The 229,324-nt window shown below is 65.3% G+C and carries 196 protein-coding genes, 1 pseudogene and 1 riboswitch (2 of these 198 cut by a window edge); of the genes and pseudogenes, 106 read left to right on the forward strand and 91 right to left on the reverse strand.

Annotated features, from left to right (window positions below; translation table 11 throughout):
- From R2676_RS05005 to glgA, 12 genes are all read right to left on the reverse strand, one after another.
- Positions 1 to 1,371, reverse strand: the 5' portion of a protein-coding gene (locus R2676_RS05005; protein ID WP_206273150.1) for a sensor histidine kinase. The gene continues 15 nt to the left of window position 1, outside the view; the window shows 1,371 of its 1,386 coding nt (coding positions 1–1,371); the start codon lies at positions 1,369 to 1,371; its stop codon lies off the left edge, out of view.
- A gap of 224 nt (positions 1,372 to 1,595) precedes the next feature.
- On the reverse strand, positions 1,596 to 2,348 hold the full coding sequence (locus R2676_RS05010; protein WP_206272972.1) for a class I SAM-dependent methyltransferase: 753 nt from the start codon (positions 2,346 to 2,348) through the stop codon (positions 1,596 to 1,598).
- A 119-nt stretch (positions 2,349 to 2,467) separates the two neighbouring features.
- On the reverse strand, positions 2,468 to 3,388 hold the full coding sequence (locus tag R2676_RS05015) for an amidohydrolase family protein (protein WP_206272975.1): 921 nt from the start codon (positions 3,386 to 3,388) through the stop codon (positions 2,468 to 2,470).
- A 55-nt stretch (positions 3,389 to 3,443) separates the two neighbouring features.
- A complete protein-coding gene (locus R2676_RS05020) occupies positions 3,444 to 4,691 on the reverse strand; it encodes an MFS transporter (RefSeq protein ID WP_206273151.1) in 1,248 nt (415 codons plus the stop codon).
- 135 nt (positions 4,692 to 4,826) lie between these two features.
- Positions 4,827 to 7,667 carry a malto-oligosyltrehalose synthase gene (gene treY, locus R2676_RS05025; protein ID WP_206272977.1) on the reverse strand — a complete coding sequence of 947 codons (2,841 nt, stop codon included), beginning with the start codon at positions 7,665 to 7,667 and terminating at the stop codon, positions 4,827 to 4,829.
- Entirely contained in the window at positions 7,664 to 9,946 is a 2,283-nt protein-coding gene (gene malQ / locus R2676_RS05030) for a 4-alpha-glucanotransferase (RefSeq protein WP_206273152.1), read from the reverse strand. The genes treY and malQ overlap by 4 nt, the downstream gene beginning before the upstream one ends.
- Positions 9,947 to 9,996: 50 nt before the next feature.
- The gene (gene treZ, locus R2676_RS05035) at positions 9,997 to 11,838 is read right to left on the reverse strand and encodes a malto-oligosyltrehalose trehalohydrolase (RefSeq protein WP_206272979.1); all 1,842 of its coding nucleotides are present in this window, start codon (positions 11,836 to 11,838) and stop codon (positions 9,997 to 9,999) included.
- Entirely contained in the window at positions 11,835 to 14,135 is a 2,301-nt protein-coding gene (gene glgX, locus R2676_RS05040; RefSeq protein WP_206272980.1) for a glycogen debranching protein GlgX, read from the reverse strand. Before glgX ends, treZ begins: the two co-directional genes overlap by 4 nt.
- Before the next feature lie 1,012 nt (positions 14,136 to 15,147).
- Positions 15,148 to 17,454, reverse strand: a complete 2,307-nt coding sequence (gene glgB, locus R2676_RS05045) for a 1,4-alpha-glucan branching protein GlgB (RefSeq protein ID WP_206272982.1) — start codon at positions 17,452 to 17,454, stop codon at positions 15,148 to 15,150.
- Positions 17,451 to 20,945, reverse strand: a complete 3,495-nt coding sequence (gene treS, locus R2676_RS05050; protein WP_206272984.1) for a maltose alpha-D-glucosyltransferase — start codon at positions 20,943 to 20,945, stop codon at positions 17,451 to 17,453. The genes glgB and treS overlap by 4 nt, the downstream gene beginning before the upstream one ends.
- Entirely contained in the window at positions 20,942 to 24,532 is a 3,591-nt protein-coding gene (locus tag R2676_RS05055; protein ID WP_206272986.1) for a maltotransferase domain-containing protein, read from the reverse strand. Before R2676_RS05055 ends, treS begins: the two co-directional genes overlap by 4 nt.
- Before the next feature lie 31 nt (positions 24,533 to 24,563).
- Complete coding sequence (gene glgA / locus R2676_RS05060) at positions 24,564 to 26,195, reverse strand: glycogen synthase GlgA (RefSeq protein WP_206272988.1); 1,632 nt, start codon at positions 26,193 to 26,195, stop codon at positions 24,564 to 24,566.
- Positions 26,196 to 26,597: 402 nt separating this feature from the next.
- Here glgA and ahpC point away from each other — a divergent pair, with 402 nt between their 5' ends.
- Both ahpC and ahpF read left to right on the forward strand, forming a co-directional pair.
- Positions 26,598 to 27,161, forward strand: a complete 564-nt coding sequence (ahpC, locus tag R2676_RS05065) for an alkyl hydroperoxide reductase subunit C (RefSeq protein WP_004627987.1) — start codon at positions 26,598 to 26,600, stop codon at positions 27,159 to 27,161.
- A gap of 234 nt (positions 27,162 to 27,395) precedes the next feature.
- Positions 27,396 to 28,970, forward strand: a complete 1,575-nt coding sequence (gene ahpF, locus R2676_RS05070) for an alkyl hydroperoxide reductase subunit F (protein WP_206272989.1) — start codon at positions 27,396 to 27,398, stop codon at positions 28,968 to 28,970.
- Positions 28,971 to 29,047: 77 nt separating this feature from the next.
- Here ahpF and R2676_RS05075 read toward each other — a convergent pair whose 3' ends face one another.
- A complete protein-coding gene (locus R2676_RS05075) occupies positions 29,048 to 29,935 on the reverse strand; it encodes a LysR family transcriptional regulator (protein ID WP_012430077.1) in 888 nt (295 codons plus the stop codon).
- A 95-nt stretch (positions 29,936 to 30,030) separates the two neighbouring features.
- Here R2676_RS05075 and R2676_RS05080 point away from each other — a divergent pair, with 95 nt between their 5' ends.
- From R2676_RS05080 to R2676_RS05095, 4 genes are all read left to right on the forward strand, one after another.
- Positions 30,031 to 30,486 (forward strand): nucleoside deaminase, encoded by a 456-nt coding sequence (locus R2676_RS05080; protein ID WP_206272991.1) that lies wholly within the window; start codon positions 30,031 to 30,033, stop codon positions 30,484 to 30,486.
- Positions 30,465 to 31,718, forward strand: coding sequence for a CynX/NimT family MFS transporter (locus R2676_RS05085; protein ID WP_206272993.1), 1,254 nt, complete (start codon positions 30,465 to 30,467; stop codon positions 31,716 to 31,718). The genes R2676_RS05080 and R2676_RS05085 overlap by 22 nt, the downstream gene beginning before the upstream one ends.
- A 448-nt stretch (positions 31,719 to 32,166) precedes the next feature.
- The gene (gene fur / locus R2676_RS05090; RefSeq protein ID WP_206272995.1) at positions 32,167 to 32,622 is read left to right on the forward strand and encodes a ferric iron uptake transcriptional regulator; all 456 of its coding nucleotides are present in this window, start codon (positions 32,167 to 32,169) and stop codon (positions 32,620 to 32,622) included.
- Between the two features lie 96 nt (positions 32,623 to 32,718).
- On the forward strand, positions 32,719 to 32,970 hold the full coding sequence (locus R2676_RS05095) for a hypothetical protein (protein ID WP_102065863.1): 252 nt from the start codon (positions 32,719 to 32,721) through the stop codon (positions 32,968 to 32,970).
- An 11-nt stretch (positions 32,971 to 32,981) separates the two neighbouring features.
- Here the strand turns inward: R2676_RS05095 and R2676_RS05100 are convergent, their stop codons facing one another.
- The 4 genes from R2676_RS05100 to R2676_RS05115 form a co-directional block, all read right to left on the reverse strand.
- Entirely contained in the window at positions 32,982 to 33,287 is a 306-nt protein-coding gene (locus R2676_RS05100) for a hypothetical protein (RefSeq protein ID WP_206272997.1), read from the reverse strand.
- A 106-nt stretch (positions 33,288 to 33,393) separates the two neighbouring features.
- A complete protein-coding gene (locus tag R2676_RS05105; RefSeq protein ID WP_027679439.1) occupies positions 33,394 to 33,714 on the reverse strand; it encodes a DUF6587 family protein in 321 nt (106 codons plus the stop codon).
- On the reverse strand, positions 33,711 to 35,576 hold the full coding sequence (feoB, locus tag R2676_RS05110; RefSeq protein WP_206272999.1) for a ferrous iron transport protein B: 1,866 nt from the start codon (positions 35,574 to 35,576) through the stop codon (positions 33,711 to 33,713). Before feoB ends, R2676_RS05105 begins: the two co-directional genes overlap by 4 nt.
- A 45-nt stretch (positions 35,577 to 35,621) precedes the next feature.
- Entirely contained in the window at positions 35,622 to 35,930 is a 309-nt protein-coding gene (locus tag R2676_RS05115) for a FeoA family protein (RefSeq protein WP_206273001.1), read from the reverse strand.
- A 683-nt stretch (positions 35,931 to 36,613) separates the two neighbouring features.
- Here R2676_RS05115 and R2676_RS05120 point away from each other — a divergent pair.
- Complete coding sequence (locus R2676_RS05120; RefSeq protein ID WP_316856861.1) at positions 36,614 to 40,165, forward strand: EAL domain-containing protein; 3,552 nt, start codon at positions 36,614 to 36,616, stop codon at positions 40,163 to 40,165.
- Between the two features lie 27 nt (positions 40,166 to 40,192).
- Here the strand turns inward: R2676_RS05120 and R2676_RS05125 are convergent, their stop codons facing one another.
- Positions 40,193 to 41,782: a methyl-accepting chemotaxis protein gene (locus tag R2676_RS05125; protein ID WP_206273005.1), complete on the reverse strand. Its 1,590-nt coding sequence runs from the start codon at positions 41,780 to 41,782 to the stop codon at positions 40,193 to 40,195.
- A 215-nt stretch (positions 41,783 to 41,997) separates the two neighbouring features.
- On the opposite strand from R2676_RS05125, the gene R2676_RS05130 reads away from it, so the two are divergent.
- Positions 41,998 to 42,258, forward strand: coding sequence for a hypothetical protein (locus R2676_RS05130; protein WP_206273153.1), 261 nt, complete (start codon positions 41,998 to 42,000; stop codon positions 42,256 to 42,258).
- Positions 42,259 to 42,271: 13 nt separating this feature from the next.
- Here R2676_RS05130 and R2676_RS05135 read toward each other — a convergent pair whose 3' ends face one another.
- The 3 genes from R2676_RS05135 to R2676_RS05145 all read right to left on the reverse strand — a co-directional run bounded on the left by R2676_RS05135 (position 42,272) and on the right by R2676_RS05145 (position 44,496).
- A complete protein-coding gene (locus R2676_RS05135) occupies positions 42,272 to 43,093 on the reverse strand; it encodes a siderophore-interacting protein (RefSeq protein WP_206273007.1) in 822 nt (273 codons plus the stop codon).
- A 99-nt stretch (positions 43,094 to 43,192) separates the two neighbouring features.
- Positions 43,193 to 43,861, reverse strand: coding sequence for a PadR family transcriptional regulator (locus tag R2676_RS05140; protein WP_027679432.1), 669 nt, complete (start codon positions 43,859 to 43,861; stop codon positions 43,193 to 43,195).
- Between the two features lie 116 nt (positions 43,862 to 43,977).
- Entirely contained in the window at positions 43,978 to 44,496 is a 519-nt protein-coding gene (locus R2676_RS05145) for a MarR family winged helix-turn-helix transcriptional regulator (protein WP_206273009.1), read from the reverse strand.
- Between the two features lie 76 nt (positions 44,497 to 44,572).
- Between R2676_RS05145 and R2676_RS05150 the strand changes: the two genes are divergently transcribed.
- Genes R2676_RS05150 through R2676_RS05160 form a run of 3 tightly spaced genes read left to right on the forward strand, consistent with a single transcriptional unit; the run spans position 44,573 to position 46,139 of the window.
- The gene (locus R2676_RS05150) at positions 44,573 to 45,070 is read left to right on the forward strand and encodes a carboxymuconolactone decarboxylase family protein (RefSeq protein ID WP_206273011.1); all 498 of its coding nucleotides are present in this window, start codon (positions 44,573 to 44,575) and stop codon (positions 45,068 to 45,070) included.
- Entirely contained in the window at positions 45,067 to 45,516 is a 450-nt protein-coding gene (locus R2676_RS05155) for a GNAT family N-acetyltransferase (protein ID WP_206273012.1), read from the forward strand. Before R2676_RS05150 ends, R2676_RS05155 begins: the two co-directional genes overlap by 4 nt.
- The gene (locus tag R2676_RS05160; protein WP_206273014.1) at positions 45,513 to 46,139 is read left to right on the forward strand and encodes an FMN-dependent NADH-azoreductase; all 627 of its coding nucleotides are present in this window, start codon (positions 45,513 to 45,515) and stop codon (positions 46,137 to 46,139) included. The genes R2676_RS05155 and R2676_RS05160 overlap by 4 nt, the downstream gene beginning before the upstream one ends.
- A 31-nt stretch (positions 46,140 to 46,170) precedes the next feature.
- On the opposite strand, the gene pcp is transcribed toward R2676_RS05160, so the two are convergent.
- From pcp to R2676_RS05175, 3 genes are all read right to left on the reverse strand, one after another.
- A complete protein-coding gene (pcp, locus tag R2676_RS05165; RefSeq protein WP_206273015.1) occupies positions 46,171 to 46,818 on the reverse strand; it encodes a pyroglutamyl-peptidase I in 648 nt (215 codons plus the stop codon).
- A gap of 79 nt (positions 46,819 to 46,897) precedes the next feature.
- Complete coding sequence (locus tag R2676_RS05170; protein WP_027679426.1) at positions 46,898 to 47,317, reverse strand: MarR family winged helix-turn-helix transcriptional regulator; 420 nt, start codon at positions 47,315 to 47,317, stop codon at positions 46,898 to 46,900.
- A gap of 85 nt (positions 47,318 to 47,402) precedes the next feature.
- Positions 47,403 to 49,013 (reverse strand): hypothetical protein, encoded by a 1,611-nt coding sequence (locus R2676_RS05175; RefSeq protein WP_206273016.1) that lies wholly within the window; start codon positions 49,011 to 49,013, stop codon positions 47,403 to 47,405.
- A gap of 189 nt (positions 49,014 to 49,202) precedes the next feature.
- Between R2676_RS05175 and blaOXA the strand changes: the two genes are divergently transcribed.
- Positions 49,203 to 50,018: an OXA-60 family carbapenem-hydrolyzing class D beta-lactamase gene (gene blaOXA, locus R2676_RS05180; protein WP_206273017.1), complete on the forward strand. Its 816-nt coding sequence runs from the start codon at positions 49,203 to 49,205 to the stop codon at positions 50,016 to 50,018.
- A 167-nt stretch (positions 50,019 to 50,185) separates the two neighbouring features.
- Positions 50,186 to 50,629 carry a hypothetical protein gene (locus tag R2676_RS05185; protein WP_206273018.1) on the forward strand — a complete coding sequence of 148 codons (444 nt, stop codon included), beginning with the start codon at positions 50,186 to 50,188 and terminating at the stop codon, positions 50,627 to 50,629.
- A 76-nt stretch (positions 50,630 to 50,705) separates the two neighbouring features.
- On the opposite strand, the gene R2676_RS05190 is transcribed toward R2676_RS05185, so the two are convergent.
- Positions 50,706 to 50,876, reverse strand: a complete 171-nt coding sequence (locus R2676_RS05190) for a hypothetical protein (RefSeq protein ID WP_316856854.1) — start codon at positions 50,874 to 50,876, stop codon at positions 50,706 to 50,708.
- Here R2676_RS05190 and R2676_RS05195 point away from each other — a divergent pair.
- Positions 50,875 to 51,294: a lysis system i-spanin subunit Rz gene (locus R2676_RS05195; RefSeq protein ID WP_316887235.1), complete on the forward strand. Its 420-nt coding sequence runs from the start codon at positions 50,875 to 50,877 to the stop codon at positions 51,292 to 51,294. The two genes, R2676_RS05190 and R2676_RS05195, sit on opposite strands and share 2 nt — an antisense overlap.
- A gap of 100 nt (positions 51,295 to 51,394) precedes the next feature.
- Positions 51,395 to 51,883, forward strand: a complete 489-nt coding sequence (locus R2676_RS05200) for a hypothetical protein (protein WP_206273020.1) — start codon at positions 51,395 to 51,397, stop codon at positions 51,881 to 51,883.
- A 160-nt stretch (positions 51,884 to 52,043) separates the two neighbouring features.
- On the opposite strand, the gene R2676_RS05205 is transcribed toward R2676_RS05200, so the two are convergent.
- From R2676_RS05205 to R2676_RS05215, 3 genes are all read right to left on the reverse strand, one after another.
- Positions 52,044 to 52,256 carry a hypothetical protein gene (locus R2676_RS05205; RefSeq protein ID WP_206273021.1) on the reverse strand — a complete coding sequence of 71 codons (213 nt, stop codon included), beginning with the start codon at positions 52,254 to 52,256 and terminating at the stop codon, positions 52,044 to 52,046.
- 287 nt (positions 52,257 to 52,543) lie between these two features.
- Complete coding sequence (locus R2676_RS05210) at positions 52,544 to 52,912, reverse strand: phosphotransferase (protein WP_316856852.1); 369 nt, start codon at positions 52,910 to 52,912, stop codon at positions 52,544 to 52,546.
- An 805-nt stretch (positions 52,913 to 53,717) separates the two neighbouring features.
- Positions 53,718 to 54,023: a hypothetical protein gene (locus tag R2676_RS05215; RefSeq protein ID WP_206273023.1), complete on the reverse strand. Its 306-nt coding sequence runs from the start codon at positions 54,021 to 54,023 to the stop codon at positions 53,718 to 53,720.
- Positions 54,024 to 54,194: 171 nt separating this feature from the next.
- On the opposite strand from R2676_RS05215, the gene R2676_RS05220 reads away from it, so the two are divergent.
- Entirely contained in the window at positions 54,195 to 54,452 is a 258-nt protein-coding gene (locus R2676_RS05220; protein ID WP_206273025.1) for a hypothetical protein, read from the forward strand.
- 107 nt (positions 54,453 to 54,559) lie between these two features.
- Positions 54,560 to 55,045: a DUF695 domain-containing protein gene (locus R2676_RS05225; RefSeq protein WP_206273026.1), complete on the forward strand. Its 486-nt coding sequence runs from the start codon at positions 54,560 to 54,562 to the stop codon at positions 55,043 to 55,045.
- Between the two features lie 989 nt (positions 55,046 to 56,034).
- On the opposite strand, the gene R2676_RS05230 is transcribed toward R2676_RS05225, so the two are convergent.
- Complete coding sequence (locus R2676_RS05230) at positions 56,035 to 56,514, reverse strand: BRO-N domain-containing protein (RefSeq protein WP_410482516.1); 480 nt, start codon at positions 56,512 to 56,514, stop codon at positions 56,035 to 56,037.
- A gap of 37 nt (positions 56,515 to 56,551) precedes the next feature.
- The gene (locus R2676_RS05235; protein WP_206273028.1) at positions 56,552 to 57,502 is read right to left on the reverse strand and encodes a LysR family transcriptional regulator; all 951 of its coding nucleotides are present in this window, start codon (positions 57,500 to 57,502) and stop codon (positions 56,552 to 56,554) included.
- Between the two features lie 103 nt (positions 57,503 to 57,605).
- On the opposite strand from R2676_RS05235, the gene lysA reads away from it, so the two are divergent.
- Both lysA and R2676_RS05245 read left to right on the forward strand, forming a co-directional pair.
- Positions 57,606 to 58,850: a diaminopimelate decarboxylase gene (gene lysA, locus R2676_RS05240; RefSeq protein WP_206273154.1), complete on the forward strand. Its 1,245-nt coding sequence runs from the start codon at positions 57,606 to 57,608 to the stop codon at positions 58,848 to 58,850.
- 374 nt (positions 58,851 to 59,224) lie between these two features.
- Complete coding sequence (locus tag R2676_RS05245) at positions 59,225 to 59,629, forward strand: hypothetical protein (protein ID WP_206273030.1); 405 nt, start codon at positions 59,225 to 59,227, stop codon at positions 59,627 to 59,629.
- A 55-nt stretch (positions 59,630 to 59,684) separates the two neighbouring features.
- On the opposite strand, the gene R2676_RS05250 is transcribed toward R2676_RS05245, so the two are convergent.
- Both R2676_RS05250 and R2676_RS05255 read right to left on the reverse strand, forming a co-directional pair.
- Complete coding sequence (locus tag R2676_RS05250) at positions 59,685 to 60,086, reverse strand: type II toxin-antitoxin system HicB family antitoxin (protein ID WP_206273032.1); 402 nt, start codon at positions 60,084 to 60,086, stop codon at positions 59,685 to 59,687.
- Positions 60,087 to 60,455: 369 nt separating this feature from the next.
- Positions 60,456 to 62,066 carry a glucan biosynthesis protein gene (locus R2676_RS05255; protein WP_206273034.1) on the reverse strand — a complete coding sequence of 537 codons (1,611 nt, stop codon included), beginning with the start codon at positions 62,064 to 62,066 and terminating at the stop codon, positions 60,456 to 60,458.
- A 206-nt stretch (positions 62,067 to 62,272) separates the two neighbouring features.
- Here R2676_RS05255 and R2676_RS05260 point away from each other — a divergent pair, with 206 nt between their 5' ends.
- On the forward strand, positions 62,273 to 63,415 hold the full coding sequence (locus R2676_RS05260; RefSeq protein WP_206273036.1) for a serine hydrolase domain-containing protein: 1,143 nt from the start codon (positions 62,273 to 62,275) through the stop codon (positions 63,413 to 63,415).
- Between the two features lie 38 nt (positions 63,416 to 63,453).
- On the opposite strand, the gene R2676_RS05265 is transcribed toward R2676_RS05260, so the two are convergent.
- Together R2676_RS05265 and R2676_RS05270 are read right to left on the reverse strand one after the other, a co-directional pair.
- Positions 63,454 to 63,924, reverse strand: a complete 471-nt coding sequence (locus tag R2676_RS05265) for a cyanophycin metabolism-associated DUF1854 family protein (protein WP_206273156.1) — start codon at positions 63,922 to 63,924, stop codon at positions 63,454 to 63,456.
- A gap of 23 nt (positions 63,925 to 63,947) precedes the next feature.
- Entirely contained in the window at positions 63,948 to 66,254 is a 2,307-nt protein-coding gene (locus R2676_RS05270; protein ID WP_316856846.1) for a cyanophycin metabolism-associated ABC transporter, read from the reverse strand.
- A 289-nt stretch (positions 66,255 to 66,543) separates the two neighbouring features.
- Here R2676_RS05270 and cphA (R2676_RS05275) point away from each other — a divergent pair, with 289 nt between their 5' ends.
- From cphA (R2676_RS05275) to R2676_RS05295, 5 genes are all read left to right on the forward strand, one after another.
- Positions 66,544 to 69,204: a cyanophycin synthetase gene (cphA, locus tag R2676_RS05275; RefSeq protein WP_316856845.1), complete on the forward strand. Its 2,661-nt coding sequence runs from the start codon at positions 66,544 to 66,546 to the stop codon at positions 69,202 to 69,204.
- 53 nt (positions 69,205 to 69,257) lie between these two features.
- Positions 69,258 to 71,825, forward strand: a complete 2,568-nt coding sequence (gene cphA / locus R2676_RS05280) for a cyanophycin synthetase (protein WP_206273039.1) — start codon at positions 69,258 to 69,260, stop codon at positions 71,823 to 71,825.
- 460 nt (positions 71,826 to 72,285) lie between these two features.
- Positions 72,286 to 72,819, forward strand: coding sequence for an IS1595 family transposase (locus R2676_RS05285; protein ID WP_316856843.1), 534 nt, complete (start codon positions 72,286 to 72,288; stop codon positions 72,817 to 72,819).
- A 290-nt stretch (positions 72,820 to 73,109) separates the two neighbouring features.
- Positions 73,110 to 73,724: a flavin reductase family protein gene (locus R2676_RS05290; protein ID WP_206273043.1), complete on the forward strand. Its 615-nt coding sequence runs from the start codon at positions 73,110 to 73,112 to the stop codon at positions 73,722 to 73,724.
- Positions 73,721 to 74,233: a GNAT family N-acetyltransferase gene (locus R2676_RS05295; RefSeq protein ID WP_206273045.1), complete on the forward strand. Its 513-nt coding sequence runs from the start codon at positions 73,721 to 73,723 to the stop codon at positions 74,231 to 74,233. The genes R2676_RS05290 and R2676_RS05295 overlap by 4 nt, the downstream gene beginning before the upstream one ends.
- A 4-nt stretch (positions 74,234 to 74,237) precedes the next feature.
- Here the strand turns inward: R2676_RS05295 and R2676_RS05300 are convergent, their stop codons facing one another.
- The 8 genes from R2676_RS05300 to R2676_RS05335 all read right to left on the reverse strand — a co-directional run bounded on the left by R2676_RS05300 (position 74,238) and on the right by R2676_RS05335 (position 83,281).
- Positions 74,238 to 75,626, reverse strand: a complete 1,389-nt coding sequence (locus R2676_RS05300) for an amidohydrolase family protein (RefSeq protein WP_206273047.1) — start codon at positions 75,624 to 75,626, stop codon at positions 74,238 to 74,240.
- Positions 75,627 to 75,645: 19 nt separating this feature from the next.
- Entirely contained in the window at positions 75,646 to 76,989 is a 1,344-nt protein-coding gene (locus tag R2676_RS05305) for a nucleobase:cation symporter-2 family protein (RefSeq protein ID WP_045219489.1), read from the reverse strand.
- Positions 76,990 to 77,068: 79 nt separating this feature from the next.
- Positions 77,069 to 78,193, reverse strand: coding sequence for a CobW family GTP-binding protein (locus R2676_RS05310; RefSeq protein WP_206273049.1), 1,125 nt, complete (start codon positions 78,191 to 78,193; stop codon positions 77,069 to 77,071).
- A complete protein-coding gene (locus tag R2676_RS05315; RefSeq protein WP_316856842.1) occupies positions 78,190 to 78,831 on the reverse strand; it encodes a UbiX family flavin prenyltransferase in 642 nt (213 codons plus the stop codon). The genes R2676_RS05310 and R2676_RS05315 overlap by 4 nt, the downstream gene beginning before the upstream one ends.
- Entirely contained in the window at positions 78,828 to 80,219 is a 1,392-nt protein-coding gene (locus R2676_RS05320; RefSeq protein WP_102079091.1) for a UbiD family decarboxylase, read from the reverse strand. Before R2676_RS05320 ends, R2676_RS05315 begins: the two co-directional genes overlap by 4 nt.
- Positions 80,220 to 80,282: 63 nt before the next feature.
- Entirely contained in the window at positions 80,283 to 81,206 is a 924-nt protein-coding gene (locus tag R2676_RS05325) for an amidohydrolase family protein (protein ID WP_027679411.1), read from the reverse strand.
- Positions 81,207 to 81,235: 29 nt separating this feature from the next.
- Entirely contained in the window at positions 81,236 to 82,147 is a 912-nt protein-coding gene (locus tag R2676_RS05330; protein WP_045202142.1) for an amidohydrolase family protein, read from the reverse strand.
- Positions 82,148 to 82,387: 240 nt separating this feature from the next.
- Entirely contained in the window at positions 82,388 to 83,281 is an 894-nt protein-coding gene (locus tag R2676_RS05335; protein WP_316856840.1) for a LysR family transcriptional regulator, read from the reverse strand.
- Positions 83,282 to 83,415: 134 nt separating this feature from the next.
- Here R2676_RS05335 and R2676_RS05340 point away from each other — a divergent pair, with 134 nt between their 5' ends.
- Genes R2676_RS05340 through R2676_RS05350 form a run of 3 tightly spaced genes read left to right on the forward strand, consistent with a single transcriptional unit; the run spans position 83,416 to position 87,022 of the window.
- Positions 83,416 to 83,880, forward strand: a complete 465-nt coding sequence (locus R2676_RS05340) for a (2Fe-2S)-binding protein (RefSeq protein ID WP_316887237.1) — start codon at positions 83,416 to 83,418, stop codon at positions 83,878 to 83,880.
- Entirely contained in the window at positions 83,877 to 86,084 is a 2,208-nt protein-coding gene (locus tag R2676_RS05345) for a xanthine dehydrogenase family protein molybdopterin-binding subunit (protein WP_206273054.1), read from the forward strand. The genes R2676_RS05340 and R2676_RS05345 overlap by 4 nt, the downstream gene beginning before the upstream one ends.
- An 8-nt stretch (positions 86,085 to 86,092) precedes the next feature.
- Entirely contained in the window at positions 86,093 to 87,022 is a 930-nt protein-coding gene (locus tag R2676_RS05350; RefSeq protein ID WP_206273056.1) for a LysR family transcriptional regulator, read from the forward strand.
- Here the strand turns inward: R2676_RS05350 and R2676_RS05355 are convergent.
- The gene (locus R2676_RS05355) at positions 86,998 to 88,014 is read right to left on the reverse strand and encodes an AraC family transcriptional regulator (protein WP_206273058.1); all 1,017 of its coding nucleotides are present in this window, start codon (positions 88,012 to 88,014) and stop codon (positions 86,998 to 87,000) included. The genes R2676_RS05350 and R2676_RS05355 overlap by 25 nt on opposite strands.
- 171 nt (positions 88,015 to 88,185) lie before the next feature.
- Here R2676_RS05355 and R2676_RS05360 point away from each other — a divergent pair, with 171 nt between their 5' ends.
- The 7 genes from R2676_RS05360 to R2676_RS05390 all read left to right on the forward strand — a co-directional run bounded on the left by R2676_RS05360 (position 88,186) and on the right by R2676_RS05390 (position 97,682).
- Complete coding sequence (locus R2676_RS05360; RefSeq protein ID WP_027679405.1) at positions 88,186 to 89,319, forward strand: acyl-CoA dehydrogenase; 1,134 nt, start codon at positions 88,186 to 88,188, stop codon at positions 89,317 to 89,319.
- A 61-nt stretch (positions 89,320 to 89,380) separates the two neighbouring features.
- The gene (locus tag R2676_RS05365) at positions 89,381 to 91,075 is read left to right on the forward strand and encodes an AMP-binding protein (RefSeq protein ID WP_206273060.1); all 1,695 of its coding nucleotides are present in this window, start codon (positions 89,381 to 89,383) and stop codon (positions 91,073 to 91,075) included.
- Between the two features lie 72 nt (positions 91,076 to 91,147).
- Positions 91,148 to 92,695 carry a CoA-acylating methylmalonate-semialdehyde dehydrogenase gene (locus R2676_RS05370; protein ID WP_027679403.1) on the forward strand — a complete coding sequence of 516 codons (1,548 nt, stop codon included), beginning with the start codon at positions 91,148 to 91,150 and terminating at the stop codon, positions 92,693 to 92,695.
- 19 nt (positions 92,696 to 92,714) lie between these two features.
- The gene (mmsB, locus tag R2676_RS05375) at positions 92,715 to 93,608 is read left to right on the forward strand and encodes a 3-hydroxyisobutyrate dehydrogenase (protein ID WP_206273063.1); all 894 of its coding nucleotides are present in this window, start codon (positions 92,715 to 92,717) and stop codon (positions 93,606 to 93,608) included.
- Entirely contained in the window at positions 93,608 to 94,405 is a 798-nt protein-coding gene (locus R2676_RS05380; protein WP_206273064.1) for an enoyl-CoA hydratase, read from the forward strand. The genes mmsB and R2676_RS05380 overlap by 1 nt, the downstream gene beginning before the upstream one ends.
- Entirely contained in the window at positions 94,402 to 95,553 is a 1,152-nt protein-coding gene (locus R2676_RS05385; RefSeq protein ID WP_316856837.1) for an enoyl-CoA hydratase/isomerase family protein, read from the forward strand. Before R2676_RS05380 ends, R2676_RS05385 begins: the two co-directional genes overlap by 4 nt.
- A 359-nt stretch (positions 95,554 to 95,912) precedes the next feature.
- Complete coding sequence (locus tag R2676_RS05390) at positions 95,913 to 97,682, forward strand: phospholipase D-like domain-containing protein (RefSeq protein WP_206273068.1); 1,770 nt, start codon at positions 95,913 to 95,915, stop codon at positions 97,680 to 97,682.
- Between the two features lie 27 nt (positions 97,683 to 97,709).
- On the opposite strand, the gene R2676_RS05395 is transcribed toward R2676_RS05390, so the two are convergent.
- On the reverse strand, positions 97,710 to 99,203 hold the full coding sequence (locus tag R2676_RS05395; protein WP_206273070.1) for an acyl-CoA synthetase: 1,494 nt from the start codon (positions 99,201 to 99,203) through the stop codon (positions 97,710 to 97,712).
- Positions 99,204 to 99,535: 332 nt separating this feature from the next.
- Between R2676_RS05395 and R2676_RS05400 the strand changes: the two genes are divergently transcribed.
- The 4 genes from R2676_RS05400 (at position 99,536) to R2676_RS05415 (ending at position 105,793) form a co-directional block, all read left to right on the forward strand.
- Positions 99,536 to 102,370, forward strand: a complete 2,835-nt coding sequence (locus R2676_RS05400; RefSeq protein WP_206273072.1) for a xanthine dehydrogenase family protein molybdopterin-binding subunit — start codon at positions 99,536 to 99,538, stop codon at positions 102,368 to 102,370.
- The gene (locus R2676_RS05405; protein ID WP_206273074.1) at positions 102,367 to 102,936 is read left to right on the forward strand and encodes a (2Fe-2S)-binding protein; all 570 of its coding nucleotides are present in this window, start codon (positions 102,367 to 102,369) and stop codon (positions 102,934 to 102,936) included. The genes R2676_RS05400 and R2676_RS05405 overlap by 4 nt, the downstream gene beginning before the upstream one ends.
- A 5-nt stretch (positions 102,937 to 102,941) precedes the next feature.
- Positions 102,942 to 104,240, forward strand: coding sequence for a c-type cytochrome (locus tag R2676_RS05410; protein ID WP_206273158.1), 1,299 nt, complete (start codon positions 102,942 to 102,944; stop codon positions 104,238 to 104,240).
- Between the two features lie 117 nt (positions 104,241 to 104,357).
- A riboswitch (Fluoride riboswitch) is annotated at positions 104,358 to 104,435 on the forward strand.
- A gap of 77 nt (positions 104,436 to 104,512) precedes the next feature.
- On the forward strand, positions 104,513 to 105,793 hold the full coding sequence (locus R2676_RS05415; RefSeq protein ID WP_206273075.1) for a voltage-gated chloride channel family protein: 1,281 nt from the start codon (positions 104,513 to 104,515) through the stop codon (positions 105,791 to 105,793).
- A gap of 25 nt (positions 105,794 to 105,818) precedes the next feature.
- On the opposite strand, the gene R2676_RS05420 is transcribed toward R2676_RS05415, so the two are convergent.
- Entirely contained in the window at positions 105,819 to 106,529 is a 711-nt protein-coding gene (locus R2676_RS05420; protein WP_206273078.1) for an IclR family transcriptional regulator, read from the reverse strand.
- A gap of 170 nt (positions 106,530 to 106,699) precedes the next feature.
- Between R2676_RS05420 and R2676_RS05425 the strand changes: the two genes are divergently transcribed.
- The 8 genes from R2676_RS05425 (at position 106,700) to R2676_RS05460 (ending at position 115,443) form a co-directional block, all read left to right on the forward strand.
- Positions 106,700 to 107,398, forward strand: a complete 699-nt coding sequence (locus R2676_RS05425) for an RraA family protein (RefSeq protein ID WP_206273079.1) — start codon at positions 106,700 to 106,702, stop codon at positions 107,396 to 107,398.
- The gene (locus R2676_RS05430; protein ID WP_206273082.1) at positions 107,398 to 108,348 is read left to right on the forward strand and encodes an NAD(P)-dependent oxidoreductase; all 951 of its coding nucleotides are present in this window, start codon (positions 107,398 to 107,400) and stop codon (positions 108,346 to 108,348) included. Before R2676_RS05425 ends, R2676_RS05430 begins: the two co-directional genes overlap by 1 nt.
- Positions 108,349 to 108,353: 5 nt before the next feature.
- The gene (locus R2676_RS05435) at positions 108,354 to 109,304 is read left to right on the forward strand and encodes an SMP-30/gluconolactonase/LRE family protein (RefSeq protein ID WP_206273159.1); all 951 of its coding nucleotides are present in this window, start codon (positions 108,354 to 108,356) and stop codon (positions 109,302 to 109,304) included.
- Between the two features lie 61 nt (positions 109,305 to 109,365).
- Complete coding sequence (locus R2676_RS05440) at positions 109,366 to 110,733, forward strand: MFS transporter (protein ID WP_206273083.1); 1,368 nt, start codon at positions 109,366 to 109,368, stop codon at positions 110,731 to 110,733.
- A gap of 46 nt (positions 110,734 to 110,779) precedes the next feature.
- Positions 110,780 to 111,826 carry an amidohydrolase family protein gene (locus R2676_RS05445; protein ID WP_206273084.1) on the forward strand — a complete coding sequence of 349 codons (1,047 nt, stop codon included), beginning with the start codon at positions 110,780 to 110,782 and terminating at the stop codon, positions 111,824 to 111,826.
- A gap of 32 nt (positions 111,827 to 111,858) precedes the next feature.
- On the forward strand, positions 111,859 to 113,112 hold the full coding sequence (locus R2676_RS05450; protein ID WP_316856934.1) for an MFS transporter: 1,254 nt from the start codon (positions 111,859 to 111,861) through the stop codon (positions 113,110 to 113,112).
- Between the two features lie 73 nt (positions 113,113 to 113,185).
- Positions 113,186 to 114,511: an MFS transporter gene (locus R2676_RS05455; RefSeq protein WP_206273086.1), complete on the forward strand. Its 1,326-nt coding sequence runs from the start codon at positions 113,186 to 113,188 to the stop codon at positions 114,509 to 114,511.
- A 2-nt stretch (positions 114,512 to 114,513) separates the two neighbouring features.
- Entirely contained in the window at positions 114,514 to 115,443 is a 930-nt protein-coding gene (locus tag R2676_RS05460) for an amidohydrolase family protein (protein ID WP_206273087.1), read from the forward strand.
- Between the two features lie 2 nt (positions 115,444 to 115,445).
- On the opposite strand, the gene R2676_RS05465 is transcribed toward R2676_RS05460, so the two are convergent.
- Positions 115,446 to 116,249, reverse strand: a complete 804-nt coding sequence (locus tag R2676_RS05465; protein WP_206273088.1) for an AraC family transcriptional regulator — start codon at positions 116,247 to 116,249, stop codon at positions 115,446 to 115,448.
- A gap of 95 nt (positions 116,250 to 116,344) precedes the next feature.
- Between R2676_RS05465 and R2676_RS05470 the strand changes: the two genes are divergently transcribed.
- On the forward strand, positions 116,345 to 116,641 hold the full coding sequence (locus tag R2676_RS05470; protein ID WP_206273089.1) for a hypothetical protein: 297 nt from the start codon (positions 116,345 to 116,347) through the stop codon (positions 116,639 to 116,641).
- A gap of 79 nt (positions 116,642 to 116,720) precedes the next feature.
- Positions 116,721 to 118,025, forward strand: coding sequence for an O-acetylhomoserine aminocarboxypropyltransferase/cysteine synthase family protein (locus tag R2676_RS05475; protein WP_206273090.1), 1,305 nt, complete (start codon positions 116,721 to 116,723; stop codon positions 118,023 to 118,025).
- Between the two features lie 49 nt (positions 118,026 to 118,074).
- Here the strand turns inward: R2676_RS05475 and R2676_RS05480 are convergent, their stop codons facing one another.
- The 6 genes from R2676_RS05480 to R2676_RS05505 form a co-directional block, all read right to left on the reverse strand.
- Complete coding sequence (locus R2676_RS05480; protein ID WP_206273091.1) at positions 118,075 to 118,809, reverse strand: hypothetical protein; 735 nt, start codon at positions 118,807 to 118,809, stop codon at positions 118,075 to 118,077.
- A gap of 105 nt (positions 118,810 to 118,914) precedes the next feature.
- The gene (locus R2676_RS05485; protein ID WP_206273092.1) at positions 118,915 to 120,288 is read right to left on the reverse strand and encodes an amino acid permease; all 1,374 of its coding nucleotides are present in this window, start codon (positions 120,286 to 120,288) and stop codon (positions 118,915 to 118,917) included.
- 98 nt (positions 120,289 to 120,386) lie between these two features.
- Entirely contained in the window at positions 120,387 to 120,872 is a 486-nt protein-coding gene (locus R2676_RS05490; protein ID WP_206273093.1) for a hypothetical protein, read from the reverse strand.
- Positions 120,873 to 120,894: 22 nt separating this feature from the next.
- Complete coding sequence (locus R2676_RS05495; RefSeq protein ID WP_316856834.1) at positions 120,895 to 122,808, reverse strand: S8 family serine peptidase; 1,914 nt, start codon at positions 122,806 to 122,808, stop codon at positions 120,895 to 120,897.
- 320 nt (positions 122,809 to 123,128) lie between these two features.
- Complete coding sequence (locus tag R2676_RS05500; protein ID WP_206273095.1) at positions 123,129 to 124,145, reverse strand: helix-turn-helix domain-containing protein; 1,017 nt, start codon at positions 124,143 to 124,145, stop codon at positions 123,129 to 123,131.
- A gap of 88 nt (positions 124,146 to 124,233) precedes the next feature.
- Positions 124,234 to 125,751, reverse strand: coding sequence for a sensor domain-containing diguanylate cyclase (locus R2676_RS05505; RefSeq protein WP_206273096.1), 1,518 nt, complete (start codon positions 125,749 to 125,751; stop codon positions 124,234 to 124,236).
- A gap of 294 nt (positions 125,752 to 126,045) precedes the next feature.
- On the opposite strand from R2676_RS05505, the gene R2676_RS05510 reads away from it, so the two are divergent.
- From R2676_RS05510 to R2676_RS05520, 3 genes are all read left to right on the forward strand, one after another.
- Positions 126,046 to 126,252: a hypothetical protein gene (locus R2676_RS05510; protein WP_206273097.1), complete on the forward strand. Its 207-nt coding sequence runs from the start codon at positions 126,046 to 126,048 to the stop codon at positions 126,250 to 126,252.
- Between the two features lie 284 nt (positions 126,253 to 126,536).
- Positions 126,537 to 129,170, forward strand: a complete 2,634-nt coding sequence (mprF, locus tag R2676_RS05515; protein WP_206273098.1) for a bifunctional lysylphosphatidylglycerol flippase/synthetase MprF — start codon at positions 126,537 to 126,539, stop codon at positions 129,168 to 129,170.
- On the forward strand, positions 129,167 to 130,930 hold the full coding sequence (locus R2676_RS05520) for a virulence factor (protein WP_206273099.1): 1,764 nt from the start codon (positions 129,167 to 129,169) through the stop codon (positions 130,928 to 130,930). Before mprF ends, R2676_RS05520 begins: the two co-directional genes overlap by 4 nt.
- Here R2676_RS05520 and R2676_RS05525 read toward each other — a convergent pair.
- Positions 130,927 to 132,696 (reverse strand): SulP family inorganic anion transporter, encoded by a 1,770-nt coding sequence (locus R2676_RS05525; RefSeq protein ID WP_206273100.1) that lies wholly within the window; start codon positions 132,694 to 132,696, stop codon positions 130,927 to 130,929. The genes R2676_RS05520 and R2676_RS05525 overlap by 4 nt on opposite strands.
- A gap of 79 nt (positions 132,697 to 132,775) precedes the next feature.
- Positions 132,776 to 133,321, reverse strand: a complete 546-nt coding sequence (locus R2676_RS05530) for a sunset domain-containing protein (RefSeq protein WP_206273101.1) — start codon at positions 133,319 to 133,321, stop codon at positions 132,776 to 132,778.
- A gap of 681 nt (positions 133,322 to 134,002) precedes the next feature.
- Between R2676_RS05530 and R2676_RS05535 the strand changes: the two genes are divergently transcribed.
- Positions 134,003 to 134,866 (forward strand): fimbrial protein, encoded by an 864-nt coding sequence (locus R2676_RS05535; RefSeq protein ID WP_316856832.1) that lies wholly within the window; start codon positions 134,003 to 134,005, stop codon positions 134,864 to 134,866.
- Positions 134,867 to 134,973: 107 nt separating this feature from the next.
- Here the strand turns inward: R2676_RS05535 and R2676_RS05540 are convergent, their stop codons facing one another.
- Positions 134,974 to 135,912, reverse strand: a complete 939-nt coding sequence (locus R2676_RS05540; protein ID WP_206273103.1) for a LysR family transcriptional regulator — start codon at positions 135,910 to 135,912, stop codon at positions 134,974 to 134,976.
- Positions 135,913 to 136,024: 112 nt separating this feature from the next.
- Between R2676_RS05540 and R2676_RS05545 the strand changes: the two genes are divergently transcribed.
- Together R2676_RS05545 and R2676_RS05550 are read left to right on the forward strand one after the other, a co-directional pair.
- The gene (locus R2676_RS05545) at positions 136,025 to 136,786 is read left to right on the forward strand and encodes an SDR family oxidoreductase (RefSeq protein WP_206273104.1); all 762 of its coding nucleotides are present in this window, start codon (positions 136,025 to 136,027) and stop codon (positions 136,784 to 136,786) included.
- 55 nt (positions 136,787 to 136,841) lie between these two features.
- The gene (locus R2676_RS05550) at positions 136,842 to 137,798 is read left to right on the forward strand and encodes an alpha/beta fold hydrolase (protein ID WP_206273105.1); all 957 of its coding nucleotides are present in this window, start codon (positions 136,842 to 136,844) and stop codon (positions 137,796 to 137,798) included.
- Between the two features lie 94 nt (positions 137,799 to 137,892).
- On the opposite strand, the gene R2676_RS05555 is transcribed toward R2676_RS05550, so the two are convergent.
- From R2676_RS05555 to R2676_RS05565, 3 genes are all read right to left on the reverse strand, one after another.
- Positions 137,893 to 139,338, reverse strand: coding sequence for an MFS transporter (locus R2676_RS05555; protein ID WP_206273106.1), 1,446 nt, complete (start codon positions 139,336 to 139,338; stop codon positions 137,893 to 137,895).
- 72 nt (positions 139,339 to 139,410) lie between these two features.
- Positions 139,411 to 140,217, reverse strand: a complete 807-nt coding sequence (locus R2676_RS05560) for an oxidoreductase (protein WP_206273107.1) — start codon at positions 140,215 to 140,217, stop codon at positions 139,411 to 139,413.
- Between the two features lie 63 nt (positions 140,218 to 140,280).
- Positions 140,281 to 141,741 carry an efflux transporter outer membrane subunit gene (locus R2676_RS05565; protein WP_206273108.1) on the reverse strand — a complete coding sequence of 487 codons (1,461 nt, stop codon included), beginning with the start codon at positions 141,739 to 141,741 and terminating at the stop codon, positions 140,281 to 140,283.
- An 87-nt stretch (positions 141,742 to 141,828) separates the two neighbouring features.
- On the opposite strand from R2676_RS05565, the gene R2676_RS05570 reads away from it, so the two are divergent.
- From R2676_RS05570 to R2676_RS05600, 7 genes are all read left to right on the forward strand, one after another.
- Complete coding sequence (locus R2676_RS05570; protein WP_027679368.1) at positions 141,829 to 142,443, forward strand: TetR/AcrR family transcriptional regulator; 615 nt, start codon at positions 141,829 to 141,831, stop codon at positions 142,441 to 142,443.
- Between the two features lie 87 nt (positions 142,444 to 142,530).
- A complete protein-coding gene (locus R2676_RS05575) occupies positions 142,531 to 143,646 on the forward strand; it encodes an efflux RND transporter periplasmic adaptor subunit (RefSeq protein ID WP_206273109.1) in 1,116 nt (371 codons plus the stop codon).
- Entirely contained in the window at positions 143,643 to 146,765 is a 3,123-nt protein-coding gene (locus R2676_RS05580; RefSeq protein WP_206273110.1) for an efflux RND transporter permease subunit, read from the forward strand. The genes R2676_RS05575 and R2676_RS05580 overlap by 4 nt, the downstream gene beginning before the upstream one ends.
- Positions 146,766 to 146,909: 144 nt before the next feature.
- Positions 146,910 to 147,551, forward strand: coding sequence for a helix-turn-helix transcriptional regulator (locus tag R2676_RS05585; RefSeq protein WP_206273111.1), 642 nt, complete (start codon positions 146,910 to 146,912; stop codon positions 147,549 to 147,551).
- A complete protein-coding gene (locus tag R2676_RS05590; RefSeq protein ID WP_206273112.1) occupies positions 147,548 to 148,525 on the forward strand; it encodes a threo-3-hydroxy-L-aspartate ammonia-lyase in 978 nt (325 codons plus the stop codon). Before R2676_RS05585 ends, R2676_RS05590 begins: the two co-directional genes overlap by 4 nt.
- A complete protein-coding gene (locus R2676_RS05595) occupies positions 148,522 to 148,911 on the forward strand; it encodes a RidA family protein (protein WP_206273113.1) in 390 nt (129 codons plus the stop codon). The genes R2676_RS05590 and R2676_RS05595 overlap by 4 nt, the downstream gene beginning before the upstream one ends.
- Positions 148,912 to 149,078: 167 nt before the next feature.
- On the forward strand, positions 149,079 to 149,960 hold the full coding sequence (locus R2676_RS05600; protein WP_206273114.1) for a flagellar brake protein: 882 nt from the start codon (positions 149,079 to 149,081) through the stop codon (positions 149,958 to 149,960).
- A gap of 4 nt (positions 149,961 to 149,964) precedes the next feature.
- Here the strand turns inward: R2676_RS05600 and R2676_RS05605 are convergent, their stop codons facing one another.
- Entirely contained in the window at positions 149,965 to 150,849 is an 885-nt protein-coding gene (locus R2676_RS05605; RefSeq protein WP_206273115.1) for a LysR family transcriptional regulator, read from the reverse strand.
- A gap of 113 nt (positions 150,850 to 150,962) precedes the next feature.
- On the opposite strand from R2676_RS05605, the gene R2676_RS05610 reads away from it, so the two are divergent.
- Positions 150,963 to 151,400 carry a multidrug/biocide efflux PACE transporter gene (locus tag R2676_RS05610; protein WP_316856829.1) on the forward strand — a complete coding sequence of 146 codons (438 nt, stop codon included), beginning with the start codon at positions 150,963 to 150,965 and terminating at the stop codon, positions 151,398 to 151,400.
- 114 nt (positions 151,401 to 151,514) lie between these two features.
- Positions 151,515 to 152,153 (forward strand): helix-turn-helix transcriptional regulator, encoded by a 639-nt coding sequence (locus R2676_RS05615; protein WP_206273117.1) that lies wholly within the window; start codon positions 151,515 to 151,517, stop codon positions 152,151 to 152,153.
- A 17-nt stretch (positions 152,154 to 152,170) separates the two neighbouring features.
- Here the strand turns inward: R2676_RS05615 and R2676_RS05620 are convergent, their stop codons facing one another.
- The 9 genes from R2676_RS05620 to R2676_RS05660 all read right to left on the reverse strand — a co-directional run bounded on the left by R2676_RS05620 (position 152,171) and on the right by R2676_RS05660 (position 160,037).
- Positions 152,171 to 152,389: a DUF1059 domain-containing protein gene (locus R2676_RS05620; RefSeq protein WP_206273118.1), complete on the reverse strand. Its 219-nt coding sequence runs from the start codon at positions 152,387 to 152,389 to the stop codon at positions 152,171 to 152,173.
- Between the two features lie 134 nt (positions 152,390 to 152,523).
- Complete coding sequence (locus tag R2676_RS05625) at positions 152,524 to 152,946, reverse strand: DUF3455 domain-containing protein (RefSeq protein WP_316856933.1); 423 nt, start codon at positions 152,944 to 152,946, stop codon at positions 152,524 to 152,526.
- A gap of 137 nt (positions 152,947 to 153,083) precedes the next feature.
- Entirely contained in the window at positions 153,084 to 153,482 is a 399-nt protein-coding gene (locus R2676_RS05630; protein WP_206273119.1) for a DUF488 domain-containing protein, read from the reverse strand.
- 35 nt (positions 153,483 to 153,517) lie between these two features.
- Positions 153,518 to 154,546, reverse strand: a complete 1,029-nt coding sequence (locus R2676_RS05635; RefSeq protein ID WP_206273120.1) for an ABC transporter substrate-binding protein — start codon at positions 154,544 to 154,546, stop codon at positions 153,518 to 153,520.
- Positions 154,547 to 154,835: 289 nt separating this feature from the next.
- Positions 154,836 to 155,732, reverse strand: a complete 897-nt coding sequence (locus R2676_RS05640) for an ABC transporter permease (RefSeq protein WP_206273121.1) — start codon at positions 155,730 to 155,732, stop codon at positions 154,836 to 154,838.
- Complete coding sequence (locus R2676_RS05645) at positions 155,722 to 156,516, reverse strand: ABC transporter ATP-binding protein (RefSeq protein WP_206273122.1); 795 nt, start codon at positions 156,514 to 156,516, stop codon at positions 155,722 to 155,724. The genes R2676_RS05640 and R2676_RS05645 overlap by 11 nt, the downstream gene beginning before the upstream one ends.
- A 53-nt stretch (positions 156,517 to 156,569) precedes the next feature.
- Positions 156,570 to 157,292, reverse strand: coding sequence for a GntR family transcriptional regulator (locus R2676_RS05650; RefSeq protein WP_027679354.1), 723 nt, complete (start codon positions 157,290 to 157,292; stop codon positions 156,570 to 156,572).
- Positions 157,293 to 157,437: 145 nt separating this feature from the next.
- The gene (locus R2676_RS05655; RefSeq protein ID WP_206273123.1) at positions 157,438 to 159,714 is read right to left on the reverse strand and encodes a nitric-oxide reductase large subunit; all 2,277 of its coding nucleotides are present in this window, start codon (positions 159,712 to 159,714) and stop codon (positions 157,438 to 157,440) included.
- Positions 159,715 to 159,746: 32 nt separating this feature from the next.
- Positions 159,747 to 160,037, reverse strand: coding sequence for a DUF2249 domain-containing protein (locus R2676_RS05660; protein ID WP_206273124.1), 291 nt, complete (start codon positions 160,035 to 160,037; stop codon positions 159,747 to 159,749).
- A 271-nt stretch (positions 160,038 to 160,308) separates the two neighbouring features.
- Here R2676_RS05660 and nirK point away from each other — a divergent pair, with 271 nt between their 5' ends.
- The 5 genes from nirK to R2676_RS05685 all read left to right on the forward strand — a co-directional run bounded on the left by nirK (position 160,309) and on the right by R2676_RS05685 (position 165,276).
- Positions 160,309 to 161,808 carry a copper-containing nitrite reductase gene (gene nirK / locus R2676_RS05665; RefSeq protein ID WP_206273125.1) on the forward strand — a complete coding sequence of 500 codons (1,500 nt, stop codon included), beginning with the start codon at positions 160,309 to 160,311 and terminating at the stop codon, positions 161,806 to 161,808.
- Positions 161,809 to 161,824: 16 nt separating this feature from the next.
- Complete coding sequence (locus R2676_RS05670; protein ID WP_206273126.1) at positions 161,825 to 162,616, forward strand: formylglycine-generating enzyme family protein; 792 nt, start codon at positions 161,825 to 161,827, stop codon at positions 162,614 to 162,616.
- Positions 162,613 to 163,197 carry an SCO family protein gene (locus tag R2676_RS05675; RefSeq protein ID WP_206273127.1) on the forward strand — a complete coding sequence of 195 codons (585 nt, stop codon included), beginning with the start codon at positions 162,613 to 162,615 and terminating at the stop codon, positions 163,195 to 163,197. Before R2676_RS05670 ends, R2676_RS05675 begins: the two co-directional genes overlap by 4 nt.
- A gap of 94 nt (positions 163,198 to 163,291) precedes the next feature.
- A complete protein-coding gene (locus R2676_RS05680; protein WP_027679346.1) occupies positions 163,292 to 164,176 on the forward strand; it encodes a LysR family transcriptional regulator in 885 nt (294 codons plus the stop codon).
- A 146-nt stretch (positions 164,177 to 164,322) separates the two neighbouring features.
- Complete coding sequence (locus R2676_RS05685; RefSeq protein WP_206273128.1) at positions 164,323 to 165,276, forward strand: AEC family transporter; 954 nt, start codon at positions 164,323 to 164,325, stop codon at positions 165,274 to 165,276.
- 27 nt (positions 165,277 to 165,303) lie between these two features.
- On the opposite strand, the gene R2676_RS05690 is transcribed toward R2676_RS05685, so the two are convergent.
- Together R2676_RS05690 and R2676_RS05695 are read right to left on the reverse strand one after the other, a co-directional pair.
- Entirely contained in the window at positions 165,304 to 166,350 is a 1,047-nt protein-coding gene (locus R2676_RS05690; protein ID WP_206273129.1) for an alpha/beta fold hydrolase, read from the reverse strand.
- Between the two features lie 34 nt (positions 166,351 to 166,384).
- Positions 166,385 to 166,783: a cupin domain-containing protein gene (locus R2676_RS05695; protein ID WP_206273130.1), complete on the reverse strand. Its 399-nt coding sequence runs from the start codon at positions 166,781 to 166,783 to the stop codon at positions 166,385 to 166,387.
- Positions 166,784 to 167,111: 328 nt separating this feature from the next.
- Here R2676_RS05695 and R2676_RS05700 point away from each other — a divergent pair, with 328 nt between their 5' ends.
- On the forward strand, positions 167,112 to 167,363 hold the full coding sequence (locus tag R2676_RS05700; protein WP_027679343.1) for a hypothetical protein: 252 nt from the start codon (positions 167,112 to 167,114) through the stop codon (positions 167,361 to 167,363).
- A 59-nt stretch (positions 167,364 to 167,422) separates the two neighbouring features.
- Complete coding sequence (locus R2676_RS05705) at positions 167,423 to 168,205, forward strand: alpha/beta fold hydrolase (protein ID WP_206273131.1); 783 nt, start codon at positions 167,423 to 167,425, stop codon at positions 168,203 to 168,205.
- Between the two features lie 22 nt (positions 168,206 to 168,227).
- Here R2676_RS05705 and R2676_RS05710 read toward each other — a convergent pair whose 3' ends face one another.
- The 11 genes and pseudogenes from R2676_RS05710 to R2676_RS05765 form a co-directional block, all read right to left on the reverse strand.
- On the reverse strand, positions 168,228 to 169,319 hold the full coding sequence (locus tag R2676_RS05710) for an acyl-CoA desaturase (RefSeq protein WP_206273132.1): 1,092 nt from the start codon (positions 169,317 to 169,319) through the stop codon (positions 168,228 to 168,230).
- Positions 169,303 to 170,433 carry a sterol desaturase family protein gene (locus R2676_RS05715; protein ID WP_206273133.1) on the reverse strand — a complete coding sequence of 377 codons (1,131 nt, stop codon included), beginning with the start codon at positions 170,431 to 170,433 and terminating at the stop codon, positions 169,303 to 169,305. The genes R2676_RS05710 and R2676_RS05715 overlap by 17 nt, the downstream gene beginning before the upstream one ends.
- Positions 170,430 to 171,053: a phosphatase PAP2 family protein gene (locus R2676_RS05720; RefSeq protein ID WP_316856825.1), complete on the reverse strand. Its 624-nt coding sequence runs from the start codon at positions 171,051 to 171,053 to the stop codon at positions 170,430 to 170,432. The genes R2676_RS05715 and R2676_RS05720 overlap by 4 nt, the downstream gene beginning before the upstream one ends.
- Positions 171,050 to 172,360: a F390 synthetase-related protein gene (locus R2676_RS05725; protein ID WP_206273134.1), complete on the reverse strand. Its 1,311-nt coding sequence runs from the start codon at positions 172,358 to 172,360 to the stop codon at positions 171,050 to 171,052. The genes R2676_RS05720 and R2676_RS05725 overlap by 4 nt, the downstream gene beginning before the upstream one ends.
- Positions 172,357 to 173,163 carry an MBL fold metallo-hydrolase gene (locus R2676_RS05730; RefSeq protein ID WP_206273135.1) on the reverse strand — a complete coding sequence of 269 codons (807 nt, stop codon included), beginning with the start codon at positions 173,161 to 173,163 and terminating at the stop codon, positions 172,357 to 172,359. The genes R2676_RS05725 and R2676_RS05730 overlap by 4 nt, the downstream gene beginning before the upstream one ends.
- Positions 173,141 to 174,154 (reverse strand): NAD-dependent epimerase/dehydratase family protein, encoded by a 1,014-nt coding sequence (locus R2676_RS05735; protein WP_206273136.1) that lies wholly within the window; start codon positions 174,152 to 174,154, stop codon positions 173,141 to 173,143. The genes R2676_RS05730 and R2676_RS05735 overlap by 23 nt, the downstream gene beginning before the upstream one ends.
- Complete coding sequence (locus R2676_RS05740; protein WP_316856824.1) at positions 174,151 to 175,149, reverse strand: 3-oxoacyl-[acyl-carrier-protein] synthase III C-terminal domain-containing protein; 999 nt, start codon at positions 175,147 to 175,149, stop codon at positions 174,151 to 174,153. Before R2676_RS05740 ends, R2676_RS05735 begins: the two co-directional genes overlap by 4 nt.
- Positions 175,150 to 175,297: 148 nt before the next feature.
- Positions 175,298 to 176,001 (reverse strand): annotated as a pseudogene (locus R2676_RS26155) (Crp/Fnr family transcriptional regulator).
- Positions 175,994 to 176,629: a 2-hydroxychromene-2-carboxylate isomerase gene (locus R2676_RS05755; protein ID WP_316856821.1), complete on the reverse strand. Its 636-nt coding sequence runs from the start codon at positions 176,627 to 176,629 to the stop codon at positions 175,994 to 175,996. Before R2676_RS05755 ends, R2676_RS26155 begins: the two are co-directional and overlap by 8 nt.
- Before the next feature lie 9 nt (positions 176,630 to 176,638).
- Positions 176,639 to 177,313 (reverse strand): 3-oxoacid CoA-transferase subunit B, encoded by a 675-nt coding sequence (locus tag R2676_RS05760; RefSeq protein ID WP_316856820.1) that lies wholly within the window; start codon positions 177,311 to 177,313, stop codon positions 176,639 to 176,641.
- 28 nt (positions 177,314 to 177,341) lie between these two features.
- The gene (locus R2676_RS05765) at positions 177,342 to 178,103 is read right to left on the reverse strand and encodes a CoA transferase subunit A (protein ID WP_206273137.1); all 762 of its coding nucleotides are present in this window, start codon (positions 178,101 to 178,103) and stop codon (positions 177,342 to 177,344) included.
- Positions 178,104 to 178,363: 260 nt separating this feature from the next.
- Between R2676_RS05765 and R2676_RS05770 the strand changes: the two genes are divergently transcribed.
- Both R2676_RS05770 and R2676_RS05775 read left to right on the forward strand, forming a co-directional pair.
- The gene (locus R2676_RS05770) at positions 178,364 to 179,581 is read left to right on the forward strand and encodes a cation:proton antiporter domain-containing protein (RefSeq protein WP_081785357.1); all 1,218 of its coding nucleotides are present in this window, start codon (positions 178,364 to 178,366) and stop codon (positions 179,579 to 179,581) included.
- A gap of 43 nt (positions 179,582 to 179,624) precedes the next feature.
- Positions 179,625 to 180,179 carry an NADPH-dependent FMN reductase gene (locus R2676_RS05775; RefSeq protein WP_027679330.1) on the forward strand — a complete coding sequence of 185 codons (555 nt, stop codon included), beginning with the start codon at positions 179,625 to 179,627 and terminating at the stop codon, positions 180,177 to 180,179.
- Between the two features lie 412 nt (positions 180,180 to 180,591).
- Here R2676_RS05775 and R2676_RS05780 read toward each other — a convergent pair whose 3' ends face one another.
- Positions 180,592 to 181,275 carry a hypothetical protein gene (locus R2676_RS05780; protein WP_206273138.1) on the reverse strand — a complete coding sequence of 228 codons (684 nt, stop codon included), beginning with the start codon at positions 181,273 to 181,275 and terminating at the stop codon, positions 180,592 to 180,594.
- A 294-nt stretch (positions 181,276 to 181,569) separates the two neighbouring features.
- On the opposite strand from R2676_RS05780, the gene R2676_RS05785 reads away from it, so the two are divergent.
- Entirely contained in the window at positions 181,570 to 182,277 is a 708-nt protein-coding gene (locus tag R2676_RS05785) for a GNAT family N-acetyltransferase (protein ID WP_206273162.1), read from the forward strand.
- A 9-nt stretch (positions 182,278 to 182,286) separates the two neighbouring features.
- Here the strand turns inward: R2676_RS05785 and R2676_RS05790 are convergent, their stop codons facing one another.
- Together R2676_RS05790 and R2676_RS05795 are read right to left on the reverse strand one after the other, a co-directional pair.
- Positions 182,287 to 183,903: a COG3904 family protein gene (locus R2676_RS05790; RefSeq protein ID WP_206273139.1), complete on the reverse strand. Its 1,617-nt coding sequence runs from the start codon at positions 183,901 to 183,903 to the stop codon at positions 182,287 to 182,289.
- Positions 183,904 to 184,058: 155 nt separating this feature from the next.
- Complete coding sequence (locus R2676_RS05795) at positions 184,059 to 184,541, reverse strand: FlxA-like family protein (protein ID WP_316856931.1); 483 nt, start codon at positions 184,539 to 184,541, stop codon at positions 184,059 to 184,061.
- 289 nt (positions 184,542 to 184,830) lie between these two features.
- On the opposite strand from R2676_RS05795, the gene R2676_RS05800 reads away from it, so the two are divergent.
- The 9 genes from R2676_RS05800 (at position 184,831) to flhC (ending at position 193,139) form a co-directional block, all read left to right on the forward strand.
- The gene (locus R2676_RS05800) at positions 184,831 to 185,652 is read left to right on the forward strand and encodes an ABC transporter ATP-binding protein (protein WP_206273140.1); all 822 of its coding nucleotides are present in this window, start codon (positions 184,831 to 184,833) and stop codon (positions 185,650 to 185,652) included.
- The gene (locus tag R2676_RS05805; protein ID WP_316856818.1) at positions 185,636 to 186,466 is read left to right on the forward strand and encodes an ABC transporter permease; all 831 of its coding nucleotides are present in this window, start codon (positions 185,636 to 185,638) and stop codon (positions 186,464 to 186,466) included. Before R2676_RS05800 ends, R2676_RS05805 begins: the two co-directional genes overlap by 17 nt.
- A 27-nt stretch (positions 186,467 to 186,493) precedes the next feature.
- The gene (locus R2676_RS05810) at positions 186,494 to 187,498 is read left to right on the forward strand and encodes an ABC transporter substrate-binding protein (protein ID WP_206273141.1); all 1,005 of its coding nucleotides are present in this window, start codon (positions 186,494 to 186,496) and stop codon (positions 187,496 to 187,498) included.
- Positions 187,499 to 187,518: 20 nt separating this feature from the next.
- A complete protein-coding gene (locus R2676_RS05815; protein ID WP_009240454.1) occupies positions 187,519 to 188,313 on the forward strand; it encodes an IclR family transcriptional regulator in 795 nt (264 codons plus the stop codon).
- A 71-nt stretch (positions 188,314 to 188,384) separates the two neighbouring features.
- Entirely contained in the window at positions 188,385 to 189,572 is a 1,188-nt protein-coding gene (locus R2676_RS05820) for a CaiB/BaiF CoA transferase family protein (RefSeq protein WP_206273142.1), read from the forward strand.
- A gap of 2 nt (positions 189,573 to 189,574) precedes the next feature.
- Positions 189,575 to 190,429 (forward strand): citryl-CoA lyase, encoded by an 855-nt coding sequence (locus R2676_RS05825; RefSeq protein WP_206273143.1) that lies wholly within the window; start codon positions 189,575 to 189,577, stop codon positions 190,427 to 190,429.
- Complete coding sequence (locus R2676_RS05830; protein ID WP_206273144.1) at positions 190,426 to 191,322, forward strand: SMP-30/gluconolactonase/LRE family protein; 897 nt, start codon at positions 190,426 to 190,428, stop codon at positions 191,320 to 191,322. Before R2676_RS05825 ends, R2676_RS05830 begins: the two co-directional genes overlap by 4 nt.
- 861 nt (positions 191,323 to 192,183) lie before the next feature.
- Positions 192,184 to 192,501 (forward strand): flagellar transcriptional regulator FlhD, encoded by a 318-nt coding sequence (gene flhD / locus R2676_RS05835; protein ID WP_004627783.1) that lies wholly within the window; start codon positions 192,184 to 192,186, stop codon positions 192,499 to 192,501.
- Positions 192,502 to 192,578: 77 nt separating this feature from the next.
- The gene (gene flhC, locus R2676_RS05840) at positions 192,579 to 193,139 is read left to right on the forward strand and encodes a flagellar transcriptional regulator FlhC (protein WP_103519201.1); all 561 of its coding nucleotides are present in this window, start codon (positions 192,579 to 192,581) and stop codon (positions 193,137 to 193,139) included.
- Between the two features lie 205 nt (positions 193,140 to 193,344).
- On the opposite strand, the gene R2676_RS05845 is transcribed toward flhC, so the two are convergent.
- The gene (locus tag R2676_RS05845) at positions 193,345 to 193,611 is read right to left on the reverse strand and encodes a hypothetical protein (RefSeq protein WP_206273654.1); all 267 of its coding nucleotides are present in this window, start codon (positions 193,609 to 193,611) and stop codon (positions 193,345 to 193,347) included.
- Positions 193,612 to 193,718: 107 nt separating this feature from the next.
- Here R2676_RS05845 and motA point away from each other — a divergent pair, with 107 nt between their 5' ends.
- The 12 genes from motA to cheZ all read left to right on the forward strand — a co-directional run bounded on the left by motA (position 193,719) and on the right by cheZ (position 207,117).
- Complete coding sequence (motA, locus tag R2676_RS05850) at positions 193,719 to 194,579, forward strand: flagellar motor stator protein MotA (protein WP_027679318.1); 861 nt, start codon at positions 193,719 to 193,721, stop codon at positions 194,577 to 194,579.
- A 79-nt stretch (positions 194,580 to 194,658) separates the two neighbouring features.
- Positions 194,659 to 195,606, forward strand: coding sequence for a flagellar motor protein MotB (gene motB / locus R2676_RS05855; protein ID WP_027679317.1), 948 nt, complete (start codon positions 194,659 to 194,661; stop codon positions 195,604 to 195,606).
- A gap of 25 nt (positions 195,607 to 195,631) precedes the next feature.
- The gene (locus tag R2676_RS05860) at positions 195,632 to 196,045 is read left to right on the forward strand and encodes a response regulator (protein WP_092972205.1); all 414 of its coding nucleotides are present in this window, start codon (positions 195,632 to 195,634) and stop codon (positions 196,043 to 196,045) included.
- A gap of 18 nt (positions 196,046 to 196,063) precedes the next feature.
- Complete coding sequence (cheA, locus tag R2676_RS05865) at positions 196,064 to 198,238, forward strand: chemotaxis protein CheA (protein ID WP_206273653.1); 2,175 nt, start codon at positions 196,064 to 196,066, stop codon at positions 198,236 to 198,238.
- 78 nt (positions 198,239 to 198,316) lie between these two features.
- The gene (locus R2676_RS05870; RefSeq protein ID WP_009240463.1) at positions 198,317 to 198,808 is read left to right on the forward strand and encodes a chemotaxis protein CheW; all 492 of its coding nucleotides are present in this window, start codon (positions 198,317 to 198,319) and stop codon (positions 198,806 to 198,808) included.
- Between the two features lie 124 nt (positions 198,809 to 198,932).
- Positions 198,933 to 200,804 carry a methyl-accepting chemotaxis protein gene (locus R2676_RS05875; protein ID WP_206273652.1) on the forward strand — a complete coding sequence of 624 codons (1,872 nt, stop codon included), beginning with the start codon at positions 198,933 to 198,935 and terminating at the stop codon, positions 200,802 to 200,804.
- Between the two features lie 224 nt (positions 200,805 to 201,028).
- Entirely contained in the window at positions 201,029 to 202,942 is a 1,914-nt protein-coding gene (locus tag R2676_RS05880) for a methyl-accepting chemotaxis protein (RefSeq protein ID WP_206273651.1), read from the forward strand.
- Between the two features lie 103 nt (positions 202,943 to 203,045).
- Positions 203,046 to 203,924, forward strand: a complete 879-nt coding sequence (locus tag R2676_RS05885; protein WP_154205673.1) for a CheR family methyltransferase — start codon at positions 203,046 to 203,048, stop codon at positions 203,922 to 203,924.
- Between the two features lie 89 nt (positions 203,925 to 204,013).
- Positions 204,014 to 204,631: a chemoreceptor glutamine deamidase CheD gene (gene cheD, locus R2676_RS05890; RefSeq protein WP_175537135.1), complete on the forward strand. Its 618-nt coding sequence runs from the start codon at positions 204,014 to 204,016 to the stop codon at positions 204,629 to 204,631.
- Positions 204,632 to 204,770: 139 nt separating this feature from the next.
- Positions 204,771 to 205,898, forward strand: coding sequence for a protein-glutamate methylesterase/protein-glutamine glutaminase (locus tag R2676_RS05895; RefSeq protein WP_206273650.1), 1,128 nt, complete (start codon positions 204,771 to 204,773; stop codon positions 205,896 to 205,898).
- A gap of 149 nt (positions 205,899 to 206,047) precedes the next feature.
- Positions 206,048 to 206,449, forward strand: coding sequence for a chemotaxis response regulator CheY (gene cheY / locus R2676_RS05900; protein ID WP_024978418.1), 402 nt, complete (start codon positions 206,048 to 206,050; stop codon positions 206,447 to 206,449).
- Positions 206,449 to 207,117 carry a protein phosphatase CheZ gene (gene cheZ, locus R2676_RS05905; RefSeq protein WP_206273649.1) on the forward strand — a complete coding sequence of 223 codons (669 nt, stop codon included), beginning with the start codon at positions 206,449 to 206,451 and terminating at the stop codon, positions 207,115 to 207,117. The genes cheY and cheZ overlap by 1 nt, the downstream gene beginning before the upstream one ends.
- A 75-nt stretch (positions 207,118 to 207,192) precedes the next feature.
- Here cheZ and R2676_RS05910 read toward each other — a convergent pair whose 3' ends face one another.
- A complete protein-coding gene (locus R2676_RS05910; protein WP_410482477.1) occupies positions 207,193 to 208,296 on the reverse strand; it encodes a formylglycine-generating enzyme family protein in 1,104 nt (367 codons plus the stop codon).
- Positions 208,296 to 210,269 (reverse strand): arylsulfatase, encoded by a 1,974-nt coding sequence (locus tag R2676_RS05915; protein WP_206273648.1) that lies wholly within the window; start codon positions 210,267 to 210,269, stop codon positions 208,296 to 208,298. The genes R2676_RS05910 and R2676_RS05915 overlap by 1 nt, the downstream gene beginning before the upstream one ends.
- A gap of 321 nt (positions 210,270 to 210,590) precedes the next feature.
- Here R2676_RS05915 and flhB point away from each other — a divergent pair, with 321 nt between their 5' ends.
- Positions 210,591 to 211,766, forward strand: a complete 1,176-nt coding sequence (gene flhB, locus R2676_RS05920; RefSeq protein ID WP_206273647.1) for a flagellar biosynthesis protein FlhB — start codon at positions 210,591 to 210,593, stop codon at positions 211,764 to 211,766.
- 58 nt (positions 211,767 to 211,824) lie between these two features.
- On the opposite strand, the gene R2676_RS05925 is transcribed toward flhB, so the two are convergent.
- Positions 211,825 to 212,478 carry a YitT family protein gene (locus tag R2676_RS05925; protein WP_316856810.1) on the reverse strand — a complete coding sequence of 218 codons (654 nt, stop codon included), beginning with the start codon at positions 212,476 to 212,478 and terminating at the stop codon, positions 211,825 to 211,827.
- Between the two features lie 499 nt (positions 212,479 to 212,977).
- Here R2676_RS05925 and flhA point away from each other — a divergent pair, with 499 nt between their 5' ends.
- The 4 genes from flhA to R2676_RS05945 are packed head-to-tail and all read left to right on the forward strand — an operon-like array spanning position 212,978 to position 218,574.
- Positions 212,978 to 215,104: a flagellar biosynthesis protein FlhA gene (gene flhA, locus R2676_RS05930; RefSeq protein ID WP_206273670.1), complete on the forward strand. Its 2,127-nt coding sequence runs from the start codon at positions 212,978 to 212,980 to the stop codon at positions 215,102 to 215,104.
- Positions 215,101 to 217,008 (forward strand): flagellar biosynthesis protein FlhF, encoded by a 1,908-nt coding sequence (gene flhF / locus R2676_RS05935; protein ID WP_206273646.1) that lies wholly within the window; start codon positions 215,101 to 215,103, stop codon positions 217,006 to 217,008. Before flhA ends, flhF begins: the two co-directional genes overlap by 4 nt.
- Before the next feature lie 13 nt (positions 217,009 to 217,021).
- Positions 217,022 to 217,804 carry a MinD/ParA family ATP-binding protein gene (locus R2676_RS05940; RefSeq protein WP_206273645.1) on the forward strand — a complete coding sequence of 261 codons (783 nt, stop codon included), beginning with the start codon at positions 217,022 to 217,024 and terminating at the stop codon, positions 217,802 to 217,804.
- Positions 217,805 to 217,812: 8 nt separating this feature from the next.
- On the forward strand, positions 217,813 to 218,574 hold the full coding sequence (locus tag R2676_RS05945) for an RNA polymerase sigma factor FliA (RefSeq protein ID WP_027679301.1): 762 nt from the start codon (positions 217,813 to 217,815) through the stop codon (positions 218,572 to 218,574).
- Between the two features lie 68 nt (positions 218,575 to 218,642).
- On the opposite strand, the gene R2676_RS05950 is transcribed toward R2676_RS05945, so the two are convergent.
- Positions 218,643 to 219,734, reverse strand: a complete 1,092-nt coding sequence (locus R2676_RS05950) for an MBL fold metallo-hydrolase (protein ID WP_206273644.1) — start codon at positions 219,732 to 219,734, stop codon at positions 218,643 to 218,645.
- A 305-nt stretch (positions 219,735 to 220,039) separates the two neighbouring features.
- On the opposite strand from R2676_RS05950, the gene R2676_RS05955 reads away from it, so the two are divergent.
- On the forward strand, positions 220,040 to 221,467 hold the full coding sequence (locus tag R2676_RS05955) for a nucleobase:cation symporter-2 family protein (protein WP_206273643.1): 1,428 nt from the start codon (positions 220,040 to 220,042) through the stop codon (positions 221,465 to 221,467).
- Between the two features lie 27 nt (positions 221,468 to 221,494).
- On the opposite strand, the gene R2676_RS05960 is transcribed toward R2676_RS05955, so the two are convergent.
- Both R2676_RS05960 and R2676_RS05965 read right to left on the reverse strand, forming a co-directional pair.
- On the reverse strand, positions 221,495 to 222,577 hold the full coding sequence (locus tag R2676_RS05960) for an aldose epimerase family protein (RefSeq protein WP_206273642.1): 1,083 nt from the start codon (positions 222,575 to 222,577) through the stop codon (positions 221,495 to 221,497).
- Positions 222,574 to 223,797, reverse strand: coding sequence for a XylR family transcriptional regulator (locus R2676_RS05965; protein ID WP_104610882.1), 1,224 nt, complete (start codon positions 223,795 to 223,797; stop codon positions 222,574 to 222,576). Before R2676_RS05965 ends, R2676_RS05960 begins: the two co-directional genes overlap by 4 nt.
- 270 nt (positions 223,798 to 224,067) lie before the next feature.
- On the opposite strand from R2676_RS05965, the gene xylF reads away from it, so the two are divergent.
- The 5 genes from xylF to R2676_RS05990 all read left to right on the forward strand — a co-directional run.
- On the forward strand, positions 224,068 to 225,096 hold the full coding sequence (xylF, locus tag R2676_RS05970) for a D-xylose ABC transporter substrate-binding protein (RefSeq protein WP_027679277.1): 1,029 nt from the start codon (positions 224,068 to 224,070) through the stop codon (positions 225,094 to 225,096).
- Between the two features lie 81 nt (positions 225,097 to 225,177).
- Positions 225,178 to 226,761, forward strand: coding sequence for a D-xylose ABC transporter ATP-binding protein (gene xylG, locus R2676_RS05975; RefSeq protein ID WP_206273641.1), 1,584 nt, complete (start codon positions 225,178 to 225,180; stop codon positions 226,759 to 226,761).
- On the forward strand, positions 226,758 to 227,960 hold the full coding sequence (locus R2676_RS05980; protein WP_206273640.1) for a sugar ABC transporter permease: 1,203 nt from the start codon (positions 226,758 to 226,760) through the stop codon (positions 227,958 to 227,960). The genes xylG and R2676_RS05980 overlap by 4 nt, the downstream gene beginning before the upstream one ends.
- Before the next feature lie 46 nt (positions 227,961 to 228,006).
- Positions 228,007 to 228,774 carry an SDR family NAD(P)-dependent oxidoreductase gene (locus R2676_RS05985; RefSeq protein WP_206273639.1) on the forward strand — a complete coding sequence of 256 codons (768 nt, stop codon included), beginning with the start codon at positions 228,007 to 228,009 and terminating at the stop codon, positions 228,772 to 228,774.
- Positions 228,771 to 229,324, forward strand: partial view of an SMP-30/gluconolactonase/LRE family protein gene (locus tag R2676_RS05990; protein ID WP_206273638.1) — the 5' portion only. The gene runs 352 nt beyond the window's last position; 554 of the gene's 906 nt are visible here — the first part of the coding sequence; the start codon lies at positions 228,771 to 228,773; its stop codon lies off the right edge, out of view. The genes R2676_RS05985 and R2676_RS05990 overlap by 4 nt, the downstream gene beginning before the upstream one ends.

The following is a 229,324-nucleotide window of genomic DNA, read 5'->3' on the forward strand; positions in this document are numbered from 1 at the left end:
TTGGGGAAACCGCATGGAGAACAGCGTGTATTCCCCAACCACGGATTCGCACTGGATGCGCCCGCCGAATGCCTGCATCACGCGGCGGCAGAATGTCAGCCCCACGCCCGAGCCCTTGCCGACATGCTTGGTCGAGAAGAACGGGTCGAACATGCGGCGCTGCACGCTGGGCGGAATGCCAGTGGCGCTGTCGCGCACGACGAGGACGTAGCTGTCGCCATCCTGCCGCGCGGAGATTTCGATGTGCCCCTTGCGCGCGATCTGGATGGCATGCAGCGCGTTCTTCAACAGGTTGAACAGCACATAGACGAGCAGCGTGTCGGAGCCCACGAAGCGCCAGTCGGCGTTGAAGGCCTCCACGTGCACGCGTTCGCGCTCGCCGGCCTGAAACGGATACTGCGCCACGGCCGTCTCCACGCATTCGCGCAGCGAGTGGGCCGCAAAGGTGCGCCGGTCGAGGCGCTCCAGCGTGACGGACGCCAACGCCATTTCGATCACGCTGTGCGCGGATGCGACTTCCGACGTGATGGCCCCCGCCAGTTTGGACAGGCGATCCAGCATGGCCGGATGTTGCGGCGGCTGGCACAGGCCGTTGTCGATGGCGAGCTGATAGCCGCGGTAGACGTCGGGCCACGCGCGGGCGATTTCGGCGGCCTGCAGGCGGATGGTCGTCAGCGGCGTACGCACTTCATGGGCAACGGTGGCGGCCAGTGCATACGGGCGCATCAGGTCGAACTTGACCACGCCCACGGCGATGATGCCCAGCGCAATGGCCAGCGGCAGCACGCCCGGCGGGTAGAACGCAACGCCGTAGTTGACCGCGTAGTCGGCCGCGGCCAGCGAAATCAGCCCGACGCCGAACAAGCACGTCAGCAACCGTTTGCGCTTTTCGGCGGTGGCATGCCGCTGCGCGCGGTACAGCACCCACATGCCGCGCGTGACCAGCGCCGAAGTCTGCGCGATATGCACGGCTTCCAGCACGCCCGCCTTCGGATAGAAACCGAAGTGGAACGCGTGCACGCCATCGATGACGAGGTTGGTGGTCAGCAGGAGCGCGATCAGGGCGGCATCCAGCGCATAGGAGGCCAGGAGCCAGTGCCGCTCGCTCGGCGCTTCGGCCACCTCCACGGCAAAGTGATACAGCATGGTCGGCATGACGAGGATGGCGATCCAGCCGAGCTTGGCGAGCACCTGGGCCGTGCCGATGTCATGCGTCTGGAAGAGAAACGCCCAGATGCCTTGCCACAGGCACGTGAGCGTGGTCATGCCGAGAAACGCCAGGCTCGCGCGCGTGCGGCCGCGCGTGGTCACGACGTAGACGCCGTAGAACAGGAAGAGCGACGAGACGAAGGCTGGAAACAGGGCGTACATGGAAATCGGAATCGGCGCGATGGCCGCGCGCGAATGGCGACCGGAGTCGACGGTAATCCGGAAGGCTACCGGCAACCCCGCGTTCGTACACGTGTTCCGATATCACATTTTTTTCATTCAGGATTAAGCGAAACCCTGAAAATGGCGCCGCATCAGGCCACCCCTCCAATGGGTGTGACAAAAAGGATGAGGGAGGATGAAGGCGCCCGGTCCGCTCAAACGATTCAGGTCGCCTCGATGAGCATCGCGTCGATCGCAAACGAATGGTCGGGCGCCACGGCAAAGTAGGCGCGCGCTTCGTCGGCGGCGCGGTCGAACAGGTCGCGGATGGCATCGGCCCGGACCTGCGGGGTGCGAATGCGGGCGATCCAGCTGTCGAAGGCCATCGTCAGCTTCCAGGTGCGTGGCGTGCCGGGCTGGAAACCGGCCTCGGCCAGCATGGCCTGCCATTCGGACACACGGTAGTCGCGTACGTGCGACGCATCGCGCAGCACCTCGGCGGTTTGCAGCAGCGTGTCGAGCAGCGGGACATCCGGCGCGACGATATCCACGACGACGAGCTTGCCGCCGGGTTTGAGCACGCGGCGCGCTTCGGCCAGGCCTTTGCGGACGTCATACCAGTGGTGAGCGGAAAAACGCGTGGCAACGATGTCGAACGCGGCATCGTCAAATGGCAGGCGCTCGGCGCGGCCGGCTTGCGTGTGCAATTGCGCGAGGCCGCGGCGCGCGGCTTCGGCGGCCACCACGCTCAGCATGTCTTCCGACAGGTCGTACGCCACCATGGCGGCCACGTGCGGCGCCATGGCAAAGCTCACGTGCCCGCCGCCGCAGCCCAGATCGAGCACCTTGGCGTGCGGCACCGATTGCGCCAGCGCGGCCAGCGCGTCCAGATCGGCGCCCTGCGCGTGCACGGCGCTGGTCAGGTAGGCCTGGGCGACCTGGCCGAATTGCTGGTCGACGAGTCGATGCTGCTGCATGGCTGCTCCTTACGGCGTGTGGGGACGAGGAGCGGCCAGTGTAGGAGCGCGGCCCGCGCGGCGAAATTCGTGATTCGCGAAACGGGGTATCGCGCAGACGCGTTGCGGCGCTGGCGTCTTCAGACGAAGCGGAACAGCTGCGCAGGCGTGTCGACCAGCACCTGCTTGCGGTCCGCTGCGCTGGGCAGGAGCACGCCAGCGAAGGTCCACATCTTGTCGTAGTTGATCTGCGATTCGAACTGCGTGTGCGGCCAGTCGCTGCCCCAGACCAGGCGGTCCAGGCCGAGCGCATCTTTCAAGCGAGGCATGGCGGCCTGGGCGATGGCTTCGCCGCGTCCGTTGGCGCCGTTTCGGTATGCGCCGGAAATCTTCACCCACACGCGGCGCGAGCGGCCGGCGGCGAGCAAGGCGGCAAAGCCGGGGTCGTCCACGCCGAGCGCCGGGTCGGGGCGGCCGAAATGATCGACCACCACGTTCACCTGCGCTTCCAGCAGCGGCTGCAGCAGCGCGGGCAGGCGGCGTGCCTCGACGTGTAGTTCCACGTGCCAGCCGAGCGCATGCAGGCGTGCCAGCGCGGCTTGCCACACGGGCGATTTCAATTGCGGGTCCGCCGCACCGATCAGGTTCAGGCGGATACCGACGATGCCCTCGGCGTTCATCTGCGCGAGCAGGGTTTCGGGCGCGGCCGGGTCGATGACGGCCACGCCGCGCAAGCGCTGCGGCGCCTGTTTGAGCGCAGCCAGCAGGTAGCTGTTGTCGACGCCCAGGAAGCTCGGCTGGACCAGCACACCGTGCGACACGCCATGCGCGTCCAGCTGCGCCAGGTAGGCCGGCAGCGGCGCGTCATACGTGGGCGCATAGCGGCGCGCATCCGCCAGCGGCAAGCCGCGCTCGAATACATGCGCATGCGTGTCGATCGCAGTGATGCGGCCAGAGGTGCCGCGCGTGGCGTCGCTGCTGCCGGTGGCGGCGCAGCCGGCAAGGGCGGTGGAACCTAGCATGGCAAGCAATCCGGTGTTGAAGGCGCGGCGAGTGGGCATGGGGTCTCCTGGCGGCGACGGATCGAGTGCGTCGTCATGATGTTGTGATGGACGTTCAGACCGTAACGGCAGCGAGATCGCGGCCCTTCGTCTCGGGCAGCATCAGCACCGCCACTGCGACGATCGAATACGCGATGGCCGCGTCGATGCCGATGGCCGTGCCCAGCGACATCGAGGCGCTCATCTTGCCCACCAGCACCGGGAACGCGGCAGACACCACGCGGCCGAAGTTGTAGCAAAAGCCCACGCCCGTGCCGCGCACGCCCTGCGGATACAGCTCGTTGAACAGCGCGCCCATGCTGGCCGGAATGCCCGCCGCAAAGAAGCCCAGCGGAAAGCCCAGCACCAGCATCGCGCCGTCCGACAGCGGCACCAGCAGATACACCAGCACCGTCACCACGCAGCAGCACGAGAACAGCAGGATGTTGCCGCGGCGGCCGAGCACGTCCAGCAGCCACGCACTGGCCACGCAGCCGCACCAGAAGGCGAAGATGATCACCGCCAGGTAGCCGCCCGTGCCGAGCACCGACAGGTGGCGCTCAGTCTTGAGATACGTCGGCAGCCAGGTCATCAGTGCGTAGTAACCGCCGTGCGCGCCCACGCCGAGCAGGCCGCCGATCAGCGTCATGCGCAGCACCTGCGGGCGGAAGATGTCGAGCAGCGGAAAGCGCGAGATCGGCATCGCATTGGCGTTCGCATCCGGCTTGGCGGCCGGCACCGGTTCCTTCACGCCACGGCGGATATAGATGATGAGCAGCGCCGGCAGCAACCCCGCAGCAAACATCACGCGCCAGGCGAGGTCGGGCTCGATGAAGGAATACGTGAGCGCATACAGCAGCACCGCGGCGCCCCAGCCCACGGCCCATGCACTCTGCACGGTGCCCATGGCCTTGCCGCGGTGGCTGGCGCGAATGCTCTCGGCCATCAGCACGGCGCCCGCCGCCCATTCGCCGCCAAAGCCGAAGCCTTGAATGGCCTTCAGCACCAGGAACTGCTCGAAGTTCTGCGCGAAGGCCGAGGCGAATGTGGCCAGCGAGAACCACAGCACCGTGATCTGCAGCGTACGCACACGGCCGAAGCGGTCGGTCAGCGCGCCGGCAATCCAGCCACCCAGCGCCGACGCCACCAGCGTGACGCCCGACACCAGCCCAGCCTCGGCCTTGCCGATGTGCCACGCCGCGATGATGGTCGGGATGACGAGGCTGAACATCTGCACGTCCAGCGCGTCGAGCGCCCAGCCTCCAAAACAGGCCCAGAACGTGCGCTTTTCCCCTTTCGAAATCTCTTTGAACCAGCCGAACATGCCGTCTCCTCCGGGTGACGTGAGCGACATGTGCGGTACACATTGCTCTAGTCATCTATATGAATAGAGGAATTTTAGGGCGAGACCCAAGGCGATGCAGTCGGTGTTAACCCGTGCGGAGGGGTGAAGCGCGGATCAGGTATGCAGCAGGGCGACCGGCAGATGCGCCAGCACCTGGCCCAGCGCAAGGCGCGGACTCTGGAGTGCCTGGCCGTCGAACGCGCTATGCAGGGGAATCTGCGAGAGCGCGGACGGCAGGCAAACCGTGGTGTCTCGCCATACGCCCGTCGCAAACGCTGGTGTGGCGGTATGGCCGAGCAGGGCGGAGGCGTGCAGGGGCACGATCACGACGATCGCATCGGCGCCATGCGTACGCGCAAACGCAAACACGTGCTGCGCGCCGCTGCCGGTTACGGCCAGCGGCTGGTAATCGCCCGATTCGAATACCGCTGGCAGTGCCGCCCGGAGGGCCAGCGCACGTGCCAGCACGGCTTGCTTGATGCGGCCGTCGGTCCAATGCGCAAGCAGCGGCGCCAGGGTGTTGTCTGCATGCGTCTGCAATGCACGCAGTGCTCGGTGCCGTGCGGCATAGTCGACGGGCCGACGGTTGTCGGGGTCGACGAGGCTGGGGTCCCAGAAATCGGCGCCCTGGTAGAGGTCGGGCACACCGGGCAGCGTGGTGCGCAGCAAGGTCTGGGCGAGGCCGTTGATGGCCGCGGCCGGGGCCACGCTTTGCACGAAAGCCGAGAGAGACGGCAGGAATGTCTGAGCGGCCTCGCCCGTCAGCAGCGTCAAGACAAAATCGCGGCTGGCGGCTTCGTACTCTGCATCGGGTGCGAACCAGTCGGTGCGCAGCTTGGCTTCGCGCTGCGCCTTTTCCTGCCACTGCGCGACACGCTCGGCCAGCTCGCGCACGGCATCGGTGTCATGCCAGTCGAGGCCCGCCGGCCAGATGCCGACCAGCGTTTGATACAGCATCCACTGCGCGGCGGGCGAGGGCGCGGGGCCGGTCGGCAGATGACGGACCCACCCAGCGTGCTCCGTACGCCATTGGTGTGCGGCGGCCAGCCATTGCGCGGGCCGTTCCGACAGCACGGCCAACCGCGCGCGCACGTCTTCGCCGCGCTTGTGGTCGTGCGTGGCGGTCGTCAGCATGGCGTGCGGCCATGTGAGGGCGCGCTTCTGCATGGCGTGATGGAACGCGTTGGCGCTCATCGAGAACTCGCCCGGATCCGCGCCGACCTCGTTGCGCGACAGCAGCCGCCCGTAGCGGTAGCACGCCGTGTCTTCCACCGCCTTGGCCGCCACCGGCGACGACAACTGCTGGCACCGCCGCAATGCGAGCTGGCGCAGCTTGTCCTGCCCGGCGGGTTGCCCGCCCAGCCAGGTGTCGAGCCAGCCGAGCACAGGTTGGTCGATGCGTCGCAGGCAGGCAGCCGCGCCCGACATCGCGGATTGCAGGATGGCCGTGTCCTGGGCATCACGTTGCTGCGTGCTCGCATAGGTGCGATACACCGGAAAGTGGACGATCACCTCGGCCAGCGCGCGCCGGATGGCGTGCCACGTCACGTCGTGGCTGCTGCGCTCCTGCTGTGCCACCGCATGCAACGCCGACGCGGCTGCATCGAGTTCTGCCGCAAAGTGCGCATGCAGGATCTGACGGCGTGCCGCTACGGCGGTGGCCGAAAACGGCGCTTCGGCCGCCGGCGCGCCGATCCATTCCAGCCACCCCTGCGTGAGCGCCGTCTCGCCATGCGCGTCGTGCAGCAGTGCGCCCACCTGGTTCATGAAGTCGTAGCCGCTGGTGCCGTCGACGCCCCAGTCGCTGCGCATCGCTTCATCGTGGGCGAGGATCTTCTCGACGACGATCCACGGATGACTCGTGAGCCGGTCAGCAGGACGCGCAGCGTGCTCCGCTTGCAGACGGCGGCGTAGCTGGCGGCAGTAGGCGGCCGGGTCGGCCAGGCCATCAACGTGGTCGATGCGCACACCGTCGATCCAGCCCAGGCGGTAGAGCCGGAACAGCAGGGCGTGCGTCGCTTCAAAGACTTCGGCGCGCTCCATGCGCAGGCCGGCCAGCGAGCCGATGTCGAAGAAGCGGCGCCAGTTGATCTCGTCGTTGGCCGTGCACCAGTGAGCCAGACGCCAATGCTGGCGCGCCATCAGCGCATCGAGTTGATCGGGCTGTGCGTTGAGCGTGCGCACGGCTTCAGCGATATGTGCGGCGCCGGCTTCGGTGGTGGCAAGGTCGCGCAGCGCGTTGCGTGCTTCGTCTGCACGCTCGCGGCGGGTGCGCAGTGAGCGGATCGTGCCGAGCGCGGCAAAGCGATCAGCCACCGCATGCGTGGCGGTGTCGTTGTTGCCAGCGCGAAGCAGCGCGGAGTAGTCGGCCAGCGCAATCGGAAAGCGGTGGTCGTAGTACGCAATGGCCAGTCGCGCGGCCGCATCGTCGTAGGCCAGTTGCAGTCGGCCGCCGGCCAGCGCGTCGGCGTAGCTTTCACCCAGGAACGGCGCGAGCACCTTGTTGCGCAGCGCCGGGTTGGAGGGCTGCCATTCGATATCGAAGAAGTTGGCGTAGGCGCTGTCAGGGCCAGATTCGAGCACGTCCAGCCACCACGCGTTGTGTGCGCCGCCCACGCCCATGTGGTTCGGCACGATATCGACGATGAGGCCCATGCCGCGCGCGTGCAGCGCATCCACCAGCCGTTCGAGCGCAGGTTCGCCGCCCAGTTCGGGGTTCACGCGTGTCGGGTCGACAACGTCGTAGCCGTGCGTGGAGCCCGGCTGTGCCGTGGTGATGGGCGACGTGTAGAGATGCGAGATGCCGAGCGCGGCGAAGTCGTCCAGCAATGCGCGCGCATGGTCGAACGTGAATTCGCGGTGCAGTTGCAGCCGCACCGTGGCACTCGGCACGCGCTGGAGGGTGACGGGCGCGGGGGATGTGAGGGGCGTGAGGGGGGTGGTCGGTTCGCTCATGACAGGCTGATGCGCGCGTTGGTCAGCGCTGACAGGCGCGCCTGAACCGTGGGCGCGTCGAGCAGCGTCGGGGCGGGCGCCGGCAGGCGGCGGCGCCAGTTCGGGTGCGTGTCGATCGTGCTCGGCAGGTTCGGCTGCTCGACAAGCCCCAGCAGGTCTTCCAGCGGCACCAGCGCAAGCGGCGTGTTGGCGGCGCCCGTAAACACCGTGGCCGCCGTGGCAAAGTCCTGCGCGCTGGCTTGCAGGATGACGTCGGCTTGCGCGGCATTGGCGGCACGCGCCTGTTCCAGCGCAGCCTGCAGCGGCGCCACGCCGATCATCGGCACACCGCCATCGGCCAGCACCAGCCGGTTGTGCTCGGCAAAGGCGGCGACGAGCGCGGCGCGATCGTCCATGCGGCGCGCGTGCGCCTCACTCTCGCTCATGCCGGCGGGCAGCAGGCCGAGTTGCGCTTGCCAGCGCAGATCGTTGCCGATCCACCAGCCGACAAGCGTGGGCAGATCGTGGGTGCTGGTCATCGCGACTGACGCCGGCGCCCACGTGCGCGGGGCCTTGAAGGGCGCCTCGTCGCGCGTGTATTCGCGCTCGAACCAGAGGATGCGCATGCCAAGCAGGCCGTCCTCGGCGAGCTTGTCTCGCAGCCCTGGCGGCACGGTGCCAAGATCTTCGCCGATGACGATGCAGCGGTTGCGCCACGATTCCAGCGCCACCAGCCGCAGCAGATCCTGCATCGGGTAGCGCAGGTACACGCCGTCGAGCGGCCGCGCACCATCCGGAATGACCCACAGCCGCATGAGCCCGAGCACGTGGTCGATGCGCACGCCGCCGGGCACCGCCATCACCGCGCGCAGCATCTCGATGAAGGCCGAGAAGCCCTGCGTGCGCATGGCGCGCGGGCTGAAGGTGGTCAGCCCCCAGCCCTGCCCCTGTGCGTTGAACAGGTCGGGCGGCGCGCCTACCGTGACGCCGATCAGCAAGTCCCGCTGCCGGGCCCACGCGTGGCTGCCTGCGCTGTCGGTGCCCACCGCCAAGTCGGCAATGAGGCCGATGGCCATGCCGGCGCTTTCCGCGGTGCGCTGCACGAGGGCCCACTGGCGCGCTGCCGCCCACTGCAGGAACAGGTGGAAATTGACCGCGTCTTCATGCTCGCGTGCGAACGCCTGCACCGCCAGGTAGCTCGGGTCCTGATACTGCTCGGGCCATTGCTTCCAGTGCGCGGGTCCAAGGTGCGCGGTCAGCGCTTCAAAGTGTGCGTGGTCGCGCAGGCTGACGCCGCCATCGATGCAGTACGCACGAAAATCATCCAGCAGTCTCTGCGCGGTGGTGTCCCCAAGCGGCGACTGCAGCAGGCGGTGATGCAACGCGCGCAGCACCGTCATGCGCGCGTTCCCGCTGGCCGGCCAGTCGATGAGCGGTGCAGCCTCCAGCCGGGCATAGTCTGCGACGAGGTTGCAGTCGACCACGGCTTGCCGCACGGCTTCCTCCCCGAAGAGCGCGGTGGGGTCGATCATCCATGCGTTCAGGAACAGGCGGCTCGATGGCGAGTACGGCGAGTAGCGACGCGCGTCGGCCGTGAACATGGCATGCACGGGGCTGAGCGCCAGTGCGTCCGCACCGTGCTGCGCGAGGTGCCGCGCCAGCGTGCCGGCCGCGGTGTAGTCGCCCAGGCCGGCGCTGCTGGCGGCGCGTTCAGCCCCGCATCGCAAGCCATAGAGCTGCGCGGAAGCGCCCCACACGCGGGTGTCGGCGGGGCGATCGTGCTGGCGCAGGGCGTCGGCCACGCCATAGCAACGCGCGGGCGCAATCGCGAGCGTGGCCTGGATCACCGTGCCCGGCCCCCCGTCGATGGTCAGACGGTGGTAACCCACGGCGTGCACGCGCCCCAGGCGCAGCGTTGCATGGTGCTCGCTTGCGCTGACGCTGATGTTGCCGTCGGTGCTGCCGCCTGGCTCCAGATCGACGCGATAGGTTTGTCCGTCCAGCAAGGCTGCCTGCGGCGCCGCGGTCTGCAGCACGATGGGCTGTCCGACCACGCCGGTCACGAGCGGCGGTATGGCGACCTCTTCGGCTTCGGCGCGCAGGCGCGCCTGGCTTTCCGACACCTGGGCCGGCGTGCCGGCGGGCAGCCCCAGCGTGTGCAGCACGGCCCGCAGCACGTCGTCGGCCACCTGCTTGGGCTGGCTCGCCGCGTCTTCCCAGTCGACCAGCAGGCCGGCATCGGTGGCCAGTTGCTGGAGCGGGGTGCGTTGCATGCCGGATAAGTTGGTCGTGCGATCCATGGATGGTGTGCGGGTGCGTTGATACGTTGGCGCGTTGCGGTTGTCAGCGGTCAGGTGGGCGATGGTGTGTGCAGCAATGCCACGCACGCGCGCTCCGGCAGGCGATGTGCGATGAGCGCAGCGGCGGCGCCCTCGCGCGATTCGTGCAGCAGATCGGCGGGGCTGCCCGCCAGCACCGTCGGCACCGCCACGGCCTGATCGGACAGATTCACCATCAGCGTGAGCACGCTGCCATCGCCCATGCGCCAGCGGGCCAGGGCTCCCGCGTTGCCGAGTGCTACCGCATCGAGCGCGCGTGCCTGGGGCAGGCGCGGGATGATCTCTGCGTGACGCAGCGCCAGCAGGCGGTGCATGCGGTTCAGTGTGTTGAGCTGTCCCGGTTCGGCCAGGTTGGCCTCGCCGGGGCAGGAGGCGAGGTAGGTCAGTTCGTCGTTCGGGTCGGGAATGCGCTCGCGCTGGTGCGGGTCGGCAAACGCCGCGAACTTGGCAAACTCCCTGCGCCGGCCTTCCCGCACGGCTTCGGCCAGCATGCCGTGGTGGCTGGTGAAGTATTGGAACGGGCATGTGCTGCCCCATTCCTCGCCCATGAACAGCATCGGAATCTGCGGGCTCAGCAGCAACAGCACCTGCGCGGCATGCAACGCATCGGGGTGCGCGAGCTGCGTCAGCCGTTCGCCAAAGGCGCGGTTGCCGATCTGGTCGTGGTTCTGCAGGAACAGCACGAACGCGGTGGGCGGCAAGTGCGCACTCTGTTCGCCGCGCGGCGCATTTTCGTGGATGGGCGACGGCTCGCCCTGGTAGCAGAAGCCGTCTTGCAGCACGCGCGCCAGGCGCTGCGCGGGCGCGTCCGCATAGGCGGCGTAATACGCTTCACGTTCGCCGGTCAGCAGCACGTGCAGCACGTTGTGGCCGTCGTCGTTCCACTGCGCATCGAAGTCGCCATGGGTGGCGCCATCGCGCAGCAGCGATGCGGCGTTCTGCTCGTTCTCCAGCACCAGATGCACATGCCGGCCGGGCTCGGCCGACAGCCGTACGCGGGCGGCGAGTTCGCCCAGCCAGTCGCGCTCGGTGATGGCGTGCACGGCGTCGAGCCGCAGGCCGTCAAAGCGATATTCCATCAGCCACATCAGCGCGTTCTGGATGAAGAACTCGCGCACCTGCGGCATGCGGAAATCGATGGCGGCGCCCCAGGGCGTATGCACATCGTCGCGGAAGAAGCTGCGCGCGTAGTGGTGCAGGTAGTTGCCGTCGGGCCCGAAGTGGTTGTAGACCACATCGAGAAACACCATCATGCCAAGCCCGTGCGCGGTGTCGATCAACGCCTTGAGGTCGTCTGGCGTGCCGTAGCTGGCGTCGGGCGCAAAGGGCAGTACGCCGTCATAGCCCCAGTTGCGCGCGCCCGGAAACTCCGCCACCGGCATCAGCTCGATGGCCGTGATGCCCAGCCGCGCCAGTTCGGGCAGCCGCCCGCGCACACCCTTGAAGCCGCCCAGCGCGCCGACGTGCACTTCGTACAGCACCGTCTCGTGCCAGGGCCGGCCCTGCCACTCGGCATGCTGCCAACGGTAGCGCTGCGGATCGACGACGAGGCTCGGGCCCGGTATGTCCTGCCACTGCGCGCGGGCTGCAGGGTCGGGCACCGACAGCGTTACGCCGTCCTGATTGGTGAGGCGATACCGGTAGCAGGTGCCGGCGCCCACGGGCGCCACGGCTGCATACCAGCCGTCGGGTTCGGCATCCATGCGGATGGCCTCGTTGCCCCGCACGTCATCGATGTCGATCCAGGCGGCGGTCGCGTCCGGTGCCCACAGCCGGAAGCGAGTGTTGCCGTCAGCCAGGACAGTGGCGCCGAACGGCATGTCGTGTGCAAACCGGGGGGCGGGTGCGGTCATCGCGTGGCGTCTCCATTGTCATCGCTGGCGGCTTCGCCGGCGGTCGGTGCGGCGCGCTCGTCGTCGGTCGCGGGTTGTTCGGGCCTGTCGTTCTGTGGTGCGTTCTGCGGTGCGTTGTGTGTGTCAGGAACCTGCCCGAGCGTTTCGCCGCTGGCGTCTGCATCCGGCTGCCCCGCAATCTGCGCGATCGTGGCGAGCTGCGTGGCAAGCAGCAGCACAACGCTGCGCCCCGCCACTTTCAGCGTGCCGTCGCTGTGCGGCCGAGCGTCTTCCTCGGGCGCTGCGCTGTCGATGGCGAGCAGCCAGTCCATGGCCGGCTCGGGCAGCGTGAACGTCAAGTCCGTCGCCGCACCGTTGATGAGCAGCAGCGCCACATGCGGGCGCGCCTCCGCGTCGATGGTCTCGACACAGGCGCGGCGCAGGGCCAACGCCCGCGCCTCGCTGTCGTTCCACGCGTCGGGCGAGAGCACCTGGCCGCGCTCGTCGAACCAGGCGATGTCGGGCACGCCCGGCAGGATCTCGGTGTTGCCGTGCACGTAATGCGGCCAGCGCAGCGCGGGGCTTGCCTTGCGCAGCGCGATCAGCCGCGCGGTGTAGCGGGCGAGCGCCTGCCCGGGGTCTTTCTGCAGCAACGACCAATCGAGCCACGATAGGGCGTTGTCCTGGCAATAGGCGTTGTTGTTGCCGTCTTGCGTGCGGCCGAATTCATCGCCCGCCAACAGCATCGGCGTGCCGTTGGAGAAGAACACCGTGGCCAGCAGCGCTCGCGTCACGCGTTCGCGCAGGGCTTGGATGGCGGGGTCATCGGTCGGGCCTTCCGCGCCCCAGTTGGCGCTGCAGTTGTCGTTGTGGCCGTCGCGGTTGTCTTCGCCGTTGGCATCGTTGTGCTTGTCGGCGTAACTGACCAGATCGTGCAGCGTGAAACCGTCGTGCGAGGCCACGTAATTGACCGACGCCCACGGCCGGCGGTGGCGGCGGTCGAACAAATCGCCACTGCCCGTCAGGCGCGCGGCCAGGTCCGGGCGCTGGCCCGAGTCACCGCGCCAGAAGCGGCGGATGCCATCGCGAAAGCGGTCGTTCCACTCTGCAAAACCGGGCGGGTGGTTGCCGACCTGGTAGCCGTCAGGGCCCACGTCCCAAGGTTCGGAGATCAGCTTGACGGTGGAAAGCACAGGGTCCTGGCGGATGGCGTCGAAGAAGCCCGAGCCCTGATCGAAGCCGTTGCCCTCGCGCCCGAGCGTGACGCCCAGGTCAAAGCGGAAGCCATCCACGTGGAATGCGTTGACCCAGTAGCGCAGCGAATCCATCACCATCTGCAGCACGCGCGGGTGCGACAGGTTCAGCGTGTTGCCACAGCCCGTGTCGTTGATGTAGTAGCGCTCCTGGCCCGGCACGAGGCGGTAGTAGCTCGCGTTGTCCAGCCCGCGGAACGACAGCGTCGGCCCCAGCTCGCTGCCTTCGCACGTGTGGTTGTAGACCACGTCTAGCAGCACCTCGATGCCCGCCGCATGCAGCCGCCGGATCGCCACCTTCAGCTCATGCAGCGATGGCGCAGACAGGTACGACGGCTCGGGCGCAAAGAAGCACAGCGTGTTGTAGCCCCAGTAGTTGCGCAAGCCGCGCTCGACCAGAAACTGATCCTGCAGGAAGGCGTGAATGGGCAGCAGTTCGATGGCGGTGATGCCCAGCCGCTGCAGGTGGTCGATGAAGACGCTGTCGCCGAGCGCGCTGAACGTGCCGCGCTCCGGGGGCAGCAGGTCTTCGCGCAGCATCGACATCCCCCGCACGTGCCCTTCGTAGATCACCGTGCGTGACCACGGCGTGTTCGGGCGGACGTCGTTGCCCCAGTTGAACGACTCGTCGGTGACGACGGCCTTGGGCATGGCCGGGGCGCTGTCGCGGCGGTCGAATGAAAGATCACCACGGTTGGAATTGAGCCGATAGCCGAACAGCGCATCCGACCACCGCAGCGAGCCCACCAGCCGGCGGGCGTAGGGGTCGAGCAAGAGCTTGTGCGGGTTGAAGCGGTGGCCGTGCTGCGGCTCCCACGGGCCGTAGGCACGGTAGCCGTAGACGAGGCCGGCTTCCACGCCGGGCAGGTAGCCGTGCCAGACCTCGTCGGTGCATTCGGGCAGGGCGAAGCGGGTCAGTTCCTTGCGGCCGGTGGGGTCGAAGATGCAGAGTTCGATCTTGGTGGCGTTGGCTGAGAAGACGGCGAAGTTGATGCCTAGGCCGTCCCACTGGGCGCCTAGGGGGAAGGGTTTGCCGGGGGAGAGGGTTTTGGGGAAGCGGAGCATTAGAGGCTGTTTCGTTGTGCGTCTTTTTGGCTTGGTGGTGCATCCCTGTTTCGTACCCTGCCGGGCACGACTTACTTTTCTTTGTCTTGCCAAAGAAAAGTAAGCAAAAGAAAGGCGCGCCCGAGATGGCGACCCCCTCCTTGAATTTTCGTAACCGGGCGGAGAACGGGAAAACTCGCTGCGCTCAGACAGTTCCCGTTCTTTTTTCCGCCCGCTTACGAAAATTCAAGGCGCCATCTAGGGCAGGGACGGCCAAACCGGCTGGGCACCGCCCGTGGCGCTGGGTGCTTCTTTCTGTCGAGGCTCGAAGCCCCGGGATTGGGGTTTCTGAACGTCAACGTTGGCGTTCAGAACCTCAACGCTGAAGTTCAGAACCTCAACGTTGGCGTTCGAGTACTTCAACGTCGGCGTTCAGAACCTGAAAGCTGGCGTTCAGAACCTTGATGTCGAAGTCTCCGAACCGCAAAGCTGAGGTTCAGAACCTCAAAATTCAGGTTCAGAACCTCAGAGTCGGAGTCCAGAACCCCAACGTCCGAGTTCAGAACCCCAAAGCTCAAGTTCGGAACCCCGAAGTCGGAGTTCAGAACCTGAAAGTCCCGGTTCCGAACCTCAAAGTCGAAGTCTCTGAACTCCAAAGCACCCGTTCACAACCTCGATGTACGCGTTCTGAACTTCGAAGTTGAAGCGCGGACCCCCAAGTCGCAGCAAGAGCACGGCGCACGAGGCGGTGTGCTCCCACGCCAACGCCAGTGCCACGACGGTGTGGCCGTACCCTGCCCTAGATGGCGCCTTGAATTTCTGTTGCAGAGAGGAAAAAGGAAGGGAAACTGTCTGAGCGAAGCGAGTTTTTCCCTTCCCCTCTCTGCGACATAAATTCAAGGAGGGGGTCGCCATCTCGGGCGCGCCTTTCTTTGCTTACTTTCTTTGGCAAGACAAAGAAAGTGAGTCAGCCCCGGCAGGGGATGAAAGAAAGGCAAACCACCAACACCAAAACAAAAACCCAAAACAAAAATCAAACCTTCAAAACCACAACCCCCAACGGCGGCAGCCGCAACACCAACGACTGCCCCTGCCCATGCGCCGCCACGTGGTCCACATCCACCGCCCCACCGTTCCCGAAATCGCTGCCGCCATACACGGCAGCATCCGTGTTCAGCACCTCGCGCCACTGCGTGGCCCCGTCCGCCGGCGGCACGCCAATGCGATACCCCTCCCGCGGCACCGGCGTCATATTCGCCACCACGAGCATCGGCCGCCCTTCGCCATCCAGCCGCAGGAACGCAAACACGCTGTTGGTGCGGTCATCGCCAATCACCCAGTTGAACCCTTCCGGCGCGGTGTCCCGCGCATGCAATGACGGTTCACTCCGGTACAGCGCATTGAGGTCATGCACCAGCCGCTGCACGCCACGGTGCCGCGGGTCGTCCAGCAGATGCCATTCGGGCGAGGCATCGTGGTTCCATTCGCCCACTTGCCCGAACTCGCTGCCCATGAACAGCAGCTTCTTGCCCGGATGCGTCCACATGAACGCGAGGTACGCGCGCAGGTTCGCCAGCCGTTGCCATTCATCGCCGGGCATCTTGCCCAGCAGCGAGCCCTTGCCGTGGACCACTTCGTCGTGCGAGATCGGCAGGATGAAGTGCTCGGAGAACGCGTACACCAGCCCGAACGTCATGCCGTCGTGATGGTGCTGGCGGTACACCGGGTCGCGCTGCATGTAGTGCAGCGTGTCGTGCATCCAGCCCATATTCCACTTGTAGTCGAAGCCCAGGCCGTTGAATTCCACGGGCGCGGTCACGCCGGGCCACGCGGTCGATTCTTCGGCGATGGTGATGGCGCCAGGGCAGCGTTCGTGCACGACCGTGTTCATCTGCTGGATGAACGCTACGGCCTCCAGGTTTTCGCGGCCGCCGTAGCGGTTGGGCACCCATTCGCCGGCGCGGCGCGAGTAGTCGCGATACAGCATCGACGCCACGGCATCCACGCGCAGGCCGTCGATATGGAAGCGCTCCAGCCATTCCAGCCCGCTGGCGATCAAAAAGCCGCGCACTTCGTTGCGGCCGAAGTTGTAGATGAGCGTGTTCCAGTCCTGATGGAAGCCTTCGCGCGGGTCCTGGTGTTCGTACAGCGCGGTGCCGTCAAACTGCGCCAGCCCGTGCGCGTCGGTCGGGAAGTGCGCGGGCACCCAGTCGACGATGACGCCCAGGCCCGCCTGATGGCAGCGGTCGACAAAGCGTGCAAACGCCTCGGGCGCCCCAAAGCGCGCAGACGGTGCGAACAGCCCCAGCGGCTGGTAGCCCCAACTGCCACCAAACGGGTGCTCCGCCACCGGCAGCAGTTCAATGTGCGTAAAGCCGAGCGCCGTGACGTACGGAATCAGCCGGTCGGCCAGCTCGTCCCATTGCAAGTTGCGGCCGCCGTCTTCCAGATCGCGGAGCCACGAACCGGCATGCACTTCATAGATGCTGATGGGCGCGTCGGGCTTCTGGCGTTCGGCGCGCGTTTGCATCCACGCGTCGTCGTTCCAGCGCAGCGGCGCCGGGTCGGCCACGACGGAGGCGGTGGCGGGCGGCGGTTCGGTCTGGCGGGCGGCGGGGTCGGCCTTGACCATCAGCCGGCCGTCGGCGCCGATCAGCTCGAACTTGTAGCGCGCACCGGGGCCGACGCCCAGGCCGCTCGGCAAAAACAGTTCCCACACGCCGGCCTGATGGCGCAGGCGCATCGGGTGGCGACGGCCGTCCCACTGGTTGAACTCGCCCACCACCGACACGCGCTGCGCATTCGGCGCCCACACCGCAAAGCGCACGCCGCTGATGCCGTCGATGCGCATCGCCTGCGCGCCCAAGCAGCTTGCCAGCGCCCAGTGCGTGCCCTCGTTGAGCAGATGCAGGTCCAGGTCGCCCAGCAGTAGTCCGAAGGCGTATGGGTCTTCGGTTTCCTGCACGGCTTCATGGCCGGTGCCCGCAGGCCAGATGATGCGCAGGCGATAAAGCTCCGGGTGGCCATACACGTCTTGCGCATCGGCACGCAGCGGGCCGTGGAATAGTCCCGTGCGGCCCACCGGCGTCATCTCCGTAATGATCTGGCCGCGCGAGTCGATGGCCTGCACGCGGCGCGCGCCGGGGTAGAAAGCGCGCACGACCCAGCGCGTGCCGTCCTCCGTGTCCAGGCGATGGGGGCCCAGCACGGCAAACGGATCGCCCAGACGGCCATGCGTCAGCGCATCCACGTGCATCTGGTCGACGCCCGGCGGCAGGACGATTGGCGCCTCGGGTTCGGTGGCGGTTTGGGTTGGGGTGGCAAAGTCGAGCGCGGTCACGGTGGGCCTCCGGTCGAGTCTTCCGCAGCGGGCGGTGGTGGCTCTGCATGCAGCAGGCGACGTGCCACCCGCGTGAAACCTTCCAGCGGAATCGGCAGCCAGGTCGGGCGGTTGGACGCTTCGTAGTTGACCTCGTACGCGGCCTTTTCCAGCAGGAACAGATCCAGCAGGCGCAGGTCGACCACGGGCTGATCCAGCGCGCTCAGATCGGGGCCGCGAATGGCGGCTGCGTACGCCTCCAGGAAGCGTTCAGTGGACGCAGCGCGGAAGCGTTCCAGCAGGATGTTGCGGCGTTCCTGCGCGGGCCCCGCCACGTGTTCGGGGCTTTGCCGCATGGCACCCACCACGTAGTCGAGCGAGCGCATCAGCCCGGCCACGTCGCGCAGGGGGCTGGTCTTGCGCCGGCGTTCTTCCACGGGGCGCGAGGGCTCGCCTTCAAAGTCGATCAGGAAGGCATCGCCCTGCGCCACCAGCACCTGGCCGAGGTGGAAATCGCCATGGATGCGCGACAGCGTGGCGCCCAGGCCGTCTTCGGCATGCGTGCGGGCGGCGTCGAGCAGCGCCTGATGTTGCGACAGCAGCCATTGCACGTCGGCTTGCAACGGGCTGTCGGGGTTTTGCCGCTGCCATGCCGTCAGGTTGTCGTGCGCGCGAGTGAGCTGTTCGCTCACGCGGGCGATCCAGTAGGCGGCATCGTCGGTGTCGGCAATGCGCGCGCCGAAGTTCGGGTCTTCGGTGGGCGCCGCCAGTGCGGCATGCAGTTCGCCCAGCCGCGTGCCGATCACGCCGATGAAGTTGACGTAGCCGGCCAACGCCTCGTCCGTATCCACGCGCGCTTCCGAGACGGCCACCGGAGACGATTCGCCATCGCCCGTGGTCACGCCTTCCATCTGCACGGCCAGTTCGTCGATGGTGCGCCGCAGGTAGTCGAGCGCCCACGTCCACGCATCGCCCTGGTTGGGAACGAAGCTCTGCATGACGGCCAGCGTGGCGCGTTCGCCGTCGGCAGCGTGGTGAGACACCTCGCCGATCAGCGCCGCCGTGTTCGCATAGCCCACGCGCGTGAGGTGGCGCGTCATCTCCACTTCAGGGTGGATGCCCGGCGCGATACGGCGGATCAGCTTGACGATGACGGACTCGCCAATCACCAGCGAACTGTTCGATTGCTCGGCCGCCAGCCACTGGATGGGCGTGTCGGGCGCCAGCGGCAGCGGCGCAGGCCGCGTGCTGCCGGCTTCGGGCGCCTCGGCAGGTTGGGCCAGCTCCGCGAGGTTCGGCTCGGGCTCGAAATGCACGGTGCCGTCATTGGCTTCCAGCGTGGTGCCGCGCACGAGGTTGGTGAGCAGCGCGCGGGCGAAGGTTTCGGTGGTGAAGGCGTCGGTGAGGTAGCCGACATGGCGGCCGCGCCGCACGCGCGCCAGCGCCAGCTGAATGGGCAGGGCCGGCAGCGTGGACGATTCCCAGGCGATGGACAGCGGCAGCAGGTAGCGCTCGACGCGTTCGGTGCCGTCGGGGCTGCCCAGCGTGACGGCCACTTCGTTGAGGAACACTTCAGGCCGCGTCGCCCCGGCGAGCGGGCGGTTGGTGGATGCGGCATCTACCGGCACGGTCGCACCCCATGCAAATTTCGCGCTACGCAGCACGCTGTCCTTGGCGGCAAACCAGCGGCGTTTGGGTAGATACGTCGGCAGGATTTCGCGTTCGATCAACTGACGGTGTGCCTCGCGCTGCCGCGTGTCGGCCACCGCATCGAGGCCGGCGCGCAGCACCAGCGTCGTGAACTCGGGCAACTGCTCTGCAGCCGGTTGCGCCCAGGTCGGCCCCGGCTCGTTCTCGCGCAGCTCCAGCCAGTAGAAGGCGTACGGCGGCAGCGTGAGCAGATACGACAACTGCCCGATGGGCGGAAACGCCGTCCCACCAACCAGCTCCACCGGCACCCGCTGCGCAAAGGCGGACAGGTCCAGCTCCACAGCCTGCGAGGCGCGGGAGAGATTGGCCACGCATAGGATGGGCGCTTCGCCTTCCAGCGCGCGGATATACGCCAGCACCTTGCGGTTCGAGGGCTGCAGGAACTGGATGGAACCCCGGCCGAACACGCGATGCCGCTTGCGCGTGGCCAGCAGCCGGCGCGTCCAGTTCAGCAGCGAATGTGCGTCGCGGCTCTGCGCCTCCACATTCACCGATTCATAGCCGTACAGCGAGCCCATGATGGCCGGCAGCACGAGCTGTTCAGGGTCGGCGCGCGAGAAGCCGCCGTTGCGGTCGGGGGACCACTGCATCGGCGTGCGCACGCCGTCGCGGTCGCCCAGGTGGATGTTGTCGCCCATGCCGATTTCGTCGCCGTAGTACATGACGGGCGTGCCGGGCATGGAGAAGAGCAGGCTGTTCATCAGCTCGACGCGGCGGCGGTCGCGTTCGAGCAGTGGTGCGAGCCGGCGGCGGATGCCCAGGTTCAGGCGCGCACGGCGGTCGCTGGCGTAGACCTCCCAGAGGTAGTCGCGCTCGGCGTCGGTCACCATTTCGAGCGTCAATTCGTCGTGATTGCGCAGGAAGATGGCCCATTGGCAGCCGGGCGGCACCTCCGGCGTCTGGCGCATGATGTCGGTGATCGGGAAACGGTCTTCACGCGCGATCGCCATGTACATGCGCGGCATCAGCGGGAAGTGGAACGCCATGTGGCATTCGTCGCCGGCACCGAAGTATTCCTGCGTGTCTTCCGGCCACTGGTTGGCCTCGGCCAGCAGCAGGCGGTTCTTGAATTCGCCGTCCATGGCCGCGCGAATCTTGCGCAGCACTTCGTGCGTCTCGGGCAGGTTCTCGTTCGACGTGCCTTCGCGTTCCACGAGATACGGCACGGCATCCAACCGCAGACCATCCACGCCGAGGTTGAGCCAGAACTTCATCACGCCGATCACGGCCTTGAGCACGCGCGGGTTGTCGAAGTTGAGATCGGGCTGGTGCGAGTAGAAGCGGTGCCAGTAGTACGCGTTGGCGACCGGGTCCCACGTCCAGTTGGACGGCTCGGTATCGATGAAGATGATGCGCGTGCCGGCGTATTTCTTGTCGTTGTCGGACCACACGTAGAAGTCGCGCAGCGCAGAACCCGGCTTGGCACGCCGCGCACGCTGGAACCACGGGTGCTGATCCGACGTGTGGTTGATGACCAACTCCGTGATCACGCGCAGGCCCCGCGCATGCGCTTCGGCGATGAAGCGGCGCACGTCGGCCATGGTGCCGTAATCGGGGTGGACGCCGCGGTATTCGGCGATGTCGTAGCCGTCGTCACGGCGCGGCGACGGGTAAAACGGCAGCAGCCAGATGACGTCCACGCCCAGCTCGGCGATGTAGTCGAGCTTGGAGATCAAACCGGGAAAGTCTCCGACGCCGTCGTTGTCGGAATCGCAGAACGATTTGACATGCAGCTGATAGATGACGGCGTCCTTGTACCAGAGCGCGTCGTCCACCAGCAGCGCGGTCGGATTGCGCGTCATGACGGGTTTTCCTCCGAAGGCAGGGCCGGGCGCACGCGCCAGATGGCAAACGGCTGCTCGGGTTCAAGGCGGATGTGCTGCCACTTGCCGCGCCAGACCGTGCGCTGGCCGTTGACCAGGTTTTCGGCCATCAGTGCGCCGTGGTCGGGCAGGCCCCATTGCCACAGTGGCAGTTCGATGTCGGATTCGTGCGCGTGGTGCGGGTCGAGGTTGATGGCGACGAACACCGTGTTGTCACCAAAGCGGTCCGGTGACAGGGCATTGGCCAGTTCGGCCTGCGAGGTTTCCAACCGCGCGGGCAGCACGGGCGGCGTCGATTTGCTGAAGAACAGGATCTGGTCGCCCGAGGCCGGCTGGAAGGTCACGCCCAGATGCGAGTGCAGCGCTGGGTTGGCCCGGCGGATGCGGTTGAGCAGGGCGATTTCCTTGACGATGTTGCCGGGGCGGTTGTGGTCCCACGCACGCAACTGGTATTTCTCGGAGTCGAGGTACTCCTCCTTGCCCGGCACCGCGGCGCCTTCGCACAGCTCGAAGCCGTTATAGACGCCCCACAGGCCCGACAGCGTGGCCGCCAGCGCCGCACGAATCAGGAAGCCCGGCCGGCCCGAGGTCTGCAGGAACACCGGGTTGATGTCCGGCGTGTTGACGAAGAAGTGCGGGCGGAAATATTCACGCACCGGCGTGCGCGTCAGCTCGGTCAGGTAATCGATGAATTCCTGCTTGGTGTGCCGCCACGTGAAGTACGTGTACGACTGCGAGAAGCCGACCTTCGCCAGCCGGTACATCACCTTGGGCCGCGTAAAGGCTTCCGACAGGAACACCGTATCCGGATAGCGCGCACGCACCTCGCCGATCATCCATTCCCAGAACGGCAGCGGCTTGGTGTGCGGGTTATCGACGCGGAACAGGCGCACGCCTTCGTCGGCCCAGAACATCACCACGTCGCGCAGCGCCGTCCACAGGCTGGGCTTGGCATCGTCGGCATAGAAGTCGACGTTGACGATGTCTTCGTACTTCTTGGGCGGGTTCTCGGCGTATTTGATGCTGCCGTCGGGGCGCCATGCAAACCAGCCGGGGTGCTCGCGCAGCCAGGGGTGATCGGGCGAGCATTGAATGGCGAAGTCCAGCGCCAGCTCCAGGCCCTTCTCACGCGCCGCGCGCATCAGGCGGCGGAAATCCTCCAACGTACCGAGCTGCGGATGGATGGCGTCGTGTCCGCCTTCGGCAGCGCCGATCGCGTACGGGCTGCCGGGGTCGTCGGGCTCCGCACGCAGGCTGTTGTTGCGGCCCTTGCGGTTGGTGCGGCCAATGGGGTGGATGGGCGGGAAGTACAGCACGTCGAAGCCCATGCCGCGGATGGCACCCAGGCGGCGAATCACGTCGTCGAAGGTGCCGTGCCGCTGTTCGTCATCCGATGCCGAGCGTGGGAACAGTTCGTACCAGCTTGCGAACGCTGCGCCGGCGCGCTCTACGTCGAGCGGGTACGCCACGCTTTCGACATAGAACGGCCGGTAGTGCGAGGCCTGCGCCATCACCTGTGCAGTCACCGGGTCCAGCAGCAACTTGAGACGGTGCGCATGGTCGGCATCCGCCAGCAGCCGAGCCAGCTTGTGCAGCGCGTCGGCGGCTGCGTCCTGCGGGGCGTGCTCGGCTGCCTGTGCGACCAGCCGCGCGCCTTCTTCCAGCTCCAGCGTCACGTCAACGCCGGCCGTGTGCTTCTTCTCCAGCTCAGAGCGGTAGGTGCCGAAGGCATCGCGCCACGCAGCAACGGCGTACACGTGCCGTCCCAGCCGTTCCGGCCGGAATGCGCCGCGCCAGCGGTCGTTGCCCAGGGCCACCATCGGCACGTGCTGCCAGGCCTCTTCATCCTGTGCACGCCACAGCAGGTGGACGGCCAATTTGTCGTGCCCGTCCATCAGCACGTCGGCCTCGACGACGATGTCGTCCCCCACCAGGCGCTTGACGGCAAAGCGTCCGTCTTCAACGGAGGGCTGCACCTGTTCGATACCGATGCGCGGCGAGGCGATGGCTGCGTTGACAGGGTCCTTCGCTTCGCCGGCCTTGGCGCGCGGGCTCTTGGCGGGCTTGGCGGCCGCAGGAGCGCGCACCGGGGCATTGCGGAAGACGCGCCAGACCTGCACATCGCCGGGCAGCAGATCGATTTCGGCCAAGGGCCGGGCATTGGCACGCAGCGTGTCGTCGCAACTGCCGACCGGCTCCGTCAGCAGATCGAGCGCCACGCCGCGCGTAAAGCCGCCGGCCACGCCGGGCAGGAAGTGGTCGGCATGCACCGACACGCCCATGTGCAGATCGGGATTGATGACCGTCAGTGTGGCGGCATCGCCTGCGCGCAGGTCCGGGCCATCGGCGCGCAAGAGCGCGGTGGCGGGCGCGTCGGGGCCAGTCAGCATGCGCAGTTCGGCGTGCGGCGCGACGGTATTCGTCTGGCGTGCGGCCCGGATGGTTGCGTTCACATCACGCACCGCGTCGCTCAGGTCGAATGCGGCATGCGCGTCGATCCATTGCTGGTCGGAGGGGTCACCGCGCTCGGCCAGCATCGGCAGCAGTGCGCCGCGTTCGAAGCCCAGCGGCATCAGCCAGCCGGCATCGAGCGTGTCCGCCACGTGCAGGAGACGGCGGTAGGCGCGTTCGCGGATCATCGCGTCGCCGAATGCCTGGCCGTAGCGCGTGCCGAACGGTGCTTCCACTGCGGCGATGGGTGGTGCCACGGCGGCCAGGCGGGCGTGCTCTTCCACCATCCAGCCGGCGCGGAAATCCCACCAGCGCAGCGACGAAAACGTCGCGTCAAAGCCGGCGCCCGCCAGTGCGTCGATGGCCGCGCCGTCCATGCCGGGCGTCCACGCTAGGAAGCGGACGGCAGCGGCCTCCTTGCGCACGTCGGCGATCAGCGTGCGCCAACGTTCGGCAGGCAGGCGGCCCGGCGCTTCGCAGCGGAATCCGCCGATGCCCGATGCGGCCCAGTTGCGCAACTGCTGCGTCCACCACGTGAGGATGGCGTCGGCGGTGCGCGGGTCGTCGTGCCGGAAGGAGGCGACCTCCAAATGCGACGGCGGCAGGCGCGGGTCGAGTGCGTCGCCGTCTTCGGCGTGGCTGGCGAACCAGTCTGGGTGGTCGGCACGCAGGGGCGCGTCGACAGCAACGCGGTCGATCACGAGGTCGAGCAACAACGTCAGCCCGCGTGCGCGGCAGCTTTCGGCCAGCGTGGCGAGCGCGGCGTCGGCCGGCCCGCCGCCCAATGCTGCATGCAGTTGCGCGTGGTCGCGCGTGACGAATACGTTGCCGGCCGCACCCACGGCAAACGGCGGCGCCATCAACACATGGTCAAAACCCAGTGCGGCGATGCGATCGAGCACGCCGTCCCACCGGTCGAGCCTGCCCAGTTGCAGTGGATGGACGTAGCAGATGGCGGGCGCATACGGAGCTTCCACGGCAGCCGGCGGCCCTTCGGCGGGCAGCGCGGCCGGCTTCGTGACGGATTTGGCGTTGCTGCCGGGCGGCTTGGCCGCCTTCAGTGCGGCAGTGGTTTTACGGGGCGTAGCGGGCTTGGGCGACTTGGTCTCTGGCATGCGTGAAAGCGGGGCAGGGCGTCAGGCGCGGTCAGGCACGGATTTTTTCGGCACTGGCGGCGCGCGCCACCGCGTGCGCTCGGATCTCGTCGGACAGCGCCGTCGAGCGTCGCCGCGCCGGCGTACGCACAGGTTGGTCGGGGCGGGGCGTGTGCACGACGTCCGGTGCGACGGGCGTCTGCACCAGTGCCACAGCGGGCATGGGCGTGGCGGCCGGCACCAGCGTGCGGTACAGCGCGACGTATTCGCGGGCAGGTTGCGACCAGCCGAAGTCGGTCGTCATGCCGTTGTATTGGAGGATGCGCCACGCCTGCGGCTGGGCGAAGACGTGCAACGCGCGCTCCACTGCGGCGACCATGGCGTCGGCGGTGTCGCCGTCGAACAGGAAACCTGTGGCGCCGTGCATGGCGGCTTCGGGCGAGCCGTGGTCGGTGATGGTGTCCATCAGGCCGCCCACGCGCGAGGCGATCGGCACGGTGCCGTAGCGCATCGAGTAGAGCGGCGTCAGGCCGCACGGTTCGAAGCGGCTGCCATGCAGCAGGATATCGGCGCCGGCGTGCAGCAGGTGGGCATAGGCCTCGGTGTAGCCGATCTTGGCGGCCACCTGACGCGGATAGCGCGCAGCCAGTTCCGCCATGCCGGTCTCGTATGCGTGTTCACCGCAGCCGAGCACGGCCACCTGCAATTGCGGGTTCGATTCGAGCAGTTGCGGCAGCGCCTGCAACGTCACGTCGGCCATCTTTTGATGCGTCAGGCGGCTGCCCAGGGCCAGCAACGGTGCCTTGGCGTCTTCCGGCAGGCCGAAGCGCTGCTGCAGCACGCGCTTGGCGGTGTGCTTGCCGCTCAGGTTGGACGCCATAAACGGCTGCGGCAACAGCGGATCCTTCGACGGGTTCCACACATCGTTGTCGATGCCGTTGAGGATGGCGACCAGGTCTTGCTGTCGCGCGCGCAGCAGGTCCTGCATGCCGCAACCCGCCGTGTCGGTCAGGATTTCGCGCGCATAGGCGTGGCTCACCGTGGTGATGCGATCGGCCCACAGGAGGCCCGCCTTCAGGAAGCTGAACTGGCCCCAGAATTCGGCTTCGTGCGCCGCATCGGGCGGCACGCCAATGTCCAGCACCACGTGCATCGGGAAATTGCCCTGGAACGCGAGGTTATGGACGGTAAAGACCGTCTTCACCGGCACCTGCGCCCGCTTGACGAACAGCGGCACCAGCCCCGCGTGCCAGTCGTGCGCCTGCACGATGTCGGAGCGATGCACACCCGGCAGCCCGGCGGCGACGCGCGCAGCGGCCTGGCTGAACGCCGCAAAGCGCAGCGCGTTGTCTGCATACGGCTCGCCATGTGCATCCAGATACGGATTGCCCGGCCGCGCAAACAGGGCCGGCGCGTCGAACAGCAGGACCGGAATGCCTTGGGCGCCCATGTGCCCGCTCAACAGACGCGCGGGGCCGCCGGGCAGGTCGGTCCATTCGCACACCGTGCGCGTGTGCTGCAACTGCGTGATGGCGTCGGGATAGCCCGGCAGCATCACGGTGACTTTCATGCCGGCGCGTCGAAGCGCGCTCGCGCATGCTCCGACCATATCTCCGAGTCCGCCGGTCTTGGCCAGCGGCACTGCTTCAGAAGCGACGAAGAGAACGTTCAGCGACAAGGTCATGCTCCCGGGGGAATTCGCCTGCCGGGCCGTCATCCAGCTGATGAACAGTGGAGGGCGCCGATGCGCGGCGGAGGTTTGCGATGGACCTCCTCGCGCAAGACCTATGCCAGTCAGACAGACGCTGACAAGACGGTGGCTCGTCGCTCACGCCGCCTAGGCCGGACGTGATGTGTGCGCTGCGATAACACGTGCAGCGTGTGCAACCTGCGGGTGCGCTGTGTAATTTCGTCTATGCGCGCAGGCGCACGTTGCTCGCGTGCGGCGCTTCGGGCTGGCGGCGCTCGATTGCCCGGGCAATAGAAAAAAACAATCGGTAAAATCATATCAATCAACTTGTGCAATGCACCGATCGACGATACGATCCACTCCGTTGTCAACCAAGCAACCCAACCGAAAACCACTATGTCGCTGATCAATACTCAAGTCCAACCGTTCAAGGCCCAAGCGTTCCACAACGGCAAGTTCATCGAAGTCACGGATGAGTCGCTCAAGGGCAAGTGGTCCGTGCTGATCTTCATGCCGGCCGCGTTCACCTTCAACTGCCCGACCGAAGTGGAAGACGCAGCGGACAACTACGCTGAATTCCAGAAGGCTGGCGCCGAGGTCTACATCGTCACGACCGACACGCATTTCTCGCACAAGGTGTGGCACGAAACGTCGCCGGCCGTGGGCAAGGCACAGTTCCCGCTGGTGGGTGACCCGACGCACGCGCTGACCAACGCATTCGGCGTGCACATTCCGGAAGAAGGCCTGGCACTGCGCGGCACGTTCGTGATCGACCCGCAAGGCGTGATCAAGACGATGGAAGTGCATGACAACGCCATCGCCCGTGACGTGAAGGAAACCCTGCGCAAGCTCAAGGCTGCCCAGTTCGTCGCCAACAACCCGGGCAACGTGTGCCCGGCCAAGTGGAACGAAGGCGCCAAGACGATCAAGCCGTCGCTGGACCTGGTCGGCAAGATCTAAGCGAACCTGCTCACGGTCCTACTGCGCGGCCTGATCTTGGCTCTGCGATGCTCGCCGTACCCATGTACGGCTGCGCTTCTCGCGCCAACCTCAGGTCGCTCGCTACGGACCGTGAACAGGTTCCAAGCGGCTTTGCCGCTTGACCGCAACGGCCGGCACTGCCGGCCGTTTGCTTAAGGGTAGGCGGCATATGTCGCCGCCTTTTTACAGACTCAACGATTAAAGGAAGTCGTCATGCTGGATGCTGATGTCAAGGCCCAACTGAAGGGCTACCTCGAACGCCTCGTGCAGCCCATTGAGCTGGTCGCCAACGTCGATGACAGCGAGGGCTCCCGCGACATGATGGACCTGCTGCGCGACGTGGCCGAGCAGTCCAGCATGATCGTGCTGACCGAACAACGCGATGCCGCCGAGCGCGCACCGTCGTTCCTGATCCGCCGCACCGGCGCGGATGTGAGCGTGCGTTTTGCCGCCATCCCGACCGGCCACGAGTTCACCTCGCTCGTGCTGGCGCTGCTGCAAGTGGGCGGCTATGCGCCCAAGCTCGAAGCCGACGTCATCGAGCAGATTCGCAATATCGAAGGGGATTTCCGCTTCGAGACCTACATGTCGCTCACGTGCCAGAACTGCCCGGACGTGGTTCAGGCGCTGAACGTGATGTCCGTGATCAACCCGCGCATCCAGCACGTCGCCATCGACGGCGCGCTGTATCAGGGCGAAATCGAGGCACGCCAGATCATGGCCGTGCCGACCGTGTTCCTGAACGGCGAGACGTTCGGCACGGGCCGCATGGGCGTGGAAGAAATTCTCGCCAAGATCGACACCGGCGCTGCCGCGCGTGACGCTGAAAAGCTCGCCGCCAAGGAAGCGTTCGATGTGCTGATCGTCGGCGGTGGCCCGGCCGGCGCGGCGGCTGCCGTGTACGCGGCCCGCAAGGGCGTGCGCACCGGCGTGGTGGCCGAACGTTTTGGCGGGCAGGTGCTCGACACGCTGGGCATCGAGAACTTCATCTCCGTGCAGGAGACCGAAGGGCCGAAGTTTGCCGCCGCGCTGGAGCAGCACGTGCGCCAGTACGACGTCGACATCATGAACACGCAGCGCGCGGTGAAGCTCACGCCGGCAGACAAGCCGGGCGGCTTTGCCGAGGTGACGCTGGCCAACGGCGCGGTGCTCAAGGGTCGCTCGGTCATCCTGTCGACCGGCGCGCGCTGGCGCAACGTCAACGTGCCGGGTGAGCAGGAATACAAGAACAAGGGCGTGGCGTACTGCCCGCACTGCGATGGCCCGCTGTTCAAGGGCAAGCGCGTGGCCGTCATCGGCGGCGGCAACTCGGGCGTGGAAGCGGCCATCGACCTGGCCGGCCTGGTGAGCCACGTCACGCTGCTGGAATTCGCCAGCGAGCTGAAGGCCGATGCCGTGCTGGTGCGCAAGCTGCAAAGCCTGCCGAATGCGACCATCGTCACCAACGCGCAGACCACCGAGATCACCGGTGACGGCCAGAAGGTCAATGGCCTGCGCTACAAGAGCCGCGTCGATGGCGTCGAGCACACGGTCGCGCTGGAAGGCGTGTTCGTGCAGATCGGCCTGGTGCCCAACACCGAATGGCTGGACGGCGCGCTCGAACGCAACCGCTTTGGCGAGATCGTCGTCGACGCACGCGGCCAGACCAGCGCGGAAGGCGTGTTCGCTGCAGGCGATGCGACCACGACGCCGTACAAGCAGATCATCATCGCCACCGGCGATGGCGCGAAGGCCGCACTGTCGGCGTTCGACCATCTGATCCGCGTGCCGCTGGCCGAAGCTGCCTGAAGCTGAACGCAGCCGTACCTGTACCGAGCCGGACTTCGCGACAAGCGGGTCCGGCTTTTTCTTTGGTGCTTCGGCGCTCAGCCGGCGGCAGATTGCAGCGCCTGCGCACGCGCCGCGCACATCTCGACAAGACGATCGCGCAGCGCACGCCCCGCGCTGTCGAGATCCGGTCGCGCAAACAGCGCCAACTCCAGCCCCCCGATCTCCGGAAAACCATCCGCAGCGCCGAGCACGCGATGCCCGGCCTGCACGGTGCTGGCCGGCAGCAGGCTCACGCCCAGCCCCGCGCTGACTGCCGCACACAGGCTCGCCAGGCTCGGGCTCGAATACGTGATGCGCCACGGCTGGCCGATTGATTCCAGCGCATGCAGCATCTCTTGTCGATACAGCGCGCCCACCGGAAACACCACCAGCGGCAAGGACGGTTGCGATGGCCCGAGCGGCAGCGTGTGCGGCCGCTCGGCGCTGTCGATCCAGCAAACCGGCTCCGCCCAGCGCGCATGGCAGTCGCTGTCCGTCCCCCATTGCTTGACCAGCAGCATGTCGAGATCGCCATTGCGATACAGACGCAGGAGGTGGTGAGAGAGGCCGCTTTCCACTTCCAGCCGCAGCCGGGGGCGCTCGCGCGCAAAGCTGGCGATGAGCGGCATCAGCGCGCCGCTGCCGAGGTCTTCCGGCACGCCCAGCCGCAGCACGCCCCCGGTGTGTTCGGGGCTGAGCGCCTCGCTTGCTTCGTTGGCCAGGCGCAGCAGGCGGCGGGCGTAGCCGAGCAGGCGGTCGCCTTCTTCCGTGGGCAGCACCTGGCGCTGGCTGCGGTCGAGCAGGCGGCAGTCCAACTGCTGCTCCAGCCGCAGGATCTGCTGGCTGACCGTCGACTGCGTCAGATGCAGATGCTCCGCCGCCCGGGTGAAGTTGCCGGTATCCACCACCGTGACAAAGCTGCGTAGCAAGACGAGATCAATCATTTGAAAATCCACTGAACATCATTTCACTATTTAATTTGAACATGTTTAGGGGCGCAACAATAATCGACCCGCAATTTCGTCTGTGGAGAAGCCCGATGTCCGATGAGCAGTACATGCGTGAGGCGGTGGAGCTGGCGCGCGGCAACGTCGACGCCGGCGGGCTGCCGTTTGGCGCGGTGCTCGTGCGCGACGGCAAGATCGTTGCGCGTGCCGTGAACGAGGTGCGCGCCACCCACGACCCGACCGCCCATGCCGAAATGCAGGCGATCCGCCAGGCAAGCCGTGCGCTGGCCACGCCGGACTTGCGCGGCGCGGTGATGTACGCGAGCGGCCATCCGTGCCCGATGTGCTTTGCGGCGATGCACCGCTGCGGCATTCGCACGGCGTACTTCGCGTATTCGAACGAAGATGGCGCGCCCTTCGGCATGTCGACCGCCGCCCTGTATGCCGAGATGCGCGGAGCACCGGAGCGCGGCGAGCTGCAACTGCATGCGTGCCGGCCGACGGGCGAGCAGGGCCTCTACGAAGCATGGCAGGCACGTCAATCGTGAACGACGTGGCCGCACAGGGCACCGCCGCCGACGTGTCACCTCAAGCCGCGGCTCCGTCGATGCACGCTGATGCCGGTTGGCTCGGCGTGGTGGTCGTGGTTGCGCTTGGGATGAACCTGCGGCCGATTCTCACGACCATCAGGCCGCTGCTGGCAGAAATTCGCGCGGGCACGGGGCTCGGCTTGCAGGGCGCTTCGCTGCTGACCGTGATTCCCGTGCTGTGCATGGGCAGCGTGGCGCTGTTCCTGCCCTGGCTTGCGCGCTGGCTGCCCGAGCATCGCGGTGTGGCATGCAGCCTGCTGGCCATTGCGGGCGCGTGCCTGTGGCGACTGTGGGCCGGGCACGGCGCCGCGTTGATCGCAAGCGCCGCGCTGGCCGGCACCGGCGTGGCGATTGTCCAGGCGCTGGTACCGGGCCTCGTCAAGCGGTGGTTTCCGCAGCGTGTGCCGATGGCGCTGGGTTTGTATTCCGCCTCGCTGATGGCCGGCGGTGGTATCGCGGCGACGCTCAGCCCGCGCATTACACACATCGCAGATTGGCATGTCGGTCTCGGCGTGTGGGCGCTGCCGGCGCTGGCAGCCCTCGTGTTGTGGACGACGGCCCGCCCGCGTGAAGCCGCCGCACCCGCGCAGCGCGGGCCAGTGCTCAATTTCTTCGGCAACCGGCGCGCATGGCTGCTGGCCATCTACTTTGGGGCGGCCAACGGCGGCTACACCAGCATGATCGCGTGGCTCCCGATGTTCTACCGTCAGCTCGGCTGGAGCGCGCAGGACGAAGGCAGCCTGATCGGCCTGATGACGATCTTCCAGGTGATCGGCGCATTGGCTGCACCGCTGCTCGCGCGCCGCTGGCCCGATCGGCGCCCGTGGTTGGTGGTCGTGCTGGTCTTGCAGCTCATCGGCATGGTCGGCTTGCTGCTCGCGCCGCAAACCGGCACCACGCTGTGGGTGGCACTTATTGGCGGTGGGCTGGGGTCGATGTTCTCGCTGTGCCTGACCCTCACGCTGGATCACCTGCCCGATGCGCGCGCTGCCGGTTACTTGGCGGCGTTTGTGCAAGGCATCGGCTTCATCATCACGGGGATCATTCCCTACGCAGTCGGCTGGCTGCGCGAGCTGACGGGCGGTTTTCAACTGCCCTGGGCGCTGCTGATTGCCATCGTGATCGCGTCGATGGTGACGACGTTGCGCTTTGCCCCCAGCGGCTACGCCCGCGCGATCGGGCCGGTGTAACGCGCGCGCTGCGGGTGACCACGCCCGAGATAGGGCCTTCCACAGTTCGTAAAGAAAACGCTTGTAATGAGAATCATTCGCATTTATAGTGTGTCCATCGACAGCGCTGCAGCCGATGGATCCGCTCCCAGGGCACATCTTCCAATGCACGGCGCATCGAACCGAATTTCGCTGCGTGCCCGCTGCTTCATGGGCTGGCGCCCGGCAACCGATCTTTTGTGGGGACCGCTCTGACACACAGAGCGTTTGGCAGTAGCAAGCCGCCCGACAGTCGGGAAAGCACTCAGACCCCGCTTTCCCGACTGCGACTTTCCGGGCTGCCAGCCATGCCGTTTTTTTTCTTCAAGAACTCAGCGACCGGTGTGCATGCGTGCAACGTTGCCGTTTTGGGTTCTCGCCCGCTGTAACGCCCCGCCTGCTGTACCCAAATCTCGCCCCAACGAACGCCATGCCAAACTCGACCGACCTGCGCCGGGCGGGGCTCAAAGCCACGTCGCCGCGCGTCAAGATTCTGGAAATCCTCACCGCCGGTACGGAACACGGCCGTCACCTGAGCGCGGAAGATGTGTACCGCCAGTTGCTCACGTCGGAACTCGACATCGGCATCTCGACGGTCTATCGCGTGCTCAATCAGCTGGTGGATGCCGGCGTGCTGCTGCGCCATACGTTCGAGGCCGGCCATGCGGTGTATGAGCTGAACGAGGGTGCGCATCACGATCACCTGATCTGCCTGACGTGCGGTCGCGTGGAAGAGTTTCACGACGACGCCATCGAGTCGCGGCAGGAGCGCGTGGCCAACGAGCGCGGCTTCGTGCTGCGCGATCACGCGCTGGCGCTCTACGGCGTTTGCCCTGCGTGTCAGGCGACTGCGGGCGTGGCCGGCGCGATTGGGTTGAATGCGTGATGTGACCCGGTAACTTGCTGAAACAGTATCGACGGGATCATGGCGAAACTCACCGCGCGCTCGGGGTTCCAACTCCCTGTTATTCAGGAGATGCCGATGCAACGCCGTCTGAAGTCCGAAGATGAACTCAAGACCTTGCTGGCCCGCTGCGTCCAGCAACATCCCGAATGCGCACAGTGCCAACTGCGCGCGATGTGCATTCACCGCCCCGATCACACCGGCTGCAATTGGAGCGCCGAGTTTGATTTTCCCGTGGACGACGATGCCGCCGCCATTCGCGGCCTGTCCGTCGCCAAGCGCCTGCTGACCCGCGCCCGCACGCAGTACAACGTGGTGCCGGCCCGGTAACCCCGCGCTTCTTATCCCTTCGCCTGGCGGGAGATCCGCTCCAGCAGCGCGCGTGCGCTTTCGCCGTGCCCCCGCTGTGCCAGCAGGCGCGCATTCAGCACGAGATTCTCGAGGACCAGCTTGGCGATGCTCGCGGTGAGCGAGACGATCACCTCGTCCTGGCTGAAGTGGGCATCTTCCATTTGCGTCAGCTGGCGCGACACCAGCTTGCAGACCAGGTCTCGCAACATCTGCTCGTCGAAGGGCAGGTTGGCGAAATCCACCGGGTCTTCCTTCTCGACTTCCGCAATCAACTGGACCAGCAACTCTTCGGTCATGACGCGTCCCCCGTTCAGGTTTGGACCAGTCTACGCCTGCGTTGCGCAAAAACAAAACGGGCCCGCGTGATGCGAGCCCGTGAGCGTTGTGGCGTTGCGTCGGCTGTTATTTGCGCCGCACGAAGTGGATCGGCTGTTCGGCCGGCGCGGCGGATGCCGATTCACCCGAGGCGCAGCCGCTGCAACCACTGCCGCATGCGCTGCCCGACAGCGGATCGGAGTGGCAGGAAGGCGACTCGCCCGGCGTGAGCAAGCGCTGCCCGAAGGCGCGCATCCAGCCCGGCCGCGACGGCCGATCACACCAGCCTGCCACGCGCGCCGCCGTGCGGGCGCGCATCGCCGGCGCATAGCGGCCGGTCAGCGACAACGCGCTCAGCGCCACGACGGTGGCGACAACGCCGGTTTCGACAACGTGGTACACGCTCATGTCAGCACCCGTGCGATCTGGTAGGTGGCGAAAGCGGCCAGGTAGGCCAGCGCGAAAAGGTAGCCGGCGGTGCCCGCCATGACCTTCCACGAGTTGGTCTCGCGGCGGATGGTGGCCAGCGTCGAGATGCATTGCGGCGCGTAGACGTACCAAGCCAGAAAGGCCAATGCCGTGGCCAGCGACCATTGCTGCGAGATGATCGGCGCCAGCTGCGCCGCCGCATCTTCATGCGTTGCCGACAGCGAGTACACCGTCGCCAGCGCGCCCACGGCTACCTCACGTGCCGCCATGCCCGGGATCAGCGCAATACACATCTGCCACGTGAAGCCGATCGGCGCGAACACGACTTCAAGCGCACGGCCGATCATCCCGGCAAAGCTGTAATCGATGGCCGGCAGCGTGGCGTTGGCCGGCGGCGCCGGGAACGTCGAGAGGAACCACAGCACCACCATCATCTTGAGGATGACCGTGCCGATGCGGCGCAGGAAAATGCGCGCCCGTTCGACGAGGCCGACAACCAGGTTCCGCACGCTGGGCAGACGGTACGACGGCAATTCGAGAATGAGCGGGTGCTCGTTGCGATCGCGCTTCAGGTACTTGAGCACATAGGCCACGACCAGCGCCGACACGATGCCCGCCATGTACAGCCCGAACAGCACAAGCCCCTGCAGATTGAACAGGCCCCACACTTGGCGCACCGGGATGAACGCGCCGATCAGCAAGGCATACACGGGCAGCCGCGCCGAGCACGTCATCAGCGGTGCCACGAGAATCGTCACCAGCCGGTCGCGCGGGTCCTGAATCGTGCGCGTGGCCATCACGCCGGGAATCGCGCACGCGAAACTCGACAACAACGGAATGAACGAGCGCCCCGACAACCCCGCGCCCGCCATCAACCGGTCGAGCAGGAAGGCCGCGCGCGGCAAATAGCCCGATTCTTCCAGCGACAGGATGAAGAGGAACAGGATCAGGATCTGCGGCAGGAACACCAGCACGCTGCCCGTGCCGGCGATGATGCCGTTGACCAGCAGGCTCTTGAGCATGCCGTCGGGCATGACGTTGCCGACCCACACGCCCACGGCTTCCACGGCACCCTGGATGCCGTCCATGAGCGGCTGCGCCCACGAGAACACCGCCTGGAACATGAAGAACATCAGCACGGCCAGCAGCATCAGGCCCAGCACCGGGTGCAGGACGATACGGTCGAGCCGGTCGTCCAGCTCGGCCGTGCTGCGTGGCATGGTCACGGCGGTATCGAGCAGCCGCTTCACTTCAACGTGCGGATCTGCATCGGCCGGCAGCCCGACCGGCACGGCCGGCAGCTGTTCGTGATCGATATGCGCGACAAGGTCGGCCGCGCCATTGCGTTTGATGGCCACGGTCTGCACCACGGGCACGCCCAGGGCGGCTTCCAGCTTGGCGCGGTCGATGCGGATGCCGCGCCGCTCGGCCGCGTCAACCATATTCAGCGCCAGCACCATCGGCAAGCCGAGGCGCTGCAGTTCCAGCACGAAGCGCAGGTGCAGCCGAAGGTTGGTGGCGTCGACCACGCAGATCAGCATGTCGGGGCGCGACTCGCCGCGGAACATGCCAAGGCAGATATCGCGCGTGATGGCCTCGTCCGGGCTGGTGGCGACCAGGCTGTAGGCGCCGGGCAGATCGAGAATCTGCACATGGCGGCCCGACGGGGCGGTAAAGCGGCCTTCCTTGCGCTCGACCGTCACGCCCGCATAGTTGGCGACCTTCTGGCGGCTGCCCGTCAGCAGGTTGAACAGCGCGGTCTTGCCGCAGTTGGGGTTGCCCACCAGGGCAACGCGCAATGCGGGGGTGGAAGCGGAAGAGGAAGAAGCGTGCATCTGCATGAAGCCGAATAAGCGGAGCCGAAAGCTGCGGCAATGGGAGGCAGGCTATGCCGCCTCGCGCACCTTTGCGGGCGGGGCCGTTTCGGGCGCGGTGATGGCGGCGGCGGGTTGCGTGGCCGGTTCGGCGCGCACGCGCACGCGAGCAGCCTCCTGGCGGCGCAGTGCAAAGCGGGTAAAGCCCACCTGCACGACGAGCGGGTCGCCGCCGAAAGGACCGACGGCCACCACGCGCACCTCTTCGCCCGTCACGAACCCGAGTTCGCGCAGGCGTTGGCTGATGGGATCGGCGGGTTCACGGTCTTCAACGTGATCCACCACCGCCGTCGCCCGGCGGGAAAGCTCGGAAAGCCGCATCGTGCGTGATCGTTAACTTAACGTGGTACAGCAAGGAAGCTAAATGCGAATCGTTTTCATTATAACGCAACATCCCGTGTGACGGGCTGCGGCACGCGGTCGCCAGGATGGATATTTCGGAGGACGGGTTGTTACGGATCCGGGCGTTGTGCGGAAGGCACATGCGGAAGGAGCGGGCGACTAAATCCGCTGCCCATGCAGGGTTTTTCCCAAATTACCCTATCCTGGGTATTGGCCTGACCGAGGGGCTTGCCTATCCTTCAAGTGCGCTGAACTTCCCCGTTCAAAGCGTATTCTTGAAGCCACCGGATACCGCTATCCGGTGGCTTTTTCTATGGGCGCGTGCCCCGCGCAGCCACCTGCTCCAAGCGGTGCCGATGCTGCAGCCCTGGACGTGTATCGCGCTCCGCCAAGGCAGCGGCAACGACAGTTCGCGCGCCACCTGCATACCCTGCCATCACCCCTCGCGCGGCCTGCCACGCCGATTTGCGGCCGGGTCGACTACAGACTATCCACAAGTTGCGTGCGATAGGAATTGCAAGCAAAATGCTTGCGCACTGCGTCAGCCGTCAGCCGGCACGATGCCGCAACTGCATCGTGCGCCGAGGGACGGTCCTTGAGCCGCGCATCGTGCAACCGCAGAGTGCATCCGCTCTCCACATAAGGCTCTACCGGTCATTCAAGTGCCGAAGCACGCTCTCTTTCCCACCACGTTGCGCGGCCGCTTGCTCGCCTTGGCCGCGGTGGCCGCCTTGCCGGCCATCGTCGTGGCGATTGCCGGTGTGGCGCTTTACCGTGACCGGCTCAATGACCACCTTGCCCAGCACCTGACCCACGAAACCGAGGCCGCCGCGGCGCGCGTCGGCATGGTGCTGTCCAACGCGAATACGCTTCTCTCGGTGGTGCTTGCCGACGATTCGGCGCTGCGCATGGACCCGCAAGAGTGCAGCAGCTTCGTCAACCGCGTCTTCCATAATCAGAGCGAACTCGCGAACCTCGGCATCATCGACGCGCACCGCAAGCTGGTATGCACGCCGGACACGGCGAAGCTTGGCGTCGATCTGTCGGACCGGCCGTACCTGAACGAGATCCTGGCGACGGGCCGGCCTTCCTTGTCGACGTTCGTGACCGGGCGCGCCTCCAGCCAGGCGGTCCTGATTTTGGCGCGGCCGATGGCAGGCGGCGACGGCGCCATTCGCGGCGTGGCGTATGCGGCCGTACGGCAAAGCGCGCTGATTGCGGCCGCCATTGAAGGCGTGCCGGAAGCGCCGGTCTATCTGGTGGATGCGGACGGCAACGTGCTCTCGAATCACGGCACCTTGGCTGCGGCGCAAGTGCCGGCCGTCGTGCGCGGGCCGCTCCTGGCTTCGGCGGGGCAGCAGCCCGGCGAGCCGCTGCTGCTGGACGACACCGACGGCGTGCGCCGCGCCTACGCCGCCATGGTGGTGCCGCATGCTGCCGGCGGGCATCTGCGCATCGTGCGCGGCGTAGATGCCACCGACATCGTTCGCCAGCAGCGCAACGTGACGCTGGCCGGCGGGGGCGCCATTCTGCTGATGGTCGTGATGCTGCTCGCGCTGATCCAGATGGCGTTGCGGCGGATGGTCATGCCGCGCATCGACGCGCTCGTCGACGCCGCGCGCCACTACGCAACGGGCGATTTTTCGGCGCGCGTGCCCGAGCACGGCGCCTCGCGCGATGAACTCTCGCTGCTGGAGCGCACCTTCAACGAAATGCGCGCCGCCATCCAGCGGCACGACGCCACGGTCCACCGCCTGACCGAACGCTTCCAGCGCGTGGCCCGCGCGACCAACGACTGGATCTTCGACTGGGATATCGCGACCGGCGAGTCCTGGGCCAACGCCAGCCTGCATCGGCTGCTGGGCAGCGATGCCCTGCTGGGCCAGGGCGACGACGATGGCACCGGGGGCGGCACCTCGCGCACGCTGACCTTCCACCAGTTCGTACATCCGGACGATGTCGATGCCTTCGCCCAGGACCTGCGCGCCGTGCTGAATTCGGATCGTGACAACTGGCAGCACGTCTGCCGCGTGATCGACGCCAATCGCGCCACGCGCACCGTGGAAATTCGCGCGAGCCTGTATCGCGATCAGGACGGCCGGGCCGTGCGCATGGTCGGCGGGGTGACCGACATCTCGCAGCGCTCCGCGATCGAGCAGGAGCTGCGCAGCAGCGAAGCGAACCTGAGCGTGGCGGAGCAGATTGCGCTCCTCGGCAGTTGGCGCTGGGATGTGCTGCGTGACTCGACCACGTGGTCGTCGGGGATGTACGTGTTGACGGGCATGCCGCCGGGTGCGCCGCCGGCCTTCGCCCAGCAGGCGCAGTTCTTTACCGCCGACAGCTACAACCGTCTGCGTGATGCCGCGAGCCGCGCCGTAACCGAAGGGGAGCCGTACTCGCTGGAGCTGGAGATGATCCGCCGCGACGGTGAGCACCGCTGGGTGCTTTCGCGCGGCAACATCGAGCGCAACGAGCGCGACGAGGTCATCGCGCTGTTCGGCACCATGCAGGACATCACCGAGCGGCGTGAATCCGACGAGCAACTGCGCCTGCTGCGCCGCGTGGTCGAATCGGTGCCGTCGGGCATTACCGTGGCCGACGCGCAGCAGCCTGACCTGCCGATCGTGTATGTGAACCCCGGCTTCGAGCGCATGACGGGGTATCGCGCAGAAGAAGTGCTGGGCCGCAACGCGCGCTTCCTGCATTCGTCCGAGCCTGGGCAGCCGGCGCTGAACGAGGTGCGGACCGCGCTGCGCGACGAGAGCGAGATCCGCGTGCTGCTGCGCAATTTCCGCAAGGACGGCCACGCGTTCCTGAACAACTTCCTGCTCTCGCCGGTGCGCGACGCCAAGGGCGCGGTGACGCACTACGTCGGCATCCAGGACGACGTGACCGAGCAAGAGATGACGCGCATGCGCCTGGCCCAGCACGCCACCATCGACCCCCTCACGGGGTTGCCCAACCGCACGCTGCTGGCCGACCGGGTGCAGCAGTCGGTGGAAATGGCCGCACGCCAGCGCAGCCGCTTCTATGTCGCGCTCGTCAACATCGATCGTTTCAAGGTCGTCAACGACAGCCTCGGCCACCTGCTGGGCGACGAGGTGCTGCGCCGGGTGGCCGAGCGCCTGCGCGATGCCGCCGATACGGTGGACACCGTGGCACGCTTTGGCGGCGACGTGTTTGCATTGGTGATCTCGCACGCCGGTTCGCGCGGCGTCGACTTCGGCTTTGATCTGTTTGCCGAGCCGGTGCGCGTGGAAGGGCACGAGGTGTTCGTGACGGCAAGCATCGGCGTGGCCGAATACCCGGCGCACGGCACCGACGCCGATAGCCTCATCCGCCATGCCGAGATGGCGATGTACTACGCCAAGCAGAACGGCCGCAACCGCCTGGAATTCTTCGCGCCGGAAATGGATATCGGCGTGTCGTACCGGCTGAACCTGGAGCACCAGATTCGTGCTGCGCTGGAGCAGGGCCAGTTCCGCTTGCTGTACCAGCCGCAGATCGACACCAAAACCGGCCGCGTGTGCGGGCTGGAAGCGCTGATCCGCTGGATTCACCCCACGCGCGGATTGCTGCCGCCGGCTGCGTTCATTCCGGTGGCCGAAGAGAGCGGGCTGATCGTCGAGATCGGCAACTGGGTCTTGACCGAAGCCGCGCAGCAACGCGCCGAGTGGCACAAGCGCGGCCTGGCTGATGACCTGACGCTGGCAGTGAACGTGTCGCCGCTGCAGTTCAAGCGCGGCACCGTGCTGCCGACGCTGCTCAAGCTGCAGCGCCAGTACGGCCTCGGCTCGGGCTTCCTTGAGTTGGAAGTGACCGAGTCGATGCTGATGGAAGGCACCGAACGCACCATCGAAGACCTTACGGCCATTCGCCAGCTTGGCGTGCGCATTGCCATCGACGATTTCGGCACGGGGTATTCGAGCCTGGCGTATCTGAAGCGCTTGCCGATCGACCTCATCAAGATCGACCGCGCCTTCGTCAAGGACATCGATCGCGATTCCAACGATGCCGCCATCTGCACGACCGTCGTGGTGCTCGCCCACAACCTTGGCGTGAAGGTGTGTGCCGAAGGCGTGGAAGATGCTGCGCAATCGGCCTTCCTGGCCTCCCACCAGTGCGACGTGCTGCAGGGCTATTACTTCAGCGAGCCGCTGTTGCCTGAGGCGGTGACGGCCTTGCTGGAACGCGACACGCGCTTCACCGTGTAAGGCAGCGCTGCCGCTGCCGCCGCGGCGCTACGCGCGGAACACGGCGATGGCGTGCTTCAGGTCTTCCGACTGGCGGGCCAGCACCGACGTGGCGGCTGCCGCTTCTTCCACCAGCGTGGCGTTCTGCTGCGTGACCCCATCGAGCTGCGAAACCGACGCGTTGATCTGCGCAATGCCGCTGCTCTGCTCGCGCGAGCTGGCGGAGATTTCCGACATGAGCTGCGTGACGGTCTGCACCGATTGCACGATCTGCGTCATGGTGGCGCCCGCCTTGTGGACGAGATCAACGCCGTCGCGCACGGACTGGTCGGATGCGCGGATGATCTCCTTGCTCTGTGCGGCGGCCTGCGCGCTGCGTTGGGCCAGGCTGCGCACCTCGCCGGCAACGACTGCAAAGCCCCGGCCTTCTTCGCCCGCGCGAGCGGCTTCCACCGCGGCGTTGAGCGCAAGGATGTTGGTCTGGAACGCGATGCTCTCGATGGTGGCGATGATCTCGGTCACGCGCTGGCTGTCGGCGCGGATGGCGTCCATGGTTTGCACCACGCGCTGCACGACCTGGCCGCCGTCGGCCGCGATCGTCGAGGCCTCTTCGGCAAGGGCGCTGGCGGCACGGGCGTGGTCGGCATTCTGCGCGACCATCGATGTCAGCTCCTCCATGCTGGATGCGGTTTCTTCCAGCGCGGCGGCCTGCTGCTCGGTACGGGCGGAGAGGTCATGGTTGCCCGCGGAAATCTGCAGCGTGCTGTGCGCGACGTTGGCGGCGCCGTCTTGGATGTCGCGCACGATCGACGACAGGCTTGCGCGCATGGTGCCCATGGCGCGCATGACTTCGCCCAGCTCGTCGCTGGAGCGGACTTCGACCACGGTGGTCAGGTCGCCGGCGGCCAGTCGCGTGGCAAGCGTGGCGGCTTCTTCCAGCGGTCGGATCAGCGTGCGTGCAAGCAGCACGCCTGACATCGTCGCCAGCCCGGCGCAACCCACGCCGGTGAGCCACAGCCAGTCGCGGCTGAAGACGAGCCACGCTGCGCCATGCAGATCGGCCGCTTCCAGGGCGATGTGCGCCCACACCGTGCCGATCAGGATGGCCGATGCAATCAGCGTTTGCAGCCCGATCACCTTGAAGCGCAGGCTGTCGATCTGGAACAGATTGACGGCGCGCCGCCATCCCGTGCGCAGAATGCGGCCCGCGCGCACGGTGTACGACGCGTCGCCTTCATTGATGGCGGTATAAGCGCGTTGCGCGCGCGCGATCTGCGCAGGCGTCGCCATGGAGCGCACCGACGTATAGCCGACCACCACGTTGTTCTGAAACACCGGCGTCACGTTGGCCAGCACCCAGTAGAAGCCGCCGTCCTTGCGGCGGTTCTTGACGAAGCCGCGCCACGCCTTGCCGGCTTGCAGCGTGGCCCACAAATCCGCGAAGGCGGCTTCGGGCATGTCGGGGTGGCGCACGAGATTGTGGGGCGCACCGACCAGCTCTTCCTGCGAGTAGCCGCTGATGCGCACGAACGCCGGATTGGCGAAGACGATGCGGCCTTTGAGATCGGTGCGGGAGATGAGGTAGTCCGTCGGGTTGAGGGCGGTTTCGGCTTGGGTGACCGGCAGGTTCTTGCGCATGGTGGTGCCGCGCTTCGTGGGCGCGGAGTATCGGAAGGAGGCGTGAGCCTGAAAGGCTCGCTGTCCTTCTTTGCATCGGCATGCTGCGGGCGGCCTAAAGGTGATGCCGGCGCCGCGAGTTGATCTGGATCAAATTCCGGGCGCGGCGCAGATTGGCATGGCCGTTGCTACGTTGCTGGCAATGCGCCGTTCAGGCGCTGCAGATGGAGGAACGAGTGCACAAGATCTGTGGAGACGTTGAAATCGTCCCGCGCGTGGTGCCCGCCGGCGGGCGGGGCTGGGAGGCACGCGTGGAGGTCGTGTTTCGCGGGGCCGAAGGGCAATCGTTGTCGGGCTCGCAGCCGGTGCGGCCCGGATGCACCTTCGGCTCGCCGCGCGAAGCGATGGACGCGGCGCTGCTGCACGGGCAGCGCCTGTTGCGCGAGTGGGTGAGGGGCACCACAGGCACCACACCCCAGGCAGAAGTCGCGACCTGACGCGACGCGAAGATCAGCGCGCCTCGCTCGCCTTGCGTTCTTCGCGCGAGAGGCCGGCTGTCCAGTAGCCCTTGGCGTCGATGGCGTCATGCGGGACGGCCCAGGCGCCTTCGAGCAGCGTGCGCACCTGCTTGAGCAACGACGCCTCGCCGGCCAGGAACACCTGCGGCGTGCCGGCCGGCATGGCTTGCGCGCTGAGCGCTCCAACCATCATGGCGCCGGCGTGCGCCGTATCGCTTTCCACCCAATGGATGTTGCGGCTGCGCGGGTGCGCGGCCAAGGCGCCTTCCAGCGGCAGCCGGGCGCGGGCGTCGCCGATGGCGATGTAGGTGAGCACCTGCGCGTGCTCAGGCAGCGTCTCCAGGATCGCGAAGATCGCAGGCAACGCGGTTTCGTCGCCGATGAGCAGCGTCCAAGGTGCGGCTGGATCGGCACGGAAACCGCGCTTCGGGCCAGCAAATTCGACTTCATCGCCGGGCGCGGCATGCTCGAGCCAGCGTGCGGCAGGGCCGTGCTGGGCTGCCGGCGTTTCGTCGTGCACGACGAAATCGATTTCGAGTTCGCCGCGCGCCGCGTGATAGCGGCGGATGGTGTAGGCCCGACCGAGCGTTCGGCCGCTGCCCGCGCGATCGTGCGGAAACATCAACTTGATGGCGGCGGCGGGGGGCGCCTCGGCGAGATCCTCGAGATCCGTGGCGGCCACGCCGGTAAAGACCACGCGGCGCATGCGGGGCGACAACGTATGGATGGCGCGCACACGCACGCGGCGTGTGGCGGGTTTGACAGAACTGAGCAGCTGCGACATGAGACCTTGTGTGCGATTGAAGGCAAACATAGATGGCTGCGGAATGAACCGACTGGACCGACTGGACTGACGCGGTGGCCCGGGCGACCGAACATCGCCCGGGGCGGCTGAACAGATGCTGCTGGCCGCTTACCGCTCGCCGGTGATTTCCTTGAGGGCACGTAGCAGGATGTCTGCCACGCGTTGCTGTTCTTCGCGCGAAGCGAAGCGTTTTTCCATGAGGGCAAACTTGAGGCGCCAGCGCGCGGTGCGCAGCGGGTCGTGGCCTGTGTCCGTCCATTCGGCGGCGTTGTCGGTTTCGCGGTCGAAGGCCATGGCTTCGTTCATGCGCTTGACGCGCTCACCCATGGCGCGCAGCTGCGCGAGGATGGCGTCGGCGCTGTTCTGGCGCTCCGCCAGCCAAGCTTCGCCTTCGGGCGTGATGCCGTAGCGCTTCTTGTTGCCTTCGACGGTGACGGAAGCAAAACCGTGATCTTCGAGGTACGACAGGGCCGGGTAGACCATGCCCGGGCTTGGCGTGTAGAAACCAAGCGAGTGCTCTTCCACCGCCTTGATCAACTCATAGCCGTGGCGCGGGGTGCCCTTCAGCAGCGCCAGCAGCACCAGTTGCAGATCGGCTGAACTGAGCCGTCGGCCACGCCAGGGGCTGCCGCCCTCGTCATCGCCTTCTCCGTAGCCGCCGGGGCCGCCAAAGCCGCCCATGCCGCGCCCGAAACCATGGCCGCCATGACCGTGCCGGCCCATCATGAAGTGTTTCTCAATCCACATTCTGGGGTGATGTCCAAACCATCCGCGCATTGCCGTTCTCCTGAAGAGCATCATCAGATATATCGTAAGATACATCGCATGATAGTGGCGGCCATCCAGAAGTCAAGGACATCCGTGGCGGCGGCAGGAAAAAAACCGGCCTCGGATCAGGCGGCAGGTTTGTCGTTGCCGAGCTTGGCGACGTGTACCAGCCAGCGCCGCACCACCTCTTCTTCTTCCGGCGTGAACCCGTTGACCAGATCCTGCTCGATGCCGCCTGAGCGGTCTCGGCATGCGGCGAGCAGGTCGGAACCTTCCGGTGTGACGTCGATGTGCTGGATCCGGCCGTGCACGGCGTGGGGCCGGCGGGTGATGGCGCCGCTGCGCTCCAGGTTGGTGACGATCACGCTCACCGTCTGGGGCGTCAGCATGGCCAGCCGGGCGAGGTCGGCATTCGAGATGCCCGGGTAGGCGCGGAGCATCGTGAGCACCAGGAATTGCGGCAGCGTGACGCCTATGTCGGCCATGGCGCGCTCCATGCGCAACCGCTGCGCGGCGCTGGCTTGGCGCAGCAGGTAGCCGAGATAGCCCTCTTCGCCGCGTTTGCCTTGGCCGGGCTCCGGAATGGCGGGCGCGTTGGCGGATGGGTCGTGTTCCTGGGTCGCAACAGGGGTGCGCTTGCTCATGATGTAAGAGTTCGAATATGATGTTCGAACACTGATATTACCACTCCTCCCACCCGAAACCCTTCAGGAGCCAGCCATGGAAGATCTTTCCCCGCGCATGGATTACTCGGAATTTGTCGATACTGCCGTCGGCGTGACGCCGGCGTTGCAGGCGCTCAGCAAGGCGGTGGACGCCTCTGGGCTGGAAAAACCGCTGACCGAACTCGTCAAGCTGCGCGCCTCGCAAATCAACGGCTGCGCGTTTTGCGTGCAGTTTCACCTGAACCTCGCGCGCAAGCTGCGTGTGGCGCCGGCCAAGCTGGATCTGGTGGCGGTCTGGCGCGACACGCCGGCCGTTTTCACCCCGCGAGAGCGCGCCGCGCTGGCCTGGACGGAAGCGCTGACCACGTTGGCCCGCGCCGCCGGTCACGGCGTGGAAGACCACGAATACGATGCCGTGCTCGAGCATTTTTCCCGGACGGAAGTTGCCTTTCTCACCGCCGCCGTCGCCAACATCCAGGCGTGGAACCGCATTGCCGTTGCGATGCGTTTTGCGCCGCAGGTGCCGGCCCCGGCAGCAGCGGAGGGTGCATGACCATGGACGCCATCCGCCCCATCGAAGACGAAGCCGCGCTGCGTGCGTGCTTTCCCCTCATGCATCAATTGCGGCCGCACCTTGCCGACGCAGATGAACTGGCCGCGCGCTGGCGCCGGCAGGTGGAAGACGGCTATCGCCTCATCGCCGTCTGGCGTGACGGCGCGCCGGTTGCCCTGGCGGGCTATCGCCAGCAGGAAAACCTCGTCTACGGGCCGTTCCTGTATGTCGACGATCTCGTGACCGATGCCAAGCTGCGCAGCAGTGGCCTCGGCAACGTCCTGATGGACCATCTCAAGGCCGAAGCGGAGCGTCTGGGCTGTGCAAGGCTGGTGCTCGACACGCCGCTGTCCAACGTGCTTGGCCATCGCTTTTATTACCGCAACGGGCTGCTCGCGGGCGCCTTGCGGTTTGGCATGAAGACGCAACCTGGAGCAACGCGATGACAACCCTGCTGCATGTGGCCGTGAGCGCCCGTGACGATCGCTCGCACAGTCGGCGCGGTGCGCAGTTCGTGATTGCGCAACTGGCGCAAGCCGCCGGCGGCCTGCGCATCATCGAGCGCGACCTGGCGGCGACGCCGCTGCCGCATCCCGATGCCGGTTTTATCGAGGCCAGCCTCATGCCCGACGCCGAGCGCACCGCAGCGCATCGCGCGCAACTTGCGCTGTCGGAAACGCTGATCGGCGAGCTGGAGGCGGCGGACGCGGTGCTGATCTCCACACCGGTGCACAACTACACGGTGCCTTCGGCGCTGAAGGCGTGGATCGATCTGGTGGTGCGGCCCGAGCGCACGTTCCGCCGCACGCCAAAAGGCAAGGTCGGCACGCTGACCGATCGCACGGTGCTGGTGGTGTCCGCCTCCGGCGGCAACTTCGATGGTGCCCACGCGCAGACCGATTTCCTGATGCCGTATCTGCGGTACGTGTTTGCCACGGTGGGCATCCATCAAGTTGCCGGCATCCGCTTGCAGAACACCGCGCGCGGCGCCGATTCGGCCATGCAGGCCTTTGAAGGGTTTCGGCAGGAGCTGGCCGCGCGGATGTTGCTCATGCCGCTGGTTGCCTGATTGCGTCGGGCCTGGCCCGGCGGTTCACGTGTCAGTGGACGGCCCCGCCGCTGACCTTCACATCTGCGCGCGTGGCCAGCGCTGTACGCACCGCCAGACGAATCCCTTCAATTTGCGTATCGATCGACAGACTGGGCCGGCCCGCATGCCGGGCCGCCAGTTGGGGCGTGGTCGGCACGTGAATGAAGCCGCCGCGCACGTGCGGCGCGCGGGTTGCGATGTGGTGCATCAAACCGTAGAACAGGTGGTTGCAGTTGTAGGTGCCGGCACTTTGCGACACGCTTGCCGGCACGCCGGCCTCGCGCAGCGTTTGCACGATCGCTTTGATCGGCAGCGTGGAAAAGTACGCCGCCGGCCCACCGGGCAACACAGGCGTATCGACGGGCTGATTGCCGGCGTTGTCCGGAATGCGTGCGTCGATCACGTTGATGGCCACGCGCTCCACCGAGATCTCCGTTCGGCCGCTGGCCAACCCGAGCGCGAACACCAGGGTCGGCGATGTTGCCTCGATAGCGTCCACCAATTGTTCGTTGGCGAGACCAAACACGCACGGCAGCTGCCGCGCCACGATAACCGCGCCGTCCACCTGCGTGCCGTCGAGTGCCTGCGCGATGTCCCACGAAGGGTTGGTGGGGTCGGATTCAAACGGCTCGATGCCCGTGACGAGAACGGTAGTCATGCGCGCGCTCCTGGTTGATATGCGTAGCGATGCAACTATTTGCCGATCAAAAAGGCGGCCATGGCCGCCCCCGTTTGTCTTACGTGTTTAGTGCACTCCGAACGTCGCGGATGGCCTGCACCGTATCGTCGAACGCGCTTGCGCCGACGTGCTCGCGCAAGCGCCGCGCCACCTTGGCGCTGGCCGCCTGCAGCGCGGCTTCCACTGCTCGGGCCGCTTCCGTGGGGAACAGGTTCCACTCGCGGCCATCCTCTGCGGACGGCTGCCGCTCCACCAGCCCCTTGGCGACCAAGCCATCGACAAGACGCGTGGCCGTGGGCCGCGCAATGCCCAGCACCTCGGCCAGTTCGCGGTTGAGCACGCCGGGCCGTTTGAGCACCACGCGCAGCACAAAGCCTTGCGGCGGCGTCAGGCCGAACGGCGCGTACGCTGCCGCCCATTCGCGTTCGACGGAGCGCGCCAGCGCGGTGGTGTTGAAGTACAGGCAGTGATCAAACATGTGCGGCAGTCTAGCGATAGATCGTTAGGGATGCAACGAATTTATCCATCCATCGATCTGCTGGGAGTGCAGCTCGGTGTACGGCTCAGGGAGGCGTTTCCGCCATCTGCGTCAGCTGCTTCAGTGCCTGGACGAAGTACGCGCGATCGTGCGGCGCCAGGTCTTGCATGGTTTGCGAGAGGCGCTCCATTGTCGTGCGCGCGGTGGCGTGATCGCGGTCTGCGTGGGCAAACCACGCCAGCTCCAGCAGCAAGCCACTCACTTGGACGTGGCCATAGCGATGACGGCCACTGTCGTGCTCGCGCAGACGCAGCGTCGCCACGTCGGTCCAGCGCTGGGGCCAGTAGCGCGCGTCAAAGGCTTCGGCAAACGGCCCGGCCTGCGTGCGCAGGTCGTTCAACGTCAGCGCAGTGCGGCTTGTGTCGGCGCGTGCAATGCGCATGAGCGCGATGGCGTTCCACGCCGATTGCAGCGGCCCGCCGTTGCGAAGCGCCTGCCATTCGCTCATGGCCAGCCAACGGACGGCATCGACCGTGCCGTCGGCATGCACCGCGTTGCCAAGCACATCGCGCAGCAGCCAGCACGTCATGCCGAGGTTGGCGGCAACCTGCTGCACGGCGTCGGAGGCTTGGCTTTCCAGCGCGGCAGCCAGCGCGGTTTCGAACTGCGCGACGATGCGCTGCGCGGTCTGGGCGCGTACGTCCGATGCAATGCCGTCAGCGTCGGCGTAGAGCAGGCGGGCGCGCTCGATGAGTGCGCTGAGGTTGTTCCACTCGAAACGGATCTGCGGGTGATAGCGCAGCAGGCTGCGGCCGGGCTCGGCGTCGGCCAGGCGCGCCAGCAGGCCCGCGGCAAGGTCGAGGTCGCGCCGGTCATACGCGCACCATGCGGTGACGATGCGCTCCATGGCCGCGAGGTAATCGTTGCCCAGCACATGACGCTGCCGACGGTGCGCGCGCAGTTGCGAGAGCAAGGCGCTGGCGCGTGTCGAGTCGCCCAGCCGGCGCGCGGCCATTGCCTCGCCCAGGGTGACGAGGGCGCGCTGAAAGTCGTTGTCTGCGGCGTCGCCGGCGTGGCGCAAGGCGAGCAGGGCGCCGCCGCGCTCGGTGTCGGAGGCGCTTGTGCCGGTGCTCGTGCCGGTGCTCAGCGCATGCAGCAGGCGGCCTTCGCGCATGGCGTGGCGCGCCGTCAGAAAAGCGTGCCAGAAAGCCGGATTTGGCGTGCCGGGTGCGGGCCCGGACAGCGCGCTGGCGTTGGATTCAGCGCCGATATCCGGGCTGCCCTCCGGCGCGGCGATACCGAGGAAGGCGCGCACATCGGTGTCATCGGCAATCCGTCCTTCCACCAGGCAGGTCACGCGCGCCGCGTCTTCGGGCGTAAGCCAGAACGGGCCCTGGCTACGCTTGTCTGCGTTGAGAAAGCGTGGCTCGCGGTCGCGTTGTTCGCCCCAGCCGGCTTGCACGCCCCAGTTCTGCCAGTCGCGAAAGGCGCGGCTGATCATCATGCGTTGCGTGCTGGCGTCCGATACGGCACCGCGCAGGTCGGCCAGCCGCACCAGCGGTTGTTCCGGCGACAGACGATGGGCGTAGGCCAGCCGCACCAGTAGCCACAGGCTCTGGAACGGCGCACGCCGGCCGTCGACGGTTTGCGGCGTGGTCAGTTCCACATGAAGTGGCGGCAGCGTGGGCGGTGTCATACGGGCAGCGTGGGCAAGGCGAAAGCGTGGCCGTCATTGTGCGCCAAGCCGCCTGTTACAGGCGTTACGCGCGTGACGTGCGGCAAGGCGGGGGCGCTGGCTGCGGCGCATGTCGACCCCTACGATGCGCAGCGCTGGCGGCTGCCGAGGCCTGCCGGCATTCGCCCACAACCTCAAAGGAGTTGTCTCATGCTGTCTCGCTGCTCGAAGACCCTCGCGTTTGCCGTGGTGGCCTGCGCGCTGGCAATAAGCACCGCCACCGCTCATGCCGAGCTGGTCGTGCGCAATGACCTCAAGCGCGTGTTCGACGACGCCGGCGTCTCCGGCACCTTCGTGCTGATGGACATCAGCGCCGACCGCACGTATGTCGTCGATCCGGCGCGCGCCGCGCGGCGTATCCATCCGGCATCGACGTTCAAGATTCCGAACAGCCTGATCGCCTTCGACACCGAGGCCGTGCGCGACGATCAGGAAGTGCTGCCCTACGGCGGCAAGCCGCAGCCTTACAAGCAGTGGGAACACGACATGGCGTTGCCCGAGGCGATTCGCCTGTCGGCCGTGCCGATCTATCAAGAGGTCGCGCGCCGCGTTGGGTTTGAGCGCATGCAGGCCTACGTCGATGCGTTCGACTACGGCAATCGCCAGCTCGGCAGCGTGATCGACCAGTTCTGGCTGCGCGGCCCGCTGGAGATTTCCGCGTTTGAAGAAGCGCGCTTCACCAGCCGCATGGCGCTCAAGCAGTTGCCGGTAAAGCCGCGCACGTGGGACATGGTCCACCGCATGCTGTTGGTCGAGCAGCAGGGCGATGCCGCGCTGTATGCCAAGACTGGCGTCGCCACCGAATACCAGCCCGAGATCGGTTGGTGGGTCGGCTGGGTCGAGCGTGCCGGGCGCGTCTATGCGTTTGCGCTGAACATCGACATGCCGCGCAAGGGCGATATGGCCAAACGCATTCCGCTTGGCAAGCAGTTGATGCAGGCGCTCGAGGTGTGGCCGGCGCCGTGAGATGCGCACCTGCAGGTTCCTCTATCTGACCCGCAATTAGGGATGCCCGCAATCCACAGTGAGATGGATCCGGAGGACGATGAAAATCGTAAAAAACTATTGCGGCGGTCCGTCGGAAGGCGACCAGACGCGAAACATCGCCCGAGGGGCGGGCATCCGGGGGTCTTATGTTCAGGGTCTACAAGGCAATGGCCGTCGCCATCACGGCGGCCGTCGGAGCGAGTGGGGCGCTTGCGGGCGGCAGCCAGGACGGCGTGATTTATTTCACGGGCGCCATCGTCGAGGCGGGGTTCCGTGTGCAGCCAGCGCTGCAGGCGGCGGGCGCGGGCGAGGGTTTGCAGGCGCGTTCATCCGCGTCCGGCGATCAGGTGGTGCTCGACTTTCGCTCGACGGCGGTGCGGGCCGTGCCGATCGATGTGTCGGTGGAGGCGCGTGGGGCATCGTCGCTCAGGCCTCTGCGGGTGGGCGATGCACGCAGCAAGGCGGACGTCCTGGCCAAATACGGCGGTTTCAAGGCCAGCCTGCTCATGGCAAACAACGGCACGCTGACCTTGTCGCGCGCGCCGGGGACGGAGCCAGCGCTGGCGGTGGTGACGCTGTCCTACCAGTAATGAAAAAGGCGGGGAAATCCCCGCTCAGTGCGCGACCATGACATTCACAAGGCGACCGGTATGTGCGTCTTGAGTGCTACGAGGCGCGCTTACGCGATGTGCTGGTACTCGCGGCATCCGCCGCAAAGGTCGACAGCGCTATCCCTACGCCGGTCAGCACCCTGGCCTTGACGATCTGTTGGTTGCTCGGAATGGCTGCTGCAGCGCGGTAGGCATCTATCAATTCGCGTTGCGCTTGTGCCTTCATTCCCTGGCGCCAGAGCGAGCGCCAGGCCGCCGTCGATACCGTCGTGACCGCCCTGCAGGCTGCCATCGACAAACACCGGCAGCTTACCGACCAGCTCGACGCGCTCGACCGTACCCATTTCTCGGAGATGCAACGTGCCACCGCTGAAAACACGCGTCTGCAGCGCGCTCTTGCTGCAGGTGATGTACGGATGTCAGTGCGCGCCCGTTGCCAGCCCGACGCCGGTGCCGGCGCAGGTGAAGATGAGCCCGGCGCCCGCGTGGGCGATGGAGCCACCGGCCGATGTGAGCTATCTGGAGAGGATGCGGCGGATCTTGTCGATCTCTTCGCCGGGGCAGAGCGGGATGGGGAGAAATTGAGGTATCTTCAGGCGCGCGAGCGTGCGCTTGCGGGGGCGGGTGTTTGTGTTCAGCCCTAAGGGGTCAACAGATCGGGCCAGCGCGGACGTCCGCGTCTTGCCAGTGGTGGCGATAAGGAAACGTTGCCGGGGCGCGGTGCCTAAACAATTTGAGAGGACTATGAATCCACAACTCATAACCGTGACGTTCGACGACGTCTCGCAGATCTTGTACCGCCCCGCTTCGCGATACGTCCCCGAAACGACTTCGTTCAACTTCACTGCCAAAGGTAAGCATGAATATGCCGTGACCATTTGGGGCAAGGTCAACATCCACAAGGGCATGACCGTCACGGCTCTGCTCAGGGAGCCAGGCAACTGGCAAACGCTAATGGGCTGGGTAGATCACGACAAAGGCGCGATAGCGGGTATTCGCTCTCCATTGTTGAGCGTTTGGTATGCGGCTCTTTGTATCTCGCTGATCGCGCTTAACCCGATATATGTAATGCCTCTATTTGGCGTTGGGGAGTGGGACTTTGATGTCGGGGCGTCGATACTATTCTTCGGAGCATTGCTTTTAGCGATATTCAACCTTTCACGTGCGTGGAAAGCATGGAAAGCGCTGAGTATGCTGCGCGGGTTCAAGTGTGCGGACGCAGGTGTAAGCTGACCAAATTACTGGTCGATGTACCCATAAGCGTCTGCTTCCGGCCAGAAGCGGACGGCTTAGTACCCGCACCACTCTTCACATTTGAATTCAGAGAATGATGTGAAGTGGAAGCGGAGCCTCGATTGCTTTCACTTTGCTATCAATTTCGCGCGTCAGCTCGTCAAAAGGCTTCGACCGTATCCGGCTTCTGCAGCGCCACCGCGCGGTCCCGAACAGTCGAAATGCAAAACGCGGTCGTAATTGGAGAGCGGTCTGCACCGCGCTCACGACGTTCCTCGCAAGCGGCGATGGCGTCGAATGCCGTTTTCATCTCCGGGTGCCGTGCCTCAGCATCGGAAATACTGCTGTGCTCCACGAACGCGCGTTGACGCATATATGACGACCTCCGAACGCATAGCACCGCGAGCAGGGCGACAGCCGCGAGTAGTAAGGCTACGACAAATTTGGATACCCGAGGGGTCATATGTCGCTGATATTTCGATGGCGCGATTCACTCGCTAGGCTGGTGAGGGACACTTCGCAGTGGGCTTGCTGCCGAGGCTTCGCTACGGGAGTGGGGGAAGGGGTTGGCAACTTGCGACAAGATGCTACCGTGAACGATGGCCAACTCGCGTCAGGCAAGCTTGGCGTGACTTTCCATGCGGCAGCAATTCAGCCGGTTCATTTCGGCGTTTGCATCGATTCCCACGCTGTAAGCAAATCGACTTGTTTTTGTAGCCAGGTCGTAGGCATTGCTTGCGTCCCCCACACATCAATGCGTCCGGCATATTCACCCATCAGCCAGAAATGGCGCACGATGACGAAGAGTGCGATGGCGGCGAAATCCGCGTCGCCAATCTTCCGGACGCTGCGATAACCAGCGATATAGCGAAGCCAGCGTTCACGCGTTGCAGTGTCTGGCTCCGCACTGGCGGTACGTTGCAACATGGCCCAAAGGTAAACAGCAAGTTCGTGGGCCAGCCAGCCGGGACCTGCGTCGTCAAAATCGAAGAACGACGCGATGCGCGTCCCGCCAGAGCCGTCGGTCATGAAATTGTTGCTCCCGTGGCAATCGCCATGGCAGTTCACGCAAGTAAGGTCTGGAATCGCAGCCACACGCTCAGTCTGCCCGCGATAGTGATAAACGTGGATCGCAGCTCCTCACTCACCGTCGGTGCAGAACACAATCGATGGAGCGACTGGTCGAGCAATAGCGGCAGTTCCAACTGGTAGCGGCTGACCGGGCCGTTGTATTCCTGACCAGCGTTGTACAGTAGGGCAAGCCCCGGCCGGTCGATTCGATGTCTACTACGTTTTCGCCTGGCGGGTTCCCATCCAGGTGCTCAAACAGCATCATGGGGCGCGCACCCTCTGGCAAGGCCATCGAAATTGCAGCGGCACCATCTCGAGTCAGCAATGAATCGGCTACCGCCGCCCCGGCGGCTTTGAGATGATTAAGGAGTGCCGCCTCGTACTCCGTGTTGGGTGCGCCGCGAGGACGGCGAGCGCACAGCCGAGCGACAGCTCGGCGACCATCTGCGAATCGGAGCCCATAAACATGATTAGAACCACGCCGCATCAAGACGCAGTCCAGAACTTCGCCAAACGCATAGCCCTCAGATATTGCAATCGCAACAGAGCCGCCCGTCGGAGTGGTCTGAGCAATATCTGCTGGGCACGATAGGGGCATGGTTTCCAGATGCAACGAGAGAAACAGCGATTGGGCTCGCTGAAGGGGGCAGCTTCATTGGCTGCTGTACGACATCTCACGCGCCGCTTCTGGGTGGCTATCATACAAGCGCGCCGCTGAACTGAATGTTCGGGTCAGCGACCGCTTCCGGCCAATTGCAGTCGCTCACGTGGGCCAAAGCATCGAGAGCGAGATGACAGCGCACCAAACGGCAGTTCCAAGCAGCGAAAGGCGCTTGTTTTTGCTCCAGATGTATTCAGTCATACTTTCCGGCGGCTCGGGTCGATAGGTCGACCACATCCAAACAAAGCCCACAGAGCCTATCTGAAGCAGACCTGCGCCGATGCCGCTTGCCAAACGGAACGATTCAGCGCCCCCAGTCACTGCATGGAGGGCCAGCGAGATATCCGCCATGGCAAGAGCGCCTGCACACAACAGCACCAAGCGAGGTGCTTTTTTGATATTGGACATGGCCGTCATCCGACGAAAATCAACTGAGCCTCGAAATCAGCTGGTTAGACAGTATCTAGGATATGTGAATGTGACGGTTCCGAATATGCGGCAACGAGCGCGCAAAGAAATCCCTTTACTCTGATAGATTCCGTGCGTTGTCCTTCACGGACCGCTCAGAGGAGCTGGTGAATGGTCGAACCAGACGAGTTGATTGTAGGTCGGGTGTATTTTGATATTTATTACGAAGACGAAGACCTTCGTTACCCGTTCATCCACCCTTACGAATACTGCGGGCGCGGCGAGCGCGGTGACTACGAGTTCCGGCAGATCGGAACCGGCGATCATTGCCGGTTTGATGAAGAGGGCGTGAGGTCCATGGAGCGTGTTGCCGATTTGTGGGCGTCGCTCAGTAAATGGGGGCGAGAGAATCCCGATCTTTTGCCATAGGTTCCGCGATGCGCTCACGATCAAGGCGTGCGCGGGCGGCAGCAGTCGTTGGCAAACGGAGTCCCGGGCAACTGCTTCCGTCATCTAACAAACCAAGCGTCAATTCAATGGGCATTTTGAAATGGCTGACGGTCACTCTTGCTTTCGCAGCTTGTACGGCCGCCTCTGCTGCTCCGGAGGAGAAAGCGTGGGAAGTGCTGGCTGCAAAAGACTCCGCTGGAAATGTGCGGCGGATCGTCCGCTATCGCAGTGATCTGCCTACTTGGGTCCAGAAGGCCTCGTTTGCCTCTCTTGTCGTCATTTCGTGGCCTAGCGGCAGCCCCGGCGGTATGCCGACCAAGAGCGAGTCAGAGCAGCACTACGCATTTGAAGATTCCTTGCAGGCTGCGGAAGAGTGGGAGCGAACCGCTGTGCTTGCAGCGGCAGTGACGGGGGAGGGAAAGGTTCAGTGGCACTTCCTCGCCCGCTCACATGACGAATTCATGCGGGTACTTAACAAGACGCTCCAGGGCAAGCCGCGTTTGCCCATCACTATTTCGCTGGAAAAGGACCCGCAGTGGTCTAATTATCGAAGCTTTGCTGGAGCGCGATAGAGCAAACCGATGAACCCACGGCAATTCTGGTTTCGCTCAACCCGGTTCGAGATAGAGCCGGGCGAAGATGAGCAAACGAATCCTTCATGCTACGGTCGGCAAGTTGCTCGATGGCTACGTGACCGTCTGTTCGCGGAAGGCCGCCTTGTGGAAGAGGCTATTCCTGAAGATTGGGGATGGTGTCTGGTCGTTCAGCGAAAGCCATACTTGCTCTGGGTCGGCTGTGGTAGCGTGCAAGACCACGCTGCGGCAGCGGCTTCGGACAACGTTGCTCACGACAGCAATGTTGTTTGGTCATGCTTCGTGGTTGCCGAACAATCACTGTTTGGTCGACTGCGAGGAGTCGACCCTGCTCCGGACGTTGATGCGCTTTTCCGGCAGGTGAAGGCTATCGTTGAGCTGGACTCGTCTAATACCCTTGTGTCGGAGCCATGAGCGGAGTGTTATAGGCTAGCGTAGGTTGTGAGTTGTTCCCTAGCCACCGCTGAGGGCGATCACCGCAGGCATCACTCCCGTCCGCTTCCGGCCAGAAGCGGACGTTGCGAGATACTGGACAACTCCAATAGGGTATCTGCCATCATGATTAAACGCGTTCTACTTCCCGTTGCCATTCTCTCCTTGCTAATTGGTATGTATTGGGGCGCTGATGTGCTAGGTGACCGAACATATCGGGCAGAAGTAGATACACCCGCCTCGCTATACTCATTGCCTCCTTATGAGTATCCGGCGGTCAATCCGGTTGTTGCGACGCTAGTGCCCTCTCAATCGATTCAAGTACTTCGGGTCCGGCATGGCAAGGACTTTGAAACGCTCAAGGTTGAAACGCCTAGTGGTCAGGTTGGGTGGGTCATAGTTGGAGAGGGAATCAAAGTCATATCGCGAGTCAATTGACCACCTTCATCGATGACCGCTCCCGGCCAATAGCCGTCATTGCAAATAGCCCGCACCGCCGCCAACCCAGCCAGCGATGCGAGCCTCATCCACTCGTTCTACACCCCCGCCTCAATCAAATCCGAAATCTGCACCGACGCGCGCGCGAAGTCAGTCTGCGCGCGGGCGCGCTTGTGCCGATAGCTGCCGGCGGAGATGGCGACGGGTTCTTTGGCGTCGTCGTGCTGCAGGACGATGAGCATGCCGGTGTAGCGATCTGCCTGGTAGATGTGTTTGTTGAGCAGTTGCAGCGCGCGCTCGACGTCGGCGGGGTAGAGGCTGGCGAGGTCGGCGGGTGTGCGGGCGGTGGCGGGCGCGGCGTCGATGCACGGTTGTCCGGTGAACTGGCCGGTCTTGCGGATGGCGGGCAGGACGATGGACGTGACCCACTTGCGGAAGCGCTGCGGGACGGTGCCGGGCTTTACGGCGTCTCGGCAGCGGAGGACGAGGGTGTACATGCCGGATTCGCTGATGACGGCCATGGATTGCGTCCGCCAAGGGTCTGCATTGATTGCAGACCCTTTTCGTCTTCCTCCAATTTGCGAATTGCCGTTGCGTCCACCCGAGACAACCCAGCTACACCTTGCGCGCTTGAGGTTGCGTTGACGGCGCTGATATGACTTTCTTCAGCGCAGATTTAGCCAAGGCGACCTCTTCGCGCAGCGCACGAATGAAGGGTTCAGCGAGGTGGTTCGCCGGTCGGTGTTCTGCGCACAGCAAGTTGACGCGGAAAGGGAACGACGTCGCCAATGGCCGAACATGAAGCCCCTGTGGGACGAACTCCATGGCGGTGAGAGGATTCACAATCGCGATTCCCAATCGCTTCTGAACCAAGCTGCAAACTGCGGCTGCAGTTGGTGCTTCGATTAGTAGGTTGCGAACGACGCCTTGTCGAGAGAATGCTTCGTCCCACAGCAAGCGATAGGGATCGGTTGGTGAAAGACTGATGAAATTGGTCTCAGAGAAGTCGGAAAGGGCGATCTTTCGTTTGGCTAACAAGGGGTGTCCATCATGCAAGACACAAACCTCGTCAATCTCAAGAAGTGGCTCCAGTCGAGTGCCTGGCGGGGCCTTGCTCTGTTCGGTTAAACCAAGATCGAACCGCTGTGCGCAGAGCCATTCTTCGAGAAACGGGGATTCCTGCGCTTCAATTGTCAGTGTGGCATCCGATCGCCCGGCAAAGAGCCGTTGGCATGCACCTGGCAGCAAGGTCTGCAAGAACATCGGCAGCGTCAGTACAGAAAGTCCGCCACCCTTGAAAGCTCGTAAATGTGCCGCCGTGGAAGCTACGCGCTCAAGGCCAACGTAGAACTGCTTAACCTCATCAAATAGTGTCAGCGCCGCAGCGGTGGGCCTGAGCCTTCCGTTGCTCCGGTCAAAAAGTTTGAACCCGACGACCTGCTCGAGGCGAGCGAGCTCCCGACTCACCGTGGGCTGCGAGGTGACAAGAAGCTCTGCAGCCTTTGTCACGCTTCCGGCCGTCATCAGCGCCCGAAAGACGTCCACGTGCCTGTGTGTGAGTGACATAGCCGGCTATATCAGAAATGAATGGAGTGGCGACATTTCGATATTTTACCTACGCGGCCAATCGCGTCATGATCAAACCTACAGTGACCATCATGGCTGGTATATGGCAGCGCTAGACTTGAACCTCCCCGTACGTGACTTGGTGAACGAATATGGTTCGCCTCTTTGGATATACAGCAGCGAGACGATTCGCGAGCGAGTCGAGTTGCTGCGGCAGTTTGATGTCATCCGCTATGCACAGAAAGCCAACTCGAACGTTCACATACTCAAGCTCATGCGTGAGCTTGGGGCGGTCGTAGACGCCGTTTCCGCAGGGGAGATCGAACGTAGTCTGGCGGCCGGCTTCGATGCTCGAAGTGATCCGCCTGGCGTGGTATTTACCGCTGATGTGATGGACAAGGAAACGCTAGCGTTAGTCTTGCGACATGGCATTAGCGTCAATGTTGGTTCCCTGCATATGCTCGAGTATCTGGGCGCCAACGCGCCGGGCCATTCGGTATGGATACGCATAAATCCTGGTTTTGGACACGGTCACAGCAACAAGACGAACACCGGCGGCCCCCACAGTAAGCACGGTATCTGGCATGCCGATGTGGCTAGCGCAATTGCACTGATCCGAAAATATGGATTGCGTCTCGAAGGCTTGCACATGCATATCGGTTCCGGGGTGGACTATGCCCATCTCGCCCAAGTCTGCGGAGCTCTGGTCGAAGTAGCAAAGCGGGTTGACTGTGATTTTCATGCAATTTCCGCTGGGGGCGGACTCTCGGTTCCGTGTCGCCGAGGGGATGCTGGCGTAGATGCAGCGCACTATTTCCAGCTATGGAACGATGCACGTTACGAGGTTGAGCGGCATCTTGGCCATGCAGTTCGGCTGGAAATTGAGCCGGGACGGTTTCTCGTGGCTGAGGCTGGTCTTCTAGTTGCTTCGGTTCATGCGATCAAACAGACACCGGAACACCGCTTTGTACTGGTGGATGCGGGGTTCAACGATTTGGTTCGCCCGTCAATGTACGGCAGCTATCACGAAATCTCCGTGTTGCCCGCTGATGGCTCAGATGCGGCCGTGTCTCGGTCGGTTGGTACATTTGCGGTGGCAGGGCCGCTGTGTGAGGCTGGCGACGTATTTACGCAGGACAGCCGCGGCATGATTGAAGACCGAGATTTTCCTGAGCCACTGGTTGGTGACCTCTTGGTATTCCACGATGTCGGAGCCTATGGCGCATCGATGTCATCGAACTACAACAGTAGACCGCTTGCTGCTGAAGTTCTGTGCGAGGGCACGAAATGCAGACTAATTCGTCGCAGGCAAACCATCGATGATTTGTTATCTTTGGAGAACTGCTAACTGATCTGCAAGAATGGGATAAGAGCCGCGTTGGAGCGGGGCCAGAACAGCGACAGCGGGTGGAGCATGGTAACGACCGTATTCGATTTCAGTGGGGCTGGCCCCTGCGGCTGCAGGCGCCCCAGCGCGTCCTGACTGCGCCCAAGACCCGCACCGCCGCCAACCCGGCCAGCGATGCGAGCCCCATTCCACCCGTTCTGCATCCCCGCCTTAATCAAATCCGAAATCTGCACCGACGCGCGCGCGAAGTCAGTCAGCGCGCGGGCGCTTGGGCGCCATGGCGAATGCCTATTGACGCTCCCTCTATCACGGGCCATAAAAGCTCACCAAAAAAAATCTTGGTGCGCTAATTGCAGGAACTCGCAGGGGACAGTATGGACGCGCAAGCTCAAGCTAAAAAGCCACAAGCCGTACGAGCGGCAGTGAATCTCCTGTGGTCATCACTTGCTGTCGGCGCTGTGAAAGCGGCTCTGGATTTTTCGTATCTTTCCGTCTTGGCTCCGGCCTCATTCACTATCTTCGTTGTAGCTTCCACGGTCGCCGTAATGGCACTGCTTATCTTCAAAATTTCCTCGGGAAGCAACTGGGCTCGCATAGCACTGCTTGTCTTGTGCGGGATCGGCGCAATGTCGCTACCAAACACTTTGCTAGGTGAATTCTCAAGGCTGCCTCTGCTTGGCGTGCTTTCAGTAGTTCAAGCTGGACTCCAAGTCTATGCGTTGTATCTGCTCTTCTCGAAGCCGGGCAAAGGTTGGTTCAGCAGGCTTCAATCAGCTTAAGCGCGCTTCTGTTCCGCAGCGATAGAAAAAAAAGGCGACCAACCGGCCGCCCGTCCTACCCATGCGCCATCAGCTCCATGGCCGCGCGAGCCAGAAGCCCGCTGCGTGTTTCATGCCGTTTCTCGGCAAACCGATCCAGCTTTCTGAGCACGAAGCGAGGGAGTGACACGTTGATGCGCTCCGGGGTGCGGTCAAGCTCCTCGTCGTCGATTTCAACGAATGCCCAGATGGCGCCCGCGTACTCGTCTTGCTTGGTCAGGTCTTCAATTGTCGAGCAGGTTACGTCTACGTCTTCGCCGAGCGCTGCCAGTGTCTGCAGATGACCCGCGATGGCCTCCCGCGTGTTGCGGATGGCTTCATCGACGGTATCGCCCCACGAGTGCACGCCGGGAATATCCGGCACCGTGACGCCATAGACGCTCCCCTCGTCCTTGTGAATCGCGATGGGGAATTGCATGGCTTTTCTTCCTAGGTTGTTACGCGACAGGTTTGGCACCTCTGCGAAAAACCGCCGGCCTCACTTCAGGCCGGCGGTTTTCTGGATGCTTCGAACTGTTCCGATTGGCAGGTCTCTCTTCGGGTGGGTTGCCACCGCTGCTGCCAGAAGTTCTGCCTTACCGGTTTAGAGCCAGTGCTGGATATGTTTGCTGGCGCTGTCCATGATCGAATCTGTGCCTCTCCAGCCTGGGGGACGGCGCTGTGCAACACGCTCAAGTTGGGCGATGGATGGTGTTCAAAACATCATCGCAAGTCATTGATTTTATTGCGACGCATCAGCGCGTTTTCTCTCCCCCACTCTCACGCAAGAATAGGGCTATTTTTCTTTCTATTCATACACTTGCGACGTTTTGAGGGTGGGGTGGTACTGGTACAGCCACGTCTCCGACAGCGGCTTGCCATCCACACGCAAAAACAGCCGCATGTCGACCGGTTCCTTCCCGTCGACCGTCAGGTCGAACTGCGCGCGCCAGTGCCCCGGCACGCCGTTCGGCACGGCTTCGGTAAACACATACGAGAACGTGCCGCGCGAGGTGCTGAGCACGGCCTCCGGCTTGGTGCCGAACGGTAGCTTCTCCAGCGGGCCGCCCTTGAACTCGACCATGAATTTGCGCACGCCGCGCGGCCGCGGCTGGCCAGGCTGCCCGCCGTTGCCCATGCGCGTGGCCACGCAGCGCGCCAGTTGCGTCGGATACGGCTCATCGGCCAGCCAGTGCAGGCGATAGCGCAGACGATACTGGCTGCCCGCACGCGCCGGTGCCTTCGGCACCCACATCGCGACGATGTTGTCGTGGATCTCGTCGTCGGTCGGGATTTCAATCAACTGCACGGCGCCTTCGCCCCAGCCTTCCAGCGGCTCCACCCACAGGCTCGGGCGGCGCTCGTAGTGCACGCCGTCCTGGTAGTTGTTGAAATCGCGGTCGCGCTGCAGCAGGCCGAAGCCGCGCGGGTTGTTGTCGCCAAAGGCAGACGCCATCGTGCGCGGCGGATCGTTCAGCGGGCGCCAGATGCGTTCGCCGTTGCCGGTCCAGAGAGCCAGGCCGTCGGAGTCGTGCACCTCGGGGCGCCAGTCGGTGGCGGTGCCCTTGGCGGTTTCCGAGAACCAGTACATCGACGTGGCCGGCGCGATGCCGAAGCGGTCGACATCCTTGCGCAGGAAGATGGCCGTGTCGATGTCCATCACCACGCCCTTCGTGCGGTGCATCACGAAGCGGTATGCGCCAGTGATGCTCGGGCCGTCGAGCAGCGTGTAGATCGTTACGGAATCGGCGCGGTTGTCTGCCGGCGTGTCGAACCACACGTGCGTGAAATTGGGAAACTCCTCGGGCTTGCCGGCCTGCGCCACGTCGAGCGCGATGCCGCGTGCGGAAAGTCCGTACTGATACAGCTCGCCGATGGCGCGGAAGTACGACGCGCCCAGGAAGGCGACCCAATCGTTCTTCTTCCAGTCGAGCTTTTTCTGGTCGCCCAGGCGGCTCTCCTGGAAGCGGAAACCAGCAAAGCCGCTGCCGCGCGGCAGTTTGCGCGCAGGGCTGTCGGCCGGCATGTCGAAGTACGACTCGTCGTAGACGATTTCGCGTGCGGCGCCTTTTTCCACCACGTGCATGCGCACCGGCGCGCGGAAGAACGTGCCCAGGTGGAAGAACGTCACCGGAAACTGGCCGGGGCCGTCGGCAAAGAGCGCGTGGGCGGTGTCGAACTTGATCTTGCCGTGCGCTTCGTAGTCGATCTTGGACAGGATGTCGGCCGGCGCCGTGGCAGGCGGCGCGTACGGCTTGCCGGCCATCGCGCGGGCGCGCTCGATCAGCGCATCGAAAGAGAACGGTGCCGCATCGCCGAGCTTGACGCGATCGGCGGCCAGCGCTTCGGGCGTGATACCGAGCGCCGCCAGCGTGGCGGTAACCGAGGCGGAGGCAAGAAGGGTTCGACGTGTGACCATAGGTGCCTGTGATGTAGCTGGTGAATAAGAATGGTCCGACATGGTAACGCGCGCCGGGGTTCCGACGCGGGCTGAAGGGTCGTCCGGATGGCCGATCCGTTACGGCCGAGGCGGCCCAGGCGGCCAAATCGACCGTTCGTCGCAGCGGGTTTGCGCCTTGAAGTGCCGGTTGCGATACTTCGCGGCACATCGACCTGGGGGCTGGGATGACGCAACGCTTTCGCAGCATCGGCATCGTTTTGGCGTTGGCCTGCGCGTTATGCAGCGCGCAGGCGGCACCTTGCGACGCGCCCACCCCGTTAAACGACGGCTGGCAAATCGAAGCAGAACCGGCCGCGGCGGGTTTCGACGCCCGCAAGCTCTGTGCCGTCCTGAACAAGGTTGCCGACGCCGATATCAATGTCCACAGCCTGCTCGTGGTGCGGCATGGACGCCTGGTCGCGGAGGTCTATCGTGCAGGCAAGGACGAGCGCGTGAAGGACCTGTTCCGCACCACGCGCACGTTCGACGCCAGCACGCTTCACGACGTTCGCTCGATCAGCAAATCGGTGACGAGCCTGCTGTGGGGCATTGCGCAGGGGCAGGGCAAGACGCCGCCGCTCGACACGCCGGTGCTGTCGCTGTTTCCGGGGCTGGCGGAGCTGAATCGCGATGGCCGTGAGGCGATCACGCTGTCCCAGATGCTGTCGATGTCGAGCGGCCTGGCCTGGAACGAATGGCGTGCGACGAGCCTGTTCAACAACGACGAGTTCGGGTTGTTCTGGCACACGTCTCAGGCGCACTACGTGTTTGACCGGCCGATGGCTGCGCCGGCGGGGTCGCAGTTCAATTACAACGGCGGCAACACGGCGGTCCTGGCGCAGGTGCTGGCCGAGCGCGTCGGCATGCCGTTGCCGGAATACGCGCGCAGGCAGTTGTTCGAACCGCTGGGCATCACCGACTGGGAGTGGGTCGATGACTACCGCGGCCGCCCGCTGGCGTTTGCTGGCGTCCGCCTGCGGCCCCGAGACCTGGCACGCATCGGCCAGCTCGTGCTGCAGCACGGCCAATGGAATGGGCGGCAACTCGTGCCCGCCGACTGGATTGCCGAATCAACGGCGCCCCACATCGACACGGGCATGGGCTTGCAGTACGGCTATCAGTGGTGGCTCGGCAAGGTGGTGGCGGGCGGCGCGGAATACGCCTGGATCGGTGGCATCGGCAACGGCGGCCAGCGCCTGTGGATCGTGCCCGGCCTCGACATGGTGGTCGTCATCACGGCGGGCGATTACAACCAGCCCGCAATCTGGAAGCAGGCCGAAAACCTGCTCAACGAGGTGATGACCGCCGTACAGCCGGCGCCGCATTAATGGCTGCACGGCTGCACGGTTGAGCGGTTGAACCGGGCCTACAGGAACCGGTCGAGGATCTTGCGGCTGTGCTTGTCCAGCGACAGCAGATCGCGGATCAGGTAGTGGATGCCGTGGCTGTCGGAAATCAGCAGCGTGGTGCCGGTCAGGCGGCGGATGTCTTCTTCGCCGCGCAGCACCAGGTCGGTCTGGCCACGGTCGGTCTGCACCGTCCACGTGCTCGGCGTGGCGTAGGTCGATACGCCGACGATCTTGCGGATCTCGGGCATGAATTCACGCGCGCCGAGTTCGGCGTCGATCAGCGCACGCATTGGCGCGGGCAGCGCTGCCGGCTGCGGGATCCATGCCAGCTCGCGGCCGTCGGTGCTCATCAGGCTCAAGCCCTCGTCGGCGGCGGAGATGGGAAAGGCGCGCACGGGCACCACGCCTTCATGCACGGTGCCGTCGGCCAGGGTCATGACAAGCTTGCCGAAGCCGTTGCGGCTCAGGCTGAAATCGGGCGTTTGCATCGCAGTCATTTCAGAAAAGGGGATCACTGCGCGTAAGCCGGCGCGGCGGCGTCCACGCGCTCGCCGTCGCTGGTCAGATCGGTGTCGGCGTCGACATTGCGGGCCTGCGCCTGATACAGCTTGTAGTACGCCCCTTCGCGCGCGAGCAGCTCATCGTGGTTGCCCACTTCGACGATCTGGCCGCGATCCATGACGACCAGGCGATCCGCCTTGCGCAGCGTCGACAAACGGTGCGCGATGGCAATGGTGGTGCGGCCCTGCACGAGGTTGTCGAGCGCCTTCTGGATTTCCTTCTCGGTGGTCGTGTCCACGGAAGACGTGGCCTCGTCCATGATCAGGATGCGCGGGTTGATGAGCAGCGCGCGCGCAATCGAAATGCGCTGCCGCTCGCCGCCCGACAGCGCCTGGCCGCGTTCGCCCACCAGCGAGTCATAGCCGTGCGGCAGGCGCAGGATGAACTCGTGCGCATGGGCGGCACGTGCGGCGGCGATGATCTCTTCGCGCGTGGCGTCGGGCTTGCCGTAGGCAATGTTGTCGGCAATCGTGCCGAAGAACAGGAACGGCTCCTGCAGCACCAGGCCGATGTTGCGGCGGAATTCCGAGACGGGCAGCGAACGGATGTCGGTGCCGTCCAGGCGGATCGCGCCTTCCGACACATCGTAGAAGCGGCAGATCAGGTTGACGAGCGTGCTCTTGCCCGAGCCGCTGTGCCCGACCAGCCCGATCATCTCGCCCGGCTGGATCGACAGGTTCAGGCCGCGGATCACCGCGCGGTTGCCGTAGCGGAAGCCCAGGTCGCGCAGCTCGATCGCGCCGTTCACCTTTTCGATGTGCACGGGCTTTGCCGGCTCCGGCACGCTCGATACGTGGTCGAGGATGTCGAAGATGCGCTTGGCGCCCGCCGCCGCCTTCTGCGTGACGGACACAATGCGGCTCATGGAATCCAGGCGCGTGTAGAAGCGGCTGATATAGGTCAGGAACGCCACCAGCACACCGACGGTGATGGCGTCGTGGCTCACCTGCCAGATGCCAAAGATCCACACCACCAGCAGCCCGACTTCGGTCAGCAGCGTGACGGTCGGGGTAAACAACGACCACACCGCGTTGACACGATCGTTGATCGCCAGGTTGTGCTTGTTGGCCTCGGCAAAGCGCGTCACTTCACGCTTTTCCTGGGCAAAGGCCTTGACCACGCGGATGCCCGGGATCGTGTCGGCCAGCACGTTCGTGATTTCCGACCAGATCCGGTCGATCTTCTCGAAGCCGTGGCGCAGGCGGTCGCGCACCAGGTGGATCATCCACGCGATGAAGGGCAGCGGCACGAGCGTCACGAGCGCCAGCCACGGATCGATCGAGACAAGGATGACGGCCGTCATCGCGATCATCAGCACATCGGTGGCGAAATCGAGCAGGTGCAACGACAGGAACACGCTGATGCGGTCGCTTTCCGAACCGATGCGCGCCATGAGGTCGCCGGTGCGCTTGCCGCCAAAGTATTCGAGCGACAGCTTGAGCAGGTGCTCGTAGGTGGTCGTGCGCAGGTCGGCGCTGATGCGCTCGGACACGCGCGCCAGCAGATAGGTGCGCGCCCAGCCCAGCACCCACGCCACCAGCGCGGCGCCAAACAGGCCCGACAGATAGAGCGTCACCAGCCGGTAATCGACGGGTTGCCCGTTCTGGTAGGGAATCAGCACCTTGTCCATCAAGGGCATCGTCAGATACGGCGGCACCAGCGTGGCGCCCGTGCCGATCAGCAGCAGGGCGAAGCCGGCCAGCAATTCCCACCGATAAGGCCGGGCAAAGCGCCACAGGCGCAGCAGCGCCCAGGTCGAGGGCGGCTGCTCCAGTTCACGGCTGCATTGCGGGCAGTTGTCTTCGCCGGGCGGCAGGGGCGCCTTGCAGGTCGGGCAGACCTCTGCGTCGGGCTGCGCGGCCTGGGCGCCGGTGAGCAGGGCGTTGCGCTGGACGTCAAACGCGTCGGCGAGCCGCAGCGCGTCGGTGTTGCGGCCCAGGGTGTAGCGCCAGCTGGCCAGCCGGCGCTGTCCGTCGGACAGCTCCAGCGTGCCGACGCCGGCGTGGTCGCTATGGGCAAGCGTCATGCCAGGAGCGATGTCCCAGCTTTGCAAATCCTTTTCACCGGGCGCTTGGCCGACCAGGCGGCGGTTCGTAACAACCAGCCACCCGTGGGTAAAATGCAGCCTTGCGTCCAAATCCAGCTGCAGCCCGGCCAGGACGGTTTCTTCTGGAGCGAGGCTCGGGGCCAGCACGACACTCCAGGGTTCCTGAGCGCTGGCGACGATGGGGGCGGACGATGGGGAGGACTGGGTCATCAGTGGCGCAAAGAATTCAAAAAGCGCGTCCAAATGGCCAAAAAACAGCCCAAAACGGGAAAAGGACGAACATAAATCGAGGCAGGAGTGCGGCGTCGCAATTGTTGCGGCCTGCAAATTTTGCTCGCAAGTATACATAGCCACGCCAGCACGGCATTTGGTGCGCTGCACAACGCACTCCGGGCTCAAGACGTCAACGCCGACGCCGTTGTAACGTTATTGAAAGGTAACGGTTCGATTTCACGGACCAATTCACGGGTACATCGCCCCCTGCTTCCAAGCAAATTCAATGAAGAAGAAGGACATTGAGATTCTCGATGTCATGTCGCTGCGCGGCCCGAATATGTGGACATATCGGCCAGTGCTGGAGGCATGGGTCGATATTGGTGAACTGGAGGATTTCCCTTCCAACACGATTCCGGGGTTCTACGAGCGTCTGTCGACATGGCTGCCCACGCTGATCGAGCACCGCTGCAGCCCCGGCGTGCGTGGCGGTTTCCTGATGCGCCTGAAGGAGGGCACCTGGCCCGGCCACATCCTGGAACACGTCACGCTTGAGTTGCAGAACCTGGCCGGCATGCCCGGCGGTTTCGGCAAGGCGCGCGAGACGCCCGTGCGCGGCGTCTACAAGGTGATCGTCCGTGCGTGGCACGAAGACGTGACCCGCGCTGCCCTGTTCGCCGCCCGTGATCTGGTCATGGCGGCCATCGAAGACCGCCCGTACGACGTGGACGCCGCCGTCGAAACGCTGCGCGACCTGGTGGACGAACATTGCCTCGGCCCCAGCACCGCCTGCATCGTCGACGCCGCCGATGACCGCAACATCCCGTCGATCCGCCTGTCGGACGGCAACCTTGTGCAGCTCGGCTACGGCGCACGCCAGCGCCGCATCTGGACGGCCGAAACCGACCGCACCAGCGCCATTGCCGAATCGATCTCGCGCGACAAGGACCTGACCAAGAGCCTGCTGCAGTCGTGCGGCGTGCCGGTGCCGGAAGGCCGCATGGTCGACAGCGCCGAAGACGCCTGGGATGCGGCCGAAGACATCGGCGTGCCGGTGGTCGTCAAGCCGTACGACGGCAACCACGGACGCGGCGTGTTCACGAACCTGATGACGCGCGAAGAGGTGGAGACGGCCTACGCCGTGGCCATCGAGGAAGGCAACGGCGTCATCGTCGAGCGCTTCGTCTCCGGCAACGAACACCGCCTGCTGGTGGTGGGCGGCCGCGTGGCGGCGGCGGCGATGGGCGAAACCGCGTCGGTGGTCGGCGACGGCACTTCGACCATCGAAGAGCTGATCGAATCGCAGATCAACTCCGACCCGCGCCGCGGCAGCACCGAAGAGCACCCCCTGAACTGCGTGCGCCTGGATTCCGCCGCGCGGCTCGAACTCAAGCGCCAGGGCTATGCCGACGGCAGCGCCGTGCCGCCCGCGGGCCGCAGCGTGCTGATCCAGCGCAACGGCAACGTCGCCTTTGACGTGACCGACCGCGTGCACCCGAGCGTGGCCGCCCATGCATCGCTGGCCGCACGCGTGGTCGGGCTCGACATTGCCGGCGTGGACCTGGTGGCCGACGACATCTCGCGCCCGCTGGACGAACAGCGCGGCGCCATTGTCGAAGTCAACGCCGGGCCCGGTTTGCTGATGCACATCCGGCCGGCACAGGGCGAACCACGCCCGGTGGGCCGCGCGATTGTCGATCACCTGTTTTCCGGCAAGGACGGCGCGCAGGACGATGGCCGCATTCCCATCGTCGGCATCACGGGCACGAACGGCAAGACCGTCGTGGCCAAGCTCGTCGCGCAGATGCTGCAACTGTCGGGCAGGCACACGGGGCTGGGCTGCAGCGACGGCCTGTACCTCGATCGCCGCCAGGTGGAATCTGGCGCGCGCACCGACCGCGCCGCGTGGGACGCCTGCCATCGCATCCTGATGAACCGCGCCGTGGAAGCGGCCGTGTTCGAGAGCGACAGCGGCATGATCCTCTCGCAGGGGCTGCCGTATGACCGCTGCCAGGTGGGCGTGGTCACCAACTTCGGCAAGCCCGATCACCTGGGCGATTTCTACGTCGAAGACGAAGACCGCATGTATAGCGTCCTGCGCACGCAGATCGACGTTGTGCTGAAGACCGGCGTCGGCGTGCTCAATGCCGCCGATGCGCGTCTCGTTGAAATGGCCGATCTGTGTGACGGCGATGTGATCTTCTTCGCGTTGTCGGGCGATCTGCCGGCCATTACTGAGCATCGCGCCGCGGGCAAGCGGGCTGTGTTCGTGCGTGACGGCAAGGTGGTGCTCGCCACCGGCCCGGCCGAACTGGCGCTGGCCGACGTGTCCGCCATTCCCCTGACCTACGCCGGCCGCGTGCCGTTCCAGCTGGAAAACGTGCTGGCGGCAGTGGCGACGGGTTGGGCGCTGGGCATTTCGAACGACCTGATGCGCGCCGGCATCCTGACCTTCGATGTGGGTCAGGTGGACGTGCCGGGCCGCTTCACGCTGTTCCAGCACAACGGCGCCACGATCGTGGTGGACGACGCGCACAACGCGTCGGCACTGGAAGCCCTGGCCGCTGCGCTGGACAACTTCCCCGCGCAACGCCGCACGCTGGTGTTCGGTGCCGGCCTGCAGCGCCGCGATGAAGATCTCGTGGCGCAAGGCACCGTCATCGGACAGACGTTCGACCGCGTGCTGCTGTGCGAGGACGGCAGCGTCAAACGCGCCGATGCCGAGTTCGACCGCCAGGCGCACGCGCTGCTCAAGCAGGGGCTACAGGCCGGCGGTCGCGTGGCCGAAGTCGTTGTCGAAGGCGGCAAGCGCCGGGATGCCGTGGAAGCGGCGCTCTCGCAGCTCAACGCAGGCGACTTGCTGGTTCTGCAATGCGACGAATGCGCCATTGAAGGCACCGTCGAGCAGGTTCACCAGTGGATGGGCCGCGCCGAATCCAAGGTCTGACGATCGGGCCTGAGTCAGAAAGAACGCCCAAAGCACAACTGAAAGCTGATTGCATGGAAGTCTCTCGTATCCGGGCCTTGCGCGGCCCAAATCTCTGGTGCCGCCATACGGCCATCGAGGCCATCGTGGCCTGCTCGGACCAATCCCAACTGCTGGCCGAGCTGCCGGGTTTTGAAGACCGCCTGCGTGCGCGCTTTCCGGCGATTGGCCCGATGCGTCCCGATGACGAAGCCGACGCGCCATCGATTGCGCACGCGCTGGAAGCCGCCGCGCTCGGCCTGCAAGCTGCGGCCGGTTGCCCGGTGACGTTCAGCCACACCGAGCCCACGCTCGAACCCGGCACCTACCAGGTCGTCGTCGAATACACCGAAGAAGAGGTGGGCCGACTCGCATTCGAGCTGGCCGGCCAACTTTGCCTGGCCGCCCGCGACGACCAGCCGTTCGATCTGGACGATGCGCTGCACCGTCTGCGCGAGCTGGACGAAGACGTGCGCCTGGGGCCGAGCACGGGTTCCATCGTCTCGGCCGCCGTGGCGCGTGGCATTCCGTATCGCCGCCTGACGCAGGGCTCGATGGTGCAGTTCGGCTGGGGCAGCAAGCAGCGCCGCATCCAGGCCGCCGAAACCGACATGACCAGCGCCGTGGCCGAATCCATCGCGCAGGACAAGGACCTGACGAAGACGCTGCTGCATGCGGCGGGCGTGCCGGTGCCGTTGGGCCGTTCGGTGCGCAGCGCCGAAGAAGCGTGGGAAGCCGCGCAGGAAATCCACGGCCCCGTGGTGGTCAAGCCGCGCGACGGCAACCAGGGCAAGGGCGTGGCGGTGCGCATCCGCACGCGCGAAGAAGTGATGACGGCCTATGAAGTGGCCGCCGACATTTCTTCGGACGTCATCGTCGAGCGCTACATCCCCGGCCATGACTTCCGTCTGCTCGTGGTCGGCAAGCACCTGGTGGCCGCTGCGCGCCGCGACCCGCCGCAAGTCATCGGCGACGGCAAGCACACCGTGCGCGAGCTGGTCGACGAAGTGAACCGCGACCCGCGCCGCGGCGAAGGCCATGCCACGTCGCTCACGAAAATCCGCTTTGACGACATTGCGCTGGCCACGCTCGCCAAGCAGGGCCTGAGTGCCGACGCTGTGCCGCCGAAGGGCACGCGCGTGGTCCTGCGCAACAACGCGAACCTCTCCACCGGCGGCACCGCCACCGACGTGACCGACGACGTGCACCCCGCCATCGCGGCGCGTGCCGTGGCGGCCGCGCAGATGGTCGGCCTCGACATCTGCGGCGTGGATGCCGTGTGCGAGACGATGCTCAAGCCGTTCGAAGACCAGGCCGGCGGCATCGTGGAAGTGAACGCCGCGCCGGGTTTGCGCATGCATTTGCAGCCGTCATACGGCAAGGGCCGCGCCGTGGGCGAGGCCATCGTCTCGACGATGTTTGCCGACGGCGACGACGGCCGCATCCCCCTGGTCGCCGTCTCCGGCACCAACGGCAAGACCACGACCGTGCGCCTGATTACGCATCTGCTGGCGTCCAGCGGTCTGCGCATGGGCATGACCGGCACCGACGGCGTGTACATCCAGGGCCAGCGCATCGACACCGGGGATTGCAGCGGCCCGCGCAGCGCACGCAACGTGCTGCTGCATCCGGATGTCGATGCCGCCGTCTTCGAAACCGCGCGCGGCGGGCTGCTGCGCGAAGGTCTGGCGTTCGACCGCTGCGATGTGGCCGTGGTGACCAACGTGGGCGAAGGCGACCACCTTGGCCTGAACTACATCAGCACGGTGGAAGACCTTGCCGTGCTCAAGAGCGTGATCGTGCAGAACGTGGCACCGCGCGGCATGGCGGTGCTCAACGCCGCCGACCCGATGGTCGCGCGCATGGCCGAAGGCTGCCCCGGTTCGGTCACGTTCTTCGCGCACGATCCGGGCCTTCCGACCATGGCGCTGCACCGCGCACAAGGCAAGCGCGTGGTGTTTGTCGACGGCGCCGAGATCGTCGCTGCCGAAGGTGCCGACGAAACGCGCATCGCACTGGCCGACATTCCGCTCACGCGCAACGGCACGATCGGCTTCCAGGTGGAAAACGCGATGTCGTCGATTGCCGCTGCATGGGCACTTGGCATCGACTGGGCGGTGATCCGCCGCGGCCTCGCCACCTTCGTGAATGACGCCGCCACCGCGCCGGGCCGCTTCAACCTGTTCGACTACAAGGGCGCCACGCTCATTGCCGACTACGGCCACAACCCGGATGCCATCCAGGCACTGTGCAACGCCGTGGCCACCATGCCGGCGCAGCGCCGCATGGTGGTGATCAGCGGTGCCGGCGATCGCCGTGACGAAGATATCCGCAAGCAGACGCAGATTCTTGGCGGCGTGTTTGACGATGTCGTGCTGTACGAAGACCAATGCCAGCGTGGGCGTGCTGACGGTGAAGTGCTTGCGTTGCTGCGTGAAGGGCTGCAGGGCGCCTCGCGCACGAGCCGTGTTGAGGAAATCCGTGGTGAATTTCTGGCGATCGACACCGCGCTGGGGCGGTTGCAGCCGGGTGATCTCTGCCTGATTTTGATTGATCAGGTGGAGGAGGCGTTGGAGCATATTGCGCGGCGGGTTGCTGAGTAAATTAGAACCCCAGTGAAGTTCGCTGGGGTTTTGTTTTTGGTTTTGTGGTGCATCCCTTGTTTCATCCCCTGCCGGGGCTGACTCACTTTCTTTGGTCTTGCCCAAAGAAAGTAAGCAAAGAAATGCGCGCCCGAGATGGCGACCCATTCCTTGAATTTATGTCGCAGGGAGGGAAGGGAGGCAAACTCGCTGCGCTCAGACAAGCCTCCCTTCTTTTTCCTCCCTGCAACAGAAATTCAAGGCGCCATCTAGGGCAGGAAGGTCAAAGGACAAAAGCCACACCGTCTGGGCGCCCGCCCAAACGAAAAGGCCAACCGCGCGATGGGTTGGCCTTTTTCTTTGGTAATCCCCACCCAAACCGGACCAGAGTTACTCTGGTCCGACGATGAAACGCTGTCCTGAATGCTCTGCCAGCAGGCCCTACAAACTGTCCGATGGACGGCTCAAATGCCGCGCCTGCATGGCGCAGCAGGAGCAGTTGCGCGAGCCGTTCACTGGCACCCTGGAATGCGACGAAACCACGTTTGGCGGGGCTCGGCACGGCAAACGGGGCTGGGGAGCAGCAGGCAAAGTGGTGGTCTTCGGCATCGTCAAACGCAACGGCGAAGTGAAGGCCGCACCGATTGCCCAGCACGACCAAGCAGCCATCATGGAGCAGATTCAGGCCCATACCCGCGAGGGCTCGCTCTACTACACCGATGCCTGGCAGGCCTATGCCACATTGCGGCTACGAGGTGGTCATGTCGTAGTGCGCAAGGAGAAGGGCAAACCGGTGGGCCGGGACCATATCAACGGTATCGAGGGCTTCTGGAGTTACGCCAAGAATTGGCTCTATCCGTATCGTGGCGTGCCTGGCAAATTCTTCCATCTTTATTTGGCTGAAACCTGCTACCGCTTCAACCACCGCGACGAGGACCTGAAACCCTTGCTGCGTAAGCTCCTTCAGGTAACACCCACCCTCCAAATTCAACCCATTTTGGTCCGGTTTGGGTAGGAATTACCTTTTCTTTTGACGTTGAGCCCTTGATGGCGCCTTGAATTTTCGTAAGCGGGCGGAAAAAAGGTGGGGAACTGTCTGAGCGAAGCGAGTTTTCCCCACCTCCGCCCGGTTACGGAAATTCAAGGAGGGGGTCGCCATCTCGGGCGCGCCTTTCTTTTGCTTACTTTTCTTTGGCAAGACAAAGAAAAGTGAGTCGTGCCCGGCAGGGTACGAAAGGGGGATGCACCAACAACAAAAAGAACAAGGCAGAAACCCCCGCCCACCCCCTCCAACACCATTACCCTATGATGACGCCTCCCCCTGAGTCCCGCGCCATCATGCCCAACCCCATCACACTCGCCCCAGTCGAACTCGCAAAGTCCTACCGCCTCCTGAACCACGGCCCGACCACGCTGGTCACCACCGCCCACAACGGCCTGCGCAACGTCATGGCAGCAGCCTGGGCGATGCCGCTCGACTTTGACCCGCCCAAGGTGCTGGTCGTGGTCGACAGCCGCACGCTCACACGCGAGCTGATCGAAGCCTCGGGCGTGTTTGCGCTGAACATTCCGACCCGCGCAATTGCCGAGACCACGCTCACGGTGGGCACGCTGTCTGGCCGGGACGGCGACAAGTTCGATGCGCTCGGCCTGGCCACGGTGCCGGCCCGCACGATCGACGTGCCGCTCGTCGCGGGCTGCGCAGGGTGGCTGGAATGCCGGGTCATTCCCGAACCGCACAACGAGAAGCGCTACGACCTCTTCATCGCTGAAGTGACCGCCGCCTGGGCGGATCCGGCGCTGTTCAGCAACGGCCGCTGGCACTTTACCGATGCGGGCAGCAAGACCGTGCATTACCTCGCGGGCGGCGCGTTCTTCGAAACCGGCGATGCATTTACCGTGGAGGCCAAACAACCATGAGCGACATCGCCATCCGCCCGTTGATCGATGAGGACGCGGCAGCGTTCAAGGCCCTGCGCCTGAAAGCCATTCAAGATTCGCCGACCGCTATCTGGCCGACGCACGATGAAGAGTCGGGCCGCACGCTGGAGGAAACCCGTACCCGCATCCGGGCGACCGAGCATCAGATCGTGTTCGGTGCATTTGCGGGGTCGGAGCTGATTGGCATTGCCGGACTGCGTCGCGAGCCGCTGGCGCAGGTCGCGCACAAGGCCGTGCTGTGGGGCGTGTTTGTTGACCCGGCGCATCGGCGAGGCGGTATTGCGGGACGTCTGCTCGACGCCGCCATTGCGCATGCGCGTGCGGCGCGCGTGTTGCAGATCCACCTGTGTGTCAATGCCGAGAACCCGCGTGCGCAAACGCTGTATCGCAACGCGGGTTTCGAAACCTTCGGCATCGAGCGCCGCGCCATGCGTGTCGGTGACCGCTTCTACGACGAAGAACACATGGCGCTGCGGCTGGACGTCTGAACCGTCAAGCACACGCCATCAGGTCGGCCACGCCCCGGCTGGCTTCGGCGCGGATGCTCGCCACATCGAGCCCGCACACCACACCTTCGTCCACCACAACGCGCCCCCCAATGATGCTGTTGCGCACTGTGATGGGCTCGCCGGCGACCACGGGCGCGAGCGCGGGGTCGTGGAAGCCGTAGAAGCGCGGGTGGTTGATGTCGTAGAGCACCAGATCGGCGGCTTGCCCGACCTGCAGCGTGCCGACCTCACTCAAGCCGAGCACGCGCGCACCGCCTGCGGTCGCCCAGTGAATGACGTCTTCGGCGGTGGTGGCGCCGGCACCTTGCGTGGCACGGTGGATGAGCCACGCGGTGTTGACCTCGCCGGTCATGCTGCCCGATTCGTTGGACGCCACGCCGTCCACGCCCAATGACACCGGCACGCCGGCCGCCGCCAGTTGCGGCACCGGCGCGATGCCGCTGCCCAGCCGGCTGTTGCTGACCGGGCAGTGCGCGATGCCGCTGCCCGTCTGGGCCAGCATGCGAATCTCCGACGGCTGCAGGTGCACGAGGTGCGCAAACCAGACGTCCGGGCCCAGCCACTCGTGCTCGGCCACGAACTCCACGGGCAGACAGTTGTATTTCTCGCGGCAGAAACGCACGTAGTTGTCGGTCTCCGACAAATGCGTATGCATGCGCAGGTGCATCCCGCGCGCGGCACGCGCCAGCTCGACCAGCAATGCCGGCGGCAACGAGAACGTCGGTGTGGTCGGCGCCACCACGACGCGGCGCATCGCGTCGGGGGCGTCGTCGTGATAGCGGTGCTTGAGCCGCTCGATGTCGGCCAACATCTGGTCGAGCGTTTCGGGCTGCAGCGCCGTCTTCGAGAAGCCCGGGTGGCTGCTGGCCGATTCGATGGCGCCGCCACGGCAGAGCACGAAGCGCATGCCGAATTCATCGGCCACATCGAACAGCATGTCGCCTGATTCGGTGCCGCCGCCTGCGTGATAGAGGTAGTGGTGATCGGCGCAGGTGGTGGCGCCCGACAGCAGCAGCTCCGCCATGCCCAGGCGCGCAGCCGTGCGCATCAGCTCCGGCGTGAACAGCGGCAGGCGCGGATACGGCACGCTGGCCAGCCACCCTTGCAGATCCTGGTTCATGCCTTCCGGCACGGCCTTGAGCAGGTTCTGGAACAGGTGGTGATGCGTGTTGATCCAGCCCGGGTAGACGATGCAGTCGCTGGCGTCGATGACGCGCTCGCCGGGGCGGGGCATGAGGTCGGGGCCCATCTCGGCGATGCGCCCGCCGGCGATGCGGATGTCCACCGCACCGGCGCGTGCTGCGTCACCACGCAGGCCGGTCATGACGGCCAAGGGGCGGCGGATGAGGATGTCTTGAGGCGTGTTGTGCATGGAGAGGTCCATTGGAAAATCAGGCGCGGCCCGCCGTGCGCACGACCGACGCGGGCACGTGCGCTTCTTCGGTACCGTTGAGCAGCAGGTTCAGCGCCACCGACACCAAGCAGGCGATGACCACGCCGCTGTGGAGGAACGGCTGCGACCAGTCGGGCAGCTGCTTGAACAGCGTCGGCGCCAGCACCGGTACCAGCGCGGCGGCAATCGTGAAGCCGACGATGAGCACGTTGTAGCGGTTGTGCTCGTAGTCGACGCGCGCCAGGGTCTGGATGCCAGCCGCGGCCACCACCCCGAACATGGCGATGCCCGCGCCGCCCAATGCGGCTGTCGGCGTGGCCGCAATCACGGCACCGGCCTTGGGCACCAGCGCCACGAGGCACATCAGCACGCCGCTCACGGCCACCACCCAGCGGCTGCGCACGCCGGTGAGCACCACCAGCCCGACGTTTTCCATGAAGGCGATGAAGGGGAATGCGGCGAACATGCCGGCGATGGCGCTGGCCAGCCCGTTGGCGCGCAGGCCGTTGATGGCTTCCTCTTCTTCGATCGGCTTTTCGACGATGTCGCCGATGGCCAGGAACAAGCCCATCGATTCCACCATCTGCACGATCATCACCACGATCATGGTCAGCGCGGGGACCACGGCGAACACGGGCACCCCAAAGTGGAACGGCACCGGCAGCGTGACCCATGGCGCGTCTGCCACGCCGTGGAAGTTGCCCATGCCCATGGCGCAGCCCAGCAACGTGCCGACGATCATGCCCACCAGCACGGCGAGGTTGCGCAGCAGCGGGCTGCCGAAGCGGTTGATGAGGAGGATGGTGGCGACCACTACCGCGGCCACCAGCAGAAACGATGGTGCGCCGAAGTTGGCAGCGTTGCGTCCGCCGCCCACCCAGTCATAGGCGACGGGAAAGAGCTGCAGGCCGATGACGGTCACGATGCAGCCCGTGACCACCGGTGGAAAAAATCGCCGCAGCCGCCCCACCAGCGGTGCGGCGAGCAGCGTAAACAGCCCGGCCGCAATGACCGCACCGCACACGCCCGCGAAACCTACGGCAGGGTTGGTGCCGATGGCGATCACCGGCCCCACGCTGCTGAACGCCACCCCCTGCAGGATCGGCAGCCGTACCCCGAACTTCCAGAACCCGATGGTCTGTAACAGCGTGGCGATGCCCGAGCAGAACAACGTGGTGCTGATGAGCACAATGGTGTCCGCCTGCGACATCTTGAGCGCCGACGCGATGATCATCGGTACCGCGATGGCGCCGATGTACGACACCGCCATATGCTGCAAGCCCAACGTCAACATCTGTCGGGTCGACAGAATCTGGTCGACCGGGTGTACGGCTGTTGTCATGGTTGTCTCCTATCGTTGTCATGCCCGGGGCGTGCCAGGAGCCGCCCTCGGGTCAGGGGGATGTCATGTCATGGCATGCTCACGCCGCCAGACACGCGTTGAAACCGTCCTGCAGGGCCGCACGATCGAGGTCGCGGCCGATGAAGACGATCTTGCTGCTGCGCGCTTCGCTGCCCCACGGCTGCGTTGCGCGAAAGTCGATGAGGCTGTGCACGCCCTGCAGTACATAGCGCTGCGGCTGACCTTTCACCGCCAGGATGCCCTTCATGCGGAACAGCGTTTCCGCCTGCTCGGTGCGCAGGCTGTCGATCCACGTATGAAAGCGCACGAGATCCACGTCGGCCGGCACGTCAAAACCCACTGACGAGACGCTCGGATCGTGCTGGTGATCGTGCTCATGTTCGTGCTCATGGTCATGCTCGTGCTCGTGAGCGCCGGCGTGAGCATGCTCATGTTCGTGGTCATGTTCATGGTCGTGCGCGTCATGCTCGCCGTGGCCGGCGTCTGCGCCGATCTCCAGCAGCTTCTGCGTCGCCTCGAACGCGCCGACACCGATGATCTTGTTCAGATCGACCTCGGCATAACTGGAGGTGACGATGTCGGCCGTGGCGTTCAAGCCGCGGATGCGCCCGCGCAGCGCGTCGATATCGTTGCGGCCCACAAGGTCCACCTTGTTGATGACGATGCGGTCGGCGCAGACGATCTGGTCGACGGCCTGGTTGTCGACACCGTCCAGCTGCAGGTCGTCCAGATGCGCGGCGATGTGCTTGGCGTCGACCATGGTCACGATGGCGTCAAGCTCGACATGTTCGGCAATCGGGTCGTCGATGAAGAACGACTGCGCCACCGGATACGGATCGGCCAGGCCGCTGGTTTCCACCAGGATGTGGTCGAGCCGTTCGGGCCGCGCGACGAGCTGGCGCACGATGCGCACGAGGTCTTCGCGCACCTCGGCCGTGCAACACACGCAGCCGTTGACCATCTCGTAGATCTCTTCGTTTTCCGAGGCCATGACCAGGCCGCCGTCGATGCCGACTTCACCAAACTCGTTTTCGATCACGGCGATCTTGCGGCCGTGGTTTTCGCGCAGGATGAAGTTCAGCAGCGTGGTTTTGCCGGCGCCGAGAAAGCCGGTGAGGATGGTGACCGGAATCTTGGTGTTCGGGCCGGGAAGCGTGGCGTGGGCCGTGGCTTGGGGTTTCATGTTGTCTCCTTGTCGAGCGTGGGTGGGGTACGGACTAAGGCAGGTAACGCTTCTTCGCCCCAGCGCAGGGCGGTGCCGGCATCGAGCCCGAACAGGTCGAGCACGCGGCCGAGGGTGTGGTCGATCATGTCGTCCAACGTATTGGGGCGCGCATAGAAGGCCGGCACGGGCGGCGCGACGATGGCGCCCATCTCCGTGACGGCCTGCATGTTGCGCAGGTGTGCGAGCGTGAATGGCGTCTCGCGCGCCATCAGTACGAGCGGACGGCGCTCCTTGAGCGTGACGTCTGCCGCGCGTGTCAGCAGCGTCGACGAGACGCCCGTGGCAATTTCCGCCAAAGACTTCATCGAGCACGGCGCCACGATCATGCCCAGCGCGCGAAACGAGCCGCTGGCAATGCCGGCGGCCATGTCGTCCGTGCGGTGGTAATGCGTAGCGCGGTCGATCACGTCGGTCAGCTTGTGCGGCGTTTCGTGCGCCATCGTCAGCAGCGCAGAACGTGTGACGACGAGGTGCGTCTCCACATCGAGCGCGCGCAGCAGTTCGAGCAGCCGCACGCCGTAGACGAAGCCCGATGCACCGCTGATGCCGACCACCATGCGCGGCCGGGCGGGAGCGCGAGGGTGGCGCGCGCTCATGGACGCACTCCGGCCTGACGGAGGATGTCGCCCGCGCGGGCAATCGCCTGCGGATCGATGCGTGCGCGGATGCCTTCGAAGCCGGCGCCGCGCGTGGCGTCGATACCCATGCGCGAAGTCGTGCCGTGCACGGACGATGACGGATCGAGCGGGCTGCCGGGCAGGCCATCGACCATGAACACATCCTGGTGCGGCTGGAAGTGTGTGGCCATGGCCCACAGCACCTGCTCGTCCTGCTGCAGGTCGATATCGGAATCCACGGCAATCACAGTCTTGAGGTACGGGTCCCAGCCGAGCAGCGCCAGCATGACCTGCCGCGCCTCGCCGTCGCGCGTCGGGTTGAGCGCCACGTAGCAATGGAAGTGCGTGCCCGAGTTCGGATAGTGCAGCGCCGTCACCGATGGGAAGCGCGCCTTGAGCTTTTCGCTCATCTCGGCTTCGCGCGGCAGGCGGGCCAGCGTCAGATGCTCGGCGTACGGGCCGCCCACCACGTCGACCAGCCACGCATCGCGCCGCCGCATCAGGGCATCGATGCGCAGCACATTGTTGGTGGAGCGGTCGGACGAATAGCCGGTGAATTCACCGAACGGGCCTTCTTCTGCATAGGCGGCGGGGTCGATGGTGCCTTCGAGCACGAATTCCGCTGCCGCCGGGACGCCGATGCCGTAGCGCGGCGTGCGGACGATATCGAGCGGCGCGCCGAGCAGGCCACCCGCAACGGCGCGTTCGTCGGCACCAAAGGGCAGGCGGGCGGCGGCGGCCAGCATGAACAGCGGATGCGCGCCTACCACCATCGCCACGCGCAGCACGTCGCCGCGTTCGCGCGCAGTCTGCAGCATGCGCCACAGATGGCCGCGCGAGTGCAGGCTCGTCGCCAGTGCGTTGCGTGCGTGGCGCATCGAGCGGTGATAGCTCATGTTGGCCACGCCCGTCACCGGGTCCTCGGCCACGATGATGGCGTTGGTGATGTAGGGCGCGCGGTCGCTCTCGAAGTGCTTGATCATCGGGAGCAGCGCAACGTCGACCGCGTCACCTTCGATCACCTCGTCGGTGATGGGGCCGTGCGAGACCACACGCGGTGCGATGGGCGCATTGGCGCGTGCCTGGAAGGCATCGTGCAGTTGATGCGGCAACACGTCGAACAACCGTGCCAGCCGTGACCGCGAGGCAAAGACGTTGGTGACCAGCGGCACCTGCAGGCCGCTGACCTGCTCGCAGACCAGCATGGGGGTCTGGTTGCGCGCAGCAAGCTGATCGATGACGGCGGTGACGTCCTGGTCGGCGGAGATGCCGTGGCGCACCGTCAGCACATCTTCGGGATACAGCTCGCGATAGAGATTGGCGAAGACGTGGAAATCCTGGCCTTCGCCAAGCCGGGTCATGCTCATGGCACACCTCGCTAGAGGCGGGCGCCGAACACCACAGAGGCACGGCGCCCGCGGGATCGGCGCTCAGGCCGCTTCTGCTGTCTGGACGTAGGTCGACTTCAGGCGAAGCTCCGCCTCGGCCAGGTCCTTGGGCGGCTTGGTGGGCTCGATGCCGACCAGTCGCGCAATGTTGTTGCCCAGATAGTCTTCGAGGTGGTCCTCATCGATGCCCAGCCCCTGCGGCGGCGCCGAGCACAACACCTCCAGCTCGCGCAGCCACATGCCGGGCTCGTTGGGCGGCGAGTCGGTCCCGAAGACGATCTTGTCGCGCGGCAACTGCTTCGCAAACTCGACGATGCGCGACTGGAAGCACCAGCCGGATTCGCAGTACACGTTGGGCGTGTCCATCGCCATCCAGAACGCTTCGAACGAGTAGTTGCCGCCGGTCTGGATGCCGAAGTGGCCGATGATGAAGTTCACCATCGGGAACTCGCGGATGATCGGATAGAACATCGTCGGGATGGTGTACGGGCCGTCGCCGGTGTGGATCAGCACCACGATGTTGTACTTGGCGCAGACCTTCATCGCCGGGCGCAGCCAGTCGAGCGCGCGGTCGGGCCGATAGCCGTGCATGTTGGCGTGCAGCTTGACCATCTTGAAGCCGTATTCCTTGATGTGGAATTCCAGCTCCGCCGCGCCGTTCTCCGGGCCCCAGCGCGGGTTATAGGTGAAGTTGCCGATGAAGCGGTCCGGGTACTTCTGCGTGAGTTCGGCGATGTACGCCATGTAGTCGCGAATGCCTTCACGGCCGCGGCGGTTGCCGTCGCGGTAGCCGGTGTTGCCCGGCGGCGGCTGGATGAAGCCCATGTCAATGCGGCGCGGCTTGCCGTTGATCATGTACGGGCCGTCCATCAGCTGGATCATGCGCTCGCCGTTGAACGGCGTGCCGGTGTGGCGCCAGGCCTCGTCGACCAGGTTGGTCGGGTGCAGATGGGTATCGATAATCATGTGTTGCGCTCCGTGCGGTCTGCGGTGGCTCAGGCGGCAGCCAGCGCGAGCTGCGCTTCGGCTTCGGCCACGGTCTTGGGCGGACGGGTCGGCTCCAGGCCGATCATGCGGGCGATGTTGTTGCCCAGGTAATCCTCGAGCGTGTCTTCATCGAGGTTCAGGCCCTGCGGCGGGTCCATGCACAAGACTTCCAGCAGGCGCAGCCACATGCCGGGCTCGTTGGGCGGCGTGTCGGTGCCGAACAGGATCTTGTGCTTGGGCAGCACCTTGGCAAATTCGACGATGCGCGACTGCAGGCACCAGCCCGATTCGCAATACACGTTGGGCAGCTCCATCGCCCACTGCATCGGCTCGAACACGTAGACGCCGCCGGTCTGCACGCCGAAGTGCGCCATGATGAAATCGACGTTCGGGAAGCGCTTGATCATCGGAATCCATTCCGACGGAATGCTGTAGGGGCCGTCGCCCGTATGCAGCTTGACGGGCACGCCCAGCTCGGCACATTTCTCGAACGCGGGCATCACCCAGTCCAGCGCGCGGTCCGGCCGGTAGGCGTGCATGTTGGCCTGCATCTGGACCATCTTGAAACCGTGCTCCTTCACATAGCGCTCGATGGCCTCCACGCCGTTCTGCACGCCGCAGCGCGGGTTGTAGACGAAGCACCCGATGAATCGGTCGGGGTAGGTCTGCACCATCTTGAGCGTGTACGCCATGTAGGCGTCGATGGACTCGCGGCCCGAAAGCTCGCCGTCCGTCCACGTGTAGATGGTGTTGCCCTGCGGCGGCTGGATGAAGGCCTTGTCGATACGGCGCGGCTTGCCGTTGATCATGTAAGGGCCGTCCATCATTTCGAGCAGGCGCTCGCCGGTAAAGGGGTCGCCGTCGTGCCACCACGCGAGGTCCACCAGGTCGGTGGGGTAGCAGCTGATGTCGATGATCATCGTTGGATCTCCTGATGACTGGGAGGAAGCGCGTGATGGCTTCCCGGTGAGGGCAGGCACGTCCTGCAGCGCGGCGCTCTTTGCTAGGCGTGTGCCTTCCCCTCGCCGGATCGCGTGATGCCGGATGCGTGCTGCTTGGGGCGCAGTATCGGAGTCAGGGCCGGGGGCCGGCCAATACTATTTGGCGGCGGTCTTGATACGTTGCCGATATCGGCAAGTCGGTCGGAAGGCGCCGGGCGCTCAGGCGCCGAGCGTGTCGCGCGCGAGTTGCTGCACTGCGTTCACCACCGCCTGTGCGCGCTCACCCTGGCCGCGCTGCCAGACGGCATACAGGTTGTAGTGCGCCGGGATGGCGACATCGGTCAGCCGCACGAGGCGCCCGTGTTGCAGTGCATCGGCCGCCAGCAGCCCACGCACCAGCGCCACGCCGACGCCGGCTTCGGCGGCCGCGACCATGTTGGCGGCGTTGTCAAACGCGGCCACCACGGCGGGCTCGAGCGGCTCCAGCGCGGCGGCGTCCAGCCATGGAATCCACGAGCGCCGCGTGTAGCCCAGCAGCGGCAGGGTCATCGCGGCCGACGGCGCCAGCGGCGCCTGCACGCCATGCCGCGCCAGCAGCGCGGGCGCCGCCACAGCGGTGACGTGGTCGCCACAGACGAGCGCCATCTCGCAGTCATCCCATTCGCCATAGCCGTAGCGCAGCGAGACATCCACGCGCTCGAACGAGGGCCGCTCGCCGCGCGGGGTCGACAGGAACATCACCTGGTAGCCGGGCAGGGCGGCGAGCAATTGCGGCAGCCTCGCATTGAGCCAGCCCTGCGCCAGTTCGCTGTCGACATCGACGATGAGCGTTTGCGGCACGTGCCGGTTGCGCACCGAAGACAGCGCCCGGTCCACCTGCCCGAAGCCGTCGGTGAGCATGCTGGCAAAGAGCTGGCCCGCATCGGTCAGCACGATGCCGCCCGCCTCGCGCACAAACAGCGGCTGGCCGATGAACTCCTCCAGCGAGCGGATCTGCTGGCTGATCGCGCTGTGCGTCAGGTCCAGCTGCTGCGCGGCCTTGGTAAAGCTGCCGGTGCGCGCCGCCTGCAGGAAGGCATGCATCGACTGGATCGACGGATAACGCTTGTACATGGCGGCGGTGGGTGAGCTGTTAGTTCGACTTACACGGGCTGGCAGAAATCGTCGCTGGCGGGGTGCCCGTGCGCGGCTTCATATTGCAGCCAGGCGCGGCCGCACAAGACGGCCCGATTCTGGAGGAGACAATGATGACCGAGATTATGGTCAATGGCGCGCCCCATGCGCTGGATGACGCCGATGCCGACATGCCCCTGCTCTGGGTGCTGCGCGATCGGCTGAAGCTGACGGGCACCAAGTTCGGCTGCGGCGGCGGCTTTTGCGGGGCCTGCACCGCTCATCTGGATGGCGCACCGATCCGCGCGTGCATCACGCCGGCCTCGGCCGCGGCCGGGCACAGCGTGACCACGATCGAAGGCCTGTCGAAAGACGGCACGCACCCGCTGCAACGCGCCTGGGTGGCCGAAGACGTGCCGCAATGCGGCTACTGCCAATCGGGGCAGATCATGTCGGCCGCTGCGTTGTTGGCGGCAGGCACGCCCGTCAACGACGAGACCATCACGAATGCCATGGCCGGCAACATCTGCCGCTGCGGTACCTACGGGCGCATCCGCCAGGCCATCAAGCGCGCCGCCGACGAGCGAGGCAAGGCATGAACGCGCCGCGTGACTTGCATGCACCGTCGCGCCGCCGCTTCCTGCAGCAGAGCGCGCTGCTGACGGCGGGGCTGGCGGTCGGCTTTCGCTTGCCCGATGCACTGGCCGCCAGCACGGATGGCGCCGCGGGGGAATTCGAACCCAATGCGTGGGTGCGCGTGCTGGCCGACAACACCGTCAAGATCGTCGTCCACAAGCACGATTCGGGCACCGGCACGCAAACCGCGCTGGCCGCCTGCGTGGCCGAAGAGCTGGATGTGGACCCGATGCGCATTGCCGTCGTCACGCCGGAAGATCCGTTCTTCCAGGACTACATCCATCCGATCTGGAAGGTGTATTCCACCGGCGGCAGCACCAGCGTGTCGCTTGAATATGCGCGCCTGCGGCAAGCCGGCGCCACGGCGCGCGCGATGCTCATCAGCGCGGCGGCGCAACGCTGGGGCGTGCCCGTGGCCGCTTGCAGCACCGCAGACGGCACCGTCATCTGCAATGCCGACGGCCACAAGGCCACCTACGGCGAACTGGCCGATGCGGCGGGCCGTCTGCCTGCACCTGCCGATGTGGCGTTGAAGAATCCGGCGGACTTCAAGTACATCGGCAAGCTCAGGCATAAGCGCGATGCGCTGGCCAAGGCGACGGGCCGGTTCCAGTACGGCATCGATGTGTCGTTGCCCGGCATGCTGGTGGCGGTCGTGCAGCGTGCGCCCATGCCCGGTGCACGCGTGCGCCGCATCGACAGCGCCGAGGCGTTGAAGGTGCGCGGCGTGCGCCAGGTCATGACCATCCCGATGCGCGCCGATGTGCTGGGCGGTAACCAGGAAGGCGTGGCCGTGCTGGCCGACGACTACTGGGCCGCCAACAAGGGCCGCGCGGCCCTCAAGGTCGAGTGGGACGACAGCGCCTTCGCCGATTTCGACAGCGGCCATGTCGCGCAGCACCAGGCCGCATGGCTTGCCAGCGGCAAGGCGCGCGTGGTGCACACCGTGCAGACCGGCAACACGGACGTGGCGATGGCCCACGGCGCCAAGCGCATCGATGCGGCGTATCGCATGCCGTACAAGCAGCAGAATCCGCTGGAACCCGTCAACATCACCGCGTGGTTCAAAGGCGGCGCCATTCAATACTGGGGCGGCATCCAGGTGCCATCCACCGCGATGGAAGCTGCCGAGGTGATCTGCGGCGTGCCGCGCGACAAGGTGGTGCTGCACGAGATGGTGTCGGGTGGCAGCTTTGGCGCGCGCGAGAGCAAATACTGGTTGTTCGAAGTCACCTACCTTGCCAAAAAGACGGGCGTGCCCGTCAAGCTGATGAACAGCCGCGAAGACGAGATGCGCGCGCTGTACGGCCACCCCGCCACGTATCACCGCCTCGAAGGCGCGCTTGATGCGCAGGGCCGGGTCGATGCGCTGCGCATCCGCGCGGTGTCGCCCGCATCGCCGGAACAGTGGGAGCCGGGCTACTTCGACCGCCCCGATCGCATGGACTACAGCACCACCGAGGCCCTCTCGAAGTGGGATTTTCCATACCGCGCCAACCACATGGACATCGGCTGGGTGCGGCACGAAACGGGCATCCCGACGGGCTGGTACCGCGCCGTCAGCTTCATCCCCAACGTCTTCGCCACCGAGAGCTTCATCGATGAACTCGCTGTGGCGGCCAGGCGCGATCCGGTTGATTTCCGTATCGCTCACATGGCCGACCGGCCCCGGCATGTCGACGTGCTGCGCGCCGCCGCACAGCGTGCGGGGTGGGGAAACATGGCGCACGGCCACGCACTGGGCGTCGCCACGCATCAGGCGTATGACAGCTACATCGCCGTGGTGGCGCAGGTGGCGCGCAAGGACGGCCGCGTCGTTGTCGAAAAGCTCACCTGCGTGGCCGACGTTGGCCTGGCGGTCTCGCGCACGGGCGTGGAGGAGCAGCTGTACGGTGGCCTGATGTGGGGCCTTGGCCATGCGCTGTTCGATCGCATCGACATCCAGGGCGGCGCGGTGCAGCAGAGCAATTTCCATGACTACCCCGTGATGCGCATGTCGGACATGCCCGCCATCGACATCGTCATCATCGATGGCAACCGCGACAAGCCCGGTGGTGTGGGCGAGCTGGCCAACCCGCCGGTGGCGCCCGCCATCGCCAATGCCATCTTCCGGTTGACCGGCAAGCGCCAGCGCGAAACGCCGTTCAACTTCGACCTGAAGGCGTAGGGCATACCGTGGACATCCGCCTGCTGCGTTACTTCTCGGTGCTGGCCGACGAGCTGCACTTCGGCCGGGCGGCGGCGCGCCTGTTCATGTCGCAGCCGCCGCTGAGCCAGCAGATCCGGCTGCTGGAAGACGAGATCGGCACGCCGCTGTTTGTGCGCAGTCACCATCGCGTGGAACTGACGGCCGCCGGACGCACGCTCAAGGAGCAGGCGCCGCTGGTGTTCGCCCAGCTCAACCGTGCGCTGGACCTCACCCGGCAGGCGGGCCGCGGCCAGGTGGGCGAGCTGGAAATCGGCATGATCAGCTCGGTGATGGTGGGATTGCTGCCCGAAGCGCTACGCCAGTTTCGCGAGCGCTACCCCGGCGTCGAATGGCGCCTGCAAGAGATGACGCCCGCCGCGCAGGTGGCCGCGCTCAAGGAGCGCCGCATCGATGCATGCATCTTCCGGCTGGGGCAGGAAGACCCCGCCGTGCGCAGCGAACTGCTGCAGCACGAGCCGATCGTGATGGCACTGCCCGCCACGCACCGCCTGGCCGACCACACCAGCCTGGCCCTCGGCGACTTTGCCGGCGAGCCGTTTGTTGCGTTCGAATCCAAGCGATCGCGCTTTGCCGATCATCTGCTGCATCTGTGCATCCAGGCCGGCTTTGCGCCGCTCGTGCGCCAACAGGTGACCGAAGTGCAGACGCTGTTGGCGCTGGTGAGCGCGGGCTTTGGTGTGGCGCTGCTGCCGGGCTCCACAGCGAACCTGGCGCCGCCCGGCGTGGTCTTCCGCCCGCTGGAGCCGGCGCTGCCTGCTGTGCCGCTGTACGTCCACTATCGGGTGGACGATCACTCGCCGGTGCTCAAGGCCTTTCTGGAGACGCTGCGGGAAGTCAGCGGCACGGCCGGGGACGCCGTCGCCGCGCAGCCTCAGCCTGCGCTGGCCAGCCGATAGTCCGTTGGTCGCATGCCCGTCCATTTGCGGAAGGCGCGGTGAAAGGCGCTCGGTTCGGCAAAGCCGACCGCGACGGCTATGTCGGCGATGGTGCGGCGCGTGTCCTGCAGCTGGCCGATGGCAATGTCGCGCCGCAGGTCGTCCTTGATCGACTGATACGTGTGGCCTTCCAGCTTCAGGCGCCGCCGCATGGTGGCCTCGGCCACGTTCAGTTTGAGCGCCATTGCGTCCGACGCGGGCCAGCTGGCCACGGGCAGATTGCGCAGCGTCTTGCGCACGCGCGCGGCGAAGGAATCCGGGTTGCGGTACTTGACGATGAAGTTGCCCGGCGCGTCGCGCAGGAACGTCTTGCTGGACGCGGCCGTCTGAATGACCGGCAGGTCAAGAAAATCGGGCGATAGGTCGACGTACGACGCATCGTGCTTGAACGCCATGTCGTCGCAGAACATCAGGCGATATTCCTGCGCATCCTGCGGCGCCGCACAACGGAAGCGCGCGGCAATGAACGGAATGCGCCGCCCCACGAGCCAGCACACCAGTCCGTAGACCATGATGAGCCACGTGGCGTAGGTGAACATGGGCGGCACCCGCGTGCCCTTGCGGTGCACAAAGACAAGACGCACACGCTGATCGTCTTCTTCAACGCGCACATGCAGATCGTCCAGCACCAGGCGCAGAAAACCCGTGGCCCGGGCCAGCGCCTGCCGGCCCGTGCGCGCGGTCAGCGCGGCCTGCGTCATCGCCACGAAGCTGCCCCAGCGCATGGGGTGCGCATCCTGCCCGAAGAACTCGTCGTCCATGGCCTGCGCAATGCCGGCCCACAGCGCGCCGTACTGCGCCGATGACACACGGCTGCGCGGCTGCGCCAGCATCTGCGGCGTGATGCCTGCGGCGGCCATGATGGGCTGCATGTCCACGCCATGCGCACGGGCGCGCGTCACGGCCTCGTTGACGAGGCTGACAGAGACGGTTCCTTTTTCGTTGTTTTTCATCGGTATGGCAAATCCGCTCACGCAAGTTGATCGTGACGGGCATCGAAGCCGCCCAGCCGCGTGCCTACACTTTTTCCCCATCGAACCCGAGCGCCGCGGGCTGCACAGTGTAAGGCGCCTGCACAGGCAGCGTCACGCGGCACCGGTCAGCAAACAAGCAAGAGCCAAGCGATGGACGACTTCTATACCGAAGAGCAGCGGATGATCCACGACGCTGCGCGCGACTTTGCCACCGAGCGCCTGGCGCCCAACGCCGCGCAGTGGGACCGTGACGGCGCCTTGCCCGACGAGGTGGTGCGCGAGATGGGTGAGCTGGGCCTGCTCGGCATGATCGTGCCGGCGGAGTGGGGCGGTTCGTACACCGACTACGTGGCCTATGCGCTCGCATTGGAAGAGGTGGCCGCCGGTTGCGCTGCCAGCGCGACGATGATGAGCGTGCACAACTCGGTCGGCTGCGGCCCGATCCTCAAGTTCGGCACCGAGGCGCAGAAGGCGCGTTACCTGCCGGATCTGGCCACTGGCCGCGCGATTGGCGCGTTCTGCCTGACCGAGCCGCATGCCGGCTCCGAGGCCAACAACCTGCGCACGCGTGCGGTGCTGCGCGACGGCAAGTGGGTGCTCAACGGCAACAAGCAGTTCGTCACCAACGGTGCACGCGCGAACATCGCCATCGTCTTTGCCGTGACGGACCCTGAGGCGGGCAAGCGCGGCATCTCGGCCTTCATCGTGCCGACGGACACGCCGGGCTTTCACGTTGGGCGGCCCGAACACAAGCTTGGCATTCGCGCGTCGGACACCTGCCCGATCACGCTGGAAGACTGCGCCGTGCCCGAAGAGAACCTGCTGGGCGAACGTGGCGAGGGCTTGAAGATCGCGTTGTCGAACCTGGAAGGTGGGCGCATCGGCATTGCCGCGCAGGCTGTGGGCATTGCGCGCGCTGCGTTCGATGCGGCACGCAACTACGCGAATGAGCGCATCCAGTTCGGCAAGGCGTTGCGCGAGCACCAGACCATCGCCAACATGCTGGCCGACATGGCCACGCGCCTGAATGCGGCGCGCCTGCTCGTTCACCACGCGGCGCGCCTGCGCAGTGCAGACAAACCGTGCCTGTCGGAGGCCTCGCAGGCCAAGCTCTACGCGTCGGAACTGGCGGAAGAAATCTGCTCCAACGCCATCCAGATCCACGGCGGCTATGGCTACCTGGCCGACTACGCCGTCGAGCGCCACTACCGCGATGCACGCATCACCCAGATCTACGAAGGCACCAGCGAAGTCCAGCGGATGGTGATCGCGCGGCACGTGTAGCACGCCCCGCGCACATCGACCGCATACGAAAGAGCGCAAACGCGCCGACCAGGAGACGACGATGAACGAAGCGGTATCTGCAGCACAGGGTTTTGTGGAAGCGCGCGATTTTCTGCTGCGCCATCGCACCGACTACGACCGGGCGTATCGCGAGTTTGCGTGGCCGACGCTGAACACGTTCAACTGGGCGCTCGACTACTTCGATGTGATGGCGCGCGGCAACGACAACCCGGCGCTGTGGATCGTCGATGACGCGCATGGCGAAGGGTTGAAGCTGTCGTTTGCGCAGATGTCGGAGCGCTCGTCGCGCATGGCGAACTTCCTGCGTGGGCTTGGCATCGTGCGGGGTGACCGTCTGCTGCTGATGCTGCCGAATCGCGTCGAACTGTGGGACGTGATGCTCGCGGCGATGAAGCTCGGTGCGGTGGTGCTGCCGGCCACGACGCAGCTTTCGCCGGATGACGTGCGCGACCGCGTTGAACTGGGCGGCGCGAACTGCGTGGTTGTCGACGCGGCGGAGCTGCACAAGTTCGACAGTGTGGATGCAAGCGTCAAGCGCATCGCCGTGGGCGCGCAGCGCGAAGGATGGATCGATTTGGCGGCTGCCTACGACGCGCCTGCGCAGTTCGTGCCCGACGGGCCGACCAAGGCGACCGACCCGTTGCTGCTGTACTTCACCTCGGGTACCACGTCCAAGCCGAAGCTGGTCGAGCACACGCACCAGAGCTATCCGGTCGGCCACCTGTCGACGATGTACTGGATCGGCCTGCAACCCGGCGACATCCACTGGAACATCAGCTCACCCGGCTGGGCGAAACACGCGTGGAGCTGTTTCTTTGCCCCGTGGAATGCGCAGGCCTGCGTGTTCGTTTACAACTACGCCCGCTTCGTGCCGAAGGACACGCTGGACGTGCTGGTGCGCTTCAACGTGACCACGCTGTGCGCGCCGCCCACCGTGTGGCGCATGCTGGTGCAGGAGCCGCTGGCGACCTACGCCGTCAAGCTGCGCGAGATCGTCGGTGCGGGCGAGCCGCTGAACCCCGAGATCATCGAGCGCGTGCGCAGCGCCTGGGGTGTGACCATTCGCGACGGCTTTGGCCAGACCGAGACCACCTGCCAGATCGGCAACACGCCGGGCCAGCCGGTCGTGCCGGGCTCGGTCGGGCGCCCGCTGCCCGGCTACCGCGTGGAGCTGGTCGACCATGACGATCAGCCCGCCAGCGAAGGCGAAATCGTGCTGCCGCTCTCGCACCGCCCGCTCGGCCTGATGCAGGGCTACGCTAACAACGCCAAAGCCACGGCCGAGGCCATGCGCAACGGCTATTACCACACGTCCGACGTTGCGATGCGGCGCGACGACGGCTACTTCGTCTACGTGGGTCGCACCGACGACGTGTTCAAGTCGTCCGACTATCGGCTGAGCCCGTTCGAGCTGGAAAGCGTGCTGATCGAGCACGAGGCCATTGCCGAGGCCGCCGTGGTGCCGAGTTCCGATCCGCTGCGGCTGTCCGTGCCCAAGGCGTTCGTGACCGTGCGCCAGGGCTATGAGGCTGGCCCCGAACTGGCGCGCGCGGTGTTCCTGTTCTCGCGCGAAAAGCTGGCGCCCTACAAGCGGATCCGCCGGCTGCAGTTCAGCGAGCTGCCCAAGACCATCTCCGGAAAGATCCGCCGCGTGGAACTGCGTCGGCTGGAGCTTGAACGCACGCCGCAACCGGCTCGCCTGCCCGGCGAGTACTGGGAAGAAGACTTCGCCTGATTTGCCCGTCCCGCATTGAACCCATTACCGCTACCGCCACCGCAACCGATACCGAATCGCCAGGAGACTCCCATGAGCGCCGTTGCTTCCCTCGCTTCCGCCAAGCCTGCTGCCCAGCAGGACACCCCGCCCACCGTCAAGCTGCTGATCGGCGGCGAGTTTGTCGAATCGCAGTCGAAGGAATGGCGCGACATCGTGAACCCCGCCACGCAGGAAGTGCTGGCGCGCGTTCCCTTTGCCACGGCCGGCGAAGTGGACGCGGCCATCCGCTCCGCACATGCGGCATTTGCCACGTGGAAGAACACGCCGGTCGGCGCGCGCATGCGCATCATGCTGAAGTTCCAGGCGCTGATTCGCGAGCACTCGCCGCGCATCGCCCGCACGCTGACGGCCGAGCAGGGCAAGACGCTGCCCGATGCAGAAGGCGACATCTTCCGCGGGCTGGAGGTGGTGGAGCATGCATGCTCGGTGGGCTCGCTGCAGCAGGGCGAATTCCTGGAGAACGTGGCGGGCGCGGTCGACACCTACACGCTGCGCCAGCCGATTGGCGTGTGCGCGGGCATCACGCCGTTCAACTTCCCGGCCATGATTCCGCTGTGGATGTTTCCGATGGCCATCGTGTGCGGCAACACGTTCGTGCTCAAGCCGTCGGAGCAGGATCCGCTGTCGACCATGCAGCTCGTTGAGCTGGCGCTGGAAGCCGGGGTGCCGCCGGGCGTGCTGAACGTCGTGCACGGCGGCAAGGACGTGGTGGATGCGCTGTGCACGCACGAACATGTGAAGGCGATTTCGTTTGTCGGGTCCACCGCGGTCGGCACGCATGTGTATCGCCTCGGCAGCGAGCACGGCAAGCGCGTGCAATCGATGATGGGCGCCAAGAACCACGCCGTGGTGCTGCCCGACGCGAATCGCGAGCAGGCCATCAATGCGCTGGTGGGTGCGGCCTTCGGCGCAGCGGGGCAACGCTGCATGGCGACCTCCGTCGTCGTGCTGGTGGGCGCTGCGCAGCAGTGGGTGCCGGATCTGATCGCCAAGGCAAAAACGCTCAAGGTGAATGCCGGTGTCGAGCCGGGTACCGATGTCGGCCCCGTCGTGTCACGCGCCGCCAAGCAACGCATTCTCGGCCTGATCGAATCGGGCGTGCAGCAGGGCGCCACGCTGGCGCTCGACGGCCGCAATGTGCGCGTCGCCGGTTACGAAGACGGCAACTTCATCGGCCCCACGGTCTTTACCGACGTGAAGACCGACATGGACATCTACACCAACGAAATCTTCGGGCCCGTGCTGCTGGTGCTGACCGCGCCTACGCTGGACGATGCGATTGCGCTGGTCAATGCCAACCCGTTCGGCAACGGCGTGGGCCTGTTCACGCAGAGCGGTGCGGCGGCGCGCAAGTTCCAGAGCGAGATCGACGTTGGGCAGGTCGGCATCAACATTCCAATTCCGGTGCCCGTGCCGTACTTCAGCTTTACCGGCTCGCGCGGCTCCAAGCTGGGCGACCTGGGCCCGTACGGCAAGCAGGTCGTGCAGTTCTACACGCAAACGAAGACGGTCACGGCGCGCTGGTTTGACGACGCGGTCGATGCCGGCGGCGTGAATACCACCATCAGCCTGCGCTGATCGCACCGGGAGCGTTGACATGAAAATCGCATTCATCGGCCTGGGCAACATGGGTGCCCCGATGGCGCACAACCTGCTCAAGGCGGGCCACGCGCTGACCGTCTTTGATCTGAATACGCAGGCCGTGGGCGCGCTGGTGGAAGCCGGTGCCATGGCCGCCGCGTCTCCCAAGGACGCCGCGACGGGCGCGGAAACCGTGATCACCATGCTGCCCGCCGCCGCGCATGTACGCCACGTGCTGACGGCGGAAGACGGCGTGCTGGCGGGTATCGCCAAGGGCGTGCCCATCATCGATTCGAGCACCATCGACCCGGCCAGCGTGAAGGCGTTTGCCGCGCTGGCGGCCGAGCACGGCAACACCTTTGTCGATGCGCCGGTCTCGGGCGGCACGGGCGGCGCGGCAGCCGGCACGCTGACGTTCATGGTCGGTGGCACCGCACAGGCGTTCGAGCAGGTGCGTCCGGTGCTGTCCGCCATGGGCAAGAATCTCGTGCATTGCGGCGACACCGGTGCGGGCCAGGGCGCGAAGATCTGCAACAACCTCGTGCTCGGCATCACCATGGCCGGCGTGGCCGAAGCCATGTCGCTGGGCGAAGCGCTGGGCATCGACCCGAAGGTGCTGGGCGGCATCATCAACACGTCGACGGGCCGGTGCTGGAGTTCAGACACCTACAACCCGTTCCCGGGCGTGATCGAGACCGCGCCGTCGTCGCGCGGCTACACGGGCGGATTCGGTACCGACCTGATGCTCAAGGATCTGGGCCTGGCCGGTGACGCAGCAAAGTCCGTCCGTCAGCCGGTCTACCTGGGCGCGTTGGCGCAGCAGCTCTATCAAACCGTGAGCAGCAAGGGCGATGGCAAGCTGGATTTCTCCGCCGTCATCAAGCTGTATCGGAAAGACGGAGCGGTGTGATGATCGAACTGGAAACGCTGCATGAGGGCACCGTCGCAGTGCTGACGCTCAAGCGTCCGCCGGCCAACGCGTTCACCCCGGAAGGTCTGCTGCAGTTGCAAGGCACCGTCGAGCGATTGAACGCCGATGCACGCGTGCGCGCCATCGTCGTCACCGGCGATGGGCCGAAGTTCTTCAGCGCGGGCGCCGACCTCAACACCTTTGCCGATGGCGATCGCGATGTCGCGCGCGAGGCCGCTGCACGTTTTGGTGCCGCGTTCGAAGCGCTGCAGAATGCGCGCCCGGTGGTGATCGCGGCCATCAACGGCTTTGCGATGGGCGGTGGCCTGGAGTGCGCGCTGGCATGCGACATCCGCATCGCCGAGGCCCATGCCAAGCTGGCCGTGCCGGAGACGGCCGTTGGCCTGCTGTGCTGCGGTTGCGGCACGCAGACGCTGCCATGGCTGGTGGGTGAAGGCTGGGCCAAGCGCATGATCCTGACCGGCGAGCGCGTCGATGCGCAGACCGCCCTGCGCATCGGCCTGGTGGAAGAGGTGGTGGAAACGGGCGCTGCTCGCGAAGCCGCCATCGCCATGGCGCTGCGTGTAACGACGTTGAGCCCGCAGGCCGTCACCTTCAGCAAGCAGCTCATCCATCAGGCGCGCAATGGCGTGCCGCGCAGCGCGGCGCTGGCCGTGGAGCGCGAGCGCTTTGTCGACCTGTTCGACCACCCGGACCAGCGCGAGGGCGTGAATGCCTTTCTGGAGAAGCGCGCGCCGCGCTGGCATTCCACACACGAATCGGAGACGCTGCAATGAGTGCCGTCCAACTGCAGGCGGCGCCGCCCCAGCCCGCCGCTGCCGAGCCCGAGGTGTTGATGCGCGTGGTGAACCGCGTGGCCGTCATCACCTTGAACCGGCCGTCTGCGCTGAATGCGCTGTCGCACGGCATGGTGCGCCAGTTGGCCACGCTGCTGGAGCAATGCCGCCATGACGACGGCATCGCCGCGCTGGTGCTGCGCGGCGCGGGGCAGAAAGGCTTCTGCGCCGGTGGCGATGTGCGTGCGCTCTATCAGCTGGCGCAACAGGGCTGCATGGACGGCGACGACGGCTGGCTGCAGTTCTTCGTCGACGAATACCGGCTCGACTACGCGCTGCACCAGTTTCCGAAGCCGATCGTTGCGCTGATGGATGGCATCACCATGGGCGGCGGCATGGGTCTTGGGCAGGCCGCACGGCTGCGCGTCGTGACCGAGCGCACGAAGATGGCGATGCCGGAAACGCGCATCGGTTTTCTGCCCGACGTGGGCGCCACGCGCTTTTTGAGCGTGATGTCGCCCGAGCTTGAGCTGTATGTCGGCCTGACCGGCGTGACGCTGACCGGCGCCGATGCGCTGCATTGCCACCTGGCCGATATGTGCGTGCCTGCCGAATGGCTCGCCTCGTTCGAAGACCGCCTGCAGCGCATGCCGCACGAGGGCGACCTCATGCAGGCGCTGCGCCGCGTATTCGAGCCGCCGTGCAACATCGTTCCGCACGCGCCGCTTGCACAGGCGATGCCGTGGGTGTTGCGCTATTTCGACCGGCGGTCTTCGGTCGATCGCATTGTCGCCACGCTGCGAGAGAGCCTCGAACGCGAATCGGCACGCGAGCCGCGCCAGTGGCTGCAGGCGACGCTTGACGCCATGATCACGCATTCGCCGACGATGCTGCATGTCACGCGCGAAGCGCTGCTGCGGGGGCGGCAGTTGTCACTGGCGGAATGCTTCCAAATGGAACTGGGCATCGTTGCGCGCGGAATCCAGGAAGGCGATTTCTGCGAAGGCGTGCGCGCGCATCTGGTGGATAAGGATCACCGGCCCGGCTGGGCGCCGGCCACGCTGCCGCAGGTGCGGCCGGAGCGGGTGCGGCATTTTCTGACGTCGCCCTGGCGGGCGGAGGTGCATCCGTTGGCGGGGCTTGGTTGAACCGCCATGTGACCGCAATGCCTCAAAAGCAGCGGATGCGTCATTTCCAGTGGGCTATCCGGGGCAATAAGTCGGTTTCGTGACAAATTTCTGTCATAACTTACGTGTAACTTACACGGGCGAGGAGAGGTCACCCCTCACGTTCTCATCGTACGCAGCGGCTTCCGCTGCGTTTTTTTTGCGCGTTTTTTGCCCCGCCGTCTCGCACCTGCTGGGCGACTCCGCAGATCGGATTGAAACCGCGTTGAAGTCACGGCCTGCCAACCCGCATGGCAGTTGGGTTTCGGTGCCCGGCGTCAGATGGTTGTCACAATCGCGGTGCTAACTGGACGGATGCTCTGCCACCCCAGGAGGCTCCCATGGCGACATCCGTCGATTCATTTCAGGTGAAGGTGTATCAGGGCGATAGCGCCGTGCTGTTCGCCTTTGATGTGGCCGATGCCGATCGCGCCGATCTGGCCGGTTTTGCCATCCAGTGCACGCCGCAGGGCGGGGCACCTTACTGGGTGCCCAACCGGCTCACCTTCGACACGCCCATCCATGCAGATGCGCCGCTGAAGGCCGGCCACTATGCCGATTCCATCGACGCGCCGTTTCAGTCGTTCCACTGGGTCCACTTTCCGCCGCATGCCGCTGCGCAGCTGACTTACACCGTGCACGCGCGCTACTTCGCGTCGACGAACCCGGTGCAATTGGAGACGCGCGCCACGCGCACCGTCACCGTCACGCTGCAGCAGCCGATGAGCGATTGGGCCACCGTCGGCATGGTGCGTGGGTATGTGTCGTCGCAGGCGTTCATCGATCACTACGGCGGCAACACGGCTTTGGCTCCGGACAAGCGCGCGCAGACAAAATCGCCGCTGCTGTACGACACGCAGCCGTATCAGAACAAGTACGCCTACCTGGGCGCCACCGGCCGCCGTCTCATCATCGATCTGCTGAACCAGTGCCATGCGTTCGAGGGTTACGGCATCGACGTGCTGGCCTATGACCTGGATGAGCCTGACATCATCCGTGCGATTGCGTGGCTTGCGCAGAACGGTCGCAAGGTCCGCGTGATTCAGGACAACTACGTCGGCAACGGCGCCAGCCCGACGGGCCACGGCACCGACAACGCGTTTGAGACGCAAGCGACTGACTACTTCCGGCAAGCCGGCGCGGCTGTCCGCCGCACGCACTTGGCACGGTTCCAGCACCACAAGGCCATCTTGCTGCGTGATGCGGCCGGCAAACCGGTGCGCGTGCTGGCCGGTTCTGCCAACTTCTCGCTGCGCGGGTTGTATGTGCAGGCCAACAGCGTGCTCGTGTTCGAGCAAGACGTTGCGCAGCTGTATGCGCAGGTGTTCGAGCGTCTGTGGGGATGGATCGGTCAATACGGTGAAGACGCCGCCGGCAGCCGCAAGGTGGCCGCAGCCTTCCGCGCCGACGCGCTGGCCGCCAACTGGCAGGCGGTGCCGCAAGGCAGCACGCCGCGTGCGCGCTTCGGCTTCTCACCGCATCAGACCGATGCGTTGCTGACGGAAGCGGCCGACCGCGTGAAGGGCGCGCTGTCGTCAGTACTGTTTGCGGTGATGGCCACCGATGGCGGCGGCAAAATGCTGACCACGCTCGAACAGGTGGTGCCGCACAAGGCTGGGCTGCTCTCGCTAGGCGTGATCGACAAGCAGGGTGGTGTCGACGCCTTTGCGCCCGGCCGCGATGTGCCGTCGCAAACCGTGTCGTTCGCGTATTTGAAGGACGAAGCGCCTGCGCCGTTCAAGCAGGAAGTCGATGCCGGCACCGGCCAGCACATCCACCACAAGTTTGTCGTGTGCGATTTCAATGGCGATGAGCCGGTCGTGTTCTGCGGCTCGTCCAACCTGTCAAAGGGCGGCGAAGAGCAGAACGGCGACAGCCTGATCGCCATCTACGACCCGGCCATCGTCACGGCCTATGCGATCGAGGCCATCCGCCTGTTCGACCACTACCGCTTCCGCGCGGGGGAATCGAAGGCCACGGCCGACAAGCCGCTGGTGCTGAAGCCGACCGGCGCATGGGCCGACCCGTACTACGATCCGCAGAACATCAAGTTCACGGAGCGCACGCTGTTCGCCAAGTCGGGCACAGCGCAGGAGGCGGTGGTCGTGTGACCGATGCCGGCGGCGGTGCGTGCAGCCTTATACGCGTCGCTGCCGGTCGCCCCACCACGCATCGCGCAGCCGGCGCTTGGCGATCTTGCCGTTGTCGTCGCGCGGCAGTGCTGTGGTGAATTCAATCTGGCGCGGGATCTTGAAGCCTGCAATCTGCCCGCGCAGCCATTCGATCACGGGCTCGGCCTGCGGGTCTTTGCGTTCGGTCTGCACCACGGCGACGAGGCGCTCGCCGTATTCATCGCACGGCACGCCAAAGACGGCGCAGTCGACCACATCGGGGTGGCGCAGCAGCGCATGTTCGATCTCGGCCGGGTAGATGTTCACGCCGCCCGAGATGACCATGTCCGATGCGCGGTCGCACACATACAGGTAGCCGTCGGCATCGAGATAGCCCATGTCGCCGAGCGTGACGAGGCCGTCGCGCTCGATCTTGCCGCGCGCCTCGTCATTGCCGCGGTAGGTGAAATCGGGGTAGGCGGGTTGGTGGCTGTAGATCAGGCCGACCTCGCCGGTGGCGCAGGGCGTGCCGTCTTCATGCAGGATGCGCACGCGTGCGTCGCACACCGGGCGGCCCGCGCTGCCGGGGCGGGCGGCTGCGTCGCGCGGGTCCATCACCGTGATCATGCCGGTTTCACTCGACGCATAGGTTTCATAGATGACAGGGCCGAGCCAGTCGATCATCTTGCGTTTGATCTCCGGCGCGCACGGTGCGCCGGTGGACGCGACGAAGCGCAGCGAGGACAGGTCGTAGCGGCTGCGTTCTTCGTCCGTCAACTTGAGCAGGCGCACATACATGATCGGCACGAGGTAGACGGTGTCGATGCGGTAGCGCTCGATCTGCTCGAGCACGCGCAGCGCATCAAAACGCGCGTTCACCACCAGCAGCTCCGCCATCTGCGCGGCTTGCTGTGCGAAGAGGCTGGGCGCGCTGTGATAGAGCGGCGCCGGCACCAGCGCACGGCAGCCCGGCACGATACCGAACGTGGCCGCCACCACGGCACGTGCCTTCTGCAGATGGGCGTCGAGCTGGTCGAGCGGTACGGCCTGACGCACCACGCCCTTGGGTCGCCCGGTAGTGCCCGAGGTATAGGCCATGTGCCCGCGCGGCGATACCAGCGGCCCGTCGTACGGCGTCTGCAGCGCAAGCCAGTTGGCATAGCCGTCGGCACGGTCGGTGCCTTCGGCGTCCACGCGCAGCAGCTGCACATGGGCCGGCAGCAGCGGTTCGGCCGCGTCGACGAGATCGCGATGGCCGATCAATACCTTGGCGCCCGAATCGCGCACGAGGAACTCCACCTCGGCCGGCGTGAAGTGCCAGTTGATCGGGCAGAAGTAGCACCCCGCCATGCGGCAGGCGTGCATCACGTCAATGTAGGCCGGTGCATTGCGCAGCAGCACGCCGATCACGTCGCCCTCCTGCACGCCCATGCGGCGCAGACCGCCGGCAAGGGCGGCACCGCGCGCGAGCAGCGTATCGGCATCGGTGGGGCGATCGTCGAAGATCAGGTGGGCGGTCATGCTTGTCTCCTGCGCGGGGTCTCTGGTGGACGGCTGCTGAATCCATGCAGCATGCCGGATCGAGCAGCCTTGAACAATCCACGGCCAATTGCGCACACTGGTGAACGCAATTGGACAACGCGTGCGTGGCGGCACGAGCGGCGATGCTGGAATGCTGCGTATGCACAAGACTATGCCAAGGCAGATAACGTACGCCAAATAGAGGGTATTCATACCCCTGCCTTGTTTTGCGGCAACGCGCGCACCAAAATCGAAAGAGGCGCAGCCGCTTGCAACCCCCGCACCTGGCCGCCTTTCTTTCCCCACATCATCCTCCCGTCGAGGAAGAATTCATGCCGCTTACCCATCCGTCACGCCGCGCTTTTCTCAAAGCGACCGTCGTGGCCGGCGTCTCGGTCGTCATCGCACCGCTGGGCAGCCGCGCTTTTGCGGCCCTGTTTGAAGACAAGATCCTCACGCCTGTCCAGTGGGACCCGAAAACCGGCACGCCAAAGTTCCGCATCGACGGCATTGCCAAGGTGACGGGCGACAAGGTCTTCGCACGTGACATCCGCTCGCGCGACATGCCGCACTGGCCGCAGCAGCAGTCGCACGCGTTCATCCTGCGCACCACGCTGGCCGATCGCACGTACGAAGGTTTCGATCTGAGCCTGCTGGGCGAGGCGCTCAAGCCCGATCGCGTGGTGACCGCAGACGACCTGGCGCGCGATGGCGTCGCCTTCCCTGCGTTCTACGGCGACGACATGCTGCTGCCCACCGGCAAGACGCCCGCCTACCTGGGCCACGCCGTCGCCATCCTGATCTATCACGACTTCGCGCGCTTCCGTTTTGCGAAAGACAAGCTCAAGTTCCAGGACAAGATCATCCGCTACGGCGCGCAGACGGGGCCGCTCGAGCGCGACCCCTGGGGCACCTTCCGCTTTGTGCGCGTGGGCGGCGCAGGCCCGTATGACGACGATGTGTTTTCCAGCCTGAAGAACGCGCCGATCTTTCCGAGCATGATGCGCAAGCACGAGCCCGTGTGGCCCGACGGTGTTGACCACGGCAAGCTCGGTGAGCAGGGCATCTTCTACGCCAACCAGATCGCCGCAGAACTCGACAAACCGCCAGCGGACTGGCTGGTGCTCGAACGCGAGTACAACACGCAATCGATTGATACCGCCGCGCTGGAAAACGACAACGCCAACTGCTGGTACGACAGCACCACGCAGACGTTGCACATGATCGTGCCCACGCAAAGTCCGGTGGAGGTGGGCGAGAGCGCGGCCGAGATGATCGCCAAGGCCCGCGGCGCGTTCCCGGTGAAGCAGGTGATCGTGCATCCGTGCTACACGGTGGGCTACGGCTCGAAAGACCATTACAACTTCCCGTTCTACGGCCTGGTGACGGCGCTGTATGCCGACGGCAAGCCGGTGCGTCTGGCGAATGACCGCTACGAGCAGTTCCAGACTTCCATCAAGCGGCACGCATTCAAGATGCGGTACCGCATCGCCGTGGACAAGAAGACCGGCCTGTTCCAGTCGTTCCAGGGCCACTTCGAGGCCAATGGCGGCGGGCGTGCCAATTTCTCGCCGTCGGTCGCGATGGTGGGCGCGACGGCCGCGCAGTCGATCTACTACTTCCCGAAGAACGATCTGACCGCCGTGGCGATTGCGTCCCGCGCCATCGACGCGGGCTCCGCGCGCGGCTACGGCACGCTGCAGAGCATGGCCGCGACCGAAGTGATGGTCGACGAGTTTGCCGAGCAGTTGAAGCTCGACCCGATCGAGTTCCGCCTGAAGAACGCGCTGCGTTCGGGCATGAAGAACACGCAGGGCGCGATTCCCGCGGGCGCCATCCGCGTGGATGAAGTGCTGCAGGCGGCCAAGGTGCATCCGCTGTGGGTGAATCGCGCGAAGAGGAAAACCGAGTTTGAAGCCGCCCACCCGGGCAAGCGCTACGGCGTGGGGTTCGCGTGCGTGCAGAAGGATTTCGGCACGGGCGCCGAGGCGTCGTTTGCCAAGGTGGAGATCCGCGCTGATGGGCAGATCACGCTGCACCACGTGGCGGCGGAAATCGGCACCGGCATGTCGACCTCGCAAGCCGTGGCCGTGGCGCGCTGGCTGGGCCGCCCCGCAGCGGAAGTGCGCGTGGCGGTGACGGACTGGGCGGACCTGCCCGTTGTCACCAGCGGCGACCCGTACCTCATGAGCCAGGCCGATCAGGACAAGGCATCGGCCAACCCGCGCTGGTCTCCGGCGTATGCGTCGCCGTCGAGCGCGACCAACTCGGCGTATTACTTCACGCACAGCACGCGTGAGGCGGCGCGCATCGTCTTCATGCATGGCCTGTGGCCGGCAGCCATGGCGATCTGGAGCCAGGGCATCGGCGGCGGCCAGGCGGCGTCGCTGGTGGTGCGCGTGGAAGACGCGCGCTGGGTCGACGGCAAGCTCACGGCCGGCGGCCTGGAGGCGCTGCCCTATGAACAGATCGTCAAGAAGGCGCACGAGCTGGGCCTGGTGACGGGCGCGGTGGTGCACGTGTTCAACCGCTGGCAATGGTCGGAGGCCGATTTCGAAGTCAACGGCGCAACCACGCGCGTGCCGATCGACGGCTTGTCCGTGCGCTACGGCGACGGTGCCGACGCGGCGCGCAAGGCCAGGATGACCACCCCGGGCGGGTATCACGTGCTGGACCGCAAGAAGGTCTACATCGCGCCGACGCAGCGTAACAACGCATCGGTCACGTACTACAGCGCGGTCGGCACGCTGGTCGAACTGTCGGTGCACGAAGCCAGCGGCAAGGTCGATCTGCTGTCGCACCACACGATCATGGAGTGCGGCACGCAGATATCGCCGCAGCTGGTGTCGGGGCAATTGCAGGGCGGACTCGCCATGGGCATCGGCCACGCGCTGCATGAAGCGCTGCCGCTGTACGAAGACGGGCCGGGCAACGGCACGTGGAACTTCAACCGCTACCACCTGCCGCGCGCGAAAGACGTGGCCGTGTGGACGCAGACCGGCACCGTGCTGCCGCCGGTGTCGGAAACCGATCCGCCCAAGGGCATTGCCGAGGTGGTGATGATCCCGGTGGTGGGCGCCATTGTGAACGGCATCGCGCATGCCATCGGACACCGCTTCACCAGCCTGCCAGTGACCGCGGAAAAGATTCAGGAGGTACTGGCATGAGCAACTCGACCATCACGACCATCACGACACAACCGCTCACCGTTCATATCAACGGCAAGGATGTCGGCCCCACGCAAGTGCCCGAGGGGCTGATGATGATCGACTTCCTGCACGAATACGCCGGCCTGACCGGCTCGAGGCTCGGCTGCGGGCAGGGCGTGTGCCGCGCCTGCACAGTCATCCTCGACAAGCCGGACGGCACCAGCGAAGAAGTGCGTACGTGCATTACCGGCGCGCATTTCTTCCAGAACAAGAAGGTGCGCACGGTGGAAGGGCACGCCAAGCGCGATGAGAAGGGCGAGGTGGTGTCGCTTACGCTCGTGCAGCAGAAGTTCCTGGAGCACTTCAGCTTTCAGTGCGGCTATTGCACGCCGGGCTTCGTCAACGGGGCGACGGTGCTGGTGGAGCGCCTTAAGCGTGAGCCGGTAGCGCGCGACAAGCTTGACGAGACGATCACCGAAGCGCTGAACGACCACATCTGCCGCTGCACCGGCTACGTGCGCTACTTCGAGGCTGTGAAGGACGTCGTCCTCAGCACGCCCGGACTCGTCAAGGACGGCAAGTGATGGCCATGGCTGAACTGACGCAATTGACGCAATTGACCCAATGGACGCGAAAGGCGCTGCTGGCGCTGCTGCCGCTGCTGGCCGCTGCGGCGTTGTCCGCCTGCGGTGACCGCTCCACCGATATCCCGCCCGCCGCCGACCAGCCGCCCCCGGCCAAGCTGACCGGCGCCGACCTGATCAACCGCGGCCGCGCCCTCGTGCGTGCAGCCGACTGCGCAGCCTGCCACACCGCCAAGGACGGCGCGCCGTTTGCCGGCGGCGTGGCGCTGGCCTCGCCGTTCGGCACCTTCTACGGCACCAACATCACGCCCGACAAGGAACAGGGCATCGGCCAGTGGAGCGCGGACGATTTCTACAAGGCGCTGCACGACGGCGTCACGCCCGACAAGCACCTGTATCCGGCGATGCCGTACACGTCGTATCGCGGTCTGTCGCGCGGCGATACCGATGCGATGTACGCCTACCTGATGCAGCAGGTGAAGCCCGCGGCTGTTGCCAACCGCGAGCATGAGCTGCGCTTTCCGTACAACATCCGCATCGCCATGGCGGGCTGGAACGTGTTCTTCCTGAAGAACGCGCTGCCCGATGCATCGGTGGGCAATACAGCAGCCTGGCAGCGTGGCCGGTATCTGGCCAACGCGCTGGGCCACTGTGCGGAATGCCATAGCCCGCGCGGGTTTGCCGGTCAGCTCGATGCCGGCAAACCGCTTGCCGGCGCGGCGCTGGGCCGGGTGGTCGCGCCGGACATCACGCCTGCCGGCCTGGCGTCACGGGGCTGGACGCAGAACGACCTGCAGACGTTCTTCAGTGTGGGCATCGCGCCGCAGGGGTCCGCGTTTGGCGAGATGTACCCGGTCGTCCACCTGAGCACGCAGTACCTCAGTCAGGCTGATGTGGCGGCACTGACGACCTATCTGCTGGGCGACAAGGCGCCTGCGCCGCAGGCGCTGAAGCCGGTGGCCGCCACGCCTGAGAATGTCGATCAGCTCAAGGCCGGACGCGCGCATTACCTCGCCGTCTGCGCCGGTTGCCATGGCCGCGATGGTGAAGGCAAGCCTCATGTGGCCGTGCCGATGCTGGGCAACGCCACCGTGCGCAATGCCGACGCGCATAACCTGATCGTCTCGATGCTCGACGGCATTGAAGCGCAGCGCTTCCCGGGCACGGAAGCCATGCAGGAGATGCCGGGCTTTGCGCAGATGAGCGATACGGAACTGGCCGATTTGGCCAACTACCTGCGGACGAGCTTTGGCGGGCAACCGGCCGATATCACCGCAGACCGCGTGAAGGGTTTGCGGCAGTAGGCGCAACCCCTGAAGCCGAAAAAGCCCGCCCAGGCGCGATGCCCGGGCGGGCTTTTTTATGGGCGGCGCGGGTGAGCGTTCCCCGTTGTGGCAGCAACTGGCTTCCGGCACAATCTTGAGCCTTGCGGAGATGGCATGCCTCCCTTAACCGCCGGTCTGCGGATGACGCGTCCGGCTGATGATGCCTACAAGTTCCTGGACGAAGGAAGTTGTAGGCACACGCCCAAACGACGTTCTGTCGCTCAGGTTTGAGTTCTTCGAATCTGGTCATCATGAAGAAAATGGTTACACGCTCCGAGCCGCTGCTCATGTTCGGGTATCTCCTGCGCTGGCTCTCATTGGGGGCGCTTGTCGGCATGCTTGCGGGCTTGGGCTCCGCGGTATTGCTGCTGGCACTGGACTGGGCGACCGACACGCGCATCGCCCATCCTTGGTTGCTGTGGTTCCTGCCCGTGGCGGGCCTGGCCGTCGGTTTGCTCTATCACTACACGGGGCGCGCGGTGGAGGGCGGCAACAACCTGCTGATCGACGAGATCCACGACCCGAAGCGGGTCGTGCCCAAGCGCATGGCGCCGCTCATCCTGCTGGGCACCGTTGTCACGCACCTCTTTGGCGGATCGGCCGGGCGTGAAGGTACGGCCGTCCAGATGGGCGGTAGCTTTGCGGACTACCTCACGCGGCTGTTCTCGCTGGCCCCGGCGGACCGGCGCATCTTGCTGATGGCGGGCATCAGCGCGGGTTTCGCGTCGGTGTTCGGCACGCCGCTGGCCGGCGCCGTGTTCGGGCTGGAGGTGCTCGCGATCGGCCGTCTGCGCTATGACGCGATCCTGCCGTGCTTCATCGCGGCCATCGTGGGCGACCTGGTGCCGCCGTTGGTGGGCGTGCACCACACGCCGTATGCGATTCCGTTTGTGCCGCATCTCACGCCCATCGCAATCGGCCTGGTCGTGGTGGCGGGCATCGTCTTCGGGCTGGCGGGCATGACGTTCGCGGCGCTCACGCATCGGCTCAGCCGCTTATTGAAGCATCGCATCGCCTTCGGGCCGCTGCGCCCCGTGCTGGGCGGCAGCGTGGTCGTGGCGGCGGCCTTGGCGCTGGGGACGGACAAATATCTCGGCCTCGGCATTCCGGTCATCGTGGATGCGTTCCACACTCCGCTGCCGGCGTACGACTTTGCCGGCAAGGCGGCGTTCACGATCGTGACGCTGGCGTCCGGCTTCAAGGGCGGCGAGGTCACGCCGCTGTTCTACATTGGCGCCACGCTGGGCAATGCGTTGGGTTACGTGCTGCCGCTGCCGTTCCCGCTGCTGGCGGGCCTGGGGTTCGTTGCCGTGTTTGCGGGGGCCGCCAATACGCCCATCGCGTCGACCTTGATGGCGATGGAACTCTTCGGCCCCGAAGTCGGCACGTTTGCCGGCATTGCCTGCGTGGTGAGTTATCTCTTCTCGGGCCACACCGGCATCTATCACGCGCAGCGCATTGGCCATGCGAAGCGTCCGTCCGAAACAGAACCGGCGGCGCAGGCTCCGGCTGAACCCGCCGGGCGCTTTTAGCGCGGAGGCGCGAGCTTAGCGTGCATCAGCCACCGTAGAAGCGCTCGCACAACGCCGCACTTGCGCCGAGCTTGCGCGACAGGTCGGACGCCGCTTGCAACTGCTGCGTGACAACATCCCCAGACGTGCGTGCCGCTTCCAGCCGGGAGGCTGCGCCCGACAGCGTCAGCGCAGCCATGAACTTGTCGCCGGAACCGAAGATGGGCGTGGCAAACGCCGCCGTGTGCTGGTCGCGCGCGCCGGAGGTGAAGAGCGGTAATTCAGGGATGCCGTCATACAGCGCTTCACCCAGCCCCCAATAACGCAGCACGTGGCTGATGGCCGTGTCGTCCAGCGGCAGCGACGTGCCGGGCAGGCGGGTCTCGCGCAGGCCTTCGGACGGCTCGGCGCGGAACAGGCACAGCCGCCGGCCGTGATCGACGACGTAGTACGATGCGCTTTCTCGCGTGGCCGCCGCCAGCGCATGCAGCACCGGCTCCACCACGGAAGACAAGTGGAACGACTGCTCGTAGAGCTTGCCGAGATACAGCAGGCGCGGCCCGAGCGAGTACGCGCCGGACTCGGAGCGGGTGACATAACTCATGCGCTCCAGCGAGTTCATCAGCCGATACACCGTGGTCTTGTGCATGCCCGATGCTTGCGCCAAGGCCGCGAGTGACAGGGCTTCCGCCCCCGGCTTGAAGCAATCCAGCAAGGCCAGCGCCTTTTCTACTGCGGCAACGCCGTCATTTCCCATTTTCCGACTCCCCGAACTCCGAACGGCGTGATTGTACTATGTACAACGCCGTTGTATCTGTCGGAAGGGTAAACGCTAGTGGATCGACCTGCCTGTCGTGGTTATAGTGATTTCACCAAGTACACCAATGTTTTACACAGTACAACATCACAGTCTGAGGCAGGTTTTTCATGAGTACCCTTTCGCACAGCATTTCCTCCATCGTTCGCGATATCGAGCGCGTTTCGCCCGCGTTGGTCGAGGCGGCTGCCCGCTTCCAGGCGGCCATCCTGGCTGACGTTGCCGGCCGCCGCGGCACCCTGAACTGTCGCGTCAAACCGCTCGCACCGACCATGAAAGTGGCCGGGCCGGCGGTCACGGTGGAGGTGCGCCCCGGCGACAACCTCGCCATCCATGCCGCCTTGGCAGTCGCCAAGCCGGGCGATGTGATCGTGGTCGACGGCAAGGGCGACCAGAGTTGCGCGCTGATCGGCGAAATCATGGCCACGCAGGCGCAGGCCACTGGCATCGCCGGGTTTGTCATCGATGGCGCGGTGCGCGATTCGCACGAGCTGGCGCACGGCACGTTCCCGGTTTTCTCTGCCGGCTTGAACCCGTGCGGGCCGACCAAGAGCGTGGCCGGCCGCGTGAACCTGCCCGTGTCCGCTGCCGGCGCAACGGTGCACCCGGGTGACCTGGTGGTGGGCGATGCAGATGGCGTGGTCGTGATCCCGCGTGCCGACGTTGAACGCATCCTCGTGCTCGCACAGAAAAAGGTGGACGCCGAAGCGGCCCGCATTGCGGCGATCCGCAAGGGCGATACGCGCCCCGGCTGGCTCGAGAAAGAACTGCGCGCGGCGGGCATGCTGGCCGAAGGCGAGGCACTGTAATGAGCACGACTGCAACCAAGCCCGTCCTGCTCGTCACGGCAGCTGACCTGGCCCCGCAAGCAATGGAGATGCTCGGTGATTTCGAGGTCGTGTTTGCCGGCAAGCAACCCACCGAAGAGGACATCCTTGCGCTCTGCGCACGGCACAAGCCGGTAGCGATCATCGTGCGCTACGGCAAGGTCAACGCCCGCATCATGGATGCAGCCGGCGGCAACCTGCAGGTGATCTCAAAGCACGGCAGCGGTATCGACGTCATCGATCAGGATGCTGCCGCGGCGCGTGGCATCGCGGTGCGCGCTGCAGTCGGGGCCAATGCCGCAGCCGTGGCCGAACATGCGTGGGCGCTGATCCTGGCGTGTGCCAAGTCTGTCCCGCACCTCGACGCGCGGATGCGTGCCGGGCATTGGGACAAGGCAACGCACAAGTCGGTCGAGCTGGATGGCCGCACGCTGGGCCTGGTCGGCCTGGGTGCGATCGGCCGGCGGGCCGCCACGATCGGGTTGGCGTTCGGTATGAATGTCATCGCCTTCGACCCGTACGCCACGGAGGCGCCGGCAGGCGTCAAGCTGGTGAGCCTTGGCGAGCTGTACGCGCAGTCCGATGTGGTGTCGCTGCACTGCCCGCTGACCGCCGAGAACCGCAAGATGCTGAACCGCGACGCGTTCAACTGTTTCAAGCCCGGCGCGATCCTGGTCAACACGGCGCGCGGCGGCCTCATTGACGAAGCCGCGCTGGTGGAAGCGCTGGCCAGCGGCCGACTCCGTGCAGCAGGGCTCGACAGCTTCGATGTGGAGCCGATGACGGTGCCGCATCCGTTCCAGGGTATTGCCAACATCATCCTGTCGCCGCACGTCGGCGGCGTGAGCGATGCGGCCTACGTGAACATGGGCAAGGGCGCGGTGGCCAATGTGCTCGCAGTGATCGAGGAACGTGCCCGCACGGCAGCGTGATGTCCATGTTCCTGCTCTCGCCACCGGCGGTGCGTGAAGCCGAAGTCTTCACGCGCATGCCTGCCAGGTTTCGCAAGCCCTATGTCCAGACGGAATGGGCGCGCGCCAATCGCGGCGGGCAAGCCACCGACTCGTTTCTCGAAGGACCGGTGTGGTGTCCGGACGGCCGCGGCCACGGTCATCTGTACGTGACCGATATCCCGCACGGCCGCGTCTTCCGCATCTCGATGGCGGGCGATTGGGAACTGGTGACCGAATACGACGGAGAGCCCAACGGCATGAAATTCGTCGACGATGCGCACCTGCTCATCACCGACTACCGCAACGGGCTGATGCTGCTCGACATCAGGCGTGGCGAAGTCACGCCGTATCTTGAGCGCCGCAACTCCGAGCGCTTCAAGGGCGTGAACGACCTGACGTTCGACTCGCGCGGCAACCTGTACTTCACCGACCAGGGCCAGACGGGGCTGCAAGACCCGACGGGGCGCGTCTATCGCCTCTCGCCGGAGGGCAGGCTCGACATGCTGCTCGGCAATTGCCCCAGCCCCAACGGGCTCGTGCTATCGCCCGACGAGAAGGTGCTCTACGTCGCCATGACGCGCGGCAACTGCGTGTGGCGTGTGCCGTTACAGGCCGATGGCTCCGTCAGCAAGGTCGGCCAGTTCTTTACGTCGTACGGCCCGAGCGGCCCCGATGGTTTGACGATCGACACGGCGGGGCGGCTGTTCGTGGCCAACCCCGGACTCGGCCGCGCATGGGTACTGAACCACCGTGCGGAGCCGGACATGGTCTTGACTAGCCCCGAAGGTGCATCGCTCACGAACCTGTGCTTCGGTGGCCCCGAAATGAAGACGCTCTTCATGACCGAATCGGTGTCCGGCACGGTGCTCAAGACCGAGATGGACATCGCCGGCCCGCTGCCGCATCGGGCAAGGCAGACCCAAGCAACGCCCTAGCCCAGCTCATCGATACCCGACCCTGAGCGCTCACAGAAGCGCGATGGAGGAGACCATGCAAATGTCCCAGACTTTGAGTGCCACCACGCCAGCGCATGGCGCGGATGCGCGCCCCGCCGCCACGCTGCCCGATGCGGACTACCAGGCGAGCGAACGCACGCTGGCCAAGGCGTTCCGCCGCATCCTGCCGTTCATCTTCGCCTGCTATGTGATCAGCTATCTCGATCGCACCAACGTGGGCTTTGCCGCGCTCACCATGAACAAGGACATTGGCCTCACGGCCGAGCAGTTCGGGTTCGGCGCAGGGTTGTTCTTCATCGGGTATTTCCTGTTCGAGATCCCGAGCAACCTCATCATGCAGAAGGTGGGGGCGCGCATCTGGATCGCGCGGATCATGATCACGTGGGGCATCTTCTCGATGGCCACGGCGTTCGTGGTCGGGCCCAAGAGTTTTGCGGCGGCGCGCTTTCTGCTGGGTCTTGCCGAAGCGGGCTTCACGCCGGGCATCTACCTGTACTTCACGCACTGGTTTCCGGGCAAGTGGCGCGCCAAGGTGACGGCTGCCTTCCTGGTGGGCATTCCGGTGGCGAACATGATCGGCTCGCCCATTTCCGGCGCGCTGCTCGAACTGGGCGGCCTGCATGGGCTGCGCAGCTGGCAATGGCTGTTGCTCATCGAAGGGTTGCCGGCCGTGCTGCTTGGCATCGCGTGCCTGTTTGTGTTGTCGGATCGGCCGGAAAAGGCGACATGGCTCACCGACGATGAGAAGGCCGTACTCGCGCGCCGCCTCGCCATGGAGCAACGCGACATCGCCAGCAAGCACGGCGCGACCCTGCGCGATGCCATGGCCAACTGGCGCGTCTTCGTGCTGGCGTTCATCAACTTCTGCGGCATCGTGGGCTCCATCGGCGTGGGCCTCTGGATGCCGCAGATCATCAAACAGTTTGGCGTCGAGCACACCATGGTCGGCTGGCTGACGGCGATCCCGTATGCGCTGGGTGCGGTGGTCATGCTGTGGTGGGCCCGCACGGCGAACCGCGCGCAGAACCGCGTCCCGTATGTGGCTGCCGCGCTGGTGGTTGCAGCGGTGGCGCTGGCGGCCAGCACAGCCTTGGATGCACCGGCGCTCAAGCTCGCGGCGCTGTGCGTGACGGTGAGCGGCATCCTGGCGTTCCAGGCCACGTTCTGGGCGATTCCGTCCACCTTCCTTACGGGCCGTGCGGCAGCGGGCGGCCTGGCGCTGATCGTGTCGGTGGGCAACCTCGGCGGCTTTGTCGGTCCGTCGATGGTCGGTGCCATCAAGCAGTACTCGCAGGGCTTTACGGCGCCGCTGCTGGCGGTGTCGGCTGTGCTCATCATCGGCGCACTGGCCATCGCCTGGCTGGGCGACCCGGGCGCTGATGCCGGTGAAGCCGACGCGATCCGCTGACGCAACGCCTCCAGCCAGGTTGACTTCATCCTCATCGAGAAAGCCCGTGCAAATCGTCCATGCGCCGCATCTGCCTATCAGGCAAGCGTGGCTCGCCACCCGTCAGGAAGCGGTTCTGCTGCCTGAGCTGCCGATCATCGATGCGCACCACCATCTGTGGGATCGGCAGACCGGCCGTTATCTGACCGAAGAACTGCAGCAAGACGTGAGCAGCGGCCATCGGGTCATTTCGACGGTTTATGTGCAGTGCAGGTCGATGCTGCGGAGCAACGGTCCTGTCGCCATGCGGCCGGTGGGTGAGGTCGAGTTTGCCAACGGGGTTGCTGCCATGTTTGCCAGCGATGCTTATGGGCCAGCACGCGGTTGTGAGGCAATCGTTGGAGGAGCGGATCTCTCATTGGGGCGGGACGTTATCCCTGTGCTGGAAGCCATGCTTGAAGTCTCCGGTAGACGATTGCGCGGCATTCGCAATCCGCTTGCATGGCACGAAAGCGATGCGGTGCGCTCCAGCCCGGTGACTCCGCCGCCGGACCTGATGTTCAGCAAGCCGTTCCGGGAAGGTGTCAGAGCGCTGGAACGCTACCACCTGTCGCTCGATGCCTGGGTCTATCACACACAGCTCGACGCGTTGTTCGAGCTGGCGAGTGAGATGCCAGGGGTCACGATCGTCATCGACCACTTTGGTGGGCCGATTGGCGTCGGCCCGTACGCTGGGCGATCCGCCGTTGTATTTCAAGACTGGCGCAGGGCACTGACCCGGCTGGCAAGTCTGCCCAACACGCGGATGAAACTCGGTGGTGCGGGCATGACCGTGTTCGGCTTCGATTTTGCGTCTCATGAACAAGCCCCCGCATCGGAGATGCTCGCAGCCGCGTGGAGGCCGTATTTCGAGACTTGTGTCGAACTCTTTGGCGCAGACCGGTGCATGTTCGAAAGCAACTTTCCGGTCGACAAGGGGATGTTCAGCTACGTGGTGCTTTGGAATGCCTTCAAGCGATTGGCCGGAGCAGCGTCGCCTGACGAGCGGGCCGCGCTGTTCAGTCGTACGGCTGCATTGACGTACGGATTACACGTACCAGGAGACAAAACATGAAGGTTGTCAGTGCCGATGCACAGCCGGAGAACATGGCAAGCCGCCAGTCAGAGGACGCGCGGCGGATTACCGGCGCGGAGTGGCGTTCGCTGTCATTGGCTGGGCTGGGCTGGACGTTCGAGAGCTATGACTCTTTTCTTCTCTCGTTGCTGTTGCCGACGCTGGCGCTGCAGTTTGGCCTGAGCAAGACGCAACTGGGCCTCTTTACCAGCATCACGGCGGCTGGGCAGATCATCGGTGGCATCTTCTTCGGTTACGTGTCTGACCGTATCGGAAGGGTTCGGACAGCGATGCTCTGCATCGGCATCTATTCGCTGTTCTCTGGCTTGCTCGCCGCCGCGCCGAACGAGCACTGGTTTGCGGCTTTGCGTCTATGTGGAGCCTTGGGAATGGGCGGGATGTGGACCGCCGGCGCTGCCCTGATCGCCGAGACGTGGCATGCGAGCCGCCGTGGCAAGGGTGGGGCATTGATGCAGATGGGCCTGCCCATCGGCGCAATCATTGCAATCAGCGCGGCGGGGCTGGTCAGTAACCTGAATGATGGTTTGGCCGGCAATGGATGGCGCGTACTTTTTCTCATTGGAGCGCTGCCATTCTTTATCCTGTACTGGGTGGCCCGCCGCACGCCCGAATCGCCGATCTGGCTTGAACGTCAAGGCAAGACGGCGCTTACCGTAACCCGGGCGAGTCGGGCGCACACAACTCCGGCAAGCCTGAACGTTCGCGGGTTGTTGACGGCGTTTTTCTTCATCTTCTTTCTGCAGTACCTGTACTGGGGTGTCTTTACCTGGACACCGACCTTCCTGATCACCGTCAAGCATCTGGATTTCGTGCACAGCCTGAAGTTCGTGCTCGCGCTGCAGTTCGGTGCCATCGCAGGTTTCTTGCTGTTTTCCGCACTGGTGGATCGGGTGGGCCGCCGACCGATGTTCATTGCCTACCTGCTCGTGGGGGCCGCAGCCGTGGGTGTCTATATTCTGTCGTCGAATCCGTTGCTGTTGATTGTGGCGATATTCCTGACCGGATTTGGTGTGAACGGCATTTTTGCCGGATCGGGCCCGTTTCTGGCAGAGATTATCGGGAACACGACCTCGCGAGGGTTCCTCATGGGACTGGCCTACAACGGCGGACGACTCGGTGGTTTCATTGCGCCGCTGTTGATTGGTGCGCTTGCTTCGACATCGGGTGGCTTTGTCCTCGGGTTGTCTACCACGATCGTGGCGTTTACGGCCGCTGCGATTGTCGTTCTTCTTGCCCCCGAAACCCGCGGCAAGACGCTTGGGTGATTCCCTGTCGTTCCACCACTGATTTCGCCTCAGAGGGCCCGTAGAGAGCGCCCATTGGCATCCGGAGACCTGTATGCAACAAGCTGGCACCACTGATGTAACTGATCTTGAAAAGCGGACCCTTCGCAAGGTGGTCTGGCGGCTCGTGCCGTTTCTCATGGTCTGCTATCTGCTGGCCTTCATCGACCGCGGCAACGTAGGCATGGCCTCGCTGCAGATGAACCATGACCTCGGGCTGACGGCCCGTGTGTTCGGTTTCGGCAGCAGCCTCTTTTTCGTGTCGTACTTCTTCTTCGAGGTGCCGAGCAACCTGGCGCTGCAACGCTACGGCGCACGCATCTGGATCGCGCGGATCATGATCACGTGGGGGCTGGTCTCGGCCGCCACGGCGCTGGTGAGCGGCCCGGCCTCGTTCTATGCCTTGCGCTTCCTGCTGGGGGCTGCAGAAGCGGGGTTCTTCCCCGGCGTGCTGCTGTACCTCTCGTACTGGATTCCGGCAACGCACCGTGCGCGGATTGTGGCGACGTTCATGGTTGCAATTCCGGCGGCAAGCTTCATCGGGTCGCCCCTCTCCGCTGCGCTGCTGCAGATGGACGGGTTTGCCGGCCTGCGCGGCTGGCATTGGCTGTTCATCCTCGAGGGCATCCCCACGGTGTTGCTGGGCTTCGCCTGCTTGCGCGTGCTGACCAACCGGCCGGAGGAAGCGAAGTGGCTGTCGAACGAAGAGCGCCAGTGGCTCACGAATACGTTGGCCGGTGAAGCGCGCGCGCCGAAGAAGGTTGCGCAGATGCCGCTGCTCAAGCTGTTCTGCAATCGCTACGTGCTGTGCCTCGCGCTGGTGGACGTGTGCGCATCGGCCGCCGGCACCACGCTGTCGGTATGGCAGCCGCAGCTTCTCAAATCGTTTGGGTTGACCGTCATGCAGACGGGGCTGCTGAACTCGGTGCCGTATGCCGTGGCATCGGTGCTGATGGTGCTGTGGGGCCGCCGCTCCGACCGCCTGAAAGAGCGTCGCTGGCATACCGCCATCCCCATGCTGCTGATCGGCCTGGGCCTCTTCGGTACGTCGCTCAGCGGGTCGCTCGTGCCGACCATGGTGATGCTGTGCGCGGTGCTGGTCGGGGCGTATTCGTTCAAGGGGCCGTTCTGGGCGCTGGCCTCCGGCATGCTCTCGAACAGCGCAGCCGCTGCGGGGCTTGCCACCATCAACGCGATTGCCAACCTCATCGGCGGCGGCCTGATGGTGAATGTGTACGGCTGGGTCCAGCAAGCCACCGGCAGCTATGCATTGGCGCTGATGCCGTTGGCCGTGCTGACGCTGGTGAGCGTGACCACGCTGCTGCTGTTGAGCCGCTCGACGCCGGAAGCGCAGGTGCTGAGCAAGACGGAGACCGCCTGACCATGCGCGCATTCAGCAGAAGGCGGTTCCTGCAGATGGCCGGGGCCGGTGCCGTGGCGGCCGCTGTTCCGGGGCTCACCGAAGCAGAAGAGTTGTGGTCCACCGGCAGCGCCCCGCCGACGTTCAGGCTGCCGGCCGGCGCCGTGGATTGCCACATGCACATCTACGATGACCGATTCCCGAGCGCCTCAGGCACCACGCTGCGGCCGCCCAACGCGAGCATCGAGCAGTACCGCAAGGTGCAGGCGCGTCTGGGCGTGCAGCGCAACGTGGTCGTCACGCCGTCGACGTACGGAACGGACAACCGCTGCACGCTGGATGCGCTCAGGCGTTTCGGGCCCAATGCGCGCGGCGTTGCGGTGGTCGATACGTCCGTGACGGACGCCCAGCTTGCCGAGATGCACGCCGCAGGTGTGCGGGCCATCCGCTTCAACCTGAGCTATCCGGGCGCCACCACCGTCGAGATGCTCGCACCGCTGGCGTCACGCATCGGCGCGCTCGGATGGCACATCGAACTGGTCGTGCAAGGCGCCAAGTTGCCCGCGCTGGAGCCGCATCTCCTTGCGCTGCCGTGTCCGCTTGTCATCGATCACATTGCGCACGTGCCGCAGCCGGGCGGCATGCAGTCCGACGCCACGCGCACGGCGCAGCGCCTGGTCGACAAGGGCAACACGTGGGTCACGCTGTCTGGTCCTTACGTCGATTCCAAGACGGGTGCGCCCGCTTATGCCGATGTCGAACCCGTGGCCAAGGCCTTCATCAACATGGCGCCCGAGCGGATGCTCTGGGGCACCGACTGGCCGCATCCGACCCAGAACGCCAACAAGCCCGACGATGCCGCGCTGCTCGATACGATGGCCGCCTGGATTGACCGTGCGGATTGGCAGCAGATGATCTTCGTGGCGAATCCGGCCAAGCTCTACGGTTTTTGAGGCTAAGAAGTCAATGTGAGCCCGGCGCATCCGCCGGCGGCGTATCGGCCCGGCGTGATGCCGAACGTTGCGCGAAACCGGGCGATGAACGCGCTGACGTTGTCGTAGCCGAGATCGAGCGCCACCGTTGTCACCGGTGCGCCGGCCGCCAGCCGTTCCAGTGCGCACATCATGCGCAGCCGGTGGCGCCACGTCTCGAACGCGTAGCCGGTCTCGACGGCAAAGCGCCGGGTGAGGGTGCGCGGGGCCACGGCGGCCCAGTCGGCCCATTCCCGCAGGCGCCGGGTATCCGCAGGATCGGCAATAAGCGCGTCGGCGATGTTGCGCAGGCGCGTGTCGACGGGCATCGGCAACGCGGTGGGCGCCGGGGCGAGCGCGCGGATTTCATCGGCAATCACCGCCGCGATGCGCTGCTGCTTCGGGTCGAGCGGCGCCTCCGTCCACGTCGCCGCACGCGCGATGGCGGCGCGCAGCAGCACAGACATCGACAGCGTGCACGGGGCGCCTGGCAGGTCTTCGCATGCCTCGGGCGCGAGGTAGACGGCCCAGCCGACGAACGGCCCATGCGTTTGCGCACCGTGCGTGACGCCGGGCGGAATCCATACCGCTTGCGCTGCAGGCACCACACAACGGCTTGCGCCCGTCTGCACGGTCAAGACGCCAACATCCGTTCCGAACAACTGCCCGCGCGCATGACTGTGGGGTGCGGTCGCACGCGGCGCGGCGCTGGCCTGGTCCACCGCGTAGATCCATCGACCACCGGCCGAGTGCACGCGCGCGGCTGGAAGAAGGGGTTTGGAAGACATGGCTCAAAAAGCGTATTGATTGGCGGTGATCACGGAGTGACGCCAAGCTACCCGCTCTACAGTGGCGTGGTCAATGACCCAGGAGCACACAGACCATGCGTCCCGAAGATGTTCTTCCCGACACCGCCAGCCATGCCGACTTCGATGGACTGACCATCCGCAAAGGCACGGTGGCCGCCTTCCTGGCCAACGCGCAGGCTTGGCTGAATCCCGACATCGATTGCGCCCAGCGTGCCGAGGCGGCGCAGTTGATGCGCGAGGCGGTTCCCGCGCTCGATGCCCTGGGCGTCTTTGCCATCCTGGAGGTGCGAGACGCAGCGCTGCGCGCGTTGATCACGCGCTGGCAGACGGAGTGCGCTGCAGGGGGCGCGCAAGAGGGGCGGAACGCATAACCAAAGACAAAAACGGTCGTTCGCACGCTGAAGGGCACACCCTATGCTCGCCGGAGATCAATCCTCCGGAGACGCAACGATGACGCAGCAATCGCTGACTACAGCCCCTGCCTGGAAACTCGACACCGTGGCCGTCCACGGCGGCTACAGCGCGGACCCGACGACCCGCGCCGTCGCCGTGCCGATCTACCAGACCGTTGCGTTCGCGTTTGACGACACGCAGCACGGCGCCGATCTGTTTGACCTGAAGGTGCCGGGCAACATCTACTCGCGCATCATGAACCCGACCAACGATGTGCTCGAAAAGCGCATCGCCGCGCTCGAGGGCGGCATCGGGGCGCTTGCGCTGGCGTCGGGGCAGGCGGCCGTCACGTATGCGATCCAGACGATTGCGGAAGCGGGCGACAACATCGTTTCGGCCAGCACGTTGTACGGCGGCACCTACAACCTGTTTGCGCACACGCTGCCGCTGTCGGGCATCACTACGCGGTTTGCCGATCCGCGCGACCCTGCTTCATTCGAAGCGCTGATCGACGACCGCACCAAGGCCATCTTCGCCGAGACCGTCGGCAACCCGCTCGGCAACATCACCGACATTGCCGCGCTGGCCGAGATCGCGCACCGCCACGGCGTGCCGCTCATCGTCGACAACACCGTGCCGACCCCGTACCTGGCGCGCCCCTTCGAACATGGCGCCGACATCGTCGTGCATTCGCTGACGAAGTACCTGGGCGGCCACGGCACGAGCCTGGGCGGCGCGATCGTCGATTCGGGCAAGTTTCCGTGGGCCAAGCACAAGGCGCGCTTCAAGCGGCTGAACGAGCCGGACGTCAGCTACCACGGTGTCGTCTATACGGAAGCGCTCGGCGATGCGGCGTATATCGGCCGCGCCCGCGTGGTGCCGCTGCGCAACACCGGCGCGGCGCTGTCGCCGTTCAACGCGTTCCTGATCCTGCAGGGCGTCGAAACGCTGGGTCTGCGCATCGACCGCATCACGCAGAACGCGGCGCAGATCGCCCGGCATCTGCGCGGGCATGCCAAGGTGGAGTGGGTCAACCACGCCAGCCTGGACGATCACCCCGACCACGGGCTCGTGCACAAATACCTGTCAGGCAAGGCGCCGGGGCTGCTCACGTTTGGCGTGAAGGGTGGTTTTGCTGCCGGGGCGCGTTTTCAGGATGCGCTGCAGTTGTTCACGCGGCTGGTGAACATTGGCGACGCCAAGTCGCTGGCAACGCATCCGGCATCGACCACGCACCGGCAGCTGTCCGAGGCGGAGCTTGCCAAGGCCGGTGTGCGGCAGGAGACGATCCGGCTGTCGATCGGCATCGAGCATATCGATGATCTGCTGGCCGATCTGGATCAGGCGCTGGCGCGCGCTTGAGGTGGAAACGCCGAGCGCCTCCTCGCGGCGCTCGGCGAATCAGGCGCTTTTACCGCCCCGCGAGCTGGAGCGTTTCCAGTTCCGCCGTCGTGCGCTGGCTGCGCACGCCTCCGCTGTTGTAGACCTCATCAACAGCCTTCACCCAGCGGCCGACCTCGGGCACATACCACACGGCCCTATACATCCGCCCAGTGGCCTTGCTTGGCTGAGTGCGTTGCGTCTGCGTGACCATGGTGCTGCCACCCGCGGCGGTGTTGGCCGACTGCACAACGGAGGTGGATGGCGCCAGTTCGGCTATCCACTGGCCTTCCGCCTCAATTTTGATGGCGTTGAATTTGCCGGCGGGCACTTCTACCGACTCGTAACCCATGACCTTGTAGTGCGTGTCCCACTGTTCAAGGGTATGGGCCTTGTTTGGATTGTGCTCGGTAAAGGACACATCCCAGCTCTTGCCTGGCTGCAGCGGGAAAGCCAGCGGACGATTGACGGTCGTCTCTTTGCCATCCACGTTGCGAATGCGGCTCCAGTCAGCGCCGGCGATGACCTCGATCGGGCCGGTCGGCGCGCCTTTGGCCTGCACCGTGAAGTAGATGTTCGACGCCGTCGTCCGCACAACGGTGAACGTGTCGTGCGTTTGCTTCCAGCCCGAGGGCCCTGTCTCAATGGTGGTCTGGTATGTCCACTGATCGCCGCTTTTGATGACAGGGGCATCTGCTGACTGCGCTGCAGCAAGTACCGGCACGGAAAGTACCAGCGCGGTCAGGAACGGTTTTGCGGAAGTCATGAGCAGCGGAGATCAGCAGTTTGTAAGAAAACGATCGTATCCCACATTCCTGCGTGAAAGTGCGCTCGCCAGCCCGTCAAGAAGTAGGGTGTGGCGCCAGAGCGACTAGCGCCCCCGAACTCCCAGGTAGACGCATGCCATGACGGCCAGAAACGGCACCCCCACCACCAGCGTCATCCGGAAATCGGGCATCCATGCCGTGCTCACAATGATGACCGCCATGGCGATCGCGCCAAGCATGGTCAGCACCGGAAAGCCCCACATGCGAAAGCGCAATGCGCGACCCTCGCGCTCGGCCGCCCGCCGGAAGCGCAAGTGCGTCACGAAGATTACGAGCCACGTAAACAGCGCACCGAACATCGCCAGCGACATCATCAGCAGGAACGAGTGGCCCGGCAGCACCACGCTCAGCACCGCCGCCAATGCCGCACCTGAGCTGGACACCGCCAGCGCGCGCAACGGCACGCCGCGTTGGCTCACCGCGCCCAATGCCTGAGGCGCCTGCCCGCCCCGCGCGAGGCTGAACAGCATGCGCGTCGATACATACAGCTGCGCGTTCATCGACGACAGCGCTGCGGTCAGCACCACGAAGTTCATCACGCCCGCACCCCCGGCAATACCGAGGATTTCCATCACGCGCACGAAGGGGCTCTTGCCCGTGCCGGCCTGCTGCCACGGCACCACGGCTAGCATCAGCGCGAGCGTGCAGAGGTAGAAGAACACCAGCCGGAACAGCGTTGAGCGGAAGGCGCTGGTGGCGGCGGCTTCGGGCTCGCGTGCCTCGCCGGCGGCCACGGCAATCAGCTCGATACCGAAGAAGCTGAAGATGCTGACCACCGCGCCGAACCACACGCCATTCCAGCCGTGCGGCAGGAAGCCGCCCGCGCTCACGTAGTTGTGAAAGCCGATCGGGCCGCCATCGGGTGCGCGATAGATGGCGTAGCTCGCCACCGCCAGAAACGCGACGATGGCCACCACCTTGATCATCGAGCACCAGTATTCGGCCACGCCAAACACGTCGACGCTGCTGGCATTGATCCACACCAGCACGGCCGAGAACCCGACGATCCACACCCACGCCGGCACGCCCGGAAACCAGTACGCCATGTACACCGCCACCGCGGTCACTTCTGCGCCGATGACGAAGACGACGGCCGCCCAATACGCATAGCGCACGAGGAAGCCGGCAAGCGGGCTCACGTAGTGCTCGGCATAGGCGCCGAAGGAGCCGGTGGTCGGATGCGCCACCACCATTTCGGCAAGGCAGCCCATGAGGAGCAGCGCGATCAACGCCCCGATGGCGTAACTGGCGATCACGCCCGGGCCGGCCAGTTGAATGGCTGCACCGCTGCCGAGGAACAAGCCGGTGCCAATCGCGCTGCCGATGGCGATCATGGTGAGTTGCGCGGAAGAGAGGCGGTGCTGCAGGCCGCCTTCGCGTGCGGCCAGCGCTTCGAAGCTGCCGGTGGCCTTGGTCATGGTGTTGTCCTGACTGGGGAAAGGCCCGGATGATACGCCGCCCCATGCAAAACGCCCCGCGCGGAGGCGGGGCGTCTTGTACAACGGGGTGGCGGCGCTCAGCGCGCCACGGGCTTGGCGTACTGGATCGGAATGTCGACCCGCGCCTGCGGCAGCGTCTTCTTGAGCTGCGCACGCGCGTTCACGGCCTCCTGGAACGACGCAAAGCGCAGCGTGCTGATGTTCAGGTGTCCGTAATACTCCGCCGACACGGGTGTTGCGGGCAGGGCGCCGACTGCCTGGCGCACGCTGTCGACTGACACCTGCGAGACCACCACTTCGTTGCGGCTCTCGCCAACCACGCCGCGCTCATTGGCGACTTGCGTGACGGCTGCCGACGCAGCGCCCGCAGCCTTGGTACGCGTGCCGCTGGAAAGCACCTTGAACGACTGCGTTTCGATCTGCACCGTTGGTGCGCTCGCGTACTGGGCCAGCTCTTGCGTGCTGAGGTGTTTGCCCACCGTCAGGTCGGCCGCCTGGCACGCCGACGCCATCGAGAGCAGCGCCGCCAGCGCCACGGTCTTCATAAGAGTTGCATTGATCATGTTGAATGGTCTCCGAACGGGCTCACTTGGCAGCAATCACGCGATATTCCACGGCCAGCGGCGTGGCCAGGGTCACGGTGTGGGTGCCGCCCTGGGGCTGGTACGTCGAGCAGGCGTTGGTCGGTACGCCGCTGACGGCATAGACCTCCCACGTGCCGGCTGCGTTCTCGCCGTAGAAGGCGTAGCTGCCCAGGCCGTACTTGTTCACCGTATCGACGCCGTTGTTGTAATAGCCGTTGTACGGCAGGGACAACGCCGACACCGTGCCCGACGGCGACTTCACGAAGAAGCCGACACTGCCGACGCACACTGAGCCCGACACACGCAACTGCAGGGCGTCGACCTTGTCGGTGCCCGACACGTTGAACTGGCCGAGCTTCTGCACCGCGCCGTAATTCAGCTGGTTGACGTTGGCAAACGCGGGCGCGAAATCCGGCACCGACAGCGCTGCCGGCTTGTAGGCGACGGTCGCCTTGGCCATCTTCACGGCGGCCGATGCGTCGACCAGCCCGAAGCCGTACCACGTTGAATACGCATAGCCGGCGGCGTTGGTCTGCCAGCCGTAGTCCAGGCGTGCGGTGGTCGCGCCGTCGGTGAGCGCGGCGCTGGTATCGCCGGTGGCCGCTCCGGTGAGCAAGTCGATCCGCGCGTTGCGGCCGTTACGGCTGCCGTAGTCGGTGTCGATCTTGCGGGCTGTCGCACGCAGGATCTCGCGCACGTCGCGCCACGTCAGGTTCGGGTTGGCACCCAGCATCAGCGCGACCACGCCCGACAGCGTAGGCGTAGCCGCCGACGTGCCGTTCATGCTCGAGTAGTCGCACTTCGCGTTGTCTTTCAGGTTGGTGGCCGTGCCAGCAATCGCAAAGTCGTTGGTGTCGTCCGGATTGGCACGGCTATAGCCGCGTGCGCAGCCGCTGAGGTCGGTGGAGAAAATCTTGGGGCCGCTGCCGGTTTCGCCGTATTTGCCGCCGTCGCCGTATTCGCCGCCCAGGCCGGTGATCCAGTTGACCGATCCGGCGTTGGAGTAGCTCGACTTGATGCCCTGCGCGTTTGCCGCGCCGACCACGATCACCCCGGGCTCCAGCGCTTCGGGGTCATTGGCCGGCGTTTCGCAGCCGATCATGCCGGCGCTGGCACCCACGGTCGGGCACGTGCGCGGCGGAACATTGACGCCGTCGTTGATGGACTCATATTCGTTGCCCGATGCCTTGAGCATGACGAGCCCGCGGCCCCCACGCAGGTTCGGGAACGCGCGCACCGCTGCCTGTGTCGAGGTGGACGTGTCGTACTCCAGCGGCGCCTGCGGGTTCGCGCCGTACGACGCGTTGATGATGTGGCCCTTCTTCGACCAGTCCGCGCCGCCGTAGGCTGCCGTCGTGTCCGGATTCGCGGCGCCGATAAAGCGCGCCCCGCCCAGCGTCGCGCGCGGCGCGATCCCCATCACACCCTTGCCGTTCTGCGCCGCGGCGATGATGCCGGCCACGTTGGTGCCGTGCGCGTCCTTGATGTTCGCGGGAATGTCTGCCGGTGTCGGATCGTTCGAGCCATCGTCGAAGTTGTGCGTCATGTCCGAGTTGGCATTGGCGAACAGGTCTTCGTTGTGCACATCGATGCCGTCGTCCAGGACGAGCACGTTCACGCCCTGGCCCTTGACGCCGGCCCGGTGCGCGTCTTCCACATCAATGTCGGTCGTGCCGTTGGCGACGAGACCGAACGCCGCAAAGAAGCTGTTTGCCTGCTTGAGCGCCCACTGGTAGGCGTACAGCGGCTCGGTGCTGCCGGTCTGGCAGGCGTATTTGGCATCGACGCCAGTTTCTGCGCAGGTGGACGCGGGCGGCGTGTTGCCGCCGTTGTTGCCGCCGCCATTGCTGGCCGTATTGCTGCCGGAATCTCCGCCGCCGCACGCGGCCAGGGCCACGGTGGCGAGCAGCGTCAAGGCAAGCGTTTTTCCCGTTATGTCTTTCACGAGACCCCCGTTTTGTCGTTGTGAGTTGTGCGAAGCGCGGGATGCCCGCACCGCTTTGACCTGTTCGACGAAGAGAGGGCACATCGTCCGTGCCCGCCGCAAGCGCATCGGCGCTCGTCAGGTCGGGCCGGATGCTCGCATGCACGACGGGCGCGCTTCAACGAAGAAGGCGCATGCCGCCGCTAACCGGTTCCGCTGTCGCGCGAACCTGTCAGCGCGTCTCAGCCTGGGGCGGCAAGCGCGGGAGGAGGAAGGAAAAACGCGTGCGGGAAGGGGGGGCGCTGCGCGCATCAGCGCATCTGCATGACCCAGGTGCGCCAGTCCTTGTGCTGCACGAACGGCATGGCGGCGGCGCGCCCTTCGACGGCCAGCATGCGCGTCTCACGCGGTGACATGCTGGTCGCGCGGCGGTATGCACGTGCAAAGTTCGAAGCGTCGGAAAAGCCGTAGGTCTGCGCGATTTCGGCCACCGAACGGTGTGTCTGCGACCGGTCGGCGAGGATCGCGTGGCACTGTCGCAGGCGCTGCATGCGCAGGTAGTTGAAGAAGCCGCCTTCGCGCTCGAATAGCCGGTAAAGCGTGGCACGCGAGATGCCAAACTGTACGGCCACGCCTTCGGGCGAAAGCGTCAGGTCCGACAAGTTGTGCTGCATGTGTCGGCAGATCGACGCAAAGAGGCTTTCCCTCACGGCCGGCGCACTGGCTTCGGTCACCTGGCAGTTGATGGCCGCCGCCGCCAGTTGCAGGGTGCCCGGGATGACGGCCTGTGCTTCGGCGTCGGTCAACTTCCCCATCGATTGATAGAGCGAACACAGGTGATCGCGCAGCAGCCCGACCATCGGGGCATCGCCGCGCAGCACGCGCATGCTCAGTTCGTCGGGGGCGCGCAGCAGCGGTGCCAGCAGGCGCCGTGGAACGGCCAGGCTCAGGAAGCGGCTCTCGGTCGTGCTGGTGGCAAGCGGCTGGGCAGCGTCGACGATGAACAGATCGCCGGGGCGTGTGGCGCTGCCGCTGTCGCCATCGCGCTGTCCGCAACTGCCTTCCAGGTAATACTGCAAGACGTAGACGTCCACGCCGTCGCGCCCGAGCTTGGAGCGGGAGCGGTCGTAGTGTTGTGCCTGTGCGCTGAGCATGCCCACGCCGGTCTCGCCGCACAGATAGGCGTCGACGCTGGCCCGAAAGCCCTCCGCGCGTGGCACGGCAGAGCGCGTGTCGAACAGCACGTTGATCGCGTCCCGCCACGCGGCGAATTGATGCTCGCGCGCAAGCGCAGATGTATCGAAGTGGGAATGCGGTGGTTTGCTCACGGCGGTTTCCTCAAAGCCCCCGGCATTGTGCAGAAGTCGTGGCCGATGACGGCATGCTCCAAAAGGAGGGTTTACGTCGCACGCTCGCCTACACCACCGCCAGCTTTGGCCGCTCCTGTCTGGGCATGACCACGTTGCGGCCGGCGGCCTTGGCTTCATACAGCCGTCCGTCGGCCAGCCGAACAAGGTCTTCCAGCGTGTCGTCTTCGGCGGCAACGCCCGAATGCACGGCCACGCCGATGCTCACCGTCAGCTTGCCGTACGCGCTTCCCGCGTTGGGCTCGTCGGCGGCCAAGACAGCGGCCCGAATGGCTTCAGCCACGCGCACGGCGCCGCTGAGGTCCGTATTGGGCAGCACGGCGCAGAACTCTTCGCCGCCGTAGCGGCCGGCAAAGTCGCCGGGGCGCTTGATGCTGTCGTTCACGCACCGCGCCACGGTGCGCAGCGCGGTGTCGCCGGCGGCGTGGCCGTAGCGGTCGTTGTAGCGCTTGAAGTCGTCCACGTCGATCATCAACACCGCCATCGGCGTGTGATGCCGATTGGCGCGGCGCCATTCCACATCAAGCGCGGCGTCCAGCGCGCGGCGTGTGCCCAGGCCCGTCAGGCTGTCCGTATTGGCCAGCAGATGCAATTGCTGCTCCATCTCGAACCGCCTGCGCAACTGCCGCGCGAACAGAACCGACAGCACCATGAATACCGCGTCGAGCATCAGCACGATGCCGCCGATCACCCATGCACGCTGCCACCACTCGGCGTAGATGTCTTCGGTGGCGAGCCCGACGGTGACGATCAGCGGGTGGTCGCCGATATGGCGGAAGCTGAACAGCCGCTCGATACCGTCAATGCCCGCGACGTCCACATAGGAGCCTTCCGGCGCGAGCAGCCGCTTCTGGAACGCGGAGGCGTCGGACAGGCTGCGGCCGATGAGCTTTTCGCTGTACGGGCGCCGCATGAGCAGCGTGCCGTCGGTGCGGATCAGCGTGACGGTGGCGTGGGGCCCCAGGTTGATGCCGTCGAACAGCCGCCGGAAGTAGTTCAGCCGCAGCGTGCCGACCACGATGCCGTTGAATTCGCCGTGCGGGCCGTTCAGGCGCCGGCTCAATCCAAGCGATCGGTCGAGGCCGGTCGCGCGCGGCATGAACGGCTCGCTGATATACAGCCCGACGTTGTCGGAGCCTTGATGCACCTGGAAATAGTCGCGGTCGCCCAGGTAAATGCGCCGCGGCGGCACCGAGCGCGAATCGAGAACCACGTCGCCGGCTTTGTCGGTCACCAGCAGCGAGCCCAGGTCCTGCGCGTTGGTCGAGCGGTCGAACAGCACCAACTGGCGGACGTTGGCCGGCAGCGCCAAGATGGCGGGATCACGCACGCCGTCGATCACGGCCTGCAGTGAGAGGTCGTACACCTCGATGTTGCGGGCGATGTCGCGCTGCAGGATCAGCGAGAGGTTGTCGGCCGCATCGCGTGCGCGGGCCAGCGCGTCCGTGCGCATTTCCCACAGCGACAGCGCGGTGAGCGCAGCAAGCATCAGCGAAAGCACTGAAGCGCCGATGATCAGTAGAGAGGGCCGCCGCAGGAATGCACCGGTGGCGCGCTGTAAAGGCATGCGAAGAATTGTGAAAGTTTTGAAAAAGGTCGCCTCAATTGTGTACCGGACTCCACCTTCCTACGCAATACTGACTAAGACGTTTTCGGGTACGACAACGTTTGCGGGTGCGCGATCGATCCCCTTTGCGCAACGTTTTCGAAGGCGGCTGGCGCGTGGCTTGCTGAGCATCCGCTGAGTGCCGCGCCGGTGGTGCAGGGCAGGCCACCGGCCCGACATATGTCCATGCCGCCCTCCATGTCATCCTGTTAAGCCGGCTTTGCCTATTCTGGGTAAGCATCCTTGGAGAACGCCATGCCAGCGTCAGACGATCGCGTTTTGTCCACCCCCGGCCCCACCCCGGCGCCCGCCAATCCACATCCGCCCGTGGCCGACACGCACGAAGAGACGTTGCTCGACGAAGGCATCGAGGAAACTTTTCCGGCCAGCGACCCGGTTTCCGTCGATGCCGGCAAGCCCGCCGTGCCGCCCAAGCCGCCGGGAAGTGCGCCCAAACCGTAAAATGCGCAAACGCGTGTCAACGGATCGGCCACTTCAGCCGTATTACGTGGACCGCCACCAACGTGCGAATCCAGCACACGCGCCGTTTGCGGCGCGAGGCGAGAGAACGCCGGCGCGCGCCGCGAGCCCGTGCCGATAGGCCGAGGTCCAATCAAGAAGTCGATAGCGTCCGAAGTGTGAGCTTCGGGGTTTGGCCTGCCGCGCTCTTCCGCCTCCGGGTGTCCGGATTCGCATGTCGCTTCGACCCGGCACTCCGCCCACCCAGCAGGATTTCGTTTTTCACCATGCCTGACGCCGCGTCCAACGACGCCAGTCCAAGACCCCGCCGACCATCGGCCCACGCTGCACCTGCCGCGCCCCCCACGCCTGCCCGACCCGATTCAGGTCTGGGCCTGGCCGGCTGGATCGTGGTCGGCGTGGTGCTCGTGCTCGGCGCGCTCGTGTTCGACAGTCTGTATGCGCTGCTCGACCACGTGCACTACGCCGACATGGTCGCCGCGCTGCAGGCCACGCCACGCTCGCACCTGCTGCTGGCCGTGCTGGCCACAGCGCTCAGTTACGTCGCCCTGACCGGCTACGACGCGTCCGGCCTGCGCTATGCCGGCGCCCATGTGGCCCCCGCCACCGTGGCCACCACCTCGTTCATCGCTTATGCGCTGGGCAATACCGTCGGCCTCGGTTCGTTGACGGCCGGTGCGGTGCGCTCGCGCCTGTACACGGCGGCCGGGGTCGATGCCGCCCGCGTGACAGAGGCGGTCACGTTTGATGCTGGGGCGCTGGGCGTGTCCACCACGGCCTTCGGCGCGGTCGGGCTGTTGTGGGGCGCGCCGCACATCGCTGCAATTACGCATTTGCCGGCAGCGCTGCTCGAGGTCGTGGCACTGCTGGTGCTGGCCGGCGTCGTGGCGTTGCTCGTGCTGTGCATGCGTCAGCGCCATGTGACGCTGTTCGGCCGATGGGAAATCCGCCTGCCGCCGCCGGGCCTGGCCGCGCGTCAATTTGCGATCTCGGCGGCGGACATGATCGCGGCGGCGGCCGCGCTGTGGGTACTGATGCCAAGCGGTGCGGTCGACCTGCCGACGTTCGTGGCGTTCTACGCGCTGGCCGTCACGCTGGGTGTGCTGAGCCAGAGCCCCGGCGGCCTGGGCGTGTTCGAGGCGGTCATCCTGCTGGGCTGCAGCGGCCAGGCGCCGCCGGCCGAGGTGCTGGCCGCGCTGCTGTTCTACCGCGTCATCTATTTCCTGCTGCCGCTCGTCGTGGCTGCCGCCATGCTCGGTGTGTTCGAGCTGCGTGCCGGCGCCGGGGCTCCGTTCGGCCGCGCTGCGGTCAAGCTGTCGCCGGGGCTGTTGGCCGCGCTGACGATGGTGGCAGGCGTGATGCTGCTGGTCTCGGGCGTCACCCCGGCCAGCGACGAGGCAGAAGACCTCCTGCGCATGCACGTGCCGCTGTTCGTGGTGGAAGCCTCGCACATGATCGGCAGCGTGGCGGGGCTGATCATGCTGTTTGTCGCGCGCGGGCTGCTGCACCGGCTGGACGCCGCGTGGTGGGCGGCGCTGGTGCTGTCGCTGCTGACCGGCGTGCTGGCGCTGCCCAAGGGCATTGCCGTGTCGGAGATGGCGGTATTGGTGACGCTGGCGGTGCTGCTCGTCATCTCGCGCCGGCAGTTCGACCGGCCGTCGTCGCTGTTCTCGCAGCGGCTGGAGGCGGGGTGGCTGCTTGCCATGGTCTGCGTGTTTGCGGCGTGCGTGTGGATCCTCTTCTTCGCCTACCGCGAGGTGGCCTACGCCAACCAGCTCTGGTGGCAATTCACGTTCGACGGCGATGCGCCGCGTTCCATCCGCGCGCTGATGGCCGTGGCCGTGACGGGGCTTGGCTTCGGCATGTGGCAGCTCTTTCGCAAGGAGCCCGGCGTTACGACCTTCCCCAGCGACGAAGAACTCGCCCGCGCGGCCGAGATCGTCCGCAAGCAGCCCGCCGCCGATGCCACGCTCGCGCTGATGGGCGACAAGAGCCTGCTGTTCTCGCCGTCGGGCAACGCGTTCATCATGTACGCCAAGCAGGGGCGCTCGTGGGTGGCGTTGTCCGACCCCGTGGGCGCGCAGCAGGAATGGCCTGAGCTGATCTGGCGCTTTATCGAAATGGCCGACGCGCATGGCGGGCGCGCCGCGTTCTATAAGACGCGGCCGCAGACGCTGTCGCTGTATCTCGATGCGGGCCTGCGTGCCTACAAGTTGGGCGAAGAGGCGTATGTGTCGCTGCCGGAGTTCAGCCTGAAGGGCTCGCGGCGCGCCAACCTGCGCCACGGCGTGACGCGCGGCGAGCGCGAAGGGCTGTCGTTCGAGATCATCCCGACGGCGGAGGTGCCGACCGTGCTCGACGAATTGCGCGCCATCTCCGATGAATGGCTGCGCAATCAGAACGCGCGCGAGAAGGGTTTCTCGCTCGGCGCATTTGAAGACCGCTACATCTGCAGCCAGCCCGTGGCCGTGGTGCGCCGCGAGGGCGTCATTCTCGCGTTTGCCACGCTGATGTGCCCCGACGTGCTGCGCATCGAGGCGAGCGTCGACCTGATGCGCTATCGCAGCGACGTGCCGCCCGGCACGATGGATTTCCTGTTCGGCAAGGTCATCCTCCACTTCCAGGCGCAGGGGTATCAGCGTTTCGGGCTGGGCATGGCGCCGATGTCGGGCATGGTTGAGCATCAGCTTGCGCCGCGCTGGCACCGCTTCGGACGGATGATGTTCCGGCACGGCGCGCGCTTCTACAATTTCAGAGGGTTGCGCAATTTCAAGGACAAGTTCGAGCCGGTGTGGGAAGCCCGCTACCTGCTCGCACGTGGCGGTATTGCGCCGCTGTTCACATTGACGGACGTCGCTGCGCTGATCGGCGGTGGCTTGAAGGGAGTGATCTCCAAATGAGTTGGCAAGCACCGCGCACGCAAGAGGCGCGGCATCGGGGAGTGCTACGCAAAGGCTTGCGTTGGGTCGGGCATGTGAGTGCCGTCGGCATGGCGCTGGCCATGTCCTCGGCCATCGCCGCCGATGCTCCGGCTGCAGCCAAGCCTGCGCTTGCGCAGGGCCCGGTTCTGGTGCCGCCCGTCGGCATGACAGGGGCGAGTGGTGTCGTGGCAGTGCCGCCGCGCGGTGACATGCCGCCTCGGCTGCAAATGAGCGGGGCCGCCGTGACGGCCAACAAGGCCGCCAATGGCGGCGTGCTGTCGCTGCCGGTGGTGGCGCCTGCTACGCCCGCCGCCGCACCGGGCGCGGTCGAGTTCGTCACGCATGGGCGTTTTCGTGATGTGCCGGTCTACAAACCGAAGGGCGAAATCCGCTCCGTCGTGCTGATGCTGTCGGGCGATCTGGGCTGGACCCCCGCCGCATCGCGCATGGCAGAAAGCCTCGCCCAGCAGGGCGCATTGGTGGCAGGCCTGTCGACGCCCGCGCTGTTCGCGAGCCTGGAAGCCGACCCCGGCGATTGCGCCTTCCCCGATGGCGATCTTGAAAACTTCAGCCGCTTTTTGCAGGCCTACGAGAAGGTGCCGGGCTACTACCCGCCCATCCTGGTTGGCGACAACGAAGGCGGCGCGCTGGCCTACGCCATGATTGCCCAGGCGCGCCCGAACATCTTTGCCGCCGCCATGTCGATGGAGTTCTGCCCCGTGCTGGAGCTGCGCAAGCCGCTGTGCAAGGGCGAGGGTGTGCACTTCAGCCGCCGCATGAGCGAGAGCCGCACCACGGCCAAGCGCGTCAAGCCGCCTGAAAACGCCGGTGTGGTCCTGCTGCCCGCCACGAAGTTGTCTGCGCCGTGGGTGGCGCTGCAATCGGCCACGCCGACGTCGTTTGCGCGGCGCTCCGGCCCGCTGTGCGAAGCGCGTGCCACGCAAGCCTTCATCGATACGATTTCGGGTGCGCAATCGCTGGCGTTGCCGGCCACGGCATCGGCGCCCAATGCGCCGCCTGTGACCGCTGTCGAGCCGTTCAAGTCGGCCTTCGCCAAGCTCGTCGCACAACGCAAAGCGCCGCCCCCGCCGCCACCCGCGGCGGTGTCCGATTTGCCGATCATCGAAGTGCCGGCGCAGGCCGGTACGTCGTCCGAGCTGTTCGCGGTGCTGCTGTCGGGCGACGGCGGCTGGGCAGGGCTGGACAAGGAGGTTGCTGCTGCGCTGTCCAAGTCGGGCGTGCCGGTGGTCGGCATCGACTCGTTGCGCTACTTCTGGACGCCGCGCACACCTGCTTCGGCTGCGGCCGACATGGACCGCCTCGTGCGCTTTTACGCCGCGCGCTGGAAGAAGCAGAAGGCGCTGCTGATCGGCTATTCGCAGGGCGCAGACGTGCTGCCCTTCATCGTCAACCGGTTGCCGGCGGCGTCGCGCGAGCATGTTGCGCTGGCCGTGATGATGGGCCTGGGCAAGCGCGCCGATTTCGAGTTCCACATGACCAACTGGGTGTCGAGCAGCGCGTCCGGCCTGCTGATCCTGCCCGAGGTGCAGAAGCTGCCGGCAGGCATTGGCATGTGCATCTACGGCAAGGAAGAGAAAGACACCAATTGCCCGGGCCTGGACCCGAAGCAGGTCCAGCTCGTGAAGCTGCCGGGCGGCCATCACTTTGATGGTGATTACGCCAAGCTGGCGCGCATCATTCTCGAAGGTGCGCGCGTAGCGGCCAACGCCCCGCGTTAGTCTGCCGGCGCGGGGGCTGATGGTGATGCCGTGGCGTTGTCGACCTGGGCGCCAGCGGGTGTGCCCGGCGCTGCTGCCAGCGACTGCACACACTCGTCCACGCTCAACTCGTGCAGCATCTCGGGGCGCAGCGTGTTGTCGGTCGCGCGCTGCAAGACGGTCAGCGCGCGCGGCTTGAGCCGCACCAGCATCAGTTGCAGGCCGCGCGCCGCGCATTCGGCGGCAAAGATGCGCAGCCCTTCGATGGCCGAGCCGTCCACGTCCGGCGTTTCTTCCAGGCTCAGCATGATGGTGCGCAGCGCGGGCTCGTGCGGCTGTTGCAGCATCGCGCGGACCTTGCCGAGCACGCGTTCGGTATTGGCGAAGAACAGCGGCACCTCGGGCCGGACGATCAGCACGCCAGGCAGCGGCTTGGCTTCCGGATGCAGAGACACATCGACGAAATCGTGGCTCTCGCGCAGGCGGCCGAGCACGCTCACGTTGGGCTCGGAGAGCTTGCGCAGGGTGAGCAGCAGGCTCACGCCGATCGCGGCCAGCAGCCCGTGCAGCACGCCCAGGACCAGCACGGCGAGCAATGCGGCAATCACCACCAGCCGATCGCGGCGCCAGGCCCAGTACGGTTTGAAGACGGCCGGATGCAGCGAGTGGCTGACCGCAAAGATCACGATGGCCGCCAGCACCGGCTCGGGAATGCGCGCGAGCTGCGGCAGGAACAGCCACACGATCAGCGCCACCACGGCCGCCGCGCACAGCCCGGCCAGACGCGATTGCGCGCCCGCGGCTTCGTTGGCGGACGTGGCTGAGTATCCGGCGCCGACGGGCATGCCGTGCAGCAGGCCGGAGAGCAGATTCGCGCAGCCGAGTGCGACGAGGTCCCGGTTGGCCGAGATGCTGTCGCCGTGCTTGAGCGCGAAGTTGCGGATCGAACCGTAGGACTCGGCGTATAGGATCAGCATGAGCGCGAAGCCGAGTTCGGCGCTTTGCATCCATTGCGCGCGACCCAGGTCGGGCACGCCGAAGCTGATGTTTTGCAGGTCGATATGGCCGACGACGGCAATGCCGTGCGCGTGCCAGTCGACCCAGTAGCCGGCCGCGATGGCCAGCACGATGACGACCAGCGTGGCCGGAATGCGCCCCCAGCGCCCGAGGCCGAAAAGCAGGGCAAGTGCGACGGCGCCCAATGCTGTGCTGTACGGGTTGGCGCCCGCTGCGCCCGCGATGAGGTCGAGCGCCACGCGGGGCGTGTCGCTGTGATGAACGGCCACGTCGAGGATCTTGGGCAGCTGCTTGATGGCAATCGTCAGCGCCAGCCCGAACGTAAAGCCGCGCAGCACCGGCCGCGCGATGAAATCCGACATGCCGCCCAGCCGCGCCGCTCCGGCCAGGATGAACAGCACACCCGTGGCGATGATGAGCGCCGCCGCCATCGTGAGTGCCGTCGCACCGCTGGCCCCGGGTTCCGACAGCACCGTGGCAAACAGCACGGCCGCTGACGACGACGTGGCCGAAACAATGGCAAAGCGGCTCGTGCCGAGCAGCGAATAGACCACCAGGCCGCACATCAGCGCGATCAGCCCGGCCTGCGGCGGCAGGCTTGCGATGCCCGCGTAGGCAACGGCTTCGGGCAGCAGCAGCCCCGCAATCGAGAACCCGGCGATGACGTCGCGCACCACCCGCTGCTGTGGCGGCTGGGGCGGCGCAGCCAATGGCGCGAAGCTCTCGGGGTGTTGCAGGGCGGCGGCGGGATGTTCGTTGCTGGGCGGCATGCGACGCGGTGATCAGGCTGAAATGGAAGACGCCGCGACCCGGTGGGGCCGCGGCGTGCGGGCGGGCGTCGGGCGTGCCTTACTTGGTGCAGGCCTTGCCGCGGCTTGGGCGGATGCCGGCGGCCTTGGCATCGGCTTCGGTCATGTATTCGCCCTGTTTGGTCTTGCCGTAGTAGCGATCGCCCGGGCAGTGGTAGACCTTGGTGCTGGCATTGGCCCACACCTTGTCGGGGCCGCCGCCGGGCGCAACGGTAGCCGCCGGAGCCGGCTTGGCAGGCGCTGCGGCAGCAGGTTTGGCTGCGGGGGTTGGCGCCGGTGCCGGTGCGGGCCCTGCGGCCGGCGCTGCAGCCGCAGGTTTGGCGGCAGCCGGAGCGGCCGGTGCTGCTGCGGGCGCGGCCGGCGCGGCTGCCGGGGCACCGCCTGCGCTGGCTTTCTTGTCGACTCCACCATGGCCGCGGCAAGCGCCCTTGAGCGTCGCGCCGCTGTAGGGCGTGCCGTCCTTGCAAACCGCATGAACGGCCGCCGGGGCGGCTGCCGGTGCAGTGGCAGGTGCAGCCGTGCCCTGCGCAAACGCCGACCCCATCACCAGCGCACCCATCGAAAACATCAACGCAGACAGTTTCATAACGAGACCCTCAACGAGGCACGGAGATACGTGCGTGACCGATTAACGCTGGCCGACAGAGCGCGTTGACCAAACCGAGGGTTTGTCTGAGGCGGAGGGGGCCGGCGTTGACGATGCTGAAACTATTGGCGCCTAGATGTGGCGCTAAAAGCACTCGGAATAGGCCAAACAACGAACCCCCCGTTTTGTTGCATCCCGTTTATGTGGCGGCATTTCAAACGCACGATCGCGTGGATGTCGGATCAGGTGTGGCCAATAGCGTGGCGCCTCCGGCGGATAGCTGCAGGTACTGAAGCGTGGATACCGGCATGCATTGGGGCTCGCGCGACGGGCGCATTTGAGACAAATCCGATGGAAAGGTTACAAGGTGTTGGATTAAGTTTGTAGCTTGCTGAATGGTTATCCGATGGATTTCGTATGCGCAAATCGTGCTGGGATCATCGCGATTCTTTATTTCGGGAAAGCAGCATGATTTTTTTGTTGGGTGCGCTTACTGAGATTGGTAATTCAAGCCATTCAATCAGAGATTATATTATGAGGTCAAAATAAATGAGTCTAATAAGGGTCCGCAACGTTGAGGGAGGCACAGTGTTGCGTGTGCCGTTTTTGCATTTCGACCGAATGGTGATTGCGAAAGCAACGGGCAACGTCTTGCGCAGCACCCGGTCTCGCATCAATGCCATGATTTTGATCGCCGCACCATCCCTCTGGCCATTGGCAGCAGGGGCGTCTGGAACGGCGACACTCAATGCGGCACTCCCCTCGAACTTGAAGGTGGGCACCATCGTCAAGCGCGTCAGCCTTACGCCTCAGCAAATCTGCGGAGCCGACGTTTGTCGTGCAACCCGCTTCGTGATCTGGCCGGCAGGCGACGGATCCCAAGTCATCGAAGGACCGGATAACCCAACGAACGTGAGTGGAATAACGGCCCGAGTATTGATCGATGGAAAGGAGCAAGGTCGATACAATGACTACTTGGCATATAAGCTCACGATTGATAAACCCGTTGAGGTTCAGTTTCTGGTGGACGGCCGCGCACCGAAAGACGGAGTACTGAAGGGGGAGCATTTCGGGGTGATCACCACGGCGAACAACTATATTTCCCTTGGAGGGACCGTGAAAAGAATCAACGGCAGTTGCTCCGTGCCCGCCCAGAATGTGCCTTTACCCGACACGCCGCTGGGCAAATTTGGCGGGGTTGGCTCTACAGCGGGCACGAAAACGTTCCAGGTCCGCATCGACAATTGTCCTAAGGGCTTCAAACAGGTCAGCTACAAGCTCGAGCCCGTTGGCGGTGTGATCGCAGGCTCCCCGGGCGTGCTGCCGCTCGACACCGGTTCGACCGTGAAGGGCGTAAACATCCGGATCGCCGATAACCAAGGTACGCCCGCAGTCTTTGACAAAGCGATGAAGGTCGACGACTACGACACAGCGACAGGCGGTTCCTATTCGATTCCGATGCAGGCGTCGTACATCAAGACCGACGCGACCATCACGCCCGGCACGGTCAAGGGTTCGTTGAACGTGGTGTTGGAGTATCAGTGACACGGTGGGCGGGGCTGTCTTTAGCGACGGCCGCCGCAAATCATTACTGTCACGCTTCGACGCCAAACCTCCTCGCACAGCAAAGCAGTTGGCATCCCGTCCTTATGTCAGGCGAACACGTCGACACCCTGCACCAGCCGCTTGGCCAGACGCGGCTGCCGTAGCTGCTCAAGCCACCATTGCAGTGCGCGGCCTTCGCCGTCGCCGTCCCCTTGACCTTTGCTGCTGCGCCAGCCGACGTAGAGCAGGTTCGGCTCGCGCGGATCCGTCGTGCGCTTTTCCACCAGCTCGCCGCGCGCAAGCAGGGAGGCCACGCGGTGCCTCGGCAACCAACCGACGCCCAGGCCGTCGCGCTGGGCCAGCGTCTTGGCACGCATGCTGGGCACGGCAAGCGTCGGCTGCCCGCTGAGCATGCCGTAAGCGCGGCCGGCGGTGGTGCGCGCGGAATCGGCCACCACCACGGCGCGATGCCGGGCGATTTCCTCGCGCGTGAGCGGCGCGTCGATGGCTGCAAGCGGATGCCGAGGCGACACGGCAAACACCCATTCCACCACCCCCAGCTCGAACCACCCGAGGTTCGGGATAGAAGGCGGCTCGTTGGTCGCTCCGATGACGAGATCGGCACGGCCATCGCGCAGCGCCTCCCATGTGCCGGCCAGCACTTCGTGTGTCACGCGCAGCGCCACGCCCGATTGCAGCGCATCGAACGCGTGCATTACCGGCATGAGCGATTCGAACTCCAGCAGCTCGTCGGTCACGATCCACAAGCGGTCCTCCCAGCCGTTGGCGACCTGCCGCACGCGCTGGGTCACGCGCGAGACGTCCTGCGCCAGCCGCGCGGCTTCTTCCACGAGCAGTTGCCCGGCTGGCGTGAGCTGCAGCCGGTAGCGGCGCCGGTCAAACAGCAGGGCGTCGAAGCGCTGCTCCAGTTGCCGTGCGGCGTACGACACGGTCGACGGTGCCTTGCCCAAGTGCGCTGCCGCACGCGACAGGCTGCCGGTCTGCCGGATGGCCTCAAGCAGCGCCAATTCTTCGTCCGTCAACATGTGCAATTCCTTCGAACGTGTTCATCGTCCGGATCGTATGGCAAACCGCTTGCCCGCGTCCACACTGCAGTCACGCGATTGTTCAAGTTCAACTTTCCTACTGGAGGACATCATGAATCGCTTCGAAGGCAAGACCGTTCTGGTCACTGGCGGCAACAGCGGTATTGGCCTGGCAGCCGCCCAGGCATTTGCGCGGGAAGGCGCCCGCGTGGTCATTACCGGCCGCGATGCGGCAGCGCTGGAAACGGCGCGCGCCACGCTCGGCACGGTTGGCGGCAATGCGGCCATCGCCATCCGCAATGAAACCGGCACCGTGGCCGCCGCACGCGAGCTGACCCGTCAGCTGCAGGAGGCGGGTGTGCGTCTGGACGCCGTGTTCATCAATGCCGGCATGGCCAAGTTTGCCGCCGTCCCGGACGTGGACGAAGCCCTGTGGGACGCCACCTTCAACGCCAACGTGAAGGGCGCGTTCTTCCAGATCCAGGCGCTGCTGCCCATTCTCAACAAGGGCACGTCGATCGTGCTGAACGGCTCCATCAACGCGCACATCGGGATGCCGAATTCGTCGGTGTATGCGGCGAGCAAGGCTGCGCTGATCTCGCTGGCGAAGACGCTCTCGGGCGAACTGATCGGCGCGGGCATCCGCGTGAATGTGGTCAGCCCCGGCCCGGTCACGACGCCGCTGTACGGCAAGCTCGGCCTGGATGCCGACACGCTATCGGCCACCGCCGCACAGATCCAGAGCCAGATCCCCTTGGGCCGCTTTGGTCAGCCGGAAGAGATTGCATCGACGGTGCTGCATCTGTCGGCGCCGGAATCGGCCTTCATTGTCGGCACGGAAATCATTGCCGACGGCGGCATGAGCCAGCTCTAACCCAATCCTTGTTACGGCGTGCCGCACACCGCGTGCGGCACGGCTGGAGATCATCATGAAGATTCTTCCCAACCTGGTACGCCACCTGGGCGCTGCCCTCATCGGCCTGGCTGCGCTGCAGGCGCATGCCGCACCCGCCGTGCATGACCGCATGGTCGACGCCGCGGGCCTGCAGATTCAAACGCTGCAGGCCGGCAACGGCCCCGAAACCCCCGTTGTGCTGCTGCATGGCTATGCCGAGACCAGTCACATGTGGCTGCCGCTGATTCCGCGCCTGGCCGACCGCCGCGTGGTGTTGGCGCCAGACCTGCCGGGGGCGGGCACCTCGTCGATTCCTGCGTCGGGTTTCGACAAGACGACGCTCGCGCAGGATATCCACGCCATGGTGCAGGCCATGGGTTATCGCAAGGTCAAGCTGGTCGGCCACGACATCGGTCTGATGGTGGCGTACGCCTATGCCGCGCAATACCCTGACGAAGTGGAAAGCATCACGCTCATGGACGCCTTCCTGCCCGGCGTGGGTGACTGGCAGAAGGTCTGGCTGCTGCGCGACCTGTGGCACTTCCACTTCTATGGCGACACGCCGCTCAAGCTGGTGCAGGGCCGCGAGCGCATCTACTTCGAGCACTTCTGGAACGACTTTGCGGCCGATCCCAAGCACTCGGTGCCCGAGGCCGACCGCCAGTTCTACGCGCGCGCCTTTGGCCAACCCGGGCGCATGGCGGCAGGGTTCGAATATTTCCACGCCTTCCCGCAGGATGCGGTGGACTTTGCGGGCTTTGCGAAGACGCCGCTCAAGATGCCGATGCTTGTACTGGCGGGCGAAAAGGCTTCCGGCGCGTTCCTGATCGAGCAGGCCAGGATGGTGGCGACCAACGTGAACGGCGTCACGATCAACGGCGCCGGCCACTGGCTGATGGAAGAGGCGCCCGAGGCCACGATGACTGAACTGGTGCGCTTCATTAACGCTCCGCAAGCCGAGACCAACATGCGTTCGCGCGCGGCCGACTGAGTGGTGTACGGTGAGTTCGCTCACGGAATTCACCCCACGCTTTGCCACGTGCTCTACGAATTGCGCGGGTTTCGCCGGCAGACGGGCGGGCGAATCACCTGGACCGAGCAATGGCCCGGGGCAGCGTGTTGACGGGCAGGCACAGGACTGCGGTCAGCAGTGCCAGGCTCATATGGCATAGGTAGAGCGCATTGAAGTCGGCGCGCTGCAGACCGGTGCCGCCGAGCAGCAGCACCGTCAGGGCGACGCCCATGACGGAACCGATTTGCCGTATCGCCTGGTTGATTGCGCCGCCGACCGCGTAGTGCTCGGCAGGCAAATGACTGACGGCGGCCCCCGACAGCGACGGCAGCACCATGCCAACGCCCACGCCGCTGAGCAGCATGCCGGGCAGCCAGTGGGTCAGGTAGGCGGGAGTCAGGCCGGGCACCAGCAAAAACCAGACGGCACTGCTCGCATAGAGCACGCTACCCGCGACCAACAACGGGCGATGGCCATGCCGGCTCGCGATCCGGCCTGAGAGCATGGCCACCGGAATCACCAGCAGCGGCCCTGGCGTGATGGCCAGCCCCGCCACCGGCAGCGAGTAATGCCAGATCGACTTCATGTAGAAAAAGAAGCCGAAGAACATCATCGAGAACGCCGTGCCGAAGCTCAACGTGGCGAGATTGACGTATCGGTAAGTCGGGTTGCGAAACAGCGTCAAATCGACGAGCGGGGCCTGTGCAACGCGAGCCCACGCGACAAATCCGACGATGCACGCGAGCCCGATGGCGGCAATCCCGAGGAGTTCATCGCGCGACCATCCCGGCGACTCCGATTGCACGATGGACAGCGCCAAAGCCGCTGTGCCGATCATCAGCAGGCCCATCCCGAACAGATCCAGCGGGCGTTTGGTGCCGTGCTGTCTTGTCTCGACGAGAAGGGTGGCGCCACGCCACATCGCCGTCAGGCCCAGGGGCACGTTCAGATAGAACGCCCACTGCCAGCCGATCGATGCGATCACGAACGCCCCGAGGCTTGGGCCCACCGCAGCGGCCAGCGCCCCAACCGCGCCCCACAGGCTGATCGCCACCGCGCGCTTGCTGACGGGGAACGCCGCCAGCACGAGCGAGAGCGACGCGGGCGTCAGCAACGCTGCGCCAACAGCCTGCAGCACGCGGGCTGCAACGAGCCACCCGACGCTCGGCGACAGGCCACACGCAACGGACGCCGCAAGGAACAATGCGACACCAATCAGAAACACCTTCTTGCGCCCATGCTTGTCCGCCAATCCGCCCGATGGAATGAGCGTTGCCGCGTACGCTACGGTGTAGGCATTCAGCACCCACGAAAGGTCCGCCGCCGTGGCGTGAGGAAAGCCTGCGCGTAATGCGCTGAAGGCGGCGAACAGCATCGTGCCGTCCATCGAGACCAGAAACACCGCCACGCTGGCGATCCAGAACACTGGCCACGGCGATGCGGTGCCGGTCTGTGTGGTGGGCAACGCCGCGGTAATCGTGGCAGATGCTCCGGGTGCTGCGCTGTCGGGAGGCGTCATGGGATTCTTCCGATGTCGACGATGGGCCGCCGGGTCTGTTTCAGGTAACACGCTCGAGCTGCAGCTTCAGTCTCAGGACAGGCCGAACGTCTTCCTCAAGCCCGAGTCCACCGGGCCTGACGGCATGAAGCGGCGCAGCCTGCTCAGCAGCGTCGCCTCGCCCTTGGGCGTGCGGCGCATCTTCCATGCACCGAGCGCGGCCTCGACGACCGTGCTCGCGACCCTATCGGCGTCCGGAGCCTTTTGAACACTCGTTCGAATCGTCTGCGAAACTGCGCCGCGCTCCGCGTCGTAGGCCGAGACCTTGGCCGCCACATCGGGCGCGTTGGCGTCCAGGCTCGTCTTGGTGAACGAGGGCTCGACCAGCGCGACACGAATGCCGAACTTGCGCACTTCGTGATCCAGCGTTTCCGACAGGCCTTCCACGGCATGTTTGGATGCCGAATACAGGCCCATGTAGGGCGCAGGCAGAAAACCGAGCACCGAGCTGATATTGACGATCCGCCCCGAGCGCTGTGTGCGCATGTGGGGCAACACTGCTCGCGTGGTCCGCAAGATGCCGAACACGTTGGTGTCGAACAGCGCCTGCGCTTCGGCGATCGACGTTTCTTCGGTCGCACCCAGCAGCGTTACGCCGGCACTGTTGACCAGCACATCGATGCGCTTGGCCAGCGCGATGATGGTCTGGAAGGCGCGCTGAACCGATGCTTCATCGCGGACGTCCATCTCGACCAGCTCAACGCCCGGCAGCGGGTGCGCTCGGGCGAGGTTGCGCACGGTGCCGAAGACCCGGCAGCCTCGCAGGGCGAACTTTGCAGCGGTGGCACGGCCAATGCCTGAAGACACGCCGGTGATAACGACAACGTTGGAATTCGACATGGCGATTTTTTTCTCAGTGAGTGAAAACGTGCGGTGGGAGGCGGTCGTTGTGGGGTTATGCGGCTATTTGCTGGCAACGGCGGTCGATTCGTTCGGATTCCAGCCGCCACCCAGCGCCTTGAATGCCGCCACTGCAGCGCGTGCCGATTCCGTTTGCGCCTGGGCGCGCGCATCGGATGCACGCAACAGGCTTTCGTCGGCCTGCAGAACTTCAATGAGGCTGACGACGCCTTTCTGGTACGCAGCGAACGAGGCGTTTCGCGCGCGGCCCAGCGAATCCACGCCTTGCGTGAGCATGGCTGCCTGCTCTTCCCGCTTGACGAGGGCAGAAAAGGCGTCTTCCACGTCTTCCGTGGCCCGCAGCGCGGCAAGCCGGTATGCGGCCAGCATCTCAGCCTCTTGCCCTTTGGCCTGATCGATCTGCGCATTGATGCGCCCGAAGTCGAACAGGCGCCAGCGCAGGCCGAGCACGCCGGCAAACTGGCTGGCCCCGCCACCAAACAGGCTGCCCGCGCCCACGGATGTGGCGCTGCCCAGCAGGCCGCCCAGCGAGAACTTCGGGTAGTACTCCGCAATGGCGACGCCGATGCGTGCGTTGGAAGCCGCGAGGCGTCGCTCGGCGACGATGAGGTCGGGGCGCCGCCGCAACAGTTCGCCCGGCGATCCGCTGATCGAAATCCGTGGCGCGGCAGGGATGTCGCCGTCTTGCGCAAGCTCGGCCCGGTGTGTGCCCGGCAGTGAGCCCAGCATGACGTCGAGCGCGTTCATCGCCGCGTCGAGGCCCGTCTCAAGCTGCGGAATGGAAGCGCGCACCTGGGCCAGCGCCCCCTCGGCCTGCCTCACCTGGAGTTCTGCCGCCAGCCCCTTGCCGTACAGCAGGTTCACCGTGGAGAGCAGTTCCTCCTGCGTCTTTACCTGCTGACGCGCCACGCGCAGGCGTGTCTGCAAGCCGCGGACCGTGATGTAGATGTCGGCAGTCTGCGCGGCCACGGCCAACCGCGTGGCAACCGCGCCCGCCTGAGAGGCTTCGTAATCCGCCAGCGCGGCTTCCCGGCCACGGCGCAGGCCGCCGAACAGGTCCAACTCCCAGCTTGCATTGGCGTCCGCTTCAAAGGCATTGCCATAGCGGTCGAAGCCGGGCCGGGAATTCAGGACGCGGCCCAGCGGAGTTTCGACGGACTGATAGGCGCGCGCCGCTTGGCCTGTGACGTTGCCCGAAGGCAGCAACGCGGCGTTGGCGGCACCAAGACCTGCTCGAGCTTGCGTGACGCGGGCGAAGGCCTGGGCAAGGTCCAGGTTCTGTTCCAGCGCCAGCTGCACGAAGCGCCTCAGTTGCGGATCGCCAAAGCCTGCCCACCACGCCGACAGATCGGCTGCGGTGGTGGCGCTGCGCTGCTCCACGGCCGTCTGGCCAAGGAATGTGGCTGGAGCCGGCATCTCGGGCTTCACATAGTCCGGGCCGACGGCACAGCCCGCTGCCAGGCCGGCAACGATGAGTGCGGTAAGGGAGTGTTTTGGCAACATGGGCGGCTTCCATCGAAACTTTTAGTGACTATAGTACAAATTGGTCACAAGTTGTTCAATGATTGCGACTCGCGTAAGCTGACGCCCATGAAGACCACTCCTTACCCCGTTTCCGCCCGCGGTCCGGCGGATCACGACGTGCGGGACCAGATCGTTGCCGCTGCCACCGAACATTTCAGCCGCTACGGCTACGAGAAGACCGCCGTGTCCGATCTGGCCAAGGCCATCGGTTTTTCCAAGGCTTACATCTACAAGTTCTTTGAATCCAAACAGGCCATTGGCGAGATGATCTGCGCCAACTGCCTGCGCGAAATCGAGACCGACGTCAACGCGGCGCTGGCCGAGGCAGGCTCGCCGCCCGAGAAGCTGCGGCGGATGTTCAAAGCCTTGACGGAGGCCAGCCTGCGGCTGTTTTCCCATGACCGCAAGCTGTATGAAATTGCCGCCTCGGCAGCGACCGAGCGCTGGCAGTCTGTGATTGCCTATGAAGGCCGTATCCAGACGTTGCTGCGCGATGTGCTGCAGGAGGGCCGCGAGACCGGAGACTTCGAGCGCAAGACGCCATTGGATGAAGCCACGGCAGCCATCTACCTGGTCATGCGCCCGTACATGAATCCGCTGCTGTTGCAGTACAGCTTTGACTACACCGAGACGGCACCCGGCCTGCTCTCCAGTCTGGTGCTTCGGAGTCTTTCCCCGTGACGCACAGATTTTTTCTTTGTGACCATTGACTATTTTGGTCACTAGAACCAGAATGAAAGCCCAGATCATCTCGTCGATGGGGCTTTCATGTTTTCGCGTCGCTTTGTTACCTCTACCGTTGCTTTTGCGTTGCCCCTCGCGCTGAGTGCGTGCGGCGAAAAGGCCCCCGTCGACCCGCGCACCGAGGCGCCCTTGGTGCGTGCGGTGGTCGTTCCACCTGCGGTTTCCGCATCGCGTTCCTTCACGGGCGTCGTGGCTGCCAGGGTGCAGAGCGACCTCGGCTTTCGCGTGCCCGGAAAAGTGTTGGAGCGGCTGGTTGACGCAGGGCAGACCGTCAAGCGCGGGCAGCCGCTGATGCGGATCGATCCCGTCGACCTGAAGCTCGCAGCGCATGCGCAGCAGGAAACCGTGGCCGCCGCACGGGCACGCGCGCAGCAGACGGCCGAAGACGAGGCGCGCTACCGCGATCTGCGCGGCACCGGAGCCATTTCTGCCTCGGCCTACGACCAGGCCAAGGCTGCGGCTGACGCGGCCAAAGCGCAACTCAGCGCCGCAGAAGCGCAGGCGGATGTGGCGCGCAACGCGAGCCGCTACGCCGAGCTTGTCGCTGACGGCGACGGTGTGGTCATGGAAACGCTGGCTGAGCCCGGCCAGGTCGTCAGCGCTGGGCAGGCTGTGGTGCGCCTCGCGCACGCGGGCCGACGCGAAGCCGTAGTCCAGCTGCCGGAAACCTTGCGGCCGGCGATTGGCTCGGTTGCACAGGCAACGCTTTTTGGCACCGAAAGCGCCGGCGTACCGGCCAAGCTGCGACAGCTTTCGGACGCGGCCGACCGGCTGACTCGCACCTTCGAAGCGCGTTATGTGCTGGACGGCGATCTGGCCAACGCGCCGCTCGGCTCCACCGTAACGATTCAGATTGCCGATCGGCCGGCCACTGCGCAAGGCGATGTGCAGGTGCCGCTCGGTGCGGTGTTCGACGCCGGCAAGGGTCCGGGCGTATGGGTCATCCAAGGTGAACCTGCCAAGGTGTCGTGGCGCTCCGTCACCATCGCGCAGGTTGGGGATGAGGGCGCGCACGTCGGCGGGCAGGTCAAGCAGGGCGACCGCATCGTCGCGCTCGGCGCACAACTGCTGCGTGAAGGACAGCGGGTGCGCGTCGCCGGCCAGGATGCCGGCACTGCCATCGCGGGGGTGCGACTGTGAGCCAAGGCCGCTTCAACCTGTCTGCGCTCGCCGTACGCGAGCGTGCCGTCACGCTGTTCCTCATCTGCCTGATATCGGTGGCAGGTCTCATTTCGTTCTTCAAGCTGGGCCGTGCAGAAGACCCCGCTTTTACGGTCAAGGTGATGAACATCGTCACCGTGTGGCCGGGTGCCACCGCGCAGGAAATGCAGGACCAGGTGGCTGAGAAAATTGAAAAGCGCATGCAAGAGTTGCGCTGGTATGACCGCACGGAAACATACACGCGGCCAGGTCTGGCGTTCACCACGTTGACGTTGCTAGACAGCACGCCGCCGTCGGAAGTGCAGGAGGAGTTCTACCAGGCGCGCAAGAAAGTCGGCGACGAGGTGGCCAACCTGCCGTCGGGCGTGATCGGGCCGATCGTCAATGACGAATATTCGGACGTGACGTTTGCGCTGTTCGCGCTCAAGGCGCAGGGCGAGCCGCAACGTGCTCTTGTGCGCGATGCCGAGACGCTGCGCCAGCGGCTGCTGCACGTGCCGGGTGTGAAGAAGGTCAACATCATCGGCGAACAGGCGGAACGCATCTACGTCGAGTTTTCTCATGACCGGCTGGCGACGCTGGGGGTGAATCCACAAGACGTTTTTGCCGCGCTCAACACCCAGAATGCGCTGGCCGCTGCGGGCTCCGTGGAAACGAAGGGGCCGCAAGTGTTCATTCGCCTGGATGGCGCGTTTGACGAGCTGCAGAAGATTCGCGATACGCCGGTGGTCTCGCAGGGGCGGACGCTGAAGCTGTCCGACATTGCCACCGTCAGGCGCGGTTATGAGGATCCGGCCACCTTCATGGTGCGCAATGGCGGGCAGCCTGCCTTGCTGCTTGGCATCGTCATGCGCGAGGGCTGGAACGGCCTGGACCTGGGCAAGGCGCTCGACAAGGAAGTCGGCGCCATCAATGCGGACATGCCGCTCGGCATGAGCCTGACCAAGGTGACGGACCAGGCGGTCAACATCGCCGCCTCCGTCGACGAGTTCATGCTGAAGTTCTTTGCAGCGCTGCTCGTGGTCATGCTGGTGAGTTTTGTCAGCATGGGGTGGCGCGCCGGCCTGGTGGTGGCTGCGGCCGTGCCGCTGACGCTTGCCGTGGTGTTTGTTGTGATGGCCGCGACAGGCAAGAACTTCGACCGCATCACGCTGGGCTCGTTGATCCTCGCGCTCGGTCTGCTGGTGGACGACGCGATCATCGCCATCGAAATGATGGTGGTGAAGATGGAAGAGGGCTACAGCCGTGTGGCTGCATCGGCCTATGCGTGGAGCCACACTGCGGCGCCCATGTTGTCGGGCACGCTCGTGACGGCGGTCGGATTCATGCCCAACGGTTTCGCGCGATCGACGGCCGGGGAATACACCAGCAACATGTTCTGGATTGTCGGTATCGCGCTGATTGCGTCGTGGGTGGTGGCGGTGGTGTTCACGCCTTACCTGGGCGTGAAGATGCTGCCCAACTTCCAGACGGTCGAAGGCGGACACGACGCGATTTACGACACGCCGCGTTACAACCGTTTCCGGCGATTGCTCGGGCGTGTGATCGCGCGCAAATGGCTGGTCGCGGGCGCGGTGGTGGGCCTTTTCGCGCTGTCCATCGGGGGCATGGCGATCGTCAAGAAGCAGTTCTTTCCGATTTCGGATCGCCCGGAAGTGCTGGTCGAGGTGCAAATGCCTTATGGCACATCGATCAACCAGACTGACGCGGCCACCGCCAAGCTGGAAGCGTGGCTGGCCAAGCAGAAGGAAGCCAAGATCGTGACGGCCTACATCGGCCAGGGCGCGCCGCGCTTCTATCTGGCGATGGGGCCTGAGTTGCCGGACCCGTCGTTCGCCAAGATCGTGATCCGCACCGATAGTCAGGAAGAGCGCGACGCGTTGAAGCAGCGGCTGCGTCAGGCCGTTGCAGATGGCCTTGCCCCAGGGGCGCGTGTACGTGTCACGCAGCTTGTGTTCGGTCCGTATTCGCCGTTCCCCGTGGCCTATCGCGTCACTGGCCCGGATGCGGAAACGCTGCGCCGTATCGCTGCTGATGTGCAGCATGTCATGGACGCCAGCCCGATGATGCGCACGGTCAATACGGACTGGGGCACGCGCGTCCCCACGCTCCATTTCACCTTGCAGCAAGACCGCCTGCAAGCCGTGGGGCTGACATCCAGCGCTGTCGCCCAGCAGCTCCAATTCCTGCTCAGCGGCATTCCGGTGACGGCCGTGCGCGAAGACATCCGTACGGTGCAGGTGACCGCGCGCTCAGCCGGCAACGTGCGGCTCGACCCGGCCAGAATCGGCGACTTTACGCTGGCTGGCGCCAATGGGCAGCGCATTCCGCTCTCGCAAGTTGGCAAGATCGACGTGCGCATGGAAGAGCCCATCATGCGCCGGCGCGACCGCATGCCGACCATCACGGTGCGCGGCGATATTGCTGACGGCTTGCAACCGCCCGACGTGTCGACGGCCATCAGCAAGCAGCTTGCCCCGATCATCGAGAAACTGCCGAGCGGATACCGCATTGAGCAAGCCGGTTCCATCGAAGAGTCGGGCAAGGCGACGAAGGCCATGCTGCCGCTGTTCCCGATCATGTTGGCGGTCACACTGCTGATCCTCATCTTCCAGGTCCGGTCCATCCCGGCCATGGTCATGGTGTTCCTGACCAGCCCCTTGGGCCTTATTGGCGTGGTGCCCACGCTGATCCTGTTCGGGCAGCCGTTTGGCATCAACGCGCTGGTCGGTTTGATTGCGTTGTCGGGCATCCTGATGCGCAACACGCTCATCCTCATCGGGCAGATTCAGCACAACAAGGATGAAGGGCTTGATCCGTTCCGGGCTGTGGTGGAAGCCACGGTGCAGCGTGCACGGCCGGTGATTCTGACGGCGCTGGCGGCCATCCTGGCCTTCATTCCCCTGACGCATTCGGTGTTCTGGGGCGCGCTCGCCTATACGCTGATCGGCGGGACGTTTGCCGGGACGATCCTGACCCTGGTGTTTCTGCCGGCGATGTACTCCATCTGGTTCAAGATCCGGCCCGCCCACGCTGCCCATGTGCAGCCTCCGCTGCAAGAGACCGCGCAAGGCGCATCACAGCTGCTCCCTGAATAGCGTTTTAGTCGCCTGCCCGCGTTACCTCCGTTCTCTCTCGACCCTCGGGCAGGCGTTTTTTCTTTTCTCATGGGGCGTCACGCTCCCGCAGGGCCGCCAACATGGCATTGACGAAATGTCAGTAATTGACGTATCGTCAACGCCATGAAGCCCATCGAAGAAAATCGCCTTCTGCTGCGCGAAGGCCGCAAGATCGTGGAGGCGCTGGGCAAGACGCTGGCGCCGCTGGTGGAAGTCGTCCTGCACGACCTGACCGATCCCGATCATGCCGTCGTTGCCATCGCCAACAACCTGTCCGGCCGCCAGGTTGGCGACGCCGTGACGGAGCTGGGCCTTGCGCGCCTGGCCGACCCCGACTTCCCGGAAGTCATCGAAAACTACGCCAACCGGTTTCCCGACGGGCGCCCCGCTAAGAGCACATCGATCGGGCTGAAGAACAGCCGCGGCGATTACGTGGCGGCCATCTGCCTGAACATGGATGTATCGATGCTCGGCGCCATGACGTCGAGCCTCGCGCAGTTGATGCGCATCGACGTTGCCGCGCCGCCGGTGCCCGAGTCGCTCGCATCGCGCCGCGTGGAAGACGTGCGCATCGCGCTCGAACAATTTGCCGCCGCACGCAACACCACGCCCATGGCCATGACGCTCGACCAGCGCCGCGAAGCCATGCGCGAACTGGCCGCCAGCGGCCTGCTGAACTTGCGCCGCGCGCTGACTGAAGTCGCGCAAACGCTGGGCGTGGCGCGCTCCACCGTCTACACCTACCTGCCCGAGGACCTCGCATGAGCCTGCCCATTTCCTACGACGACGTCGTTGCTGCCCACGCGCGCCTGCACGGCGTTGCCCACAAGACGCCCGTGCTGACGTCGGCCACCGCCAACGCCATGACCGGCGCCGAGCTGTTCTTCAAGGCCGAGAGCTTCCAGCGCATGGGGGCGTTCAAGTTTCGTGGGGCGTACAACGCGCTGTCGCAATTCACGCCGGAACAGCGCAAGGCGGGCGTGATCACGTTTTCGTCGGGCAACCACGCGCAGGCGATTGCGCTGTCGGCCCGGCTGCTCGGCATGCGCGCCGTCATCGTCATGCCGAAGGACGCGCCCGTCGTGAAGGTGGAGGCCACGCGCGGCTACGGCGGCGAGGTGGTGTTCTTCGACCGCTACACCGAAGACCGCGAAGCCATTGGCCGCAAGCTGGCCGAAGAACATGGCCTTACGCTGATCCCGCCTTACGACCATCCGCACGTGATGGCCGGGCAGGGCACGGCGGCCAAGGAATTGATCGAAGAGATCGGCCCGCTCGATGTGCTGCTGGCCCCGCTGGGCGGCGGCGGTTTGCTCTCCGGCTGCGCCACGGCGGCGCGCGCGCTGAACCCGGCGTGCAAGATCTTCGGCGTGGAACCCGAGGCCGGCAACGACGGCCAGCAGAGCTTCCGCACGGGCCAGATCGTCCACATCGATACACCCAAGACGCTGGCCGACGGCGCGCAGACGCAGCATCTGGGCAACCACACGTTTGCCGTGATTCGCGAGCTGGTCGACGACATCGTGACCGTGAGCGATGCAGAACTCGTCAGCGCCATGCAGTTCTTCGCCTCACGCATGAAGGCGGTGGTCGAGCCCACCGGCTGCCTGGCTGCCGCTGCGGCGCTGAACGGCAAGATTGACGTGCGCGGCAAGCGCGTCGGCGTGATCCTGTCGGGCGGCAATGTGGATCTGCAACTCTTCGCCAAGCTGGTGCTGGGCGCGGAGGCAGCGAAATGAGCGATGCACGCTACCTGAACGCGCCGCAACTGCGCCCGCCTGCGGGGCATTACTCGCACGCGGTCTGCGCCAATGGCTTCGTGTTCGTCGCCGGACAGATTCCCGTGACGCCCACCGGCGAAAAGCTCGTCGATGCGCCGTTCGAGACGCAGGTGCGGCAGGTGCTGTCGAACCTCGACGCCGTGCTTGCCGCCGCGGGCACGGACCGTTCGCGTCTGGTGCAAGTGCGTGTGTACGTGACCGACATGGAAGCGCACTGGCCCGCGTTCGATGCGCTCTACCGCGAGTGGATCGGCGACCTGCGCCCGGCGCGCGCGGTCGTGCCGGTGCCGACGCTGCACTACGGGCTGGCCGTCGAGATCGAGGCAACGGCCATGGCCGGGTGACACAAACACAAACGCTTGCCGTTGACGTGCGTCAGGTGGGAAGGGTTCGTGCGAGTTGATCTCCGGCGGTTTGCCGGCCATTGTTACAAAATGGCGGGCGTACCTGCCGAGGCATTGGCTTTGGCCTTGGCCCGCCCATGACAGATCAGACGCGTCCTTCGCCACCCATGACCCTTCAAAAAACGCGGCAACTCACGCAGGAAGACGTTCCGGTCGGTCAACCGCTGCCGTTTCCGCTGGCGGACAGCGCGGGCCGGCTCCTGCTGCCTGCCGGTGCCGTTGTGCCCGACGCTGAAGACGTCCGCCTGCTGTTCCATCACGGCCCGGTGCTGGCGCTGGCAGACGGCGATGACGTTGCTGCCGCGCCTGCCGCCGCGCCCGCGGAAGCGCCGCCCCGGCTCGGCTCGGCCGGCCTGACGGTGGGCACCGTTTTGCAGGTGCAGGAGAAGTCCGCGCCGCTGCGTGGCCTGCTGCCGTGCCGCCTGATCGGCTATATCGAAGGCGAGGCGCTGTTTGTCACGCAACCGGCCGACGCCAAGCGCACGCTGCGGCCGGAGCCCCGAGACGTGCTCATCCTGCGAGGCTTCTCGGGCCGCGCTGTGTTCACGATGATGTGCAGCGTGGTGTCGGTGGGGCAGTTTCCGTCGCCGTATCTGGTCTTGTCTGCGCCAATCAAGATGCAGAAGATGCCGTTGCGCCGTGCCAAGCGCGTGCAGGTTCGGATCGGGGCGCGCGTGCGTGCGCAGGGGCAGGCCGCGTCGGCTGCGGACCGCGTCGCGGTGATCCGCGACATCTGCCTGAACGGTGCCCTGGTGCAGAGCGCCAACCCCGCGTTCCAGCCCGGCGACAGACTCGCTCTGGATTTCAACGCCTACGTGGACGGCCAGCTGGAGACATTCGCGCTGACGGGACGCGTGGCAAGCGGGTCGCCGGCGCTGGGCGCCACCGCATCTGCATTCCCTTCGTTTGGCGTGGAATTCACGCTGTCGAAAGAGCAGACAGCCCAGCTCTCGCATCTGATCATCGAGCGGCTGGACGAGAACGCATGAGCGCCTAGCCCGCGAGCATCGTCTCCAGCAGCCACGCGCCGGCCTGGCCGAGTGTGCGCTTGCGCGACCACACCGCGTCCACCGGCACATGGCGCGGCCATCCGCGCGCCTGCACCTCGTGCAGCCGGTCTGCCGCGAAGTGATCGACCAGCCAACGCGGCAGCTCCGTCCATCCGAAACCCAGCACGGCCATCTCCAGCAACATGAGGTAGCTCGGCGCAGACCAGCGGCGCAGGCCGCGCACTGGCGTTGTATCGGCCCGCGGTCCGACCGGATCGACAAATGTGTTCAGCCGCAGCTCGCGTGTGTCGCGCAGCACCGCGTGCGGCACTTCTGCGTGCCCGTATTGCGCAAGCGGATGCTGGCGCCCTACGAACAGGCCGATCTCCGATTGCTCGGCGATGGTCGCGGCGCCAATGTCGGGCGGATACGCCGGTTGCGTGGCCACCAGGCCCAACTGCGCGCGGCCCTGCTGGATGATGTCGAGCACGTCTTCGTACTCGGCAATCAGGCATTCGAGTTCCAGCTCCGGAAAGCGTTGTTCGAGTGACGCGAGCGTCTGCTCGTAGCGATCGGACTGATACGTATCGGACACCACCAGCGTCAGGCGCGCCTCCAGGCCTCCGGCCATTTGTGCCGCCAGACGGTCCATCTGTTCGCTGGCCTCCAGCACGCGGCGCACTTGCGTGAGCATCGCGCGGCCCGCTTCGGTCAACGTGGGTTGGCGTGTGCTGCGGTCGAACAGCGTCAGGCCAAGGTCGATCTCGAGATTGCCGATCGCCTCGCTCACCGTCGATTGCCGCTTGCCCAGCTTGCGCGCGGCAGCCGAGAACGAACCGAGGGTGGCAGCCTCCGCAAAGGCGTGCAGGGCTTCAGGAGAGTGGCGCATCGATCGCTCCGCAAGAGGGGATTGGCTCAATATATCGGAAAAACCGATGGTTTCGAACTGGAGAAACTTGCCTGCACCGATGAAAATCACGCCCATTCATCGGAGTCGTTGCCATGCAAGTTCCTGTCAAAACCCCTGTCGAGCGCGTGTTTCATGCGCTGAGCTTCGAGTTGATCGCCACCGTCATCTGCGCGCCCCTGTTCAGCTGGATCATGGGTGTGCCGCTTGCGCACATGGGCGCCTTGACCCTCATGTTTGCCGGCGTGGCGATGGCGTGGAACATGGTGTTCAACGCCATCTTCGAGCGTGTCGAGCATCGCTACAAGCTCTCGCGCACGTTGACGTTGCGCGTGGTACATGCCTGCCTGTTCGAGGGCGGGCTCGTCGTGATGCTGGTGCCGCTGGGCGCGTGGTGGCTGAACGTCAGCCTCTGGGAAGCCTTCGTCATCGACATCGGCATCATGCTGTTCTTCCTGCCGTACACGTTCTTCTTCAACCTTGCGTACGACCATCTGCGCGCACGCTGGATGTCGCGCCGGGCGCTGGCCTGATCCCCCATGGGCTTAGGGCAAAAGGGGCAGTGCGGGAGGTGACACGCTTCCTATAATGAAGTCCCTTTCGAAACGGGCGCAGCGGTCGCAAGCCGCTGCGCCCGTATTGCCTTCATGCTGCGTCTTTCTGTTACGTCGTCCCATGCCTCGGCAACCGTGCTGCGCCAATGCTACGTAGCGGCCTGCGCGGGGGATGCTGCGGGCGTGATGAACGTGCTGCGCGATGCGTGCGGCGCGGACCACGCTGCGGCCATGATCCGGTGGCGCGTCGATGGACGCTGGCACTGGGTGGCATCGCGCGGCGCACGCTCGGCAGACATGCTGCTGCGTGCCGTGCGCGGTGATGGCGTTGACGCGTGGCCGATGGCCGACGCTGAAGTGCGCGGCGCGGTATGGCTCGATTACCGCAGGGCGGGCGTGCAGCCCATGCAGCATGGTGCGGCGCCACAGGCGTTGCTGCCGCACTTTGCGCAAGCGCTGCCGTTGTGCTGGCAACGCGTTGCGGCGCGCGCGGGCATCTCGCCTGCGCAGCCGGTCAGCCTGTGGCTGACCGATGCGTTTCACCTGACGCGCCGCGAAGCCGACGTGGCGGACCTGCTCGCAAGCGGCTCCGACCCAGCCTGTATTGCCCGCACGCTGGGCATTTCACTCGACACGGTGCGCACGCACCTCAAGCACGTCTATCGCAAGACCAACACGCACAGCCAGTGCGATGTCGTGCGGCTGATGCTCGCGTTATCGGCGCGCCGGTAGGTTCTTGCGCGCCTGTGTCAGGCGGTGGCCATCTTTGGCGGCGCCACGGCAGGCGTGCCGTCCTGGAAGAGGGTCTGCAATTGCGCCCGCAACTCGGGCGAATCGGTGTGCTTGTGCACGGAAACGGCGTGCTGCACGGCCGCCTCCAGCAGTTCGGCATCGCTGTCGGCGCTGATGGCGACCGAGCAGTTGGTCTCGCTGGGGAAGGCGCGGCAATCGATGTAGCGGCGGCCCATGGCGGTGCTCCTGAATGACGAATGACGACGGCGCGACGCGGTGAACGACCGGTCGCGTGTCTCTTCGTTATAGGGGCGCCCGGGGAGCGCGGCGTCCCCTGAATGGGGTAGGGCGCCGTATGGGCGACGCCGCGTCAGTCGAGGAAAACGTACTGCGCCAGGTAGGGGCTGCGGCCTTCCTGGCCTTCTTCCGTGCAGGGTAGTGCCGGCGCGATGCCGCCATGGGTCTGGAGCCGCTGCACGTATCGCACACTGCTCAAGAGCCCCGCGCCACCGGCATGGGTGGCTTGCAGCAACAGTAGCGGAATGGCGCCGGCTTCCGTGGTGTTGGGCGCCTGCTGCAAGACTTTTCCGGTGATCTTGCTGCCGTCGGAGGCTTCCCAGCTGGGGCCCGCACCGTGTTTGACGATGAGCTTCCCGCTCGCGTCGTAAAGCTCCGCCAGCGGCGCCTTGAAGACCCACGTCAGAGGCTTATCGCCGTCGCGCTTGCAAACGTAGATCTGCACCCCCGTGGCCGATAGCGTGGCGACGGTGTGGTGAGACTCGGCCGGTTGCAGCGCCGCGGGGGCGGTTTACGCGCTCACCGTCTGCGAGACCGCCATGGCCAACGCAAGCAAGAGGACAGATGAGACTGCGGAGCGCGAGGTGCGGGGCAGGTTCGGCATGATTTTCCTTGTGCAGGTGGAAAGATCGTTCATGGAGCCACCTTCGCCCCACGCTCCTCCAGCAACGCGCGCAGCACCGAGCGATGGCAATGCGCCTCGTCTTCGCAATAGCAGCCCACCGACAGGTTGGTCTGGTGCGATAGCGCGGCCAGCATGTCGAGCAGGCGGGCGGCATCGCCGTCGCGCATTTCGGTGCGGAAGTGGCGCACGAAGGTTTGCCAGGCTTTTTCATCGTGCTGGGATTGCGCGGCCTGGGCTTGCTTGACGAGTTCGGGCGTGGGCGAAAGCAGCGGCATCCACACGTCATAGAAATCGCGGCTGGCGAATTCTTCCTTGGGCACGCCGCGCGGCGGACGCCGCACGGTGCCTATGCGCAAGCCTTCATCGGGTTGACGCGGCTCGCCGAGCCGGACGATGCGTAGTGCCATGGAATGTCTCCGTGTGGATGCTGCGCGCGGCCTGCTTACGAGCCTTGCCGGCTCTGCACCGTCGGAAAGAACAGATCCTTCCACGACGCCGGTTTGTTCTTGAGCGTGCCCACGCGCTGCATGAATTCAGCATAGTGTGCGACGCCCACCGGCGTGGTCGTGAAGCGCGAATCCGGATCATCGAGAATCTTCTTCACCTCTTCCGGCGAACTCTTCACCTTCGACTGTGCGATGTAGATCTGCGCCGCTTTGGTCTTGTCCTTGGCGATGAAAGCGTTGGCTTCGTCCAGCGCCGCCACGAACGCCGCCGACAGCTTCGGGTTGGCCTCGTAGAACTTCTTGCTCGTGTAGGTCATGTCCAGCGTGATGTTGCCGAGCACGTCGACCGTGTTGAACACGCGGTGCAGGCCGGGCGCTGCCGCCTCGGTGTACGAGAACGGCGGCGAGGCCATGTGGCTGTTGATCTGGCTGCCGCCGGCCAGCATCACGGCGGTGGCGTCAGGGTGCGGCAGCGGCACGGTGATCGGGTCGAGCTTGTTGAACTGCTTGTCGCCGAAGGTCTTGGCGGCGGCCATTTGCAGCACCACGGCGGGCAGCGAGGTCTTGATGCCGGGCACGGCGATGCGGTCCTTGTCGGAGAAATCCGCCAGCGTTTTGACGTTGGGGTTGCGCGTCATGAGGTACATCGACGACGAGCTGAGCGACGACAGGCCGCGCACTTCCATCGCGCTGCCGCGGGTTTTGTCCCACAGCGTGAGGAAGCCCGGTACGCCGAGTGAGGCGATGTCGAGCGCGCCGGAGAGCATGGCGTCGTTGATGACGTTGCCGCCGTCGAGCACGCGGTAGCTGACCTTCACGTCGCCCAGGCCGGCGGCCTTGGCCTGCTTCTCCAGCAGGTGCTCGCTGGCCATGACCATGATGGGGAGGTAGAGGATGCCGTAGCCGTGGGAGATGCGGACTTCGGTGGCTTCTGCGTGGGCGGTGGTGATGGCGCCGGCCACGAGCGATGTGGCCAGCGTGGCGGCGACTGTCAGGCGGAGGATGGTGCGGCGGGGGGGCTGCATGTGTTGTCTCCTTGTTGTTGTCGATATGGTTGTTTGTTGGTGGAGTGTCCCTTGTTTCACCCCCTGCCGGGGGCGACTCACTTTCTTTGTCTTGCCAAAGAAAGTAAGCAAAGAAAGGCGCGCCCGAGATGGCGACTTCTCCTTGGATTTGTGTCACGGGGAGGGAGGGGAGGCAAACTCGCTGCGCTCAGACAGCCTCCCCTCTTTTTCCTCCCCGCGACAAAAATCCAAGGCGCCATCTAGGGCAGGGTACGGCCACACCGTCTGGGCGCTGGCGTTGCGCCCATGTTCAGTTCTGCATGCCCCAGCGTTTGACGGTGCGGGCTTCCAGCGTGCGGAATATTAGGTTCTCTACCAGCAGGCCGATGATGATCACCGTCAGCAGGCCGGCAAAGACTTCCGGAATCTGCAGCTGGTTCTTGTTTTCGTAGATGTACCAGCCCAGGCCGCCCTGGCCGGAGCTGACGCCGAACACCAGTTCGGATGCGATCAACGTGCGCCATGCGAAGGCCCAGCCGATCTTCAGGCCGGTGAGGATGGAGGGGAACGCGGCCGGGATCAGGATCTTGGTCAGGTATCCCATGCCGGAGAGCCCGTAGTTGCGGCCCACCATGCGCAGCGTGTTCGATACCGACAGGAAACCGGCATGCGTGTTGAGCGACACCGCCCACACTACCGAATGCACGATCACGAAAATCAGGCTGCCGTTGCCGAGGCCGAACCACACGAGTGCGATCGGCAGCAGCGCAATGGCGGGCAGCGGGTTGAACATGGCGGTGAGCGTTTCCAGGAAGTCCTGCCCGAGCCGGTTGCTGATGCCGAGCACGACCAGCGCGCAGGACAACGCCAAGCCGAGCGCGTAGCCTGCCAGCAGCGTTTGCATCGACGTGCCGATGCGAGCGAACAGCGTGCCGCTCGCTAACCCAGCCCACAAAGCCTGCACGGTGTCAGAGAAAGTCGGCAGCAGAAGCGGGTTGTCGAGCCAGCGCGCACCGCCTTCCCACACGAGTGCGAGCACGACGAGGATGACGAGCTTGCGCAGCCATGCCTGTTCGTACAAACGCTCGGCAATGGAGAGGGGTTTTTCCACCACGCCGATGCGCTCGAACGCCACGGGCGTGCTGTAGACAGGCGCGCGGTTGCTGATGTCGGTGGCGGCTGGCATGGAAAGCGTTTCAGTCTGCATGGGTTTCCTCCACTGCGCGGGCGAACAGCATGTCGTGGATCTCGGCTTCGAGCGCTTTGAAGCGCTCCGGGTCATCATCGCCGCGCGCGAGGCTCGGCAGCTCTGCGCGGACCTGGCCCGGATGCGGCGACAGGATCAGGATGCGGCTGCCGCAGCGGATCGCCTCCGGAATCGAGTGCGTGACGAACAGCACGGTGAAGCGCGTTTCGTCCCACAGCTGCAGCAGCTCGTCCTGCATCTTGCGGCGCGTGAGCGCGTCGAGCGCGGCGAACGGCTCGTCCATCAGCAGCACGTCGGGCTCCATCGCCATGCCGCGCGCAATGGCCGCGCGTTGCTTCATCCCGCCTGACAGCATGTGCGGGTGATGGTCGGCAAACTTGGTGAGGTTGACCTTGTTGATGTAGTGCAGCGCGCGTTCTTCGGCTTCACGCGCACCCAGCTTGCCCGTGGAGAGCAGCGGGAACAGCACGTTCTCTTTCACCGTCTTCCACGGCAGGAGCTGGTCGAACTCCTGGAACACCATCATGCGATCCGGCCCCGGCTTGGTCACGGGTTGGCCCTTCAGGCGGATCTCGCCCTCGGTGGGCGTGAGGTAGCCGCCGATGGCTTTCAGCAATGTCGATTTACCGCAGCCCGACGGCCCGAGCAGGATGTAGCGCTCGCCGGGATAGACCTGGAAGTCGACGCGGTACGTGGCCGTCACCAGATGCTGGCGAGTCTTGTACTGCAGCGTGACGCCGCGCACGTCCAGCAGCGGCGGCGCGGTCGGTGAGTTGGCCTGCATGATGTTGTCTCCTGTGTGTGTTTTTGTCGGATTGGGTTGCGGCGTATGCGGCGCTACCGGATATCGACGTGGTAGCGGAAGTGCGCCGCCGCGCCACGCGAGCGCCGCCATTCGAGCGGCACCCGGTCGTAGCCCCGCGCAACGCGTTCGATGACCATCACCGGATCGCCGGCCTGGATGCGCAGCAGCCGCGCATACGTTGCGTTGACGGCCTCGGCGGTGAGCGTTTCCTCAGCGCTGGCAATGATCTGCCCGCAGTGCGATTCGTACAGCGGATACAGCAGGTCGCCAAACGCCTCGAGTTCCAACGTGGCGAGCGGCGCAAAGCGGTCGTACGGCAGCCAGATTTCTTCGGCCAGCATGGGCGCGCCATCCAGCAGACGCAGTCGGGTCAGGCGAATGACGGGGGCGCCCGTTTCAATCTGCAGGCCCGCAGCGGGGGCAGACGGCGCATCCAGCACATCGCGCTTGAGGATGCGGCTCTCAGGAATGCGCCGCTCGCCGCTTTCACTCTGGAAGCGGAAGAACCGGAACAAGGAGCTGGCAAAGCTGGCGCGCCGCACGAAGGTGCCCCGGCCCTGGAAGCGTTCCAGCAGGCCTTCGGCCACCAAGACATCGACCGCTTTGCGGACCGTGCCGACCGCCACGTTGTACGTCTTGGCCAATTCGGCCTCAGTGGGGATGGCGTCGCCCGGGCGCCAGTGCTGCTGGGCGATCTGCGCGGCCAGATCGTCGCGCAATTGCTGATAGCGGGGCAGGCGGAGATCGGCGGGCATGGGTATCAAAAGTGGTCAACTATTCATCTATATGATTTGTCATTGTAGGGAGATTGAGGACGGTGGGCATTACAGGAAAACCCGCAGGGCCAGGTCTGCTCGACACGGGCCCTGCGGGTTTTGGTGGAACTGCTTGGGTTAAGGATTAACGCGTGGCGCGGACCGAAGCCGGCAACGGCTCAGTCTGTTGTGCCTTCGGACGGCGCAGCAACCGCAGCGCATACCAGGCCAGCACAAGCGCACCGATGGCGAACACGATGTCACCCGGCACACGCAGCCAGACCAGCGTTTCCATCACCTTCGAGTGCACGACTTCCGGCGAGCGGGCGTACCACATGCCCTTGGTGACGCTGGCCCACGCCTGGTAGATACCGGCCGGCAGCAGCGACATGAACACCATCATGGCCAGGCCGATGTTCAGGCCCCAGAATGCGGGCTTGAGCAGGCGGTCGGCATGCAGGTTGCGCGCATAGAGGCCGCGCAGGCAGAACAGCATGAGGCCGATACCGAGCATGCCGTACACCCCGAACAGTGCAGCGTGCCCGTGGGCGGCTGTCATGTTCAGACCTTGCACGTAGTACAGCGAAGCCGGCGGGTTGATGGCGAAGCCGAGGAGGCCGGCGCCGACGGTGTTCCAGAAGCCCACAGCCACGAAGCACAGCACGGGCCACTTGTAGGCATTGAGCCATGGCGTGCCTTGCGTGCGGCGATAGTTCTGCAGCGCTTCGAGCCCGATCAGCGTGAGCGGCACCACTTCCAGCGCAGAGAACACGGCACCCACCGAGATGATCGAGGTCGGTGTCCCCGTGAAGTACAGGTGGTGGAGCGTGCCCAGGATGCCGCCAAACAGGAACACGATCGTCTCGGCCACGATGGCGCGGTTGGCGCTGCTGGCGCGAATCAAGCCCAGGCGCGTGAAGATGAGCGCGATGACGGCGGTGGCGAACACTTCAAAGAAGCCTTCGACCCACAGGTGGACGAGCCACCAGCGCCAGTACTCGATCATCGAATAGTGCGTGTGTTGGCCCCACACCAGCGACGTCGAATAGAACCCGCCGATGCACGTGGCCGACAGGAACACCATGGCAGTCAGACCACGCGATTCCGACGGCGTCTTCAGTGCCGGCCACAGGGCGCGGCCCAGCAGCACGACCCAGAACAGCAGGCCGACAAACAGCAAGATTTGCCAAACGCGGCCCATGCTGGTGTATTCCAGCCCTTGGTTGCCGACCCAGAAGCCGAAGTCCGCACCGCGATGTTGCAACGTGCCGAGCCAGCCGGTGGTGATGGAGCCCACCACGATAAAGATCAGCGCCCAGAACAGCAGGTCAACGCCAAGCTTCTGGAACTTCGGTTCACGCCCCGACAGCAGCGGCGCAATGTACAGGCCCGTAGCGAGCCACGCCGTGGCAATCCACAGCACGCCGAGTTGCGTATGCACGGTCCGGCTGATCACGTACGGCAGCACCTGTGCCAGCGGAATCCCGAAGAACGATTCACCCTCCACCGCATAGTGCGCGGTGATGGCGCCCATGCCGATCTGCACCAGCATCAGGCCGATCACGGCGAAGAAGTATTTGCGGGTGGCCTTCATCGACGGCGTGGCTGCCACGTTCAGGAACGGATCGGCCGGCAGCGGCGCAGCCTCTTCTTCGTGCTTGCTGCTGCCATGCAGCCACAGCATGGCGGCAATACCGCCCAACAGCAGCACGATGCTGACCATCGACCACATGGCGGCGCCGCCGGTCATGGTGTTGCCCACGAGCGGTTCATGCGGCCAGTTGCTCGTGTACGAGATGTCGGTCTCGCCCGGGCGGTCCGCTGCGGCGGCCCACGATGTCCAGAAGAAGAATGCCGCCAGGGCTTCGCGGTCGGCCGCTTCCGGCAGCACGCCGGTGGCCATGGCGTATTGGTCGCGCAGCGTTGCCAGCGACGGATCGGTGCCGAACAGCGCCTCGAAGTGCTGCGCCACACCACGGATGGCCTCTGCGCGCTCACGCGATACGGTCAGGATGTCGTGATTGGCGTCGTACGTGTTGCGGCGCATTTCCTCCTTCACGCTGGCGTCGAGAGCGGCTTGCTGCACGGTCGTCAGCGGTGCGTCGGTATCGAACTGCTGATGCGCGCGGATGGCTTGCAGCGCCGTGGCTTCACGGTGCAGCCAGTCGGCAGACCAGTCGGGCGCAACGTAGCTGCCGTGGCCCCAGACGGTGCCAAGCTGCTGGCCCCCGGCTGCCAGCCAGGCCTGTTGCCCGCGCTGGATTTGTTCGCCCGTAAAGAGCACCTCGCCCACAGAGGTGACGACGGCATGCGGAATCGGCGGCGCTGCCAGATAGATCTGCCGGCCCAGATAACCCAATGCCCCGAACGACAGAATAAAGATCAGGCCGAGCCACCGCCACAGCCTCTGATTGGTTTTCATGACAAGGTTCCTTGCAGGATGCAATCGGAAATTCAGGCGCCACCACCGCAACCGCCGCAGCAGTGGCCGGCGCTGGCGGCAGACGCCACCTTGGTAATGGCAACGCGCCACGTGACGGGGGCGCGCTCAAGGTAGTCCCAGGAAAACTGGCCCGGGCGCTCCACTTGAAACTGCGACTGCAGCGGGCGCGGATCGTGATCGTTGATCAGCTCCAGGCGCTGGCCGATGCCGAGTTCGCCAAAGGCGGAGAAGATCAGCGGATGGCGCTCGCGCGGCGCCAGCACGCGGAGGTCGAGCTGGATGGTGGAGGCGGACTGTGTCATGGGGATGCCCTCTGTGGGTGTCGCATCAAAAAGATGCATTAAAGATGCAACTATATTAATGATCGGAATCCGCCGCGTTATTGATGTATGTCAGATGCTTGTTTTATGGGTCTCTTGATGCAGCGAATCCCGCCACGACAAGGTTGCCTGCCGTACGGCGTGACGGATGTGCCGTATGTGGGCGGTTTTCGTTTGCGCTGTATCAAAGCCCTACTGGCTGTCGGGACCTAACGTGGAGCGGACGACACCAGACCGATACACGGGGGAAAAAATGAGCCGTCTTCACACCGTCCGCAGCCTCATGCGCGCGGGCCTGATTTCTGTGGTGCTGGGCGCACTGCTTGCGGGCACTGCGGCCCGCGCCGCCAGCGCCAAATTGCCGGGTGACTTCGGGCCGCCACGCGGCGAGCCTATCCACGCCGTCCTGACAAGTCCGCCGCTTGTGCCGCCGCCGGTCAACCGGAACTATCCGGCCAAGGTCATCGTGGAATTGGAAGTGGTCGAGAAGGAAATGCAGATCTCCGAAGGGGTCAGCTACACCTTCTGGACGTTCGGGGGCACCGTTCCCGGCAGCTTCATCCGCGTGCGGCAGGGCGACACGGTGGAGTTCCACCTTAAGAACCACCCGAGCAGCAAGATGCCGCACAACATCGACCTGCACGGCGTGACCGGGCCGGGCGGCGGCGCAGCATCGAGCTTCACTGCACCGGGCCATGAGTCGCAATTCACCTTCAAGGCGCTCAACGAGGGCATTTACGTCTACCACTGCGCCACCGCGCCCGTGGGCATGCATATCGCCAACGGCATGTACGGCCTGATCCTGGTTGAGCCGCCCGAAGGCTTGCCCAAGGTGGATCACGAGTACTACGTCATGCAGGGCGATTTCTACACGGCCGGCAAGTACCGCGAGAAGGGCCTGCAGCCGTTCGACATGGAGAAGGCCATCGACGAACGTCCGAGCTACGTGCTGTTCAACGGTGCAGAAGGTGCGCTCACTGGCGACAAGGCGCTGCATGCCAAGGTGGGCGAAACGGTGCGCATCTTCGTGGGCAATGGTGGACCGAACCTCGTCTCCAGCTTCCACGTGATCGGCGCCATCTTCGACCAGGTGCGCTACGAGGGCGGCACCAACGTGCAGAAGAACGTGCAGACCACGTTGATCCCGGCAGGCGGCGCGGCGGTTGTGAAGTTCACCGCGCGCGTGCCTGGCAGCTATGTGCTGGTCGACCACTCGATCTTCCGTGCCTTCAACAAGGGTGCGCTGGCCATCCTCAAGATCGATGGGCCGGAGAACAAGCTGGTCTATTCCGGCAAGGAGCTGGATTCTGTGTACCTGGGCGATCGCGCCGCTCCCAACATGAGCGCCGTCACCAAGGCAACCCAGGCATCCGTGAGCGGTACGCTCACTGTGCAGGATCAGGTGCAGGCGGGCCGCGCCTTGTTTGCAGGCACCTGTTCGGTGTGCCACCAGGGCAATGGCGCCGGGTTGCCGGGTGTGTTCCCACCGCTGGCCAAGTCGGATTTCCTGGCGGCAGACCCCAAGCGTGCGATGAACATCGTGCTGCATGGCTTGAACGGCAAGATCAAGGTCAACGGGCAGGAGTACGACTCCGTCATGCCGCCAATGACGCAGCTCAATGACGACGAGGTCGCCAACATCCTGACCTATGTGCTCAACAGCTGGGACAACCCCGGCGGCCGCGTGAGCGCAGACGAAGTCAAGAAGGTGCGTGCCCAGCCGGCGCCCGCCAAGGCCGTGGCCGAACATTGAGCGCAGCCGCACGACCATGTCCCGCCTGAGCTTGCACCTTGCTGCCATGTTGATGGCATTCGCCAGCGCAACCGCGCACGCGGCCGCCTATGTGCGGTTGCCCGGCGGCGACTTCGACAGTGTGCTGCCACAGAACGCACCGGGGCAGCCGCAGCGGGTGCGTATCGAGCCGTTTGAGTTGCGCTCCACGCCCGTCACCATCGGCGAATTCCAGACCTTCGTGCAACGCCATGCTGCCTGGCAGCGCGGCCGTGTGGCGGAAGTCTTTGCCGGCAAGGCCTACCTTGCCGACTGGGCCGACGCGACGCACGCCGATCCGCAAGCGTCGCCGCAAGCGCCGGTGACCGGCGTGAGCTGGTTTGCCGCCCGTGCCTATTGCGAAAGTGAAGGCGCGCGTTTGCCGACATGGCTCGAGTGGGAATCGGCCGCTGCGGCCGATGCCACACGCGCTGATGCCCGCGACGACCCGCAATGGGCGCAACGCATTCTCGGCTGGTACGAGCGGCCCGCCACGCGTGTGTTGCCGCCCGTTGGCGGGCCCGCGGATGTCCATGGCGTACGGAACATGCACGGCCTGATCTGGGAATGGGTCGACGATTTCAACGCACTGTTCATTGCTGGAGACAGCCGCACCCAGGGCGACCCCGACAAGCAGAAGTTCTGCGGCGCAGGTGCGATCAGCATCGTCCGCCGTGACAGCTACGCCGTGCTGATGCGCGTGGCGTTGCTGTCTTCACTCGAAGGCGCAGATGCCACAGGCAGTCTCGGCTTTCGCTGCGCCCGATCCCTCAATGGAGACCATCCATGATGTGCATGAATTTCCTCCGACGCGCTTTTCTGGTGCTGCTGCTGGCCGGCGTAACGGCCAGTGCCAACGCTTCGGGGCCGGCGCCATCGGCCTCGCTGTATCAGTCCGAGGTGGCGCTGACCGACCAGAACGGCCGAGTCTTTCACCTGGCCGACCTGCGCGGCCAGCCGGTGCTAGTGAGCATGTTCTATTCGTCATGCCAGATGGTCTGCCCGATGATCTTCGAGACCATTCGCGCGACGCTGGCCAAGGGCGGTAAACCTGCGCAAGACGGCGTGCGTGTACTGATGGTGACGGTTGATCCGGAGCGTGATTCCGTTGCGGCGCTCAAGAAGACCGCCACCGCCCACAACGCCGATGACCACTGGCAGCTTGCCCGTGCCAACGCAAGCGGCACGCGCGAGGTGGCGGCATTGCTGGGCGTGCAGTATCGCCGTCTGGCCGATGGCGATTTCAACCATTCGAGCACCATCCTGTTGCTGGACACGGAAGGGCGCATCACTGCGCGCACCAACACGCTGGGCACGGTCGATCCGAAACTGGTGGATGCCGTGCGCAAACAGGTGGCGGCGCAGCGCTGAGCGCTTGCGGGTGGCATCAGCTTCTTCCTTGTGCGGTACCACTTGGTGCAGAGGTACGATGCGCTTCTGTACCGGACCCGAATTCGCCTCTGCCATGTCTCTCCGCGCCTTGAGAACGCTCGTCGCCATCGCCCGCCACCGCACGTTTGCGCGTGCCGGCGAGGCCATCGGGCTCACGCAGTCGGCTGTCAGCCTGCAGGTGAAATCGCTGGAGGAGGAGTTCAACGTCCGCCTGTTCGACCGCTCGCGCCGCGAGCCCGCGCTGACAGAAGCCGGCCGCATCGTGCTCGCCCAGGCCGAACAGATCCTCGCCCTGTATGACCGCATTCCCGATGCACTGAGCGATGAGAAGGCGCTGGTCGGGCGGTTGCGCATCGGCGCCATCCAGACGGCGCTGTCGGGGCCGCTGCCCAATGCGCTGCTGGCTCTGCGGACGGCGCATCCAGGCCTGCGCGTGCACGTGGCTGCGGGCATGTCGGCCGAACTTGCGCAACGCGTGGCTGACGGCGAGTTGGATGCCGCGATCACGTCGCACCCTGTGCGGCCGCATCCGGCGGAGCTTGTCTGGACAACGCTGTATGAAGACCGTTTCTGGCTGCTTGCGCCCGCCCAATATGCCGATCACGATGCGCGCGCGCTGCTGACCGAGCTGCCGTTTATCCGCTTCGATGCGCAGGCCTGGGCCGGCCGCATGATCGCTTCCGAACTGCGTCGCCTGGGCGTGCGGGTGCGTGAAGAAATGGTGCTGGACAACAAGGACACGATCGTGCGGATGGTGGCCAGCGGATTGGGGGCCGCCGTGGTGGCGCTTTCCGACTCCGAGTTGACGCAATTGCCGCCCATCGCGCGACTGGCATTCGGGCAACCGCAGTTGCATCGCGCGGTGGTGCTGCTTGAACACCAATCGCGGGCGGCGCAGCGCTTTACGCAGGCGTTGGCCGATGCCGTCGTCGCTTCTGCAATGAGAATTTCTCATTGATCGCAGGATAAATAACAATTATTGCTGCTGCGACCGCGTGATAGCTTGGTGGTGTTCCCGTTTTTGCAGAGCACCCGCATGCTGTTCCGGAAGTGTCTTCGCCCGTCGTCCACATTGCAGGCGCGTTGCTGTGCAGGAGCACGGCCATGACCGCTGCCATCCTGCTCGCGCTCGCGCCCGTTGCCCTTCTGGTGGCGCTCGGCCATTGGCTCAAGCGCTCCGCTTTCATCGCTGAACCCTTCTGGCCCCAGGCCGAACGGCTTTGCTACTACGTCCTGTTGCCGTCGCTATTCATGCATGGGCTGGCCACGGCACACATGCAGGCCTTGCCTGTGCTGCCGCTGGTGCTGACGTTGACGGGCGCGACATTGCTGGTGGCCGTCGCGCTGATGCTGGCGCGGCCCTGGATGCAGGTGGACGGGGCGGCCTTCACCTCGGTGTTCCAAGGCGCCGTGCGGTTCAACAACTACGTCGGCGTGTCGCTCGCCACGGGCCTCTTCGGCGCCAAGGGGATTGCGCTGGCCGCGGTATGCAACGCGGCGATCGTGCCGACCGTCAATCTGCTGTGCGTGCTCGTTTTTGCGCGCTATGGGTCGGTGCGGCTCAACGGCCGCGCGCTGGTGCGTCAGATCGTGACGAACCCGCCGGTGGTCGCCTGCTCGCTCGGGATTGCCATGCAGCTGCTGGGGCTGCAGATGCCTGCGGCCATCGAGCCGGCGGTGCGCGCGCTCGGCCTGGCTTCGATGCCGTTGGGGCTGTTGTGTGTGGGGGCCGCGCTGAACTTCAGCGGTGTGAGGTCGTGGGCGCAGCCGGTGCTCGTGTCGTCGATCATCAAGTTCCTGGCCATGCCCGTGCTGACGCTGGCCCTTGGCCACGCGCTGGGCTTGACCGATGCCGCATTGATCGTGGCGTTGCTGTTCCAGGCGCTGCCCACCGCGTCTTCGTCGTACATCATGGCGCGCCAGCTGGGCGGGGATGCGCCGCTCATGGCCGGCATCACCGCCGCGCAGACGGTGATGGCCGCGGCGGCCATGCCGGCCGTGATGACGCTGCTGGCGCTCACACCCGGATTGCCCCAAGGGTTGCTCTCGGCGCTGTGAGCCGCATGCATTGGTCGCCTCGATGCGCTACAGCTTCACCACATCCAGCATGGCTTGCACAAACGCCTTCGGTGCTTCCTGGGGCAGGTTGTGCCCGATGCCGCCACCGATGTTGCGGTGCTGGTACTGGCCCGTGAACTTCTTCGCGTAAGCCGACGGCTCGGGGTGCGGTGCGCCGTTGGCGTCGCCTTCCATGGTGATGGTCGGCACGGTGATGGCGGGGCCTGCGGCCAGGCGTTGTTCCAGCGCGTCGTACTTTGCTTCACCCTGCGCCAGCCCGAGGCGCCAGCGGTAGTTGTGGATGACGATGTCGACGTGGTCGGGGTTGTCGAACGCGGTGGCGCTGCGGTCGTACGTGGCGTCGTCAAACTTCCACGTGGGCGAAGCGAGCTTCCAGATCAGCCGGTTGAATTCCTTGCAGTTGGCGGCGTAGCCCTGCGCGCCGCGTTCCGTCGCGAAATAGAACTGGTACCACCACGCAAATTCCGCGGCCGGCGGCAGCGGCTTGCGGTTCGCTTCCTGGCTGCCGATCAGGTAGCCGCTCACAGACACCAGCGTCTTGCAACGTTCCGGCCACAGCGCCGCGATGATGTCTGCCGTGCGCGCGCCCCAGTCGTATCCGCCAAAGTGCGCCTGCTTGATCTTCAACGCGTCCATGAACGCGATGATGTCGGCGGCCAGCGCAGCCTGCTGCCCGTTGCGCGGCGTGTCTGCCGAGCGGATGCGCGTCGTGCCATAGCCGCGCAGGTACGGCACCAGCACGCGATAGCCCGCCGCCGCCAGCGCCGGTGCCACCTCTGCATAGCTGTAGATGTCATACGGCCAGCCATGCAGCAGGATCATCACGGGGCCGTTCTTGGGGCCCAGGTCTGCATAGCCGATGTTGAGCACGCCGGCATCGATCTGTTGCAGCGTGCCGAACGGGTTGGCCCGCCCGCTCAGCAGCGTGCTTGCGCTCGAGGACGGTGCCGGTTGCGCCTGCACGAGTTCGGCCAGACCGAGATCCAGCACACCAATGCTGGCGATGGTGGTGCCCAGAAGGCGGCGACGGCGGAGGTTGACGGGGTTCGACATGGGGTTCTCTCTTTGTGGGGGAGGGGACAGCGGGTTAGTGAACGAGCGTGACCAGCGGCTCACCCGACTTCACGACATACGTCGCGAGTTCCGAGGCCTTGCCGCTGCCGACGTTTCGTGCGGAGTGCGCAACGCCGGCCGGAATGAACAGCGAATCCCCGGTCTTCAGCGTCACGGGCGGTTGGCCCTCCAGCCGGTATTCGATCGTGCCCTGCAGGACGTGGGCGATTTCCTCGCCGGGGTGGACATGCGCGGGGGCAAACGCACGCTCATCAAAATCCACGCGCACTTGCAGGGTTTCGCGGCCGGGCGTGCTCAGGTCGTGATGGACGAGATCGGTCCGATGCACGCCGGCGGCTTGCGCAAATGCGTTGTGCGCACCCAGCGCGCCTGCGAGTACGAGCAAGGTTGCGGTCAATCGATTCGGTTGCATGAGGGCTCCAGTGGTCAACGGTGGTGACGAGGCGGTTTTTGCTCTCTCCTCGTTTCCAGCATTGGGCGCCCGCGATGTATCCGGTCGGTTTCACGATGCCGCCGATTTGTATTGCTTTGTAGCAATGGGATCGATGGGAGGGGTTTTTGTATGCGTTTGTATCCGGTGGGTGCTCCGGTACACGTCCAGACAAAACGGGAAGCACGTCGCTACGTGGCGGATACGTCAGGCGCCTTAAATGCATTCCGTGGCCACGACGCCGGCCTGATGCCAAGCAAGGCACCGGCGGGCCGCAATCCCAACCCAACTGTTCAAAAGGAAAACGATCATGACCCGCAATCTCGCCAAGACCCTTGCCGTTGTCGCCCTCGCTGTGGCCGCTGCCGGTGCGCAAGCGGCTTCATCTGTCGGCGCTCGCGACCCGTACACCGAAGGCGCCCGCGCCGTGCAGAGCGCGGTGGATGCCTACACCGAGGGCGCGCGTTCGTCCGACGTCTATACGGACGGTGCACGCTCCACCGACATCTACACCGACGGTGCCCGTAGCGCGAACCCGTACTACGACGGTGCGCACGCCTGACGCGGCGGCGCCGCGCAACCCCATTCCACTGAGAACCGAACAGACAACAAGGACGCGACATGTTCAACCGCAAAGCCGTCTCCATCGCAGTGCTGGCACTCGGCATGGCCGTCAGTGCGCCCCTGTTGGCCGCCACGGCAGCCGACGCCGATCAACCTTCCGTCGTGATCGTGCACGGCGCCTTTGCCGATGGGTCCGACTGGGCCAGGGTGATCCCGCTGCTGCAGGCCAAGGGCGTGAAGGTGCAGGCAGTGCAGAACGGACTGAACTCGCTGGCCGACGACGTGGCCGCCACGCGCCGCGCCATCGGCAACCAGCCGGGCAAGGTCGTGCTGGTGGGGCACTCCTGGGGTGGCACGGTCATCACCGAAGCCGGCGCTGACAGCAAGGTTGCCGGCCTCGTGTATGTGGCGGCGTTTGCGCCGGACGCCGGCCAGTCGACGGAAGAGGTGGGCAAGGACTATGCGCCCGCGCCGGGCATCGGCAAGCTCGTCGCGGACGCCAACGGCTATCTGTCACTGCCCGCTGCGGCGCTGGCGAGCGACTTTGCGCAGGATGTGCCCCCCGCGCAGGCACGCGTGATGGCCGCGACGCAAGGTCCCATCAAGGCCACGGCATTTGGCGAGCGCACTACGGTGGCGGCATGGCAAAGCAAGCCGTCGTGGTTCATCGTCAGCGCGCACGACCGCATGATCCAGCCGGATCTGGAACGCGCCATGGCCAGGAAGATTGGCGCCAAGGTGACGACACTGCCGACGAGCCACGTGCCGCAGCAGTCGCGGCCGCAGGATGTGGCAAAGGTGATTCTCGATGCGGTCCACGCGGTCGAAGCGCGCAACTGAGGCCGCGCGTGTTGCCCGCGCGTCAGTTCGGGCGTTGGCCCATGGCGCGCAGGAAGGTCTGCTGCGCGGTCAGCAACTCGCGGTAGGTGAGCGCGCGGTAGTCAAGTCCATGGGCGCGCGCCACCTCCGCCACGCGTGCAGCCAGCGCCGGATAGTGCCGGTGGCTATACGTCGGGAAGAGGTGATGCGTGAGGTGCCAGTTCAGGCCCCCGAGCCAGTAGCCGATCCACGCAGGTTGCGGTCGCCAGTCGCACGCGGTGTGGAACGCATGCTCGTGCCATGTGTGGGGCAGCTGGCCCGATTCGGGCGGCAGATAGAACGTCACGTCTGCCCAGTGCGTGCCCAAGATCAACGCGACCAGCACACATGACGCCAGCATCTGCCCCGCGAAGTAGCCGAACGCCACCCAGCCCCAGCCGAGGCCGAGCCGATGTGCCACCCAGGCCGGCACCACCACCGCAATGAGCAAGTGCAACGCCTTCGCAGACAGGAACGTCACCCAGCCACGCGGGCCGGGCAACACGCGATCCGCTGCCAGCGGCGTGAGGCCAAGGCGATCCGACCAGTCGTAGATCCAGTTGATGTACGGCAGCGAGAGGGCGGCAATCGGCGGCCAGTAGCGATGCTGATAGCGAAACTGCGGATACCACGGCTGAAAGGGCGTTTGCCGCAGGAAGCGGTTTGCTGCGGTGTCGAGGTCGTAGTGCTCCACGTTTGCATGCGCGTGGTGATAGTGCACGTGGCGCACCGTCCAGTAGGCCGGTTCGATGCCGAGCGGGATGGCGGTCACACGCGTCATGAGGCGGTCCAGCCATGCCCAGGGGGAGAGCGCCCGATGCGCGCCGTCGTGCAGCACGTTCATGGCCAGCAGCATCACGATGAACGGAAAGGCCATGTAGGCGAGCACGAAAGCCGTCGCATGCGTGGCCGTGACCATGGCGCCATACAGGAGCGCGGATACCACAACGAGGAAGGCGCCCTTGGCAATGAACTGCGCGTCGGCAAAACGATGGTCGTTGCATGCCTGCAGATGGTCGTGCGCGGCACGGCGCAAATCTTCGGCCAGCGACGAGGCGCGCGGTGAAGCGTAGCGGAGCTTAGCGAGATTCGGCATGCGGCGAAGAAGAGAGCGGCGATTCGGTCCGTAGCGCGTGCCACAGTCCGCAAGCAAGACCATGCAATCCGAGCGCAGCGGCCAACGTGTCGGACAATGCATCGCCCGCGCCGCATATGCCGATCATCAGCACGGGCAGCGCAAGCGCCAGCAGCGGCCAAAGCCAGCGTCCCCAGCCGCGTCCATCCGACAAACCGCCCAGCGCCAGCGTGAGCAGCAGGATGAGCGCGAACCAGACCGCTTGCCAGTGCCCGGGCCACAGGCCGTCGGTGCGCACATAGTCGATCACCACGCCAAACAGCAGCACACCGCCGGTGGCGATCCAGCCGGCGGGCGTGGTGCGCGTATCGCGTTGCAAATGCGGTGTACGCAGCCCCAGCCATTGCAATGCCGGCACCACGTTGGCCCAGAACGGGTTGTCGCTGTGGGTGGGCTTGTGCACGCCATAGCGGATCGGCACGTCGGCCAGCGCGCGCTGATAGGTGCCGAACAGCTTGTCCCACAGCAGCAGCGTGCCGCCGAAATTGCGATCGATGTATTCCGGGTTGCAGCCGTGATGCACGCGGTGGTTGGCGGGCGTGACCATGAAGCGGTCCAACACGCCCGAGCGGCCGACCAGTCCGCAGTGGTTGTAGAACTGCACCGAGTAATGCAGGCCCGACACCGCCACGAACATTTCCGGCGTGACGCCGATCAGCGCCAGCGGCACGAAGAACGGCAGCGATGTCAGCGACGACAGCCACGCGTTGCGCACGCCCAGCGAGAGGTTGAAATGCTCGCCCTCGTGATGCACGGCATGGATGGCCCACAGAAAGCCGAGCTTGTGGTGCATGCGGTGCAGCCAGTAGAAGCCGAGATCCCACGCGACAAACGCGAAGGCCCAGCCCGCAACCGGGTGCCAGCCATCCACCCAATGCAGGCTGGCATGGGCATATAGCCACGTGAAGCCCGCCACTTCCACGCCGCGGCACAGCCACATCAGCACGTGGCCGGAGTTCAGGTTGAGGATGACGTCGCGCCACGGCAGCGGCTGGCCGCGCCACCACTTGAGCGCAGCCAGTTCCAGCAGCACGCAGCCGAGCATCAATGCAAGCGGCACGGCAAAAGCATTCATGGGGACACCGGTTCGATGGAGAGCGTTGACGCGCGCCGCGCCAACCATAGACGGACAGCCGCGCCGCACAGCACGCCCACGGCCACGCCTGCCGACAGGTCAAGTGCGACGTGCCGGCGCGTCTGGATCGTGGCGTACAGGATGCCGAGCCCCCAGGCTGCGGCGAGCGCCGTGCGCATCGGCCTGCGCGAATCTGCCAGCGCCCATACCGAGAGCAGCGTCAGCGCCCCATGCAGAGAGGGCAGGCAGTTCTGGCTCGAATCCATGGCGATCAGCATGCGTTGCACGCTGCCGGGCAACGATGCATCCGCCAGCGGCGGGTAGTGCAGCGTGGTCGGCCACAGCATGAACACCGCACCGCTCACGAGCGCGCTCATCTGCATGGCGCGTTCCAGCCAGGGCAGCCGCGACATGTCGGCCTGCAAGTACGCCAGCGGAATCAGCACGAAGAACGACACGTACAGCCAGATGCCCGATGTGCTGAACGGAATGGCGCGGTCCAGTGCAGTCTCGGGCACGATCGTGCCAACGCCTTGCAGCGCTCCGCAGAGGCCATAGACGAGGCCCACCGAACACCAGCCCAAGGCCATATGACGCAGGCGCGTGGAAAGCGGGTTCATCGTGCCGCTCCCGGCGCCGCGAGCCGGACGATGCGGCGGCGCTTGGTGGTGAAATCGGTGGCGATTCGCTCGGGTGTGGCATGCCACGTCACGCGCGATGCATCGACGCCCTGGCAGGCGAAGACATCGGCCAGGTGCGCCCGGCATGCGCGTGCAATGTCGGCGTCGGCTGGTTGAATGGACAACGCGAGCGTGTTCGCATCGGTCTGCACCAGGCGGTAATCCGCGTGCAGCGGCAGCGCCTGTGCCAGCGCCCGCGAACACACGTCGGCAAACAGCGTGACGGTGCCGCCGCCCAGCGCGGGCAGGACCAGCGTATCGTCGCAACGGCCTTCGATACGCTCGATGGCCATCGCCGGATTGCCGCAGGGGCAGGCGCCCAGCGCCGGGTCGCGGCGGATGAGGATGTCATCGAGCCGGTAGCGCACGATGGGCTGCGTGCGGCGTGTGAAATCGGTAATGACGGGGACGAAGCGGCGCGCGTCCAGCCACTGCGGCTCGATGTGCACGTGCGCTTCGTTCAGGTGCAGCGTGCCGTGCGGGCAGGTTGCGCCCAGAAAGCCTTCGGTGGCCTGGTAGACCTCGCCGACGTTGCCAAAGGCCTGCGCAAGCAGTGCGCGGTCCATCGGCTCCAGCACTTCGGCGCCGGACAGCACCTGCACGGGCGCGATGTCGAGCCGGCCGGCCAACTTCTCCATCGCGAGGGCACGCAGCACCTGCGCCGGCCCCACGATGATGGTCGGCTGCAATGCTTCCAGCGGCGCGCGGTGCGATTCGAACGGCGCAAACAGATCAAAGAACGAGAACGTCAGCCACGGGTTGCGCACGGCCGTGTACAGATTGCTGTTGGCGCGCAGGAACAGCGCGACGCGCTCGCCATGCAATAGCCCACGCGGCAGCAGCTTGGCGAGCAGGATGCCGGCCCACTGCGCACGCTCGGTCGGGCTGACAACGAATACGCCGCGTCCGCCGGAGGTGCCTGACGACAGCCCCACCGAATACGCACCGACCGTCGGCCGGAAATCGCGTGACTGCTCGGCCTGTTGCGCGCAGGCCAGCACGTCGTTCAGGCGCAGGCCGGCGGTGTTCATGTCGTCGAAATTGGCCATCATCGTGGCCTTGTCCATCAACGGCCATTCGTGCATCGGCTTCGATGCGAACGGGCGGAAATACGGGCTGCGAGTCAGCACGCGTTGCGTGAAGCGCGAGATCTGCCGCTGCTGGTGCGCTTCCAGCGCGGCGCGATCAGGCAGCCGTAGCCGGCGCGTTTGCCAGTACGACCACAGCAGGCGGTGCAACGCCGTCACAACGCCCCCTCGTGTGTGAGCAGGATGCGCACGTGACCGCCCGCGTCGAGCGCGTGCAGCTTGCGCAGCGTGTCGAAGTAGGCATGGCGGTCTTCCATGATCGAATACGCCAGTACCGATGGCCCGCGCAGCTCCCGATAGCTTAGCGGCGACCAGGCGGCGTCGGCGGCCAGCAGCACCCAGCCTTCCTGCGTGCGCACGAACGCGCCAAGGTGCCCGGCGGCGTGGCCGGGCAGCGGCACGAGCAGCACGTCGCCGTTGCTGTCGGGCAAGGCCCAGGCGGACGTGAATGGCGCCAGCTCCGGCGGCAGCGCCACTTGCTCGAACTGTTCGACAAAGCGCGTGCGCGTTTCAAAATCTTCGGGAATCAGCCCGGGCACGAAAGCGCGCCGCAACGCGGAAACACCGCGCAGCGCGCGCAGGTGCATCCATCCTTCGCCTGAGCAGATGACCGGCACGCCCGGAAAGTCGCGCAGGCCGGCAACGTGGTCGCCGTGGAAATGCGAGACGATCAATCCATCGAGGTCAGCGGGACGCACGCCCTGTTGCGCAAGCTGCGCCGCCATGGATTCCGACGTGTCGAAATACACAGGCGTGACCTTGCGATAGATCGCCAACAGGCCGCTGCGCGTGTGGTCATGAAAATGCGAGGCGTAGCCCGTGTCCCACAGCCAGCGCCGCCCGGCGGCTTCGATCAGCCAGGCGCGTGCGGGAAACGCGCAGGTGCGCAGGCCCGCGCCGCGCAGCGCCACACACGCGGTATGCGTGCAGTACCCGGCTTCAAAAACGGACAACGTTGCCATGTTCACGTAACCAGTGAGCCGTGCGGCGGATGCCTTCGGCCATGTCGATGGGCGGCACGTAGCCGAGTTCGATGCGCGCGCGGTCGTTGGCGAGCGTCATGTCGTAGTGCAGGGCCGCGGCGCTGTAGCGCGTGAGCAGCGGCTCGCGACGCGTGACGGCGCTGGCACCTTCCATGGCACGCGCCGCCAGCGCCATCGCCGGATACGGCACTGCGCGGATGCGATAACGCAGCCCGAGCTGCTGCCCCAGCAGTTGATCGAGCAGATCGCGTAGCGTGGCAGGCGCATGGTTGGTGATGTTGTAGGCGGCGCCGGAAGGCACGCTCGCCGTGGTGGCGCACTGCATGGCTTGCACCACGTTTTCCAGATAGGTCAGGTCCATGCGCGCCGCGCCGCCACGGGGCAGGGGCAGCACGCCGCCGCGCAGCTCCAGCAAGTGCAGGATGCGCGGCAGGACCACGCGATCGTGCGGGCCGAACAGCCCGCGCGGCCGCAGGATGACGAAGTGCGTGCGGTGCTGCGTGGCGACCTGCTGCTGGATGGCCACCTCTGCCAGCATCTTCGTCGCCGCGTAATGATTGGCAAAGCGCGCAGGGCGATAGCTCTCGGGCAGATCGGCGTGATGCTGGTAGTCGAAATAGATCGACGGTGTGGAGATATGCACGAAGCGGCGGACGCCACGCTTGACGGCACCTTCGGCGAGCGCCGCCGTGGCGCGCACATTGGCCGCGTAGAAGTCTGCATACGCACCCCAGGGCGATGACAGCGCCGCGCAATGCCAGACCGTGTCGACACCGTCGAGCAGCGCATCCAGCGTGGTGGGTGTCAGCTGTGCCAGATCGGCCGGCACATAGTCTGCGCCACGGGCGGCAAAGGCGTCGCGTTGCGTGGCATCGCGCCCCGTCGCGCGCACGCGGGCGCCTTGCGCGAGCAGCGCGTCGACCGCGTTGCGGCCGAGCCCACCGGTGGCGCCTGTCACCAGCGTCGTCATAGCGTCAGCACCATGCCGCCGAGCGTCAGGCCGGCCGCCGTGCCGACCAGCAGCACCGGTTTGCCGGGCGCGATGCGCTGGGTCGTCACCGCTTCATGCAGCGCGGTGGGAATCGACGCGGCCACCTGGTTGCCGTGCTGCGCGTAGATATCGACCACGCTGGCTTCCGGCACGCCCAGCCGCTTGCGCAGATGCTGCATCCCCAGGTGGCTTGCCTGATGCGGCACGACGACATGCATGTCGCGCAGCGTGTATTGGCTGCCGGCGAACAGCCGATCGAGGAAACCGTCCATCAGTTGCGAGGCGAGCTTGAATACGCGCTTGCCATCCATGTGGAACAGGTAATCGGTCGGTTGCGCACCGGTGCGCGGGTTGCGGCGCGTGCCGCCCGCGCGGATTTCGCAGTAGGTTTTGCCGGCGGGGTAGGTCTCCATGCGGTAGGCGTGGATGCCCGCGCCGGATATCGACGGTGCCGCTTCAACGATGACCGCCGCTGCGCCGTCGCCGAAGATCAATGCGGTCTCGGCGTCGTCCCAGTCGATGCCGCGCGAGGCGAGGTCGGACGCCACCACGGCAATGCGCTTGTACGCGCCCGTCGCGAGGAGGCTGCCCGCCACATGCAGCGCCGTCACGAAGCTCAGACAACTCGCATTGACGTCAAACGCGGGCGTGCCAGCCGGCAGCCCGGCGGGCTCGAGGATGTGCGCGGCCGTGTTGGGCAGCGCCTGTTCTTGCACGCCCGAGGCGGAGATCAGCAGGTCGATGGACGCAGCCGGAACATCGGCGCGGCGCAGTGCATCGCGCACGGCAGCGCCGGCGAGTTCCGACTGGCGCACGGCCAGCGTGGCATGGTGGCGAACGTCGATGCCGGACTTCTCGCGCACGTACCCCGCCCGATGCCCGAGGCGGGCATCCAGTTCAGCGGACGTGACTTGTTGCTCCGGCAGCGCCTTGCCGGTGGAAAGCAGATGAATCGGCAGCATAGATGCGGGCACGCACGGGGTGCGCGGCCCTGTTCCCTCTTCCGGCTGCGGGCTGTGCGGGGCGCATGCCGCAGCGTAATGATCTTGTCTTGTTGTGCCGCGATTCTAGCGGGTGCGACCCGCTCTGCCGGATGAAGATTCGTTAATAAAGGTGGCGTCTTCAGGCGCCGTAGCTACGCAGCCGATCGAGGTCGACGACCGTCACGCCGCCGTACTCCAGCCGCACCACGCCGTCCTTCTCCAGGGCCTTGAGCGACTGGTTGGCCACCTGCCGCGTCATGCCGGAAAGCAGGCCGAGTTCTTCCTGCGTGATCTCCAGGTGGTCGCCCGCGCCGGGGTAGAGCACCGGGTTGAACAGCGACGCAATGCAACGCGCCAGGCGCGGCGTGACATCGAGCAGCCGGTCGTATTCCAGCAGCGCCATGAAGTGCCCAAGCCGCTCGTTGAGCTGCTTCACCAGGAAGCGGTTGAACGCGACGCTGTTTTCCACCAGCCACATGAACGTGGCGCGGTCCATGAAAGCCATGCGCGTGTCGCGCAGCGCAACGATGTCGTACGGCGCGGCTCGTTCTTGAGCACCGTACCTTCGCCAAACCAGCCGCCGGCCGGCACGCCCGTAAACGTGACGCTGCGCCCTTCGGGCGATACCGTGCCGATTTTGATGAGGCCCGTCACCACGCCCGTCCAGCTCTCCAGCAACGTGTTTTTCGGGCAGATGCAGGCGCCGCGCGCGTAGGTTTTCTCAACGATGCCGGCACAGGCGCGGTCGGCTTCTTCCGCGGGCAGATCGATGGACCACGCCGCGATATGCGCCAGCCGTGCGCGGCTGATGCCGGGGCGCGAGTTGGTGTCGTGCTCAGCCACGTTGAATGCCCACCGGCAGCGTGCTCACGCGCTGCGCCTCGGGCGTGGAGAGCCAGCCAGCGCGCAGGCTCTGCAGGAACATGTCGGTCGCGTCTTCACCCCAGAACAGCTCGCCGTCGTGCACCAGCGTCGGCACCCCGAACACGCCGAGCGCGATGGCCGCATCGGTATGCGCACGCAGCGCGTCTTTCACGGCCGGTTGTTCGACAGCGGTTGCGCCTTCTGCAAAGCCGACCGCCTCGCACAGCGCGGCAAAGCCCTCGGGCGACGCCACATCGTTGCCGTCGCGCCAGATATGCCGGAACACCGCCCGCACGGCGTCGAGCGAGCCGCCCATCGCAATCGTCAGCCGCAATGCCTTGATCGGGTTGAACGGGTGCGCGGGCGGCATGCGAAACGGAATGCCGAGCTGCTGCGCGCGAAACAGCGCATGCCGATACGTGAACACGCGTTTGGCTCCGATCTCCGCCGGGCCTTTTTGCCCCCAGTGATGCAGGAGCGCACCCAGCACCAGCGGGCGCGGGCGGATGACGATGTCGTTCGCCGCCTGCAGCGCATCGAACTGTTCGAGCTGCAGATAGGCAAACGGCGAGATGACATCGAAGAACCAGTCGACGGTGGTGGGCATGCAGTCTCCTCAGGCGGCGCGCATCTGCAGCAGCGGCGCCAGCGTGAAAGGCGCTGCCGTCATGGCGCGAATGTCGTCGAGTGTCGCATGCGAGAGGATTTCACGCAGCACCAGCCCCGCGTCGGTCACGTCGAACACGGCGTGCTCGGTGACGATGACCTTCACGCAGCGCCGGCCCGTGAGCGGCAGCGTGCAGCGCGGCAGGATCTTGGAGTTGCCGTGTTTGTCGGTATGCGCCAGCGCGGCAATCACCTTGCGCGTGCCGTAGCAGAGGTCCATTGCCCCGCCAATGCCGGGCCACCATTTGCCGTTGCGATCGCACGCCCAGTTGGCGAGGTTGCCCAGCGCGTCCACTTGCAACGCGCCCAGGATCGTCACGTCGATGTAGCCGTTGCGCATTGCACCGAGCGAGGTGGCGAGGTCCATGAGCGCCGCGCCCGGCATCAGCGTGATGGGTTCGCAACCGGCGTTGGTGAAGTCGCTGTCGATGGCGTCCAGCGGCGGCCGTCCGCCAAAGCCGAAGGCGCCGTTTTCGGTATGGAAGATGACGCCGGCATTGGCGTCCAGGTAGTTGGCCGTGAGCGTGGGGATTCCCAGGCCCAGGTTGACGACTTCGCCGGCGCGCAGTTCCAGCGCGCAGCGGGCGGCAATGCGTTGCTTGGGCGTTTCGGGCAGGGCTTGCATGGCGGTCTCCTTGTTGTGGGTCTGACGATCACGTTTCGGCAGCGGGCAGGCGGCCGAGCTTCGTCCAGTGGTGCCTGTACAGCGCGTGCTGGTCGTCCAGCGACAGCCCCTGCACCACCGCATTGACGAACACGCCCGGGCAGCCGACGCGCTCGGGCGGAATCGTGCCCACGTCGACGATCTCGTTCACCTCGACGATGGTGTAGTCGCCGGCCATGGCGATGTCGCGCTGGTTCTGCAGTGCCGTGCCGCGAAACTCCACGTTGCCGAAGGTATCGGCGCGCCAGCCCTTGATGATCGACACGTCGGCCCGCAGGGGCGGCTCCACGAAGCACGTTGTGCCATCCACGGTGAGCGTCTGCTTGGGGGCGCCGCGCTTGGGAAACATCCCGGGCTGGTCGAGGATGCCCACGCCCACCGGCACGAGGGCGCCGCCCAGGCCCAGCGCGCCGGCGCGCACTTTTTCCGCCCAGGTGCCCATCGGAAAGAACTCGGCCACGCGCACGGAGTCGGCCAGGTAAGCCTGCGTCGATTCGTCGGTCGTGCCGACGTGCGTGCCGATGAACTCGGCCAGTTGGCCCGAGCTGAACAGCCGGGCTTTGAGAAAGCCGCCGCGCAGCCCCGGCGTGTTGGTGATCAGCGTGAGCTGGCCGATGCCGCTGGCGAGCAGCGCCTCGATGCAGCAGGCCGGCTCGCCGGCGCCCACGAATTCGCCCAGCATCAGGCGGCTGCCGCTGCGGACGTGGGCGATGGCCTCGTCCACGGGAAGGACTTTGTTGGCGTAGCGCATGTGGTGTCTCCTAGGGGTCGCCCTGGCCGCGCTGGCCGAGCGGGTCTGCGGCGCAGTGTAGGAGCGCGGTTTCTGCCGCGATGTCTTCTGCATGACATTTGCTTCGTAAGGTTTCGCAAAGGCCAATCCTTATAGTTGTGACGCAATGTGAACAAATCCGCTCCCAACTTGTCGCACAAGGGCCGCCAGGCCCTTTCCAATTTCCCAGCGTTTCCGCTCCGCCCGTCTTTGAACCCGCCCCATTCCCATTTCAGGACCGCATGCACGTAGACACCCCGCTCATCTCGACCATCATCGGTGGCATCGTGCTGGCCTTCATCTTCGGCACCATCGCGCAGCGCCTGCGTCTGCCGCCGCTGGTCGGCTATCTCATGGCGGGCGTGGTGGCCGGGCCGTTCACGCCCGGTTTCGTAGCCGATCAAAGCCTTGCGCCGCAACTTGCCGAGCTGGGCGTGATCCTCCTGATGTTCGGCGTGGGGCTGCACTTCTCGATGAAGGAGCTGCTGGCGGTGAAGGCCATCGCCATTCCGGGCGCCATCGGCCAGATTGCGCTCGCCACGCTCATGGGCATGGGGCTGGCGTGGCTGCTCGGGTGGGATTGGGGGCCGGGGCTGGTATTCGGCCTGGCGCTCTCGGTGGCGAGCACGGTGGTGCTGCTCAAGGCGCTGGAAGATCGCGGTATCGACAACTCGCACGAAGGCCACATCGCCGTCGGCTGGTTGATCGTGGAAGACCTCGTGATGGTGGTGACGCTCGTGCTGCTGCCGGCCTTGGCGGGCGCGCTGGGCGGCGCCGGCAGCACGGCGGTCAGCACGTGGGACATCGTCAAGGTGCTGGCCGTCACGCTCTCGAAGGTGGTGGCCTTTGCCGCACTGATGCTGGTGGTGGGCCGCCGCGTGATCCCGTGGATGCTGGAGCGCATTGTCATGACCGGCAGCCGGGAGCTGTTCCGGCTCGGCGTGCTCGCCACGGCGCTGGGCGTCGCTTATGGGGCGACGGTGCTGTTTGGCGTGTCGTTCGCGCTCGGCGCGTTCTTTGCGGGGATGGTGCTGGCCGAGTCCGAATTCAGCCAGCGCGCGGCGGAAGAATCGCTGCCGCTGCGCGATGCATTTGCGGTGCTGTTCTTCGTGTCGGTGGGCATGTTGTTCGACCCGCGGGTGCTGATCGAAGACCCCTGGGCTGTGCTGGGCACGGTGCTGATCGTGGTGGTGGGCAAGTCGCTGGCGGCGTTTGCGGTGGTGCGCGCGTTTGGCCACGGTAACCGCACGGCGCTCACGATTTCCGCCAGCCTCGCGCAGATCGGCGAGTTTTCGTTCATCCTGATTGGGCTGGGGATCAGCTTGGAAATCCTGCCCGACCGCGCGCGGGGGCTGTTGTTGTCGGCGGCGATCCTGTCGATTCTGCTGAACCCGCTGATGTTCGCCCTGATCAACCGTCTCAAGCGCGAGGTGGCCCCGGAGCCGGCGACGGCGGATTGAGCGTCAGCGCCATCCCGAACTGTTTTGCACGCAAGGAGTGTTCATGAGCAATCTGACTATCGGAGTGATCGTCGGCAGCCTGCGCAAGGCGTCGTTCAACCGCCAGCTCGCGCAGGCGCTGGCGGGCTTGCTGCCATCGGGCGCGACGGCGCAGTTCATCGAAATTGGCGAGCTGCCGCTTTACAACCAGGATCTGGACGCGAGCCTGCCCGAGCCGGTACAGCGCTTCAAGGCGGCGGTGGCGGGCGTCGATGCCCTGTTATTCGTCACGCCGGAATACAACCGCGGCATCCCGGGCGTGTTGAAGAATGCGATTGACTGGGGTTCTCGGCCGTACGGCCAGAGCGTGTGGGGCGGTAAACCGGCCGGCATTGCGGGGGCTTCGCCGGGCGCGATCGGCACGGCGCTCTCGCAGGCGCAATTGCGTAATGTGCTCGCGGCCGTCGGCGTGAAGGTCTTGCCGTTGCCGGAGGTGTTCTTCCACTTTGCGGGGGAGCCCTTTGATGCCCAGGGCGGCGTGACGGATGCGCGGACGCGCCAGTTCTTGCAGGGGTTTGTCGACCGATTCGTCGAGTGGGCGGGTCAGAAGCCAGCCTGACGAATCGATCAACCTGGGTGTTCAGGGCCGGGCGGGGAAGGGGTTCCCGCGCGGCCGTTTTGCCTTATGCCTTGGGGCAGGGAATTAAGCCAGGAAAGCGGCGGCGCTGATGAGCCAGCCGGCTGCCACGCAGCTCGCAATCCAGGCGGCCATGACGGCGCCAATATCCAACCATTTCATCATTGTTCTCCTTACAACACTTGCATTGCTTGTTCAGGCAATCGATGTCTGAACAACTGTCACGAAGTGTAGGTGTTGCAATGCGGAAGAACAATACGGCGTGGGGTGAACAGACTGTTCCAAGAGTAACAACAGATTTCAGCCCTTGCGTGGACGCCTCTGCGCTTGCAAGACGCCCGCGCCACGTGCCAGATCTGTTGCTGCGTCGCAACAACGGGCGTCGGGCGCCCCGCTATTTCGTCCGGAAGGTCGCGGCCACCAGATCGGCAAAACGGGCCTCTTCGGCAAACTCAGTGGGGTTGTCCTGCCCCGCGGTGCCGAATACGCGCAGCAGATAAACCGCCCCGTTGCCGAAAAACGCATACCCCCGAACGACCACAGTCTGCGCCGCGGAGGTGTTCCATTCGCCTTCCCAGTAGAGCACGCGGCGGCCGGCAAGAATCTGCTGGGTAGGAGCCTTGCCGCGCACGAGGCGGGCAGCCCAGGCCGGGCGATCGCCATGCACGCGCGATTCCATGTGGTTGAGCAGGATGGCCAGATCGCGCGGGCGCACGGTTTCCAGATAATCCGGCGTGCCTTTGTCGAAATCGGACTTGCGTACCGTCACCAGGGCGAAGCTATCCGGCGCGACGGTCTGCTGTGCAAACACCAGCCGCGACGGGCCAAAGGGCGAGTTGATGGTGGCCGCAACAGATGGAATGGGCGTTTCGCTGGTCAGCCGCAATGGGCCCCATGTGCGTGGCAGGGCGATGCTGGCGCTGGCGTCAATGCGCTGCGTGACGGGGTAGACGAACCTGGGCGCCGCGCGGGCCGATGTCCAGGGCACCATGCCGAGCGCGGCGATCCATGCGGCTGCGCAGGCGTATCCGACACAACCGCCCCAGCGGCGATACCACGTTGCGATGTACGGCGCCACTCGCGGGCTCCTGGCAGAAAAGATGGCGAACGATTCCGTGGGCGTGTGCATACCTACGCACAGCAATGCGTATGCCCGCGCCGATTCGTGGCGCCGTCTTCCCCCGCCCCGAACATATCGATTGGCATGCAGCTGCGCCACCGGCGTTTGGCGGGGCATCGAACGGATTAATCCGGGCGTGGGGGGCGATGTGGCTCTATCAGGATGGGCATCCATGGCTCTTCTCATGGAGCCAGGATGTTCGGTAGGGTGAAGGTGCTTCGTTCTTCGATGTTCTCGATCCAGGTTTTGCGCATGACCACGCTCAACGCATATCAGCAACCCATTGGCCCGCCGCTGCCTGGCTGGACGCCCCGACCGCTGCCGCCGCACACGCCGCTCGCCGGCCGCTATTGCCGACTGGAACCGCTTGATGCTGCCCGGCACGCCGACGCGCTGTTCGATGCGTTCAGCCAGGCGCAGGACGATCGGGTCTGGACCTACATGGTGGAAGGCCCGTTTGCCGATATCGCCGCACACCGTGCCTATATCGAGCGCATTGCGGCGAAGCGCGATCCGCTGCAGTACGCCGTGATCGACGCGCGTACCGATCGGCCGGTCGGCACGCTGGCGCTGATGCGCATCACGCCTGACCACGGCGTGATCGAAGTGGGAGCCGTGACCTTCTCGCCGCTGCTGCAACGGACGCCCGCATCGACGGAGGCGCAGTTCCTGCTGATGAAGCACGTCTTTGAAGATCTCGGCTATCGGCGCTACGAGTGGAAATGCGACAGCCTGAATGCGCCGTCGCGGCAGACCGCGCAGCGGCTGGGTTTCCAGTTCGAGGGCATTTTCCGGCAGGCGGTGGTCTACAAGGGCCGCAGCCGCGATACCGCCTGGTTCTCCATCATCGACGCCGATTGGCCGCAGCTGCGGGCCGCATTCGAGCAATGGCTGTCGCCGGAGAACTTCGATGAAGACGGGCGCCAGCGTGCATCGCTGGCTGCGTTGCGTTCGGCCTGAAGCGTCTTGCTACGAATCGGGCGCGGACGTATCGGCGTACATGCCGCGCAGCGCCAGCGCGCGTTCGGTTTCCGGCAGCGCCAGGATGGAGCGGGAGAAGCCGATCAGCGCCTGGCAGCGTTCGGCCGGCGGCGCGGCGTGGCGCAGCGCGGGGACGGTCAGCACGCGCTGTTCAGCCAGCGGCAGCGCGGCCACGGCGAGCTGCAGCACCGGCAGGCTTTGTGCGCGCGTGACAACGGGCGCGTGGTCCGGGTCGGCGGCCTGCATCAGGTCCGAAAACAAGGCCTGCTCGCGGGTCACCAAGGCGCGCGGCAATCGCGCGGCGGCGGCGCTTGCCCCGGACGTGCCATCCAGATAAGCCACGCAGGCTTCCGCGCTCACGCGTTGCAGGGCCTGCGCCTGCTCCAGCGTGAGTTGGGCGTTGGCAAACAGCAGCGCATTCGGCGCTGTCGGGATCAGCGCGCGATACAGCTTGCCGGTCTGCTCCCGCAGCAGCGTCATGGCTTGCGCATCGGTCACGTTGCGCTGCAGCTCTGGCCACAGCGTGTCGATCAAGCGGCTGAAGTGCGCGGGGTACTTGCGCTCCAACGCTGCATAGAGCGGGGCGCTGCGCAGTTCCGCGGCCAGGGCTTCGCGCGTGTTCAACTGCGTGGCCATGGTTGCGTATTCACCACCGGGCGAGGCGCGCGTGACGACATGGTCGGCCAGCAATTCCTGCGCGGACGGAAACCACATCTGGTCGAACGGCGTGTCCTGCACGCGGCGCACGAAGGCGTCGGGCAAGCCGGCATCTGAATAGGCGCGCCAGAGTTCGCTGTCGGTGGAGCCTGGGCTCTGATCGTGATCGGCGCCAACCGCACGCGGGCGGTGGAAGCCGATGCGCGCGCCCGGCGCAGCGGCGCGATCGGCCCCTGCAAGGAAGGCGATCGTGCAAGCCGAAGCGCAACTGCGCTCAACATACGTGCGCAGATGATGGCGGCGGATGACGTCTGCCACCAGCGTCCCCTCGCGCAGCCAGCCGCCTTCGGAGCGCAGCACGACCGCGGTGGCATTCGGCGCCTTGCGCAGCGCGGCTTCCAGGGCATCGGCGGCGCCGTCGTTGATGCCGCCGCTGAACAGGATGGCGCGTCCGTCGCGTTGCGGCGTCACCGTAAATGGCGACGCCGCCTGTTCTCCCAGCGCGGTACGCAGATGCGCGCTCAGGCGCGGCCCATCGTTGATGACGCGCGAGCTTGTGCCGACGGCGCCGAGCACGATCATCACCTTCGCGATCAGCGGCCATGGGTTTGACAAGCCAGCAAGCCGGTTGCGCGCCTGCTCCCGATCGGCCGAGCGCCAGGTGCCGACCACCGCCCAGATCCACAGCGCCAATCCCATCACGTAAATCACGAGCAGTGCGGCAGACGCCGCGCGCGCCGGTGCGTTATGTGCCAGCGCGTGCGTGACGCCGGCGCTGAGCGCCACCACACCAAACTGCATCAGCGCCGTGTGCAGCCAGTACGACCGGGCGAGGCTGTAGTCGCCGCGCCAGTGGCGTGCAAAGAAATTGCGCGATGGAGCGCGCTCCCGATGCGGATCGGAAGGGGCGGTCGGGGGCAGGGCGGCGTCGCTGGCGGCGGAGGTCATGCGTGTTCTCGATGCCGCACACGGGAGGGCGGCGCGGCGATTGTCGCTGTCGGCGCCGCAAGCTGGCGTCCCCCCGATGGGAGGGGGTGATGAGCGGGGCGGTCAGGCGCGGGCAACGGCGTCATCCAGAAAAAGCCGCCGCCGCGTGGCGCCCTTCAAGCCCTGACGGAAACCAGCGGTGGCTTGGCCGGCGTGATGGCTTCCGCGCTGGCGGGGTGGGCGGACTGTGCCGCCTGCGCCTGCGCTGCCTCACGGGTGTGCTGCCGGGTGTCGCTTACGGTGGACGAACCGGTGACCTTGTCTGTCGTGCGGGCCTTGGCCGCCGCATCGGTATTGCCGGTGCCGGAAGCGTTCTTGGAGGCGTTGTGGCGGTTCTCCAGCCGGGTCTCGGCTTGCTCGAGGCCGTTCTGCGCCTGAAGGCGCGCGATCTGCGCCTGCACGATCTGGATCTGCTGGCTAAGCAACTGGGCCTGCTCGCGTGCTTGATCGGGCGGCAGATTCTGCGCGGGAAGATCCTGCATCGACTTTTGCAGGTTCTTGAGCTGGCGCTGCAGGCGCTCGATGTCGGCGGCCGAGTTGCTCCCGCTGCCCGATGCACCGGCGGTCGCAGTAGAAACGGAAGGGGAGGAAAGTTGCATGGCCATCTCGCTGATCAGTACGCCTTTTATCGGATGGCGGGCGGAAAACTTTAGCCTCCAGACCAATAAATCGGGCGGGTCTTGAATCTTGTGGTTCTGCCAGAAAGAACATTATTTCTTCCGAGAGAACATATTTGGACGGCAAAGGCTTCTGATCACCGATCACATCTCAAGTTCGTGTGGTGTTTACGGGTTTACGCCCGTTAACTGCCTAGAAGATGGTCTATAAAATAGAACTAAATTCCATCAAGCAGAACGCACAGTATCATGCGCGTTCAAGGAGACGCCCATGCTTTCCTCCCCTCCGGCCGCCGGTGGCCGACTCCACGCCGGGTTGCCGGCGGTCCAGCTCAATCAGGTTTCGGTGCGGTTCGGCAGCTTCACGGCCGTGCAGGGCGTTGACCTGTCGATTGGTGAAGGCGAATTCGTGGCCGTGGTGGGGCCGACGGGTTGCGGCAAAAGCACGCTGCTGAACGCCGTGACCGGGCTGCTGAAGCCGGCCGGGGGCAGCGTCACGGTGTTTGGTGAGCCGTTGACCGGGCTCAACGGCAATGCCGGTTTCATGATGCAGCAGGATTCGCTGCTGCCCTGGAAGACGGCGCTCGACAACGTCGCGCTCGGCCTGGTGTTCCAGGGCATGCCGGTGGACGAGGCCCGCGAGCGCGCCCGTCCGTGGATGAAGAAGGTCGGCCTGGCCGGCTTCGAGGCGCGCTATCCGCATCAGCTCTCGGGCGGGCAGAAGAAGCGCATCAGCATGGCGCAGACGCTGATCCTCTCGCCCAAGATCGTGCTGATGGACGAGCCGTTCTCGGCGCTCGATGTGCACACGCGCCATCTCATGCAGAGCGAGCTGCTGCGCCTCTGGCAGGAAGACCGCAAATCGCTGCTGTTCATCACACACGACCTGGAGGAGGCCATTGCCCTGGCCGACCGCGTGGTCGTCATGTCCGCCGGGCCCGCCAGCCGGCCGGTTGGCGATGTCGAAATCACGCTGCCGCGTCCGCGCAACGTGTCTGAAATCAACATGTCCGACGCGTTCATCCGCCTGTATCGCGAGATCTGGTCGATCCTCGGCACCGAAGTGGAGAAGAGCCATGCCGTCCAGCACTAACACGATGCCTACCGTGGGCACGCAGCGCGCCGGTCTCGCGCACAAGACCAAGATCCGCCTGTTCCAGCTGGCCGTGGTGGTGTTGATGTTCGGCTCGTGGGAGGGCCTCGGCCGCGTGGGCGTGGTCGATCCGTTCTATTTCTCGATGCCGTCGTCGATCGTCGCGCGCATCTGGGAGTGGTTCACTGCCGGCGACATCTACACGCATCTGGCCATCACCCTGGCCGAGACGATTCTCTCGTTCGGCATCGGCACGCTGCTCGGTATCAGCCTGGGGCTGTGGCTCGGCTTGTCCAAGCTCGCGGCCGAGGTGCTGGACCCGTTCATCAAGGTCTTCAATGCGATCCCGCGCATCCTGCTCGCGCCCATCTTCGTGATGTGGTTCGGTCTGGGGCTGACCTCCAAGGTGGCGCTGGGCGCGACCATGGTGCTGTTCATCACGTTCTTCAATACGTACCAGGGCGTGCGCGAGGTGAACCCCGTCATCCTGGCCAACGCGCGGCTGCTCAAGGCCAGCCGCATCAGCCTGCTGCGTCACGTGTATGTGCCGTCGGCCACCAGCTGGATTCTCTCGAGCCTGCGCGCTTCCGTCGGCATGGCCGTGATGGGCGCGATCGTGGCGGAGTACCTCGGCTCATCCGCCGGCCTGGGCCACCTGATTGCGCAGGCCGAAGGCGTGTTCGATGCCACCGGCGTGTTCTCGGGAATCGTCGTGCTGTCGGCCTTCGTGATTGCGCTGGACCGCAGCGTCGATGCGCTCGAAGGCAAGTTGCTGGTGTGGCGCCCGAAGGTCGACCCCGAAACGGGCGCCTGAGCCCCAATCACAATGATGGAGACAACCATGAAGCGATGGATTTCGGCCCTGTTGTGTGCGGCCGTCTGCACGGCAGCCAACGCCGCCGAGCCGGAGAAGAAGGACGTGAGCCTGTCGGTCGGCTCGATGATCCTGAACTACATGCCGGTGCCGCTTACGCAGTCGCTGGGCAACTTCCAGAAGGAAGGGCTCAACGTGAAGGTGGAGAACTTCCAGGCCGGCGGCAGCAAGGCGCTGCAGGCGCTGATTGCCGGATCGACCGATGCGGTGGTGGGCTTCTATGACCACACCATTCACATTCAGGCGCAGGGCAAGGACATTGTGTCGGTCGCGCTGCTCAACGTTACGCCCGGCATCGTGCTGGCCGTGCGGCCCGACCTGGATATCAAGAGCGGCAAGGATCTGAAGGGCAAGAAGATCGGCATCACCGCACCGGGCTCGTCCACCGATCTGTTTGCCCGCTATTACGCCATCAAGAGCGGGCTGCAGGTGAACGACGTGTCGTACATCGCCGTGGGTTCCGGCGCGCCGGGCATGGTGGCGCTGGATCGCAAGGAGATCGACGCGCTCGTCAACTTCGACCCCGTGGCGAGCCTGCTGGAGAAGCGCCGCGCCGCCAAGTTCCTCGTCGATACGCGCACCGATGCCGGCTCCAACGCCGTGTTCGGCGGCCGCTACCCGACCGCCACGCTGTACGTGACGCGCGACTTCATGATGAAGAATCCCGAGACCGTGCAGCGCCTGGTGAACGCCTTCATCCGCACGCTCAAATGGATCGACGCCAGCACGCCCGAGGCCATTGCCGACAAGATGCCCAAGGAGCAGCAGGTGGGCGGGCGCGACGTGTTTGTCGATGCGCTGCGCCACTCCAAGCCGATCTTCTCCAAGGACGGCCTGATGACCGATGCCGATGCCAAGGTGGCGCTGACGGTGCTTTCCAGCTACGACGAAAAGATCCGCAACGCCAAGATCGACCTGGCGAAAACGTACACTAACCGCTTCGTCGACCAAGCCCTGAAGACGGTCAAGTGAACCGTCTCGCCCAACCCGCCATGACCGCAGAGCGCCAAACCACCCAGAACGAGATCACGCCCGCCGCCAACGAGGGCGATGCCGCCACGCCGGGGCAGTCGGGCGTGGCTGCGCTGGACCGCGCGTTCTCGATCCTGTTTGCGTTCCGCCCCGGCGATTACGCGCTGACGCTGGCCGAGCTGGCCGCGCGCACCGGGCTCTACAAGAGCACGATCCTGCGGCTTGCCGGCTCGCTCATCCAGCACCGCATGCTGTTTCGCCTGGAAGACGGCCGCTACCAGATCGGTGCCGCGCCGTTGATGCTCGGCGCGCTCTACCAGCGCAGCATGCGCCTGGGCGACGTGGTGCTGCCGCACATGCGCGCGTTGGCCGAGGCCACGGGCGAGGCGGTGTCGCTCTACATCCGCGAGCGCGATGTGCGTGTCTGCCTGCACCGCGTGGATTCGAACCATTCGATCCGCGATCACGTGCGCGAGGGCGACGTGCTGCCGCTGGAGCGCGGGTCGGGCGGGCGCGTGCTGTGCGCGTTCTCGGGCATGCAGGGCGCCACGTACGACGCGATCCGGCGCGATCACTACTACGTGTCGATCGGCGAGCGCGATCGGGAAACGGTGGGCCTGTCGGTGCCGGTGTTTGGCGTGCAGCAGGCGCTGCGGGGTGCGCTGTGCCTTGCCGGTCCGGCGTCGCGCATCGACGGGGCGCTGCTGCAATCGTGGCGCGTGCCGGTGCTGGAGCACGCCGCGCAAATCACGTCCACGCTGGGTGGCGACCCCGCGCCGCTGCGTCTCGCTGCCCAATTGATCTCTAAAACCTAGGCTCCGCCAAGACGCCCAACCTCCTGAGCGGGGCGAGGGGCGGAGCCGACTGTGTAGCAGGAGTTGTTTTCATGGCTTTGCCTCTCGCGGGTTTGCGCGTGCTCGACTTGTCGAACGTGCTGGCCGGGCCGTTCTGCGGCTATCAGCTGGGTTTGCTCGGCGCTGAAGTCATCAAGATCGAGGTGCCGGGCAATGGCGATCTCGCCCGCCGTCTGGGCGCCGATCCTGAGCAGGCGCGCCGCAAGATGGGCGCCTCGTTCGTCGCCGTCAATGCGGGCAAGCAGTCCGTCACCGTCAACCTGAAGCACCCCGAGGGGCGCGCGATCCTGCTCAAGCTGGTGGCGCAGGCCGACGCGCTGATCGAGAACTACCGCCCCGGCGTGATGGACCGCCTGGAACTCGGCTACGACGTGCTGCGCGAGGTCAATCCGCGTCTCGTCTACTGCGCCATCTCGGGCTTCGGCAAGGACGGCCCGCTCAGCGGCAGACCCGCATACGACCAGATTATCCAGGGCATTTCCGGCGTGATGAGCGTCACCGGCGACGACGCATCGGCGCCGCTGCGCGTCGGTTACCCGATCAGCGACACGGTGGGCGGCATCACGGCGGCGCTGGCCGTCACCGCATGCCTGCTCGGCGCGCAACGCACGGGGCAGGGCTGCATGGTGGATGTGTCGATGCTGGAATCGACGCTCGCCACCATGGGCTGGGTCGTCTCCAACTACCTGAACGCCGGTGTGACGCCGCAGCCGATGGGTAACCAGAATTTCACCGCCGCGCCGTCGGGCACATTCACCACGGGCGATGGGCTGATCAACATCGCCGCCAACGAAGACAAGCAGTTTGCCGCGCTGTGCCGCGTGGTGGGGCATCCGGAACTGGCCACCGACGTGCGCTTTGCCGAGCGCCATGCACGCAAGGAACATCGCCAGCAGCTCAACGACGCGTTGGAAGCGGCATTGGCCGCGCGCCCGGCCGCCGAATGGGAGCCGCTGCTGATCGAAGCCGGCGTGCCGGCCGGGCTGGTGCTCGACGTGCCTGGCGTGCTGGCGCACGAACAGGTGACGGGCCGCGGCTTCGTCACCTCGTTCCCGGAAGCCGGGCAGCACGTGACGCGCGCGGGCTTCCGCCTCTCGGGCGAAGACCCGTGCCCGCAGACACCGGCGCCATCGCTCTCCGCCCATACCGACGACTGGCTTGCCAGGCTCGGTTACAGCCACGACCAAATCGAAGCCTTGCGCGCCGAAGGCGCCATCTGATCATGACGACCGCACCGACACAGGACGCCGCCGGCCTCGCTGCCGATTACTGGCGCACCGACATCATCGACATCGAACCCGGCCGCATCCACGTACGCGGCTACCCGATCCAGGAGCTGATCGGCCAGATCGGCTTTGCCGAAATGATCTGGCTGATGCTGCGCGGCGAGCTGCCGGCCAAGCGGCAGGCGGCCTTGCTGGAAGCGGCGCTGGTGGCGTCGGTCGATCACGGCCCGCATGCGCCATCCATTGCGATTGCCAAGATGGCGACGAGCTGTGGCCTGCCGCTCAACGGCGCGATGGCGTCTGCGTTGAATGCGCTGGACGACGTGCACGGCGGAGCGGGACAGCAGGCGGTCGAGCTGTTCCACGATATCGAGGCGCGCATCTTCGACGGCGCCTCGCTGGAGGCGGCCACGGCGGCGGGTGTCGACGCGTTCATCGCTGCGCATGGCAAATACCTGCCGGGCTTTGGGCATCGTTTTCACCCGGTCGACCCGCGCGCGGGGCGCCTGCTCGCGCTTGTGGACGAGGCAGCGCAGGACGGCGTGGTCGGCGGGCGGTATGCCGCCATCGGCCGCGCCATCGAAGCGCTGCTCTCCAGCCGCAAGGGCAAGCCGATTCCGATGAACATCGACGGCGCCACGGCCGTCATCTATGCGGAACTGGGTTTTGCGGCGCCGCTTGCGCGCGGCGTGTTCTGCCTGTCGCGTGCCGTTGGCATCCTGGCGCACGCCTGGGAGCAAAGCGGCCGCGGCGAGCGCAACAAGGGCCCGATGCCGCGCCAGCTGCCGTACCGCTATACCGGGCATGCCACGCGGCATCTGGCGCAAGCCGAGCCGGCCACCGCGCCATGACGTATTTCAGCTGGCCCATCGTCGAAACCACCGTTTTTGCGGAGATGCCGGGCGCCTTGCGTCGCCCGGTGCCGACCGAATGGTCCCGCGCCAACAAAGGCGGCGCGCCGGTCGATTGCTTCCTGGAAGGCCCGTGCTGGGACGCGCACGGCAATCTCTGGCTGGTCGACATTCCGCATGGCCGCATCCTGCGTGTCTCTGCGCGGAGCGATTGGGATGTGGTGGCGGAATACGACGGCGAACCGAATGGCCTGGCGCAGCGCCACGACGGCACGCTGCTGATTGCGGACTACAAGAATGGTCTGCTGTTGCTCGACCCCGCGACGGGCGCAGTCACGCCGTTTCTTACGCGACGCAACAGCGAACGCTTCAAGGGCCCAAACGATCTGATCGTCGCCCGCAACGGCGATGTGTATTTCACCGACCAAGGCCAGACTGGCTTGCATGACCCGACCGGCCGCGTGTATCGCCTGCGCACGGATGGCCGGCTCGACTGTCTGCTCGCCAATGGCCCGAGCCCCAACGGTTTGGTGCTGACGCCCGACGAATCCGCGTTGTTCGTGGCCATGACGCGTGACAACCCCGTCTGGCGTTTGCCGCTGCTCGCCGACGGCAGCACGAGCAAGGTCGGCCGCTTCGCGCAGTTCTACGGCACCAGCGGCCCCGACGGCATGGCGATGGACGCAGCCGGCCACCTCTTCGTCGCGCATGCATCGCTGGGCGCGGTGTTCGTCGTCTCGCCGCATGGCGAACCACTGGCGCGCATCGCGTCGTGCCGGGGGCGCACCACCACCAACGTTGCACTCACGCCCGACGGGCACTCGCTCGTCATCACCGAATCCGCCACGGGCACCGTATTGCGCGCCCGCTGGACGCCGCCCCACCACGACTGAGCGCAAACGCGGGCTGTTGTCGCAGCCCACGTTGTCCTACAGCTGTCCTACACGCGGGGCCGCTGTCGGATCGTCGAAATTTCTTCGTTTTTTCGTTCCGCAGACGCCCATACGGCACTTTTTTGCGCGCTGCAGCATGGGAAGTGCTGGGCTCGCCCTTTTTGGCCCCGGCACGCTCCCTGTGCCCGGCATTTTCGTATCGTTTAGATAGACGTGTATCGTTTAGATAGACGAAACGGTAGGAGCCGTCCTACAAAACTGCCGTTTCACTGTAGGAGCGCTCCTACAAATCCGGCCGAAAAGCGGTCGGAACTGTCCTACAAGGCGTGTAGGAGTGGGTCAGAAGTGTCCTACAAGCGGTTAACCCGGCATCGGATGCTCACAGTCGCAGAAGTGCGACGCCTTCTTTGTTGATTTACGACAACTTTAGGCAATTTAATTGCTATCTTTCGCCGTTCATTGGGGTAAATACGTGTCAAACACCCGCTTTAGCGCATGGTCCACCCAGGCCCGTTGCGTCGGCAAAGGCTTCATTTGCAACGTTTATTAACAGATCTGTAGGAAAATTGCCTACAAAAAACGGATTACCTCACCCCTCCAACGTAGGGGTCCACCCTTCTTTACTTACCCCGGACCACAAACCACAATGTGTTCAACAGAAAACAACTTCGCCATGTCTTTAGCGACGTGAGTAAGAAGGGGCAGGAAGTGCCGGCAACGGCGCCGACTGCAGGAAACATCCGATCTGTGGGGATTGGTGAACAGCCCGGCGAGGGTAGGCGCAAAAAAATAGCGTCAACCGGACATCACCATGCGAGACCGGATGCAAGTTGTACTTTTACTGCACACGACGGGACATACATGGACACGCAAGACATTGTTTCCGAGATCAGCGAACTGAATCTCACCTACTTGATGCTTGCCCAGCAGATGCTGGCCAAGGATCGCGATGCCGCGCTCTTTCGCCTCGGCATCTCTGAAGAACTGGCTGACATCCTGCTGACGATGTCGCCCGCGCAGATCGTCAAGCTGGCCAGCACGAACATGATGCTGTGCCGCTTCCGCTTCGACGATCACGCCATCCTGGGTCTCGTGACCCAGCCGCACCGTGACAAGGGTCTGCAGCAATCGCAAATGTCGATCCTGCTGGCACGTCAGGCGGTTGAGCAGATCAGCTGAGCCATTTGCGGCGGGTGTTCCGCCGGGTTCAGGGATTGCACTTTGGATGGGTAGCAAGCGAAAGCGGGAGCAGTGCCATGCGTCACACCAGCGTCATGAACGAAGTTGAGCAGATCCACCTTGCAGCGGAATTGATTTCGCTCGGTGCCCGTCTGCAACTGCTGGAACAGGAAACCACGCTCAGCCGTGAGCGTCTGGTCAAGCTGTACAAGGAAATCCGCGGGGAATCGCCGCCCAAGGGCATGCTGCCTTTCTCGGCAGACTGGTTCCTGACGTGGTCGCCGAACATCCATTCGTCGATCTTCCTGAACATCTACCGTTTTCTGGGCGAGAACAGCCGCAGCACGGGTGTGCGCCGCCTGATCTCGGCCTACAAGCTGTACCAGGAACACATTCACGTCCACGAACAGGAAGAGGTGCTGTCGATCACCCGCGCGTGGATGATGCTGAAGTTCTTCGAGGGGAAGATGCTGCATACCGTGAAGTGCAAGCGCTGCACCGGCCATTTCGTGGCCCACGCAGACGACCTGCACCACGATTTTGTGTGCGGTGTGTGCCAGCCGCCGTCACGCGCAGGGAAGAAAAAGCGCGTCGCTGCTCCGGTCGATGCGATCGCAGAAAAGACGGTCGACGCCTGATAACGGCCTTGCAGGGATACGGGAAGTCGGAAGTACGGGAGTACGGAAGTTGCAGAACCGCCGGGGGATGGTCAAAAAAGGGCGGACGGGAAATACGGGTAGCAGTACGGGAAATACGGGAATAGCCGAATAGCCGGCCAGACCGGCACATAACAATACAAAGAACAAAAGAGCAAGGAACACAGAGCAGGAAAAGCACAGGGGCTCAGGCAGGACAAAAGGGGAAGGGGGTAGGCCGGTCGCGGGAAACTGCGGACCGGCATTTTTTTTGCCGCCGCGCGTAGAAAGAAGGAAGAAGGAAGAAGGAAGAAGGAAGAAGGAAGACGGGCGAAAAGTGGGGACGGAAAGCGATTTCCGTCCCTTTTTCTTTGGATCCGCCTGGGGGAACGCCCTCTTTCAGCCAGGTGGTGCTCAAGCCGCCCGTTTTGTTGCCGTTCTTGGTGAAGAAGGGCGCGGCGGCAGGGTTTTCCAAGCACCGCGCAGCAGCAAAAGCCGGCGCTCAAGCCTTCAGTTAACCGGGGGGATGCCGATATTCCCTCTTGTATTGATCGAAGGATCGCCCATTCAGGAGTTCGCCCCGTGTTAGTTGCCATCGGTTACATCGTGATTCTCGCGTCGGTGTTCGGCGGCTACATGCTGGCCGGAGGACACCTCGGGCCCTTGTTCCAGCCGACCGAACTGTTGATCATCTTCGGCGCCGGCATTGGCGCCTTCGTGGTCGGCAACGACAAAAAGGCCATCAACGCCACCGTCAAGGCGCTGCCGGGCCTGTTCAAGGGCTCGAAGTACACCAAGGCCCTCTATATGGAAGTGATGGCGCTGCTGTACGTGGTGCTGTCCAAGATCCGCCGCGAAGGGATGATGTCGATTGAAGCCGACATCGAAGCGCCGCACGAAAGCGCGCTGTTCGCCAATTACCCCGCCATCCAGGCCGATCACCACGCGCTGGATTTCATCTGCGATTACCTCCGCCTGATGGTCGGCGGCAATCTGAATCCATTCCAGATCGAAGCGCTGATGGATCAGGAAATCGACACCCATCACCACGAAGCCGAACAACCGGCGCGCATCATCACCAAAGTGGGCGACGCCATGCCGGCCTTCGGCATCGTGGCCGCCGTGATGGGCGTGGTGCACACCATGGGCTCGGTCGGCCTGCCGCCGGCAGAGCTGGGTAAGCTGATCGCGTCCGCGCTGGTCGGTACGTTCCTGGGCATCTTGCTGGCGTACGGCTTCATCGGGCCGCTGGGTTCGCTGCTGGAGCAGCGCGCCGAAGAATCGACCAAGTTGTTCCAGTGCATCAAGGTGACGCTGCTGGCCAGCATGAACGGCTACGCCCCGGCCATTGCCGTGGAGTTCGGCCGCAAGGTGCTGTTCTCGACGGAGCGTCCGTCCTTTGCCGAGCTGGAAGACCACGTCCGTGGCGCCAAGACAGCGTAGCGCTGAACTCCATATGACACAGAGCGTGGCCAACGAGCCAAGCCATTAACGACGCAGCACACACCGACGGGAACGGACCATGAGCAAGTCCAGCACGCCGACCTTCATTGTCATTCGGCGCAACAAGAAAGGCGGACACGGCCACCACGGTGGCGCGTGGAAGATCGCCTACGCCGATTTCGTGACCGCCATGATGGCGTTCTTCCTGCTGATGTGGTTGCTCAGCTCGGTGACCAAGGCCGAGCTGTCGTCGGTTGAAACGTATTTCCGCACGCCGCTGAAGGTGGCGCTGTTCGGCGGCGCCGGTTCTGGCGACCAGTCGAGCATTCTCAACGGCAGCCCGGCGCTCAAGCAGAACATGCCGCAGCCCAACCCGAGCCCCAGCCCGACCGTGCAGCGCCAGCGCAATATCCGCGATGAGTCGGATGACGCGGCGCTGAACAAGCTCAAGCAGAAGATTGCCGAGATGGTCGAGACGAACCCGGTGATGAGCCAGTTCAAGCACCAGTTGCTGATCGACATGACCACCGAAGGCCTGCGCATCCAGATCGTCGACCAGCAGAACCGCCCGATGTTTGCCAACGCCAGCGCCGAAGTGCAGCCGTATATGCGCACGATCCTGCGCGAGCTGGGCTCGGCGCTGAACGACGTGCCCAACCCGATCAGCCTGTCGGGCCACACCGACGCCACGCAGTACGCCACGCAGCACGGCTACAGCAACTGGGAACTGTCGGCCGACCGCGCCAACGCATCGCGGCGTGAGCTGGTGGCCGGCGGCATGAAGCCCGAGAAGGTCAGCCGCGTGGTGGGTCTGGAGGCATCGGTGCCGCTGGACAAGGCCAACATCTACAACCCGATCAACCGCCGCATCAGCATCGTCGTGCTCAACGCACGCGCCGCTGAAGCCGTGCGCTCGGGTGGGGTCGAGCCGGTGGCCGACCTGCGCAATGACGGCAAGGACACGCTGACCGACGCCGCCGCACGTGCCACGGGCGTGGCAGACGCGGTGACTGCGGCCAAGCCATAAAGAGCGCCGAGGGGAGAAACAGTCAATGAGCGAAAAACACATCCTGGTGGTGGACGATTCCACATCGATCCGCCGCATGATTGCCGCGTGCCTGCGCGAGTGCGGCTTTGCCGTGACGGAAGCCGGCGACGGCACCGCCGCGCTGGAAGCCGCGCGCACGCTGGCCCAGGGCAGCCACCACCTTGTGATCACCGACCAGGTGATGCCGTCGATGGACGGCCTGACCCTCATCCGTGCGCTGCGCACGCTGCCGGCCTACGCCGACACTCCGATCCTCATGCTGACCACCGAAGCAGACAGCACCATCCGCGACCAGGCACGCGCTGCCGGCGCGACGGGCTTCCTGCCCAAGCCGTTCGATCCGGATGGGCTGACGGATTCGGTGATGCAGTTGCTCGAATGGCATGCGCAGACCCACGGGTCTGCATCGACGCATTAAACGACCGAGACGACAGATATGAACCTCGACCTTAGCCAGTTTTTCGGCGCCTTCTTCGAAGAGGCGGAAGAGCTGCTCGTCGACATGGAGCGGCTGCTGCTCAACCTCGATGTCGCCAATCCTTCTTCTGATGATCTGAACGCCATCTTCCGCTGCGCGCACTCCATCAAGGGTGGCGCTGCGACGTTCGGTTTCACACACATGACGGAACTCACGCATGTGGCCGAATCGATTCTGGACCGCGCTCGCACCGGTACCTTGCAGCTGCGCGAAAACATGGTGGATGCCTTCCTGGAAACGAAAGACGTGTTGAAAAGCCAACTTGATGCCTACCGGCAAGAGCACCCTATCGATACGGCCACGCTCGAATACATGGTGGCCAAGCTCAACAGCCTGACCGCCGAGGACGGCGCCCCTGTTGCCGCCGCGCCGGCAGCTGCGGCGCCCGTGGCCGCGACGCCGGAACCGGTGGTCGCGCCCCAGCCCGAGCCGGTGCTGGTCGAAGCGCCTGCGGCCGAAGTCGTGGGCAACATCGAAGGCGGCCTGGACATCAAGCTCATCGACGTCTCGAATGAAGACTGCGAGCTGATCGTCACTGAACTCAAGCACCTGGGCACCGTGCTGCGCCACGCGCGCACCGGCCGCAACAGCGACATCGTGCTGCAGAGCACCTGCACCGCCGACGACATCATCGCGGTGAGCTGCTTCATCATCGATGCCGACCAGATCGTCATCACGCCGCACGTCGGTGGCGTGGCGCCGGCCGCTGAAGCCGCTGCGCCGGTGGTGGCAGCACCGACCCCCGCCGCCGCACAGACGGAAGTGCACGCCCCGGCGGCCAACGAAGCTGCGCCGGCACAGCCGGTTGCGGCCGTTGCCGCCCCGGTGCCGACCCGCCCGGCCGCTGCCGACCACAAGCCGGCCGTGGCCGCCGAAACGTCGATCCGCGTGGGCGTGGAAAAGGTCGATCAGCTCATCAACCTGGTGGGCGAACTCGTCATCACGCAGGCCATGCTGGCGCAAACCGCGCAGGCCTTCGACCCGGTGCTCAACGAACGCCTCTTTGCCGGCCTGTCGCAGCTCACGCGCAACGCGCGCGACCTGCAGGAAGCCGCCATGTCCATCCGCATGATGCCGATGGACTACGTGTTCAACCGCTTCCCGCGCCTGGTGCGCGACCTGGCGCACAAGCTGGGCAAGCAGGTCGAGCTGTCGACGTTCGGCAAATCGACCGAACTGGACAAGGGCCTGATCGAACGCATCATCGATCCGCTTACGCACCTGGTGCGCAACAGCCTGGACCACGGCATCGAACTGCCCGAAGCCCGCGTGGCCGCCGGCAAGGACGCCACCGGCCAGCTGCTGCTGTCTGCGGCACACCAGGGCGGCAACATCGTTATCGAAGTCAGCGACGACGGCCAGGGCCTGAACCGCGACAAGATCCTCAAGAAGGCCCGCGAGCGCGGTCTGCCCGTGTCGGACAACATGACCGACGACGAGATCAACCAGCTCATCTTCGCGCCGGGCTTCTCCACGGCGGACCAGGTGACGGACGTGTCCGGCCGCGGCGTCGGCATGGACGTGGTCAAGCAGAACATCCAGTCGATGGGCGGCTACGTCGAAATCCAGTCGCAGAAGGGCAAGGGCACCACGATCCGCATCGTGCTGCCGCTCACGCTGGCGATCCTGGACGGCATGTCCGTCAAGACCGGCGACGAAGTGTTCATCCTCCCGCTGTCGTGCGTGGCCGAATCGCTGCAGCCGCGTCCGGAAGACATCAAGGCCGTGCCGGGCGGCGGCCGCCTGCTGAAGGTGCGCAACGAATACCTGACGCTGGTGCCGATGTACGAACGCTTCCGTATCACGCCGTCGCTGCCCGATCCGTCGGAAGGCATCGTTGTGATCCTGGATTCGGAAGGCAAGAAGATTGCGCTGCAGGTGGACGAACTGGTCGGCCAGCAGCAAGTGGTGGTCAAGAACCTCGAGACCAACTACCGCCGCGTGCCCGGCATCTCGGGCGCGACCATCCTGGGCGACGGCAGCGTTGCACTGATCGTCGACGTATCGGCACTGATGCGCGAGACCCGCGCCGGACATTCAGAAAACGCGATGCGTGCCGTTACTGCCGAAAAGCACGAGATGGGCGAGGCACAGGGCGGTCGTTTCTCGACCGAGGCGATGGCCGCGGCATAAGCGTCCACGACTGGCAGGGTGGGATTTCACCCCACAACGAATTCAATTGAGTGGCCCAACGGGCCGAGGGGAGCCGCAATGGAAGTCAAGGAACACGCGATCGGCGAAGACACCGGCGGGGAGGAGTACCTGGCCTTCACGCTGGGCCGCGAGGAATACGGCATCGACATCCTGAAGGTGCAGGAAATCCGTGGCTACGAGACCGTCACGCGCATCGCCAATGCACCCGATTTCATCAAGGGTGTGATCAACCTGCGCGGCATCATCGTGCCGATCGTTGATCTGCGCATCAAGTTCCAGCTCGATCGCGTCGAGTACAACCAGTACACCGTCGTCATCATCCTGAACCTGAAGGACCGCGTGGTCGGCATCGTGGTGGATGGCGTGTCGGACGTGCTGACGCTGCAAAGCCAGCAGATCAAGCCGGCGCCGGAGTTTTCGGGCGCGCTGGACACGGAATACATCCGTGGCCTGGGCTCGATCGACGAGCGCATGCTGATCCTGGTGGACATCGAGCGCCTGCTGATGTCGGCCGACATGGCTCTGTGCGACGAAGCAGAAGCCGCCTGATCGCAACATGAATCCAGCCGGGGCACGGACGACGCGCTCAGGGCATATGAAGGCTGGGCCCACGGGGCCCGGCGGGCGACAAGACACCGTAACAAGAGGTGCGGCGCCGTTAGGGGAGGGAAGCATGTTCAGCAAAATGACCATCCGGCTCCGTCTGGGGCTGATGATGGCGGGCATTGGTGTGCTCGCCGTCATCGTGGGCGTGTCGGGCCTCATCGGCATGCGACACGCCAATACCCGCGTTCAGGACGGCTATGCCGTGCAGTTGGCGGGCACCGTGGCATTGGCCGAATCCGATTCCAATCTCCTGAGCGCCCGCATCGTCCTCGATCGTGCAGCCATGGCGCCCAACGCGCCCGGCGTGGAAAAGTCGATCGAGCGCGCCAAGATGTTCCTGGACAAGTCCGACGCGGCCTGGAAGCGCTATCGCGCGCTGCCCGCCGCGGCAGACGAGCGCAAGCTGGCCGACGAGGCCGACGGCCTGCGCGACGCTTTTCTGCGTGACGGCGCACAGGTGTTGATGCAGGCCGTGCAGGCGCATGACGAAGCGCGCATCAACAAGACCGTCATGGACGTCATGCCCGCGCTGTACCGGCCCCTGGGCGACAAGGTGGCGGCCATGAACCGCATGCAGATGGACCTGGCCAAAGCCGGCTACGAAGCAAGCCAGGCCGAGCATCGCAACCTCACCGCGCTCACCACCGGCCTGCTGCTGGGCGGCATTCTGGTGGGCGGGCTGCTGACGTGGGCGCTGCGCCGCTCGATCACGGTGCCGCTGATGCGGGCCATCGAGCAGGCCGAGCACATCACGCAGGGCGACCTCACGCACGCCATCCAGGTGGACCGTGCCGATGAAACCGGTCGTCTGCTGCAGGCGCTGCAACGCATGCAGGAAAGCCTGCAGAAGATGGTGGGGCAGGTGCGCTCGGGCTCCGACTCGATTGCCAGCGCCACGCAGCAGATTGCCGCCGGCAACGCAGACCTCTCGCAGCGCACGGAGCAGCAGGCTTCTGCGCTGGAAAAAACGGCGTCGAGCATGGAAGAGCTGACGAGCATCGTGCGCCAGAACGCCGACAACGCCCGTCAGGCCAGCACGCTGGCCGGCAACGCATCGGACATTGCTGTCAAGGGCGGCGAAGTGGTCGGCCGGGTGGTGGACACCATGGCCGGCATCAACGACAGCAGCAAGAAGATCGCCGACATCATCGGCGTGATCGAAGGCATTGCCTTCCAGACCAACATCCTGGCGCTGAACGCGGCAGTGGAAGCTGCCCGCGCGGGCGAGCAGGGCCGCGGCTTTGCGGTGGTGGCCGGCGAGGTGCGCAGCTTGGCCCAGCGCTCGGCCACGGCGGCCAAGGAAATAAAGGAACTCATCAGCGATTCGGTTGGCCGCGTTGAAAACGGCACGACGCTGGTGGCCGAAGCGGGCAGCGTCATCGACGAGGTGGTCGTTGCCGTCAAGCGCGTGACCGACATCATGGGCGAGATCAGCTCCGCATCGGACGAACAAAGCGCCGGTATCGAGCAGATCAACCAGGCCGTCACGCAGATGGACGAAGGCACGCAGCAGAACGCCGCGCTGGTGGAGCAAGCCGCCGCCGCTGCGATGTCGCTGCAGGAGCAGGCCAGCGGGCTGCGTCAGGCGGTGGCCGCTTTCCGGACGCAGGCCGGAACGCAGGCAACGGCAGCACCGTCGGCATCGGCGGTACACAAGGCACCCACGGCGCCAGCGGCTGCGCGTGCAACTGCCAAGCCCGGCCCCAAGGCCCAAGCCATGCCGCGCCGTGCCGCCAAGCCGAAGGCTGCAGCCCGCACTGCTGCTGAACCCGTTGCGCAGGTCGCTGCTGCATCCGCGGCGCCGGCCGGCGCTACAGAACAACAACGCGAGCGCACCGCCGCCGCTGCCGTCACCAAAGCGGCTGCGTCAGCGCCCAAGTTGCCCGTACCCAAGCTCGTTGCCGCCGGCGGCGACGATGGCGACTGGGAGACCTTTTGACCATGTATGCACGGGATCTTCGCTGCTCGCGAAAGCTCTCTCGTGTGTGTTTGTGGTGTGCAGCCTGCCCTCCGGGGCAGGTTTTTTTTTGCCTGGGCTAGTGCCTGCTGAAGCCGGGGCGACCCCCCACTGAAGTGGCATGACCCCATGGCGGTTCTAAAGAGCCGTCCCCCGCAGGCCGATAGCGGTAGGGGGCATATAAAAAACAGGAAGAGGTAGACAACATGGGTTGGATCAAGCGTTTGCCGGTGTCCACGGTACTCACGGGCGGTTTCCTGATCGTGGCGGCCATGGGCGCAGCCATTGGCGGGTTGGGCATCTATACGATCACGCAGTTGAGCAAGGCCAGCGAAGAGCTGGCGCAAAAGCAGATGCGCGCCATCACGCAGATGGGCAGCGCGGCCAACAGCCTGGCGCATGCCAGCCGTGCGCAGACCGCATTGCTGATTGCCACCACGCTCACCGAGCGCAAGACGCTCAGCACGCAGATTGCCGACAGCATGCAGCACCTGAAGGACGGTGTGGAGACCGTGCGCCCGCTGTTCACCTCGGACGAAGGCAAGAAGATGATCCGCGAGGTCGATGCCATCTACCCCGTCTGGGGCAAGCGCATGACCGACTTCGTGGCCCTGATGGACAAGCAGGGCCTGGACCCGACCCAGTTCGACAGCCGCGTCACCGCAGAGAACGTCGGCTTGCTGGACGACACCGCGGCGTTTGAAAAGACGCTCGACAAGATGGTCAAGCGTGTGGAGGAGGTCTCCGCCGCGTCCACCGTCAAGGCGCGGGACGATGCACACCGCTCACGCCTGGTGATGATGGTGATGGCCTGTGCGGGCGCGCTGCTCGGCATCGTGCTGGGCCTGGTCATTGCCCGCCGGCTTTCGCGCCAGCTGGGTGGCGAACCGTCGTACGCCGCCGAGATTGCCCGCCGCATTGCCGCCGGCGATCTGGCCGTGCACGTGCAGACCCGCCCCGGCGACCATGACAGCATGCTCTTCGCCATGGCGCAGATGCAGCAGCAACTGACCGGCACGATCACCAACATCAAGAGTTCGGCCGATTCCATTGCCAGTGCCACCAAGCAGATCGCGGCCGGCAATGCCGACCTCTCGCAGCGCACGGAAGAGCAGGCCTCGTCGCTGGAAGAAACCGCTTCCAGCATGGAAGAGCTGACCAGCATCGTGAAGCAGAACGCCGACAACGCGCGCCAGGCCAGCCAACTGGCCGGCAGTGCGTCGGACATCGCCGTCAAGGGCGGCGAGGTGGTGGGCCGCGTGGTCGAAACCATGGCCGGCATCAACGCGAGCAGCAAGAAGATCGCCGACATCATCGGCGTGATCGAAGGCATTGCCTTCCAGACCAACATCCTGGCGCTGAATGCGGCCGTGGAAGCGGCGCGCGCGGGCGAGCAGGGACGCGGGTTTGCAGTGGTGGCGGGTGAAGTGCGCAGCCTCGCGCAGCGCTCGGCCACGGCAGCCAAGGAGATCAAGGAACTCATCGGCGATTCCGTCGGTCGTGTGCGCAACGGATCGGCCCTGGTGGCCGAAGCCGGCACCGTGATCGAAGAAGTCGTGGTGGCCGTGCGCCGCGTGACCGACATCATGGGCGAGATTTCCGCTGCGTCGGACGAGCAAAGCTCGGGCATCGAACAGGTCAACCAGGCCGTGAACCAGATGGACGAGGTGACGCAGCAGAACGCCGCGCTGGTCGAGCAAGCCGCCGCCGCCGCCCTGTCGCTGGAAGAGCAGGCCCAGCTGCTGCGCGATGCCGTGGCGACGTTCCGCACCGATGCCTCGGCAGAACGCGTCGTGGCGCCGCCGGCTGCGGTTTCCGCCCCCGCCCCCGCCGTCCGCAGCGAGGTCCGCCCGGAGAAGACCGACGTCGTGCCCTCCGTGGCGCGCGCCCTGGCTTCGCGCAAGGCCGCCAAGCCGGTCAAGCCGGCCATGGCGCCGGAGGCTGCCCCGGAGCAGTTGCCCGCTGCCGCCCAATCAGAAAAAGCGCCCCACGAGGCACATGCCGCAGTTGCGCCGCTGGCTGCCGCCGTGGCTGCAGCAGCGGTTTCCGAGGCCGTGCCCGCACCTGCCCTCAAGCTGAGCACCGGTTCTGCCGATGAAGATGACTGGAGCACGTTCTGACGCCAGCCTCGCCAATAGCAAACTTGGCGCGGCCTGCGGCAACGGTGCCCGCCACACACTGAAAGCGGGCATCAAGACTCGCGCAATTACGGGGTAGTTACATATGGCACAAACCTTGGCGCCAGTTTCGCCGACGCTCGCGTCGCGCGAGTTTTCATTCACCGCTGAAGATTTCAGCCGCATTCGCGATCTGATCTACCGCCGCGTCGGTATCTCGCTGTCCGACCGCAAGAGTGAAATGGTCTACAGCCGCCTGGCCCGCCGCCTGCGCGTGGTCAACCTCGGCTCGTTCCGCGACTACCTGGATGCACTGGAAAAAGGCCACCTGCCCGACGAGTGGGAGGCCTTTACCAACGCGCTGACGACCAACCTGACCGCGTTCTTCCGCGAGCAGCATCACTTTCCCATCCTGCACGAGCACGCCAAGGCCAAGCGCACGCCGTTTACCGTGTGGTGCTCGGCATCGTCGACGGGCGAAGAGCCGTACTCGATCGCCATCACGCTGGCCGAAGCCTTTGGCTCGATGTCGCCCAGCCAGGTGAGCGTGATCGCCTCGGATGTGGATACCAACGCGCTGGCGCGTGCCCGCGCCGGCATCTATCCGATGGAACGCGTCGCGGCCCTGTCGCCCGAGCGCCTGAAGAAGTACTTCCTGCGCGGCACCGGCAAGCACGAAGGCTATGCCCGCGTGCGGCCCGAGCTGCAGGCCATGATCGACTTCCGCCAGATCAACCTGCTCGACCGCGATTGGCCCCTGCAGCAGAAGTTCGACGTGATCTTCTGCCGCAACGTGATGATCTATTTCGACAAGCCCACGCAGGCCAAGATTCTTGAGCATTTCATCGACGTGATGAAACCCGATGGCCTGCTGTTTGCCGGCCATTCGGAGAGCTTCCTGCAGGTCACCAAGGCGTGGACGCTGCGCGGCAAGACCGTGTACGAAGTCGCGCCCGAGCTGCGCGCCAAGATGGGGGCACGATGATCGAATTCGGCAAGCGCGCGACCCCGCAATCGGCGGCCGACGCCGTGCGCGGCGATAGCGGCATGAGCAGCGGCATGAGCGCGGGCGCGATGGCCACGCTCGCGCAGTCGGCCGCCAGCACCCACGCGTATTACGACACCACCTTCGGCCGCCGCGCCATGAAAGTGCTGCCCGGCGAGTATTCCGTCACCACCGAAGACCTGATGCTGGTCACGGTGCTGGGCTCGTGCGTGTCGGCCTGCGTGCGCGACAAGACCCTCGGCATTGGCGGCATGAACCACTTCATGCTGCCCTCCCGCAACGAAGGCGAATCCATCTTGTCGCCCTCCATGCGCTATGGCACGCACGCCATGGAGGTGCTGCTCAACCAGCTCTACAAGGCGGGCGCCAAGCGCGAGCGCCTGGAGATCAAGGTGTTTGGCGGCGCCGCCGTGCTGGCCGGCATGAGCACGCTCGACGTGGGCGAGCGCAACGGCAAGTTCGTCCTCGAATTCCTGCGCAACGAAGGCCTGACGGTCGCCGCCAAAGACCTGTTCGACGTGCACCCGCGCAAGGTGTATTTCGTACCGTCCACCGGCCAGATCATGGTGCGCAAGCTGCGCTCCCAAAACTCGGCGGCCGAGCTGGACAGCGAGGCGCAATACGCCAGCAAGCTGTCGAAGTCCATCACGACAAAGCCGGCCTCGCGCCTGCAACTCTTTACCTAGGAGACCGCTGAAAAACGATTCTGACGGCCCAGCGCCGCCTTGCCGTACGACTTGTACTGTCTGCGTCGGCGCTGATCCATCAGAACCGCTTCGCTTCGTTTTGCAACGGTCTCATCATTCAGAAGACTTGCTCCCGAACATGAACGACAAACGCAAGATTCAGGTGCTGTGCATCGACGATTCCGCACTGATCCGCAGCATCCTGAAGGAGATCATCAACAGCCAGCCGGACATGGAAGTGGTGGGTGTGGCGCCCGATCCGATCATCGCGCGCGACCTCATCAAGCAGACCAATCCGGACGTGCTCACGCTCGACGTCGAAATGCCGAAGATGGACGGCCTCGACTTCCTGGAAAAGCTCATGCGCCTGCGCCCGACGCCGGTGGTCATGATCTCTTCGCTGACCGAGCGCGGTTCTGAAGCCACGCTGCGCGCACTGGAGCTGGGCGCGGTGGATTTTGTCGCCAAGCCCAAGCTGGGCATGCGCGACGGCATGAACGAATACGCCGACCAGATTGCCGACAAGATCCGCGCGGCAGCCCGGGCAAGGCTGCGTCCGCGCGCTGCCGCACCGGTTGCAGCGGCCGGCTCGGCATCGGCATCGGCACCCGGCGCACACGTTCGCGCGGAGCACGCAGCGGCCACGCCGGCCCCTGCGCGTACCCATTTCTCGTCGACGGAAAAGCTCATCATCGTGGGTGCTTCCACCGGCGGCACTGAGGCCATCAAGGATTTCCTGCTGGAAATGCCGCCCGATTGCCCGGGCATCCTGATCGTGCAGCACATGCCGGCGGGTTTCACCACGTCGTTCGCCAAGCGGCTGGACGGCCTCTGCCGCATCCGCGTGAAGGAAGCCGCGCACGGCGAACGTGTGCTGCCCGGTCACGCCTACATTGCGCCGGGCGACATGCACCTGTCGCTGGGCCGCAGCGGTGCCAACTACGTCACCGAGCTGGATCAGGGCCCGCCGGTCAACCGCCATCGTCCGGCGGTGGACGTGCTGTTCCGCTCTGCCGCGCGCAACGCCGGGGCCAATGCCCTGGGCGTCATCCTCACCGGCATGGGCAAGGACGGTGCGGTGGGCATGCTGGAAATGCGCAACGCCGGCGCCTACAACGTGGCGCAGGACGAGGCGTCCTGTGTGGTCTACGGCATGCCCAAGGAGGCCGTCGCCCACGGCGGCGTGCACGAGGTCCTGCCGCTGTCGCAGATCGGCCCGCACGTGCTGGCCAAGCTGTCGGCACATGGCCGCGTGACGCGGGTTTAACGCTGCACTTTGCGGGTACATTGGTTGCGGGGCGCAGCAGTCAGGCGCCCCAAACCATTCCGGCGCTCAAGAATCGGCCCCAGGCGCCGATAAGATTGCCAAGGAAGCCCGAAACCCCCCAATTCAGTTAGTTTGCGGAGATTGTGTCCATGGACAAGAGCCAGTACCGATTCCTCGTCGTCGACGATTTCCCGACGATGCGCCGGATCGTGCGTAACCTGCTCAAGGAACTCGGTTATGCCAACGTCGACGAGGCCGAAGACGGCGCCGCCGGCCTGGCCAAGGTCAAGGAAGGTCGGTTCGATTTCGTGATCTCGGACTGGAACATGCCCAACATGGATGGCCTGCAGATGCTGCAGAGCATCCGTGGCGACGCCAACCCCGTCATCAGCAAGATGCCGGTGCTGATGGTGACGGCCGAGGCCAAGAAGGAAAACATCATCGCCGCCGCCCAGGCAGGAGCCAACGGCTACGTGGTCAAGCCCTTTACAGCCGCCACGCTGGACGAAAAGCTGGGCAAGATTTTCGAGAAGCTCGAAAAGGGGGCGTGATGAGCGAGATGCACGATGGCGCCCAGGCGCCGGTCGCCGAAGGTGCAGACCACGGCGACATGCCCGAAATGCTCCAGCGCATCGGCCACCTCACGCGCATGCTGCGTGAAAGCATGCGCGAGCTGGGCCTAGACAAGGGCGTTGAGAAGGCCGCATCGGCCATCCCCGACGCACGGGACCGCCTGAACTACATCGCCAACATGACCGAGCAGGCGGCCACCCGCGTGCTCAATGCCATCGACGCGGCGCGGCCCGTGCAAGACGCGCTGGAGTCCGACGCCGAGGCGCTGGTCGGCCGCTGGCAGTCGTGGATGGACCGTCAACTGGGCGACGACGAGATCCGCGAACTGGTCGGTCAGACCAACGGCTTCCTGCGCAGCGTGCCTGAAAAAACGCGCGACACGAACCAGCAGCTCATGGAAATCCTGATGGCGCAGGACTTCCAGGACTTGACCGGCCAGGTGATCAAGAAGGTGCTGGATGTCGTCCAGCTCATCGAAAGCCAGCTCGTCGGCATCCTGCTCGACAACGCGCCGGAACACCTGCGCGTGGAAGCCGCGCAGGTGGCGACGTCGCTGCTCAACGGCCCGCAGATCAATCCGGACCATCCGGATGTGGTTGCCAACCAGGAACAGGTGGACGACCTGCTGGAAAGCCTGGGCTTCTGAACCCGGCGCCGGACACAACAAAACGGGCGTTGCGACGATGTGCGCAACGCCCGTTTTGTTTTTTGTCTTTCCCCTTCAATCCCGCAGGATGGTCCGGAACCCGATGTGCGCGGCTGGCAGATCGGCTTCCTGCGCCTCGCGTGCAGAGGCCCGGTAGCGCACGCAAAAATCCGGCGAGCAGAGGAACGAGCCGCCCTTGATCACCACCGGCCGGTTTGGCTGACTGTTGTTCTGACCAAGGCGTTGCGGCTGGTCCAGCGCTGCCACGGCGCGCGTGTCGCCATTGGCGTGGGACTGATGCGGGCCGGTATAGGCGTCGCGCGTCCATTCCCATACGTTGCCGATCATGTCGTACAGCGCGAAGCCGTTGGCGGCATAGCAGCCGACCGGGCCGATGCCTGCGCGGCCGTCCTCCGCGGTGTCAAGCACGGGAAAGATGCCCTGCCAGTAATTGGCGCCGGGTTTGCCGTTGCCATCGCGCGGAGCTTTTTCAAGATCGGCGCCGTCTCGGCCGGCCTTGCCGGCGTATTCCCACTCCGCTTCCGTCGGCAGGTCGTGGCCCAGCCAGCGGGCGTAGGCCAGTGCATCGGCCTGGGTGACACGTGTCACGGGCTGGTTGTCGGCGTCGGCAAGCCTGCTGTCGGCGCCTGTCGGGTGGCGCCAGTCCGCGCCCTTGACCCAGCGCCACCATGCATAGGGGCGTGCCTGCATCTCCGCCGAATCGGGCACGTGAAACACCACCGCGCCGCCCTGGCGCTCGGCGTCGGTCACATAGCCGGTGGCGGCCACGAAGGCGCCGAACTGGGCGTTGGTCACCTCCGTCTGGTCGATCCAGAAGCCGCGCACGCGCGTCTGGGCGGCGGTGCCATCACGCTGCGCGGGGCGTTCGTCCGGATAGCCGAGCGTGGTGCCGAAGGTGAAGCTGCCGCTGCTCACGTGCACCATGCCGGCCCGCGTGTCCTGCCGCCAGCCGGGCGGCAACCCGGCGTAGCCGGCACAGGCGTCGGTGGTGCCCAGCGGCAGGCGTGGGGCGGTGTGCGCGGTGACCACGTTCGCGGCGCGGGCCGCCATGTTGCCGCCGGCCGGGTGCAAGGCAACGGCGGTCACCGCGGCGAGCGCCGCACCCGCCAACAACCAGCGCAAGCCCCTGCGCCTGCGCTTCTCTACCACGGCGCCCATCAGTAAAACCCGCGTGGGCGCAGCGGCTCCACACCGCCAACGCTGCGCATGTAGTCCTGCCATTGCTGGTACAGCGTGGCGGCCACGTCAGGGTGCTGCGCAGAGACATCGTTGGTCTCGCCGCGGTCGCTGGCAATGTCGAAGAGCTGCCAGTGGCCGTCGGCCGCACCCAGCGGCGGTTCGGTCCACAGCGCCTTCCAGCGGCCGTCGGCGCTGCGCAGATAGGCGCGGCCGTACGACTCGTCGCCAAAGGGCTGCGTGTGGATCGGCCCCGCATCGGCAGATTGCCGGATCGACGCCAGCAGCGACACGCCCGTCACCGGATACACCGCGCGGCTGCCGTATTGCACCTTGCCTTTGTTCTGGTCCACACCGTTGCCGTCCACGGCCGGCTGCGCAGGTGTGCTGGGCGGCGCAATGCCGGCCAAGGCCAGGAAGGTGGCGGTGTTGTCGGTCACATGCGTGAAGCGCGTGATGGGCGGCAGCGCCTGGGTCTGGCCCGGCAGGCGCACGATCGCCGGCACAGAGACACCGCCTTCGGCCGCATGGCCCTTGACCAGGTTGAACGGCGTGGCGCTCACCTCGGCCCAGCGCAGGCCGTATTGCAGGCGCTGTGCGTTGGCCAGGCCGTTATCGGTGCCGAGCCTGGAGTAGACCGGCTCGGTGGCGTTGGCTTCATCGGTGGCCTTCGGGTCGGCGCCGGAGTCGATCGGCCAGCCTTCAGCGCCGTTGTCCGACTGGAACATGATGAAGGTGTTGTCGTACTCGCCAATGTCTTTCAGGTGCTGGATCAACAGGCCGATGTTGTAGTCGAGGTTTTCGACCATGCCGGCGTAGATCTCCATGTAGCGCGCCTGCGCCTTGCGCTCCAGCGGCGTGAGGTCGCTCCACTTCTTGTTGACGTAGCCGGGGCCGTAGTCGGTATAGCCCTGCGCGGGGCCGTGGTTGGCGTTGATGTAGCGCGCATTGGCGGTGCCGTTGTTGGGCGATGCGGCCGAACGCGTGGTCGTGCCGGGCAGCCCGGCAAACGGCGTGAAATCGGCCGGAATGATGCCCAGCGCCTTCTGCCGCGCGATGCGCGCATCGCGGATGACGTCGTAGCCCGCGTCATAGCGGCCGGCATATTTGTGCAGCCACGGGTCCGGCACCTGCAGCGGCCAGTGCGGCGAGGTGTAGGCCGCATAGGCAAAGAACGGCTTGCCGTCGCCCTTGTGCGAGTCGATGTAGCTGATCAGCTTCTGCGTGTAGAAATCCGTCGAATAGAACACTGCCGGGCTGCCTCCCGCGCCGCCCGGTTGCCCTGGCTGGCCCGGTTGCACATAGGCGCCGTCTTCCGTGTAGTTCCTGGCGTTGGCGTTTTCATGGCCGAAGTGGTTGCTGGCCGCACCCGGCAGCAGCGCATACGAGCGCTCGAAACCCCACTGGTCGGGCGTCTTGCCCAGGTTGGCGGCGCTGCCCGCAATGCCGTTGCCCAGGTGCCACTTGCCGGCCATGTAGGTGTGATAACCGCCGTCCTTGAGCAGTTGCGCGACCGACAGCGCGCGGTCGTTCAGATAGCCCTCGTAGCCGGGCAGCCCGGCGCGCTCATCGTTGGGCGCACCCATGGTGCCTTCGCCCACCAGGTGGTGGTCGGTGCCCGAGATGAGCATCGCGCGCGTGATGGCGCAGACGGTGCCCGCGTGGTGGTTGGTCAGCAGCCGGCCCGACTGCACCAGCGCGTCGAGGTTGGGCGTGTCGATCTCGCCGCCCATGGCATGGATGTCGGAATAGCCGAGGTCGTCGGCCATGATGTACAGGATGTTCGGCTTGCGGGCCGGCGTGTCCGGTGTGCTGTTGTTGGTGCCGGCCGCGGACGTGCCGGGCGGCGAATCGCTGCCGCACGCACTGAGTGTGGCAAGGGCGGTGGCGAGCAGGGCCGCCAGCATGCGCTGGCGCAAGGGCAAGGCAGGGGAGTTGGCTCGATCGGGCGACATGACGGTGGGTCCGTTCTGCATTCTGGTTTGGAGAACGGGTCATGCTATGGACGCCCCCTGCATAAGGCGACGAAGTTTTCCGCAGGTCGATATGACGGACAGGCGTCTTGCCGGTCGGCAGGCCGTTGCCGCGCCATTGCGAACCCCACGTCAGCTCTGAATGGACGGCGTTTGAGGCGCAGCCAGCGCCATTTCATCGAAAAACCCGCTCCGGGGCGGCTTTTTCCACGCTTCGACCAGACGGGGGTGCCGGAATAATGCAAGGGTCGGTCATCAGGCCGGTGCTGTGCACTTCATTCCGTTCACCCCTCGCGCGCCGGCATGTCCGAAGAAAGCGATCTCGAAAAAACCGAACCAGCCTCTCCGAGGCGCCTCGAGCAGGCGCGCGAGGAAGGCGACGTTCCCAGATCACGGGAACTGGCTTCGTTCGCCCTCACGGCGGTGTCCGCGGGCGGTTTGTGGGTGATGGGCGATTCGATCGTGCGGGCCGCATCGTCGTTTCTGGCGCGCTGCCTGGAATTCCACCGCTACAACTACACCAGCGGGCAGGACCAGTGGAACTACGTCACGGGCCAGTTCATGCCGCTGGCCCTGGCGCTGGGCGGGCTGATGCTGATGCTGGTGATTGCCGCGCTGTCGCCGCTGGCGCTCACGCGGGGGGCCATCTCGTTCAAGCCGCTGGCCCCCGATATTTCGCGCCTGTTCAAGCTGCAGGGGCTGACGCGCATGTTTTCGCTGGAGGGGCTGATGGAGCTGCCCCGGCTGCTGATCAAGCTGTTCCTGATTGCCGGCGTGAGCTGGCTGCTGGTCCGGTATTACCGGGGCGACCTGATCGAACTGCCGCAGCAGGACCTGGGCGTGGCCATGCGCGACACCCTGCACGTGGCCGGCGTGGCCTTCCTCTGCATGGCGGCGGTGATGATGCTGGTGGCTGCCGTGGATGTGCCGCTGTCGTTGTGGCAATACGCGCGCAAGCACCGCATGACCAAGGAAGAAGTGCGCAAGGAGCACCGCGAGTCCGAAGGCGATCCGCACGTCAAGGGCCGCATCCGCAACCTGCAGCGCCAGGCTGCCCAGCGCCGCATGATGGCCGACGTGCCCAAGGCCGATGTGATCGTCACCAACCCGACGCACTACGCCGTCGCGTTGCGCTATTCCGAGAAGGAAGGCGGCGCGCCGCGCGTGCTGGCCAAGGGCGCCGACATGGTCGCAGCCAAGATTCGGGAGCTGGGGACGGAGCACAAGATCCCCATTCTGGAAGCGCCCCCGCTGGCTCGCGCGCTGTACCGCCATACCGAGATCGGCCACCAGATTCCCGAAGCGCTGTACGCCGCCGTGGCCGAAGTGCTCGCCTATGTCTATCAGCTGCGCCGCCTGCACCAGGTGGGCGGCCGTGTGCCGGTGCGCCCGACCGACCTGCCGGTGCCCGCCGATATGGACCCGGGGCCGCAGCCCGGCCCGGACGACGCCGATGACGACGTCACCGGCAACGCCTGACGGATCGGCAATCCCAACGTTGATGCTGACGCTTTCGCCGGTGAGGCCCCGACTGCCGCTACCGCACCACGACGTTATATCGGCCCGGGCGGTGCCATGCGATCACCATCGCGCTCATGGCAACTGCACTCAGTGCCGACCAGCCCACACGGCCGGTCGGAATCACCAAAAGCGATGTCAGCAGAATCATCGAATCGATGGCCACTTGCACGATGCCGGCATTGATGCCCCGCGTGCGCTGCAGCCAGAGCGTCAGAGCGCCCGTGCCGCCCACGCCGGAGCCATGCCGCGCGAGCGCCAACACCCCCATGCCGTTGAGCGTTCCGCCCACCACCGCCGCAAACAGTGGACTCTCAAAATCGATGTGTAAGGCCTGCCGCGTCACCGCCAGCAGGAGGGTGATCCCACAACTGGCCAGCGTCGACTTGATGGCAAAACGCGGGCCCATGACGAAATAGGCGAACACGAAAAACGGCACGTTGACCAACGTGAAAATGGTGCCGACCGACAGCGGCGCCACGTACGACACGAGCAACGCGATCCCTGCAATGCCACCGGTCACGAGTCCGGCTGCGCTGAGCAGCACCACCCCCGTCACGATGAACATCATGCCGACGGCCATGCCGTAGACGTCTTCGAGCATCGTGTGCCGGGCGGCATGGGGAGGGCTTGCCGCAACGGCGCTGCTTGCGTGGTGAAGCTGATGGTCCATGGCGCCGCTCATCGGATGAACGGCCAGTCCGGCAAACAATCGTGGATGTCCGGTAATCCAGAGGTGGGGTGCTTCATTGAACGTTGCCTATGATCGGGTTGGTGCATCCACGCACCGGACACTGCACCACCTTCGTGCGGTGGTGCCTGGATCCGGGTCTTGTGGGCGGCGTTTCAGGATGATTTGCAAGTCCCATACCCAGCGCCCTGGGCTGCATGGCGCATACGACCATGCCGCTGCTGCAGCGCGAGGGTATCGAAAGGGGTGCGGTTGAGGGACGGGATTGGTACAGCCCAGTTGAGTACGCGATTCTGTATGAAAGTCTGGTACGACGCACCCCCGGGCCCCGCTGGCGGCGTGAAGGGGTAGAAGCGCACCCCCCGGTGGGAGGGTATTTCAGAGAAAAGCCGCCTTTTGGGCGGCTTTCTCACGTCTTCGATTTGGCGGCGCCCCCGGCAAGATGGCATCCATCGAAAAGCCCCCCGCTGCACGCCCTCCAATGAACGCCGCACTGCTCCGAGTCACCGACATCCTGCGCAAGGGCGACTACCGCTCCGCCGCGGGCCCGGTGCTCATCATCCTGATCCTGGCGATGATGGTGCTGCCATTGCCGCCGTTCATCCTGGATCTGCTGTTCACGTTCAACATCGCGCTGTCGATCATCGTGCTGCTGATCAGCATGCACACGCTCAAGCCGCTGGATTTCTCGTCGTTCCCGAGCATCCTGCTGATCACCACGCTGATGCGGCTGTCGCTGAACGTGGCTTCCACCCGCGTGGTGCTGATGGAGGGCCACACCGGCCCCGACGCCGCCGGCAAGGTGATCGAGGCCTTCGGCCACTTTCTGGTGGGCGGCAACTACACCGTCGGCATCGTGCTGTTCGTCATCCTGGTCATCATCAACTTCATGGTGATCAGCAAGGGCGCAGGCCGCATCGCCGAGGTCAGCGCGCGCTTCACGCTCGATGCGATGCCCGGCAAGCAGATGGCGATTGACGCCGACCTGAACGCCGGCCTCATCCGTGAAGACGAAGCCCGCAAGCGCCGCACGGCCATCGCGCAGGAAGCCGAATTCTTCGGCTCCATGGACGGTGCCAGCAAGTTCGTGCGCGGTGATTCGGTGGCGGGTATCGCCATCCTGCTGATCAACATCGTCGGCGGCCTGGCCGTGGGCGTGCTCCAGCACGGCATGGACGTGGGCCACGCCGCCACCAACTACACGCTGCTGACCATCGGCGACGGCCTCGTCGCGCAGATTCCCGCGCTGGTGATCTCCACCGCGGCGGGCATCATGGTCAGCCGCGTCTCCACCGACAAGGACGTCGGTCAGCAACTGTCGAGCGAGCTGTTTGCCATGCCGATGGTGCTGATGACCACCGCCGGCGTGCTGGGCCTGCTGGGCCTGGTGCCGGGCATGCCGCACATCCCGTTCGTGCTGTTTGGCGGCGGTCTGGGTTATCTGGGCTGGTACCTCAAGAAGAAGCGCGAAGTGCCCGAGGTCGAGCCCGTGCTGCAGGCGATTGCCCCGGTGGATACGCCCGAGGCGAGCTGGGACGACGTCTCGTGGGTCGACGTGCTGGGCCTGGAAATCGGCTACCGCCTGATCCCGCTGGTCGACAAGAGCCAGGACGGCGAGCTGCTGCGCCGGATCAAGGGCATCCGCAAGAAATTCACGCAGGACATGGGCTTCCTGGCGCCGGTCGTGCATATCCGCGACAACCTGGAGCTGGGCCCGTCGTCTTACCGCATCACGCTCAAGGGCGTGGAAATCGGCCACGGCGAAGTCCAGCAGGGCAAGTTCCTCGCCATCAATCCGGGTGGTCAGGACGGCCCGGCTAGTCATGGCGGTCTGGGTGGCATGGGTGGTCGGCTGGGCACGCAACTGCCCGGCACTGCGACGGTGGACCCGACCTTTGGCCTGCCGGCCATGTGGATCACCGCCGATGTGCGCGATCGCGCGCAGGCCGAGGGCTACACCGTGGTCGATTGCAGCACGGTCATCGCCACGCACGTCAATCAGTTGATTTACACCCATAGCACCGAGCTTCTCGGCCGTTTGGAAGTCCAGCAATTGCTCGATCATTTGGGCAAGGAAGCACCGAAGCTGGTCGAAGACGTTGTGCCGAAGCTGTTGCCCGTCGCGACCGTGCAGAAGGTGCTGCAGAACCTGCTGGACGAAGGCCTGCATATCCGCGACATCCGCACCATCGTCGAGACGCTGGCGGAACACGGAGGCAGGACGCAAGACCCCGCCGAACTCACCGCCGCCGTGCGTGTGGCGCTGGGCCGGGCGATTGCCCAGCAGCTCTTCCCGAACAAGACCGAAATGCAGGTCGTCACGCTTGACCCGAATCTGGAGAACATCTTGCTGCAAAGCGTCGTTGGCTCTAACGCCGGCCCGATCGAACCGCAACTGGCTGACTCGCTCATGCAAGCAGCAGCGGACTCGTCGCGGCAGCACGAACAGATGGGTCAGACGGGCGTCCTGCTCGTACCGCCCGCACTGCGCCCGATGCTCGCCCGCCTGTTCAAGCGTGCCGCACCGAGCCTGCGCGTGCTGTCGCACGCAGAAATTCCAGATCACCGAACGATTAAGGTTGTCGCCATGCTTGGAGGCCGCGCATGAAAATGCATCGATTTACCGGACTGACGTCGCGTGACGTCCTGCGCAAGGTCCGCGACCAACTGGGCGATGGCGCTCTGATCCTGTCGAACCGCGCCATTCCGGGCGGCATCGAGATCATCGCGGCATCCGACTCGCACGTGGATGCGCTGGTCGACACGCAGTCGTCGGCGCCCAAGACCGCACAGCGCCGTCCGATGGCACCGGCGCCGATTCCCGAGCCCGCACCGATTGCCGCTGCAACCGCAGCCGTGGCGGCCGCTCAGGCACCTGCTGAGGAAGCCCCGCAAGCCGAGACCCCGGCACCCAACGCGCTGGCCCGTCTGCGCAACCGCTTCATCGCTTCGCGCCGCACGCCTGCGCAGGAAGACGCACCGGCAGCGCCGGTTGCCCCGGTTACTCAGGCAGCCAAGCCGGCAGGCCGCACGCTGCAAACGCGCGTGGACGACGACGTGGCGTTTGGCGAAGAAGACGCACTGGCCGCGTCCACCCGCATGCTGGCGGGTCTGTCGCTGGACCGCGCCAACGCAGAGGTTGCCCAATCCGCAGAGCGGGCCATGGCCAGCACCGCCCAATTCATCGCGCGCCGTACCACGGTGGAAGACGACGAGCCGGAGATGGAATCGACGGCCCGCTTTGCCGCACGCCGCGAGCAGGCACGCGAACAGGACGACCGTCCGGTCACGCTGCGCAGCTTTGCCGAGCGCGTGGAAGCGCAGGCACGCACGATCCGTGCAGAACAGCAGAAGGCCGAAGCGCCTGTGAAGGCGCGCATCGAAGCGCAAGCCGACGCAGGCAAGACGTCCGACATTTTCGTCCGCGTGGAGGACACGATGGCCAAGCCCGAAGCCCCGCGTGATGACGTGAGCCTGCAGCGTTCGGCCATCCAGGCCGACGTGAAGGAAAGCATCCGTGCCGAGACCGACGTGATGACCCGCCGCATGGTCGGTGAGATCGAAACGCTCAAGAGCACGCTGAACGACGCCATGTCGAGCCTCGCCTCGCTGGGCGTGAAGCTGGGCGATCCGGTGCGTACGCGCCTGTTCCAGACCATGCTCAACGCAGGGTTCTCGGCACAGCTCACGCGCTACGTGCTGGAAAACATGCCGCAGCACGACACGTATGAAGGTGCGCTGGACTTCGTACAGCGCGCCATCGAAAAGAACCTGAGCACCGTGTCGGATGAAAACAGCCTGCTCGACCAGGGCGGCGTGTTTGCCCTGATGGGCCCGACCGGCGTGGGCAAGACCACCACGACCGCCAAGCTGGCCGCGCGCTTCGTGCTGCGCCATGGCGCATCGCGCGTGGCGCTGCTCTCGACCGACAGCTACCGGATCGGCGGCCATGAACAACTGCGCATCTACGGCAAGATCCTGGGCGTCTCGGTGCATGCCGTGAAAGACGCGCAGGACCTGAGCCTGGCGCTGAACGACCTGCGCGAGAAGCACGTCGTGCTGATCGACACCATCGGCATGAGCCAGCGCGACCGCGCCGTGTCCGAACAGATGGCGATGCTGCATGCCGTCGGCCCGTCGATCAAGCGCCTGCTACTGCTCAACGCGGCCAGCAACGGCAAGACGCTCGATGAAGTCGTGGGCGCCTACCGCGACGCCAACCTGGCCGGCTGCATCCTGACCAAGATCGACGAGGCCGCTTCCGTAGGCCACGCGATGGACGTGATGATCCGCCGCCGCCTGCCGCTGCACTACGTGTCGTACGGCCAGCGTGTGCCGGAAGACATTGCGGTGCCGAACAAGAAGCTGCTGATCCACCGCTCGTTCCGGGCCGGTGCGGAGCAGTCGTCGTTCACGCTCGATTCGGACGAATCGTTGCTCGTGGCGCAAGGTGGGGTGTTACGCAACGCAGGCAACCGCGAACCCGGCCTGGCCGCTTTCGATTTCGCCTGACAAGGGGGCGACCATGACGACGCCATTCGCCAAGGATCAAGCCGCAGGGCTGCGGCGCATGCTCGGTCATGCCGCTGCCCGCCGCGTGCTCGTGGTCGGCGCGGAAGAGCAGGTCGATGATTTTGTCGACAACCTGCGCATTGCGCTGTCCGGCATGGGCCGCGATACCGCCGTGGTGAGCGCGCAGACCGTGCTGGCCATGGCCGGCGTGCTCGAACAGCACGACGAGACGGCGGATGTGACGCTCGTGGCCGCGCATTTCGGCACCCGGGCGCTGGGCACCGTGGCAGAAGCGTGCGACGACGTGCTGCTGACCTTCGCGGATGGCCCGGAAGGCATCAAGAGCGCGTACACGCTGCTCAAGAAAACCGCCGTGCTGCAAGGCGGCGCCGGCATCCGCACCGTGGTGTGCGGCGCGCATTCGGTGGATTCCGCCGTGCGCGTGTTCGGCAACCTGGCCAACACCGTGGGCCAGTACCTGAACACCCGGATCGATTTCGCCGGCTACCTCCCCGAGGACCGGCACGTAGAACTCGCGCTCTCGCTCGGCAAGCCCGTGGCGAGTGCGTTTCCCGCATCGCCTTCGGCCATGGCCTTCCGCCAGCTTGCCGAAGAAATGTTGAGCTGGGCCAGCGCCGAGGCCCAAGCCGGTGATGGCAGTGCGCCGTCACGGGTGGTCATGTCGGCGCGGGCACCGGCTGAGGCGCCGGCAGATGAATCGGCGCACGCAAGGTCAATGTCGGTATCGACAGCGACACCCGGCGCCACCGCACGCGCGGCCGAATTGGTTTATTGAGGCGCAGCATGAACGAAGCGTCAAAGGCAGGCATGGATATGTACACCGCAACCGGTCGCAAGACCAAGTCCGACGAGATGGCCACGTACGCACCCCTGGTGCGTCGCATTGCCAACCAGATGATGGTCAAGCTGCCGGCCAGCGTTGAGCTGGACGACCTGATCCAGGCCGGCATGATGGGCTTGCTCGATGCGCTGTCGCGCTACGAGGAAACGCAGGGCGTGCAGTTCGAGTTCTACGCGGCCCAGCGGATCCGCGGCGCGATCCTGGACGAATTGCGCGGCTCGGACTGGCTGCCGCGTGGCCTGCGCCGCAATGCACGCACGATCGAGCAGGCGATCCAGAAGCTCCAGCAGCAAAAGGGCCGTGCCCCCACGGAAACCGAGATTGCCGCAGCGCTGGGCATGTCGCTGGCCGAATACCAGAAGCAACTGGTCGACCTGCAAGGCAGCCAGCTGCTGTATTACGAAGATTTCGACCGCGAAGACGCCGACGCCTTCATCGAGAACCGCGCGCCCGAGAACGACGCCACGCCGCTGGACCAGCTGCTGGACCACGACCTGCGCGAATCCGTTGTGGCTGCCATCGAGGCACTGCCCGAGCGCGAAAAGCTGATGATGAGCCTCTACTACGAGCAGGATCTGAACCTGCGTGAAATCGGCGCCGTGATGGGCGTGTCGGAATCGCGCGTGTGCCAGATCCACAGCCAGGCGATTGCCCGCATCCGCTCGCGCCTGCGCGATCGCGCATGGCTGCCGACGCCGACCTGATCCGATATCAACCGGGCGCCGCTGCCAATGGCGAGCGACGCCGGGTCTGTGCCTGACCTGCCAGTTTCTTACTGCGCGGCCAGCGAGTCATCTCGCGGCCGCGCTTTTTCTTTGGGCACGTCGGTCACATCGGTCACGAGCCGCGAGGCGGCGGCATCCCACACGCGGGTCTCGCCGTGCTTGAACAGAAGGAAGCGCTCGGCGGGCACGTTGGCGGCCTTCAGCGCGTGGGCTAGGTCGGTGATGGGCTGGTCCAGCGCTTCGTCCGTCAGCTCGAACGTGCCCCAGTGAATGCCCACGGCCTGCCGGGCACCGATGTCTTGCATGACCTGCACGGCTTCGGCGGGGTCGATGTGCTGCGCCTTCATGAACCAGCGCGGCTCGTAGGCGCCCACGGCAATGGCCGCCACATCGAAGTGGCCGAAGCGCGCCCCGATGTCGCGCGTGTCTTGCGAATAGCCCAGATCGCCCGAGAACCAGAAGCGCAGGTGCGGATGCAGCAGCGCCCAACTGCCCCACAGCGTCCGGTTGCGGTCGTACAGGCCGCGTGCGGACCAGTGCTGCACGGCGCAGAAGTGCGCGGTGAAGGGGCCGAATCGTGCCTCGTCGTCCCAGTCGAATGCGCGCACGTTGGAGTTGTCACCGGCAAGGCGTGTGCCGCGCACGTTGCGCGCAAACCAGCGGTCGATGCCCAGCGGCACGAAAAACATCGGCGCGCCGCCGGGCTGGCGCATCAGCGCACGCACGCTGGCGCGGTCGAGGTGGTCGTAATGGTTGTGCGAGATCAGCACCAGGTCGATATGCGGTAACTGCTTGAGCGACAGCCCTGGCGGTTGATGGCGGCGCGGCCCCGCAAACGGCAGCGGCGAGGCGCGCTTGGAGAACACGGGGTCGGTCAGCACATTCAGCCCATCGATCTGCAGCAGCAGCGTTTCGTGGCCGATCCAGGTCAGTTGCGGCAGCGCGGGCGGCTGATGGATGGCGCCGAGGTTGGGCGCGATGCAGGAGAGGTCTTGCGTGGGCGGCTTGGGCAGCTTCAGGCGGCGACGCTCCCGTTGCCATTGCCAGAAATCGGCGTCGGGGCGCGGGTGCGGATAGCGGTTGCGGAATCCGTCCGGCGTGTGGTGCGGTTTGGCGGGGTTGTAGTCGGGATTCTTCATGGCATCGGAGCGGGTCAGCGAAGCACGGAGATGAGAAGGACCACGTCAGTATCAAGGAATCTCTGATTTCCGGTGCCGGGGCAGGTGGACGCGACCCGGGAAGTCACCCATCGCGCACCTGCATTTCAGAACGCAAAATATGTACACAAAAAACGTATGGAATTGTTGACAGAAAAATGGCGCCCCTCCAAGATTCCGGCAAATACGCGGCATCACGCCGCATGAATGCTGGCGAATGGAACCCGCCCCATCCGTCTAAAGCACGCTCCCGGCATTGACACGGGGGCGGCCCCAGGAGACAGACAATGCGCCAATCCCCCGGCCAACCCTCGCCCTCTTCGTCGACAATCACCGGCGCCGTTGCCGATCCCGTCAACGAGTTTCTGCCATTGCCGCGCCTGTTTGCGCTTGGCCTGCAGCACCTGCTGGTGATGTACGCCGGGGCGATTGCCGTGCCGCTGATTGTCGGCAATGCGCTCGGCCTGTCGAAGAGCGATCTCTCGTATCTCGTTAATTGCGACCTGTTTGCGGCTGGGATCGGCACGTTGATCCAATCGCTCGGTTTCCTGATTTTCGGGATCCGCCTGCCGGTCATGATGGGAGTCACGTTTGCGGCAGTTGCGCCCATGATCGCCATCGGTGTGGAGCCCGGCATGGGGCTGCCCGGCATCTTCGGGGCGTCGATCGTTTCCGGCGTGTTCGGCATTGCCGTTGCGCCGCTGATGGGGCGGCTGCTGGGCCTCTTCCCGCGCGTGGTGACGGGCACGGTCATCATGCTGATCGGTTTTTCGCTGCTGAGCGTCGGGATCAACTGGGCCGCGGGCGGCCAGCAGATGATTCCGCAGGTGGTGGACGGCGTGAAACACATGGTGCCGAACCCCGCGTTTGGCGATCCGTTCGGCCTGGCCATTGCCGCGCTTGTGCTGGTGACGATCCTGCTGCTGACCAAGTTCGGCAACGCATTGCTGTGCAACATCGCCGTGCTGCTGGGCATCGTGACGGGCACGCTGGTGGCGGCGGCGTTCGGCAAGGTGTCGCTGGCCGACGCGAGCGCCGCTCCGCTGATGACGCTGGTGACGCCGTTCTACTTCGGCATGCCGAAGTTCGAACTGTCGGCCATCATCTCGATGTGCATCGTGATCGTGATCACGCTGGTGGAGTCGACCGGCATGTTCCTCGCGCTGGCGCACGTGGTCGGCAAGCCCATCTCGCGCAATGAACTGACCAACGGCCTGCGTGCCGATGGTCTGGCGACGGTGGTGGCGGGGGTGTTCAACACGTTCCCGCATACGTCGTTCTCGCAGAACATCGGGCTGGTGTCGATCACGGGCGTGCGCTCGCGCTATGTGGCGGCGGCCGGCGGGGTGCTGCTGATCGTGCTGGGGCTGTTTCCGAAGCTGTCGTACGTGGTGGCATCGGTGCCGCAATACGTGCTGGGCGGGGCGGGCATCGTGATGTTCGGCATGGTGGCCGCAGCCGGTATCCGCATGCTGGGCATGGTCGATTTCCAGCAGCAGCGCCATAACCTGCTGATCATCGCGGTGTCGGTCGGCTTTGGCATGATGCCGACGCTGGCGCCGGCCTTCTTCCATCACTTCCCGGACTGGACGCGCCCCATCACCCACAGCGGCATCGTGATGGGCACGCTGGTGGCCGTGGTGCTGAACGCCTGGTTCAACGGCATCCGCGGCTCGCACGAAGTCATGCACGGTGCGGCCGCAGCCGCGCATTGAACATCCAACGCCGCGCTTCAACGCGGTTCAGGTTTCTCCGGCAACCGAGACGCGGTATGCGGTGTGCTGCCGATAGACCTGGCCCGGGCGCAGCATGACCGCTTCTGCATCGGGCATGTTGACCTGGTTTGGAAACGCGCTGGCTTCCAGACACAAGCCGCTGCGTTGCGCGTGCGTGCCTGCCAGCATGTGGCCTGAATAGAACTGAAGCCCGCGCTGATCGGTCAGCACGGTCAATTCGCGGCCGCTGCCGGGTTCATACAGCCGCGCGACCGGGCGCACATGCGGGCGATCGTCCGGTGCCGTATTGCGCAGGACGAAGCAGTGGTCGAACCCGCCGGCCTGCGCCAACTGCGCGTTGGGCCAGTCCAGCCGCGCGCCAATGGGCGCCCCCTGCCGAAAGTCGAATGCCGTGCCCGCGACGTTCATTGCTCGCGTCGGGATCAGCTTGGCATCGACTTCCAGAAAGGCATCCGCATCGATCGACAGGATGTGGCCACGGATGTCGGTGCCGGGTCTGCCGCTCAGGTTGAAATACCCATGGCTGGTCAGGTTGATTGGCGTGGGCGCATCGGTGCGGGCTTCGTAGTCGATCGACAGCGTGCCATCGTCGTCTAGCGCATAGCGAACCTGCACGGCGACATTGCCGGGGAATCCGGCATCGCCTTCCGGAGACGTGAGCCGCATGACCAGTGCGCCGTCCTGATCTTCGGCGTCCCATAGCGCCCGATGAAAACCGCTCGCGCCGCCGTGCAGCAGGTTGCCGCCCTCGTTGCGGTCGAGCGCGTAGTCGATGCCGTCGAGCGTAAAGCGCGCGCCGGCAATCCGGTTCGCCCAGCGTCCGATCAAGCCGCCAAGATAGCCGCCCGATTCAAGGTAGGCGGCAGGCGTCGCATGGTTGAGCAGAATCTCGCCCAGACGCCCGCTGCGATCCGGCGCCTGCCAGGAGACGAGCGTCGCCCCCAGATCGCTGATGGAAACGCGCATGCCCGAGGCATTGCGCAGCGTGAACAGCCGAACCGGCTCACCGTCCGGCAAGTGCCCCCACGTTACCGACGAGATGGCGCCGTCGAGCGGCACGTGTGCGGAGAGCGCGGGCGCGATGCTCATGATTGGCCCTCTGCGATGGCGCGTTCCTGGTATTCGCGCGGCGTGCAATCCAGCTCACGGCGGAATACGGCATGCATGTATTGCGGGGAGGTAAAGCCGCAGCGCACCGCCACCTCGGCGGTGGCGACATCACGGCTGGCCAGCATGTGCTTGGCCGCGTCGAGCTTATGGCGAAGGATTTCCTGGTGCACGGTGCAATTCAATTCACGACGAAAGTGTTCTTCGAGCGATGACCGCGAGATACCGACGTAGTCCGCGACTTGCTCGGTCTTGATCCCTTGGCAGGCGTATTGCCGAATGAAGTGCCGCGCCCGCATGACATACGGGCTGGCAAGCGGCTGGTGCCGGGACGACGCCAGCACATTGATGCCCACGGGTGGCACGAGAATCTGCCGACCTGCCAGGCGCGCGCCGCCCAGCATCTGGTGCAGCAGATGTGCGGCGGTGCGCCCCATCTCCACGGTGCCCTGAATGACCGATGACAACGGGATGCGGCTCAGCGTGCGCGTGAGCGGATCGTTGTCGATGCCGATGATGGCGATCTCTTCCGGTACGGCGAACCCTGCCGTCATGCAGGCTTGCAGCAGATGCCGCGCCCGCGCATCCGTTACGGCGATGATGCCGATGGGCTTGGGCAAGCCGCGCAGCCATTCGATCAACTGGCTGATCGCCTGATGCCAGGTCGGTGCGCTGGTCGATAGGCCCCGGTAAATCTCCTGGTCAACGGGCGCGGCGGGATTGTCCTGCCGGCGCAAGCGCGTAAAGGCCAGTTCGCGCTGCTGTGCCCAGCGGTTTTCCGGCGCCTGGGGCAGGCTGTACAGCGCAAAGTGCTGCAGGCCGGCTTCGATCAGGTGCCGGTAGGCCAGCGCGACCAGCTTGCCGTTGTCCGTGGCGACATAAGGCTCCTTTGCGGGGTAGTGCGCCGGGTCTTCATACGAAGAGCCGACGGCCACCACCGGTAGCGGGCAACCGCGCAGTGCTTCGGCGACGGCGGGGTCGTCGAAATCCGCAATGATGCCGTCGCCGTCAAAGCGCTCGATGCCGGGCAGGCGGCAGCGGAAGTCCTCTTCCAGAAACAGGTCCCACGTCACGCGGGTGGAGCGCATGTAGTCGCCAATGCCCGCGATGATCTCGCGGTCGTACACCTTGTTGGCGTTGAACAGCAGCGCAATGCGATGAATCCGCGCGTGCTGCGATGGATCGGGCAATTGACGATGCATGGGCTGTTGGGCGCTCGCGGTGGCAGGGGTTTGCCATACGGCGGCGGTGCTGGGGCGTGCCGCTCGCCCGCACATTCTATGGGCTGCATGCGGCGCTGTCAGACGATGCCCGCCGGGTGGCAAGAAATGTTAGGGCGGTTGGGCAATTTCGTAATTGCCGGTGCCAAGGCGGCGCATGCACCATGCGACTGCCGTCGAGCCGGCCGAAATCTATTGCGGCGCAGCAGACGCCACGTCGCTACCCACCAACAAAAGAAGATGGAGTGAGACATGAAATCGAACCAACGCCGTTGTGTTCTGAGGGCCGCCTTTTGCGGTGCAGTGCTCGCCAGCCTGTCGATGGCCGCGCCGCTGGCGCACGCGAGCAAGGCGCATCCGGAAATTGGCTTCTGTATCGACGACCTGCGCGTGGAGCGGTGGTCGCGTGATCGCGATTACTTTGTCGCAGCGGCGGAAAAGCTGGGTGCCAAGGTGTCGGTGCAATCGGCGGACGCCAGCGAGCAACGCCAGATCTCGCAGATCGAGAACCTGATCTCGCGCGGTGTCGACGTAATCGTCATCGTGCCGTTCAACTCCAAGGCGCTGACCAACGTGGTGGCCGAAGCCAAGAAGGCCGGCATCAAGGTGGTGTCGTATGACCGCCTGATTCTCGATGCCGACGTTGATGCCTACATTTCGTTCGACAACGAGAAGGTGGGCGAGCTGCAAGCGCAGGGCGTCTACAACGTGCGTCCGAAAGGCAATTACTTCCTGCTGGGCGGCGCGCCCACGGACAACAACGCGAAGATGCTGCGGCAGGGCCAGCTGAAGGTGCTGCAGCCGGCCATCGACCGCGGCGACATCAAGGTCGTCGGCTCGCAATGGGTGCCGGAGTGGAGCGCCTCTGCGGCGCTGGGTATCGTTGAAAACGCGCTGACCGCGAACAACAACAAGATCGATGCCGTGGTCGCCTCCAACGACGGCACGGCCGGTGGCGCGATCCAGGCGCTGGCTGCGCAGAAGCTGGCCGGCAAGGTGCCGGTGTCGGGGCAGGATGCCGACCTTGCCGCCGTCAAGCGCGTGATTGCCGGCACGCAGACGATGACGGTCTACAAGCCGCTCAAGCTGATTGCCACCGAGGCCGCGCAGCTTTCGGTGGCGCTCGCCAAGGGCGACAAGCCGAAGTACAACGCGCAGTACGACAACGGCAAGAAGAAGGTCGACACGGTGCTGCTGCAGCCCACCCAGCTCACGAAGGACAACGTCAACCTGGTGGTGAAAGACGGCTTCTACACGCAGGCGCAGATCGGCGGCCAGTAAGGTCCCGCAGTCAGGACCGCTTTGTGCCGGCGATGAGCCAACGCTGCATCGCCGGCCGCGTTCGTACCTCAAGGACGGGGCATGTCTGAACCTCTGTTGCAGATGCGCGGCATCGTCAAGACGTTCGACGGTGTGAAGGCGCTGGACGGTATCAACCTGGTCGTGAAGCCGGGCGAGTGTGTTGGCCTGTGCGGCGAGAACGGCGCCGGAAAGTCGACGCTCATGAAGGTGCTTTCGGGCGTCTACCCGACGGGCACCTGGGATGGCGAAATCCTTTGGGAGGGGCAGCCGCTCCACGCCAGTGGTATTCGCGACACCGAGCGCGCTGGCATCGTCATCATCCATCAGGAACTGATGCTGGTGCCGGAATTGTCGGTGGCCGAGAACATCTACCTGGGCAACGAAATCACGCTGCCAGGCGGTCGCATGAACTACGCGGCCATGTACCAGGGCGCCGACAAGCTGCTGCGCGACCTGAACATCCAGGGCATCAACGTGGCGCTGCCCGTGATGCACTACGGCGGCGGCCACCAGCAGCTGATTGAAATTGCCAAGGCGCTGAACAAGCGCGCCAAGCTGCTGATCCTGGATGAGCCGTCGTCATCGCTCACGGCGGCGGAGACGCGCATCCTGCTCGACATCGTGCGCGACCTGAAAGCGCGCGGCATTGCGTGCGTCTACATCTCGCACAAGCTCGACGAGGTGGAGGCGGTGTGCGACACGGTCACCGTCATCCGCGACGGCCGCCATGTGTCGACTGCGCCGATGGATGCGCTCACCACGGACCGCATCATCGCGCAGATGGTCGGGCGCGAAATTACGCAGCTGTTCCCACGTGAACCGCATCCCATCGGCGAGGTGGTGTTCGAGGCGCGCAACGTGACGTGCTACGACGTCAACAACCCGGCGCGCAAGCGGGTCGACGGCGTGTCCTTTGCGGTGCGGCGCGGCGAAATTCTTGGGGTGGCGGGGCTGGTCGGTGCAGGGCGCACCGAGCTGATGCAGGCCGTGTTTGGCGCGTATGAAGGTGCCAGTGAGGCGGACCTCGTCCTGGACGGAAAGCCGTTGAAAATCCGCGCGCCGCTCGATGCCATTCGTGCGGGCATCGCCATGGTGCCGGAAGACCGCAAGCGTCACGGCATCGTCTCGCTGATGAGCGTCGGGCACAACATCACGCTGGCCGTCCTTCAGCGTTTCGCGCGTCTCGGTCGCATCGACGGCGCGGCCGAACTCGACACGATCCGCAAGGAGATGCGGCGCCTTGCCGTGCGTGCCGCGCATCCGATGCTGCCGATTGCCAGCCTGTCGGGCGGCAATCAGCAGAAGGCGGTCCTCACTCGCATGTTGCTCACGGAGCCGCGCGTCCTGATTCTGGATGAGCCAACCCGTGGCGTGGACGTCGGCGCCAAGTACGAGATCTACAAGCTGATCGGTGACTTGGCTAAGCGTGGCATGGCCATCATCGTGATTTCGTCGGAGCTGCCCGAAGTGCTTGGCATTTCAGACCGCGTGCTCGTGATCGGCGAGGGTGAACTGCGCGGCGATTTCGTGAACGACGGACTGACGCAGGAACACATTTTGACCGCCGCCATTCAGCCCGTCCGGCACACACCCGGGCACACACCCGGGCACGCACCCACTTTCCATCAGGCAGGTCACGCATGACTTCTCAAACCAGCCCACAAGCCGCCGGCGGGGTCGGCGATTCGCGCAAAACGTTCAAGGCAAGCCAGCGCCTGAGGCAACTGTTCGCACGCTACAAGATCCTGGCGTTGCTGATTGCCGTGGCCGCGATCTGGCTGTTTTTTTCGATGCTGACCAACGGCGCCTTTACCTCGCCGCGCAATCTGTCCAACCTGCTGCGCCAGATGTCGATCACGGGGATGCTGGCCTGCGGGATGGTGTTCGTCATCATCGCGGGCGAGATCGATCTTTCGGTCGGATCGCTGCTCGGTCTGCTCGGCGGCGTGGCGGCCATCCTGGACCAAGGACTGGGCTGGCCGATCACGGCGACGGTGCCCGTGGTGCTGCTGCTCGGCGTGGGCATGGGCCTGTTCAACGGATGGTGGTCGACCTACCGGGGCGTGCCGTCCTTCATTGTCGGCCTGGGCGGCATGCTGGCGTATCGCGGCATCCTGCTCGGCCTGACGCATGGCTCGACGATCGCGCCGGTGTCGGACAGCTTCGTGCTGATCGGCCAGGGCTACCTGCCGCGCCACGTGGGCGACCTGATGGCGGTGCTGATCTTCTGCCTGTTGATCTTCGTGGTGAACCGGCAGCGGCGTGAACATCGCCGTTATGAACTCGACGTTGCACCGCTCTGGCAGGACGTCGCCAAGCTGATTGTGGCGGGTCTGGTCATCGTCGCGTTTGTCGCCACGCTCAACAGCTATGGCGGCATTCCGGTGCCGGTTCTGCTCGTGCTGGCGCTGCTCGGTATTTTTTCTTGGATCGCCAGCCAGACGGTGTTCGGCCGCCGTATCTATTCCGTCGGTTCAAACCTTGAGGCCACGCGCCTGTCCGGCATCAACACCGATCGCGTGAAGCTTGCCATCTTCGGGCTCATGGGCCTGATGTGCGCGTTTGCCGGCATCGTCAATACGGCGCGTCTTGCTGCCGGTTCGCCCTCCGCCGGAACCATGGGCGAGCTGGATGCCATTGCGGCCTGCTTCATCGGCGGCACGTCCATGCGCGGCGGCGCAGGCACGGTCTACGGCGCGCTGGTCGGTGCGCTCGTCATGGCCAGCCTCGACAACGGCATGTCGATGCTCGACGTCGACGCCTACTGGCAGATGATCGTCAAGGGCGGGATCCTCGTGCTGGCCGTCTGGGTCGATGTCATCTCGCGCTCTGGCCGCCGCTGAGGCTGCGCTACACGTTTTATCTCCTTTGCAGTCAATGGAATCTCCTATGTCTTATGCGATTTATCCGAGCCTCGTTAACAAGAACGTTGTGATCACCGGCGGGGGAAGCGGCATTGGTGCGGCCATCGTCGAAGGCTTCGCGAAACAGGGCGCGCGCGTGACGTTTCTGGATATCGCGCGGGCTGACTCAGAAGCGCTGGCGACATCGCTGGGCAAATGCGTGTATCCGCCTGTCTTCCGCCACTGCGACTTGCGCGATATCGACGCGCTTAACGCCACGTTCGCGGCCATCGAGGCCGACACCGGCCCCATCGACGTCCTGATCAACAACGCCGCGAACGATGACCGCCATCGGATCGGAACCGTGACGCCGGCCTATTGGGACAACCGCATCGAGGTGAACCTGCGCCACCAGTTTTTCTGCGCGCAAGCCGTGTTGCCCAGCATGAAGAAGCAAGGGCGCGGCGTGATCCTGAACCTCGGGTCGATCTCGTGGCACCTCGCCCAGCCGGACCTCGCCATCTACATGACGGCCAAGGCCGGCATTGAAGGCCTGACGCGCGGCCTGGCGCGCGATCTTGGCGGGTTCGGCATTCGCGTCAATTGCATCGTGCCCGGCGCAGTGCGCACGCCGCGTCAGATGGCGCTCTGGCAATCCCCCGAAAGCGAAGCCAAGCTGCTGGGCGAGCAATGCCTGCATGAGCGCGTCGAGCCGGAACACGTGGCGCGCATGGCGCTGTTTCTTGCGTCGGACGACGCCGCGCGCTGCACGGCCCGCGAGTACTTTGTCGATGCCGGGTGGTACGGCGGATGATGGCACCCATCATTCCGGAATGCGTCTGGCGCGTTGGCGCAACGCTGGGTGAAGGCGCGGTGTGGCACGCCGCGTCGCGCTGCGTGGTCTTTGTCGACATCAAGGGCCGGCGGCTCTATCGCTATGACCCGGATACCGATGTGCGCCGCAGCTGGGTCGCGCCCGGCCAGATCGGCTTTGCGCTGCCCAGCGTTGACGGCAGCTGGGTCTGCGGGCTGCAGGGCGGTCTCTACCGGTTCGATTTCGCAAGCGGCATCTTCAGCCGCATGCTGCCCGTCGAGACCGATCGGCCGGGAAACCGCCTGAACGACGGCTATATCGATCGCACCGGGGCGCTGTGGTTCGGCTCGATGGACGATGCGGAGCGCGAGGCGAGCGGGCAGCTCTACCGCGTCGGTCGGGAAGGCCGGTTAAGCGTGCGCGATTCGGGCTACGTCATCACGAATGGCCCGACCGTGAGCCCGGACGGCCGCACGCTGTATCACACAGATACCTTGCAGCGTGTGGTCTACGCCTTCGATCTCGGTGACGACGGCAGCCTCGAACGCAA

This window comes from Ralstonia flatus, from assembly GCF_958439105.1.
Classification (GTDB): Bacteria; Pseudomonadota; Gammaproteobacteria; order Burkholderiales; family Burkholderiaceae; genus Ralstonia; species Ralstonia flatus.

Excerpts from the sequence above, each read along its gene's own strand:
- R2676_RS05530 (WP_206273101.1), bottom strand. The coding sequence starts at position 133,321 with ATGAAACTGTCTGCGTTGATGTTTTCGATGGGTGCGCTGGTGATGGGG.
- R2676_RS05095 (WP_102065863.1), top strand. The coding sequence starts at position 32,719 with ATGCAACGCCGTCTGAAGTCCGAAGATGAACTCAAGACCTTGCTGGCC.
- R2676_RS05680 (WP_027679346.1), top strand. The coding sequence starts at position 163,292 with ATGTCTCTCCGCGCCTTGAGAACGCTCGTCGCCATCGCCCGCCACCGC.
- R2676_RS05305 (WP_045219489.1), bottom strand. The coding sequence starts at position 76,989 with ATGACAACAGCCGTACACCCGGTCGACCAGATTCTGTCGACCCGACAG.
- R2676_RS05260 (WP_206273036.1), top strand. The coding sequence starts at position 62,273 with ATGACGCAACGCTTTCGCAGCATCGGCATCGTTTTGGCGTTGGCCTGC.
- R2676_RS05140 (WP_027679432.1), bottom strand. The coding sequence starts at position 43,861 with ATGCGCGGATGGTTTGGACATCACCCCAGAATGTGGATTGAGAAACAC.
- R2676_RS05405 (WP_206273074.1), top strand. The coding sequence starts at position 102,367 with ATGAGCAACTCGACCATCACGACCATCACGACACAACCGCTCACCGTT.
- R2676_RS05940 (WP_206273645.1), top strand. The coding sequence starts at position 217,022 with ATGACGACGCCATTCGCCAAGGATCAAGCCGCAGGGCTGCGGCGCATG.
- motB (WP_027679317.1), top strand. The coding sequence starts at position 194,659 with ATGAGCAAGTCCAGCACGCCGACCTTCATTGTCATTCGGCGCAACAAG.
- R2676_RS05735 (WP_206273136.1), bottom strand. The coding sequence starts at position 174,154 with ATGACGACGCTGGTGACAGGCGCCACCGGTGGGCTCGGCCGCAACGCG.
- malQ (WP_206273152.1), bottom strand. The coding sequence starts at position 9,946 with ATGGATCGCACGACCAACTTATCCGGCATGCAACGCACCCCGCTCCAG.
- xylG (WP_206273641.1), top strand. The coding sequence starts at position 225,178 with ATGTCTGAACCTCTGTTGCAGATGCGCGGCATCGTCAAGACGTTCGAC.
- R2676_RS05520 (WP_206273099.1), top strand. The coding sequence starts at position 129,167 with ATGAGTTGGCAAGCACCGCGCACGCAAGAGGCGCGGCATCGGGGAGTG.
- R2676_RS05380 (WP_206273064.1), top strand. The coding sequence starts at position 93,608 with ATGATCGAACTGGAAACGCTGCATGAGGGCACCGTCGCAGTGCTGACG.
- R2676_RS05925 (WP_316856810.1), bottom strand. The coding sequence starts at position 212,478 with ATGGACCATCAGCTTCACCACGCAAGCAGCGCCGTTGCGGCAAGCCCT.
- R2676_RS05830 (WP_206273144.1), top strand. The coding sequence starts at position 190,426 with ATGACGTATTTCAGCTGGCCCATCGTCGAAACCACCGTTTTTGCGGAG.
- R2676_RS05255 (WP_206273034.1), bottom strand. The coding sequence starts at position 62,066 with ATGGTCACACGTCGAACCCTTCTTGCCTCCGCCTCGGTTACCGCCACG.
- R2676_RS05290 (WP_206273043.1), top strand. The coding sequence starts at position 73,110 with ATGATGACGCCTCCCCCTGAGTCCCGCGCCATCATGCCCAACCCCATC.
- mprF (WP_206273098.1), top strand. The coding sequence starts at position 126,537 with ATGCCTGACGCCGCGTCCAACGACGCCAGTCCAAGACCCCGCCGACCA.
- R2676_RS05945 (WP_027679301.1), top strand. The coding sequence starts at position 217,813 with ATGAACGAAGCGTCAAAGGCAGGCATGGATATGTACACCGCAACCGGT.
- R2676_RS05300 (WP_206273047.1), bottom strand. The coding sequence starts at position 75,626 with ATGCACAACACGCCTCAAGACATCCTCATCCGCCGCCCCTTGGCCGTC.
- R2676_RS05250 (WP_206273032.1), bottom strand. The coding sequence starts at position 60,086 with ATGCAATTCCCCATCGCGATTCACAAGGACGAGGGGAGCGTCTATGGC.
- R2676_RS05220 (WP_206273025.1), top strand. The coding sequence starts at position 54,195 with ATGGTCGAACCAGACGAGTTGATTGTAGGTCGGGTGTATTTTGATATT.
- R2676_RS05720 (WP_316856825.1), bottom strand. The coding sequence starts at position 171,053 with ATGAACCCGCTTTCCACGCGCCTGCGTCATATGGCCTTGGGCTGGTGT.
- R2676_RS05315 (WP_316856842.1), bottom strand. The coding sequence starts at position 78,831 with ATGAGCGCGCGCCACCCTCGCGCTCCCGCCCGGCCGCGCATGGTGGTC.
- R2676_RS05075 (WP_012430077.1), bottom strand. The coding sequence starts at position 29,935 with ATGATTGATCTCGTCTTGCTACGCAGCTTTGTCACGGTGGTGGATACC.
- R2676_RS05770 (WP_081785357.1), top strand. The coding sequence starts at position 178,364 with ATGCACGTAGACACCCCGCTCATCTCGACCATCATCGGTGGCATCGTG.
- cheY (WP_024978418.1), top strand. The coding sequence starts at position 206,048 with ATGGACAAGAGCCAGTACCGATTCCTCGTCGTCGACGATTTCCCGACG.
- R2676_RS05570 (WP_027679368.1), top strand. The coding sequence starts at position 141,829 with ATGAAGACCACTCCTTACCCCGTTTCCGCCCGCGGTCCGGCGGATCAC.
- flhF (WP_206273646.1), top strand. The coding sequence starts at position 215,101 with ATGAAAATGCATCGATTTACCGGACTGACGTCGCGTGACGTCCTGCGC.
- R2676_RS05710 (WP_206273132.1), bottom strand. The coding sequence starts at position 169,319 with ATGCCGAATCTCGCTAAGCTCCGCTACGCTTCACCGCGCGCCTCGTCG.
- R2676_RS05955 (WP_206273643.1), top strand. The coding sequence starts at position 220,040 with ATGCGCCAATCCCCCGGCCAACCCTCGCCCTCTTCGTCGACAATCACC.
- R2676_RS05160 (WP_206273014.1), top strand. The coding sequence starts at position 45,513 with ATGACAACCCTGCTGCATGTGGCCGTGAGCGCCCGTGACGATCGCTCG.
- R2676_RS05910 (WP_410482477.1), bottom strand. The coding sequence starts at position 208,296 with ATGGGCGCCGTGGTAGAGAAGCGCAGGCGCAGGGGCTTGCGCTGGTTG.
- glgX (WP_206272980.1), bottom strand. The coding sequence starts at position 14,135 with ATGCTCCGCTTCCCCAAAACCCTCTCCCCCGGCAAACCCTTCCCCCTA.
- R2676_RS05105 (WP_027679439.1), bottom strand. The coding sequence starts at position 33,714 with ATGAGCGTGTACCACGTTGTCGAAACCGGCGTTGTCGCCACCGTCGTG.
- R2676_RS05810 (WP_206273141.1), top strand. The coding sequence starts at position 186,494 with ATGAAGCGATGGATTTCGGCCCTGTTGTGTGCGGCCGTCTGCACGGCA.
- R2676_RS05605 (WP_206273115.1), bottom strand. The coding sequence starts at position 150,849 with ATGCGCCACTCTCCTGAAGCCCTGCACGCCTTTGCGGAGGCTGCCACC.
- R2676_RS05555 (WP_206273106.1), bottom strand. The coding sequence starts at position 139,338 with ATGACGCCTCCCGACAGCGCAGCACCCGGAGCATCTGCCACGATTACC.
- R2676_RS05595 (WP_206273113.1), top strand. The coding sequence starts at position 148,522 with ATGAGCGATGCACGCTACCTGAACGCGCCGCAACTGCGCCCGCCTGCG.
- R2676_RS05670 (WP_206273126.1), top strand. The coding sequence starts at position 161,825 with ATGTCCCGCCTGAGCTTGCACCTTGCTGCCATGTTGATGGCATTCGCC.
- R2676_RS05535 (WP_316856832.1), top strand. The coding sequence starts at position 134,003 with ATGATTTTGATCGCCGCACCATCCCTCTGGCCATTGGCAGCAGGGGCG.
- R2676_RS05435 (WP_206273159.1), top strand. The coding sequence starts at position 108,354 with ATGTTCCTGCTCTCGCCACCGGCGGTGCGTGAAGCCGAAGTCTTCACG.
- R2676_RS05765 (WP_206273137.1), bottom strand. The coding sequence starts at position 178,103 with ATGCGCTACGCCAACAAAGTCCTTCCCGTGGACGAGGCCATCGCCCAC.
- R2676_RS05415 (WP_206273075.1), top strand. The coding sequence starts at position 104,513 with ATGAAGAAAATGGTTACACGCTCCGAGCCGCTGCTCATGTTCGGGTAT.
- R2676_RS05085 (WP_206272993.1), top strand. The coding sequence starts at position 30,465 with ATGGCAGGCACGTCAATCGTGAACGACGTGGCCGCACAGGGCACCGCC.
- R2676_RS05560 (WP_206273107.1), bottom strand. The coding sequence starts at position 140,217 with ATGTCGAATTCCAACGTTGTCGTTATCACCGGCGTGTCTTCAGGCATT.
- R2676_RS05390 (WP_206273068.1), top strand. The coding sequence starts at position 95,913 with ATGGCGACATCCGTCGATTCATTTCAGGTGAAGGTGTATCAGGGCGAT.
- R2676_RS05340 (WP_316887237.1), top strand. The coding sequence starts at position 83,416 with ATGACCGAGATTATGGTCAATGGCGCGCCCCATGCGCTGGATGACGCC.
- R2676_RS05145 (WP_206273009.1), bottom strand. The coding sequence starts at position 44,496 with ATGAGCAAGCGCACCCCTGTTGCGACCCAGGAACACGACCCATCCGCC.
- R2676_RS05760 (WP_316856820.1), bottom strand. The coding sequence starts at position 177,313 with ATGCAAGCCCTGCCCGAAACGCCCAAGCAACGCATTGCCGCCCGCTGC.
- flhD (WP_004627783.1), top strand. The coding sequence starts at position 192,184 with ATGGACACGCAAGACATTGTTTCCGAGATCAGCGAACTGAATCTCACC.
- R2676_RS05080 (WP_206272991.1), top strand. The coding sequence starts at position 30,031 with ATGTCCGATGAGCAGTACATGCGTGAGGCGGTGGAGCTGGCGCGCGGC.
- R2676_RS05640 (WP_206273121.1), bottom strand. The coding sequence starts at position 155,732 with ATGCAGACTGAAACGCTTTCCATGCCAGCCGCCACCGACATCAGCAAC.
- R2676_RS05410 (WP_206273158.1), top strand. The coding sequence starts at position 102,942 with ATGGCTGAACTGACGCAATTGACGCAATTGACCCAATGGACGCGAAAG.
- R2676_RS05365 (WP_206273060.1), top strand. The coding sequence starts at position 89,381 with ATGAACGAAGCGGTATCTGCAGCACAGGGTTTTGTGGAAGCGCGCGAT.
- R2676_RS05475 (WP_206273090.1), top strand. The coding sequence starts at position 116,721 with ATGACGCAGCAATCGCTGACTACAGCCCCTGCCTGGAAACTCGACACC.
- treZ (WP_206272979.1), bottom strand. The coding sequence starts at position 11,838 with ATGACCGCACCCGCCCCCCGGTTTGCACACGACATGCCGTTCGGCGCC.
- R2676_RS05880 (WP_206273651.1), top strand. The coding sequence starts at position 201,029 with ATGGGTTGGATCAAGCGTTTGCCGGTGTCCACGGTACTCACGGGCGGT.
- R2676_RS05565 (WP_206273108.1), bottom strand. The coding sequence starts at position 141,741 with ATGTTGCCAAAACACTCCCTTACCGCACTCATCGTTGCCGGCCTGGCA.
- R2676_RS05205 (WP_206273021.1), bottom strand. The coding sequence starts at position 52,256 with ATGCGTCAACGCGCGTTCGTGGAGCACAGCAGTATTTCCGATGCTGAG.
- R2676_RS05695 (WP_206273130.1), bottom strand. The coding sequence starts at position 166,783 with ATGCAACCGAATCGATTGACCGCAACCTTGCTCGTACTCGCAGGCGCG.
- R2676_RS05650 (WP_027679354.1), bottom strand. The coding sequence starts at position 157,292 with ATGCCCGCCGATCTCCGCCTGCCCCGCTATCAGCAATTGCGCGACGAT.
- R2676_RS05310 (WP_206273049.1), bottom strand. The coding sequence starts at position 78,193 with ATGAAACCCCAAGCCACGGCCCACGCCACGCTTCCCGGCCCGAACACC.
- R2676_RS05715 (WP_206273133.1), bottom strand. The coding sequence starts at position 170,433 with ATGAATGCTTTTGCCGTGCCGCTTGCATTGATGCTCGGCTGCGTGCTG.
- R2676_RS05190 (WP_316856854.1), bottom strand. The coding sequence starts at position 50,876 with ATGAAGGCACAAGCGCAACGCGAATTGATAGATGCCTACCGCGCTGCA.
- R2676_RS05470 (WP_206273089.1), top strand. The coding sequence starts at position 116,345 with ATGCGTCCCGAAGATGTTCTTCCCGACACCGCCAGCCATGCCGACTTC.
- R2676_RS05610 (WP_316856829.1), top strand. The coding sequence starts at position 150,963 with ATGCAAGTTCCTGTCAAAACCCCTGTCGAGCGCGTGTTTCATGCGCTG.
- R2676_RS05590 (WP_206273112.1), top strand. The coding sequence starts at position 147,548 with ATGAGCCTGCCCATTTCCTACGACGACGTCGTTGCTGCCCACGCGCGC.
- R2676_RS05225 (WP_206273026.1), top strand. The coding sequence starts at position 54,560 with ATGGGCATTTTGAAATGGCTGACGGTCACTCTTGCTTTCGCAGCTTGT.
- R2676_RS05980 (WP_206273640.1), top strand. The coding sequence starts at position 226,758 with ATGACTTCTCAAACCAGCCCACAAGCCGCCGGCGGGGTCGGCGATTCG.
- lysA (WP_206273154.1), top strand. The coding sequence starts at position 57,606 with ATGGCAGCGCTAGACTTGAACCTCCCCGTACGTGACTTGGTGAACGAA.
- R2676_RS05325 (WP_027679411.1), bottom strand. The coding sequence starts at position 81,206 with ATGATTATCGATACCCATCTGCACCCGACCAACCTGGTCGACGAGGCC.
- R2676_RS05135 (WP_206273007.1), bottom strand. The coding sequence starts at position 43,093 with ATGTTTGCCTTCAATCGCACACAAGGTCTCATGTCGCAGCTGCTCAGT.
- R2676_RS05440 (WP_206273083.1), top strand. The coding sequence starts at position 109,366 with ATGTCCCAGACTTTGAGTGCCACCACGCCAGCGCATGGCGCGGATGCG.
- R2676_RS05265 (WP_206273156.1), bottom strand. The coding sequence starts at position 63,924 with ATGCAAACGCCCGATTTCAGCCTGAGCCGCAACGGCTTCGGCAAGCTT.
- R2676_RS05125 (WP_206273005.1), bottom strand. The coding sequence starts at position 41,782 with ATGCGCAAGAACCTGCCGGTCACCCAAGCCGAAACCGCCCTCAACCCG.
- R2676_RS05395 (WP_206273070.1), bottom strand. The coding sequence starts at position 99,203 with ATGACCGCCCACCTGATCTTCGACGATCGCCCCACCGATGCCGATACG.
- blaOXA (WP_206273017.1), top strand. The coding sequence starts at position 49,203 with ATGCTGTCTCGCTGCTCGAAGACCCTCGCGTTTGCCGTGGTGGCCTGC.
- R2676_RS05020 (WP_206273151.1), bottom strand. The coding sequence starts at position 4,691 with ATGTTCGGCTGGTTCAAAGAGATTTCGAAAGGGGAAAAGCGCACGTTC.
- R2676_RS05200 (WP_206273020.1), top strand. The coding sequence starts at position 51,395 with ATGAATCCACAACTCATAACCGTGACGTTCGACGACGTCTCGCAGATC.
- R2676_RS05155 (WP_206273012.1), top strand. The coding sequence starts at position 45,067 with ATGACCATGGACGCCATCCGCCCCATCGAAGACGAAGCCGCGCTGCGT.
- R2676_RS05170 (WP_027679426.1), bottom strand. The coding sequence starts at position 47,317 with ATGTTTGATCACTGCCTGTACTTCAACACCACCGCGCTGGCGCGCTCC.
- R2676_RS05800 (WP_206273140.1), top strand. The coding sequence starts at position 184,831 with ATGCTTTCCTCCCCTCCGGCCGCCGGTGGCCGACTCCACGCCGGGTTG.
- mmsB (WP_206273063.1), top strand. The coding sequence starts at position 92,715 with ATGAAAATCGCATTCATCGGCCTGGGCAACATGGGTGCCCCGATGGCG.
- R2676_RS05825 (WP_206273143.1), top strand. The coding sequence starts at position 189,575 with ATGACGACCGCACCGACACAGGACGCCGCCGGCCTCGCTGCCGATTAC.
- R2676_RS05965 (WP_104610882.1), bottom strand. The coding sequence starts at position 223,797 with ATGCATCGTCAATTGCCCGATCCATCGCAGCACGCGCGGATTCATCGC.
- R2676_RS05370 (WP_027679403.1), top strand. The coding sequence starts at position 91,148 with ATGAGCGCCGTTGCTTCCCTCGCTTCCGCCAAGCCTGCTGCCCAGCAG.
- ahpC (WP_004627987.1), top strand. The coding sequence starts at position 26,598 with ATGTCGCTGATCAATACTCAAGTCCAACCGTTCAAGGCCCAAGCGTTC.
- cheD (WP_175537135.1), top strand. The coding sequence starts at position 204,014 with ATGGCCACGCTCGCGCAGTCGGCCGCCAGCACCCACGCGTATTACGAC.
- R2676_RS05355 (WP_206273058.1), bottom strand. The coding sequence starts at position 88,014 with ATGAAAAACAACGAAAAAGGAACCGTCTCTGTCAGCCTCGTCAACGAG.
- R2676_RS05430 (WP_206273082.1), top strand. The coding sequence starts at position 107,398 with ATGAGCACGACTGCAACCAAGCCCGTCCTGCTCGTCACGGCAGCTGAC.
- R2676_RS05790 (WP_206273139.1), bottom strand. The coding sequence starts at position 183,903 with ATGACCTCCGCCGCCAGCGACGCCGCCCTGCCCCCGACCGCCCCTTCC.
- R2676_RS05505 (WP_206273096.1), bottom strand. The coding sequence starts at position 125,751 with ATGCCTTTACAGCGCGCCACCGGTGCATTCCTGCGGCGGCCCTCTCTA.
- R2676_RS05875 (WP_206273652.1), top strand. The coding sequence starts at position 198,933 with ATGTTCAGCAAAATGACCATCCGGCTCCGTCTGGGGCTGATGATGGCG.
- R2676_RS05785 (WP_206273162.1), top strand. The coding sequence starts at position 181,570 with ATGACCACGCTCAACGCATATCAGCAACCCATTGGCCCGCCGCTGCCT.
- R2676_RS05335 (WP_316856840.1), bottom strand. The coding sequence starts at position 83,281 with ATGTACAAGCGTTATCCGTCGATCCAGTCGATGCATGCCTTCCTGCAG.
- R2676_RS05690 (WP_206273129.1), bottom strand. The coding sequence starts at position 166,350 with ATGTCGAACCCCGTCAACCTCCGCCGTCGCCGCCTTCTGGGCACCACC.
- glgA (WP_206272988.1), bottom strand. The coding sequence starts at position 26,195 with ATGACCTTGTCGCTGAACGTTCTCTTCGTCGCTTCTGAAGCAGTGCCG.
- R2676_RS05860 (WP_092972205.1), top strand. The coding sequence starts at position 195,632 with ATGAGCGAAAAACACATCCTGGTGGTGGACGATTCCACATCGATCCGC.
- R2676_RS05700 (WP_027679343.1), top strand. The coding sequence starts at position 167,112 with ATGACCCGCAATCTCGCCAAGACCCTTGCCGTTGTCGCCCTCGCTGTG.
- R2676_RS05755 (WP_316856821.1), bottom strand. The coding sequence starts at position 176,629 with ATGCCCACCACCGTCGACTGGTTCTTCGATGTCATCTCGCCGTTTGCC.
- R2676_RS05485 (WP_206273092.1), bottom strand. The coding sequence starts at position 120,288 with ATGACCAAGGCCACCGGCAGCTTCGAAGCGCTGGCCGCACGCGAAGGC.
- R2676_RS05545 (WP_206273104.1), top strand. The coding sequence starts at position 136,025 with ATGAATCGCTTCGAAGGCAAGACCGTTCTGGTCACTGGCGGCAACAGC.
- R2676_RS05950 (WP_206273644.1), bottom strand. The coding sequence starts at position 219,734 with ATGAAGAATCCCGACTACAACCCCGCCAAACCGCACCACACGCCGGAC.
- R2676_RS05540 (WP_206273103.1), bottom strand. The coding sequence starts at position 135,912 with ATGTTGACGGACGAAGAATTGGCGCTGCTTGAGGCCATCCGGCAGACC.
- R2676_RS05185 (WP_206273018.1), top strand. The coding sequence starts at position 50,186 with ATGTTCAGGGTCTACAAGGCAATGGCCGTCGCCATCACGGCGGCCGTC.
- R2676_RS05055 (WP_206272986.1), bottom strand. The coding sequence starts at position 24,532 with ATGCCAGAGACCAAGTCGCCCAAGCCCGCTACGCCCCGTAAAACCACT.
- flhC (WP_103519201.1), top strand. The coding sequence starts at position 192,579 with ATGCGTCACACCAGCGTCATGAACGAAGTTGAGCAGATCCACCTTGCA.
- R2676_RS05775 (WP_027679330.1), top strand. The coding sequence starts at position 179,625 with ATGAGCAATCTGACTATCGGAGTGATCGTCGGCAGCCTGCGCAAGGCG.
- flhB (WP_206273647.1), top strand. The coding sequence starts at position 210,591 with ATGTCCGAAGAAAGCGATCTCGAAAAAACCGAACCAGCCTCTCCGAGG.
- R2676_RS05490 (WP_206273093.1), bottom strand. The coding sequence starts at position 120,872 with ATGATCAATGCAACTCTTATGAAGACCGTGGCGCTGGCGGCGCTGCTC.
- pcp (WP_206273015.1), bottom strand. The coding sequence starts at position 46,818 with ATGACTACCGTTCTCGTCACGGGCATCGAGCCGTTTGAATCCGACCCC.
- cheA (WP_206273653.1), top strand. The coding sequence starts at position 196,064 with ATGAACCTCGACCTTAGCCAGTTTTTCGGCGCCTTCTTCGAAGAGGCG.
- R2676_RS05385 (WP_316856837.1), top strand. The coding sequence starts at position 94,402 with ATGAGTGCCGTCCAACTGCAGGCGGCGCCGCCCCAGCCCGCCGCTGCC.
- R2676_RS05285 (WP_316856843.1), top strand. The coding sequence starts at position 72,286 with ATGGCGCAGCAGGAGCAGTTGCGCGAGCCGTTCACTGGCACCCTGGAA.
- R2676_RS05345 (WP_206273054.1), top strand. The coding sequence starts at position 83,877 with ATGAACGCGCCGCGTGACTTGCATGCACCGTCGCGCCGCCGCTTCCTG.
- treY (WP_206272977.1), bottom strand. The coding sequence starts at position 7,667 with ATGAGCGAACCGACCACCCCCCTCACGCCCCTCACATCCCCCGCGCCC.
- R2676_RS05660 (WP_206273124.1), bottom strand. The coding sequence starts at position 160,037 with ATGACACAGTCCGCCTCCACCATCCAGCTCGACCTCCGCGTGCTGGCG.
- R2676_RS05885 (WP_154205673.1), top strand. The coding sequence starts at position 203,046 with ATGGCACAAACCTTGGCGCCAGTTTCGCCGACGCTCGCGTCGCGCGAG.
- R2676_RS05620 (WP_206273118.1), bottom strand. The coding sequence starts at position 152,389 with ATGGGCCGCCGCTACATCGATTGCCGCGCCTTCCCCAGCGAGACCAAC.
- R2676_RS05985 (WP_206273639.1), top strand. The coding sequence starts at position 228,007 with ATGTCTTATGCGATTTATCCGAGCCTCGTTAACAAGAACGTTGTGATC.
- R2676_RS05455 (WP_206273086.1), top strand. The coding sequence starts at position 113,186 with ATGCAACAAGCTGGCACCACTGATGTAACTGATCTTGAAAAGCGGACC.
- R2676_RS05150 (WP_206273011.1), top strand. The coding sequence starts at position 44,573 with ATGGAAGATCTTTCCCCGCGCATGGATTACTCGGAATTTGTCGATACT.
- R2676_RS05730 (WP_206273135.1), bottom strand. The coding sequence starts at position 173,163 with ATGGCAACGTTGTCCGTTTTTGAAGCCGGGTACTGCACGCATACCGCG.
- R2676_RS05795 (WP_316856931.1), bottom strand. The coding sequence starts at position 184,541 with ATGCAACTTTCCTCCCCTTCCGTTTCTACTGCGACCGCCGGTGCATCG.
- R2676_RS05815 (WP_009240454.1), top strand. The coding sequence starts at position 187,519 with ATGACCGCAGAGCGCCAAACCACCCAGAACGAGATCACGCCCGCCGCC.
- R2676_RS05525 (WP_206273100.1), bottom strand. The coding sequence starts at position 132,696 with ATGCCGCCCAGCAACGAACATCCCGCCGCCGCCCTGCAACACCCCGAG.
- R2676_RS05480 (WP_206273091.1), bottom strand. The coding sequence starts at position 118,809 with ATGACTTCCGCAAAACCGTTCCTGACCGCGCTGGTACTTTCCGTGCCG.
- R2676_RS05685 (WP_206273128.1), top strand. The coding sequence starts at position 164,323 with ATGACCGCTGCCATCCTGCTCGCGCTCGCGCCCGTTGCCCTTCTGGTG.
- fur (WP_206272995.1), top strand. The coding sequence starts at position 32,167 with ATGCCAAACTCGACCGACCTGCGCCGGGCGGGGCTCAAAGCCACGTCG.
- R2676_RS05510 (WP_206273097.1), top strand. The coding sequence starts at position 126,046 with ATGCCAGCGTCAGACGATCGCGTTTTGTCCACCCCCGGCCCCACCCCG.
- R2676_RS05270 (WP_316856846.1), bottom strand. The coding sequence starts at position 66,254 with ATGACCCAGTCCTCCCCATCGTCCGCCCCCATCGTCGCCAGCGCTCAG.
- R2676_RS05175 (WP_206273016.1), bottom strand. The coding sequence starts at position 49,013 with ATGACACCGCCCACGCTGCCGCCACTTCATGTGGAACTGACCACGCCG.
- flhA (WP_206273670.1), top strand. The coding sequence starts at position 212,978 with ATGAACGCCGCACTGCTCCGAGTCACCGACATCCTGCGCAAGGGCGAC.
- R2676_RS05460 (WP_206273087.1), top strand. The coding sequence starts at position 114,514 with ATGCGCGCATTCAGCAGAAGGCGGTTCCTGCAGATGGCCGGGGCCGGT.
- R2676_RS05450 (WP_316856934.1), top strand. The coding sequence starts at position 111,859 with ATGGCAAGCCGCCAGTCAGAGGACGCGCGGCGGATTACCGGCGCGGAG.
- R2676_RS05600 (WP_206273114.1), top strand. The coding sequence starts at position 149,079 with ATGACCCTTCAAAAAACGCGGCAACTCACGCAGGAAGACGTTCCGGTC.
- R2676_RS05960 (WP_206273642.1), bottom strand. The coding sequence starts at position 222,577 with ATGAGCATCGCGCCCGCGCTCTCCGCACACGTGCCGCTCGACGGCGCC.
- R2676_RS05705 (WP_206273131.1), top strand. The coding sequence starts at position 167,423 with ATGTTCAACCGCAAAGCCGTCTCCATCGCAGTGCTGGCACTCGGCATG.
- R2676_RS05215 (WP_206273023.1), bottom strand. The coding sequence starts at position 54,023 with ATGTCCAATATCAAAAAAGCACCTCGCTTGGTGCTGTTGTGTGCAGGC.
- R2676_RS05805 (WP_316856818.1), top strand. The coding sequence starts at position 185,636 with ATGCCGTCCAGCACTAACACGATGCCTACCGTGGGCACGCAGCGCGCC.
- R2676_RS05635 (WP_206273120.1), bottom strand. The coding sequence starts at position 154,546 with ATGCAGCCCCCCCGCCGCACCATCCTCCGCCTGACAGTCGCCGCCACG.
- R2676_RS05400 (WP_206273072.1), top strand. The coding sequence starts at position 99,536 with ATGCCGCTTACCCATCCGTCACGCCGCGCTTTTCTCAAAGCGACCGTC.
- R2676_RS05015 (WP_206272975.1), bottom strand. The coding sequence starts at position 3,388 with ATGCCCACTCGCCGCGCCTTCAACACCGGATTGCTTGCCATGCTAGGT.
- feoB (WP_206272999.1), bottom strand. The coding sequence starts at position 35,576 with ATGCAGATGCACGCTTCTTCCTCTTCCGCTTCCACCCCCGCATTGCGC.
- R2676_RS05295 (WP_206273045.1), top strand. The coding sequence starts at position 73,721 with ATGAGCGACATCGCCATCCGCCCGTTGATCGATGAGGACGCGGCAGCG.
- R2676_RS05210 (WP_316856852.1), bottom strand. The coding sequence starts at position 52,912 with ATGACCGACGGCTCTGGCGGGACGCGCATCGCGTCGTTCTTCGATTTT.
- cheZ (WP_206273649.1), top strand. The coding sequence starts at position 206,449 with ATGAGCGAGATGCACGATGGCGCCCAGGCGCCGGTCGCCGAAGGTGCA.
- R2676_RS05915 (WP_206273648.1), bottom strand. The coding sequence starts at position 210,269 with ATGTCGCCCGATCGAGCCAACTCCCCTGCCTTGCCCTTGCGCCAGCGC.
- R2676_RS05115 (WP_206273001.1), bottom strand. The coding sequence starts at position 35,930 with ATGCGGCTTTCCGAGCTTTCCCGCCGGGCGACGGCGGTGGTGGATCAC.
- R2676_RS05010 (WP_206272972.1), bottom strand. The coding sequence starts at position 2,348 with ATGCAGCAGCATCGACTCGTCGACCAGCAATTCGGCCAGGTCGCCCAG.
- ahpF (WP_206272989.1), top strand. The coding sequence starts at position 27,396 with ATGCTGGATGCTGATGTCAAGGCCCAACTGAAGGGCTACCTCGAACGC.
- xylF (WP_027679277.1), top strand. The coding sequence starts at position 224,068 with ATGAAATCGAACCAACGCCGTTGTGTTCTGAGGGCCGCCTTTTGCGGT.
- R2676_RS05630 (WP_206273119.1), bottom strand. The coding sequence starts at position 153,482 with ATGGCACTACGCATCGTCCGGCTCGGCGAGCCGCGTCAACCCGATGAA.
- cphA (WP_316856845.1), top strand. The coding sequence starts at position 66,544 with ATGAAGAAGAAGGACATTGAGATTCTCGATGTCATGTCGCTGCGCGGC.
- R2676_RS05465 (WP_206273088.1), bottom strand. The coding sequence starts at position 116,249 with ATGTCTTCCAAACCCCTTCTTCCAGCCGCGCGCGTGCACTCGGCCGGT.
- cphA (WP_206273039.1), top strand. The coding sequence starts at position 69,258 with ATGGAAGTCTCTCGTATCCGGGCCTTGCGCGGCCCAAATCTCTGGTGC.
- R2676_RS05320 (WP_102079091.1), bottom strand. The coding sequence starts at position 80,219 with ATGAGCATGACCCGGCTTGGCGAAGGCCAGGATTTCCACGTCTTCGCC.
- R2676_RS05585 (WP_206273111.1), top strand. The coding sequence starts at position 146,910 with ATGAAGCCCATCGAAGAAAATCGCCTTCTGCTGCGCGAAGGCCGCAAG.
- R2676_RS05425 (WP_206273079.1), top strand. The coding sequence starts at position 106,700 with ATGAGTACCCTTTCGCACAGCATTTCCTCCATCGTTCGCGATATCGAG.
- R2676_RS05245 (WP_206273030.1), top strand. The coding sequence starts at position 59,225 with ATGGACGCGCAAGCTCAAGCTAAAAAGCCACAAGCCGTACGAGCGGCA.
- nirK (WP_206273125.1), top strand. The coding sequence starts at position 160,309 with ATGAGCCGTCTTCACACCGTCCGCAGCCTCATGCGCGCGGGCCTGATT.
- R2676_RS05330 (WP_045202142.1), bottom strand. The coding sequence starts at position 82,147 with ATGATCATCGACATCAGCTGCTACCCCACCGACCTGGTGGACCTCGCG.
- R2676_RS05100 (WP_206272997.1), bottom strand. The coding sequence starts at position 33,287 with ATGACCGAAGAGTTGCTGGTCCAGTTGATTGCGGAAGTCGAGAAGGAA.
- R2676_RS05360 (WP_027679405.1), top strand. The coding sequence starts at position 88,186 with ATGGACGACTTCTATACCGAAGAGCAGCGGATGATCCACGACGCTGCG.
- R2676_RS05550 (WP_206273105.1), top strand. The coding sequence starts at position 136,842 with ATGAAGATTCTTCCCAACCTGGTACGCCACCTGGGCGCTGCCCTCATC.
- R2676_RS05615 (WP_206273117.1), top strand. The coding sequence starts at position 151,515 with ATGCTGCGTCTTTCTGTTACGTCGTCCCATGCCTCGGCAACCGTGCTG.
- R2676_RS05645 (WP_206273122.1), bottom strand. The coding sequence starts at position 156,516 with ATGCAGGCCAACTCACCGACCGCGCCGCCGCTGCTGGACGTGCGCGGC.
- R2676_RS05655 (WP_206273123.1), bottom strand. The coding sequence starts at position 159,714 with ATGAAAACCAATCAGAGGCTGTGGCGGTGGCTCGGCCTGATCTTTATT.
- R2676_RS05895 (WP_206273650.1), top strand. The coding sequence starts at position 204,771 with ATGAACGACAAACGCAAGATTCAGGTGCTGTGCATCGACGATTCCGCA.
- R2676_RS05675 (WP_206273127.1), top strand. The coding sequence starts at position 162,613 with ATGATGTGCATGAATTTCCTCCGACGCGCTTTTCTGGTGCTGCTGCTG.
- R2676_RS05820 (WP_206273142.1), top strand. The coding sequence starts at position 188,385 with ATGGCTTTGCCTCTCGCGGGTTTGCGCGTGCTCGACTTGTCGAACGTG.
- treS (WP_206272984.1), bottom strand. The coding sequence starts at position 20,945 with ATGACGCGCAATCCGACCGCGCTGCTGGTGGACGACGCGCTCTGGTAC.
- R2676_RS05870 (WP_009240463.1), top strand. The coding sequence starts at position 198,317 with ATGGAAGTCAAGGAACACGCGATCGGCGAAGACACCGGCGGGGAGGAG.
- R2676_RS05575 (WP_206273109.1), top strand. The coding sequence starts at position 142,531 with ATGTTTTCGCGTCGCTTTGTTACCTCTACCGTTGCTTTTGCGTTGCCC.
- R2676_RS05420 (WP_206273078.1), bottom strand. The coding sequence starts at position 106,529 with ATGGGAAATGACGGCGTTGCCGCAGTAGAAAAGGCGCTGGCCTTGCTG.
- R2676_RS05235 (WP_206273028.1), bottom strand. The coding sequence starts at position 57,502 with ATGTCACTCACACACAGGCACGTGGACGTCTTTCGGGCGCTGATGACG.